Here is a 230,686-nt window from a genome sequence, read left to right as displayed (position 1 = left end):
TAGAGCGTTTTCTCGTATGCGCCTTGCGCAATTCCGACAGCCATGGCTCCAATTCCTATCCTTCCTCCGTCAAGGACAGCCAGAAACTGTTTATAACCGTTGCCCTCGATGCCTAGAAGGTTTTCTCTGGGTACAGCCACTTGATCAAGCACAAGCTCGGTAGTATTTGAAGCGTGCAGCCCCATTTTCTCGTAGTTATCGAGCACCGTGAAACCGGGCGTATCCGTAGGCACGATAAAAGCGCTTATACCGCTAGTTCCTTTAGACTTGTCAGTTACTGCGGTCAGAACGAGGTTGCGGGCATAGCTGGCATTGGTAATAAAGCATTTGGAGCCGCTTATCACCCATTTATCCCCTTCGAGGACGGCTGCAGTCCGGGTTCCTCCCGCATCGGAGCCGGCATCCGGCTCCGTCAGCCCGAAGGCGCCCAGATATTGACCTTCGCATAGCGGAGTTAAATAGTCCGCCTTCTGCTCCTCTGTTCCAAATCGGTCAAGGGGCGCTCCCCCCAAAGAGATGTGGGCGGAGTAGGTAATTCCTGTGGATGCGCAGGCCCGGCTGAGCTCCTCCACGACAATCGCAAAGCTTATCGTATCTGCTCCTCCACCCCCGTATTGCTCGGGAAATGGCAGCCCCATTAACCCGAGCTTCGCAAGCTTCGCGAATATTTCGGTCGGAAATGCACCTGTACGGTCCCTTTCAATCGCCCCCGGGGCAACCTCCGATTGTGCGAACTCATGGATCAAATCCCTGATCATCGTTTGTTCAGCGGTTAAATCGAAATGCATAGCCCACAACCTCTCTGCTTATGGCTTATGACTTGGAGAGATTAACGCTGTCCCCGGCTTCGATTTCCAATCGCATCAAGCTTGCCGCATAACATTTTCCGAGATTATCCATTCTCATTGACGCAGAGCCTCCTCCGCTTAATGCCCCCCTGCAGACAAAATTCATCGCATGGAGATTAGGCACTAAATAACGAGTCACTTCTCCGCTTACCAGTCCGTCAAAATGCGCCTTTACCCGCTCAGCGGTTACTTCTCTGATCAGCACCTCATATGCGGATGCATCCGAGGCAAAAACAGCAATATTCACCGTGTTCCCCTTATCGCCGGAACGCGCCTGCGCAACCTGCCGAAGCTGTACTAAGGCCATTGCCTACACCTCCAAGACGTTCACCTGAACTCCGCTTTCGACAATTGCCCGCGGAACGAGACAGGACCACATGCCAAGCAGCTCGCGCGGCTTCATCATACCGAGGAAGCCGCCCATTGCGGGAGGGCCGCTAAGCATAAGCGGGGGGACCAATCTGCCGAGCTTAGCCGCATCTTCTTTGCTGCCGGTGCGCACGGCCATACGCAAATACACTTCATTGGGCTCTTCCGCCGGCTCCCTCGCGAGCGGCCCGTGTAAGGAATTGTATCCGAGATAATCCGTCTGGACCTCTATATATTGCAAATTCATCCGCTGGATTTGATTGCGAATGATGCGGTCTGCAGCTTTAGCCTTAGCCAAGGCGTCAGGCCAGGAATACCCCCATATCGCTTGCCCCAGCCAGCCGTCCGAATATCCCATGACAACCTTCAGCGTATCGGGACGCTTCGTACCGCGGGCTCCTGTCACATGGACACGATTCACGCCGGCATCCTGCAATTGAACGCCCGTCAGGTCCAGAACAACATCCGGCGTCATATAAGCGGACGGGTCGTGTATCTCATAAAGCAGCTGTTCCTTTACGGTATCTACGGAAACAAGCCCGCCTGTTCCTTCCGTCTTGGTCAGGAAAAACTCTCCGTCCTCCCTTATTTCCGCTACAGGAAAGCCGATGCTGTCTAAATCCTCAACAGATTGCCAATCGCCGCTGTAATTTCCTCCCGTTGCCTGCCCGGAGCACTCCATGAGATGGCCCATCAGTATGCCTTGAGCCAGCCGGTTCCAATCCTCCTGTCCCCAGCCAAATTCATAGATAAGCGGAGCTAGGAAAAGAGCGGAATCGGTCGTTCGTCCGGTTATGATAACGTCTGCTCCCTGCTGCAGCGCTTCCACAACGGGACCCGCTCCCAAATAGGCATTGGCAAATACAATCCGGCTCCTAATAGCCTCAACTTCTCTTCTATCTTCCATGTGAGCCAGTGATATCCCCTGCTGTTCCCATGCCTGTAATTGATCTATAACATCATCGCCTGTGACTACTGCCACTTTAAGTCCTTTTATGCCAAGCTCCCCGGCGATTCGAAGTATCTCCTGCTGGGCTCCCAGCGGATTCATTCCCCCGGCATTGGTCAAAATTTTAATGCCCTTCTCTTTGACAAAAGGAAGCAGCTCCCTCATCGTTACGGAAATGTCTCTTGCATATCCCTTGGCCCGGTCTCTCTGCCGGTCCTTCTGCAGAATGGCCAGCGTTAACTCAGCCAGACTATCAAAGCATAGATATTGGACATCCCCTCTCTTGGCCGTCTCGATTGCAGGTAAAATGGAATCTCCGTAAAATCCCTGTCCCGCCCCAATCCGTATCTTTTTCACATCGTCCCCCCTTCGGCTTTTTACGGCAAGTTCCTTAATAACCATTGTATGGAGCAGCTGAACACCCTATTCGATAAGGATACAATTACGATAAAAACACAAAAAAATTAAGCCTATTTTGGCTTAAGCATATTTGACCATGCCTGTTTACCTATTTGTTTATTCGTTCGAGCTGACGATAAAGGTTGTATCACTAACTGGAGGCTCTGCATACTATGAAAAAAAGATGCAAGTTTAATAGCGGCAGTATTTTGATTTTCTTGTTGGCAATTTTCGTCACAACTGTTTTTGTCCCAATCAGTAAAGTTAGAGGTGAAGGCACTATGCTAAAGACAGGAAACTATATTCATAGCCCTGCTCCAAACGGAGGGAACTCTCCCGACTTGAAAGAGTCAGGGGTTATATCCTCGGCTGACGGCGTCTTGTTCGACGGAACCCCGGCTTACGCAGGCTGGATGGGCAGTGCAACCTCTCATTCAACTGTAAATGTGGTTATTGATCTGTTGAAGGACTACCCTTTGGACCAGATTCGCTTGGTGTTGAATTCACCAAACAAATATTGGGGATTTAAGGACATTACCGTAAAGTACCGTCCCGAGTCGGCAACGGGGTATTACATTGCAACCAGACACGTAAGAACAGGCACCGATTTAAACTATTCGGTAACCATTCCGATGTCAAACAAGACGGTCAGGTTTATCGTGCTGAACATTAGGCGTACCCAAGCCTATCAACATATTCCGCTGACAGAAGTTGAGATTGATAGAGGTACAGGCGTCGAGGGGCAAAATCCGGGACCCGCTCTAAACGGGGATGGATTGAAAGCTGAATTGAAGAAGGAAGCCCTGCTGGTGGACAAGTTCGGTCAATGGATGAATGAAACCTGGTCGGGAAAGGTTACATCTGAAGAGCAGCTGCAGCTGGAATATGCGCATGAGGCCATTGCCCTAGCGAACGTTTCACTTGATCCTACAAGATATGATCAATATGGAGGCATTAAAAGCTTAGGAAAGCAAGCAAGCACCGGGTACTTCAGGCTTCAAACCATTAACGGCAAATGGTGGTTTATAACGCCGGACGGATATCCTTTTATTATTAAAGGAGTGGATGCAGCAAGTTTGTGGGAGTCCGGATATAAGACGCCGACCCTGAAACCGGACGGCACCTACAAGCAGATTTTTGAGGAATTGCCCGATCGTACCGCTTACGCTCCCGCCTACACCAGAGATGCGGGCGGCGAATATGTCAGCTTCGTCATTGCCAATGTCATGAAAAAATACGGAAGCGGATTTGAGTCGAAATGGGAGGATATCACGAAGAAGCGTTTGATCCAGTGGGGCTTTAACACCTTCAGCAAGTGGACCAAACCGAAAAACATAACTTTTCCGTTCATTCAATCGCTGCAAGACCCCTCGAATTTGAGAAGGATACTATGGACGTACGACGTTTTTGACCCGCAGAGCGGGCCTATCATCGAGAACGCGCTGAAGACACAGATTTATAATGCGAGATACAGCAAGTGGTTGATCGGCTATACCTACGATAATGAAGCGGGTTGGAATGCCGATATCGTAAAAGATTTGCTAACTTACTCTTCGTCCTCGCCGGCGAAAAGCGCATTCGTGGACTTTCTTGCGCCAAGATATAATAGCAACCTCGCCACGGTCAATCAGATACTGGGTACGAACGCGGTATCGTTTGACACTTTGAAAAATACTCCGATCGATATCGCCAAAGTTCCCGCGGTAGATATATCGGAATATATCAGGCTGGCATCCAGAACATACCATTCCACGATCAGGGACATTATTAAAAAATACGATCCGAACCATTTGTTTCTGGGCACGTCTATCGTTCCTACTTGGCGAACCAGCTTGGATTGGGATCATGCGGCTATGGGGTTTGTAGATGCCTTTTCTGTGGACAGTTATACTAGAGATGGAAGTTGGATTTCCAGATACGAAAATTACGGGAAGCCTCTGTTGAATCTGGAACATTCATTCGGCTCGTCCGAACGCGGACTTTCCTATATCAGTGCGGCTACGATGACAACAAACATAAGGGAAAGAGGAATGGCTTACCAAGCTTTTGCTGAAAGCCAGGCCGCGCATCCGTTGTTTGTCGGCTCAGGCTGGTATTCGTACTACGATCAGCCGGTCACCGGGCGTTCGGACGGCGAGAGCTACAACGTCGGCCTGGTCAATCAGCAGGATCAGCCGTATGCAGATATGGTGAACATCATGAAGACGACACATGCCGATTTGGAAAATGTTCACCTTAACGGGGGTTAGCCTTCCTTAAAAGTTCCTTCTCCTGTCAAGATAGAAACCGAGAATAACAGTTATAGCGTAATGAAGGGCTGCCACACGGCAGCCCTTTTCTAATGTAATTTTCCATATCAAAAAAATGACCTTGTTTATAAATAAAGGAGGAAGGCGCCAAGGCCTTCCTCCCCGAAACTGTATTCATCTTATTCATTCACGCTAGATCATGAGGTACTGTGACGTTTACCGATACAACCGTTTTGTTGCCCGCTTTGTCGGTTACCGTGTACGTAATCGTATAGATGCGCGCTTTTTCCGCACGCAAGCTGAATGAAGTGTCGGCTGTACCAAAATCAGCTTCAATATCACCCAGACCGCTATCTGGTTGATCGCTCGTAATGGACGTTAACACCACAGATTCAACGCCCGACCCGTTATCGTTCGAATTCAGCACGGCATTAACGGTCACCATTTTATGATTTCCCGGCCAAATTGTAGTTTGATCCAATTGGACATATAGCTCCGGTGCCGTCTTGTCAACCTTAAATTCAACGGTTTTGATTTGTTCTACATTGCCTACCAGATCAGTGCTGCGGAAATTGACGGTGTAAACCCCATCGCCGAATGCTGGGATGGAATCTGTGTAAGCAATCCAGGACCCGTTATTTACCTGATATTCGGTTATTGCCACACCGGATAAGTCATATACAGACAGGCTTACCGTTACATCCGACGTATACCAGCCATTGCTCCCGTTAGGCGCTGCCGGATTCAAAGTTGCGGCTGTAACAGGCGCAATCTTATCGATATTGCTTACGGCATAACTACTGACATTCGATACGTTGCCCGCGTCATCCGTGCTTCGCGCATACACCGTGTCGTTTGCAGAAACAACCACAGGTGCAGTATATGCTGTCCATGCGCCGCTGTCGCCTACTTTGTACTCCTTCACCGCAGCGTCTTCCGGATAGCTGATCGTTACGGTGACATCTTGATTTGTTGGAACAATAGTATCAGCCGACAACGCTGGGTCAGCCGGCGCTGTCTTATCGATATTGCTGAGCGTGTAGCTCGTCACAATCGCCACGTTGCCCGCAGCATCCGTGCTCCGCGCATACACTGTGCCATTGGTCGATACGACCACAGGTGCGGTGTACGCTGTCCATGCGCCGCTGTCGCCTACTTTGTATTCCTTCACCACCGCGTCGACCGGATAACTGATCGTTACAGTGACATCCTGATTGGTTGGCCCTGTGATGTCTGCAGCGAAGGTTGCACCCTCAATCGTCTTGTCAATGTTCACAACAACCGTATGCTGCTGCTCCACATTGCCTGCCCAGTCAACGCTCCAGTACACTAACGTGTGCGTTCCCTCGGTAGTCAACGTAACCATGTTCCCGGTTTGCTGCGCGCCGCCGTCAACTTTGTAATAGGTAGCCGCCACACCGGAGCTTTCATCAGCAGCGTTGAAGCTGACCGTCGTATCCTGATTGACCCAACCCTGCGGCGCATTATCGGTTGTAACCGGAGACGTCACGTCTGCCGCTTTCACTACCCCATGCAGTCTCAGTTCAGCCATATTTCCAAACCACGCACTCCAATTCCAAACTCGGATATAACGGTATGGTACTTTACTGCTGACCGGGAGGCTTTGCCAATCCCCAGAAGCTACAGCTGCTGTTGTGAGATCCGTCCAGGTCGTATTATCGTTAGAGCCTTGGATCACAGTGTTCTTAATTCTGCCAAGCAGATTACTTTCTTGTCTTCCAATCAGCTCTACACTCGAAAGCGTAGCTTGATTGCCTTGCTTAAAGTCAAAGGTAATATAGCTTCCCGATCCAGTGCCGTTCAAACGGTAATCCGTTATTGAACCTAAATTGCCGTCAAACAGACTATTCGTGATTGACAAGGTTGTTGCTGCAGTTCTTCCTGAAGTGGAATCAATGAGATTTGCGATGCTTGTTACATTGCTAATCAAATCCGACTCATCGACAATATACAGCTTGGAGCCGTCTGTTGTAGATTTCGCCGGGTACCCGTCCACTCCGCTTAGTGTCTTGTAATTAACAGCGAATGTTACGTTTCCTACTGCCACACCTTGATTTAAGGTCGCCTCTGCTGTCCAGTTGATGTTATCGGCAGAACTAACCGTTGCATCCTGACCTTGAATCTTGACCTGTACGTTATTGATCGCTTCTTTTGCTTTGAAGGACAATTTTACCGTATTGCCTGGCACAATCCTCGTCTTAAGGCTCTGAGCCGAGCTGATTGAAGCCGTCTCGATTTTGTTCGTGGCTTCAACTGCGCCATACAACCGCAATTCTGACATATTGCCAAACCATTGGTTGGCATTGTAAATGCGGATATAACGATAGGGTACAGTACCGCTAATGCTTAAGGTCTGCCAATCCATCGACTTTCCTGCTGCTGTGGAAATGGTCGTCCAGTTCGTATTATCGCTCGAGCCTTGAACCACTACACCACTGATTCTGGTATAATTGCTATCCTGTCTTGCAAGCACCTCTGCCTTCGACAGTGTGACCAGATTGCCTTCTTTAAAGTCAAAGGTAAGGTATCCGCCATAACCGCTGCCATTTACACGGAAATCGGTAATTGTACCTGCATTGCTGTCAAATAAATTACCTGCCGTTGCCAAGAGATCTGCCGGATTTCTTCCGCTGGAATCACTTAACGTCGTGATGCCAAGCACATTGCTAATCAACCCTGTCTCGTCGGCAATGTACAGCGATGAGTTGTCGGTTGTCGTCGTTTTTTCCGGCCCATCGATTCCGGCTGCCGTTTTGTAATTGATGCTGAAGTTCACTGGGCCAGAACTTACGCTATTGCCCATCACGGCCTCTGCTGTCCAGTTGATATTATCAGCCGTGGACACCGTTGCAGCTTGGCCATGAATATTGACATTCACATTATTAATCATTTCGGTCGACTTGAAGGCTACTTTGACCGTGTTGCCCTTGATAATTCGTTTTTGAATGCTTTGTGCCGAGCTGATCGAAACCGAATCAAGCTTGGACTTGATTTGAACATCGCCATACAATCTTAATTCTGACATGTTACCAAACCATTGGTTTCCATTTGTTATACGGATATAACGATATGGGTTTGTACCGTTAATCGTAAGCGTCTGCCATTCCGCTGTATTCCATGCTGCATTAGAGATGGTTGTCCATGTCACATTGTCGTTGGAGCCTTGCACCACTGTGCCATTAATTCGGCCAGAGAAACCATCTTGTCTTCCAATCACTTCCACCTTCGAAAGTCTGGCCTCGCCGCCTTCTTTAAAGTCGAAGGTAAGGTATCCGCCATAGCCGCTGCCATTTAGACGGAAATCGGTAAACGTCCCTAAATTGCTATCAAACAGAGTGCTTGCCGTTGCCAAGAGATCTGCCGGATTTCTTCCGCTTGAATCGCTTAAGTTGGCGATCTCAAGCAGATTGGAAACATAACCTGTCTGATCGGAAATAAATATAGTAGAGCCATCCGTTGTAAAGATGGTTTCGGCCGCAGCAACTCCAGCTGCCGTTTTGTAATTGAGCTTAAATTTGACTGTACCTGTTTGCACGCTCGGATCTACAACCAGCGTCGCTGTCCAGTTCAGATTGTCAACCGTAGAAATCGTTGCAGCTTGGCCTTGAATCGTGGCTGCTACATCTTGAATCTGTTCGGTAGACTTGAAGGACAATTTGATCGTATCGCCCGGAATGATTCGGTTTTTCAAGCTTTGCTCCGAGCCGATCGAAACGGATTCCAGCTTGTTTACAGTCTCAAAACGCTGGCCAAAGATTCTAAATTCAGCGATTTCCAGCATCGTACTTGACGGCTGAATCATTTGTATTTTCAAGAAGCGGAACCGCTGATTTTCGAGATCGTCTTGTACCTCAAGTCTCTGCATTTCTTCCGTAACCGTTGTCAGGCCGGGCGTCAAACGGGTCCAAGTCTCTTTGTCATTGGAGCCGAAGATTGCAACGCCGCCTATACGTTCAGGGAAGCTTGCCCGTACCTGAAGCTCGAAGGCATTTGCCGAAATTTTGTAGCTTGGCCCAAAATCCATGTGGTGCGTCCGGTCTTGTGCGACACAGAAACATACAAAACTATCATTCGTTCCGTCAAGAAGGCTTGGGGAACCATTTCCAAAGGTCGAACTAACAAACATATTCGTATAATTAACGCTTCCGTCATTAATCAAAGGCGTCAATTTTTGAAGACCTTGAACCGCACTATTCAACTCAAATAGCTTTTGATAAAAAACGTCATCCGTTGCGCTAGCGATTTGATTCATTACGTCAGCATGCACATTTTGATAATGTTCAAGCGTTGACGAAATATAAAGTGTGTCTGCCTGATAAGGTGCAATGACTGCGTTAACAGCAGATTGCCGATCGTTTGCTACAACAATGGTAACGTCCCTGGTCGTAATCGTCGTGCCGTCTGAAGCACTCACGACAAAGGAATACGTTCCCGCTTGTGTTGGAGTCCAGGAAAATGCGCCGGTAGTCTCATTGAACACAGCGCCCGCAGGTAAAAGATCGGCCTGATAGGAAACGACATCCGTTGCACCTGCGTCTGTTGCAGAGAAATCGTAATTGATTGCTGCCTCAGACCCCACATAGGTAAATAAATTTAAGTCTGCACTTCCTGCTGTAAATACGGGAGGAGTCAGCTGTACGCCGGCTTTTACATTAACGTGGTCCATGTCAACCACAGTGCCGGCTCCTTTTACAGTGAAATAAACGAGATCTCCGAACCCTTGGAAATTATTGAACGCATAGCTGATATATCTCCATTGACCCTTCGTATCCGGCAGTGTAATGGTATCGCCAAACGCTTCCATCTTCGCTACGCCATTGGTCCGAATCTTGAATGCAACGGTTCTCTCACCGGTGCCGGCGCCAACATAGGCAATTTTGCTTCCCCCTTCCGTTGCCGTAATCCGGACGAAAGCGGTATCTCCCTCTTGCTGTGTAGCAGAGTTGCTGTCAAGCTTCGTGTATCGGTCTTCTATTTCTCTCAAGTCCGGATTTGTTATCGGTTTAGGAAGGTGCTGTGCACCCTCGGCCTCAGCTGCTTGAGGGATATACAGCCAATAATCCGCGCCTGCATCCGGCGACTCCCAGTGGAAAGGCAGTCTCTTGTTAAACATCTCGGTAAAGTATGGAGCTACTGTCTCCATATTTATTCCTGCCGTATATTTATAGTAATAGTACAGGTCGTACACATTACCGCCAATTCTTCCTCTATAACCGCCAGCCAGATGTTTATAAATGATGGTCGGAGCTCCATTTATATCGGTATGTGCCGCAACCGGTATCCATGGTGTATCGTAACCAATCATGTACCGGGCAAAGAAGTCGGCAGCTTTCAAGATCCGGTTATCGAGAAATTCGTATGGACCGACCGCATTCGGCGCTGTAGAAATCGTCCCCTCCACCGGATCTACCTTTGTCCCTTGGGCCATCAATAAACGCGATAAAATTTCCATATTGGTTACGTCTCCGGCGCCATGCGCCTGGTCCCTGCCCATTTCGACATGCTGAACCACTGGGGGATTAACCGGCTCTCCTGTTACGATATTGGTGTCTACCAATCTAAACAATTGTTTAATAGCGCCGTTTTGACCTTGGTCAACGGCTGTCTTGTTAACGGTAAACCACTCTACTCCCTCAGCATACCGTTCTGTGTTGCCCGTAAATATATACCCTGACATGGCTCCAATCAACGGATAAAGATGCTGGTTCATAAAGCGGTAATTCGTATGTTGGAAGGTTTCGATTACCGGATTGATCAGATTATTCGTAAAATCGGTTGTATCTTGATCCGTCCACACCAGTTCTGGTGTTTGGGTGCTTGTATATCTCAAGATTTCTGCTGCAGTAACCATACGGTTGAGCGGGATTCCCGTGTGAATATGCGCATCATTAAAATACGCGTATTTCGCAGGGTCCATATGAGACCAAATTCGGATAATGCGCATGGCATTTGACCGATAAACCTCATCACCTGTTACATAATACAAAATAGCCTGGGTATAAGCCTTCAAACCGTCTTGTATAAATCTCTGATTAAAGCCCTGGCTGTTAAAAGCATCACTGCCCGGTTTCGTTGGTTCGGAGCCCTGATTGCTTGAGCCAACGTTCTTTGCAGCGGTTGAAGAAGTGATCATTTGATTAAAGTAAGTATTCCAAGGTTCTTTTTGTGCCCGTACCTGTGTCCTCATATTTTCAAGAATATCCTTGGTAAGTCCGACACCAGGATGTTTGAAACCGCTTGCATCGATTACCTCATTAACCGTTGGTTGATAATCCGTAAAAAACGATTGGTCTGCTGCCGAAACTCCTGGCGAAAAAGGCAGGAACGTTGCCAACAAACTAATGGAAACAACTATCGACAAAAAACGCTTATTAAATCTTTTTCCAAAATTAAGCCCTTTCAGAAACGTCATATGTAATTTCCCCCCTTAAGTAATGTGCTTGCAGAATTAACTCTATCATTATGAAAGCGCTCTATCTATTGTAAAATTATTCGTTTTTTATCAATTTTCTTTAAAACCCATTACAACATCCTCCGAAATATCCCACATTACTCCAAACTTGGTTAATCTGCGCATAAATTCGACTCCAAATCTAAAAGTTCGAGTTCTTGATTGTTGTTGTCTGAACATAAGAAAAACCGCCCTATAGAATGGCGGTTTTACCTCGAAAGTAAAAAAAGAGTCGCTCCATCATTTTGGGCAACTCTTTATCCGTAATTTAGTTTTGAATTTCAGTATAAACTTGAAAGGTCACGCCGAATTTGTCCGTTACATCACCAAATGCAGGGCTAAAAGGGGTTTCTTCCAATGGCATATTGACTTGACCGTCTTGCCGCAAGGCCTCAAAAATTCGTTTTGATTCTTCCACGTCGTTCGTTGAAATGCAAATTGTTACCTGTTTGCCCTTTTCAATAGGTGAACCAAATGGAGCATCCGAAAACATGAGTTCCGTTCCACCAACTTGTAACTTTGCATGTGCTACAAGTTTCTTTAGATCATCGGTGAACGTATTAGACATTTCTGGCATATCTCCGTAAGTCATGATTGAGAGGACTTCGGCACCGAGTGCTTGTTCATAAAACTGAATAGCTTCCCTAGCGTTTCCCTCCAAATTTATATAAGGGGTAAGTCTGACGGTCATAGGTTATTCCTCCTTGAGTTTGGATTAAGCTCCATATCCCTTTTTGTTTTAACCTATGAAATTACATAGCCATTTCTTCGCTGTTATGGTTGAATTGCCATTCAATTCCGAACTTGTCCGTTACACTGCCGTATAATTTGCTCCAGAAAGTTTCTTGAAGCTCCATGCCTACCTTGCCGCCTTCTTTCAGTTTATGGAATAAAGATTTAATCTCATCCATGTCCTTACTGTTCACTACAAGGCTTACGTTGTTTCCTGCAACAAAAGGCATACCAGGAAAAGTATCAGAAAACATAACATTGCTTCCACTAATGTTAAGCCGTGTGTGCATGACTAAATTTTTAGCTTCCTCGGGAAGAGTAAAGTTTGGATCGGGCGGCGTTTCTCCAAAGGTCATAATTTGCGGTTTTTCTGTTCCAAACACCTCTGCGTAAAATTCTACTGCTTCACGACAGTTTCCGTTAAAATTAATATAAACATCAACAGCCATTTTCTCCACTCCTTCGTTTTAATTTGTTAATCATTGAGCAATGATTACCTTTAAACAAGTGAATTCAAGCCAAATGTGGTAATAAAATCTGCCATAAATAATTTACCAAATTATGCAGGGAATGTCTATGAAAGCTTATAAGATTTGTTCATAATCCCTCCTTCGAATGATCATGTCCCGCTGGTCGATTCATTTGATGCGTTGCCTACCTAATATACTACAACAAAATCTGTAATGCAAACATATGTTCGTTTATAAGCTATAAAAAAACAAACCAGCTTAGCGCCGGCTTGCCTTTGATCAGTCGTGATAAATCATTCTTGTAGGAGTACCTGTATAATTAGTTTTTTTCACGTAAAGTTCGGCTTGACCGCCACCGTCAGTAAATCCGCTAACATCGAAAACATCATTGCCACCAGGGCAGACAGAACGACTTCCAATATAGTCATCCGGATCATAAGGATCATATTCCCAAAGCTCATATTTTACGCAGACTGTATTGTACGGATCACTTGTTACTTTCCAGCTGCCTCCGCCAGAGTCCCAACTGCTACCTGTTTTGTAAACCGTTTCTTCGCCAATATAATCCCATTCTCCAGCACCAGCAGATGCAGACGAGAACGGAATGATCGAAAGTGTTAAGGCGAGAAAAACAAACGTATCTTTTTCCCTTTCAGAACTTTCAAATTAGTCCAACCTCCTTCATTTTCCTTTCTTATGGAATTTAGCATATTATTCTTGTCGAAGTAACCTGATCGATGTCGAAACTAAAAATGTGAAAAATGACCCGGAAGGTAGCAAAAAGGCCTTAGATATATTTACTTAGATAGATTTGATAAGAATAATTTCTAAAGGTTCATTCTCTAACAATAAACATCCAGCATCCTTATAGCCTAATCCCCTATAGAAATGCTGCGCTGCTTCATTCGCCAAAGTTGAGGTCATAACCATTTTACAGCCTCTTTGCTTCATATGATTTTCCCAAAAGAGGACAACTTGTCTTCCTACACCGTCTCCTCGGTACTGCTCATCGACCCATATCATATTCATAAAAGGCGTGTTGTCCCAGAAATAACCGTATCTCATCCAACCGATATTCATGTGTTGATGATTACGTATGATGTATATTTCGTTTTGCTTTATTTTCGTCATAATTAAGCTTTCTAATATATGGTGGTCACTTTCAACTATGTATTCGTAATCTGATTCCGCAGCAAATTCAATATTCATAGTTAAAGCTCTCCTTTATAACATACACTCCATACGGATCAATTTGTAATTACACAATATTGGTTTTACGAAATTCATTAACAAAACCTTCAAGCCAGTCTACGGTATAATCAAGAGCACCATTATCACTATGGATAAAAGCAACGTCAAGACTCATTACCCAAAATCTTCGAGCTATTATAAATAGCTCTACCGCCATTTCATCTTGATCAGAAAACGCTCTAACAGATCGGTATCCCGACATAAGCGCATTCCAAAGCGGTTCTTGTTTATCTGCTTGCTGTCGCTTCCTGGCTCGGACTTGAGCTAGGTCATAGGCTCGCCAGCCTTTTGCAGACCACTCAAAATCGAGATGTGTAAAATAAGTATTCTTTTCTAATGCATTATTATTTCCATGCATGTCTCCGTGACATATACCCCAATCCAACCCTTGTTCAGCAGCAGCGATTATACGCTCTTTCAATGTACTCGCAAATTGAAATAGAAATGGCGCTGCCTCATGCTTCTCGCCAATATAGTTCAAGATACGTTCTAGTGGTTGATCAATGAGAAAACGGGTATCTAAATTGTATCGGGGTTGATTTAGAATAACTTTATCCATTGCTGAGTGCAATTCAGCAGCAGACTGACCAAAGGCAAAGCATGATTCCTCGTCAAGAAGCCCGTTCTCTATGCCATTAATATAGCGGAAAATTACAGCAATCCTTTTTCCTTCCGGAGCATCTAGAACTGTATACCAACTGTTGTCTTTTTTAACTATTGGCTCTGCCACATTTGTGTGCTCTGAGTCTAGGAGAACTTTTAGTTGAGTTAATAAAGATATCTCAAACGAAACATCACTTTCACTGATCTCACGGCGATAGACACGAAGTATGTAAAATCCATTAGGAGTTCGCACTTTATATGTATCATTTAATCCTCGCAGCCAAAACAAACATTCGCCCCACTGTCCTAAATCATAATATTCACTTAAACAATACTCCAAGTATTTTGAATCTAATACTGAACGTAAAGCAGCCGGTTGAGTGTACATCACGTTTCCCCTTACATTTTTTTAACTCAATCATATAACAGTCTCTATACCAGATAAAGGTAATGTTTGATTATATAAAACCCTTCGTTATGCTACTCAACTTTCAAGTATATGCTTGATTCTTTTCAAGTCCTTGTTATTTGCTCTTTTCATCATCAACGACATAAACGGAGCAAACAACATGGAAAAACCGGCCGGATTGCCCTTGTTGCGCAAAGTCATTCGGGTTGAGCTTCCGTCAATGGTCTCCCAAGTATAAGTTGTTTCCATTGGAAAAGGTCCGTCAGCCGTTTTCATTTTAAGCATTTGCCCTGGAACGTATTGTGCTATCTCATATACATACGAAAGCTGTTTCCCCAGAAATTGTGCTTTAAATGCGACTTTAGAACCGATTCTCAACGGTTTTGGCGTTTGCCATTCTGCAGACTTAATATTTACATACCATTCTGGAGCATGATCCGGATTCGCTGCATAGGTAGCAACTCTATCGCGGGGGCAATCTATTGTTATTTCCGTAAATACATCAACCAAATCACATACCTCCTAGATCACACATATTCTAATTATCCCACACTCCTAGTACGAATAAAACGCTGAGCTTAACATGGCTGCCCCGGCCTTCACGTATATATTTCAATCGCTCAATATTTTACCATTGCTTACCTAGTATTAGAATGTTTTCGTGAATCAAACGCTTTGACATGAGTTCCAATTCACTTTTATGTCCAGGAATAGTCTTGAAACTTTAAAATCGCGTCCATCCCATTTTAATAAACAAAAACGATCCTGCTGCAGTTTTGACCGCAAGCAGGATCACTATGTTTTAATTAAACGGCATGAACCAAATGATTTCTTGAATGCGTACGTAGATCGATATACCATCGGAATCGATCTCAACATAATCCGGCAATACATTTCTTATAACCCCGCGTACGCTTCCTCTTGCTGTCTCCAGAACTGTTCCATGCCCTATTACGGATTTCAACTTTTGATATACATACGGCTCAAATAATGTGATCATAGCCGGATTCCCATTCATTCGCCTCTACACCTTTCCCTAGGTATTCGCCCCAGTATATGATCTTTTCTCACGAAAGGTTCAAAATGGATTAGCTGCGATATTTACGCAAGCAGGAGCAATAACACTGCACTTAAACCGATGATATCAGAAAGAAAAAGCCCCTCCTGCTCATATGAACAAAAGGGGACCAAGGGAATCTTAATCAAAATAGTATTATTACGGCGTTGGATTACCGGAAATCCAATCTGCGTTTGTATCGGTATCCGTATTTGGATTTGTACGGTAGATGCTTTTTCCAATGTTAGCCGTTAGGCTCCAGCCCGAAACATAATTTTCCCAGGCTACAAAATCTTTGTCACTGCCCGAAGCATCCTTCAGCGTCATTTTATCCCCGCTGTTAGAGAGTGACAGTGTCATACCGGAGAGGCTCGGCTGCTTCCCGAAAAGCGCATTAAAACCTGAAGCATTCCGTGCGACCGTAAAGTATCCCGAGCCTGGAATCGACTTGCCGGAAGGAAAGGTAAAGGTACCGGCGTTGTCGCTAATCGTCCAGCCTGAAATATCTACTGTGGCAGAAGTGGGATTGTACAGCTCCACATATTCTTCTACATCGTCGTTGCCAACGGTATCGTAATACACTTCAGATATTTTGATTGCCGCCGGATTCGAGGTACCTTGACCGGCATTCCAATCCCACCAAAACACGTTTTCATAATAATTCGCTACCTGGGAATTCTCGACAATTACTCCTGCTTCCCGATTGTTTACCGGGCTGTTTTCGGACCAGTTTATAGAGGAAACCAACACTTTGTTCCCGTCGGCAATCATCCCTTTATTGTGGACCTTTTCCAAATGAGTGGTTGGCAAGTCGATCAATTTCGCACTCATATTCAACCCTTCAGCAGAAGCTGTATCATTGATGTATTGGACCGTATATTGATTGTCCCGCGTATCCGAAGCATCCAAAAATGCACTGTCTAAAATAACGCGGACCTCTACTCCGCGACGTGCCGCGTCGATCACTTCTTCAAGATAAATATTGGGATCGGTAGCCGGACTTCCGCTGGCAGAGCTTCCCCAATGCTTATGGATATATAACTGCTCCACATAAAGCGATTTGGTTGCATTTCGCATCATTCCGATAATGGCCTTTTCTTTGAGGAACGTGGAATCCGGAGCAAACACCGGCGTGACTTTCATTGTGCCTGTAAACGTCTGATTGGAGAAAGGAGTCGCGTAGCTGCCGCCAGGATTCGATGTGTCAGGGACAAAGCCCGCACTCGGTTCACCATATGCAGTGCCTGGTGTATAAGGGAAGCTGTCCTTGAATTCGATATTCCAATCCGTATTGAAGACATTTTTCACATAGTTAGCGTAATCTGCGTTGTTTATGATAATCCCCCAGCCGCGGTTCCCAAACGTATTTGTCGTCGGCACACCGGTTTCCTTCCAATTTTCCGACTGTAAAAATACTTTTTGTCCGTCAATAATCCCATACTTTGCATGGTCAAAACGATACCGCTTGAAACGTTCATTCGCTGTATCGCTTATGATGTATCTAACTTGACCGCCGGCGTCCACGATCTCTTTGGATACATATTTGGATTGGTCGGTAAGTCCGCCGACAGGTTGGCCTTCGAGGAATACCCGGACTGCAACCCCGCGGGTAATCGCGTTTTTCAGCGAGGCAAGCAGATATGTATTATGAAATTCGTACAGATTCAAATCAATCGAGGTCGTTGCACTATTTAACAGGCTTGTTAGGGTGCTGTAGCTGCTGTCAGGCGAAGTATAAGCTGTTACGTCACCGGTGAAGGTAAACGTTGGCGTATCAAAACGAGATTGACCGGCCTGGTACACTCGCAGCCCATCCCAATCTGCTACAGAATCGGAATCCTCCCATTCTCCTGACGACTCAACGCGGTCGCGTACAAGAATGATGCCCTCACTGACATCAGAAGCTGCCGTTCCGGACCAACAGGAACAAGAATAGGTTGATGTTCCATAAAGGACAGCATCGACAATCGCAGCACCGTTCTTGAGGAGAACTTCATCTCCGGTATTGGCGAAAGTCGGTGTCGATCCAGAAACTACCATTTGAGGAATTGCTGCGTCGCTATTTGTGCCGTATTCAAAGGAAGGGACAATCGTCACCATTTCACCTTTAAATTTCGATGCATCCTTTGCAATGTACATGGTGATGCCAGACGCAATCGATGTCCCGGCAGGAAATTTCACTTCGTAGCTTCCATTTGAAATCGCCCAATTAGAGATATCCACTGAAGCTCCGGTAGGGTTTGTGATGGCAACATATTCTTCAGGCTCGTAGGAAAGATTAGTGTCGTAATAAACCTCACTAATAATAACATGGGTAGGCTGCGCTGCCGAGCCATAGCCAGGAAAGATGGAAATAGCAAGCATCATCGTTAAAAATAATAAAAAAATCTTTTTCATGACGTCCCTCCTAAAATAGTAATCACTAAATTAGGATAAGAGAAGATTGTAATGGGATAATTAACAAAATATAATGATTTTGTGGATGGTGTCAAAGATAACAATTGTCATATTTTGTATGAATATAATTAACCATTTCAAGTTTACTGGGGCACAGAATAAAACCCGCACGACTTCAAAAGCCGCGCGGGTCTAGTCATCAAGAAACCGTGGCTCTATTTTGAACCCCCGTTATAGTTTTAGGAATCCTCCGGATTAGGGTCGGACTCTTCCGTATTATCGCTCTCCTCCGGCAGCTGCTCCGGATCTTCCTGGGCAGGAGAATCGATAATCACCCGGGATTTTACCTCAGGCGGTTCTGGCCGGCTTTGGCCATAGAGCCGTATATAAATCTGTTCAATCTCTTCGCCGGTCAGATCTTCACGCTTCAGCAGCTCCTCTGCAATGGTATGGACGAAGTCAGCGTGATCCCTTACCAGCTCCTTCACTTGGAGCATCTGATCCTTCAGCAGCTCGTTGATCTTTGGCCGAAGCGCCCTGAGTGCCTCGGCCCGATTGCCTGTGGCAAGCCAACTGAACAGCTCATCGCCCATCCCAACCATACCCAGGTAGGCACCGGCCATTTCAGTAGCCTGCCGCAGGTCGGAGGTGACCCCGTTTAATTTCTTGCCGAGGAACTCCTCTTCCACTGCCCGAGCTGCCAGACAGACTTGAATCGCCGCCAAGATCTCACTGTCGCTGCGGTTATACCGCTCATGCGTCGGCTTGGTGGCAGCGAGACCTAGCGCGCCGCCCCGGCGGATGATCGTCACTTTCCAGACCCGATCGTGGGGCTTCAGCAAATACTGGGCCACCGCATGGCCAGCCTCGTGGTAAGCGATGTTTCGCTTCTCGTCCTCTCTCATAGAACGAAGCGGCTGTTTGAGGCCCCACTCATAGGTTTCCATGGCAACCCGGAAATCCTCATAACTGGCAAGCTGGGCACCCCGTTGGTGGGCAATTACGACCGACTCGTTAACGATGTGTTTGATCTGCGCCGGGCTGTAGCCGACCGTGTCGAGCGCCACCTTTTCTGCAGTTAGATTGGATTCCCGCTTCACCTTCTGAAGGTAGTAGTGGAAGACGTCAACCCGTCCATCGTAGTCAGGTGTATCGACCCAGAGCTTACGGTCGAAGCGGCCGGGCCGAAGCAGCGCTGTGTCTAGTACGTCGGGCAGGTTGGTCGCGGCGATTGTCAGCACCGGCGGCCGCTCTGCCTTCTTGCGCCTAAGCCCAAATGAGCGAAGCAGCTTGGCAAACCAGGAGTTGTCGATATTCGGCGGGTCCATCTGCAAGAGCAGCTCGTTAAGCAGGCCCGCCCCGCCCATGCCGAACATTCCTCCGCCGGCTCCCCCGCCCGACTGCCTGCTCATGCCGATGGCGTCGATCTCGTCGATGAAGATGATGCAGGCGCCGTACACACCCGCCAGCTTCCGCGCCTTCTTGTAGAGGCCCATCACCTTCAGGTTCCCGACGCCGAAGAACATGTTTTGAAAGCTTGGGGCAGAGGCATAAGCAAAGGGTACCTGTGCCTCGTTGGCAATTACCTGGGCCAGGTAGGACTTGCCGGTACCGGGCGGACCGCAGAGCAGCAGCCCCCGGATCGCTTCGCCACCCATCTCCTTGAAATCCTTTACGCCCTTGAGCAGGATAACGATCCGCTTGGCATTCTCAACGATCTCGGGGTTGCCCCGGTAGTCGTCCCAGGTAGCGCCGGTCTCGCCAGGCAGAATCCAGTATGTGCGTCCCCGGGCCAGGAACCAGAAGAGGGCTACGAACTGAATGATTATGAATACGACGGCGAAAAGCAGCTGCAGCAAAACGCTGACAATTCCGATCGCGACCTGCCAGGCTTTCGGGCCTCCTGCCCACAACAGCACGCCGATGATGATAAGGACTGCGAGTCTGAGAAGGAATTTACGCCACCTGATCCAATGGTATTTCCTCATGGCCTCACTTCCTTTACAGACGATTTTGAATTATTCTATGAAATGTTCACTCTAGAAATGCCTGTATTCAAAGCGCATGTTAGCGATACTGACATGAAAGGTGAACAGTCAACAAGCACTTAAACCCCCTTCAATTCTCAGGCTCATCAACTGCAGTATTACGACAAAAAAAAGCCAGTCTAGTCGACTGACTCCAGCTTTGATATACTATTCCTGCACAATAGAATGGCTATAAGGGCGGTCGGCTAATCCTCCGGGAAAGGAGGATGATGCCATGTCGGTATTCGAAGCACTTACGCTTATGATTGCGTTCGCGACTCTCGTATTACTGATTAAGAAAGAGAAATAGACCGCCCACGGAAAGGATCGGTCTATTCACTGGTCTAGCTTTATCCGAAAGCCACCGCCCTTAGAGCGGCATTTGTGCAAGGAGTCGTGTTCCAGCACGGCTCCTTTTTTTATCCTAATCATATCATGATGATTTTATTCGCGCAATTATTGTATGCGATTCATTAGTTAGTTTTCAGAGAAGATACGGCCGCCGCATCATTGTATTATCCCCGGCCGTTCTTACATACGATACAACATACTGCAAATTCGAATGATGCTTCGTGAGGGTAGGTGACTCCATGTCGGATCAGCATGGCTTCGGATCAGACCATTTCAAATGGATTTTGAACATGATCGATATCGGCGTGCATCTCATCGATCGGGACGGAATCACGTTATTCTATAATGATAAGATGGCGGAAATCGACGGATTGAAAAGGGAGCAGGTCATCGGGAAAAAGTTATTTCACCTCTACCCTTCGCTTACCGACGAAACCAGTACGCTTGTCCATGTCCTGCAAACGGGCAAAGAAACGGCCGAGAAAGTACAAACCTATGTCAATCTGAAAGGGAAGCGAATCACGACCATTAACCGCTCTTATCCGCTGTTCGATAACGGCCGTCAGATCGGCGCTTTGGAGGTCGCGAAGGATATTACGAGCATCGTCCATCTTCATGATCAAATCCTGGACCTCCGCCATCAAATCCACCAATCCCATCAAAAAGATAAAAAGCACGGCGCATCCGCGCATTATCATTTCAGCGATATTATCGGTACGAGCGGGCAGAGCCTGGATGCGATTTCGATGGCCAAGAAGGCCGCACGCACCAACTCGCCCGTCTTGATCTGCGGTCCTACCGGCACCGGCAAGGAATTGTTTGCGCAGAGCATCCATAACGCCGGTATCCGCAAAAACCGTCCGTTCATCGCCCAGAACTGCGCGGCCGTTCCAAGCGAGCTGATGGAGGGCATTATGTTTGGAACCGCCAGAGGCGCTTTCACGGGGGCGATTGACCGGGCCGGCCTGTTCGAGCAGGCGAACGGAGGCACTCTTTTTTTGGACGAGTTGAACAGTCTGGATTTGTTCCTGCAAGCGAAGCTGCTGCGCGTGCTTCAGGACGGCATCGTACGCAGAATCGGCGGCTCGTCCGAACAGCAGGCAGACGTCCGGATTATTTCCGCTATGAACATCGATCCGAAAGAAGCGCTGGAAAAAGGAATTTTGCGTCAGGATTTATTTTATCGAATTAATGTGGTGAATTTATCCCTTCCTCCCCTGAAAGAAAGGAAAGAAGAAATCCCGCTCCTTACGCAGCATTTTATCGAGAAATTGAATCCTGTGTTCGGCATGAAGGTCACCGGCATCCACCCTTTAGCCATGAACCGGTTGACAGCATATGATTGGCCCGGCAACATCCGCGAATTAAGCCATGCCATCGAATCGACCTACAATATGATGGAGCTGGAAAACGAAACGATTGAAGAGCATCATCTTCCCGCCTATTTGAAAAATGCTCCAGTTCTCAGCACGGCCGCAGGTACCGTGGAATGGCGGCAAACACCGGAGAAAGCCTCTTCGCAAAGTTTATCGGACCGGGTGAAACAGCTCGAACGAGAAGCTATCGTGAGCGCGCTGCAAAATCATGACTATAACATCAGCCTCACCGCGCAAGCGCTGGGCATTAAGCGGCAGGCTCTGCAATACAAGCTGAGCCGCTATGGCATCGCGAGAAAACCCGGCTTCATCAACCAGCCATAAAAACAGGCTCCGTCCGAGCCTGTTTTTTTATTTTCGCCGGCAAGCGGATTGGCATCGTTATTGCTTATTAAAAGAGGTATTAGAAAAATAAGTTGATGGAGGTGCAGCATATGACAGACTTAAACGCCGAGACTCCGCTTGTACCTTTGAGCAGCAAACGGCACTGGAAAGAAGTCGCGCTGTGGAAAGACGTGACGGATGAGCAGTGGAACGATTGGCTTTGGCAGCTGACGCACACGATCCGCACGCTGGACGATCTGAAGAAGGTCGTTCAGCTGGCGCCGGATGAAGAAGAAGGCGTCCGTATTTCTACGCAGACAATACCTTTAAATATAACGCCCTACTATGCATCCCTGATGCATCCCGACGACCCCCGCTGTCCGATCCGGATGCAATCCGTTCCGATTTCCGCCGAGCTGTTGAAAACGAAATATGATCTGGAAGATCCGCTCTACGAGGACGAGGATTCGCCTACGCCGGGCTTAACCCACCGCTATCCGGACCGCGTGCTGTTCCTGGTAACCAACCAGTGCTCCATGTACTGCCGGTACTGCACGCGCCGACGTTTCTCCGGTCAGGTGGGAATGGGGGTGCCGAAAAAGCAGCTGGACGACGCCATCGCCTATATCCGGAATACGCCGGAGGTCCGCGACGTACTGCTGTCCGGCGGTGACGGCTTATTGATCAATGACAACATCCTGGAGTATATATTGAAAAATTTGCGGGCGATCCCCCATGTGGAGATTATCCGGATCGGTACGCGCGCTCCGGTTGTTTTCCCGCAGCGCATCACGGAAAATTTGTGCGCGATTCTGAGGAAATATCATCCGGTCTGGCTAAACACCCACTTCAACCATCCGCTGGAAATAACGTCCGAAGCCAGAAAGGCATGCGAAATGCTGGCCGATGCGGGCGTTCCGCTGGGCAATCAGGCGGTCATTCTGGCAGGCATTAACGACAGCACCGTAATCATGAAGAAGCTCATGCATGAGATGGTGAAAATCCGCGTACGCCCCTACTATATTTACCAGTGCGACTTGTCTGAAGGAATCGGCCATTTCCGGGCGCCGGTGTCCAAAGGGCTCGAAATCATTGAAGCGCTGCGCGGCCATACCTCCGGCTATGCCGTACCGACCTTCGTGGTCGACGCCCCCGGCGGCGGCGGAAAAATCGCGCTGCAGCCCAACTATTTGATCTCGCAAAGCCAGGATAAAGTGATTTTGCGGAATTATGAAGGGGTCATCGTCGGATATCCGGAGCCGCAAAATTATAAGCCGGGCCGGGCGGACGAATATTTCAACGAAATCTACGGACTAAAGAAGCCGGCGGAAAGCACCGGCGTCATCGCTCTCATGAAAGACGAAAAATTTAATTTGGTGCCAGAAAATTTGCGCCGGATCGGCCGAAGAAAGCTGTACGAGGAGTCGCCGGAGCATGCCTCCCTCAAGGATCGCCGTCAGAAGAGGGACGAGATGAAGCAGAAGCTAATGAAGGCCGGGGACAAAAAAGAAAAAGAGAAAGAGAACGCGCAGACCAAAGACGATTTGCCGCAATAAATATTTACGGTATCAAGAGAAGCGGGTGAATGAAGGGGCTGACCCTCCTTAATAAAATCCAAAATAGCCCGCTAACTCTTTATATGCAGGGATTAGATAGATGCGGACACAGCCGAAACGGCGGACACAGCTACACTGGATAATTACAGTAACTTTTAGCTTTTAGGCCTTTGCGTTTGCTCTATAGTGGAAATTATCCAATGAAGAACACCCAAAGAGTTCATTTTCCGCGAAAGTTTCGAATTGAGCCGATTTTTACTGTACGAAATCCAACATAGCTCAGCACGTCAACAAACTTCTGCTCTTATCCTGTACGGAATCCAATGTAGCCCCGAGTTAGTCTGACTACGGACATAATGGAGTGCCGATTAGCCGGATTCCTAACATTGGAGGTTAGCGAAGTGCGAGCGCTGAGCTATATTGGATAAATGCAGTAACTATTAGCTTTTTGGGCTCTATGTGTGCTCTATATTGGAAATAGAGAGTGTCCATTGAACGCCCATTATCCGCGAAAATACCGATAACTTTCGCTTATTTCTTAAAGCATACCAGCTTCAGCTCGGTCATCTCCTGGACCGCGTACTTGACCCCTTCCCGTCCGATTCCGCTGTCCTTGACGCCCCCATAGGGCATATGGTCCACGCGGAAGGTCGGGATATCGTTGATCATGACGCCGCCCACTTCCAAAGCCTCCGCCGCATGAAGCGCCGTTCCGAGGTCCCGGGTGTAGATGCCTGCCTGGAGTCCGAATCTGGAATCGTTCACCTCCCGGATCGCATCCTCCATCGTCGCCACTTTGTTGATCATAACGATCGGGGCAAAAGCTTCCCGGCAGGACAAGCTCGCCTGAGGGTCCACATGGAGCAGGACGGTTGGAGCCACGACGTTTCCTTCCCGCCTGCCGCCGGTCGCGACGACCGCGCCCCGCTCCCGGGCTTCCTCGATCCACTGCATGGTACGCTCCGCATCCCCTGAGCTGATCAATGCGGACACATCAGTTTCCGGATCCAGCGGGTCGCCCAGCTTCAACGTTTCGGTTTGTGCGACGAATTTCCGGACGAATTCGTCGAACAGCTGCTCATGCACATAAATGCGCTGCAGGGAGATGCATATTTGCCCGGCAAAGGAGAATGCTCCAGTGACAGCCCTTGCCATCATGGCATCCGCGTCGACATCCTTATCCACGATCAGCGCCGAATTGGATCCGAGCTCAAGGGTAACCTTCTTTAGGCCCGCCTTATGACGGATCGAGATTCCGACATCCGGGCTGCCCGTGAAGGTTACGCCCTTCACGCGGCCATCCGTAACCAGAAAATCCCCGATCGCGCTTCCGCTGCCCGTTACCACATTTAACGCTCCCTTGGGCAAACCGGCTTGCTGCACAAGCTCCGCTAGCAGCAGCGCCGTTAACGGTGTCTGGCCCGCCGGCTTTAATACGATGGTGTTGCCTGCCGCGATTGCCGGACCTACCTTGTGAGCAACCAGATTCATCGGAAAGTTGAACGGAGTAATGGCGGCGACGACCCCGAGCGGCTGACGGATCGTATATGCGATCCGGTCTTCTCCTCCCGGAGCGGCGTCCATCGGAATCGTTTCCCCCTGGATTCGTCTAGCCTCTTCTGCGGCGAATTTGTAGGTCATGACCGTCCTCGCCGCTTCTTGCCTGGCCGCCTTGAGCGGTTTGGCCGTTTCGAGCGCAATCAGGCGGGCGCATTCCTCCGCCTTCTCCCCGATTAACGCGGACAGCCTCTCCAGGATGGAGGCACGCTCATGCGCCGGCATGCGGGCCATAACCGGCCTCGCCTTCTCCGCCGCTTCAATGGCGCGGTTTACTTCAGCTGCGCCGGCATAAGCAATTTCGGCAATTTGCCCGCCGCCGTAAGGCGCGTACAAGGGACGGTATTCGCCGGCTTCTACCCAATCCCCATCGATAAACAATCGCTTCCTCATTCCAGGTCACCTCCCCTCTCTATTTAAGTATTAATATCGCTGCGGGCGCAATTTTTGAGCGCATTTTCCAGCACGTCAAGGCCTTCCTCCAGCTGCTCTTCCGTAATGACGAGCGGGCAAAGGATACGAATAACGTTACTATACAATCCTGCTCCCATCACGATCAAGCCCCGTTTATGCGCCTCCTTTAGCACGCGGGCTGTCAGCTCTTTATCCGGCTCCTTCGTCACCGGATCCTTGACCAGCTCGATTGCGCTCATCGCCCCAAGCGTGCGGACGTCCCCTATCCCGCTTACTTCCTGCTGCAGCCGGACTAATCGCCCGCTGATCGCTGCCCCGATCGATACCGCCCGCTCCGCAAGCCGCTCTTCCTCCATCATTTCAATGACCTTCAGCGCCGCCGCGCAGCCAAGCGGGCTTCCGCCGAAGGTGCCGCCGATTTCGCCAACGTTCGGCGCATCCATCATTTCCGCACGGCCGGTTACCGCGCTGATTGGAAGACCGGCAGCGATCGATTTGGACATCGTCATCAGGTCCGGTACTACCCCGAAGTGTTCGATGCCGAAGCTTCTGCCCGTTCTGCCGAAGCCGGTTTGCACCTCGTCGGCAATAAACACAATGCCGTATTGCTCGCATATCGCCTTGACGCCCTGCACGAATCGGACTGAAGGGATAACAAAGCCGCCTTCGCCTTGAACCGGTTCCATGATGACCGCGGCGACCTCCTCGCCCGGAACCTCCGACAGGAAGAAATCCTCGAATTTCCGCAAAAGGTAAGCATCCAGCTCATCGGGCGCGAGACCGAAAGGAGCGCGGTAATAGTAAGGATAAGGCATTTTGTACGTGTCGGGGGCGAAGGGGCCGAAGCCGTTTTTGTACGGCTTCACTTTACTGGTCAAGGACATCGCCATATAGGTTCGGCCGTGAAAGCCGCGCTCGAAGGAGATGACCGCCCGTCTCCCCGTATATTTGCGCGCGATCTTGATCGCATTCTCGACGGCTTCCGCCCCGCTGTTCATAAAAAAGGTTTTCTTCGGATGGCTCCCCGGCGTGATGAGGTTCAGCTTCTCCGCTAACGCCACATACGGCTCATACATGACAACGTGAAAGCAGGGATGGATATATTTCTCCAGCTGGTCTTTCAGTGCTTCCACCACTTTTGGCGGACAATGGCCGACGTTTAATGATCCGATCGCACCGGCGAAATCGATGAAGGTATTCCCGTCGACATCGGTGAGCAGCGCGCCCTCAGCTTTGGCCGCAAAGGTGGGAACCGTATTGAAAGGCCCTCTCGGCACGGCATCCGCGCGCCGCTTCAGCAGCTCCCGCGCGATTGGACCGGGCAGCTCGCTTTTGATCTCGATAGACTTGTTCCGATCAGTCTCCATCTCCATCTCCCTTTCCCTCCAATCCGCACCACTCAATCAATGTCAGCGCAATAATTTCCGCCGCCTCGAAAACATGGTCCAGCTTAATATATTCGTTCGGGTAATGAGCGGCTTCCGTGACGCCCGGACCGAATACAATGCAAGGAGTCTCGGCCAGCAGAGTCAGCAGGCCGCCGTCCGTTCCCCATGGCGACGCCTCGATAACGGGCTCCTGCAGGAGAACCTCCCTGTACTGCTCCGACAACGTCCGGATGAACGTATGCTCCAGGCTTACGCTGCCCGGCACCCATCTGGCGCCGAACCATTCCACCGCCGGCGGATGCTCCTCAAACCATGGATCCTTCTCCTTCAGCCGCTCCATCCACCGGATCATCTCTTCCTTGGCCTGCTCCAGCTTCTCCTCGGGGGCGACGCCGAACCTGCCTTCCAGGGTTACCGTATCCGGAACGGAGGACGGCCAATTCCCGCCCTTAATGACGCCGATATTGATCGGAAACGGAATCGGATTGCTGGCATATAACGGATCGGAGACAGTGGCGTTCCTTGTCTCTTCCAACTCGCGGATATGCGCGATGACCGCCATGCTCATATCGATCGCGCTCACACCTTCGTACCTGGTCCCGCCGTGGGCGGAACGGCCCTTCACTTCGATGCGGAACCACATCGAGCCCTGCTGCTTGGGAAAAATCCTAAGGTTGGTCGGCTCCGGAATGAGCGCGGCGTCGGCTTTGTACCCCTTCAGGATCGCCGCCAGCGTCCCGGCTCCACCGCTTTCTTCCTCAATGACGCTTTGGAAGATGATATCGCCCTTCAGCCGGATCCCGAGCTCACGGACTGCTTGGACCGCCAACAGCAGTGACGCGATTCCTCCCTTCATATCCGTCGCGCCGCGTCCGAACAGCTTGCCGTCCGCGACTTTGCCGCTGAACGGATCATCGTGCCACTGTCCGGCGTCTCCCTCCGGCACAACATCCATATGTCCGTTCAAAATGATCGATCGTCCCCCTCCCGATCCTCTCCATATGCCGACGACATTGGGGCTGCCTATAAAGCGGCTGCGCGGCGAATAAAAAAAAGGATGGGCTTCGAGCGCTTCGCCGTCCGGTTCCCACACCTCCACATCCATGCCCAACCCTCGCAGCTTTCCGGCAATGAGAAGCTGGACTTCCCGCTCGTTCCCCTGCGTGCTCGGCAATCTGACCATGTCCTGCAGCAAGCTCGTGCCTTCCTCCCGATGATTATGCATCCACTCGCGAATGCGGACTTTGAATGAAACCGGATCACCTTTCATGTCAATCCCTCCTTTGGATAAGGCCGGCCTACGTAATGATTGAGATATTCTCCGGTATGATCAAGGCCGCTTCCGTATATCGAACGACGTCTTCCACCGTATATGGGGCCATTACCTCCCGCAAAATCAACCCTTCGGCGCCTACCTCCATAACCGCCATATCGGTTATGATCAAATCGACGCATTCACGCGCGGTAAGCGGCAGCCCGCACCGCTTCCTGATTTTCGATTCACCCTGTTGATTGACATGATTCATCAGGACGACGACCTTCTTCGCTTTTTGGGCCAGCTCCATGGCCCCTCCAATGCCGGACACGCGCTTTCCCGGCACGATCCAGTTGGCCAGATCCCCGCACTCGCTCACCTCAAGCGCCCCGAGTATCGTCATGTCGATGCAGCCCCGGCGAATCATCGCGAAGGCAATCGCGCTGTCGCAATAGGAGGCGCCGTTTACTATAGTGATGGGGTAGCCGCCCGCATTGCACAGGAAAGGGTCTTCCTCTCCCGGATCCGGCGCTCTGCCGGCGAACAGAATGCCGTTCTCCGCATGAAACACGACGTGAACGCCTTCCGGTATAAAATCCGCGACAAGCGTCGGGATGCCGATGCCGAGATTGACGACCATCCCGTTCTGCAATTCCAGGGCAGCCCGCTTCGCTATTCGGCTGCGTGTTTCTTCTCCCATACCCATTGCCAGCTCACCCCTTTGCCCGGAATGACCATATCGACAAAAACGCCCGGCGTGACGATCGTCTCCGGGTCCAGTCCGCCAAGAGGCACGATTTCATCCGCTTCCGCGATTGTGATTCGTCCGGCCATCGCGACTAACGGATTAAAATTCCGGCCGCTCTTGTCGTAAACCAAATTGCCGTAAGGATCCGCCCGTTTCGCATGAACGATGGCCACTTCGGCGGTCAGCGCCGGTTCGACCAAATACGTCTTTCCCAAGACGGACACCGTCTCTCTGCCTTCACCCATTAAAGTGCCGACGCCGACATCGACCAAGATGCCCCCAAGTCCGACGCCTCCCGCCCGAATTTTCTCGGCCAGCGTCCCCTGCGGATAAAAGACGACCTCCATGCTCCCTTCCGTCATCCGTTTACCGGCAAACGGATTGGAGCCGATGTGGGAGGTGATAACCTTGGCGACCCTCCCAAGCGTGACTAATGGGCCAATGCCGATCTGCGGAAATCCGGTATCGTTGCCAATGAGAATAAGATCCTTGACCCCTTTGGCCACGATCCCTTCCGTAAGGGCAGGAGGCGTGCCGATCCCGCCGAAGCCGCCGTACATGAGCGTCGTGCCGTCGGTGATGACGGCCAGCGCCTCCTCGAGCGTTCTGATCTTGTTTAGCGCTGTTCCCGCCCGGTTTCCGGCATCGGCTCCAGACGGAATACCGGATGCGGCATCGAATCCGTCCGAGGCTCCAGCCGAAGGCTTGGTATCCCCTCCAGCTTCGTTTTCATTCCCATTCGCGCCGTGATCCATCATTGCTCTTCCACCTCCGCTTCCCCGAGCTCCCGCGTCACTTCTTCCAGCGTTTCCTTCAGGAGAGCGGTCAGCAAATCGATCTCCTCCCGTTTGATTACAAGCGGAGGTGCAATGATAATCGCATCTCCTTCCCCATCTGCCCCTCCTGCAGCCGGATAGACGAGAAGCCCTTTATGAAATGCTTTGTCAACGATCCGGGAGGTAACGCCGAGCCTCGATGGAAACGGCTGCTTGGCGGTACGGCCTGCAACCAGTTCAATGGCCAGGAGCAGGCCCTTGCCACGCACATCCCCGATTATTTCACATTGCTGCGCCAGTTCGTGTAACCGGGAAAGCAAATAGGCGCCGCTCGTCTCGGCGGCTTCCGCCAGCCGATGCTTGCCGATATAGTCCAAAACCGCAAGGGAAACCGCCGCCGATTGCGGATTCGCGCTGTACGTGTGGCCGGACATGATACTCTTGGAACCCTGCAGGACGGGTTCCATCACATGATCGCTGACAAGCGCGGCCGCCATCGGTGTATAGCCGGCGCTCATCCCTTTGCCCAGTGCGATCAGGTCCGGCTCGACGCCCCAATGCTCCAGGCCGAACATTTTTCCCGTCCGGGCGATCCCGGTCATCACTTCGTCGGCAATGAACAGAATCTCATTCCGTTCGCAAATGTCCTTCATCTTCCGGTAATAACCCTCAGGCGGTACAACGGCCCCGCCCGCAGCTCCAATGATCGGCTCTGCAATAAAAGCCGCAATATGCTCAGCCCCGATCCGCCCGATTGCGGTCTCCAGATCGTCCGCGCACATCAACTCGCACGCCGGAAAGGCAGCGCCAAACGGACAGCGGTAGCAATAGGGGGGCGCCACGACCGGAAAATCCTCCAGCAGCGGGAGAAACCTTCTCCGCCTTGCGGCGTGGCCGGACATCGATAAGGCGCCCATCGTAATCCCGTGATAGCTCATCCGGCGGGAAATAATTTGATACTTCTCCGGACGTCCCCGCTCCTGCCAGTGCTGAATCGCGATCTTCATGGCCGTCTCCGTCGCTTCGGAGCCGCTGTTCACGAAGAATACCCAGTAATCCCCTCCCGGCGCCAATTCGCTCAGCTTCCGCGCCAGCTCCTCGGCGGGCTCACTTGTGAACTGGGAACGGTAAACGAAGGATACTTTGCTTGCCTGCTCGAGCATCGCGTCGGCAACTTCTTGAACGCCGTGCCCGATACTGGCCGTAACGGCGCCGGAGCAAGCATCCAGATACGATTTGCCCTGCTCATCGTACAGAAATACGCCTTTCCCATATTGAACTGCGGGATACGAACGACCCAGTAGCGGTTTAATCAAATGTTCCCGCTGCATCTCGACTGCCTCCCCCTGGTTTTACTCCTTGCGCTCATTTAAAATAAAACTTATTAATCCGCGGCGCATTCATCAGCTCTTCATAGCGGAACCGGCTTCCCAAGGCGGATACGTCATTCAAATACAGCGCCTCTTCCACCTTCTGCGACATGCTCTCGGAAACATAGCTGCCGCAGCGCGGACAATCGATTGCCGGAATATCCAATATCTCCACTGTTGATTTGCCGTCCGGCATAATCCAATAGCAGTCTTTAACGCCTTCCTTGCTGTCTTCCGCATCGCACCATATGCATGTCATGCCCGATTGTCCCTCCTAAACGTTTTGTGGGCCGGACCTCTCTACCCTTCTTATATAAGCAAGCACCATGCCAACTTTGGAAGGGCGATACATTCTCCCCAGTGGGGATGAAGCGCCGGATCTGCTGCAAAAGATTTTGCAGCCGTTCATTTTTTTGCGGCAAGCCGTCAAAACCCGGTTGGCAATGAACGATGAGACCGGATGGGTACCTTCATATAGACCGATCCGCAGAACTGGCATCATTTTTGCACATAAAATACGTATAGAACCATTCGCTTTAAGCGTATGCTTTCGAAGCGAAGTTTTGCTTCGCAAAACTTTTTAGGAGGAACCCTCATGCCAAAGGACCTTTACTATAGCAATCAGGTCGAGACCGGAAACGGCTGCACCGTTCATTACTGCCTCGATGCCTTTAACAAAAGGCTGCGAGTAGACGACTATGAGGGAAATATCGATTCGCTCTTCGAGTTTGCCTGCGGGATCGCCAAGCAGCGCGCGCTGACCAAACTTTTCATTAAATCCCGTCAAGAAGATTGGGAGATTTTCTTATCAAAAGGATGTATGCTGGAGGGGATTTACAAAGGCTATTTTGACGGCAGGGATGCTTACTGCATGGCCTACTATTTGGATCTTGAGCGGCGTACAAGCGACTATTGGATTGAGGAAGATCATATTTTGAGGCAGGTGCTGGAGCTGCCGTTCAGGCCGGATCGCACCCAAGCCGCTGACGACGTTACGCTGCGAATGGCTTCACCGGATGATGCCGGAGCGCTCGCTGCTTTATACGGCCGTATTTTTAAAACGTACCCGGTACCGATGCATGATCCTTCTTATGTCGGGAAGGCGATGCTAGAAGGCACGATATTCTATGTCATCGAACAATCCGGCGAGCTGGTCAGCTCCGCTTCGGCTGAAATCAACACGATATATCGGAACGCCGAAATGACCGATTGTGCCACCCTTCCGAGCCATCGCGGCAAGGGTCATATGCGGCTGCTCCTCCATGCCTTGGAAGAGGAACTGGCCGGACGGAATATCCGCTGCCTGTATTCTTTGTCCCGCGCGCTTTCTTTTGGCATGAACGCCGTTTTCCGCCAGATGGGGTACCGGTATTGCGGTAGGCTGACGAAAAACTGCGATATCTATGATAAATTCGAAGATATGAATCTATGGGTAAAGCTATAGCCGTCTACGGTTCACAGAAGAGGAGATGCCCATCTCCTCCCGGTATTTGGCCACCGTACGCCTGGAAATCCGAATGCCCTCCTCCGTCATCCGATCCGCCAGCTGTTGATCCGAGTATGGCTTCTTGCGGTTTTCACCGCCGATTAATTCCTTTATTCGAGCCTTCACGCTGTCTGCGGATGCCGATTCGCCTGAGTCCTGCTGATAGCCGGTAGGGAAAAAGGCTTTCAGCTCGAAGACGCCCCACGGCGTTTGCGCGTATTTGCCGGCGGTCACGCGGCTGACGGTCGATTCATGCAGGCTCACGATGTCCGCAATCCGCTTCAGGTTCATCGGCTTGAGACGGGAAATCCCTTCTCTGAAAAAGTCTATCTGCTCCTCGACGATCGCCTGCGTCACGCGAAACAAGGTGTCCCGCCGCTGTTCGATGCACTTGATGAAGAAGACAGCCGCGTTCAGCTTTTTAGAAAGAAATGCCTTTGCCTCGTCATGCTCCCCGCCTTCCTTAAGCAGCCGTTCATAATGACCGTTAATGGAGAGACGGGGCGCTGCCGCGTTTTGAACGGTGATAACGAACCGCTCCCCCGCCTGCTCGACTCTGACGTCCGGTACGATATAAGGGATGTCGCCTGCAGAGAATGCCGCGCCCGGACGGGGATTCAGCTCCTTCAGCGTCTCGATCGCCTCCTGCATTTCACTCGAGGCGGCCTGCAGCCTTGAGGCCAATCGATGAATGGAGTGATACGCGATATCTTCGAGATGATGCCGAATCAGGACGGGAACAAGCGGCGGACAAGCCGGCAGGCGATTCGCCTGAATGATCAGGCATTCCTTTAAATCTCTCGCCCCGACACCGGCAGGCTCAAAGCCCTTCAAGATGTCGAGCGCTTGCTCTGCCTCGCAGCTATCGACCTCTAGCGCATCGGCGATTTCTGCTAACGACAGCTCCATATACCCGTTCCCGTCCAGATTTCCGATCATGTACGCGATGATTTGCCGGACAGAGCGCGGAATGCCGGTCAGCACATTCAATTGCTCCTTAAGGTGCTTCTCCAGGGAGGCGTCCTTCCATACCGCTTGATGAAGCGGATCATAATCGGAATTATACGGGCCGATCGGGCCGGCTCCGGGTTCAGGCGGTTGCCTTAGCTGCCGCTTGTCATATTCCGCATAGGCACCCCAATCGGTCCCTGAGGGATCCAGCATCGGATTTTCCTGAAGCTCCTGCCGGATGCATTCGAGTAAATCCGGGGTCGGGAGCTGAAGAATCTTGATCGCCTGCCGAAATTGCGGCGTCATGCGCATTTTGGCCGTTTGCTGCTGATACATGCCGTAACCCGGGCTCATCTGAATCATCCTTTAGGCTTTTGCTCTATTTTATTCCGGATGCTCGTCAATTTTGTCAATAGTATACCGGTGCCGTCAATCGGATTTCCTAAATAAAAAAGGCACCGGTCAATGACCGATACCCTCAACTTAAGATTCACGGCGCAACCCCATGTCATAAGCATCCGCAATCGGCTGCTTTTGACATGAACATCCACGTTTACTTCAACAAATTACGGGCGGTCTCTTCCTGCTTATCCCCGCATAAAGCGGAACCAGTCGAAGTCGAAGTTGCTGCCCGGCAGGAAGATGAATGTCACTTTCTGTATCCCCGTTACCTGTTCCAATTCAAACACCCGTTCTTCGTATCCATCGGATTTCTCAAATTCCACGAGTTGATTGCTTTCGCCGTTCTCGCCAGCAAATCGGATATGGATCGTATTCTTGTCGATCGGCGATCTCCCGTTCACGACAAGCTTCGAAGCGCCTTCTCCGGTAAAATCCATATGCGTAAATTCAAGGGAGACGTTATTGCCGATGCCTTCCACGCGTTCGTCCGCGACGCTAAATGTATCCCCATAAATCCGGTCGCAGGAAGCCGCCGAGTTTTGTTCGAAAGCCCGATTCTGTCGTTCAAAGGAAAATCCTTTGATGTGCACCTTCTGACGAAGCACGAAGCATATCGAAGTAATTCCGCGAAGTCTCTTGGTCAGGCGATACGTTTCTTCTTGATACACGTTCCACTTGGACGGCTTCTGATAAATCACGTCCGCCACTAAGGAGCTGTCCTTCTCGCCGGGCATCCCTTCCCAAATTTGCATCGCATATTCTTCGCTGGATAAGGCGAAAACCGGTATCGTAATGGTGCCGGAGCCATATGGACCGAAGTCGATATCGCGGAAGCCTACGTGCGTTTCTCCGTCTCTGCTGGTCGCTATACCTCTCTCGTTGCCGTTTCCGACATCGCCTTTGCTGTAATCGTAAAGTCCAGCCGAAATAAATCCATAAGGATCCTTGTAGGCCGTTCCCAGACCTGTTGCCTTAAACTCCAATTGGGAGATGAGCTTCGTCTTGTCCGTGCCGTTCTTGCTCGTGCAGCGCAGACGAAATGCACCGTCTCCGATGGCTGCGATCTTCGCCTCTAGCCCGTTCGCTTCGACCTTCGCGATATTCGATTCGATTCCTTCGTCCGTTACGGCGCGCCACTCGACGTCTCGATACGTGGTGTTTTCAGGCCATAATAGGGCACGAACGGTAATTTCCTTGGCGGATTCACTAAAGTCTTGTCCCGAGTCGCTGACGATTTCGATCTTACGAAGCGGAACTTCATCGCAGCCCCCTGTCACGCACGGCAGCTCTTGATTTCTCGAGTTCGCTGAAATCCCTTCCGGAACTCCGTCTTTCGCAGGATGCGACTCGAATTCCGCCGCCTCGGTTCGCATGCCCTCGGAGGATACTTCGATTTTGATTTTACCCGGCTCCAGGGTCGCACCGATAATCGCCATCAACTTACCGCTGAACAATCTTCTGCTTATTCCCTTGTACGGATCGAAATCCGTGCTGTCGCCGTTATCTAGCCCAAGCAATCGGCCTGCCCCCGTCACCTTGACTTGCACGCGGTTGTTCGCGTTTTCTACCGGATGACCCTGGGCGTCCAACATACCGATTTCGACGAAAATCAAATCCGTACCGTTCGCCGTAAGAACCTCTTTATCTGCTTGGAGACGAATTCGGTGCGCATCCCCGAAGGAGCTTCGAACATCGGTCGCTATGACTTTGCCTGTTTCGTCGTAAGCGATGGCCTTGATTTCCCCTTCCGCATAAGGCACCTTCCACCAGCCAACAAGCTGCGATCCATGCTCGTGATCGATTTCGTGCGTTCCGATCGTCGTCCCATTGAACTGCAGCTCGATCTTAGGAGCGTTTGAGCATATGCGAACGTCGATGATTTGCCCGTCATTGAAATCCCAGTACGGGAAGACATGCACCATCGGATTCGTGCGATAATCGGTCCAAGCGGCCTGGTAGATGTAATAGGAATCTTTCTTGAACGTAGCCGTATCGATCTGACCGAAATACGAATTCTTCGTATGGTACGGCGTCGGTTCCCCGATATAGTCGAAGCCGGTCCACAGGAATTGACCCAGGGAGAACGGCGTATCCCGCTCAGCCAAAATACAGGCTTCAGCCGACTTGGCCCCCCAGCTTGTCGAGCTGTTCCCGAGGGCGGAGCACTGCTCGTCATCGTCGGCAAGAATCGATTTCTCGAACGGGAAATGATAGATCCCTCTGCTCTGGACGACCGAAGCGGTTTCGCTGCCGTAAATGATCCAATCCGGATGCTCTTCGTGATGCTTATCGTAATATTTCTCCGCGTAATTGTAGCCGGCAACTTTCACGATATCGGCGCATTTCTGCGCATTCTCCCACGGCATGTAGTTCGACCCGATCGTAATCCGCGCATTCTGCTTCGGATCGAATTCCAATACATAGTCGAGAAGCATTCTGGTGACTTCCTGCCCCCGCTCATCCGCATGCGTGTCGTAAATCTCGTTCCCGATGCTCCACATGATCAGGCTCGGATGATTCCGGTCCCGCAGCACCCAGCTTTTCACGTCGCGATACGCCCAATCTTTGAAAAATCTCGCGTAATCATAAGTCGTCTTGGATCTTTCCCACATGTCGAACGCCTCCGAAACAACGAGCAGTCCGAGCTCGTCCGCCAAATGCATGAGCTCCGGAGCCGGCATATTATGCGCCGTGCGGATAGCGTTGACGCCCATTTCCTTCAGCATCACGAATCTTCTTCGCAGCGCCTGGACATTAAACGCCGCCCCTAGAGCACCTAAGTCATGATGCTCGCAAACGCCGTTCAATTTCAGCTTCTTCCCGTTCAACAGAAACCCCTGCTCCGGGTCGAGAGCAATGCTCCGGAAGCCCAGAGGCAGCGTGATCGTCTCCAGTTCTTCACAGCGCTGTCCCTCGGACGGTTCGCTCGTCTCCCGCTGCATTCGCGTGACGATCCGGTACAGAATCGGCTCGTCCGTGCTCCATAACAAGGGATGATCTACGGTTAATGTCTGGCGGGTTGTCGTGATCGACCCGCGTCCTGCTGTTACCCGCTCCGAAGCGGCAGCGACCGTCTGGTCCTGATATAGGATATGATGCGAAATAAGTACGTCTTCTTCGATTTGTACGGCTGTGTCGACTTCCACCATCCAGCTCTCACCCTGCTGCCTGGTTGTGACATACACGCCGTCTGTGAGAATGTGATTTCTGTCCCGTTCCTTCAGCCAGACGTTCCGATAGATGCCTGCTCCCGAATACCAACGGCTGTTCGGACTCTGGTGCACGACTTTCACGACGATTTCATTTTCCCCTTCGATAACTGCGTCCGTGATCTCATGCTCAAAGGAAGAATATCCGTATTTCCATTCGCCAACAAGCTGGCCGTTTACGTATACGGAAGAATCCATGTACACGCCGTCGAAGCATAACAGCATCTGCCCGCCAAGCCGTGACTGGATTAATTTCTTGCGGTACCAGCCGATACTGTTCTCGTAAAGCGCCAATGTATTGTAGATCAACCAATCATGGGGGAGATCTACCGGTTCGAAGCTCAGCCCGGCATGATCCGTAACGTCCAGACCGCTTTTGGCAAATTCCCAACCGTCGTTAAAAAGGATTTTCGTATTCATGGTCGAACCACTCGCTTTCACAGATATTGGGATATTCCTTCAAGCGTAAACGGCTGTGCCGATCTTAGGCGGCATCCGCCCGTTTCGTGATGACTTCATCATTCATATATTCTGGAAAAGGCTAGGTGCATCCTCCTTTGGAAGACCGCACCTAGCCCCTTTTTTAAACCTTAATAGCCCAGCAAGCTCTTGGTCTTCCCGAAAATATCATTGGCCATGTCCGTATACCGAGTGCTGCCGTTCGCTTCGACCTGAGCCTTATAGCTGTCCCACTTATCAAAGCTTTCTTGCCCGGTAATAAATTTTAACGTCATCGTTTTCACGTAATCCATAAGCGGTGTCGAAATGAGATTCATCTGTTCGCTTTCCTCCGGTGAACCCATAATCGGCGGCGCCAGCTTACGCTGCTCCCGTGTCGACTGGACGCGGTTCACGAAATCCTTCTCTCCTTCGGTCATCTTGGACAATCTCAGCTTTGCAGAGCCCCCGTACGCGAACACCCCGCCCGCGAAGCCGTAATCTACGTTCAGCTGCTTCGCTGCGCCTTCGTTCATCCCGTTGTAATAGATATCCGGTTTGAGCAAGATATTTCCTTCTGCATCCAGATCATACGTTTCACCTTCTACGCCCCACAAGCTGAGCGTTTGACCTTCATTGGAATACCAGAGCCAGTCGACGAAACGAAGCATCTTGATAAAGCCTTCTTCTCCTAGATCGTCAAGCGCGTTCTGGCTGATCATGATCCCGTTCTCGAGACGGGAAGTCTCGACCCGAAGCATTCCTTTTGGTCCGCCGGGCTGCGTGATCATATACAATTCGGCTTTCGGATCCTGCATTTTGCTCTTGAAATCGGCCAATACCTGATAGATTCCGCTAATCACGTAGGTATCGCCTTTGAAGAACTTGGCTTTTGCCGCATCGTCTTCCTGCGTGAAGGATTCCGGATCCATAATGCCATCGGTAATCAACTTATTGAAATAACCAAGATAGTTCTTGAAGTCATCCGACGCATCGGCAAAAGTGAACTGCTGCTTCTCATGGTCGAAGACCAAGCCGTTAGACAGTCCCCATCCGCCGGTGACGCCATATTGAACGGCGGCAATGTTCAAAGCCGAGTCTCCCTTGAACTGATCGGAGAACACGTATTCCGCGCCCGTATGCTCTTTCACCTTCTTCATCGCTGCAGAGAATTCCTCGTACGTCCAGTTCCCTTGTTGGCCCTCGACGTCCACTCCCGCCGCTTCAAACACATCCTTGCGGATGATATAGGAATAACCGCCGCCGGCGATCTCCCACATGCCCGGAAGGACGTAATATTTGCCGTCGTTCTTCATCTTGGCCTTCAGATCCTCTTCCATTCCCCAATCCTTGACGGCCTTCATGTAGTTCGGCATGTACTGCACCCAATCGCTGACAGGGACGATTTGACCGGACGCCACGAATGCGGATTCATCGTACGTTTTAGGAATGATATAAGGGGCGTCGCCGCTGTTCACCAGCAGAGATTTTTGATTCTCGTATTCCGATCTTGCCGTGATGGACAGGTCGAAGCTCACATTCGTTTTTTCTTTAATGGCGCTCCAAAGTCTCCAGTCCTCTTTCGTCGGATAATTCTCATGGTCGCTGTACATCATGGAGTAGGATACCGGCTCGTTCGAGTGGAAGGTCTGATCCTCCCCGAAAGCGTAATCCTCCGCTGCCTTCTCGCCGTTCGTGCCTGACTTGCCCGATGCGGGCGTTTCGTTACCCAAAGCGCCTTCGTTATTAGACGAACACGCTGCCACAAACACAAGCATCAATGCCAGCATCATCATGAATGCCGCCTTACTGAATTTCTTCATACCGCTGCCTCCCTTTATTTGGTTCCTGCGATTTTTATATAACGGAAACGCCGTAGCCCTTCCGGTTATATCGATTACAACGATTACTTACCCCTTGACTGCTCCGATCATCATCCCTTGCACGAAATACCTCTGCACGAAGGGATATAGGCAGATAATGGGCAGCGAGGTAAGCACCATAGCCGTCGATTTGACGCTTGCCGCGATTTGGCTGGTCTGTTCGGACGTAGCCCCGATTTCGGTCGGACTGACCGCGTTGTCGATAATTTGCTTCAAATACAAGGCGACCGGCCACTTCTCCTTCGTCTGCAAGAAGAGCGAAGGTCCGAACCAGTTATTCCACATGCCGACCATGACGAACAACATAATCGTGACCAGGATCGGCTTCGATAGAGGAAGAATGATTCTCGTGAAAATCCCGAACACGCCCAGACCGTCGACGCGTCCCGCTTCTTCCAATTCGTTCGGCAGACCGGCGAAGAACGTCTTCATCAGGATGACATTGAAGGCGCTGATCGCGCCCGGGATGACGATCGCCCAGATTGTATCTCTCATGCCGAGTGTCTTCGCGATCAGAATATAGTTCGGAATGAGACCGCCGCCGAAATACATCGTAAACAGCACAAACGGGATAAAAAATTTATTGAGGCGCAGCCTCTCTTTTGAAAGCGGATAGGACATGACGGCCGTCGCGGCCACCGCGATGAACGTGCCTACCACGGAATAAACGATCGTATTCCAGTAATAACGAAAGAAATCAGGCTTGCTCAAGATGACTTCATAGGTCTTGGTCGTAAATTCGACCGGAAAGATGGTCACCTTGCCGGCATAGATGGCGGCCTCGGAGCTGAAAGACTGCGCCACGAGATAGACAAACGGATATAAGGTGAACAAGACGACCAGAATCATGAATAAACCGTTTACAATCGTAAAAGCGTTAAAGGACGAGGTTCGATTCATTTCGATGGGCTCCTTTCTACCATAAGCTGGATTTCGTCGTTCTCTTCGAAACTTCGTTCGCGATCGTCACCAGAATAAGTCCGATGATGCCTTCGAACAGGCCTACCGCCGTCGCGTAGCTGAAGTTGCTGCCTGTGATACCCATCCGGTAGACGTAGGTAGAGATAACGTCCGCCGTCTCATAAGTCAGAGGATTGTATAAAAGCAGGATTTTCTCAAAATTCGAGCCTAAGATGCTGCCGATATCGAGGATCAGGAGCACCATGACCGTCGGCAGAATGCCGGGAATCGTGACATGCATCGCGAGCCGGAACCGGTTCGCGCCGTCCATCTTCGCCGCTTCGTAGAGCGCCGGATCGATGGCTGTCATCGCCGCCAAATATAGAATCGTTCCCCAGCCGAGGCTTTGCCAGATACCCGAGGTGACGTAAAGCGTCGGAAACCATTCCGGCAAGGAAATAAACGATATCTTCTCGAGTCCCATCCAGGCCAAGATGCTGTTGAGCGGTCCCGTCATGGAAACGATCTCCTTAATCATGCCCGCCACAATAACCATGGAAATAAAATGGGGAAGGTAAGAAACCGTTTGCACAAACTTCTTCCACTTGACCCGTCGCAATTCGTTCAGCAGCAGCGCGAACAGCAAGGTGATCGGAAACTTGATCACGAGATAGCTTACGCTTAAGGTTAGATCATTGAAGAAGGCTCTCCAGAACGTAGGATCCTTCATAAACATCTCGAAGTACGTAAACCCGACCCATTCCGACCCGAAGAAATTTGTTCCGCCTCTATACTTCCGGAAAGCGATAATGTTCCCGAGCATCGGCGTATACTTGAAAATGATGAAGTAAATTACGGGCAGGATCAGGAACGAATACAGCTTCCATTCCTTTCTAACGTGCTTCCATAGTGGACTTGTGTCTACAGCCTTGTTTTGCGCATGAGCTGCCATTCCGTCATCCCTTCCTTATGAAAATTTACCGTGGCCGGACCCAAAGGCCTGACGTTCCGTCGCTCCATCAATGTATCGGAGAAGCCTCCCTCGCATCAATGTTCATTAACGGAAATGATGTACGATAACAAGGAAATGAAGATGGACAGCTTGAAACGGAGTGACCGTTTCCCGAATCGGGCGTTAGGAACAAAAAAAAAGACGACCTCCGAGCGTTCGGAAGTCATCGATTAACGTATCGTTCATATGCCGCTTGTTTAATTTCCAGGATCCGGTCGATCCCGAGCCGCTTCAGCTGCTTCACCATATCGTCGTAAGCGTCTATGGCATCCACGCCCAAAATGATCCGAAGCTCCGCATCCATCACGTACTCTCCGATCCCGTCCATCAGCGCTGACAGCTCGCCGGCTTCTTCCGTCGTCGGCGTAATCGGCGGAAGCAAATAGTCTTCGTGCTTCGTCTTTCTCCATACTTCGACGGCTTGGTTCGTTTCCTTGAACTTCCACTCCAGCTGCGAGTCGCGCTGAATCATCGGGAAGTTCGTTTGGTGCGCGTATTGAAGCATCACCAGATCGCCGGATAATCCGCCTTTATTCGCAACGACCAGATCCGTATACACCGGTTGTCCGTTCTCCATCGTATACGTGACGCCTTCAATGCCGAACGTATTCAGCAGGCTGCCTTCTTTCGAATACCCGTAATCCAGCCACCGGACCGCAGCTTCCAGGTTCTTCGTCGTAGCCTTGATTGCCGCCGAGCTGGTCCCCGCATACGCGTTGTCGAGCTGCCCGAATTTCGGGATCTCTCCTTCTCTTAACGTCGGGTAGGGAGCGGCAATATAACGAGCTACCGGGTCATTATTCTGCGCCGCGAGGTTATATTTCTCAATGTAGGAAAACCAGCCGACCGTCGCGCCGCTTGTTCCGGAAGTCATCTTCTTGTCCACCGATTCTAAATCCAGAACGGCAAAGTCTTTATCGATCAACCCTTCCTTATACCACTTGCTCATCGTCGCCAAATATTCCCGGTACTCCGGCTCCAGGTAACCGTATTTTACTTTCCCGTCTTCCACGTAGAAATTCCCCATGACGCCGAACGCCCCCGCGAAGCCTGCCGTTCGATCGCCCATGAATAAGGTTCGGAGCGTTAACGGCGCCGTCGCCCCTTTCTTCTCCTTAAATGCCTTCAAGGCCGCGTACCACTCGTCGATTGTCGTTGGGACAGGGAGTCCCAGCTCGTCAAGCCAATCCTTGCGGATGATCGGTCCGCCGTACACCTTGCCCTCCTCCGAACGAATGAACGGGAACGCATAATAGATGCCGCTGTCCGTCTTTACCATTTTATCGATCTCGGGGTTCTCTTCGAGCACCCGCTTGAAATTCGGCGCATACCGGTCGATGACATCGTTCAGAGGCAGAATATACCCCTGCTCGATCGCCTTCTCGGGCCCTCCCGGAAATTGAAGCCAGTTATTCATGAAGATGTCCGGCAGGTTGCCGGAGGCAAGGAGATATTTGAATTTATTATCCTGCATCGGAACGCCGCCGAGATACCGGATCACGATGCCGGTTCGTTTCTCGTATTCTTCGTCAATCGGTCCCGCATTCGGCGTCCCCATGTCGGGAAACTCCGTCATCAACGTCAACTCCGGGGCACCCTGCATCGGATATTCGAACGGCTCTCCGGACGCTGCGGGACTGCCAGGTTCAGGAACCGCCGTCTCCGTCCGGCTATTCGTCGATAAGTTCCCTTCCGCGCCATTTCCTCCAAAGCATCCGGACGCGAATAGGGCAATGGCGGCAGCCGCAATCCAACTTTTCCTCCAAAAACCGAAATTTCGCGCTTCCATCGTAAGCCGCCTCCTTTCTTGAACGTTCGTTTCTTGGCCCGACCCGTCATTGGATCGTCTTGAACTTTCCGGGCGTGATGCCCTCATATTTCTTGAATACGCGAATAAACGCATGACTGCTTGCGAATCCGACCCGGGACGCCGTCTCCTCAATGCCGCCCCCTTCAAGCAGCAGCACCTTGGCAGCTTCCACGCGGACCTGGCTGATATAGTCGTGCAGCCCCACCTGCCCCGTCTGTTCGCGGAACAAGCGGGACACGTACTGAGGCGACAGCCGGAAGTGGTCCCCGATCATCGACACGCTTAAATTTTTGTCGCTGTAGTTCGCCTGCACGAACTCGATCACTTTCTCGCCGATGCCGGCGCTTGATTGTACGTTCTGCTTGCTGCGGAGCACGCTGCATACCCGATCGAAGATGTCATGAAGCTCTTGTTGAAATTCCAGCTTCGTGGAGCATGACAACAGCCGCTTGAGCGGACGCCATTCATCCCACGCGATGCCCGCCTGCTCTTGGCCCTGAACCGTCTTGATCAGGGTCGTTGCTACATCGAGCAGAACGCACTTCGCGATTTCATGCGACATATCCCGCTGGAACGCTTGCCGGATGACGTTGTCGATCATCGCCTTCGCTTTCTCGAACTCGTCGGCCTTCAAGAGATTGTTCAGAATCATCTGGTCGTTCACGGTGAAGAAATAGCTGCCCTCGTTCGGTTTAATGTCCCCGTACCAGATCAGCATGCCTTCCCCCTGCACCAGCCTGTATTCTTGGGCCTCCAAGGCTTGAAGGAAGCCTTGATGGATGCCGTCTAGGCCAGTCTGCAGCTCGCTTCCCACCGTCATGAAGCGAAGCTTGTACCGGGCCGTAATGAATTCGTAGGCTTGCGCCAAATGGTCCTCCAAATCGTCCTTCCACTGCTCCGCGCGATCCGGATCAACGTTCACGACCGCCGCCAACATGCCGTCCATATCCGTAAAATGTATCGTTAAGCGGTCGCCGACCGAATCCGCGACGATGTTGGACACAATAAACTGCGACAAGGCCAGATCCTTTGTTCCCCCCTCGTCGCTGTCGATGTAGAATAACAGCACGGCGAAACGATCGCCCGTCCAAGACAGATTGTGCGTCTTCGCCAGCTCCGTGAGCGGGACGTTCCGGTCAGCCTGGCCCTTCAACAGTCGTCCCAGGTAGTAACCCTGTAAAACCCGAAGCTGCTGAACATGCTTATTGTTCATGTCGTCCCGCTCTCGAATGGTCTCGAGCATGCTTCTCCGAATGAACGTATACTCGTCCAAGTCCGTTCCGTTTCCCTGCAGCGGACTGCGGGAGAAGACGCTCACCAATTGTTTAACCGGGTCGTAGTTTTTGCGAGCGAAATAATAAATAACCGCGCCGCCGATCGCAAAGCAAAGCAGCAGCCCGAATAGGTTCATCGTCCGAATGGCCCCGGCGCGCTCCCAGAAGACGTCGGTCGGAAACACGCTGACGTACTTCCAGCCCGTCGTATCGGACGACTCGATCGTAATCATCGACTCGACTCCTTTGAACTTGGCGGTAAAGGTGCCAGTCCCGCGGTTATTCCACTCCTGAAACGACGTAGGCGCAATCGCCTTGTCTTCGGCGTTCTGAAACAGGATTTGGTCATTCGAATCCAAAATAAATACTTGGCCTTGCTCCACCCAATCGATATTTTCAAGCATGGTCGTAATCTTCTCGACATTGAGCGGCATGATGAGAGTTCCCTCGGGGTCGTCCACCGATTGTATAGACAACGACCGAATATAGGAGGGGGTATTCGCGATCCTCGCTTGGTTCTCGACCGGAATCCGCACATATTCCCCCGACTGATGCCGGTTTACCAACGCAAGCCAGTCCTCGTAAGTGAACGTGTGCGACTGATGTTTGATCTCATAAAAAACCCGTTCCTTTAGATAGGTCTCATTCGAGAGTACCGACTGCAGAGGCTTCGAATAAAGATAAATGTCCTGAATAAAATCGTTCGTGGATAATAATTTGCTCAGTTCTTGTTTCATTTTATAAATATTGTAAGCGCTCTCTTCTGAAGGCGCAGTCAGCAATCCCCGGACATCCGGATGAATGGCCAGCTGCGCGGCAAGACTCTCCATCTGAAGCAGCTCCCCGTCCACGATGTATCTCACCTGCTGCAGCATGGCGCTGCTCGCCCGTTCGATCTCATATTTCACGATTCCCCTGGTCTGGCCATAAATGATTACACTAAGAATGACGGGTATGCATAAGATCACGGCGTACGATACGATCCATCGAAACGCCACACTTCGCGTGAAGTTTCCCCTTCCCCAATTCAATTCGAATCCCCCTACATCGCTTTACTTTTTGTACATTTTCTATCATAGCACGAACCGGATTGGAGCTTCATATGTACAATTTGAAACTCCATGTACATTTTGTGCACTCTATAACGATTTTTCCCGAAACGCAGCATAAGCGCTTCGGTGCTTCGAGCGGGAAGACAAAAGCCGCTCTGTGTTTGAACTCAGAGCGGCTCGTTAGGTTTAGGAAACTTAAATGGTCCCAGTACCACTGTGGCTAGTGCAGGATCCCTCTTTCTTGGAGTTGGGTAACGGCTTCATGAAGGCTCATAAACATGAAGTCCGGCTTGATGATGCCCGCCGGCTTTTTCTCGCCAATGAAGATAGTCTTAACTCCTGCAGCATGACCGGCCCCAATGTCCACGTCACGATCGCCGACCATGAAGCTTGCCGACCGGTCAATGTCGTATCGTTCGATCAGCTCGAGCAGCATTCCAGGCTTCGGCTTGCGGCAGTCGCAGCCTTGGCGGGGCTTATGGATACAAGCTTTGATCTCCCGGAGCTTCCCGCCGCCCTCTTCGATTTGCCGGCTCATGTGCCGATGAATCTTGTCCAAGTCGCGTTTCCGCAAAAAACCCAGTCCTACGCCGCCCTGGTTGGTCACCACGAATGCCTCATAGCCAAGTTCATTTAGAGTCCGAACGGCTTCAGGCACGCCAGGCAGCAAGACCAGATCATCCGCCCGATTCACGTTATGACTTTCATTGATTACGCCATCGCGATCTAAGAAAAATGCTTTCATCCGTGCCTCCGTAACATTAATTAAATGACATCCATACCGTATTCCCCACAACCTCAAAGTCCTGCTTAAACCAAAAGTTCCGTGATTTATCTAATGTATATACATACATTTTTTTATTTGGATATTTCACTTTAAGCCAGTTGATAAAGAAAGCGGCATAGCCCTTACCTTCATATTCCTTCAAAACATCCAGTGCTTCAATAAATAAAAAATCTGTTTTGTTCTTAATATCAATATAAAAGTCCTTCTCCAGGTACTTTTCATCATCGCTAAAATAATCGGATTCCGCCTTATGAATTAACTGTTTCCCATTATTGTATTCCCAAATCACTCCGTACCCGACCATATTATTATCATCTTCAATGATATAGATCTCTTCCGGAATTTCCGATTTTTCCTTTTTGCTCAATTCCCCTGCATGATAACCTGATTTTAATTCACTTAATAGGGTTTGCATTTCTTGATCAAATGGTTTTGCAACAATCGTAGGCATTTTCTATCTCCTTTTGCTAATTAATAGCGTATAGTCGTTTTAAAGTGTCATAGCATGTCCATGCCTTACCAAATACTCTTCCTTTTCTTTATAATCCGGCATTATGCTTCCTACACGTCTCCAAAATGACCGATCATGATTCATATGGGTGAGATGACATAGTTCATGAATGATTACATAATCAATTACTTCAACCGGTGCCATGGCTAAACGATAATTAAAGGTTACTTTTTTATCCGAGCTGCAGCTTCCCCACTTCGTTTTAGATTCAACTACCTCAATTGTTTTGGGTTTTACTTTCAGCTTGGTCTGATATATTTTGATTCGTTCCCCTACAATCTTCCTGCAGCTTGAGAAATAGAACTTCTTTAGACTATTTTTCAGTTCTTCTGCATTCAGCTCTTTCGTCTCGATTAACTCATGGAGAAAATAATACCTCCCAAGATGCAGGAACTTTCCTTCATCTTGATACTCCCTTGTCGTAGGGATATTACGTGCTTCCGCAATCGTATGCAACTGATCCAAGATCCTTTTCCCATGACGTTTCATAGCACTCATAACCATTTCATTACTTGTATCATTAGGAGCTTTAACGGTTATGAGACCCATAGAATCGATATGAATCGAAAGCTTTTTTCTAATGCCATATAGAACATTAAATTGTATCGTATTATTTTCAAATTCAATTTTCATCATCATCGTTCCTATAAGGTTATTTCTAAATCATAAAAACTCACGTCATTATATTCTACCTATTATAGCAATAATGCATTCGACAATCATGCACAGAAAAAAACCTGGGATAAGCAGATTTTAACTACTTAGTCCCAGGCATACTGCTTGCTTAATCACTTGTTTCAATTGCTGCAGTTTTTCTTTATTGATCTTCAGCTTTATTTTTGCCTGTAATTACATCAATACCATCCAAAACAAAAGTTCCGCCTTTTACAACAACTTTAGCAGTGTGTTTGGTATCATCAAGGCCCCGAATGTTATAAGAGGTTTGTCTGTCTCCTTTAGAATAAATTCTGAAATTCTCCTCAATTAATAGATCATCGATATACACATCAACTAATGCATCCGGAGTCGACCCGAATAAATTGAAACCTGATCCTTCAAAATCAAAGATCATACTGCTGTTAGGACCATCCACCTTAGGAGTACTGTAGATATTGACTCCACGGTAATCCATATAGTCTTCTTTCCTTACATTATCTTTCAGTGAAACTTTTATTGTATGCGGTTTTTCTTCCAAGCCTCTAACAGAATACATTACTCCGTCTGGATTTACGCTATAGTTGCCCATATCTACACCATCCAGCTCGAAATTATATTGTGACATTACTCCAGTCCCAGCCAGGTAATCAATGCCAGAACCCGTGAAGTTAATCAACAAATACGGATCATCATTAAAATGCGCCCAAGCATTCGTATCGTTTGAACCCCAGACGTTGCCATTCTTTCTAAATGCATAAACGGTATTTTCTGCATTCCCTATTTGTGCTTCATCCGATATTTTCACAATATTCTTAGCAGCTAATTTGTTGACTGCTAACACAGGGTCGGTCGTTTCGATTTCTGCTTTGGTAAAGCTCGTATACTTTTCTTTTGCTACTACTTTAAGTGTATGTTCTTTATCTTCAAGACTATCTGCAGACCAGACCACTTGATGAATTTCGCTATTATTTACATAGTTCGCAACACCTACTAATTCTCCATCTAAATAAACATCTGCTGTTCCATTTGATGGATTTGTTATACCAAATAGCCTGATTTCAGTACCCTTAAATTTAATTTCAAAAGCTTCCCCTGAAGTTCCCCAGGCATTTGCATTATTTGATGACCACTCTCCGGAATAGAATACTTTGTTCAAAGTGCCTTGCACCATTGTTGAATCCCTGAATCCTACAGTCACTCCGTTCCAAACAGGTACATTTGTTTTTGCAGTCATTTGTGTGCGGTTAAAATGTGCAAATCCTGCTTGTGTATATTCCCATTTGCCAACGTACCCGATTGGATAGAATTCATCCGTATTGTTCAGAGCTTCTACTTCCGTAGCGAATTTCTTACCTTGTGCACTATCATATTTATCCGATTCATAAGCGTATCCTTCAATTGGCTCTACACGTAGATTATCGATTAAGGTTTCGTAATAACCGGACCCTAACGCAATTCTTCCAGCCATTACTGTATAATCAGCGTCCGTATAAGCAGCGATTTCTTCTCCATCAAGATAAAGTGTAAATACATTTTCTTTCGCTTCAAATGCTAAATTATGCCATACCTTGTTATCGAAACCTTCAATCGTTCCGCTGCTTACCACCTTCCAAAGTTTAAGAATTTCGTATCTTCCATCCGAAAATAAACGTGCATTGTATGGTGCATGGGAATCTGCCCCGCCGGCTTTCACTTGACGTACCCCAATTAAGGCGTAATTACTTCTTCCTTCTACTTCAGGTGTATGCGTATCTAATAAAAAGTCATAAGAAGCTTTATAATTCACCCAGCGATGATCACCAAGCGTAGCGGTTGGGTTACTTGTAGACGCCGATCCATCTTTTCCGCCCCAAACTGCCCATTCTGCTCCAATAATATCAAGAGTGATTTTTTGCTGCAGCATATTTCCATGAGCCTGTGCATCCGGAATTTCCAGATCAGTACGTGCTGCACTTCCACTAAGCTGCGGTTTAGTTGCCTTCTTAACAACTTCAAAAGCGGCAATCTGGTCAGTCGTATAACGCGGTGTGCCTCCGCGACGATCTACATAGTCTCTGCCTTTATCATCGATAGAATAAATATCGTATTCAAAATCATCCGTATAAGGTAAAGGCAATATGGTGTCTTTCGATAAATCAACAGGTTCCGGTTCTGATTCATATTCAAAGCCTTTAACTGATTCCTTATCTAATGTTGAAATGGTCACGATCGAATAAGGTTTTACTTCAACTTCATATACACCATCTATTGGTGTGATTTTGCCGATATTTTTGAACCAGTTAGCATCATAACTTTGTCCTTCATCTGCCCCCCGTGTTTCCCAAACATAGACTGGTGCATTCTCTTTTCCATTTAGATTTGTGGCATTAATCTTATATTTACGTGTCTCCTTAGTATTATTTGCAAAAACGGTTGTATAGTCATCCGTTTCCGGATCTTTTAACGTCATATAATTATGAGTACTCGTATCGACATCTACACCGCCATCGAAGAAAGCTCCATCACTAAATGTAGCATCTTTAACATACATCCATCGCTCATTTTCAGGTGTGGTATGATCATCATATCCGACAAAGTTCATAACATGACGAACCCCTTGTAACCCGCCATCTGCTTCGTAAAAACCAGACCATGGATCATACGCACTAATCAGATGCTTCGGATTATAGGAAGAACCTTCATAAAAGGCTGCAACGGACGGTTGAAAATCAAATGAAACCGCATTCAAAGGATTGCTGCCTGCTCCTGTCCATGAATACACGGAGATAATACGCGAAGTTACATCGATAACCCCTGCTTTTCCTCCAAGACCATTATAATTGGGCTCCATATTTTCACGATAACGAGCATTAATCATTGGAGCGATTCCCTCAGATACCCAAACTTCTTTTGGCTTTTTGCCTTCAGCAATCAATTTATTTTGCAGTTGAGTTAGTTCATTAGAGCCGGTCAGACCATAATGGGAACTGATTACATCAATTTCATCAATCAAATCCGGATTATTAAGTAGTGTACGGCTGATTGTTGCTGTATCACGATAGCCATCTGCGGCAACAAGTTTAATATCTTTGTAGTCTGAATCATAGTTTGGCTCTAGTTTGATTTTTGAAGTAAAGTATTTCAGCCATTCCAATTCATTTTTACCGTTATTATTTTGAGCTCTTTCATTTTGAGAGATCCCAACATAATCTATTTTAAAACCATACTCATCATAAACGGCATCGATTGTCTGTTTATACCATTGATATCGATTTTCATAGTTATTGTTTGCAACGCCATTCCATGACCAACGCGGTTCACCCCATCGCAAAATTTCAGTCGTGATATCCGGGTTAATTGATTTGGCATCAGCGGCAAATTGGAACCCTGCTCCTCTTAGCACGTTTGCCGGTTCGTCTGCATAACGCATAGTTGCGGGCTCAGTTCCTGAAGATGAATTAACATCGGCACCTAACTCCACTTTGACGTGCGCTAGTCCAGCCCCTGTTTCTTTATTAAACAGCTTATTTATCATTTCCCAATATTCATTCGGATTCTCTTCTTTATAATCTAACAGCAAACGAGATGTATTATTAGCTGTTACCGTTCCAAAACCTTTAAACCGGTTATATTTATCCACATTACTTCCATCAATCGTAATTGTTTTTGTGATAACTTCAGCTTTAGATACATTTGTATCCATAATGACGACTGACCCAAAAAGCATCGAAGTCACACATAAATAAGCAATCGACTTTTTAAACTTTTTTCTCATACTGACCATTTTTATAATCCGTCCTTTCTAACCTTGGGATTTAAAAGCGCTTTCATTTTTTTCCGGACACTACTGGTTTCCGCTAGCCATCCCCTCTCATCTGATTTTTAAATAAATATTGGTAATGTTTTTATTGTTTCATATTATCTTTCTCTTTTTATACCATGATTTTGACTTCATTTATTGTTATTTTTACAAATGAGCACATAAAGAACTGGATATTAAAAACATGCTCACAAATAGCTAGCAAGTGTCAAAAGCCCCCACCTTTTAAAAGATGATGGCCCCATAGTCAAGTTCTCACGATATTTGATTTCAATAAGAATTGGATTCGAACAGCGTTTCATAAACAGCTTTGAACCCCGTCGTTCCATCATTTTCATATGGACATGTATGACTATCTTGCCTCAAAATATCTCTGAGGCACTGTCTTCGATCAATTCGGAAAGGACGGTAGCGTGGTCAAAACCTATACAGAATCCGGATTTAATCAAAAGCTTAGTAACATGTACGACAATGAAGAGCTCGTCGCAACCTCCAGATGGAGAAATCTTATGGACCCGGGGCTAATCGGTGTGGTTGCGCAGCACTATGGCTTCTTCCTCATAAACGGAAAATACCTCAAAGTCTTCTCTTGTTCTATTAACCTGTCAATTTCCGAGTTGATAAGCGGCATAAACAAGTCAAGGAATTTTGCTTTATTGTCATAAGTCCGTTCTACCGTCATATATTATCATATTAAGGATAAAAAAACCCTGTTTGAACAAGTAGTAGATGGACTTTTAGAAGAAATGGTAAAATGTGTATCGACTGCTATTGATACTGAGATTGATCCGTGGGAAAGAACCTCGATAGCCATTGAAACCTATTTAGAAGGTTGTCTTAATCACGCGTATCGGCACATTGTAATCCAGGAAGCACCTGTTATACTTGGCTGGACAAAATGGATATTAGATTCCTCCCTTGGCGTTATCACAGTAGCCTGTAATTGATGCTTTTCGCCTATATAAAATAAAAAAAGAAGGGATTTCTCCCTTCTTAAAATATTCGCCAATACATCTCAAGATTTATCTCCATTCCAAACTAACAGTGAGCAACATTCCACACATGTGACGAGTAGACAGTGACAATAAACATGTATGTGTCCGTAGGAATGGTGTTTGCTCAATAAACGTTAACCCGGTTCTTATTTTTTTGGCTTTATTATTTCCTTCTACCGATATACTACAAATGAGATGAAATTCTCAAGACTGCTTTTGTTCGTTACTTAGCAACCCACCGACACTTGAAGAACCCATCTAATCAATTGTTTCAAATTCATGACTTTCCAGAAACTTAAAGTTTCAGGTTTATTTCAATTGATGAATGATATAATCCGCAGTGCGAATAGCCAACGCTACAGTGGTAAGCGTAGGGTTAGCGGTACCACTGGTTGGGATTACGCTATTGTCAGCCACAAAGAGGCCGTGAATACCATGAATTTGACCATACCTGTTTGTTGCAGAGGTGGAAGGATCGTCTCCCATGCGGCAGGTTCCGATCTCATGATTTTCCAATCCGGGAGGCAGTAGGCAGATGGCCGGTTGACCGCCGGTTGAAAGTAAGGGGGTTTTCATCGCTGCTGAAGCCTGTTTCACTGCTTCAGCCATTTGTTGAATAACGATTTCATCTTGTTCGCTATAACTAAAATGAACCTGTATTTCTGATAACCCGTATTCATCGCGCCTAACCGGGTCAAGAGCGACAAAATTTTCGAAACGAGATTCTACTTTGCCTGAACCATAGAATTTAACCTCCCACTTCTCTTTCAAAGGTTGTACTTTATTCTGAACCCAAGCAAAATTTCCGGGTCCCCAAATTTGAAATTGATAAGGACGGTTTTCGGTGCCTGGAATCAAAATGCGAAGCGGTCCCAATCTCTCCGTGAATTCGGACCGATGTAATAAACCTGTACCAACTAGCCTAGAGTGGTTGCTCAGATAACGACCGATCACCCTTCCTTCAATCCCGGAGTTGAGTAAAATTTGAGGCGTTCCAAAAGTGCTCGCAGATAAAACAACGGTTTTTGCCTTTAAATAGTAGGGCTTCTTATCCGGAGACATCACTTTGAGGCCGACGACTCTGTTCCTTTCCACGAGGACTTGAACAGCGCTGGCGTTTACCGCCAAATCGAAGGGGCGATTCAGGGCGTGCGCAATGAACGTTATCGAACTGAAAAATGCGTTGGAGTTGACCACTCCGAATTTTGTAGGTGAAAGATCAATGGCAATCGGTTCATCCGTTGCTTCGGGGAAACCGTTCTTCCTAAGCCGATCAAGACTTATTTCAGTGAGCGGACTTCCTTGGGTGAAGGAGTGTGTGACGTTCATAATCCTCTCCGCAACGGTATAATACAATTCCATCTCTTTAACGGTTACGGGCCAATTTGCTATTTCGGAAACATGCATACGGGGGCTCACCGCTGTCCAAAACAAGGTTCTTCCCCCTAAAGCGTAGACTTGCGGCGAAGGATATTGAGGGGGCGATTTAGATACAGTGTAATAATATTTTAAAAACCGTTCGGGATCCATAGTAGCGATGTTCATTCCATTGGTTGGCAATAGGAGATCTCCCTTTTCAACGACACCAATCCGTTTTCCCGTCCCCTCCCACTGTTCGCTTAATCTCCATAGAGCAGCCCCTCCTCCTGCCCCCGTGCCTACGATGAGCACATCATATTCCACTTGCTCCATGTTTTCAAGAGAAGTCAGCGGAACCCACTGTTCCGGGTAAACGCAGACCCCCGGGCAAGTCGGGATCTGAATCTTTTGTTTGGTTGGGCTGATCTGATCGGGAAGTTTCACATGACTTCCTTGGATATCCCGGTCAGGATGTTGAATGTGCAGATTGAGCGAGACAAGCTCTTCTAATTCGACCTTATAGGACAGAGAAACTGTTCTTAGAGTATCTCCTTCATTAGCTATATATATTTTCAGGACTTATCATCCCGCTTTCCTGTTTGGATTTGATTCATGTTTATGATGATAGCAGATCGTTTATGTAGGAATAAATAAACGCATCGAATGTGTCCAACATTGTCCTCCACGCTCCTATCCGTAAATGGGTACAAAAAAAGAAGACCAGAGCAGAAGCTTCTCAGATCTCCCAATAATATCCCAGTATGGTCTCGTACTTGATAGAGGCCTAGCCTTGGCCATTGATAGCTGTAATGGAAAAAATAAATTTCTAATCAAGACTAATTGCGGTCATATTTTGTTCAAGAATCAACATAGTACGTAACAGATCCAACAACAAAAAGAGGGGCTACCGCCCCTCTTTGCTATTTCCGCCAATACATCTCAACTATTAGTCTTGCCTGACCAACAGTGAGCAACACTCCACATGCACCGTATGCGGGAACATATCCACCGGCGTAACCTCCACCGTTCGATACCCGCCATCCTCGAGCACCCGCAAGTCCCTCGCCAATGTCGATGGATTACAGCTCACATATACAACCCGCTCCGGCTGCATAGCCAAAATCGTCTCTAGCAGCGCAGGATCACAGCCTTTGCGCGGCGGATCCACGACGATCACATCCGCCGTAATCCCTTCCTCACGCCAGCGCGGAATCACAACCTCCGCAGGCCCCGCTTCAAACGAAGCATTGTTGATGCCGTTCAGCTCCGCATTACGCGATGCATCCTCAATCGCCTCCGGCACGATTTCAACGCCGTAGACTCTCCCCGCGTGCCGCGCCAAGAACAACGATATGGTTCCTATGCCGCAATAGGCGTCGATAACCGTCTCCGAACCGGTCAAGCCGGCATACTCTACCGCTTTGCGGTAAAGCTCTACCGTCTGAGTTGGGTTCACCTGATAGAACGATCTTGCCGAGATCGCGAAGCGAATCCCGTCGAGATCATCATAGATCACATCGCTGCCCCAAAGTACGCGAGTCTCATCGCCAAATATTACGTTCGTGTTTTTCTCGTTCACGTTTTGCACGATACTCTTCACGCCGGGCAGATCCTGACGGATGCGCTCGGCCCATTGATCAGCCTGAGGCAGCTTCTTGCTGTTCGTTACCAATACGACCATGATCTCGCCTGTCACCACGCCAGTCCGCGCCATCACATGGCGCAGCACGCCGCGGCCAGTCTCCTCATCGTAAGGCGATACGCCAAGCTCACGCCCGATTCGCTTCACGACACGAATGACTTCGTCATTTTGCTCATGCTGGATGAGGCAATCATCCATGTCGATAATCCGATGGCTTCCGCGGGCATAAAAACCTGCGAGCAATCCTCCATCCGTCGAACTAACTCCTACAGGAACCGCTGCCTTATTCCGATACCGCCATGGCTCGTCCATTCCAATTGTCCGATGAACGATAATCCCAGCAGAAGCAGAAGCAGAAGCAGAAGCATCCTCTCCATCTAAACGGCTGCCTTCCCCCGCAACCTTCAGCTTACCGATCCTGACCAGGTTGTCAACGACATGCTGCCGCTTCCACTCCAGCTGCGCCGGGTAATCGAAGTGCTGCAGCTGGCATCCGCCGCACTCCTTATGAATAGCGCAAAGCGGTTCCACACGCGCCGGACTCGCTTCAAGCATTTCCTCGAGCCGAGCATATCCGTACTGCTTCTTCACCTTCATCACTTTCGCGCGCACACGTTCTCCGGGAAGCGCTCCCTGTATAAAAAGGGTAAAGCCGTCAGCGCGGCCCACCCCTTCTCCGTCATGCGTCAGGCCGATAATATCGACGGTGACTTCTTCATTTTTTTGAAACGGCGCATTGACCGGCTCGCCCGCAGCCGCTGCGTTACGCGGTCTACCTTTGTGGCTGCCGCCTCTGCTTTTCCCTTTATGCATATACTCTCTCCGCTCTATCTTCAATCCGATTTCCTAAAAGCTGCTATCAACAATTATTCCCTTAATCCGGTGCGATTAGCCGCATTTTCCTTGAACTTAGCCGCACCCCTCCGCACCTTACCGGTATGTGGACTCGCCTGTTTGATCCGCAAAAATATGCAAATGCGACGGCAGCACCGAGAACGTACACGGCAGAACGCCGCCATATTCGCCATCGAGGTTAATTTGCACGTAATCCGGCGTCGTTACTTTCAATACATCCGTCCGGAAATGAATCACATGAGGATCGTTCAAATGCTCGCCGCGCAGCGCCAGCGTGACCAGCTTTATAAACTCCGGCAGATTGCACTTGCGGATAAGCAGCACGTCGAGCAGTCCGTCATCCAGCTTCGAGTCCGGCGCGAGCCGCTCAAATCCGCCGACCGAGTTGCTGTTGCAAATAAGGAACATCATAAACTCATCATGAAAGGTACCTACCCCAGCCGCTTGAAGGGTCAATTCGGTCGGGCGAAGGCGGGTCATTTTCTCCATACCCTTCATATAATAAGCGAGCTGCCCAATCATCGTCTTCAGCTTGCTCGGTACATCATAAGTCAGCTCCGTCAAGGAGCCGCCCCCGGCGATGTTGATAAAATAACGTTCATTCGCCTTACCGACGTCAATGGGCCGCGTATATTGCTGAATAATCAGGTCGATGGCATACTCCCAATGCTTCGGAATGCCCATCGCCCGCGCAAAATCGTTTGTCGTTCCCAGCGGCAAAATGCCAAGCGGTGGCCGGTTCGGTTTTCCCGTCAAGCCATTAATGACTTCATACAGCGTTCCGTCGCCGCCCGCAGCAATGATCAGATCATAGCCGCGATCAGCTGCTTCAGCTGCCGCCAGTGTAGCATCGCCTTCACCGATCGTCATGTGACAGCTTGTCTCAATGCCGCCACGCTCCAGCCGCTGCAAAATATCAGGCAGACGCTTCTTCATTTCTTCTCGTCCCGATGTCGGGTTGTAAATAAGTCTCGCCCGTTTGATTGGCATTACGGTTCACCCCTAACACCTTTATATATGAAAATGAACATGCTATTTTTCACGCGCTCGATCAAGCCAGCCTGTTATTTGCCGCTCCAGCCAACGTTCAATCGCCGGATGAGGCAGCATCGCCCGCCCGTTGTACCTGTATGTAAGCCCTGAGAGTCGCTTCGGAATCACATGATTCGTAAAATAACCCTGGCTCAAGAACAGCGGCACCACAATGACCGATTCCTCCGGATGCTTAGTCTGCATCTCCTGAAGCTTCGCCGCCGCCTGATCTGGCAGCAGCATCGCGTACTCCGCGCGCGCAAAGCCGCCAAGCGCACGAAGCCGCTCCCCGAGACGTGTCAGTCCCTGCTGCCAGCGCTCATGAAATACGTTTTCCTTGCTTCCATGACCAACAAGCAGCAGCGCTTCCTTCGCCGGCTCCGTGGACAGTTCGGCTATATTCGCGACAAGCAGTTCGGCAATTTCCAGATCGTCATCGATCGGCAGGCCGTAGGTCACTTTTGCCGCAACACGGAACGTGCTAAGATCGCCTTCCAAATCCGATACCCATGGAAGCCCGAACGCTTGCCCGATCTCATCCACATGGGTACTGCCTGAAGATACAAACAGCGGTACAACATACAGGTCCGTCACACCTTGCTGCTCCAGCGTATCAATGCCGTCCTGAATCAGTCGTCCCTCAACGATCTCGAGAAAGGACGAGACGACCGGAACGCCTGATAGACGCGGAGAAGCCGCTGCCGCAGCAACCGCATCATCAACCAGCTGCACCCATTCCGGCTCTCTGGAGCCGTGACTAATAACAAGAATGCCGGGCTTCATCGCTGCTGCCCTACCTTCCAAGACGCTCTAAAGCCATTTTATACCCGTCATTGCCGTAATTCAAACAGCGCTTCACCCGTGAGATCGTTGCCGTACTGGCACCCGTCTCCGCTTCGATCTGGTTGTACGTGCTGCCCTTTCCGAGCATGCGCGCCACCTCGAGCCGCTGCGACAACGACTGAATTTCATTCACCGTGCACAAATCATCAAAAAAGACATAACATTCTTCGACCGATTTCAATGTCAGAATCGCTTCGAAAAGTTGATCTATTGCTTTATCGTTCAGCTTTTTGAGCTGCATGCGCATTCACTCCTATGCAAGCGTAAACGTCTGACGCCATCCCCTGGTGGCGTTGCACACGTTTCGCGGTCAAATATAAGCATCGTATAAGTATAGAACTTAAACTTTCTTATATTTAAACTAATGCTAATATTGTAGCTTTTTTGGACGTTTTTTTCAAACATTACCGTATTCACGCTTTACAGGACGGAAGAGCTGCCGCTCACGTTTTAGGGGCAGAGAAGCATACAAGCACAGGGCATTTATCTAGAAATAATATCCGCACTCGGGACATTCGTCCAATCCGTATGTTCGCCTACCCCATAGACTATTATAAAAAAAGGTTGTGATCCGTGTGTACTATCGCAATAACCCAGGTACAGGCAACCACCATTACCCGCCGCACGGTGGCCACCGTCCAGGGCAAAGCCTTAACCAATCGTTGGGCGCAAAATCGGGCGGCTTTAACTTTGGCGGCGACCTTCCCACTATGGTACCAATAGAGCCGGCTGCTCCAACGCAGGAATTACTTCCTGTATCCATAGCCGAAACTTCAACAGCCGAGCTAGTCGAAACGACTGCATCCCCTGCTGCCAAAGCAGGCGGCTTCTCTCTTCCCAACTTAACCGAGATCAAAGGCTTTGTCGACCGCATGGGCGGCATCGATGGTATCGTTTCAACTGTACAAAAGGTGCAGAAGGTCGTATCCAGCGTCTCCCAAATGGCGCCGCTCGTTAAAGTACTCTGGGGCTCCTTCGGTAAAAAATCCGCGAGCGTATCGGAGGACGACAGCGACGAATGGAAGCCGAAACGCCGGAAGCGCCGCAAAACCAGCACTAGCTCAGGCAACGGTGGCCGCCGCCGCCGGAAGCCGAAGCGCCCGCGGTAGATTAGGGAATGGGCGAGAGTGAAAAAGTGGATGCTACGTCGTTCCCCTCTCCCATGTGTAACGCTCATCGAGATATTAGTCGTATAAACATACCCACATAGTCCGATTCACTTGTACTAACAATTTCTATACGTTATGATAAGTTTATCTATTGGAGTGAAGCACACCCCGATTGCAGCGCTTAGCGCCGCAATTGGGGTGTTTTCGTTTCCGGCAAATGAAGGAGGGTTAAGCATGCATCCTAATACTGTTCGTTTTATTGAAGCTTATGATCATGAAGCAGCTCTAAGCGGCACATACCCCAGTAAGCTGGACAAGTCCGCCCTCGTCTTTCTTGAGCAGGTACGGGGGTCGGCGTTCGATTACAACTATGAAGGCCTGCGCGCACTTGTGGACGAATTGAGTAGAACAGAAGAGGATAACCACCTCTTCTTTTTTATGCACATTCTCACCCTGCATCAAATGCAGTTATTCCGTTGTGGATAGACTGAAATAGCAGTTTATCCACAGCTACACTCAAGTTTTTGCCCCTTTATAGCTTACCGAATGTGCACAACTGCAACCTTCGACAATCTTCGTCAGCATCCGCATACCCGGCTGTACACAACTGTTAGTTTATTGTGTATATCCCACTCCATCGCACACCAAGCACACCCCTCACAGGTTACTCTGCTATGCAAAGCCGGCTCATTCGGCGCACCTAAATGACCATCTTACAACTAGCTCACTCGCAAAGGTTACTCTTCTATGCACAACCGACTCGTTCGGCGCACCTAAGTAACATTCACATGCTGAGCTCATACACTGTTACTATCATGTGCATAGCTGCAATTTTCGGCGGTCTTCGATACTCTTTCTCCACAGCGCTCCTTTGCTCAAACTACATCCAAACCTGCTCAAAGTTGAATACTGAAGTTAATCTCACTAATAATGAGACTAGCTTCTCTGTATCCTCTCCGAAATTCTAGGAACACAAAAAATAGTGAGGTAAATCTCATTCCCCATGAACCTAGGTTCATGGCGAGTGAGGTTTTCCTCACTATCTCATTGAAAAGTTCAAAAAACTGCTCATTTAGTGAGATTAAGCTCACAATTTAGTGAGTTTGCCTCGCCACGACTGTTCTTAATCTCAGCTATTTAGATTCAGCTATTTACTCTCAGCTATTTAGATTCAACTAGTTCAGCACTAGCTACTCAGATGCAGCCTCACCAAGCGGTCGATGCTCTCCAACAAACCAGCCCTTACAAGAAAAACAAGTCAATCAACCAGTAGAAGAGCATTGCCATAAGCACCGTAATCGGAATCGTGATCACCCATGCGATGATTATCCGTCCCGCGACGCCCCATTTCACGGCGGAGAAGCGCTTCGCGCTGCCGACACCGAGAATCGACGAGGTGATAACATGTGTTGTACTTACAGGTAAATGTATCATCGTTGCCGTCAGAATGACCGCTGCAGAACCAATATCAGCTGCGAAGCCGTTAATTGGCTCGATTTTAAAAATTTTCGTACCCATCGTCTTAATGATTTTCCAGCCGCCCACCGAAGTACCGAGCGCCATCGCGAGCGCTGCGGAGATTTTAACCCAAAGCGGAACGTCCGTCGTGTCCTGAATGCCAGCCGCAACGAGCGCGAACACAATAATACCCATCGCCTTCTGTGCATCATTCGTACCGTGAGAGAACGATTGGAATGCAGCCGTTGCTATTTGGCCAAATCGAAAGCCCTTATTTACCTGATGAGGACTCGACTTGGCAAAGATCAACTTTAATATCCACATAATAATGAAACCTGCAGAGAAAGCAATCAACGGAGACAAAAGCAATGCTTTAATAATATCGATAAAGCCTTCGGCGTTTATTGCTCCCAAGCCCGCTCCGCCGATAACCGCGCCTGCCAATGAACCGATCAAAGCATGCGACGAGGAGGACGGAATGCCGAACCACCATGTAATGAGATTCCATACAATAGCCGATATCAATGCAGCGATAACGATTTCGACTCCATGCTCTAATTTCGTCGGATCGGCTACGCCTTTTCCGATCGTCTTCGCAACGCCGGTAAACGTAATCGCACCGACAAAATTCATGACAGCTGCCAAAATGATGGCGACCCGCGGTTTTAACGCTCGCGTAGATACCGAAGTCGCAATGGCATTAGCCGTATCGTGAAATCCATTTATAAAATCAAACGAAAGCGCCAGAAACACAACAATCCATAGAACGATTAATTCCATTAGTAAGACTCCTACTCCCCAGGTTAGCTGTTACGCATAATGATCGATTCCAGCGTATTGGCTACATCCTCGCAGAAGTCGGTCGTTTGCTCCAGCATCTCATAAATCTCCTTGCGCTTCATCAGCTCAATCGGATCCGTTACGTTAGCGAACAAGCTCTTAATACAAACGCGGAGCAGATCATCAGCTTGGTTTTCCAGCTCGTTAAGCGCAATGTTAGGCTCGCGAATAGCCAGCAGCTTTTTCTCAGTAAGTAAGTAAATCGCTTTCTTGATCTGATGCGCCGAACGAACGAGAATATCCCCGAACAACGTGATGTACTCATCCTTTTCACGAATGTTGTACATTTCAAAACGCGACGCGCATGCTTCAATACCATCAAGCACATCGTCAAGAGAAGTCGTTAGCGCCATAATATCTTCGCGCTCGATCGGGGTAATGAACGTTTTGTTCAGTTCCTTCAGGATCGTATGCGTGTATTTGTCGCATTTGCTTTCGTATTCCTTCATAGTTTTGGCGAAAGCTGTAACATCCGATAAATCCGACACGCCTTTGGCGAAATACTCTACCGCCTCAACAAGCGCATCTGCCATTTCTTCAAACGTCTTAAAGAAAATATCCTTTTTCTTGAACATCGTAATCCCCTTTACCCGACTGGATGTTTAGGCGTCACTGCTATGAGCCCACAATATCTTAACACAGTTTAGCTTTGAATTGTTAAGAGATTGTAAAGGAATTATGAAAACTTTGAGATTTTCATAATAAAAGCAAAAAAGACGCAATCCCGTCACGGGATTGCGCCTCTACATCCTATGCAAGCTCATCCATTAACGTCTGTTAACAGTATTTCCAATGAGCTAATTTTGAACCCATACGACATGCTCTGCCAATGTCGGCTTATTCGGAACGATGTGAAAAAAGGTTTTGCCAGGTACGAATGGAAGCTCAGCTCCATTCTTTACGATTCGAATCATGCCGTCAGGACTGCGTACCCATTCCGCTTCAACGGCTTTGCCTTGCTGGAACAGGACCGCCGAACCGCCATCCGTCAAATCAACCGCAAGCCGTCCTGCGTTATCGAGCGTCTTATGGTTAGCGCCAAGTACGACCAAGTTAGCGGCAGACAGCTGCTGATCATTGTTCATATCAATATGGGGTTTGTCCCCGATCGAACGCTTATACAAACCGCTTGCTGCATCGTAAGCGTACCCCACTTTATAATCTTGCATCAAAAACGAAATGGTAATATTCGTTGCCGGTACTCCAGCTTCCGATGAACCGGTATCTGCGAATGTGTAGGCAGGAACTTCAACATCCGAACGGTACTTCTTCTTCCCGGCTCCCTCGCGCAGCTTCTCCAAGCTCGAATACAAGTTATGCGGCGCCTTGCGCTCCTTGCTTCTCCAGAAGTAGCTGCCCGCATTCGATATTTCGTCCAAATAAGGCTTGCCCTGATGCTGCAAAATATCATATCCGTCATTGCTCGCGCCCGCATGAGCCAAAACGGCCCCGTAGCTATCGCCAATATCAATTAAATAGGGCCGAATACTGCGTATCGGACCAATCGAATCCGTTACTGCATCTGAACTTTGAAACACGGCGATTAAACGCGTAATTCCGCCTTCGGCCAGCACTTCCCACATGACGTCGGCATTCGTAAGACCAGATTGCGGACGTGCCGCTGCAAAGTTGTTAATCATGACTACGATCGGTCGCGCTGTCTCCTCGGACGCACTCCCTAACCCTGTAAGCGGCGCTTTATAAGGCAGCGGTGTCGGTTCGGTAACAGGCTCCGTAGGCTCTGTAGTGATAATTGGTCCGTCTGTTTGCTCGGCTTCCTGAGGGGTTTCATTGACCCCTTTGCTGCTGCACGCCGTTACTAAAAGAATAATTGACAGCAGCATCGCGACAATAGAAACTCGCATTCGTTTGTCCATGAGCAACCCTACCTTTTTTCACTATAAATTTAATGAATTCGCTTCCACCTAACTTCCATTTAAACACAATTTCTAACGGTTGTCTCGACAAAAAAGTTGCTCATTCTCGGTTGCTTTTTTCGGGAAACATCTTTTGAGTCAATTAAAAGAGACACCGGTAATTAATCCGGTGTCCCTCTTCATGAGATGTTTAGAGTTATTCCATCAAATATTAAGCCCCAAACCCCTAGTCGTCGTTACCATCTTCCAGGTCATCGGTCCGGTCTTCCAGCTTACGCGGATTCACTTGATCGTCAAAATCCAGATCAGCATCAATCTTATCTGCAATTTTTTTCCATGATACAATTTTGAAGTTTTGGTTCACTGCTTGTCCATTATCAACATTTTCACCATCTTGAGCAACAAAGACTCCATATGGATACTTTTTACCAAGACCGAAACCAATTACGTCGATCCCATCCGTATCGCTTGTTCCATCAATGATGTTATTATCACCGATCGCGAAGCTTCTAATATATTCATTATCCTCTTCACGGTCATAGATAGCATACGTATTGTTACCTTGACTCGAAGCTATCAAGTAACCTTCGCCGTCTTCCCCATAATAAATAGTTAGTCCTTCAATATCAGCAGTCAAATGATTGCCGTCGGCGCGATCTACGATTGTTCCTTGGCTGCCGCCATCAGGTTCAGCAATGAATTTCCATATCGCTGAATCTTCCTCACCGATGTACAGTTTGCCGTATTCGTCATCTGCGACCATGCCTTCTGTTTGAGTCGGAAGTTTAAACTGACGGACTTTTTTACCCTGCACTTTTCCTTTTCCGTTATCTATCAATTCGTATTGCTCAAATCCTCCATCTTTTCCTGTCAGCATGGCATAGAACTTTCCGGTCTTAAGACTATGATAGAAGCTGTAGCCGTATACTTCACTCACATCTGATTGGATTGGCTGTTCAGGGTCGATAATGTTTTGCAACTCGCCGGTATTGCCATTGAAAGAATAGATTTCTATCGTGTTTTTGCCTTCCGAACGGTTAGTAGCCCCAACGATATCAATATTTTTACCGCTGAGCGGGAAATTGTATCGTAAATCAACATTGTTTAATTCACCAAACGGATACGATTGAATTTGGTTTCCATCCAGGTCGTAAACAATGAGGCCGGACTTTTTATTCGTGGTGATAAGTTTGCTTTTGCTCGTATCAATGGGGTGAACCCAGATGGCAGGATCATCAGCAGCATCGTCACTCGTTTGTACAGGCGTTGTTTCGTCATCAGCAGTAATCGTAAAATTATTGTAAATATCGTCCGCATACGTGACTCCGACCCATGATGAGAAAAGGACACTAGCAGTTAGAATAGATATTGAAATGGTTTTTGAAAGATTATTCATTGTTCAGCCTCCCAAATGTTTTAGTATTTTAGTATGGATGCAAGCGCGTAATACTCCGTTTTCAGTCCTTGATAAGGCATTCGGTCAATCAGGATGATCATTACGTCATCCGGAATGTATCCTCCTAGCAATTTGACGGCGGCAGACAAACCGCCATATCCACCGCCGAGAATAACAAGATTTCTCATAACATGTAAATCCTTTCTCAGATCGTGAATCTGATTGTTATGATCAGGTCAAGACGAGTTCCTTTTCTTTTTCTATTCCTTTCATCCCCAGGGAAATAGGCTTCTGTGGATTGGATAGCACGGTACATTCCTGGAAGGCGAAATGTTTGCAACCCTTGCATTTGTTCAAATCAAGCCGGCTAAACGAATCATCGATCGCTTCACCCGTATGTTCAAAAAACCGCTTCTCGCCGATTTCCTCATACAATCCGGTTTTGACCATCAATTTTTTCGGCTGTTCGCGAATCCCGGATATTTGCAGAGTCACGCCTTTTTGATGAACCTGTTTGACAATGCTTGCTAGTACGGCTTCGCCGCTTATGTCGAGATAAGGAACCTTACTCATGCGAAGCAGAACCGTTTTCGGACCTGACAGGAGTTCTTTCGAGACGGAGTTTTCAAGCGCCTGGGTTGTCGCGAAAAAGAGCGGACCCTCCAGCGTGAAGATGCTGGTTTGCGGGCACCCGTTTCCTTGAGCCTTATGATCAGGCATAACTTTGTTGAATTGCTTATCCGGCAATACTTTGGTGACGGAATGGGTGGCATTCATCTGCTTGATAAACAGAATGATCGCGAGCACCAGACCGACTTCCACTGCAGCCGTCAAATCGACGAACACCGTTAACAAGAATGTGGCCACCATCACGATGGAATCGTACGATTTGAGTTTCAGAATGTGCGCGAATTCCTTACGTTCGCTCATGTTCCAGGCCACGACCATCAGGATCGGCGCCATGCTAGCCATCGGAATCAGCGAGGCGAATGGCGCGAGAAGCACCAGTACGGAGAGAACGACCAAGCCATGGATAATGCCTGACAGCGGAGATTTTCCGCCGTTTTTAATGTTTGTGGCCGTCCTGGCGATCGCTCCGGTGGCCGCAATCCCTCCGAACAACGGGATGATCATATTGGCGATACCCTGCCCGATTAACTCCCGATTGCTATTATGTTTGCTGCCCGTCATTCCATCGGCTACAACAGCGCAGAGCAGCGATTCGATCGCCCCAAGCATGGCAATGGTGAAAGCCGCTGGAATCAGTTCCAGAATCTTGCCCGAATCGATCTGCGGCATTTGAAGGCTGGGCAGTGTACTGGGAATCCCCCCGAATTTGGAACCGATGGTCGCGACTTGATCCGGGTACAAAAACGTGGCGACCAAAGTGGACACGAGCAGTCCCAGCAGCGCACCGGGAATCTTCGGCAAAAACTTCATCGCCAGAATGATAACCGTTAAACAAATGCCCGCAGTCAAAAAGCTGAACCCATTGATCGTGTTCAGATGCAGGAAGATTTCCTGCATATTTTCATGAAACATTTCATGCTTCTTCACATTGCTCAGACCGAGAAAATCCGTAATCTGCCCCGAGAAAATGATGACGGCGATTCCCGTGGTGAAACCGATCGTTACGGGTTTGGGAAAAAACTTGATGATGGTTCCAATCCGCAGCAAGCCCATGAGCAAGAGCATGACCCCTGCCATGAATCCGGCTATAATCAAATTTTCATATCCGTACATCATCGTAATTCCGAATAAAATCGGGACAAATGCCCCGGTAGGACCGCTGATTGAAAATTTCGAGCCGCCGAGCAGCGAGCACAGGATACCTCCAATGATCGCGGTATAAATCCCGTATTCCGGCTTCACCCCGGAATTAATGGCAAATGCCATGGCCAGCGGAATGGCGACGATTCCGACAATTAATCCGGCCACAAGATCTTTCTGGAAATTTCCGATCGAGTAGCCTTCAAACCGGTCGAGACCGAGAAATTGGCGAATCATTTGATTCCCTCCATCTTCAACTCTTGTTGGTCTCCGTTCACAACCAGTTCCAATTTCCCGGTGTGCGGGTCAATGACGAGGCCATGAACCGGAATGCCAATCTCGGACAGAAATGGATGATTGGCAATCATCGAAACAGATTGCTGAACGCTATCATACACGTTATCGAACTTCTCCAGCCATTGATCAAGCTTGAATCCGGAATGCTCGGCCATACGAATATTGAACTCGGAAACCCCGTTCTCTGTTAACTTTTCGACAAAAGCTTGCTTCGTCGCACATTGCATACCGCAATCATGATGACCGACGACCACGACTTCCTCCGCCTTCAGCATATGGATTGCGACAAGAATCGATTGCATGATGGAACCGAACGGGTGCCTGATTTGCGCTCCCGCCACCCGCACAATAATCGCCTGACCTTGTTCGATGCCCATTGACTTCTCCAGGAGCCCGACCAATCGCGTGTCCATGCATGCAAGGATGACCATGCGTTTGTCCGGATATTTGGTCGTTTGGTACTTCTCATACCCTTTGTTGTCAATAAAACTCTCGTTGTCATGCAAAATTTGCGACAAGTTGCCGATTTCTCTCACCTTAAATTCCCTCCAACCATTCGCTTATATTTTTTGACCGGTACCGCTGCTCTAACTTACAAGACGAAGTAGGATGCTGTCTATATTTTCAGGACGACACGTCCGAACGAAACGACGAATGAAAGATTTGGAGGGATGGATGAATGAAAGGAGGACTGAGCAGGACTTTCGACTCAAAATATCGGGATTTTCGTGTATTTTGCCAGCATTTACATGTTTTACACTTTCAAATTACATTCAGTTAACATATGTACTTTAATGTAAGTTAAGGCTCCACAATTTGTTAATTTAGGGGGCTTAAAACACATGCTCACGATTTGGATCGTCATCCCAGATGCATTGGTCCAAACCTACTTGATTTTCGCCTTATTCGGCATTGAGTGGAAGTCATATAAAAGACAAACCTTTTGGTTTGTCCTCATCTTTGTGCTGTTCAGCTTGCTGCTGTTTAAACTGCAATTTCCGTTTGAATTGCGTATTCTCCTGAACATTTTCATTCACACACTGCTCATGAAAATGTTTTATCCTTTTTCCTGGAGAGTCACCTTCCTTATAAGCATAATAAGGACCTCGATTCAGACTATTATGTTTTTTTTTACAATCGATTTATTTCAATATTCAATTAAGGATCTGTATATCGCATGGACCGTCGACGCCGCCTTATTGGCTCTCGGGATCTTTCTTTCGGTCAAAAAGCTCGCGATTTTCAAATGGTTCACGGAACAGCACAAAGAATATAAAAAGTATTTGATCGTCATTACCGCGCTTTTTCTGTTTCATGATGAACTAATCAATTTGATCATGATCCGAACGATTGACAATCCTCAGACAACAGGCCGGGATGTTTTGATCGTCGCCTTAATAACCGACATGTTTATGGCTGTCGTTATTTATATCATCATTATCTTTGGGAAGAAACTCGAACAGCAAACACTCGACACCACCGAAAAAGTATATTTGCACAATCTGGAGGATTTTATCGCTTCCGTTCGCGCCCATAGGCATGATTATTCGAATCACCTTCAGGTAATTGCAGGTTTACTTCATCGCGAAGAGTATGAGGATGTCAAACAATATCTCAAAGATCTGAATCAGGAGCTTCGGGGGCATGAATTTCTCGTGCAATTGGATCATCCGCCTCTGGCAGCTTTATTGCAAACCAAAGTCGAGATCGCTCATTTGGAGCATATTGATATCAAGGTCGACGCGTACACGACGATTCCACCTCTCGAAATCAAATCTTACGAACTGGTGCAAATCGTCGGCAATCTGCTTGACAATGCAATCGAGGAAGAATTAAAAGCTCCTGCGCCTGTCCGCTTCATTACGGTGACTTTGAATCGTATGCTTGACTCGATGCTGATCATTCGCGTACATAACGTTAATTCCTGGATTCCCGAAGAGAACTTGGGAAATATTTTCGACAAGGGCTATACGACGAAAGAGAGTCATCAAGGGATCGGCTTGGCTACGGTCAAAAGGCTCGTAACTAAGTATCGGGGCCATATCGATGTAGAGAGCCAACAAGCGACTGGTACAAAGTTCGTGGTCTTCATTCCGTTATGAAGGAGAGGTGAAAAACATGCCCAACATGCCATATCTAGCCGTCGTAGCGGAAGATAACCCGAAACTTAGGGAGGAGCTTATTGCGCTTTTGCATGAGAACGGTTTTAAGGTGGTGGCCGAAGCCAGTTCGGGAGCGGAAATGAAGCAGTACGTCCAACAATACCAGCCTCATGTTTTATTTACGGATATCGATTTGCCTAACGGTAATGGAATTTCGGCCGCGAAGCTTTTGCGCATCCAATTTCCCGAACTCTGCATCGTGTTCATTACCGGGTTCAGCCAATATGCATCGGAGGCTTTTGCGATTGAAGCCACCGATTATATTGTCAAGCCGTTTACGCATGACCGGCTTCATCAATGTTTTAAACGAATCAAGCAAATGATAGACAAGCCGAATGGCCAGTCCACATCGTATCTCAGCTTTCGCAATCGCAATGCAATCGAGGTTATTGAACAGGAACAAGTGGTGTTTCTTTCCGCTGAAAACAAAGCAACCAAGGTGTATTTAAGCGGAAAGCAGGGAAAAGTGTTAACCACGACGGAGCCGTTAAAAATGTTGGAAAACCGGTTGGACCCGTTTTTTTTCATTCGCTCACACCGCAGCTATATCGTCAATATCAAACATATTCATCGCATTGAGCCGTTTGGCCAGACATTTGTCCTCAATTTTAAAAATTCCTCCTTTACCGCACATTTGAGCCGCTCCTATTTGACTGAACTATATAATCGTCTGCAAATCCTTTAATCAATTATATACTCCAGTTATGCCATTCCTGCTGCTGCTTATCGAGACCGCTCAGCCAATCCGAAGTCACGCGAATCGCTTCCTCCTGGTGCGTCCGGTTGGAGTAGGTATGGTTGGCTTGAAAAACAATTTCCTTGTCGCATAATCCCTCATTTCGGGTCCAAAACACCTTCTGGTAAAGAAAGCTGTAGTCAACCGGAATAAGCTCATCGCTTGTGCCATGAATGAGCAGCACCTCTCCGCCGAACTTCGTTGCGGATTGAAACGGTTGATGCTGCAGCAGCGACTCGAAGAATACGGGCTGCAGCGTATAGCCTGCATGATCTGAGCTTCCGTTCGTAACCGCTTCATCATAGCTGCTGCGTCCCACAATACGTACGATATCGTTAAAAGGATAAGCTACCGGAGACCAAAGCACTAACCGTTTGACCCGTTTGTCCTTAACGGCTGTCATAATCGCGACCGCTCCTCCGAGGCTATGGCCCAGCAACACGATACGGCGCGGATCCACGCATTCCATGCCCGCTACATAATCAATCGCGCTTCTCGTCTGATCAATCATTGAATCGAAGCCAAGCGAGCCGTAATCGCCTCCGCTTTCCCCGCAGCCGCCGTAATCAAAGCGCAGAACATAAGAGCCTTGCGACGCCAATGCGCGCGCTGTCTTGACGAATAACCGGTCTACGCCAATCCTTGAGCCAATAAAGCCATGACATATAATAATGACCTGTTTTTTCTCAGAGTCGTTTTTGTTTCCGTCAGTAGGGTAATGAAGCGTTGCCGCAAGCTCAAGCCCGTCGTGCCGCAGCGTCAAGTGCTTTTCCATCCCGATGACCTCCTACATGCTTATATATAATAATTCCTACCCACATACTGTGATTTAATATTAAATCCATATTATCACCGCAGCTCTCACCCTGTCAATCACCTTGACAGCCCATACAATTAATTGTTCACGGTTATTAGTCTCCCGCCATCCGCATATTCGCATTCCAAAAAAGAAAAAGGTTATCCATGGGAATTAATACCCGGGACAACCTTTTCCTAAATATTCCTTGCCTATTATTATTCATTAACCAGTCTTCCCCTGAGTCAGTGGAGGAAGAATTCGGATGATTTCTTCCAAAGCTTGATCCAAGTTAGAGGCAGACACGGTCATTCTTTCTTTTTCATAAAGCTCCGTCGCATATTGATAACGCGGATCATAGTAATGCAGAAGCAGCAGCTTAGCAGCCTCGTTAAAACGGTCATTCTGGAGCGAATTGCGGACCTCGGCGGCTATCGGCGTATGCATCCGCTTCTCAATTCGTTCAAATGAACGAATAAATTCCTCTTTATTCTCCTGAGGCTTGTAGTCGTTTATAATATTCGCAACTCTTTCCTCGGTCGGAATATCAATGAATAATGCTGTTCCTTCTTCCTTGGCTTTAACAAGAAAATCGGGCAGCACCACTTTCCCCACCCGTTTGCTTTCCGCTTCGATGATTAGATATGGCGCATTTTTCAAGCGGATAAGTTCATGGACTAACCGGGATTCAAACGTCTTTTGATTGTTCGGCGTTTTTCCGATATGCCCGAAAATCGAGCCCCGGTGCTCTGCCATCCATTCGAGATTAATAACGGGGTAACCCCGTTCCTGCAATCGGATTAGAAGCTCCGTTTTCCCTGTGCCGGTATATCCGTTAATGACATAACAGTGCGGCAGCTCCGAAAAACCTTCCAACGTTTCTACAACCCATTTGCGGTAAGCGCGAAAGCCGCCATTAAGGCGGTACATCTTTAAGCCCATCAGGGACGCGAGAGTGGCCGATGTTCTGCTCCTCATCCCGCCCCGCCAGCAAAACACAACTTTGTGTGGAGGACCGTTTTCTCCGATTGCCCTAATAAAACCCGGCAGCTTGCGTGATACGAGCTGCAATCCCTTATCTTTGGCGGCTTCCACGCTTTCTTGCTTGTACAACGTTCCGACTTCCGCCCTCTCCGCATCGTCAAAGAGCGGAATATTAATGCTGCCGGGGATCGTAGACTCTGCAAATTCGGACGGCGAGCGGACGTCAATTAATTGAACTTCCCCTTTATGCTGAAGCTCGAGTATTTCCGCTACGGTGAGATCCTGAAACATGTCATTTACAGCTCCTTTATTGTGGTCCTAAGCAGTTACGGTAATATGTCCGGGCTGTTCGGCGGTAACCTCTCCTATGAGATGCGCGTCCACTCCCGCGATTCGCAGCTTGTCCAGCAGCGTCTCGGCTTGTGCCTGTTCTACCGATATCAACAAGCCTCCCGAAGTAACCGCGTCGCAAAGAATCCATTGATCGATTTGATCCAGTTCTTCGGAGAACGTGACCGAGCCTTCGAGATGTGCATAGTTATTTTTTGTGCCTCCGGGCACGAAGCCCGCTTCAGCCAACTCACGCACCCGCGGCAGAACCGGTACCAGCGTTTTGGATATCCGAATTCCAACTTTGCTGCCCTTAGCCATTTCCGAAGCATGGCCCAGAAGGCCAAAGCCGGTTACATCCGTGCAAGCATGAACGTCATAAGGCTCCATCGTTTCAGCCGCCGCCTTGTTCAACGTGGCCATCACCCCGATTACCCTTGTAATTTCCTCGTCATTTAACTGGTCTTTTTTGATGGATGTCGTGAGAATGCCGACACCGATCGGCTTAGTCAGAATCAGCTTGTCTCCGGGTTTCGCTCCTGCGTTTGTCCGCACTTTGTCCGGATGAACAAGGCCTGTAACCGCAAGCCCGAATTTTGGCTCTTTGTCATCAATGGAATGCCCGCCGACAAGCGTTGCCCCCGCTTCCTTTACTTTGTCCGCAGCGCCTCGCAAAATATCGGTCAGAACCTGCTTGGGAAGCGTACTAATCGGAAAAGCAACGATATTCAATACGGTTAGCGGTTTGCCGCCCATGGCGTAAATATCGCTGATCGCATTGGCTGCTGCTACCTGCCCGAAGGCGTAAGGCTCATCTACGATCGGAGTAAAGAAATCAAGCGTCTGCACAAGCGCAAGCTCATCATTTAGCTTGTATACGCCGGCGTCATCGCTCGTATCAAGCCCGACAAGCAAATTAGGGTTCGGCGCAGATAGCGGAAGGTTGCGGAGCACCTCGGAGAGATCTGCAGGACCAATTTTGCAGCCGCAGCCCCCTTTGCTTGACAGACTCGTTAATTTAATTGTACTCTCTTGAGACATGAACTTCATTCCTTTCTAGGTTAAGAATATTAATGCCATCCTCTTCGTCCGGAGGATAGATGAGACGCAGCTCATCCTCGCCTAATTGTTCCGGTGTATCGTCAAAAGTAATGCAGCCTGCGGTTATCCCGACAATTCGTGTGGCGTACGCACGGGCCATGGCTACATCATGCAGATTGAGCACGATTGTTATACCCCGCTCAATGTGCAGCCCCGCAATATACGTCATGACCCGCTTCGCCGTAACCGCGTCCAAGCTTGAGATTGGCTCGTCGCCGAGCAGAAGCGTTGGCTGCTGCATCAGTACGCGTGCGATTGCCACGCGCTGTTTTTGCCCGCCGCTCAAATCCTCTACCCGCCGCTTCGCCAGCTCCTCGAGTCCAACCTCCCGAAGCGCCGAAAGCGCCCGTGTCCGATCTTCACGTGTGAACGCGCCAATAAGACTGCGCCAGCGGGGCATGACTGCAAAGCTTCCCGCGATAACGTTCGTGAGAACAGACATCCTTGGCAGCAGATTAAAATGCTGGAAAACCATGCCGATTTCACCACGGATGCTGCGCAATTCCCGCGCATTCATGCCAGTGATCGACTGGCCATTCCATACAACCTCGCCGGCATCCGGCTCTTCAAGCCGGTTGATACAGCGGATCAAAGACGATTTGCCTGCTCCGCTGCGGCCGAGCACAGCCACGAATTCCCCGGGCATAATACGCAAATCGACCCTATTAAGGGCGAATGTCTTTTCACCGGCATATCTTTTACTAATCCCTTTTAGTTCCAGCACAATTACTTCACCCGCTTTCGGATCGACGCGCCCAGATAATCGACAGCCGTGACTAAAATCATAATGAGCAGAACCTCAAAAGTCACTTTTTGATACATAAACTGCTTGAAATCGTTATAAAGCATCTGACCTAGCCCGCCCGCACCGACGATGCCCAGAATCAAAGTTGTACGTATCGCCACCTCAAGCCGGTAGAAATATTGGGATAAGACAAGCGGAACCATTTGCGGAATAATACCGTAAACCGCAACGAGAAGCCTCGTTCCGCCGAGTGCTTTTACTGCATCCTGCGGTCCGTCGTCCGTCGCCTCGATCGTTTCGGATATTAACTTGCCGAACACGCCGACATTATGAATAATCAGTGCCATGACCGCGGGAATCGGACCGAGCCCGAGCGTCGGGATAAAAACCAGAGCAAGTACAAGCTCCGGTATTGAACGGAAGAAATTAAACAAGAATCTTGTTGAATCGTACAGCCAGCGATAAGGCGCCCAATTCCTGGCCGCGAGAAAACTTAGAGGGAAAGCAAACAATACGGCAGCGAGCGTGCTGAACACAGCGATTTCAAGTGTGTCAATCATCGCATTCAGCGCTGTTCGCCAATCAGACAGATCCATAGGAAACCAATGCTCGGCGATGAAGCGGAACGTATTACCGAGATCACCGAACGATCCGGCAGTAAAGCTCACTCCCGCTCCTGACCACAGAAGTAGGACAGCGACCACCGCGACAACAACTATTTTTTTCACGTTTATTGCCGCGGCTTGATGCGTCCGTCAGCTATCGCAGCCTGCCGGATAGACGCATAGTCCTCATTGTTCGCTTCTATGAAACCACTTGCCCCTCCGAAAGCATTTAAGATGTCGGCATCCGTAATCGCAAGCATTGTCTCCCGTATGATTTGAATGTCACTTTCGGAAATGCTGTTCACAACGGCCCACGGATATTGGAAAAGCTCTTCCGATTGCCAGATTGTTTTGATTTTAGAACCGTCAATCTTCCCCTGCTTTACTAAGTTGTTGTAGTAGGCGCTGTCGATGGCTCCTACATCCTGCATCTTGTTTTGAATTGCAAGCGCCGTTGAGGTATGGTCCCCCGTGTAGGTAACGCTTTTAAACTGATGCTCCTGCTGGGTCTTGAACACACCGGCTTTTTTAAGGGCTATGCCTGGAATAAGGCTTCCCGAGGTCGAACTGATGTCGCCAAATGCAAACCGGATATTTCCCGCTTGTTTCACGACATCATCGAGCGTATTGTAAGAAGAATCTGCGGGAGCAATTAAATAGGAGTAATAAAAAGGCTTTCCCCCAATAAGCTGCGTTACAATCGCTCTTACATCATAACGTTCATGGGCTTCCACGTACGTAAGCGGCCCGAGGTATGACATTTGCACCTTGCCTGCTCCCATCGCCTCAACCACGCCGTTATAATCCGGGTAGATCTCAGCGCGTACGTTATATCCCAGTTTCTCCGCCAATAAGCTGGCGAGCTTGTCCGCACCAAGCTCCATCTGATTGCTGCCTTGAGCGGGAATCACACCGATGAGCATTTCATCGCGCTTCTCATTGTTCTGTCCGGCTTGATTTGCCGCCTCGCCCGTATCCGTGTTCTTCTGGTTACCGCAAGCGGCCACGAGCAGGCAAGAGATCAGGAGACATGTTAAAACCAAAAAGGATTGTCGTTTTCGGAACATTTCTCTTTTCTCCTCCTATTTTTAAAATTGTTATCAATACCTGAGATTAACATATTTTCTGTCGAAAAAGAAGGAAGCTTCAGTTAACTGTTCAGACGTCTCCTAGAAAGCATCAATAATTTGGAATGCACTAGGGACATACTAAGCACATGCTTACGATAGCCCATACTTATGAAGCTGGTTTTTCTTCGAAAAATCCTTAGGAGGTGCTGACAAATGCCTTTATGGATTGCCTATTTACGCGATCACTGGCTGTCCTTCCTGATTGCCGCAGGAGCGATCATTGCGGTTATTTACGTAATAGCTAAACGCAGTTTGCTGTTTTACAAAGAATGACGACCCCTTGTGCCGCTTAACAAAAAGACCAACCGTTTTCGCTGCCCAACGGAGCACACGAAAAGGATTGGTCTTTTTATATAGACGGGCTTTGGCTACTGCTGATACAGTCTGCAAATCCCATCCGATGATTGAGCAGTCTAGTGATGCGGATGCCTAACGGAGCGCTTTTGCCGCGATATCCGTACGGTTTTGCTTGCCTTCGAAGTTGATCACACTGACTGCTTCGTATGCGCGAGCGCGCGCTTCAGCGATGTCGCGGCCGCGGCCTACAACACCAAGTACACGCCCGCCGTTCGTCACGAACTGTCCGTCCTTCTCAGCCGTACCGGCGTGGAATACAAGTGCGCCCTGTGCTTCCGCTTCAGCGAGACCTGTAATAACGCGGCCTTTCGGATACGATGCCGGGTAACCCTCCGATGCGACTACGACGCATACAGCCGCCTCGTCACTCCACTGGATATCAAGCTGATCCAATCGGCCGTTAAGCGAAGCAAGCACGATATCGACCAGATCCGTTTCCAAACGAGGCAATACGACCTGCGTTTCCGGATCGCCCATGCGCGCGTTGAACTCGATTGTTTTCGGACCGTCTTTTGTAATCATAAGGCCTGCAAACAGAACGCCGCGGAATGGACGGCCTTCGCTGACCATTGCCTTAGCGGTAGGAATAATGATATTTTCGATCGATTCGTCAATGATGGCTTGATCGATATGAGGCAGCGGTGTATAAGTGCCCATGCCGCCTGTGTTCGGACCTTTGTCGCCGTCAAATATCGGCTTATGATCCTGTGCAGGAACCATAGCACGCACGGTCTCGCCGTCTACGAATGCGAGAATCGACATTTCTTGTCCCTCGAGAAACTCCTCGATTACGATTTGGTTGCCCGCCTCGCCGAATACTTTATCGACCATTGCTTCGCGCAGCGCCAGCTCCGCTTCTTCAAGCGTAGCGGCAACCGTTACGCCCTTTCCTGCCGCTAAACCGTCTGCTTTAATTACGATCGGAGCAGATTGCTCGCGCAGATAGGCGGAAGCCGATTCATAATCCGTGAACGTTTCGTACTTCGCGGTCGGGATGTTGTATTTCTTCAGCAAATTTTTCATAAAAATTTTGCTGCCCTCGATTTCCGCCGCGTTTTTGCGAGGACCGTACGTTTGAATGCCTGCTGCTTCAAAAGCGTCTACGATGCCGTCCGCAAGCGGATCATCCGGACCTACGAACACGAGATCGACCGCCGCATCCTTCGCGAAACGGATTAGTTCATCGAATTGTCCCACCGCTATCGGCACACATTCGGCAAGCTGTGCAATACCGGCATTACCCGGCGCACAAAAAACTTCCTTAACCTTCTCGCTTTTTTTCAGCGCCCAAACGATCGCATGCTCCCGTCCGCCGCCGCCAATGACCAAAATGCGCATATGTGCTAACCTCCCAAGTTACTTGGTAAAAGCCTTATTAAACCGTTTATTAATGTTTGAAGTGACGCACGCCAGTGAATACCATTGCAATGTTGTTCGCGTTAGCTGCTGCGATCGACTCTTCGTCCTTAATCGAACCGCCCGGTTGGATGATCGCCGTAATCCCAGCTTTGGCCGCAAGCTCAACCGTATCGCCCATCGGGAAAAATGCGTCGGATGCCAGCGCTGCTCCTTTTGCCGCTTCACCAGCTTGCTCGATTGCAATGCGGGCCGCGCCAACGCGGTTCATTTGGCCTGCGCCAACGCCTACTGTCATGTCATCCTTCGCGAGAAGGATCGCATTCGATTTCACGTGCTTAACAACCTTCCAGCCGAACAAGAGCTGCTTCAGCTCTTCCTCTGTCGGCTTGCGGTCAGTTACAAATTGCAGATCCGCTTCAGTCAAGCTGTGAACGTCGCTTTCTTGTACAAGCATGCCGCCATCAACTGAGGTTACAAGCCATTTCGGCTTGCGCTCGCCAGCTGCGGACAGCTCACCCAGTTTAAGTAAACGGATGTTCTTCTTCTTAGTCAGCACTTCAAGCGCTTCCGGCGTATAGTCAGGCGCAATAATGATTTCGAGGAAGATGCTGCCGAGCAGCTCAGCCGTGTCCGCGCCAATCGTACGGTTAGCCGCTACGATACCGCCGAAGATCGATGTCGGATCCGCTGCGTACGCTTTTTGATAAGCTTCGTGAATCGTCGCGCCGATACCTACGCCGCAAGGGTTCATATGCTTAACGGCTACAACTGCCGGCTCATCGAATTCTTTAAGAATCGCAAGCGCAGCGTTCGCGTCGTTGATGTTGTTGTAGGAAAGCTCTTTGCCGTGCAGCTGCTCAGCCGTTGTGACGTTGCCTGCTGCTGCAAGCGGCTTCTTGTAAAATGCTGCCTTCTGGTGCGGGTTTTCGCCGTAACGAAGATCCTGAACCTTCTCGTAGGTCACAGTATAAGTCTCCGGAAGCGGCTCGCCCATTTGCTTCGAAAGGTAATCGGAAATAAGGGAATCGTAAGCTGCCGTGTGACGGAATACTTTTGCAGCAAGACGTTTGCGCGTTTCGAGGGTCGTGTCGCCTTGCGCTTTCACTTCTTCAAGAATCGTAGCGTAGTCGCCAGCGTCAACTACAACGGTTACGAATGCATGGTTTTTAGCTGCCGAGCGAAGCATCGTCGGGCCGCCGATATCGATATTCTCGATCGCGTCCTCATAAGTGACATCCGGCTTTGCAATCGTTTCTTTGAACGGGTACAGGTTTACAATAACGAGGTCAATATAATCCAGCCCCAGCTCTTCCATCGCCTTCTGATGCTCTTCGTCGTCGCGTACAGCCAGTAATCCGCTATGTACTGCCGGATGCAGCGTTTTTACACGTCCATCCAAAATTTCCGGGAAGCCCGTCACATCGGATATACCGATAACCGGAACGCCTTCCTTCTGCAGCAGGCTGAACGTACCGCCCGTCGAAATAATTTGCACACCTTGATTCGCTAACTCCCTGGAAAACTCCACGATTCCCGACTTATCGGAAACACTAATCAACGCTCTACGAATAGCCACGCAAATACCTCCTCATCTATTTAACCAAGCTTATATCTCTGTATCTCAACCAATGACTGAGCTCAATTCCGCCGCTTCCGAGACCAATAGCGCTAATTATTAGCGCTATTAAGTAAGCCCAAACTAATCTAAGTTAGTAAATAACGCTAATTTTTAGCTCTATTCCATCAGCCTGCCGCGCCATTTACCGGCGCACTGTCACATGCCGTCCATCCAGCGAAACGCGCCCCTGCGCGATATGCTGGATGACTTCCGGCAGCAGCGCCTGTTCTGCTGCTTGAATGCGCTCGGTGAGCGAGCTCTGCGTATCATCGTCCAACACTTCAACTGCGCGCTGCGCGATAATCGGCCCGCTGTCCATGCCGCCGTCCACATAGTGGACGGTGACGCCGGTCAGCTTGACGCCATATGAGAGCGCCTGCCCGATGCCGTTCACGCCGGGAAAAGCCGGCAGCAGCGCCGGATGGATGTTAATCATCCGGCCGTAATACGGCTCAACCAGCACTGACGTGATGATGCGCATATAGCCCGCAAGCACGATCAGCTCTATGCCGCGCCGTTCTAACTCGACAATAATTTCCGTCTCATACGCTTCACGGGACGGATACTCCTTCGGCGTGAACAGGAACGTGTCCACGCCAGCCTTCCGCGCACGCTCGACAACCGGAGCGGCCGGCTTATCACAAACAAGAAGCTCGATGGTTACATCGAGCTTCCCCTCCTGCACCGCATCCGCAATCGCTTGGAAGTTCGTACCTTGTCCCGAGGCGAATACGGCGATGCGAAGTGCTCCCATTATACGTCCGCTCCCGTAAACGTCACGATGCGGCTTCCTTCCGTAACCGTTCCGATACGGTAAGCCTGCTCACCAAGCTCAGCCGCAATGCGGAGAGCCTCATTTGCTTGGTCAGCCGGAACGACAACAACCAAACCGATACCCATATTGAAAGTCGTGAACATGTCACGATTCGTGATGCCGCCTTTATTTTGCATCAGCTCAAAAATCGGCAAAATCGGCCATGAGCCGTACTCGATATCCACGTTAACGCCATCAGGCAGAACGCGCGGAATATTTTCGATGAAACCGCCGCCCGTAATATGTGCCATACCCTTCACGTTCACTTGCTCGATCAGCTTAAGCGCAGATTTAACGTAGATTCGCGTCGGTTCGATCAACACATCGCCCAGCTTAGCGCCGCCAAGCTCAGCGAGCTCTTGATCAAGCGAATAGCCTGCTTCTTCAAGCAGCAAACGGCGGACGAGCGAGAATCCGTTGCTGTGAATGCCGCTGGATGCGAAGCCGATGACCGCGTCGCCAGCTGCAATCGTGGAGCCGTCGATCATTTTTTTCTTGTCTACGATCCCTACCGTAAAGCCGGCGATATCATATTCTCCCTCGGAGTACATGCCCGGCATTTCAGCCGTTTCGCCGCCGATTAACGAACAGCCTGCTTGTAAGCAGCCGTCCGAAATCCCTTTGACAATCGCTTCGATTTTCTCCGGCACGACCTTGTCGCAAGCCAGGTAATCGAGGAAAAACAACGGTTCCGCGCCTTGTACGATAATGTCGTTCACGCACATCGCAACGGCATCGATGCCGATCGTGTCATGCTTGTCCATGGCAAAAGCAAGCTTCAGCTTCGTGCCGACGCCATCCGTTCCGGATACGAGCACAGGCTCCTCATACTTATCCTTGTTCAAGCTGAACAGTCCGCCGAAGCCGCCAAGCTCTGCAAGCACCTCCGGGCGGTAAGTCCGCTTCACGTGCTTCTTCATCCGTTCTACCGCTTCGTTGCCCGCCGCAATATCGACGCCGGCTTTTTTGTACGCTTCTGACACTCTCGGTCAACTCCTTAAAGTTTTGTGAAACAAAATCTTGCTTCGTAAGCTTATGCTTTAAAAATATTAACAGCTGCAGCTTTTATCCGATTCTTCGTTAACCGGCGTCGGATAGTCGTTATTAAAGCATGCCATGCACATGCCGCGATTATAAGCTCCGTCATTGCCGCCCACCGAATCAATAAAGCCTTCATCGCTTAAAAAAGATAAAGAATCCGCATTGATTTGCTTCCGAATTTCCTCGACCGTCCGGTAAGAAGCGATTAATTCTTTGCGGTCTGGTGTATCTATGCCGTAGTAGCAAGGGTTTTTGAAAGGAGGGGATGTGATCCGCACATGCACCTCGGTCGCGCCCGCTTCGCGAAGCAGGTTCACGATACGCAGCGACGTTGTCCCGCGTACGATCGAATCGTCAATCATAACGACGCGCTTGCCTTCTACGACTTTACGAACGGCGGACAGCTTCATTTTGACACCCTTCTCGCGAAGCTCTTGAGAAGGCTGGATGAAGGTCCGGCCGGTATATTTGTTTTTGATCAAACCAAGCTCGTAAGGGATGCCGGTCTGCTCTGCGTAACCGATCGCCGCCGAAATACTCGAATCGGGAACACCGGTTACAATGTCTGCATCGACGAATGATTCGATCGCCAGCTGGCGGCCCATCCGTTTACGCGCAGAGTGAATGTTAATGCCATTAATGTCACTGTCCGGGCGGGCAAAATAAATGTATTCCATCGCGCAGGTCGCGCGTCGCTCTACTTCAGCATAACGGTCCTCGCGCATACCGTCAGCGTCAAAAATCAACATCTCGCCCGGCTGAACATCACGCTCATATGCCGCTCCGATCGTCTCGAATGCACATGATTCAGATGAAAATACGAAGCCGTCGCCGATGCGGCCCATAACAAGCGGACGCAGTCCGTTGGGATCGGAAGCAACGATCAGCTTATCATTCGTCATGATCAGGAAGGCAAAGCCGCCGATAATACGCTGCAAAGCTTCCTTGGCAGCCGTCTCGAAATCCTTCGGCGAGCGTGCGATCAGATGCGCGATAACTTCCGTGTCGCTGGACGTTTGGAAGATCGAGCCCTGCATCTCAAGCTCATGGCGGATTTCAGGCGCGTTCACGATGTTGCCGTTCGTAGCAACCGCAAGGTCACCGTCACGATAGCGGAAAATAAGCGGCTGCGCATTGGCAAGCTTGCTCTCCCCTGCCGTCGAGTAACGGACATGACCGATGGCACGGTCGCCCGCCAGCATATCCAGCTTCTCCTTGTCGAATACTTCCTTTACGAGCCCCATGCCGCGGTGATAGGAGAACTTTTTACCGTTCTTCGTATCAACCGTACAGATGCCCGAGCTTTCTTCGCCGCGGTGCTGAAGCGCATGAAGGCCGTAGTAAGACAGGTTCGACGCTTCGGGGAGATTGAATACCCCGAATACGCCGCATTCCTCACGCAATTTATCAAAAATATCGTCACGGCCAATGCCTTCGTTATAGTGATTTCCCGTCCACAGCAAAGGCTGCTGGCTTATTTCATCAGACATGGAATCGCATCCTTCCAGACCTTCTCCAGTTGTTGTACCGGCGCCTGAATGCCGGCTTTTCCGTTTACGTTAATGGTCAGGCTGCTGCCTTTGACGTTACCGATTTGTGTTTGAACGACGCCTTGCTCCGTCAACCATGCTTGCAATGCTGCCGCTTGCTCCGGCTTCGCCGACAGCAAGATGCGCGATTGCGATTCACTGAACAACAGGTGGTCAGCGCGCAGATCGGTTGTTAACGAAACTTCCGCGCCGAGACGGCCGCTGATGCAGGATTCTGCTACTGCAACCGCAATACCGCCCTCGGACAGGTCATGCGCCGATGCTACGAGACCTTTTTGAATAGCGCCAAGAACGGCATCAAGAACCTTCTTCTCTGTAGCGAGATCAATCTCAGGAGGACGTCCTGCTGCCGCGCCTTCCAACACATACTGCAATTCGCTTCCGCCAAGCTCGGCTTTCGTCTCGCCAACAAGGATAATAACGTCGCCTTCCGCTTTGAAGCCTTGTGTCGTAATGTGATCGATATCGTGAACGAGACCAACCATACCGATTACCGGTGTCGGGTAAATAGCGCCCTTCGCGTTCTCGTTGTACAAGCTTACGTTACCGCCGATAACCGGCGTGTTCAATGTAACACAAGCCTCGGACATGCCGTCTGCCGATTTCTCGAGCTGCCAGAACACTTCCGGCTTCTCCGGGTTACCGAAGTTCAGGTTGTCCGTTACCGCAAGCGGCTCTGCGCCGGAGCAAACGATGTTACGGGCTGCTTCCGCAACCGCAATACGTCCGCCCACTTCCGGATCCAGATATACGTAACGTCCGTTGCAGTCCGTCGTCATTGCAAGCGCCTTGCGCGTGCCGCGAATCGTCACGACTGCCGCGTCGGAGCCCGGTTGAACGGCTGTCGATGTGCGGACCATGTAGTCATATTGATTGTAAACCCACTCTTTGCTGGCTACGGTCGGGGAAGCAAGAACCTTCTCCAAAGCGCCGGTCAAATCGGTTACTTCTGCAAAAGCCGTTGTGTCTACTGCTGCATTTTCGCTGTAGTAAGCAGGCTCTTTCGATGGCTTGTCGTATACCGGGCACTCGTCAACGAGCGCTTTAACCGGCATATCGGCAACCTCTTCGCCTTTGTGGAACAAGCGGAGACGTCCGTCATCCGTCACTTTGCCCACTTTTGCGCAAATGATGCCCCAACGGTCAAAAATTTCTTTCGCTTGCGCTTCATGCTGAGGCTCAACGACGAAGAGCATACGCTCTTGCGACTCGGAAAGCATCATTTCATAAGGCGTCATGCCTGTTTCGCGCTGCGGCACTTCGTCGAGGTAAAGCTCAAGGCCGTTACCTGCTTTGGAAGCCATCTCAGCGCTGGAGCATGTTAGGCCCGCTGCACCCATATCTTGAATACCGAGTACGATGCCGGAATCGATGAGCTCAAGAGTAGCTTCCATAACGAGCTTCTCCATGAACGGATCGCCGACTTGTACCGCGGTACGTTTCTCTTCGGACTCTTCAGACAGCTCGACGGATGCAAAGGTTGCGCCGTGAATACCGTCGCGGCCGGTTGCAGGTCCAACGTAGAAAACCGGGTTGCCTACCCCTTTTGCGACGCCGCGCTGAATTTTATCGTGATCGATAAGACCGACGCACATTGCGTTAACGAGCGGGTTGCCTTCGTAGCTCTCATCGAACATGACTTCGCCGGCCACTGTCGGGATACCGATACAGTTACCATAGCCGGCAATACCGCTAACGACATGCTCGAACAAATATTTAACGCGCTCATTCTCAAGGCGTCCGAAACGCAAGCTGTTCAGCAACGCGATAGGACGTGCGCCCATGGAGAAAATGTCGCGGATAATGCCGCCTACGCCTGTTGCCGCGCCTTGGAAAGGCTCGACCGCAGAAGGATGGTTATGCGATTCGATTTTGAATACGACCGCTTGGTTGTCGCCGATGTCAACGATACCCGCCCCTTCGCCTGGTCCCATCAGAACGCGGGGTCCTGTGACCGGGAACTTTTTCAAAATCGGCTTGGAGTTTTTGTATGAGCAGTGCTCCGACCACATGACGCTGAATACGCCAATCTCCGTGTAGTTGGGCTTACGGCCGAGAAAGCCGCAAATAAGCTCGTATTCATAATCCGATACACCAAATTGGCTGTATATCCGTTGATCGGCAATTTGCTCCGCCGTCGGTTCCTTAGCCGTTAACTGCTGCGCCATGTTGTTCCCTCCATGCATTCAAAATCGATGTAAACATCCGTTTGCCGTCTTCCGAGCCTAACAATTGGTCAATCGCGCGCTCCGGATGCGGCATCATGCCTACCACGTTGCCCGCTTTGTTGCTGATACCCGCAATGTTCTCAACCGATCCGTTAGGGTTCGTATCGCCCGCATAGCGGAAAACGATTTGGTTGTTCGACTTGAGCTCAGCCAGTGTTGCATCGTCACAGTAGTAGTTGCCTTCGCCGTGCGCGATCGGAATATTTATCATTTCGCCTTGCGAATATTGGTTTGTGAAGGCTGTCTTGTTGTTCACCACTTCAAGCTGCTCCTGCTGGCACACGAATTTCAATCCGTTGTTGCGGATCAATGCGCCAGGCAGAAGGCCTGCTTCCGTCAAAATTTGAAAACCGTTGCAGATGCCAAGGATATACTTGCCTGCTTCAGCCGCTTTTTTCACTTCATTCATCACTGCCGCAAACTGGGCAATCGCGCCGCAGCGCAGGTAGTCGCCGTAGGAGAAGCCTCCAGGCACTAGAATAGCGTCATATGCGGAAAGGTCCGTAGCTGTATGCCAAACGTAGTCAACGGACTGGCCGATGGTGTCTTCCACTGCTTTGTAGCAATCGATATCGCAGTTGGAGCCGGGAAATACGAGTACCGCAAACTTCATCGCCTTATCCCTCCAGCTCAAAACGGTAGTCTTCTACAACCGTGTTCGCGAACAGCTTTTCGCACATCGCTTTTACGCGCGTTTCCGCTTCTGCGCGATCGTTCGTGTCCAGCTCAACTTCCAAGTATTTGCCGATGCGCACTTTGCCGACTTCGGAGAAGCCGAGCGAGTGAAGCGCGCCTTGTACAGCGGTTCCTTGCGGATCTAAAACGTTTTGTTTGATGGTGACGTAGACGGTTGCCTTCATAGTAGCCTCCTGAAAATGTGGTTTTTCTCGAAATGATAGTTATAAAAATGTGATGGTCGCTCGGGCGCGTGGGTTATTGCCTACGTCGCTTTCGAAGCCGGGAAATTCTGATTACACGCTATGCGGTAATTTCCCGGCTTCAAGAAGCGATCGCTGTCGCTCTACGGCAACAACCCCCGCTCTCCGAGCTCGCCACATTTCCATAAAAACCTTTGCGAGGATGGTCGGTGAAGCATGGGAGCGAAGCATGGGAGCAGCCGCGCTTGCAGCTGGCTGCGAGCCTTTATTGCGTGGCCGTGCTTGTCGCTGGCCACCTAGAGATTCATGGTGCAGCAGCGTGCTCGCTGGCTGCCTGCATGCGCTGCAGGCGCAACGCCTGCCGCTTGTTACGCTGTTTCTTTCGCGTCAGCTACCCAGCGCCTTCTCGGGCGGGGGCTAAATAACGGTAAATGTTGGGTTATTTCAGCCAGAATGACTGGTTAGCTGCGAATAGCGGTACTTTTGGGCGTTATAGGGTTGGTTTGGGCGTCCTAGCTCAGTTCATTGCTTAATCAGGCCCTTGTTTACTGTTATTTTATTAGCTACGTTCAGCCTTAACGGAATAACGGCTGTTTTTACCGCTATTTGTGCAACCATCGATCCTTCTTGCTGAATAACGTCGGCATTTAGTTCTTTGTCACCGTCAGTACTGCAGCCGCGCTTTGCTGGCTGCTTCACTGACGGTTAAAACCCGTATTTCTATAATTCAACGCCGACTAGGCGGCGGTAGATATCGCGGTAGCGGGCCGTTGTTTCGGCTACTACGGAGTCAGGAAGCGGCGCCGGCTTACTGTCGCGGTCCCAGTCGGAGCCGAGCAGGTAAGTGCGGACCGGTTCTTTGTCCATGCTGTCAATCTCGATGTCCAGGGCGTAATTGCCTTCGGCCCAGAAACGGGAAGAATCCGGCGTAAAAATTTCGTCGATAAGAATGACTTTGCCGTCGATGAGTCCGAATTCGAATTTGCAATCGGCAAGGATTATGCCGCGTTCCGCGCAGTAGCCGTGAGCGAACTCATAAAGCTTGATGCTGCGGTCGCGAAGCTCTTCAGCAAGCTCGGCGCCGACCATATCGGCCATTTTTTCGAACGGGATGTCCTCGTCGTGGCCGACGTCGTTTTTCGCTGCGGGCGTGAAGATTGGAGCGGCAAAACGTTCGTTTTTGCGCATGCCCGCCGGAAGCTCGATGCCGTTGATCGCAGACGTTTGTTGGTATTGTCTCCAACCTCCGCCTGTGATATAGCCGCGTACGACACATTCGATGTCGATGCGCTCCGCTTTGCGGGTAACCATGATGCGGTTCTTGAGCAGCTCAGGCTCGGTTACGATATCGCCGAGCTTCTCTACATCGGTATGAACGACGTGATTGACTTGAATATCGGCCGTTTGCTCGAACCAGTACGCGGACAGTCGGTTAAGCACGTTGCCCTTATCCGGTACAGCCGGGTCGAGCACGTAGTCGAAAGCCGAGATGCGGTCGGTTACGACGATCAGGTAGTGCTCGCCAAGATCGTAAAGCTCGCGAACCTTTCCTTTATAGATCAGCGGAGCCTTAATATAATCGACAGCCGTCGATATCGCTTGCGCTTGTGCGGTCATCAGGCCAGCCTCCCCTTAAATCAATCCCAAACGTGTGAAAATCGTATCGACATGCTTCAGATGCCATGCCGGGTTGAAGCAATCGTCGATTTCTTCGGTCGTCAGCATGCTTGTAATCTCCTCAGTCTCGCCGATGATGTCACGGAACTGACGCTGCGTTTCCCATGCCTGCATCGCGCGGGGCTGAACCGTGTCATAAGCCTTCTCACGGCTGAAGCCTTTGTCGATCAGCTTCGTCAATACGCGTCCGGAGAATGGTACGCCGTATGTCGCTTGCATGTTGCGCTTCATGTTTTCCGGGAACACGGTCAGGTTGTTAATGATGTTGCCCAAACGGTTCAGCATGTAGTTAAGCAGCATAGTCGCGTCCGGCAAAATAATGCGTTCAACCGACGAATGGCTGATGTCACGCTCATGCCAGAGCGCAATGTTCTCATAAGCGGTGACCATATGCCCGCGGATCACGCGGGACAAGCCTGAAATGTTCTCGCAGCCGATCGGGTTCCGTTTGTGCGGCATTGCCGACGAGCCCTTTTGACCTTTTGCGAACGGCTCTTCGACTTCACGGAACTCACTCTTCTGAAGAGCGCGAATTTCAGTTGCGAACTTGTCGAGCGATGAAGCCACCAGTGCAAGTGTCGCCATATATTCAGCGTGACGGTCGCGCTGCAGCGTTTGCGTCGAGATCGGAGCCGGTGTGATGCCGAGCTTTTTGCAAACGAACTCTTCAACGAAAGGATCGATGTCTGCGAAGGTACCGACAGCACCGGACATTTTGCCGAACTGCACGTTGTTAGCCGCATGGTGGAAACGCTCCAGATTACGCTTCATTTCCTCGTACCATAGCGCCATTTTCAAACCGAAGGTAGTAGGCTGTGCATGAACGCCGTGAGTACGGCCCATCATTGGCGTATCTTTATATTGAATCGCTTTATCGCGAAGGATCTCAATAAAACGCTCGATGTCCTTCACCAGTATCTCGTTTGCTTGCTTGAGCAGGTAACCAATTGCAGTATCAACAACGTCTGTGGAAGTGAGGCCGTAGTGCACCCATTTGCCTTCGGGACCTGCCTTTTCCGATACGGCGCGGGTGAACGCGATAACGTCATGGCGGGTATCCAGCTCGATTTCGTAAATCCGGTCAATATCAAAGTCAGCTGATTTGCGGAGCGCCACAACGTCTTCCTTCGGAATAACGCCCAGCTCGGACCATGCCTCGCATGCGCAAAGCTCAACCTCGAGCCATGCTCTAAACTTGTTTTCCTCTGTCCAAATTGCTCTCATTTCCGGTCTGCTGTAACGCTCTAACATCAATCATTCACACCTTCCAAATAGTTGTTTCTTCAATCCAGCTAAGAGCAGCATCTGTGTCCGGCGCCAAAACGTTGACATGACCCATCTTCCGCTTAAATACCGCTTCCTTCTTCCCGTACAAGTGCACCTTCGGCGCCACATCCAGACGTTCCGCCGATTCATCCCTGCGCGACATGAGCTCAAGCAGCGGCTCGACATGCTGTCCAAGCACATTTACCATAACGACTGGGCTCATTAGCGTCGTATCCCCGAGCGGCAGGTTGCAAACCGCGCGCACATGCTGCTCGAATTGCGACGTCCTGCAAGCCTCCATCGTGTAATGCCCGCTGTTATGCGGCCTCGGAGCAAGCTCGTTCACGAACAGCTCGCCATCCGCCGTAACAAACAGCTCCACTGCTATGAGACCGACAACGCCCAGTCCTTCAGCGATCCGCATCGCAAGCTGTTCAGCCTCGCGCTGCACCTCTTCGCTAATTCGCGCCGGGACGATGGATAAATGCAATATATTATCGACGTGAATATTTTCCGCAGCAGGGAACGCTTTTATTTCACCCTGCGGGCTTCGCGCCGCTATAACCGATAATTCCTTGTCGAAGCGAATGAACTGCTCGAGCACAAGCTGGACCCCTGCGCGGGCCAGCGTCTCATACGCTTCCGCGATTTCATCCTCGCTGCGGATGACCCATTGCCCTTTGCCGTCATAGCCGCCCACCGCTGTCTTCAGCACGCAAGGCGTTCCAAAACGCGCTACCGCCTCGCGAAGCTCGTCAACGCTGCGAATCTCGCTGTATGGGGCTACTTGCACGCCTGCCGCTTCTATCGCACGCTTCTCGCGAAGCCGGTGCTGCGTCGTATAGAGCAGCTCGCTGCCCTGAGGTACGTAAGATTCCTCCATCAGCATCGCCGCCACGTCGGCATCGACATTTTCAAACTCATACGTGATGACGTCCGATCGCTTAGCCAGCTCACGTGCTGCTTCATGATCGTCGTAGGCGGCAATGATTTGATCCGCTACCTGTCCGGCCGGCGCATCCGGCGCCGGGTCAAGAGCGACGAACCGGTAGCCCATCGCGCTGCCTGCATTCGCCATCATCCGGCCAAGCTGACCGCCGCCAAGAATGCCGATCGTGCTGCCTGGCAGCAGCGTCTTAACCGGCTGCTTGTCCGCCTCGTTGCTCATAGCGTTTCACTGCTTTCCAGCACTTCCTGCTTCACGCGCTCGCGGCGCGCTTCCACGCGCGCTTGTACCTCAGGATCAAAAGCTCCTAGCATTTGCGCCGCCAGTAAGCCTGCGTTTGTTCCGCCTGCGTTGCCGATCGCTACCGTTGCAACCGGTATGCCGCCCGGCATTTGTACAATGGATAGAAGTGAATCAAGCCCGCTTAGATTCGACGATTTAACAGGAACGCCAATAACCGGCAAAATCGTTTTTGCAGCGACCATGCCGGGTAAATGAGCGGCTCCGCCGGCTCCGGCTATAATCACCTTAAGCCCGCGCTCTACCGCAGTTTCCGCGTATTCAAACATAAGATCCGGCGTCCGGTGCGCCGAAACGACTTTTTTCTCGTAAGGAATTTGCAATTCCTCCAGAACGTCGCAGGCTAATTTCATTGTGTCCCAATCCGATTTGCTGCCCATGATGACGCCCACCTTCGCAGACATGCGATCAAACCCACTTTCATATATGAGATAAAAACCTTTAAACCACTTTAATTGATTTAACCATAACCGTAGAAAAAACAGAAAAAGCCCGTCAGCAACCATAGAATAGGAATGCCGCCGGACCCCGAGCGGAAGCGTAATTGCGGCCGGTTTCATGCGAAATACGGGTCAATTACACTTCTTTCTCGATGAATCCGACGTAAGCGGCGCAGCTTTAGCCAAAGAGACAACAGAAGGCTGCCCCGTAAGAGAGGCAACCTATGTCCAATTAAAGGGCATCTATATGCTGCGTTTATGCGCTGCTATGACGTTACGGACCGCGCCTCTTTCACCTGAGACCTCCGGTTCGCTTCCGCTTGTCGGTTCATCTTGCTCGTAGTCCGGAAATTACGGTTTCCGGGTAGAAACATTCGGGCCATTTCCCGAACATATACGAACTTTCAACATTGGGCGGCATGCTCCGCCTCAAACCTATTCTAGTTTATCTAATCCCCAATCTACTGTCAACAAAATACGAACATTGAAAGAGGATCTTTTATAAAGGTTCGTATTTTTAAAGAAAACGAACGGAAAATCAGAACAGTAAGACCAAAATTAGGTGTATCGTCGGACGGTATTGCTATACCCATGTTTCCGTATTATTCCCATTTCCCGGAATTCCTTCCTTATTAACGAAGAGCAAGCGCAAACGGCTTCGCCGTCCTTTGGAGGCTCAGCTGCGTTTCGCGGTTAAATATAAGCATCGTATAAAGTTCATATTTATACTTTCTTATATTTTAAATCAAATTATTCCCGCGATGCCATGCCTCTTCATGAACGAACTAGGAACGGCTGACGCTGAATACAGTTATAATAATGCCCTTTTTGGCATACGAAGAAGAAAATGAAGTGAAACAGCGAAGGAGATTAGGTAAGGTACTCGCCGGAGAAACCTTATGGGCAATCGCTCAGAAATATGGCGTTACGCTGCAGGACCTGACCAGGGTGAACCAAATTACGAATCCCGCACTAATTTATCCCGGCCAAACGATCGTCATCCCTCAAGCTTCCAAGCCGACGATAGAAGTTAACGCGTACACGGAGAAGTTTGGCACTGAAGGCGTCGAGCTCGTTAACGAAGCTGGTGAATACTTAACGTACTAAAGCCCGTTCAGCTATCGCGTGCAGGCTGACGGCTCAATTACCTCCCTAGACGATTCTGCCGTTATTAATGAGGCCTACGGGAATGTACTCGGCGCAAATTTCACGGTCAAAAAGCTCGTCTTGATAAGCTTGGCAGTAACAGAATAGGGGCTGTCCCAAAAGGTTGTTAACCTTCAGGGACAGCCCCTTATTCGCGATCATCCTGTTACTTGATCATTATAGGAGGTACACTTTACCGCTCGAGCCAGACCGTCTTCGCGCTTGCGGGAGTACGGTGCGGCTCCGGCGCTTTCATATCGGGATATCCGATATAAATAAAGCCGACGAATTGCTCATCCGCCGCGAGCCCGAACGTTTCCTTCATGAGCGGATGATACATCGGATCGCCCGAGCGCCAAATGGCGCCTAGTCCGTTAGCATGCGCGGCGAGCAGCAGGTTTTGCACCGCCGCATGGGCTGCGGCAAGCTCTTCAGCGGGCACGGCACGCGGATCGCCCGGCGGTGAGCATACCGCAGCGATAACAACCGGCGCTCTATACGCTTTGACCCGCTCCTTCGCAAGACGCTCCTCAAGCGGCTGTCCAGTCAGGCCGGGAACAGCGGCGGCGGATACGCGGGCGTATCCTTCGGCAAGCTTTGCCCGTCCTTCTCCCGTCATCACAATAAACGACCACGGCTGCGTATTATGATGACTCGGCGCCCATGTAGCCGCGTCAAGCAGCTTCTCAATAACGTCGCGGTCAACCGGGTCCTTCTTTACTCTTCCAATCGTTCTCCGTGTGCGGATGGCTTCTTCGATGTTCATTTCCGGCCTCTCTCCAATCCACTCTATCATTCAAACAAAAACAAATACTCGCCGTACCCTTCCCGCTCCAATGCATCCTTCGGCACAAACCTCAGCGAAGCAGAGTTAATGCAATAACGGAGTCCCGTCGGCTTCGGCCCGTCGTCAAATACGTGGCCCAAATGCGAATCGCCTTCTTTGCTCCTCACCTCGACGCGTACCATGTAGTGACTCGTATCCGTGTGCTCCGTAACCGCTGCCGCCTGAAGCGGCTTCGTAAAGCTAGGCCAGCCGCAGCCTGCATCATACTTGTCCCGCGAGCTGAAGAGCGGCTCTCCCGATACGATATCGACATAAATGCCGTCCTCGGTATGATCCCAGTATTCGCCGGTAAACGGACGCTCCGTACCGCTGTTTTGCGTCACTTCGTATTGGATCGGGGTTAGACGTTTCTTCAGCTCTTCAGCGTCCTTCTTTACCGTCCAATGCCGTGAAATAAACGCGTCGCGCCCGGAGCCCTTGCGGTACATTTTGTAACGGTACGGATTCGTTTTGTGATAGCCCTGATGGTAATCTTCAGCGGGATAAAACGTTTGGGCCGGCTCGATTTCCGTCACGATCGGCTTGTCGAAGCGACCGCTCGCTTCAAGCGCCTGCTTGGAAGCCACGGCCAGCTTATGCTGCTCCTCGTTATAATAATAGATGCCGGTCCGGTACGATTCGCCACGGTCATGGAACTGGCCGCCCTCGTCGGTCGGATCGATTTGCCGCCAAAATATATCAAGCAGTTTCTCGTAAGGAAACACCTGCGGATCGTACGTGATTTGTACCGCTTCGGTATGACCCGTTGTCTCTGAGCAAACCTCCTGGTAGGTTGGGTTTACGGTGTGGCCGCCCGTATAACCGGATACGACCGATATGATGCCGGGCATTTCTTCAAACGGCGAAACCATGCACCAGAAGCAGCCTCCTGCAAACATCGCCTTCTCCTCTTTGCGGTTACTGCTCTTATTTACGATTGGTTGATCCAAGCTGATCACCCTCCTGATTGATTCAATTGATAACTAGTATCTTTATTATACATGACGAGGATGGTTAACAACAAAGCAAGGGCCGCCGCAGGTTATGCGGTCAGCCCCCTAGATCCGTAACTATTCAAACGCTGTGCCTGGAAAAAAGACCAAGAGCACAGGCAGCGCGCTCGCTCCAGGTGAAGTATACGTGATCGTCACCTCAGGCGGTACCGGTAATTCCGAAGCATCGCTTTCCGGCTGCTCCTGACGGTAAAGCAGAACCCCGTCGGCCGGACTCGCATGGCCGCCTGCCGGTACCGCTATAACCTTCCCGTTCACAGCGACCGCTCCCGAAAAGTTGCCCGCCCGCGGATTCAAAATAATGCGCGTGCCGTAGGCGACGTTTTTGAGCCTAATCGTCGTTACCGCTCCATATTCTCCCCCGTCTACTGTCGCTTCGTCGGTCAGCGCATCCACTCCCGGAATCGTATTGCCGCGGCTGCCCAGACGCAGCTTGCGCTCGGCAATACCGAGCGGCTCGTTCACCTCTATGGACAGATCCGTATTCGCAAACGTTCCGCGATTTCCTACCTTCTCCAGCTGCGGCAAGGCAAACACGACGCTGAGCGGATCGGTGCTCTCCCTGACAGCCATCGTAGAAAATGTCAGCGGTCCATCCGTGTCTACATCAAGCAGGCCGGAGAAGCCTTCATTCGGATTCATGACGATTTTCTCAAGCTCCGGCAGCAGAACGGCGGATGTACCCGGCTCTACGATTAGCTCGCTCGGCTCCGCGCCCTTCAAATATCTCGTCACCGCGGCTGAACCGAATTGAAGCGCACTAACGCTCGGACCTGCAAGACCGCGGCTGCCAATCGTCACCCTGATACTTTCGCTTTGTTCATTCGTAACGACAACAGCCAGCTTAAGCCGCTCCTCCGAGCCGTTGCGGTGATGAATGAACAGCCTGCTCGGTCCGTCCAGCTCATCCTCATATAGCAGTCCTTCGCCAAAAAAACGCTCCGGCGCATTCGACATGTACAACGTGCGTCCGCCTCTAGATTCAAGCGTCTCGACCTCCGGATAGCTGTTCATCAGCTTCGTATCGACCGTAAATTTATCTCCGGGGTTGCCATAGCGCATATGATATTCAAAAGGCGTATACATCACTTCGTCGGTCACGCGAATTTCTTGCGCCTTCTGGACGCTGCGCGCTCCTTCATTGTCGATCACGGTAAGCGTAACGGTATAAACGCCTGGCTCGAAATAGGCGTTTTTACGTCCCGACCATTCCGCCTTCGCTATCTTCCCGTCCGGATCGTAGCTGAGATCCTCGAATACGACCGGTTCGCCAAGCTTCACCTCTGCCGGCGCTTTAAAATCGGCTACCGGAACGGCGTTCGGGTCCGGCTGAATCGTAATATCAATTTGCTTCAGCTGCGAATTGTACGTATAGCTTCCCGTCCACAGCTGCTTAATGGCCGTCAGCGGAACATGCATCGTCCCGTTAATACGAACCGCAGCAGCAGTAAGCAATTGGTAGCTGTTGTTGCGTCTCGCCCCCCGCATATTAACGTTCAATGTCACTTTATTCGCATATGTATCGATATGAGTGCCCATTTGATCATTATAGACTTTCGCTCCTACCGCTCCCGCGATCGTATGAATGGGGATCATCGTTGTCCCTTTTACAACCGGCAGCGGTGCTGCCAATTGCTGTACCTTGCCGTTCACTTCCACCTGCTTCTGACCATGCACGTACATGATTTGCGCCGGCTGACGTCCTGCTGCATAGACGTGAGCATGTGTTCCTAATCCCGTTCCCGCAAGGGAAATCAGCAGGCTGGCCGCGATAACGCGTTTCGCGATTCGTGTGCCTATTTTCCCGTTTTTCATCTCAATCTCCTCCCGGTGCGCGGCATTAGCTGCCGCAGCCCGTATCGTTAGACGCATATAAGAGGCGAAAAGTTCCGTAAGACAGTGAAAATTTCCATTAATCACCACCTGCATAGGGAGACATACCCTACTCTCTTTGTTACAATAAGGTGACATCCGCAACTATTTTGCATCGATAGATCGTCCTAAATTTATGATCCGCAGCTTGCAGTTCGTTCATCCGATCGCCGGTGCAAGTGACCAACAAGAGAGGTGAATGAATAAATGAGTGATTTAATTTTGGAGCAGCGAACAGCCAGCCCATACGACAGAAAGACGCGCAAAAAGAGAGGAAACCGTACGTTTCTTGTTTTCATAGGCGTGTGGCTTGTCCTTATATGCTCCGGCATACTAGGCGCGAAGTGGTATACCGACCGTATTCAGCAGAAGATTGCCGCAGATCTTGAGCGGCAAACCGCCAGCCAAATTACAGCGATGCAGCAAACCTACGAAGCGCGTATGCTGGAGCTGGAGACAAACTACACCGCGGATCTTGCCGAGCTGAAAGCAAAGGTCGACGCGCTGAATGAACTGCTTACTTTTACGAAGGACAATGCTGATTCCAAAACAGACAACAGCAACAAGCTGTATACGCAATTAAATGAAGTGAAGAAACAGTTGAACGAACTGAAAAAAAGCTTGGATGTGCTCAAATGAATTTGACTGTCAAAACGTTAAACCGAACGGCATTGCTTGCCTTCACGCCTTTTTTAGGCATTATGATATGGCTGCTATTATCCGATATCGTTATCCAATTATCCGAGGATGCCTTTCCGGAAGCACGGACGGAACAAACGCCGCTGCCTTCCGCCGAAATGAAGTCCGCTGCGTCGGGTCTAGATCAAGCGCAGGAAACGGCGGCGCAAACCCGTCAATCCATTCAAAAGCAATTGAAGCTGTACAATCAAACGAATGCCGACATGGCGAAAATATCGGCGATGGCCGCCTCGCAAGCGATGAGGCCGCTGGAGATTTACGACCGCAACATTACGCAGAAGCTCGGCAAGCCTGCCGCCACGATCGAATCGGACAAGCTTAGAGCCCAGCTTTTCTATATACAAACGGAAAACTTCAAATCGTATGCGCTGAAGGTCAAACTGAAGAGCAGCGATGCAATGAAGATGACGTTAGGCGGGGACGAGCTGGGTAGGGCGGAAACTACGCTCGCGGCCGTGAACCGGCACCGCGCAGCTGCCGGTGTCAACGCGGGAGGGTACGCCGACGGCGGAGGCAAGCGTTACCCGCTGAGCACGACAATCGTGGATGGAGATTATGCAACGGGTTTTGAGGCTCCGCATGCGAATTTATTTTTTGTCGGGTTGAACGATCAGAACGAGCTCATTGGCGGGAAGTTCTCCAGCAAGCGGCAGCTGGATGCCAAAAAACCAAAGTTCGGCGCCTCCTTCGTACCGGTCTTGCTGCTCGGCGGCTCGCCGCAGCCGATTCCGGCCAAATGGCAGACGAGCCCGAAGCGCGCTCCGCGTACGGTCATCGCCAATTATAAGGATGATCAGCTGCTGTTCCTCGTCGCCGACGGCTACAACGAGTCGGGCAGCTCCGGCGCAACGCTGGGCGAAATGCAAATTTTGCTGCAGCGCTACGGCGCGGTGGACGGCTATAACCTCGATGGCGGCGGCTCTTCTTCGCTTATTTTCAACGGCCGGGTCATAAACAAACCGTCAGACGGCCAGCTGCGCAAGCTGCCGACGCATTTTTTGTTTTTCAAATAAATAGGCGTGCATAGCGCGATCGTCATGATTTCGGAATATACTATTACCGAATACCCTAACCCGCTCTTCTACTTTCTGCCGGAAAGGAGCAGCCATGATGGGAATCGGAACGGAATGGTACCGCAAGACGTTATTGACGATCACGGGAATTCCGCTTGTGGAGAAGCTCTCGACAACCTATGGTAAAAGGCTGGCCAGCCGCTTTATTGCCGGGGAGACACTCGAGGAAGCGCTGGATGAAATTGAGGCGTTAGGCAAGCTTGGCATTATGGCCACGCTTGACCATCTCGGCGAGGGCATTCAGCAGCTTAGCGAGGCTGCCGCATACAAGGAGCAGTATTTAAAGCTTATTGAAGGGATCGCCGCGCGAAAAGTAAATTCCAACGTATCGTTAAAACCGACGCAAATGGGGCTCGCATTGAATCAGGAAGCATGCTGCTCGAACATCCGGGAAGTAGTGAAGCATGCCAGACGCTACCGGAACTTCGTCCGAATCGATATGGAAAACACGCCGTACACGCAGGCGACGATCGATATCGTGAGACGGCTCCACAAGGAAGGCTTAAAAAACGTCGGAACCGTGCTGCAGGCTTACCTTTTCCGAACCGAGCAGGACGCCAAGGATTTATTGCGCGAGCGCGTAAACCTCCGGCTTGTCAAAGGAGCCTACAAGGAATCAAGTGATGTCGCCTACCAGAAGACAGCCGAGGTCATAGAAAGCTTCAAAAATATAATCAAGCTGCATTTGGATAATGGCGTTTATACAGCCATTGCCTCGCATGATGACGCCATTATTAGCTGGGTTAAAGCTTACGTGCGCACGAAGCGGATTCAAAAGCATGCTTTTGAATTTCAAATGCTGTACGGCCTGCGAATGAATGAGCAAGCACGGCTCGCCAAAGAGGGCTATCGAATCCGCTGCTATGTCCCTTACGGCGTGATGTGGTATCCATACTTCACCCGCCGCCTTGCCGAAAAACCAGCCAACCTGATGATGGTGCTCAAAAATATGTCCGCCCTAAAACGCTGATGCCCTCCATAGAAGGCGTCAGCGTTTTTTCTCACGTATGCCTCGCGCCAAATTTATAGGATATGGCCGCTTTCAACAACTGCATGTCACGTTCGCCGTCCAAATATAACCGCTCAGCTTCCTGCTGCGTAACAGCCTCGAACCTGAAGCGGTCCCCGGGCTTTAGCTGGGCAAATACCGGAATATCGACCGTGGCCACCTGAGCGATTCGCGGATAGCCGCCGGTCGTCTGCCGGTCGGCTAGCAGAACGATTGGATTGCCGTCAGGCGGAACCTGTACCGTTCCGTTAGCCACAGCCTCCGATAGCATTTCGGCAGGTGAAGACAGCTGAAGCTTCTGCGTGCCTTCCAGACGGCAGCCCATTCGATCCGATTGCACGCCGATGCGGAATGTTTGGTTGAACAGATCTTCCTGACTCCCCGGCGTAAACAAATCAAAGTGTGTGCCAGGTATAGCGCGAATGATCGGTTCAGCAAGATTTTCTGCTATAGCGAAGTGGCTGGCATGCCAATTGGATGCCGAAAAGCCCCCCTCAAAACCTGCACTCAATGCCGCATGAATCCGTGCCGACAATAGACTCGGCTGCTTAACGGCCAGCACATCCCCTGCCTTCATCGCTCTTCCCTCAAAGCCTCCGATGGAACCGCGCAAATACGTGCTTCTGCTTCCCATTACTTCCGGTACGTCGAATCCGCCTGCTGCGGCAAGATACGAACGGCAGCCAGAGCGGTATGCACTGAATTTGACAACAGCGCCTGCCCTGATGAGCACTGGTCTCCACAAGGGCATAGCTTGGCCATCAATTGTTACGGACATATCCCCGCCGCAAACAGCGATGACCATCTCACTTTCAATAACCAGCTCCGTTCCGGTAAGCGTTATTTCCAGCACCGCTTCGCGGTCCGCATTGCCGACTAACCAATTAGCCGTTCGTGCCGCACCCGTGTCCATGACTCCGCCGGCTACGACTCCATATTTTTGAAAGCCATACCTGCCGAGGTCTTGAACCGTAGTGAGCAAACCCGGACGTAACACTTTTATACGATAGCTGCTCATAGCGCACCTTCTAAATACAGGTTGTATTGTTCCTTCGTAATTGGCTTAAAGCGTACTGAATCGCCAGATCTCAGCAGGCTCGGAACCGCTTCGCGGGGACTGAACAGCTCAAGCGGCGTCCTGCCGATCAACTGCCAGCCGCCTGGCGTCGCAACCGGATAAACGCCTGTCTGCCCGCCGGCAATGCCTACGCTTCCTTGCGGAATGACCGTTCTCGGCGATTGGCGGCGCGGCGCGGCAATCCGTTCCGACATGCCTCCCAAATAAGGAAAGCCCGGCGCAAAGCCCAGCATATAGACCAAGTAGGAGGCGCTTGTATGAATAGCCACGACTTCCTCCTCAGATAGGCCGTTATGCGCGGCCACAAAACTAAGATCGGGACCAAACTCGCCGCCGTAGCAGACGGGGATCTCAATCGTTCGACGATCGGTATCCGCACCGGAAAGCTCCGCCGCCGATAAAATGAGCTGCAGCCGGGAGCAAACCGTCTCATATATCGTTGCGTGTATGCTCTCTGAAAAAACACGACTTTTCTTAACTGCGACCGGGTCATAGTGAATGGCAGCAGATGCGAATGCCGGAACACATTCAATCATGCCGGCAAAGGGATGTTCCTCCAAATATGCGGTCAACGCTCCTACTTTACGGTGCGTCGCCTCGTCAATGCCATCGCCCAAACGAATAATAACGGCAGAGTCACCGAGCGGAAGAAGCTCATAGTTAGCATCATTAGTTATTAACATCGTCGCCTCCACTCTAAGCCCCCGCTTTCATGACTGAAATTCCCGCGGCCTCCAAAGCATTCCGCAAATGGATGACATGCTCCAAGGCACCCGGCGTATCGCCGTGCACGCATACGGAATCCGCTTTTAAAACGATCATGCTCTGCTGGCGCGTACGAACCTCACCCCGCATGATCATCCTTACCGCTTGCTCTGCCGCGAGCTTCGGGTCTACGATAACAGCCCCTTCCGTTCCCCGCGGCGTAAGCGATCCGTCAGCTTCATAAGAGCGGTCCGCGAACACCTCGTTGACCGTACGCAGTCCAATCGCTTCGCCGGCGCGAACGAGCTCACTGCCCGATAGACCGAATAACATAAGCTGAGGGTCAACCTTGTAGACCGCCTCCGCAATCGCTTTTGCAAGCGGCTTGCTCTTCGCCGCCATGTTATAGAGAGCGCCATGCGGTTTGACATGCGCCACGCTTCCACCCTCCGACTTGGCAAACGCGTAGACCGCCCCGATCTGATACACGGTCATCTCATAGGCCTCCTGCGGCGAAATGTCCATCGACCTTCTGCCGAAGCCGGTTAAATCCGGCAATCCGGGGTGAGCGCCAATCCCGACATGATGCTGCATCGCCAGCTTAACCGCAGCCCGTATCGTTGCAGCATCTCCCGCATGAAAGCCGCAAGCAATATTCGCCGAAGTTATGTATTTCATCAGCTCGCCGTCAGAGCTTGTCCTGTAAACGCCAAAGCCTTCGCCCATATCGCAATTCAAATCGATTCGATTCATCGTATTCCCCCTCCAGCCTGCGTCAGTTTGGCAAAATAATCGACTGTAAACTCTCGAAAGAGAACAGCGGCTTTCTTTAAATATCGATCTGCAGGCCAGTAGAGCTTAATGGTTCGTGTGCTTAGGGGTTCCTCAATTGGCAGCAAAACGACAGAAGCTCCTGTCGAGCCTCCCCAAGTGACAGCGGGAATAAAGGCTACGCCCAGACCGGCTTTGATGAGCCCTCGAACCGTAGCGGGATCATCGCTTTCGAAAATGATGTTCGGCAAAAATCCGGCTTGCTTGCATAACAGATCTGTCGTTTCCCGGAGCGTTTTGCCGGCACTTAGACTAAGGAATGCTTCTTCTGACAGTTCAGCAAGTTTGACGCTGGAGCGATCGGCTAAAGGATGCCCGGCTGGCACGGCTAATAGAATTTCTTCAGTCAGCAAAGTTAGGTTGTCAGTGGATGGATTCATACTCAAAGAAGTAGAAAGGCACAAGTCATATGACGGCTGATGGACATGTCCCGCAGCATGCTGAAGCAGATTGAAGTGAATTCCCGGATAGTGTTGACGAAAGGAAGCAAGCAGATCAGGAAGAAGATGTGAAGCCACCTCTACGTAGAGATTTACAGCGTTTGTACTATTCTCGGATACATCCTGCAGAGCGACTTTCCCATCCTCCAAGGCATTCAAGGCCGTAGTCACATACTTCAAAAATAATTTGCCTTGATCGTTCAACCGGATAAACTTGCTTTCCCGGTCAAACAGTTTTGTGTCGAGATCCTTTTCCAGCGTGGATATCATTTTGCTAAGCGCAGGTTGGGTTATGCGTAATTCTTCTGCGGATTTAGTCATATGCTGCAGTCTTGCGACCGTTTGAAAATACTTCAGCTGCAGAAGCTCCATCTGTTCACCTCCTATTATTTATAGATTAGAAGTTATGTAAGTTATAAATTATTATACATTATTAATTATTGATTTAACCATATATACTTATGAAAGCGCTTCAATAACAGGCGCGACTATTTTAGGGAGGGTAATGCAATATGAGATTAAGAGGACTATTGCTAAGATGGGGTCTTGTTTTCACACTGGCAATCGGTTTGGCGGGTCCTGCTTACGCAGATTCAACCATGCGTTCTACGGAAAGTGGAGCAGCTGTGAAGAAGCTTGTAGAAGCAGGACTCATAAAAGGTGACGGGAAAGGCGTAACGAATATATATTTGAATAAAAATGCCACTCTTCTGCAGGCGGGGCTCATTTACTTGCGCTTGAAAGGGCTAGAGCAGGAGGCTTTAAACTACATCGCCAAGGAAGGCTCAGGCTATACGGATGCAGGCGGCAAACAGAACCAGGCAGTCATTGCCTATTTAAGGGCTCATCCCCATCTCGCATTGCTTGGGTTCGGAGGCAGCGAATTAGAGCCTCAGAAGCAAATTACCGGCCCCCAATATGCTTCCCTTTTACTCAAAGTGTTGGGATATGAGGCGGGAATCGATTATCAGGCTAATCATGCGCTGTTGTTCGCCAGACAGAAAGGAGTGACGACGTTGAGCGACGGAGGGCTGATTAATCGCGACATCGTTGCTTCAACCTACCAGGCATTGAATATGACACCTAAGAATGAAACGATCACAGGGCTAAAAAAGTGGCAAATGAGAATGAAGAAAGATGCCTATGTGCCGGATGTAACGGTTAAAACAAAATATGGTGATGTACAGGGTGTGCAGCTTACAAATTCGTCTTCGATCAGTTGGTTAGGCGTACCCTATGCGAAACCGCCAATTGGTGATCTTCGCTGGAAAGCTCCACGAAATCCGGATTCTTGGACGGGAAAGCTGGAAACCGTTCGCTATCAGCAAACCTGCGTCCAGACGGTAAACGGCAAAATTACAGGGAGCGAGGATTGCTTGTATCTGAATATATGGCGGCCGAACCAAGCAAGCTCCAAGCTTCCGGTTCTTGTATTTACGCATGGCGGAGGAAATGTAGGCGGGTCGGGCAGCAGCTTCGTCGGAGACAAACTGGCTACCGCCGCAAACAGCGTCGTCATAACAATAAACTATCGGCTTGGGGCAATGGGGTATTTTCGTCATCCTGCTCTGCAAACGGGTAATCCCTCGGATGATTCAGGGAACTATGGTTTATTGGATATCTTACAATCACTTAAATGGGTACAGGAAAACATTGAGCAATTCGGCGGTGATTCGGAGAACGTAACCCTTGCAGGACAGTCGGCGGGAGCACGTGATGTTTTGGCTGCCGTCATATCTCCTTATGGCAAAGGATTATTCCAGAAAGCCGTCGTACTGAGCGGTGGCATGACTACCTCCGATCCAAAGGCCGGTGAGGAGAAGGCTGCCAATGCCCTTGTGAAACTAGTTCAAACGGAAGGGAAAGCAGCTACCGCCGAGGAAGCACAAGCTTGGATCAACAAGCAGTCTAAAACCGAGCTTTCTGCCTATTTGAGGGGAATCAAACCGGAAGCGATTGCCGTTTATTATACGGATCCGGCAATTCGAATGGCTCCATTCCCTCATCTGTTCAGAGATGGAGCGATTATCCCTAAAAAAGGTTTTGATCAGATCGCCTCAGGAGATTACAACAAAGTACCTATGATTTTGGGAAGTGAACAAACCGAATTTTCCGCTTTTGCCTTTGGCGATCCTTATTTCGCAAGTGCTGCAATCGACGGCAGTATTTTCAAAGATAATAAGAAACTGAAGCAGTATCAAGCCGCTGTACAATTTGGCAGTGAGTTATATGCCGGGTTTAATGTAGAACGGGTCGCTGAAGAATTGACGATGCAAAAGGATCAGCCTGCCGTTTACGGTTACCGCTTTGCTTGGGGGACGAGAGACGGAATCATTTCATCCCAGCTGCAGACGTTGTTTGGGGCAACACATGGAGCAGACCTCGATTTTTATACCGGACATACAACCGGACTTGCGTCATACTTCGGAAAAAGCTATTACAATGATGAGAATCTGGCTGGAAGACAAGAGCTTGCCGCTGCGATGACGCGTTATTTAAAGTACTTCCTATATACGGGAAACCCCAACAGCCAACAGAATGTAGAATGGAAGCCATGGCATGCAGGCGATGGTGTGGAACGTATTCTCCGGTTGGACGGGGAAAAAGATCACGCTGTAATTGAAATGTCAGATGAATATTTAACGGTTAGTGCCACAAAAAAGCGAATGAAACAGGAGCTTAGTCAAGAAGATTTAGACTTACTCGAGACAAAAATTTTCGCTGGCCGGTTTTTCGTAGATATACCTTAAAAAGCTAATCTAAGCAGCCTTAGTCCGGTCTTAGACCGGGTAAGGCTGTTTATTTTTGGGTGCAAAAAAAAGCAGCGCCGGTCCAGCGCTGCTTTACTTATGTTGCACAGAATGTGCTATTTATTCCCCGCCCATGAACACGTAACGGCCAATAATAAGCACCGCTAAAATCCACATGAGCCAGTGCACCTTGTATTTGCCTTTGCCCGACAGGTTTGCAACCGTTGCGAGCAGCACGTACGTCACGATACCGAATGAGATACCGTTTGCGATGTTGTACGTGAATGGCATAAGCGCCAGCGTGAAGAACGACGGGATCGCATAAACCATATCCGTAAAATCAATTTCTTTGACCGATTGCATCATCAGCACGCCGACGATGATCAGTGCCGCCGCCGTTGCCGAGCCCGGAACGAGCGCTACGAGCGGCGACAGGAAGATCGCAAGCAAGAAGCAGATACCGGTTGTAACGGCAGTCAGACCTGTACGTCCGCCCTGCGCGATACCCGCCGAGCTTTCTACATAGGCAGTAACCGTGCTTGTACCAAGCACCGCGCCGCCGCCGACGCCGATGGCGTCAACGAACATCGCTTTACCGATGCGTTTCTTGCCTTCTTCCGGATTTTTCATGTAACCGGCACGGTTAGCCGTACCTACCAGCGTTCCGAACGTATCGAACAATTCAACGAATGTGAATGTAAGAATAACCGTAACAAGACCAACCTCGAACACGCCGGCAAAGTCAAAATGCCACACGTTCATCGTTTTGAAATTTGGAATCCAAGTTTGACCGCTAAGCGTTTTGCTCACATCTACATGACCCGATAGAATGGCAATAACCGTCGTGCCAAGAATACCGAACAAAATCGCGCCCGGTACGCGGAGTACCATCAGGACAGCAATCAGAAGCAGCGCAATAATCGTAAAGACGACCGTTTCGCTATGGAAGCTGCCCAGCTGAATAACCGTTTCCGGTCCGCTCACCGGTGTAAAAGCGCCTGCTTTAATATCGGTGAAGCTGGAAACGGCAATCGTCATGAGGCCGCTGTTTTTCAAGCCGATAATGGCGATGAATAACCCGATGCCGACCGTGATCGCATGCTTCAAGCTGTCTGGTACAGCTGTGATAAGCATTTGGCGAATTTGCGTCAACGTCAAAATAATAAAGATAAGACCGGAAATAAAGACAGCCGTTAGTCCCATCGCCGGGGTGATCGGCGTATCCGTCGCGGCCGACGCGATAATAACGGATGCGAAATACGCATTGAGACCCATGCCTGGAGCAAGCGCTACAGGGAAGTTGACGAACAGTCCCATCGCAATGGTGAAAATACCGGCAGCGAGCGCCGTAGCCAGAAAGACTGCAGTCCAGTTTAAGCCCGCCGGTGTAAGTATGATTGGATTGACGGCCAATATGTATGCCATCGTCATGAAAGTCGTCAGCCCCGCCATAATCTCTGTTCTGACATTTGTTCCGTGTTCCTTTAAGCGAAAGAAACGTTCCATTTTGATTACTAACCTCCCAAAAATGTAGTGGAACAAACAAAGAAGCCTAGAAAAATGCGAATATCGCATTTCTACTAGGCTCTGCAAAAAGGGAAAAAGTATACTCGCTGGACCGGTGCGAACTTTTTCGCCATTTTCGTAGCCTGATCATTTACGGTGACCGAGTAGAGACTCTCAAGCCGATTCTTGAGATTATACGAAAAAATATGCTGTTGTTGTTTTCCGTTATCAATTCTAATGAGAATACGCCGTTTTTGTCAATACTTTTGACGAACGTTAATGGCAATAAATACCTGAATCATTCGGATTCAAGCGTAAACGGCTTGCGTCGTCCTTGGCGGCATAAGCTCGTTTCGCGGTGAAATATAAGCATCGTATAAGGTCCAAATATACTTTCTTATTTTTAAAAAAAGTTAGGCAAATAAGCTTTGTTCGCCTCGAGCATATCATCCAGCAGACGCTTGCCGACGGCCACGCTTGGGACGAGCGGATGGTGAACCATCGCTTGCAGCGCAGTGCCTCTGTCTCCGCTGACGGCTGCCTCAATCGTTAGTGATTCATATGTTTTGACGGCATGAATAAGTCCTTTTATTTGCTCCGGTACGCGCTGCAGCGGCTGCGGCACAGGACCTTGCGCCGTAACGACGCAGTTGACCTCAATGCTCGCATCCTCCGGCAGGAAGTCGATAATGCCGCCGTTTCTAACGTTAAGCGTCTGTATATCTCTCTTATCCGTGTATAGCGAGTGCATCAAATTGACAGCAGCTTCGGAGTAATAAGCGCCGCCCCGATTCTCCAGCTGCTTTGGCTTCTCGTTCAAATACACATCCTTGTACAGCTCGAAAAGCTCCTCCTCCACCCGGCTGACGACATCCGCGCGCGTGCCGTTCTTCTCTAGCGATTCCTTCATTTCCGCAAGCATCGTATCGGTCATATAGAAGTACCGGAGATAATAAGTCGGGATCGCTCCAAGCGAGCTAAGAAAATCAAAATCCCAATCAAAGGCGGTTACGTTCGCCGCTGAATAATCTTTGCCGCCGTTAATTAATTCCTGCAGCTTATCTTCGCCGTTCACATACGCGGCCGTCACCCAGTGCAGATGGTTGATGCCCACGAATTCAGGCATGACGTCGCGTTCGCTGACGCCGTATTCTTTGGCCAGAAACTTTTGAAAATTTATTGGCGAGTTGCAAAGGCCTACCGTCTTTACGCGGCTGTGCTTCTGCACCGCTTCCGTCACGATGCCCGCCGGATTCGTAAAATTCAGCATCCATGCATCCGGAGCCAGCTCCTCTATGTCTTTGCAAATGTCAAGGATGACAGGCACGGTCCGCAATGCTTTCATCATCCCGCCGGGACCCGTCGTCTCCTGTCCAATAACGCCATGCGAAATCGGAATGTGCTCATCGCGCCTTCTTGCTTCCAGCAAGCCTACGCGCATTTGCGTCGTCACAAAATCGGCTCCGGCAATCGCTTCGCGGCGGTTCAGCGTTAATTTCACGTCTATCGGCAAGCCTGCCTTCTCAACCATCCGTCTTGCCAATTCACCAACGATCGCCAGCTTATGGCGGCCTTCCTCAATATCAACGAGCCACAGCTCGCGGATCGGCATTTCGTCGTATTTTTTGATAAAGCCTTCCACAATTTCCGGTGTATATGAGGAACCGCCGCCGATTACGGCAACCTTTAATTGTTTTTTGGTCATAGGTGTTGAGCCTCCTTAAGTTTTATTGCCTAAAAATGCATCTTCATAAGCATGGTCTTTATTAAAAGGTGATCCTTCTTAATGCCGCATCCGTCGCCGCTTCAATCGTAATGCCGCTGTTGTCCATCGCGCTCATGACCGCTCCAACGACCGGATCGGCCGTAAGCTTAATCGTCTTCGCATAAGGCGCTGCCTCGGCAATCGCTTCTTTAATCCCGTTAATCATATGCGGCGAGCTTCCGCGGGACAGAACGCTGCCCGTTAACACGATATCGAAGGACTCGCGCTCCATGCCGAGCCGCTTAATGAGCGCATTCACTGCGTTTCCATGCTCTCTTCCCGTCTTATGCAAAATGCGGATCGCTACCGCGTCGCCTTGCGAGGCCGCCTCAAACATTACTTTTGCAAGCTCATGCGATGGACGCTTCCCGTTATCTAGCGCATCATCGTACATGTCCTGCACCGACTTATAGCCGAGCCGCTGCGGCACCAGCACACTAAGCAATGTCGGCTGCTCCCTGCCTTCCCAGGCGCGAATCGCGCTGCGGAAGGCATGTATCGCCAGGTCGGTGCCCGAGCCTTGACCATCGCCGAACAAATAGCCGAAGCCCCCGTATTGAAGCTCATCCCCCTGCGGATTGCGGGCTGCCGCGTTAAAGCCGGTTCCGCTAATGATGACCGCACCATACGGTCGATTTGTGCCGGCACGCATGCCGATCATCGTATCGCAAGCTATCGCATGGCGTTCATATCCAAGAGAAGCGATCATCGGGCGCAATATAGCGTAGTCTGGCTCGCGGTCCGCTCCCGCAAGACCAAAATACGCGAACGTTACCTGCTCCTTCATCACGCCTGCATCCCGTAAGGCCTGCCCGCATGCACCTTCAATATTGCGTTTTGTTTCCTCAAAAGCCGTCTGGTGGTTCCCGTTGCCGCCAAGCCCCCTGCCGAGCACGCGGCCGGCTTCGTCCACGAGCAGCGCATGCGTTTTGCTGCCCCCCGCATCTACTCCAAGAAAAATAATGAGAATCACACTCCCGAATGGTGAAATATTCTTAGTGATAAGTTTAAAGCTATCATTGGGTATGCTTTTAGCATAAAACAAAAAACACCGTTCCTCTAATGAGAAGGAACGATGTTATGATACTATCTTACTGTTTATTTAAGTGCGAAGCTCAGACGGGAGCTTTCCGATATGAAGCTTGAACAACCGGTTGAAGTTCGATAAATTGCGAAAGCCGCACTCTGCCGCCACTTCTATAATTTTTTTGTCCGAGGATTCCAAAAGATGAGCAGCTTGTGACAGCCGCAGCTGAATTAAATAGTCCATTGGCGACGTTCCGACGACTTGTACGAACAGCGTGCTGAACCGGGATGGACTAAGATGAGCGGCTTCCGCCAGTTCCCCGAGCGTCCATGGATGAGCCATATCGGATTCCATATGATGCAGAACCGCCCGAATCGTTTCCATTCCCCGAGTATGCTGCGCTTCGCTCACGCTGTTTTTGGCAAAATACCGGTTCACGAAAGCAAGAAATTGAATAAGCCTGGCCCGTATAACCACTTCAAAATGCGGCTCCTTCCGCTCAAATTCGGCCGCCATCTCCGTTATCATCTCACCTAAACGCGCCCGCATCGGATGGTCCCGGTCAAGCACATTGTCAAAACGCTGCCCCATCTCACGGAACGGAACAAGCAGCTCCGCATCATAACGCTGCTCTAATGCAAGATAAGCCGGATCGAACATTATGATGCGCATGACCAGACCCTCCGCTTCGAAAGCGCGGTGCAGATCATTTGAATTGATAAGGATAATATCTCCTTGGTGAAACTCATAGCGGCTCCCGTTAATCAAATAACTGCCGCTTCCCTTTTCGATATAGTTAATTTCCAAAGCGTTATGCCAGTGCAGTCTTTGAAACGTCGGGGTAACCCCTTCCGACTGAGAGATGGCGATGGGAAATGACTGCGGAAGCTCGATATGGTCTTTGCTGACGGAAGGGAACAGCCTCACGCTAATTCCTCCTTAAAAGGTTTGCGAATGCAAACGCGAATACAAAAGATTATAGCAGACAGAAGCCTGTTGACAACATTTGCTAACGGAGATTAATATATAACCAACGGTTAGTAACCGGTGGTTACAAATAATTCGATTAAGGAGGGATACCCATAGTATCAAAAAAGGAATTGCGTTCGGAAGAAACGAAACGATCGATTATCGCTGCAGCCATAAAGCTGTTCGGTGAACGGGGTTACGAATCGGTGACCATTAGGGAAATTGCGAAGGAAGCCGGCTGCTCCCACACGACGATTTATATTTATTTTCAAGATAAGGAAGCCTTGCTTCACGCCTTATCGATGCAGCCATTGCAGCAGTTCAAAACGACTTTGGACTCCGTGGCCGCTGATATGAACCTATCGCCTGCCGAAAAGCTGCAACGGTTGAACGGACTTTTTATCTCGTTTTGCTTGGAGAACCGCAGCATGTATACGATTTTTTTCGAAGTGAAGTCCGCTCGTGTCGATGATCCTGAGCCGGATCTGGAAATTAACCGGCTGCGAAATGAAATGTTCGGCATTATGGCGCAGCTGCTGCAAAACTATCTCGACATACCGGAAGGCGAGCGGCTGCTTGGGTTCTCCCGCATTTATTTTTATATGCTCCGCGGGATCGTGGGCACTTATACGCTGTCGGAGGAATCGGTCGATTCAATCATCAACCGCCTCTCCGCTACGTTCGACGATGCATTTGACGCGCTGCTGCTCGGATTTAAGGAACAACTTACTGAAAGAGGTGCTGCTAAATGACCTTCTTGCTATTCGTCTTTTTGTTCACCGTTGTATGCGGCTGGCTTGATGCCAGACTTACCCCGAAGGAGGCGAAGTAAAATGTTTGCCGGACATTTCGGCCTTGCTGCCGCTGTAAAGGCGATGGAGCCTAAAGTTCCGTTGTGGGCGCTAATGGTAAGCACTCAGCTGCTCGATATCGCGTTTGTCCCTTTGCTTTTGACAGGGGTAGAGTCGATGGAGACGATTGGTGACGGCGGTTACGGCGAAGCGATTATTCATGCGGACTACTCGCACTCGCTTGTTGGCGCACTTTTTTTGTCGGTTATTGCGGGTTTGATTGCATGGCGGGTCTGGAACCGGCGCAGCGCGGTTATTATCGGTTCGCTTACCTTCAGCCATTGGCTGCTTGATTTGCTCGTGCATCGGAGCGATATGGCCATTTTGACTGGTAATTATGGTGATTTGCCGCTGCTGGGATTCAGGTTATGGGAGCTTCCTACCGTTACAGCAATCGTAGAGATAGCGCTAGTCCTTGTTGGTGCTGTATTGTATTTCAGATCGGTGATGGCGAGGTCGGGCGGTCTGAATGGTGTAAAAAGATATCAGCCTTATCTGGCAGGGTCGCTTATGGCTCTATTATTGATACTGTCGTTCGTCAGCGACTATTTCTCTATATAAAAAGAAACGCCTTTCCGCATCGGCTGCTTAGCCGGCGGAAAGGCGTTTTGTATTTGGTGAGCTGCGTGTTACGCGTTTACTCCCACTCGATTGTTGCAGGCGGTTTCGACGTAACGTCATAGACGATACGGTTAACGTTATCTACTTCGTTTACGATACGCACGGAAATTTTTTCGAGCACGTCCCAAGGAATACGCGCCCAGTCTGCCGTCATACCGTCAATCGAAGTGACGGCGCGGATACCGACTGTATAGGAATAAGTACGGGCATCGCCCATAACCCCTACGCTCTTCATGTTCGGAAGCGCAGTGAAGTATTGCCAAATTTCACGGTCAAGACCGGCTTTCGCAATTTCATCGCGCAAAATCGCATCGGATTCACGGACGATATGAAGCTTGTCCTCCGTCACTTCCCCAAGGACACGGATCGCAAGACCCGGACCCGGGAACGGCTGACGCCATACGATAGCTTCCGGTAGGCCGCACTCTTCGCCGACTTTACGAACCTCATCCTTGAACAGCGCTTTAAGAGGCTCCACGAGCTTGAACTTGATGTCTTCCGGCAAGCCGCCGACATTATGGTGGGATTTGATCGTTTGCGCCGTAGCCGTACCGCTCTCAACGATGTCCGTATAAAGCGTGCCTTGCGCCAAAAATTCAAATTCATCCAGCTTGTCCGACTCTTCTTGGAACACGTAAATAAATTCGTTGCCGATAATTTTACGTTTTTGCTCTGGATCTTCAACGCCCTTCAGCTTACCGAGGAAGCGTTCCTGCGCATCGATTTTCAGAACCTTCATGTCAAATTTGCCTACGAATGTTTCCATAACGCCTTCGGCTTCGCCTTTGCGGAGCATGCCGTGGTCGATGAACATGCAAGTAAGCTGGTCACCGATCGCTTTGTGAAGCAGAATCGCCACAACGGACGAATCTACGCCGCCGGAAAGCGCGCACAGTACTTTTTTGTCGCCGACTTGGTCGCGGATTTCGCGGATTGTATCTTCAATGAACGATTCCATCGTCCAGTTGCCGTCGCAATCGCAAATATTGTAAAGGAAGTTGCGGATCATTTCGTTTCCAAATGTGGAGTGACGTACCTCCGGGTGGAATTGTACGGCATAAAACTTACGTTCAGGATGGCTCATGCCCGCAATCGGTGCATGCTCCGTTCTCGCGTCGATCTGGAAGCCCGCAGGCGGTTCGACAACGAGGTCACTGTGGCTCATCCAAACGGTTTGAACCTTGTCGAGTCCGAAACCGATTTGAGTGCCTTCTACAAATTCAACCTCTGCTTTGCCGTACTCGCGTTTGCCCGCACGCTCAACCTTGCCCTCGAGCTGGTGCGACATCAGCTGCATGCCGTAGCAAATGCCGAAAATGGGAATGTTCAAATCGTAAATAGCCGGATCTACAAGCGGTGAATTTTCTTCGTAGACGCTGGCCGGTCCTCCCGAGAATATGATACCTTTCGGCTGTAATTCGCGGATCCGTTCTACCGGCGTGTTGTAAGGCAGCAGCTCGCTGTATACGCCCAAATCACGAATACGGCGTGCAATCAGTTGGTTGTATTGTCCTCCAAAATCAAGAACAACGATGATTTCATTTTGCTTAGTCATTACCGAGCCTCCCTCAATAGATGTAGTAATTATATATAAGGCGGTTTGAGCGAGTCAAGGCGAATAGGTGCGACAAATGTTAGAAAGGCGGAAAGTTGGAGTTGATGACATGATATATTGGGGGAGATGGGAGTTCCGGAGCGGAAAAATGGAACGAATTAAGGCAACGGTAGATGGCAGGATTGAGGTGCAGTAATGCACCTCATTTTGCCAAATGCCGGTAGATGGGGGGATTGTGGTGCAGTAATGCACCTCATTTTGCCAAATGCCGGTAGATGGGGGGATTGTGGTGCATTTTTGCACCTAAATCTCCCGGTTGGCGCATTAAGCGCTAAATATCGCTTAATGCGCCTGAGTTGTAAGTGTGTGAAGACAGTATGTGTGAATTCGTGCTTATTGTGCAACAATGGTGCGTTTAGCGGCTTGAATAATTTTTTGGTGATTAAGCATTAATGCGTGATTACCCTGCTCCTATGGTTGCAGCGCGGACGACGGCTTTGCTTTGTGGAGCGGCCGTTTGTCCAGCACTCGCAGAACGTTGCGGAGCGCAGACGGCGTTGGTGCGCCCGTCCACTGGCCTGGAGGGCTGAACTCAGCCTCCTCGATCCAGGTTGTAAGGCGGCGGAGTGCATCCTGCTGCTCTGCCGCGAGCGCCGGCTCTGCAGCCGCTGCGTATTCACGCGCCGTTAGACTGGGCGCGTGTACGCCGAAGCGGCGATGCAGCAGCGGCGCAAGCGCAGCAGCGACAGCGATAAAGCTGGCGCGCAGATGCGCATTCGCGTCGCGCGGCGCGGATGTATGCCCGCGCCCGCGTGCTTTGAAGTGTCGCGGCGCAAGCTCCTCGTCCGCGACGGTCATTCGCAAGCGCGAATGTGCGCCTTGCGGGCCATGTTGATCCGTCACATGAATCTGTGACGGATCAGAGCTGCTGCGGCGCGGCGCATCGCTTGCGCCGCCGGCAGCTGGCGCGGCTGCGCCGACGAGCCTTGCGACGTCGGCGTGTGCCGCGCCATAGCGGCGCAGCGCCAGCGCAAGGCGCAGCCGCTGGCGCTGCGCCGCAGCAATGGCCGCGGCCGCGAACGCTAGCGCGGCCGCGCCTGCGGCGCCTACAGCGGCGGGCGATGCCGCCGCTGCGCCCTTGGCGGCGCTCTGCGCCGCCTGCGCGAGGGCGTCTGCCCCTCGCGCTACTGCTGAGGCGGCTTGCTCTGCCGCCGCCTCAAACCACCGGGCGAGGCCAGCAAAGCCTGCCTCGCCGCCGGCACCAGCTCCGCCGGCTTCGCCCGCTTCGCCTGCCAAACCTGCTCCCGTTGTTTCGGTCGCGGGAGCATCAGCCGCGCCGCCCAACGAAGCGGCGGACGCGACATTGACGACGCCGCTAAATCCCGGCGTCGGATCAAAAGGCACCCAGCCTGCGCCTGGGAAATAAACCTCAACCCACGCATGCGCATCAGATCCGCGCACCTCGTAGTTTACAAGCTTTGAGCTCCCTTGTTCACTCCCGCTCTCACCAGCTGCGCCTTCAACTGACGAGCTTTCCTGAGCCGGCGTGCCGGACGTGAAGCCCTTCACCCATCTTGCAGGAATGCCTTGCGTGCGCAGCAGCACAACCATCGCCGACGAGAAATGCACGCAGTAGCCTTTGCGCTGCTCAAACAAGAAGTAATCGACGAAATCGGCGCCTTTCGGCGGCACCGCGCTGTCCTCTAACGTATAGGTATAGCTTTCTCGCAAATAATCCTCAATAGCCTTTACCTGATCATACCGGCTGGTTACCCCGCCGCCTGCAATCTCTGAAGCTAAAGCCACAACCCGGCCAGGAAGAGAATCCGGCAGCTGCAAGTACGGCTCAAGCTCCGCTTTTAGCTCTTCAACAGCAATTTCGTCTGCCCGCTGAACTCCCTCGCCATTCTTCTGAACTCCCTCGTCTGCCTGCTGAATTCCTTTGCCTGTCTGCTTGATTCCCTCTTCTGCCTGCTGAGCTCCCTCCCCTGTCTGCTTGATTGCCTCTTCTGCCTGCTGAGCTCCCTCCCCTGTCTGCTTGATTGCCTCTTCTGCCTGCTGAGCTCCCTCCCCTGTCTGCTTGATTGCCTCGCCTGCCCCATGAGCTCCCTCACCCGAGACCGTTTTACCGTTCGTATCGCCGGCTAATGCACGCAGCTGAGCTCCATCCGTAACCGGCAGCACGCTTTCCACCGTATATCGCTCCACTTTTGTCGTTTCGGACTGCGCATACAAGGAACTGGTCTCCGCATTGTATACAAAGCTGCCCAGCTTCCTGCGCGGATCAGCCGCTACAAAATCAGTCACTCGTCCGTATAACCCGGATGTGAACAACGGCATCGCCGCCGTAGGATTCGTCCATACAACCGTTTGACGAATGACCGGTCCGAGCTTCAAGCCGCCTGCGCCTGCGTCAGCTGCTGCCTGCGCTGCTCCATCGGAAGCGCGAACCGGCAGCAGCACCGGGCTGCTCCAAGCTTCGCTCCAGCCGCGCCCATCGTATAGACGCTTTGATTCTCCCCGCCAGTAAGCCTCAACCTCAGAACTGCCCGTAAAAATAACGTTATTATCCTTTCGAACCGGCCCGCCTAACTCCCTATCATCAAAGCCGTAGCCGGTCATTGCGCTTCCCAAGCGAGCCATTCCGGTTTGCCGCATTACGGTGACAGCTCCCTCGTTATGGCTAAGAGAGCTCATGGCATTTTCCAAACGATCTGTTATTGACGTTGTCCAGCCCGCCGGCGGCATAGAAGTTTCCCGCCCGTTCGCAAACAACAGCCCGCAGCCAAGTATGGTCAGCACGACAAAAACCGATCCCGCCACCCAGCGCATGTCCAGCCCCTTCAGCTTGCCGGCTCCGCTTTCAAAAATCCGCTGTACCCGCGGCACAGAAACGATAGCACCAAGCAGCAGTCCCTCCGCGACAGTCCGCATCAAACCGCTCATAACATCTAAGCCAAGCCATACATGAAGCGTAATTAAATAAATGACCGTAAGGCCTGCCAGGCCGAGCGCATTCTGACGCATCCATAAAAGCGATTGAAGGGCAGGGGCAAGCATCGCCCAGCCTATAAACAACAACAAGGTCCGCAGCTCTCCGGACATGGCCCACAGACCATTTTCCATGATCAGAAGCACATGCTCCTTCAGCATAGCCGGGAAACCGATCAACCACTGCAGCTCGCTCTGATTTGACCCTTTGTACAACCACATCAAGCTCAGTACACAGAGTACGATATTTAAAAACAACGTAACTGCCAGCGGTATACGAAAGAGACCTGCCATTATGATGCAGCCAATAACGAGGAGCAATGGCTCCGGATGATAAATAACCGACCACTCGCCTGCATTGACCCAAGGCAGCAGCCATTCGGCCAGCAGACCAAACAGCAAGAGACTTGTGACAAACCGATAAGCAATCGAATCATCGGCCGACTCACTTCGCTGCAGTCCTTGAACGTGCATACTGCCGAGATCATGTCTCACCGCTTTATTCCTCTTAGCTGAACTCTCATCCTTATGCGTAGTCATGCACGTCCCCTCCTTCCTCAGCGAATGGAAGCACATTCATGCCTGCAGGGACATGCAGCCACGTCACCTTGACGCCGCCGCTCTCCAGCCATTTTTGCTGCTCGCGCATAGCGAAGGATGGCACACTGCTTCGCGTAACAATGAACAGCTCCAGCCTGCAGCCCCGTTCCGCCGAATAGCCTGCCAGCTCTCCCCAGCTTCTTCCGCCTCTCCAATCGGCAGTAAACACAAGGATCGTACCGCCGCGCATAAGCCGGTTGCATCCGTCAACGAGACTGCCTGTCAATGCTTCTTTTCCATCCGCCCGCAGCAAAGCCATTTCATGCAGCATGTCTGATACACCAGCATTCAGATCCCCATTCAAAGACGAATGGATCATCCGGAATGGCTCATTAGATTCTTGCTGAATCCCTTTAATCGTCTCTGCTTGCGACTTCACGGCTGCTGCTCCTTGTCCTGCGAGCAGCGTAACGGCGCTGCCCAAAGCAGCTGCCTGCCGCACGGCATGCGATGCCCAGCCGATACACGCGTCGAACAATCGATCATCGCGGTCATAGGCGGAAGCGGCCGTATCTACGGCGATAAATGTTTGGGCAGGCTGCTCCAGCGGAAAGACCTTCGTTTGTAAGCTCCTCCCTTTGGCAGCGCTTCTCCAATCCAAGTGGCGCAGTGAATCGCCCTCCCGATAAGGACGGCTGTCCGGTCCTATGCCCGCAGCCCGCACTGCGGCTGCTATTTCCTGGCGCCCTTCCTCTCCCCGATGGTCGAAAGAAACGGCGGCCGGGGACAAATTCTGCTTTGAAGCGGCGTAACCGCCAACTCGTTCCGCAGCATCCATAAGCTCAGCATGCGGTAAACCAGGCAGCACGACAAACGCTGCTTCGCACTCGACCCGTTTATGAATAGCCGTTAAACCGAGCCAATCTCCAATCGTAACCGAAACGGGACCAAACGGATGCCGACCCCGCCGCAGCTTGTTTAAGGTATAGTGTATCGTTGCCTCTTTCCGAAGCTGCGGAGCGAAAACCGTTCGATAGCTGATTCGCTGATCAGCAGCCGAGCTTTCGTTAACCGTTTCATCCCGTAAAGCCAGCCAAACAAGCGGAACGATGTAGGAGCGCTTCAACGTTAACTGAACCTCAATCTTCCCGCCTTCCACCGTTTCCTGACGCGTCAACTTACGTACGGCAGTCAAGCTGGCTGCCGCAATAGCCGGCGCTATTCCGCTTATGACAATAATCATGCTGAGTACGCTGGTCAAAAACCATTCTACCGCGCCGCCGCGCAGCAGCACGGCAGCTAAGCCGAATGCCCAGCCAACCGCGATTGCCGACCAGGCCAACCATCTCGTGCGGTAGATACCTTCGTTTCCCACATTTGCAGGGTCCGAAGCCCCCTTCCGATTTACATGCCGCGGGGCCGCGTTATGCACGCTTTCGTGATCAGCACCATCCAAGCTCTGCGAATCACGCTGTCCCTCTGGCTGTATGCTCTGCAGCTCACCTTCGTTATCTTCCAGTAATCCGTCTTGAAAATAGGCATTCATCGGCGTTTCCCGCTTCCAAAACCGCTCCCTAATGCTGCAGGAAACGGACATTCCCGAATCGTCCGCCTAATCACATTCACCGCGTCGGCGCCGGTAGCAGCCGCGCTGTACCGGAGCGATAATCGATGCGGCAAAACAGCGTCAGCCGTTGTCAGCAAATCATCAGGCACCGCATAACCGCGGCCTTCCATATAGGCATTTGCCTGCGACGCCCTTAACCAGTCACGCAGGGCGCGCGGACTAAGCCCTAACAGCACCTCCGGCGCGCGGCGCGTAGCTTCAGCAACCTGAACCATATAGTCGAGCAGTACCGGATGCATATGCGTCTGCCTGGCTTCCGCCTGCATCTGCAGCCATTCCTCCGTTGCGATAACGGGACGCAGCCGTTCCGGTTCTACCCGGTTGCCGTCAGCATATTGCTCCAGCATCCGCTTCTCTTCCGCCGATCCGGGATACCCGATCGTAAGCCGCATCATGAAACGGTCCAGCTGCGCTTCCGGCAGCGTGTTCGTTCCTTCGAAGCTCAGCGGGTTCTGCGTTGCGATCAGCATGAACGGAACCGGCAGCTTGCGGGTTTTACCCTCTACAGTGACACGCTTCTCTTCCATCGCCTCAAGCAAGGCAGACTGGGTGCGCGGCGACGTGCGGTTGATTTCATCCGCCAATACGACGTTGCCCATGATCGGACCGGGACGATAGACAAGCTCGCTCGTACGCGTATCGAGCACGACTCCGCCTACAATATCTGCAGGCAGCATGTCGGATGTAAACTGGATTCGTTTGAAATCTCCGCCGACCGCACGGGCGAATGCTTGCGCAAGCAGCGTTTTCCCGACGCCGGGGACGTCCTCCAGCAGTACATGGCCTCCCGCCAGCAGTGCTGTTAGAGTATGTTTAATAACTTGCTGCTTGCCTAGCAATACGCTCTCTACCTTTACTAGTAAACGGTGCAGCAGCACCTGCGGAGCTTCCGGCCAATGGCTATAACGTTCTTCTTTTGCATCCTCTGAAAATTGGGGAGAAATCATCTAATAATTCGCCTCCTGAAAAATAAATCTATCTATTTTTCAGTGTCCCCAGCTTTCACTCTATTTAGACCTGCTAGAAACCCTTTCCTCTACTCCGTTATCCATATTTCACGCTGCTCATCGTTATATACGAAGCTTGTAATTCCGATACCGAATTTTTTCAATGTCTCACGAACCGGAACCACGATCTGCCCGGCAGGCTGATTGGACGGCCTGTCAGCCAGACCCGTCAACCAAAGCAAGCGGTTTCCATTCATATAGGCTTCAATAACGCCATTATCCAAATCCGTCTCCGCGGTTCCGCCGATCCATTCCGTCAGCTTCAGCAGCGAAACCTCGATAGCCCCCTTGCTCACTCCGTATTCCGCCGGCTGAAGCTCCAGCCGTTCCTCGCCGCGATGCAAAATAAGGACAGGCTCCTTTTGCTCAGCTTGCGCCTGGCGGCTGCTGCGGCCCAGCGCCTCCGAAAAATGCGCCAGCTTCGCCCTTTGCGACTCCGTAACCTTCTCCCTGCTCCACTTCAGTTTTTTGGCCACTGTGAATTGAATAGGCTCGACTTTATCCGTTAAAGGGGCAAAAGAATACCCTTTGCTTTTATAGTATTTAATAATAGCAGGCAGCGCCTTTACCGACTCTTCATGCCCGGCGCTGTCATGCAGCAGCACGATAAGCTTATCGGCAAGCTTGGAGCCCTTCACCGTTGCGATAATCTCGGAGGCCGGTACGCCGCGCCGCTTCGAATCTCCGCTGTCCACATTCCAGTCATGCACCTGATAGCCGGCCGCAGCCATCGCATCGAAATATCCTTGGTCAAAATTGCTGTGCGTTCCGCCAGGCGCCCGAAACAACGTCGTTCTTACGCCCGTCGTCCGGTAGATCGCTTCATCGGTTTTCATCACTTGATCCGCAAACTCGGTAAAGCTGCCGTATAATCTCTCATATTTATGATTAAAGGTATGATTGCCGATCGAATGACCTTCCCGTGCGATCCGTTTGGCGATTTTCGGCTGCTCCAGCACATGCTCCCCAAGCACGAAGAACGTCGCTTTTATGCCTTCCTTCTTCAAAAGGCTAAGCACATGCTCCGTGTTTTTACTCGGGCCGTCATCGAACGTCAAATAAACTACCTTTTGATTCGATTCTTGCGACAGCGCTTCGGCTCTATCGTTTGGAAGAGCGGCTGCCTTCACAACAGGCTTCTCCCGCTCCAGCTCTTTGCCAGATTCATAGGATACCGGCTCGGTTAACAGCGGCTGCGCTTCATAATAGGAAACGGAAGCAGAATGCATCGAAGCCGGAACGGCCTCTGCCTCTCTTGCCGCTTCACCCTTATAAACCGCCCAGCCTCCCAGATCAAACATGCCAAACCACACGAACATCACACAAATCGCCGCCTGCACTATCTGCCGCATCCACCCTGCCACCCTTCTCTACCTCCGAAAATGAACTGCCAAGCATTCTGGTAGATTATATGAGCGGCGTTTCTAGTAAATGACTTACACTCTTAATTGATGAGGGATCATTACTATTCTGTGAGGTAAATACCACAAATTAGCGCGCTATTTCACTCCTCTACCAAAATAGTGAGGTAAACCTCACTCCCCATGAAGCTCGCTTCACGGCGAGGTAGATTTACCTCATTAATTAATCCTCCTTCTATCTGCAACAGAAAATGAATGAGCCTCGCCTCATCAATAGTGAGTTTCCCCTCACTATACTGCCCCCCACGCTGTCACGCTTAAATTGGCTCCTAAGCTTCTCTCAAGCCGATTAGTATCATGCGAACATAAATCGAATTTTCATGTACTCTAGCCATACTAATTTTATTTAGCATTAATAATTGAACCTACTAAGCACTTAAAACAATAAAAAAAGCGCCCCCGCCAACCGGCAGGGACGCTTCTTCCTATCGCTTCAGCGCTTAAAATGCAGCAATAATCGCGCCTTTATAAGTGTCTTCAATAAATTTTTTCACTTCCGGGGAACGAAGCGCTTCTGCAAGCTTCTTCATCGCATCGGAGTCCTTATTGTCCGGACGGGAAACGAGTATGTTCACGTACGGGGAGTCACTGCCTTCGATAAACAAGGCATCCGTTGTCGGCACAAGATCAGCTTCAAGAGCGTAGTTGGTGTTGATCAGCGCCAGATCTACTTCGTCCAATACGCGCGGCAGCGTCGCAGCTTCAACTTCTTTAATGTCAAGCTTCTTCGGGTTCTCCGTAATGTCCGCTACAGTACCATTTACGCCAACGCCTTCCTTCAGCGTTATCAATCCGTTTGCTGCCATAAGTGCAAGCGCGCGTCCGCCGTTCGACGGATCGTTCGGGATAACAACCGTAGCGCCTTCCTTCAATTCTTCAGCTTTTTTAACCTTCTTCGAGTACGCGCCGAAAGGCTCGATGTGAACGCCGGCAACGTTAACTAGATCGTAGCCTTTGTCTTTGTTAAACTGATCCAAATAAGGCGTATGCTGGAAGAAGTTCGCATCTATCTGTTTTTCATATAGCTGTGTATTCGGCTGTACATAATCATTAAACTCAATGATTTCCAAGTTTACGCCTTGCTCCTTCAGAATAGGCTGTACAACCTCCAAAATTTTCGCATGCGGCACCGGTGATGCGCCTACTTTCAAGATTACCTCAGCAGGGGTTTCTTCCCCCGCTCCTTGGTTAACCTCCGCGCCGTTCGTATTGTTTCCGGCATTCTTATCTTGACCGCATGCCGCTAAAGCTAGCATTAGCATCATCATAACAACTAAATAACTTGTCTTCTTCATAATTATTCCTCCTGATGTTTTTCTTTTAATAATCTATTTCCTGCTGAAGCGGCGCACGAGTATATCGCCCACCGTTTGCAGCACTTGAACGAGTACGATCAGCAAACCGACGGTTACTATCATGACATCGGTTTGAAACCGCTGATAGCCATATCGGAGCGCTAAGTCGCCGAGTCCGCCTCCGCCGATAACGCCCGACATCGCCGTATAGGAGACTAGCGTCACGGCCGTTATCGTAACTGCAGCCAGAAGTCCCGGCCTCGACTCGCGCAGCAGGACGCGCCGGACAATATCCCACTTCGACGCGCCCATCGCCTGCGCCGCTTCAATGACGCCGCGATCCACCTCGCGCAGCGACGTTTCCACCAGCCTCGCGAAGAAAGGCGTCGCCGCCACGACCAGCGGCGGGATCGAGCCTTCCACGCCTAGAGTCGTACCCGTAATTAGCTTGGTTACGGGCATGATCATAATCATCAAAATAATGAAAGGAACCGAACGCAGTATATTAACGATTAAGGAAAGCACGCCATAGACAATGGGCTGCTGCAGCAGCTGTCTGCGCGATGTTAGGAACAAAATGACGCCGATAATTAACCCGAACAGGATCGTGAACACGAGCGATGCCGCCATCATGAACAGCGTATCATTCGTCGCCTCCCAGATTTCCGGCCAACGAACATTTTCAAAGTCTATGCCTTTGCCTATGCCACTCATATCGATTCCACCTCCAGTCCTTCATCGCGCAGAACGGCAATGACGCTCTCTACCTCGGAATCGCTTCCGATCAACTCAACAATGAGTTGACCGTAGGGCGTCTGCTTCATTCGCGAGACCGTTCCTTGCAGGATCGCAAACTGTACACCCGTAGGCTTCACGGCATTATAAAGAATAGGCTCATAAGTCAAATCCCCGATATACGTCATGCGCAGCAGGCGGCCCGTCCGCTGGTGAAGCAGCTGTCCGTTTGCTCCGCTGTCGGCCACTTGAGCGACAAAATCACGCGTCACCGGATGCTCCGGCTTCAGAAATACATGAAGCACTTCGCCCATCTCGACAATTTCACCCTGGTCAATGACAGCTACGCGATCGCAAATGGAGCGGATAACATTCATTTCGTGGGTAATGAGCAATATCGTAATGCCCAGCTTCGCATTAATATCGAGCAATAAAGCTAATATCGAATTCGTCGTTTGCGGATCAAGCGCAGACGTTGCCTCATCGCATAACAGCACGTCAGGATTGTTCGCAAGCGCGCGGGCAATGCCGACCCGCTGCTTTTGTCCGCCTGACAGCTGCGCCGGATATTTATCTGCATGCTGCTCCAGCTGAACAAGCTTAAGAAGCTCGTCCACCCGCTTACTCACCTCGAACTTCGACAGCTTCGCCAGCACGAGCGGAAAGGCGATATTATCGCGAACCGTAGACATGGAAAGTAAATTAAAATGCTGAAATATCATCCCGATGCGCCGCCGCTGATTTTGCAGCTGCCGTTCCGACAATCCGGTCAGCTCCACATCGCCTACCGTCACCGTTCCCGATGTAGGCTTCTCGAGCAGATTGACGCAGCGCAGCAGCGTGCTTTTCCCCGCGCCCGAATGGCCGATAATACCGAATATTTCACCCTTTTGAACCGTCAAACTAACGTCCCGAACCGCTTCTACCGAAACCGAGCCTAGACGGTAAGACTTTCTGATGTTATGTAGCTTGATCAGTTGTATAACCCCCTATCGGTCAAACAAAACCATATTGTATAAATGTACTAGCAGTATGTCAATGGATAATATTAACCATTTTGCTTTGCGAGTAAACGATATTAGCATAATGGCCGATAAAATAGACCCTCCTATTGTTTCCTGCCCCCAATATTTTACTCTTGCACCAGCAGCAGAAGCGGCAAGAAGCGTATTCAGCCGGAGCAGCTGAATACGCTTCTTTGCTTTCATCATTTTTTGAGAATCAGTTCACCGTCTCTGCCTGCAACTGCTCCACCGCTTCAAGCACCTGCTGCGTATGGCCCTTAATCTTCACCTTACGCCATTCGCGGACGAGCTTCCCTGCCGCATCGATTAGAAAAGTCGAACGGACAATGCCCATATACTCCTTGCCATACAGCTTCTTGAGCTGCCAAACACCATATTGCTCACATACCGTCCTCTCCGTATCGGAGAGAAGCAGGAACGGCAGCTCTTTTTTCTCAATAAAGCGTTGATGCGACTTCACAGTATCGGTGCTGATCCCAAGGATAACCGTGTTATGCTTAAGCATTTCCGCATTCGCATCCCGGAAATCACAAGATTGCTGCGTACACGTCGGCGTCATGTCCCTTGGATAAAAATAAATAACGACGTTGCGCCCACGGTAATCGCTTAATGAAACGTTCTCCCCGTTCGATGCCGGCAAAACGAAATCCGGTGCCATCTCACCCACTTGCGGCTGTGTCATATTTACCTCCATTACTATCTCATCCCAGATGTGAATTGGCGGGTTTACGAGCCCGCTCCGCGATATTTTTTTACCCCGTGATTCCAGAGCGCCAAACCAAGCGAGAAAACAATGATGCCCATGACAGGCGTCATCATCGCCATTCGTGACAGGTCATCCGCCTTTTTCTCGAGGAAATAGGATGCCGGAATAACCCCGACGAATGCGAACGGCAGCAGCCATGTCAGCACGAATCGAATCATTTTGTTATAAATGTTAACCGGATAACGGCCGTAGTTTTGAATGTTATACATAAGCGGCACGATGCCGGTCGGCGCATCCGAATAAAACGAGATGGCACTTAGCGCCGTATACAGCCCTGCGTATATCAGCACTGCGCCAAGTACGAGTACTATAAGCATCAGAACGTCAAGCAGGTGGAACGGCAGGTCCAATTGCGTCCAGCAGAGCGCCATTATAATAGCACCAACAAAGGAACCGATGAGCGAAGGCGGATCCACATTTTCGAGCAGCACCTGATATAAGCTATGCGCCGGCCTTGTAAGGACGCGGTCCATCTCGCCCTTTACAATGTAACGCTCGCTGAAATTCCAGATGCTGAAGAAGGTGCTGAACACACCGAACGGAACCATGAAGAAGCCGTATACGAACACGACCTCGGCCTCCGACCAGCCGCCGAGCGACGGCGTATGCTGGAACACGATCAATATAAATATAAGGTTCATCCCCTGGAACAAGAGGTCCGAAAGCACCTCGATCCAGAAATCCGCCCGGTAAGTCAGCCTCGTCTTTGCGTAATTTTTAATGTATTCCCAGAACAACGATGCATATCTCATCATCTCGATTACCCCCCCTGCACGAACAGCCGTCTGCGGGCGGCGCGCCACGTCCACCAGATCGGCACCAGCAATCCAATGAACCATATCACCTGCAGGCCAAACACCTGTCCAATCTCGCTGTCCGGCGTCCGCCCCGTAAATACGGAGCTTGGCAAATACGTAATCGCTTGAAACGGCAGCCACTGCATAATGGCGGACAGCCAGCCCGGGAAAAAGGCGATCGGCACGACAACGCCTGAGAATAAGTCCACCATCACGCGCTTCATGCGCATCATGCCTTCATTATTTTCAACGAAAAAGGCGAACAGCCCGGTCAAAATATTAATTTGAGAATTAATAAGAAAGCTGAAAAACAGCATAACTAGATAAATAAGCCAGGTCATCGGTTCCGTCGGCAGCGTAACCGGGAAAATGAGGCAGACGATAATCATCCCCGGAACCATAAACAGCAGCATCCGGAATAGTCCTTCTCCGAAGCCTTGCATCATTTTTACAAGCAAATACGAATAAGGTCTTATCAACTGCACCGCAACGCTGCCGTCTCGAATTTCATTCGCAATTTCACGGTCCAGATTATTAAAATAAAACGCGCGCGCCATCCACGATACCGCGACGTAGGTCGTCATTTGGTTCACGGTAAAACCAGCCAACGTTTCCTTGTCACCGTAGATCGCTTGCCACAGAAAATAATACGCGCCGATGTTAATGGCATAAATAATAATGCCGCTGTAATAATTAACGCGGTAAGCAAGCATCATGAGAAAGCGGATCCGAATAAAATCGATATAGGCGCTCATCATGACTGGGACGTCTCCTTCGAAACGGCAGCGGAGCCCGATTGGTAAATTCCGCGGACAATATCGTCTGTATTCGTCTCGAAAATTTTGATGTCGCGTATTTCCACTCCGCCTACAACGCGAGCCAGCGCGTCGGATACGTTGACCGCATGCGGCAGCCACATTTTTGCGGTTACATCATTTTCCGGCGTCCACGTTACATCTAATGATTCGGTTAATTGCTTCAGCTTCTCAATCGGCGTGTGTCTTGCGAATTGGAACTGAATTTCACGTCCCTTGCTCCACCGGTTTTTCAGCTCATCGAGACCGCCGTCATAAATAATGCGACCGTCATCGAGCATGATAACACGTGAGCAAAGCGCCTCGATATCTTGAAGATCATGCGTCGTCAGCAATATCGTCGTTCCCTGCTCCTTGTTCATCTGCATGAGGAAGTCACGAATCTCCGTCTTCACAACGATATCGAGGCCAATCGTCGGCTCATCGAGAAATAGGATCGAAGGGTTATGAAGCAGCGAGGCAACGAGCTCGCAGCGCATCCGTTGACCTAAGCTTAGCTTACGAACGGGACGGTTCAACAGATCACCAAGCTGAAGACGCTCGACGAGCTCATTCAGGCGCTTGCGGAAGTCCTGCTCCGATACGCGATACACTTTGCGCAGCAGCTGGAAGGATTCGATAACGCCGATATCCCACCATAGCTGGGAGCGTTGTCCGAAAACGACGCCGATGCCGCCGACAAACTTCTCGCGGTCCTTGTAAGGAATGAAGCCGTTAACCTTGATATGGCCCGATGTTGGAACCAAAATGCCCGTCAGCATTTTAATCGTTGTCGACTTGCCGGCTCCGTTCTCTCCGATATAGCCGCAAATTTCTCCTTCCGGAATTTGAAACGATATATCTTTAACCGCCGTAACTTCGTTATATTCACGCTTAAATAAATCCTTGAGCGCGCCGGATAAGCCTTCACGGTTTTTTTGGACATTGAATTGCTTGCGTAAATCCTTCACATCAATGGCTAACATCTGGTAATTGAAGCTCCTCTCACTTCGACATTTCCTAGGAAATAGCGATCTTTTTTTACCAAAAACGATAAAACTTGATTCTAGGCGCCGTTCAGCTTTATAATTTTATGATATGTAATCATACATTAGTTAACGCCTAGCGTAAACGACACCGTCATCCTTCTCTGGGAGATCAGTCATTTGCTGTGGTATAGGAGCCGTTGCTTACATGTGAATTTCCTTCTTTTTATTACAAAGTATCATTCAGTCCATGAAAGGAGCACTACTAACGAAATGCGTACACAGAAGAATAAGAAAAGGCGATGGAAATGGTTTTTTATCAGTCTCTCAGTCATCCTGGGCGCGGCTGTCGCGTTTGCGATTTACTGGAGCGTTGGCGTATATAATGCACTAGATAACTTCGATAATTCAAAAAATGAAACAGCAACAAACGATAATCCCGAAGCCTCACCTGTTCCTATTCCCGAATGGGAAGGTACCGAACGAGTAAACATTTTGCTGCTCGGCGGTGATGCCCGCGGCTTAGACGAGGGTCAAACGGCAAGATCTGACTCTATATTAGTAGCTTCATTTGATCCCGTTACGAAAAAAGCCCACCTCTTCTCTGTCCTTCGGGATACGTATGTTGATATCGAGGGCCATGGCCGCGGACGGATCAATACGGCATTAGCGTTAGGCAATTATCCGCTTGCTATGCAAACGGTTGGTGACCTGCTCGGTCTTGATATTCAATATTATGTATACACCGACTTTGAAGGATTCAAAGCGCTGATCGATACGATTGGCGGCATTTACTTTGACGTCGAGAAGGATATGCAATATACGGATAATGCGGACGGCAACCGGTACGATATTGATCTCAAAAAAGGTTATCAGCTGCTCGATGGCGACAAGGCGCTCCAGTATGTGCGCTTCCGCCATGATGCCATGAGCGATTTCACCCGTACGGAGCGTCAGCGCAACTTCCTGCAGGCGGTTTCCAAAGAGCTGCAGTCGACATGGAACATTATCCGCATGAAAAAAATACTCGAAAGCGTTCAGCCCTACGTGGATATGAATTTGAGCGTAAGGGACATGCTGCAGCTAGGTCAGCTTGGCGTTAAAAGCCATGTGGCCGGCACTACACAAATTCCGCCAATGGAATTGATCGCCGAGGATCGCGTCGGCGGCGCTTCCGTCATCGGAATAAGCGACGAAGACGATCTGCGCGAGTACGTACAAATGACGCTCCAATCCGACGAAACCGTCCCTGAGCCAACGGACACAGTAACCGGGACTGACGGTTCGATGAATGATAGCCCGGATGACTCAGCCGTGGACGAGGAACAGCAATAGGTTACAGCTACACGCAACAGCTCACGCTTGTTGCGTGTATTTTGTTGCCCTTTTACCCGGTTAGGCGGTCCAAGAATTCAATTCCTTAGCTAAGGAAATAAATTAACAATTTAAAATAAATAAGCACTTGGAGGGACCTTTCCATGACGATACAACGACCAAATTCCGAACAGCTTTATGATGAAGCGCTGCAGCATATCGTCGGAGGCGTAAACAGCCCTTCGCGTTCCTATAAAGCGGTAGGCGGCGGTGCGCCGGTGTTCATGAAGCGGGGCGAGGGCGCCTATTTTTGGGACGTCGACGACAACCGGTACATCGATTATTTGGCCGCCTACGGCCCTATCATTACCGGGCATGCTCATCCGCATATTACAGAGGCCATTGTTCGCGCCGCACAGAACGGCACGCTTTACGGAACGCCAACCGAGCTGGAAATCGTACTGGCCCGCATGCTGAAGCAGGCTATTCCGTCGCTCGACAAAGTGCGTTTCGTCAACTCCGGCACAGAGGCTGTCATGACGACCATTCGTGTCGCGCGCGCTTATACGAAGCGTTCAAAAATCATTAAGTTCGCAGGCTGCTACCACGGCCATTCCGATCTCGTGCTCGTCGCTGCCGGCTCCGGTCCATCGACGCTCGGCATTCCTGACAGCGCCGGCGTACCGGCCAGCATCGCCAATGAAGTGATCACGGTGCCGTTTAATGATTTAGCGGCATTAAAGGCTGCGTTAGATCGCTGGGGTGACGATACTGCGGCCGTTATGGTTGAGCCGATTGTCGGCAACTTCGGCATGGTTATGCCGCATGAAGGCTTCTTAGAGGGCCTGTGCAGTCTCACCCGCGAAGCTGGTGCACTGGTCATCTATGACGAAGTCATAAGCGCCTTCCGTTTTCATTACGGGGCAGCCCAAACCTATGCCGCATTCCCTGACCGCCAAGCTATCGAGCCCGATCTGACCGCGCTTGGCAAAATCATCGGCGGCGGTCTTCCGATCGGAGCTTACGGCGGACGCCGTGCAATAATGGAGCAGGTCGCTCCGCTCGGCCCTGCTTATCAAGCGGGCACGATGGCAGGCAATCCTGCCTCGATCTCGGCTGGCATCGCCTGCCTTGAGCTGCTTCAGGAGCCAGGCATCTACGATAGAATGGACGCGCTGGCTGCCAAGCTTGCGGCTGGTCTACAGGCTGCTGCAAAGCAAAATGGCATTCCGCTGACGATCAATCAAATTCGCGGCTCATTCTCCGCACATTTCTGCGATCATCCGATTACGAATTATGAGGAATCGCAGGATACGGATGGAGAGCTGTTCGGCAAGTTTTTCAAGCTGATGCTTGATCAGGGCATTAACCTCGCTCCTTCTAAGTACGAAGCATGGTTCATGACGACGGCGCACACGGAAGCCGATATTGATGCAACGATTAATGCGGCTAACTATGCTTTCTCAAGGCTGTAGCAACGCAGCTCAGGCGAGCGTTCTTATTGATAATTGACACCAAATAAACGGGCAGGCGATGATGCCTGCTCGTTTATTTGATCCCGTTAACTTTAAATCATTTTACATTTTTCAATAAGAGCAGCCGATCATCGTTCTCCGACGGAGTTCCCCGTCCATCGGTGTTGTTCGTAATCACGTAAATGCTTCCGTCTTTCATTTTAACGTCGCGCAGCCGGCCTTCGCCCTCGAATACAACATCCATTGCCTTGGTAGCAGGATCATAGCGATAGAGAGCCTCTCCTCTCAAAGCCGCAATCAGCAGACGGTTGTTATCATCGATCGTCATGCCGGAAGGAGCTATGGCTTCCTCCCCCGTATGGTAAACCGGCGTAATCATTCCCTTTTGCTGTTGGTCTCCGTAAATATTCGGCCAGCCATAATTACCGCCTGCTTCAATAATGTTAATCTCGTCATGCCCGCCCGGGTCGCCTGATGGGCCGTGTTCTGTATTGAACATGACGCCTTCCTGATTCCATGCGAGCCCTTGCGGATTACGGTGGCCATACGAATATACGTAAGAATCCGGAAACGGATTACCGTCCGGCACTTTGCCCTCCAGCGTCATCCGCAGTATTTTGCCGGCTAAGCTGCTCCGGTCCTGTGCAAGCTCCTTTTGCTGCGCGTCCCCCGTCGTAATATAAAGCAGGTTGTCCGGCCCAATCGCCATCCTTCCGCCATCATGGTTGGCTGCTCCCGGTATGCCTTCAAGCAAAGCGCTTACCTCGTCCCATTGGTCTCCGTTTTGTTTCAGCAAAATGACACGGTTCAGCACCCTGCCGTTCTCCTCATAGGTATGATAGGCATAGGCTGTTTTTGACTGCCCGAAATCCGGTGCCAGCAGAAGACCGAGGAACCCTCCTTCACCCTGGCCATGCACATTTTTGAGCAGATTTACCGATTGGCGCGTCATCTCTTTTCCATCTACCTTGACGATATTGCCTTCGCGCTCGCTAATATAGACGATATCCCCATCGAAGGCGATTACCCATGGTATGCGGAGCTCCTCCGCCAACACCTCATATGCAGCACTAGGATCGCCCGGTTCAACCGGATTATTCGTCGCAGTCTCCGCGGGCTTGTCCACAGGAGCATTCGTCGCTTCGTTTGCCGGTGCATTTGTCGTAGGCGGTAAAGCCGTTGGTTCATTATCATCACAAGCGGCAAGCACGCTGAGCCACACGGAAATCATAACAAGAGCAGCTATTCGTTTCGTAACAGCCATAACCATTCCATCCTCCCCTCATACGTAAGACAGAGAAGGACAACGCACCTGCGAGCATCGCGGAGCGTTGTCCTGTACTAGTTACTCGTTTGCTTTCGCCTCAGCCAGTGCAGCGATAAGCTCCTCCTGTATAAGCCCGTTCGAGGCTACGACGTTGCGCACCCCTAATTCGTAGGGCTTACCGAACGTATCGCTCACGACGCCGCCCGACTCTTGAATCAGCAGCGAGCCTGCTGCCAAATCCCAGCTGTTCAATCCAATCTCCCAAAATCCGCTCAAACGTCCTGAAGCCACATAAGCCAAATGCAGCGCCGCAGAGCCCGCTATCCGAAGGTTACGGACTTTCGGAGCAACCGCTTGTATGCCTTTCAGGTTTAACGGCAAAGCATATTGATGTTCGGCCGGGAGCCCCGTTGCGACTAGGCTTCCGCGCAGCGTTTCTTCCTTGGACACCTGCATCCGTTTCCCGTGGACATAAGCTCCCTTGCCCTTTTCCGCGACAAACAGCTCATCTCTCATCGGATCATAGACGACACCCACGATGACTTCACCATTATACGCAAGCGCTATAGATACGCAGAAATAAGGAAAACCGTGCACAAAGTTCGTTGTACCGTCGATCGGATCTACGATCCACAAATATTCCGCCTCGCGGACATCCTCCAAAGCGCGCGTCGAAGCTTCCGGTCCCGGCTCGACGCCTTCCTCTCCCAAAAACGAATGATGCGGAAAATGCGTCAAAACTAAATTCCGGATTAAGCGTTCCGAGCCTTTGTCTATCTCCGTAACCAGGTCGTGCGACGAATACTTTATATCAAGGCTTGCATAGTTTCCAAGCTTCGTTTTTATCCATTCTCCTGCTTTCGACGCGCAATTAATAGCGACTGCAGTAAAGCTTTTCCCGCCGATAACGGTAGCGTTATTCTGGTCACTCACGGTCTATCACTCTTCCCTCTATGTAAATTCACGAACGTTTTTTCTTTGTTAACTTTTATTACGTTTCAAGCTTATGTCTAGTTTCGCATATGATTATTTTCCCTATGTCAAAATGTTCTCACGCCGTCGATAATTAATTGGCCCGCCAGCAGCAGCAGCGTAATTCTAAGCAGCCACAGCAGCCCTTTCCCGCTCATTTTCACAGCGATCGCCGCTCCAAGTTTGCCGCCAATCCACGCCCCCGGGGCGAGCGCCAGCACGAGCAGCCAATCCGTCTCCCCAAGCCATGCATGCATGCCGCTGCCAAGAATCGATGATAAAAAAATAACGAACATCGACGTGGCCGTCGCCATATGCGGGGGAAATCTGAATAGGAGCACCATAAGCGGCACAAATAACGAACCGCCGCCGATGCCGAACAAGCCCGACATGAGACCAACGCCAAACCCGATCGCAAGCGCCGGAACAATGCCATAGCTGTATGTGTGCACCTGTCCGGACGCGTCTGTCATCGTACGGACGATCGGCCATTGCTTCGAAAACGGTTTCATATAGTCTCGTGCAACCAAGAGTGCAGCCATTAGCAGCATAAATACGCCAAATACCAGCTGGAACAAGCCAGCCGGCAGCATACCCGTTAATGCGGATCCAAGCATGGCAGCAGGACCGCTCGTAATAAAAAATAGCCAGCCGCTGCGAAAATCAACGATGCTGCGCTTTGCATACGATAGTGTTGATGCGAGTGCGGTTACGACCAGCACCGTTAATGAAATGCCGACTGCCGTTGCATGACCAATCGTCTCGCCCGTTAATAGCGGACCAAGCAGCATAAGAACAGGAACGATAACAATCCCGCCGCCTAGTCCTACAATACTGCCGAACATAGCTGCTACAACGCCGAGCAAAACGAGCAGTATCCATTCCATGAAAATAATCACCGCTTTCAATTGCGTAATAGGCATGTAGAATGCGGCGAGCTGAATCATATACAGGCAGCACCGTAAAGGCCGATCCTTGGCGGTGCTGCCTGCCAAAGCTTATACCGTAATTTCCGCGCTTCCGCCTTCTAACACCTTAACGCCGCCTTCTCCGCGCTCTTCCATTAGCTCCAAATCCCCGATGAGTTTAAACAAGGCCTCATCCTTGCTTTTTGCTTCCAGCATACAGTCCAAATAATCGCTCGTTCGGGCAGCGTGCCGCAAAAAACGGACAAGCGGTCCTGCTTCAACAAAATCGGCATGGCCGCGCGGATCGGCCATGCTTTTTGGACTGGAGGCATGAATTTTCGGAGGAAGCTTTTTGGCATTGCCAATTCCTAATCGCTGCCGCTCAAGCTGCCACGTCCGGTCAATTCGCGGCCATAAGCTGCCGTAAAGCTCCTCCTCACCGGTGTCGCCTGGATTGACGGCATGATGATGAATGTCCAGCACCATCGGAACGTTAACCTGCTCGGCGATCTCCAGCGTTTCACTTACCGTGAACGTCTTGTCGTCATTTTCGAGAGTAATCCGATTCTTAAGACGGGACGACAAGGCGCCGAACTGACGGATAAACCGCTCTCCGGCTACAGCCTTGTCGCCATATGCTCCACCGATATGTATATTGCACTTGGTCGCTTCATCAAGTCCCATCGCTTCAAGCATCCGGACATGATTATTCAGATCGAGCTCAGACTTCTCAAGAACTTCAGGGCGCGGCGTACTAAAAACGCAAAAATGATCGGGATGAAAAGAAACCCGCATCTCATGCTCCCGAACGAAAGCGCCGATCTCCTGAAAAGTCGGATTAAGCGTTGAAAGAGGGTCCCAATCCGCCAAATCCTCATGCGTAGCGAGCGGAATGAGCTTTGACGAAAAACGGTACATTTGAATTTTGCTGGCATTGCAATGCTTCAAAATACGCAGCGTACTGCGTAAATTGTCTTCGGCAATTCTCTCCAGCTTCCGAATCCCCGCTTCCCGGTCATCAAGCTTCGAGAAGTTGGTGAATGTCATCGTTCTTGACGGCGAAGCATTTTCAAGCTGCAGGCTCATAGCTACAAAGCCGAATCTTACGATCATAGACTAAGCCCGTTCCCCAAAAAACATTTCATAGGCAAGCGCCGTTTGAATTTTCGCTTCTTCCTCTGTCAGCTTTCTCACGAGCTCCATCTCCACTTGTGTCACTTCTTCGCCTTGAAAATTAATTTCTGCGATAGAAGCTAAAATGCGGACAATCGCGATCGCATCATTGGTCGGCGTGTAGGCAATCACCTTCTGGCCTGTCGGAAATACGCGAAAGCCGCTCTTGACCATTTTGCCCCGTCCATACTCTAACAATTCATACAGCTCTTGCTCGGACTTGAATTTGCAAACAGAATTAAACTCGGTTGCGAAACCCATTTAGTTTCCCTCCTTTCAGTGAAATTTCTACCCTGCCTTCAAAGGGGCTTACTACCAACCTTCAAGGCTTCTACCCAAACCTTCAAAGGAGTTTACTACCAACCTTCAAAGGCTTCTACCCAGACCTTCAAAGGCTTCTATCCAAACCTTCAAAGGCTTTCGAACCCACCCAACCCCTCCCTTCCAAGGGAGGGCCCCGAGGGTTGCACCCTCTGGACACCCGCAATTGGACTAACGCGGGAGATACAGAGTACATGTTAGTAAGGGTTGAGTAGTGCTCGCTTTCGTCCCTGGGGACACGCTTACTTTGGATGCGCATGCACCTGTGCTGCCTATTTAGGTCAATGCCTGACTACGTTACTACTATTCTGCCGATCCGCCGGTGTAATCTATGCGTTGTTTTTCCGCGTGGCGGGATAGGGCTAAGTTGATTAGGGTGTTTAGAAGCTCTTTGTAAGGAATGCCGGTTTCTTTCCACATGAGCGGGTACATGCTGAATGGAGTGAAGCCCGGCAGCGTGTTGACTTCGTTGATGAAGAGCTGATTATCTGATTTACGCAGGAAAAAATCGACTCGCGACAGGCCGGAGCCGTCGATCGCTTGGAAAGCGCGAACAGCCATTTCACGGACGGTATCTGTTGTTTCATCCGGCAGACGGGCCGGGATTTGCATGGTCGATTTACCGTCGATGTATTTAGCCTTGTAATCGTAGAATTCATTGGACGGTGCAATTTCGCCTGGAACGGATGCTTTCGCTTCGTCGTTGCCGAGTACGCTCACTTCAATTTCGCGGGCATCGACGAACTCCTCGACGATGACTTTGCGGTCAAAGCGGAATGCGTAGTTAACGGCTGCAATCAGCTCTTCGCGGTTTTTAGCTTTCGATACGCCAACGCTCGAGCCAAGATTTGCCGGTTTGATGAAGCAAGGATAGCCGAGCGCCACTTCGCACTCCATGATGAAGAAGGAAGCATCCTTCTCCCATTGCGTGCGGTTGAAGTAACGGAATACGCACTGCGGCAAGCCTTCCTGAGCGAACACTTTTTTCATCATAATCTTGTCCATCCCGACGGCAGAAGCAAGCACGCCCGCCCCAACGTAAGGAATGTTTGCCATTTCGAACAGACCCTGAATGGTGCCGTCCTCGCCAAACGTTCCATGCAGCAGCGGAAATACGACGTCAATGCCAGGCTCCTGGCTGTCCGAAGCCACTCCTCCATTCAAGCCAGCAAATAATGGAGCGAGCGCGAAGCCCGTTTGCTTCGCCTCGCTCGTATCATAACGGAGCTCTTCTACGCTTCCTGGACGGGAATGAAGCACATTCCCCGTTTTCCATTCGCCTTGCTTCGTAATATAGAAAGGTTTAATTTCATATTTGCTGTAGTCAAACTCGCCCATTACGGCAAAAGCCGTCTGCAGAGAGACCTCATGTTCTCCCGATTTCCCCCCGTAAACTAAACCAACTCTAATTCTGCTCCCCATGGCACATCCTCCGGTACGATAAATTTCATAATTGCTATTAAGATCATCATTACATCATTTCATCATTACAAACCATCATTACAAAAGATCAGAAATATGAAAAAAACGATATTTCGTCTGTTCCGTCCAAGCGTAAGAATCACGGTAGTCCCAATAGCGATGCCTGCTGGATACGGTGTTGGCGTTAACGAGCGGCATGCCTGACGCATCAAATGCGGTTACAATCGTGCTGTGCTGGAAGCGGTGATCGCCATTCCAATCGTACGTAATAACGTCTCCAAGCTGAAGCTCTGCAGCTGACGAAACAACCTCGGCTCTCATGCCGGAAGCTTTGGAACCTGAGCCTGATAAAAAATTAGTCAGCGCATTAGAAACCGCCCAGCTGTAGCTCCACCATTCGCCGCCTTTATTCCGGCCTTTGTACCACCAGCCCGTTCCCCTTTTACCAGTATAGTTCATCGGGGCATTACCTGCAAAGACACACTGGGACACGTAATTGGTACAATTCACCTCAAACAGCTCATAAGCCGGGTTACCTTCATTCCACCAGCGGTCCGCATAAGCGGCAGCCAAATCTCTCCTGTAACGAATCCCTGACGGACGGTTTTTGATTTGCGGTAATAGGTCATAATTTAAGTATGGTGTTGACGGTGTCGACATATCGCCAAATATTTCCGAATAGTCTGCGGCGTTCATCCAATTATCATCGGTTGATGTGCCGAAGCGCGGCCTGCGCTCTGCAATAAGGGGTTCAACCCGCATTACATCCCAGCCGTCGCCTAACAGGCCTAGCCAGAGGCGTTCAAATTCGGATCGTTCCTCCATGTAATACCGTCCTGACTGCTCTATCTTTCTTTTAATGTGAAGCCTGATAAGCACCGACACTTCACTAGGCGACTCGTTCACGCGAATAAGCTCCGCCTTCGTCTCACTGCCCGCTGGAAGAACACCGCGAAGCAGATCACGTTCTCTCAGCCGCTCTAGCCTGCAGCGAAGCCGCTCACAGTGATCAGAGTCCGTCACATAATCGGTTAGCACTTCAGCATGCTGCTCGGTTTCGGCCTGATTGTACAGGCTTACGTAACGATGAACGGCTGATTTCCAGCCCTGCTGCTTTCCTTGCTGGCGATGCTGATCATAATCTGATGAACGCAAAAGCGAGTTCAGCTTCGGCTGCTGCTGCCGGCCGGGCAGCGAAGGTTGATTTGTACGCTCCAGCCCCAGTTGCGTCCGATCCGTCCGATTTGCCTGACGCTCTTCTTGCGCCGCATGCTGCAACAGCTGCTTCTCTACAGCATGCGTCGAAACTTTTTGCTGCGGCCTGTTCAGAGGCATTATCGGTTTTGACGGAGCTTGATTACGCTTATGAACCTGATTGCCCGGTCCCCGGTTACCTGTTCGCGGCATCGCAATCCCTCCCTGACCTTGTCTTGATGCATGAGCAGATTGACACAGAATAACTGGTTCATTATATGAGAGGAACTGCCGTTTCATGTAACAATCGTCTAGTTCGTTTTCACAATGATTATAAGGAGGAAAGGGCATAATTGGTCTTTACGGAACGACCGTTTTAACGATATACTATAGATATAGCGATTTTGAAATTGTGTTTCACAGAATGAAACACGAAATACATTCAAAAGAGGAGAATGACGATGTCAACACAAAATCATTATTCGGTTCGCACAACGCTTGAAGCAGGCGGCAATTCGTTTGCCTACTACCGTCTTGGCGGACTGGAAGAACAAGGACTGGGCGACATTTCGAAGCTGCCTTTTTCCATCAAAGTTTTGCTTGAGGCAGCTGTTCGTCAATTTGACGGCCGTGCGATTACCCCTGAGCATGTCAAACAGCTGGCAACATGGGCTGACGGACGCGAAGATAAAGAAATTCCATTCATTCCTGCACGTATCGTATTGCAGGATTTCACGGGTGTACCGGTCGTTGTCGACCTGGCTGCCATGCGTGACACTGTAAAAAAAGCAGGCGGAGATCCGAAGAAAATCAACCCGCTCGTACCGGTTGACCTTGTAATCGACCACTCGGTTATGGTTGACGCATTCGGTACCCCTGAAGCGCTTGAATATAACACGAAAGTTGAATTCGAGCGTAACGAAGAGCGTTACCGTTTCCTTCGCTGGGCTCAAACGGCGTTCGATAACTTCCGCGCGGTTCCGCCGGGAACAGGTATCGTTCACCAAGTTAACTTGGAGTATCTCGCATCCGTTGCCGCTACGAAAACAATCGATGGCGAAACCGTTGTATACCCTGACTCCCTTGTAGGTACGGATTCCCATACGACAATGATCAACGGTCTTGGCGTTGTAGGCTGGGGTGTTGGCGGTATCGAGGCTGAAGCAGGTATGCTTGGCCAACCGCTATACTTCGTAATGCCTGAGGTTATCGGCTTCAAATTGACTGGTAAGCTGGCAGAAGGCTCCACGGCTACTGACCTTGCGCTTACCGTAACACAAATTTTGCGTAAAAAAGGCGTAGTAGGCAAGTTCGTCGAGTTCTTCGGCCCCGGCTTGTCTAACATCAGCCTTGCTGACCGTGCAACGGTTGCCAATATGGCACCTGAATACGGCGCAACAATCGGCTTCTTCCCTGTAGATAACGAAACGCTCGGCTACTTGCGCCAAACGGGCCGCTCTGAAGATCTGATTGAGCTTGTTGACGCTTATTACAAAGCACAAGGCATGTTCCGTACGGATGAGACTCCAGATCCGGTATTCTCTGATGTCGTTGAGCTGGATCTTTCTACGATCGTTCCATCGCTTGCAGGACCGAAGCGTCCTCAGGACCGCGTTGAGCTTACAGCTATGAAAGAATCGTTTAACACCATCATCCGCACGCCGATCGAAAAAGGCGGATACGGACTGAGCGACGAGAAAATCGAGCAAGTCGTAACCGTTAACCATAATGACGGCCAAGTGAGCAAAATGGGTACAGGCGCTGTCGTAATTGCCGCAATTACAAGCTGTACGAACACTTCTAACCCAAGCGTAATGGTCGGTGCAGGTCTTGTTGCGAAGAAAGCCGTAGCTCTCGGCCTGAAAAAACCTGCTTACGTGAAAAGCTCCCTGACGCCGGGCTCGCTCGTCGTTACTGAATATTTGACTAAAGCAAACCTGCTTGAGCCGCTTGAAGCACTCGGCTTCCACGTTGCAGGCTACGGCTGTGCAACCTGTATCGGTAACTCCGGTCCGCTTCCGGACGAAGTAAGCAAAGCGATCGCGGACAATGATATGACCGTTTCCGCAGTTCTTTCCGGTAACCGGAACTTCGAAGGCCGCGTACATGCGCAAGTAAAAGCAAACTACCTGGCTTCGCCGCCGCTTGTTATCGCTTATGCGCTTGCAGGTACGACAAACATTGATTTGACTAACGATCCAATCGGCTATACAGAAGATAACAAGCCTGTATACTTGAAGGATATTTGGCCAACATCGAAAGAAGTTAACGATGCGATGACAGCAGCGCTTAATCCGCAAATGTTCCGTGACAAATACGAGAACGTATTTACACAAAACGAGCGTTGGAACGCCATCTCGGTACCGCAAGGCGAAAGCTACGAGTGGGATGCAAAATCGACTTACATCCAAAACCCGCCGTTCTTTGAAAACCTTGGCTCCGAGCTTACGGACATTTCCGATATTCACTCGGCAAGCGTGCTAGCGCTTATGGGCGATTCCGTAACGACGGACCATATCTCCCCTGCCGGCAATATCACGGTAAACAGCCCAGGCGGCCAATACCTGATCGAAAATGGCGTAAAACGCGAAGACTTCAACTCCTACGGTTCCCGCCGGGGTAACCATGAAGTGATGATGCGCGGTACATTCGCGAACATCCGTATTCGTAACCAGGTGGCTCCAGGGACAGAAGGCGGCGTAACGACTTACCTGCCAACTGACGAAGTCATGTCCATCTACGATGCATCGATGAAATATCAGAAAGACGGCAAAAACCTTGTTGTTATTGCCGGTAAAGAATACGGTACCGGAAGCTCCCGTGACTGGGCTGCAAAAGGTACGTACCTGCTCGGCGTTAAAGCCGTAATCGCTGAAAGCTTCGAGCGTATTCACCGCTCCAATCTTGTGGGTATGGGCGTATTGCCGCTCCAATTCACAGAAGGTCAAAGCTGGAAGACGCTCGGTATTACAGGCCGCGAGACGTTCGAAATCGTTGGATTGTCCAATGACGTTACGCCTGGCCAAAAGGTTACCGTTAATGCAACCCGCGAAGACGGCACAACGTTCGAATTCCCGGCAATCGTTCGTCTGGACTCGATGGTTGACGTTGATTACTACCGCAACGGCGGTATCCTGCAAACGGTACTTCGCCAAATGATCGCTAATATGTAGTAATCATCAATATACGCTGTAAAACAAAAGCAGCAGGTCCGAGGATTATCCTCAGACCTGCTGCTTTTTTATATCGTTAGTCTGCAGCTACAGAATCATAATGCCCATCCGCTTTGCCGACTCCATCATTATTGGCGCGTATTTGTTCATGGTATCCATCGTCAACCTGCTCGCCGGACCTGATATCGATAAGGCTGCCGCCAGCTTCCCGTTCCTGTCAAAAATAGGGGCGGACAGCGCCGCAGCGCCCGGTTCCCTTTCTTCGAAGCTTGTCGCGTAACCCTTCACGCAAATCTCCTCCAGCTGCTGCTTGTACTGATCAAGATCAATCGAATACAGCCAAGCCGGATCTCCAAAAATACTTTCCTGAACGACAGGATCAGAATAAGCGATCAGCACCTTGCTGGAAGCCCCTGCATAAAGCGGCAGCCGGACGCCGACCGGTGCCACCCGCCTAACAGGCTGATTACTCTGCACGGCTTGCATACGAATTCTCTCAGACCCGTCTCTTACATATATACTGACCGTTTCTCCGAGCTGGTCGCGAAGCCGTTCCATCTCCGGCAGCCATATGGTCGCTTGATCATCCGTTCTCGATAAGTTAGCGGACAGCTCCCATACCTTTAGACCTAAGTGATAACGGTCCGTAGCCCTATCGCGTTCTACGAAGCCCTTCTCCTCCAGCGTAGCGAGCATGCGGTGAACCGTACTTTTGTGCAAGCCGACATGTTCAGCAATTTCCGTCATTGCCCAGTCCGTCTTCGAAGTAAAGCAAAGCAATATATCCAGCGCCCGATCCACTGCGCGAACCGTAGATTTCCCATCCTCCATGCAGCCGCACCTCCAATTTTGTAGTTTCATCCAATGAAACCGATTCTCATTCAGTATAACTCATTGCTTCTATTAACGTAAAGAAAAGTTCTTTTCATTACAGCTACATTACAAATGATTAACATTACCTCGACATCAATTGACAGGCTTATAGGACCATAATACGATAAAAGTACTAGAAGATAAAAACGCTTACAGCTGCACAAATGACTAGTTTCAAATAGACGGCTGCATACAGAGGGAGATGACGACATGAGCTCAACCACAATGACACCCCTGCCGATGGAAGGCGGCTTTCCGCAAAGCCTTCAGCCGTTCCCATTAGCAGGTACAGACAACCTCCTTGCTCTTAGAAAAACGAAAAGCCGCGGCAAGCATTTGCTGGTTGCTTCAATCGCCTCCCTGACTGCCATGTGCCTGCTTGCCGTCATCATTTTTCACGGCTACGTTGCGTGGATGCTAGCCTATCCATTCGTTGCCCCGCTCTCCTCCAATCCGAAAGCAGCCATTGGCTTGGATTACGAGGATGTTGTTTTTCCAAGCAAGAGCGGCAATACGACTGTCAGCGGCTGGTTCATTCCGGCGGATGCGGATGTGAGCGAGCCTGCGCAATCGGTGCGTACCGTCGTTTTCAGCCATGGCTATGGGGCCAACCGTGAAGAAACTTGGGTGCCGATGTACGAGCTTTCGAAGATGCTGCACGGCTTGAATTATAATATATTGTTGTTTGATTACGGCTACGCCTCGAAGGAATACAAAGCACCGGCCACAGGCGGCCTCGAGGAGTCGCAGCAGCTGCTTGCTGCGGTAGATTATGCAAAATCCCGCGGCGCCGACGACATCGTCGTCTGGGGCTTCTCAATGGGTGCAGGCACTGCTCTTCAAGCAGCGCTACAAACCGATGAAATTGATGCGATGATACTAGACAGCTTGTTTATACCAAGCCCTGAAGCACTCTTTGATAATTTGAATCAATTTATTACGCTTCCGCGTTTCTCGCTGCCGCTAATTGAATCATTGATTCCGCTTTGGACGGGAACAAGCTTTGGCTCCATTCCCGCCGATCAGGTCATCTCGAACGAATATGACATTCCGCTTTACGTTATTCACGGTACAAACGATGTGAAGGCTCCCTACAAGACAGCTGAAGCAGTTGCCGCTGACCAAGGCAATCAGCTTTCCCGCACATGGATTGTGCCCGATGGCCAGCACGAGCTGCTGTTTAAAGTACACCCTAGAGAATACATCCAAAGAGCCGCGTTGTTTCTAAGTCAAGTCGATCAGCAGCTGCAAACAGATAGAGCATAGACTAAAAGCACGACATAAGCCTCTCAAGCGACGAATACATCTAGCATAGATGCAATTGTTGCGACCAAAGGAGGCGATGGCCGTGCTTTTTGTTTATGGAACACTTATGCCAATCAGAGTTATGGAATTAATTCGCCATTGGAAAATGCAAGAAAAGGAGCATACCGCCGTTATTTTGCAAGCTGCCCCGGGTCTCGACCGCCAATATGTACAGCTGCTCCAGTCTTGGGAGCCGGTTTTCTCACATACCGCACATTATGCTAATCAATGGCTGGACGAGTGGCTTCCCTACCCGTCCCGTCTTCCTACACATGCCGAGCAAACGGTTGAATCGCTTATTGATGCATCGCTTGAACAGTCGCGAACCTATATCGACCAGCTGACACAGCTCTGCGAGCAAAGCAGTTCAGCGTCTATCCCCGCAATGGCCAGAACCGTTATCACGCACTCCATACGCGAATCCAATTACTACCTCGGATTAATGAGCGCATATCTTCAGGCGGCGAACAGTCCCGGCAACCGGGAGCAGCGGCCTCCGCTCCAGCAAGTGCCGATCGGAGGACATACACTGCCCCCGCTGCCTTATGCATATGATGCGCTTGAGCCGTATATCGATGAGCAAACGATGAGAATCCATCATGATATTCACCACCAATCCTACGTCGACGGACTTAATAAAGCGGAGACGCAGCTTCAGATCGCCCGGGATACCGGCAATTTTGACCTCGTGAAGCATTGGGAGCGCGAACTCGCCTTTAACGGTGCCGGCCATTATTTGCATACGTTGTTCTGGAATGTCATGTCGCCTTTCGGCGGCGGCGAAGCAACAGGAACAATCGGTGAACAAATCCGAAATGATTTTGGCAGCTATGCTGCATTTAAAAAGCAATTCAGCGAGGCGGCGGCCAAGGTCGAGGGCGGCGGCTGGGCTATACTCGTCTGGAGTCCGCGCAGCAGACGGCTGGAAATTTTAACGGCTGAGAAGCACCAGAACCTGTCGCAATGGGACGTTATCCCCCTGCTCCCGCTCGATGTATGGGAGCATGCTTACTATTTGAAGTACCAGAGCAGACGTCCGGAATATGTGAAGGCTTGGTGGAACGTCGTCAATTGGCCTTATGTAAACGAACGGTTCGAGGAGGCGCGCAGACTGGTTTGGGTGCCTTATTAAGAACTCAGCTGCTGCATGGAAATGCTTACGGCGGTTTTACGAAAGACAACGAAATGAGTGAGGTTTACCTCACAAAACAATGATGTTGCCTCATTGTTGCCAGCCTTAAGGAGGGTCCGGCTAAAAATGCATACTAGCTCAACCATAATTCCTAGTGTGCAAAATTTCCTAAGCAATAAAAAAGTCCGCACGGAGCTGTCTCCAGGCGGACTTTTTAACCATTCTACTGCTTTAACAAGGCAAGAAATTCCGAGCGGAGCGCCGAGCTGGTGCGGAATTCGCCACGGACAGCCGATGTGACAGTCTTGCTGCCCGGCTTCTTCACGCCGCGTGCGCACATGCACAAATGCTCTCCCTCAACGACGACCATAACGCCATTCGGCTTCAGCTCTTCATCCATGATATCCGCGATTTGAGAAGTAATTCGCTCCTGTACCTGAAGGCGTCGCGTGATCGCCTCAACAAGGCGTGCCAGCTTGCTGAGTCCCGCGATTTTGCCGCTAGGAATGTAACCGATATGCACTTTCCCGAAGAATGGGGCCATATGATGCTCACATTGGCTGTAATAGACAATATCCTTCACAATGACAAGCTCCTCGTGCTGCTCATCGAACGATACGCCAAGCACCTCACGGGGATCAACCTCGTAGCCTGCAAAAATTTCCTCATACATCCGTGTCACGCGGGCAGGCGTTTCCAGCAGCCCCTCACGCTCCACATTTTCGCCAACGAGCTTTAAGATCTCTCTAACATGGTGCTCAATCTGTTCCCGGTTGCTCGTTACTTTTGAATTGACGTAATCTTTCCTTCCCGCCATTTCTGAACTCTCCCCCTCCGGCTTCCCTCACCCATGCCTTTATTTGCGAGGCATTCTTTGATTTTTCATCATGTGCTGCGCTTTTTGCATTTGCTGCTTGTTCAGATTATAGCCCATTTGCTTGGCCATTTTCTGAATCATCTCCGGATCGTTTTGCATTTTCTCAAGCTGCTTGCGCAGGTAGAAAACGCCTACAAAAAAGCCCCCGACTGCTCCTGCCAATAAGGTAACAATAGGTACAACAATGTTAACCCAATTCATATACGCCACCTGCTCCTTCCAATCTCCTGCTGTGTATAATGTTCCCATGATAGCATGTTCACCCTGTGTTCGCAATGAATAGCTAAGTACTTTTGCACTACTTTTTCGGGAGCTCAGCTATTTGCTCAAGCGCATTCGAAATGGATGTCCGAACTTCCTCGTCTCTCTCCTTGCCTGACGCGGAAAGCAGGGCCGCTTTTGCTTGCTCCCCGCCGATTCGCGCAAGTGCCCACGCAGCTGTACCTCTCAGCACGGGCCGCGAGTCCTGCTCGAGCACGCGAATGAGATCCGGCACGGCGCTCGCCTCTTTAAAGTTGCCGAGGGCGATAACCGCATTCCGTTGGATCGGCTTCTTGCCGCGCCAAGCGGAGGAGGTGTGGCCGTATCTGGCTTGAAACTCTTTGTTGCCAATCGTAAGCAATGGCACGAGCAATGGCTTTACAACCTCCGGATCGGGCTGCAGCTCCGGCTGATGCGTCCAGTTTTTGCCGCGGTTAACCGGGCATACGGTCTGACACGTATCGCAGCCGTACAATCGGTTCCCGATTTTGCGCATTAGCTCGTCCGATACCATGCCCTTCGTCTGAGTGACGAAAGAGATGCACCGGCTGGAATTTAATTGCCCTGGACCGACAAGCGCATCCGTCGGGCAGGCATCAATACATTTCGTACATGAGCCGCAACCTTCTGTTACAGGCTCGTCCGGCGCAAACGGTATATTCGTAATCATCTCGCCAAGGTAAATCCATGAGCCCAGCTCCGGCGAAATGACAGCGCAGTTTTTCGCGCTCCAGCCGATACCCGCACGCTCGGCGACGGCACGATCGGACAAAGCGCCTGTATCGACCATACTTTCCGCACGCAGCTCCGGAACACGCTCGCGCAGCCACGCCTCAAGCCTCGCCAGCCGGTCGCGCAGCACGCGGTGGTAATCCTCTCCCCAAGCTGAACGCGACAAAATCCCCCGTCTTGCCCCAGGCTCGGACTTTGGAGGATTCGTCAGCTTCGACGGATATGCAATTGCAATTGCAATAATAGATTGCGGATTCTCGAATAAAAGCGCAGGATTCGTCCGTTTCTCAATGTCCGGCTCCTCAAAACCGGACTCCCTCCCCAGCTCGCGATGGCGAAGCAATACTTGCTTTAATGAAACGAACGGATCGGCGGAAGCGACTCCGATTTTATCTATGCCAAGGCTAGGTGCTGCCTGAATCATTTCTTCCTTCAGCTTTGCCCACCGGTCTGTCATCGTTTACAACCTTTTGATCGCTTCACGAGCAAGCTCGTCACAGCGATTGTTCCACTCATTGTCGCTGTGGCCCTTTACCTTCACATATTCAACCTTATGCTTATTCATAAGCTCCCAAAGCTCTTTCCACAAATCCTGGTTTTCGACCGGATCCTTTTTGCTGTTTTTCCACCCGTTGCGCAGCCAGCCGTTAATCCAGCCCTTCTGGAAACAATTAACGACATAAGCCGAATCGCTGTACACCTTTACCTGGCAAGGCTCCTTCAGCAGCTTCAGCCCTTCGATAACCGCTTGAATTTCCATCCGGTTGTTCGTCGTATGCTTCTCGCCTCCTGAGATCTCCTTCTGATGAGCCCCAAAAAACAAAACCGCTCCCCAGCCGCCTGGTCCCGGATTGCCGGAGCAAGCGCCGTCCGTATAGATCATAACGTCCTTCATCGTTAATCCTCCTAAAAGGTTTGCGAATGCAAACCTAGCTTCGTAAGCAATCCCTAAAGCGCTCTGAATTCTTTGTAAGGCCACAATATATAATCGGCTCTGCCGTTAATCAGCTCATCCGGAACGGCGTGAAATGACCTGCTGTCCAAGCTGGCCCTTGCATGCCGGTTATCTCCCATAACGAAATAATGTCCTTCACTGATCACTTCCGGCCCGTAGCTCATATCTTCGATTAAAGAATCTGTGTAAGGCTCTTCCACCAGCTCGCCGTTTCGGTACAGACGCTTGTTATGAATTTGAATCCGGTCTCCGGGAACGCCGACTACCCTTTTAACAAGAAACTTCTTCTCTTTAGCGCCCGTATCCGGCTCCTTCAAAATAACGACATCCCCAACCTTCGGCTTGCCGACAAGATAAGCCCATTTATTGACGAACAGCCACTCGTTCTCCGTTAGCGTCGGTTCCATGGAGTGTCCCTCAACAGTCGACAGGTTAAACACGAAAAAATGCAAAACCATTACGACTGCAAAAGCGATCGCAAAAGTTTTTAGCCAATCAAACAGCTCTGTGCGCCATTCGGAACGATTAGTGGATGACTCCATAGAAGACGGACTGTCCTTACCTGCCTTCTTCTCGTCCAATTCCATATCCCGTTCAAGCAAGCTCATGCATTCACCTCATCATTATGTCTCAGCCATTCCTCATAATAGAGAATGACTTGATTATCCTGAAAAGGGGCCTGTCCTTGATCGATCCTTAGCAGAAGCGCATCAAGCCCCTCCTGAACCTTGTCATTAACCATTTTTGGATAGTGATAGGCTGCTTTATGCAGCTCGTATTCGTCTTGATCGACAACGAACCGTTCGCCATCCGCCGTGCGGATAACATCTAAATCGTAATCGATATATGTCAATACATCCCCTTGCAAATAAGGCGGAGAAGCGACGTTACAATAATAACGAACGCCCCCCTCCTCCAGCAACGCAACGACATTAAACCACTTGCCTGGTATAAAAAAGGAGACTGCAGGAACGCGGCTTATCCATATTTTCCCGTCGGATTCTTGAATCGGCGTTTGACGGTTAATGAGAACAGTCATGGCTTCCGCTCTATGCTCAGCAGCCAGCAGCCCATCCGGAACCAGCCAATTCTGCTGCCATGTACGGTGAATGTGACCGTTATGTTTGAAGCTTTTGATGACAAAGTGCCGATATCGTTCCATCCCGTTCTCCTTGTAAAAGTATATAGTAATAAGAAAAGCATATCTCACCGCCAAAAGCAATGGCGATGCAGATATGCCCTGCGACAATTCATAATGCAGTAAAGTTCGCGTTAACCTGTAACAATAGCTAGTTTCTGAAAAGCTCTGAAGAAGTCGTTTGCGGCGTACCCCATCGACTCATACAGCGGCAAAACCGGCTCATTGTGCTCGTCCGCGGTAATTAATATCTTTGTGACATGACGTTGCTCGAAGCGTTGGCGTAATGCTTGAACGAGCGCTTTGCCGATCCCTTTCCTTTGATGGAGAGGTGATACTGCAATTCGATAATAATAACCTTTGTTATTATCAATCGTACCGATAATCATGCCGACAATCTCTGAATGTTCGACAGCGACTAACACTAAATCACTGTCCCATGACAATTGGCGGGCAAAAGCTTCCATCGTTTGTTCGTAGCAGTCTTCAGTAAGAACATCTTCAAGCAGTGCTGTAATTGGTCTGTAATCGGACAACTGGAAGGAACGAACATTCATTAAATTTACACCTTCTATACCATGTCATAGTGCTGCATTTAATATATATTACGACAAAATTTAACGAAATCCTGCTTGTATCTTTAATATTCCTTAAAAAAATTGAAGAAATCATCGATTATCTCCTGAAAGCGCTTAATATTAAGCGCTTTCATTCATTTTGTCGCTTTTTTTGTTAAATCTAGGTTAACGTCTTCACTTTTCGCATAATTTTAGAGCCGGTGAGATACCCTATTGCAGGTTAAAGCGATTAAAAATCTATTCCCCGACTTTTGAAACAATAATGTTGATTTATTCGATCGGATAAGGGATAATGGTTTTGGATAACTACATATAATTAGGAGGCTGTTACAATGGCACATCAATTACCTGCTTTGCCTTACGCGCACAACGCACTTGAGCCGCACATCGATGCGACTACAATGGAAATCCACCACGGTCGTCACCATAATGCATACGTTACTAACCTTAATGCAGCTCTTGAATCCGCTCCTGAATTGCAAAACAAATCGATCGAAGAATTGATCTCCGATCTAGTTAGCGTTCCTGAAGCTATCCGTACTGCTGTCCGCAACAACGGCGGCGGACACGCTAACCACAGCCTGTTCTGGGAAACTATCGGACCAAACGCTGGCGGAGCACCAACTGGCGCTCTTGCAGCGGCAATCGAAAGCGAGCTTGGCGGCTTTGATACTTTCAAAGCTGACTTCGCAAAGGCAGCTGCAACCCGTTTCGGCAGCGGCTGGGCTTTCCTTGCAGTTGCAAACGGCAAATTGAAAGTATACAGCTTGCCTAACCAAGACAGCCCGATCATGGAAGGCGAAACGCCAATCCTCGGACTGGACGTTTGGGAGCACGCTTACTACCTGAACTACCAAAACAAACGCCCTGACTACATCGCGGCGTTCTGGAACGTAGTTAACTGGGATGAAGTGAGCAAACGTTACGAAGCAGCTGTAAAATAATATCGTTTATCTAGAACGGCGCTGTCCTCTCATGAGGCAGCGCCGTTTTTGTGTTGGCCGATATTTTACTGGAAAATCTCCCGCTAATCTAACAAAAAACCACTTTTGAGCGGGCTACGTGCCGAATCAGAGGGAGAAATTCCCGTTAACTCAAACACAAACATCGTAACATGAAAAATAGACGGAGCTTTTCCTTTTCATTTTATTCAATGCTAATAGTTCAACGTAAATAGATGAGTAACAGCCGTTTCCGTATTCATCAATCCTTCCGTACACCCGATAGGCATATGCCGCATAGGATACATCAGGATATATGCCTAATTTGTTTCGTGAAGGAGATTGAGTGCTTGCATGGAGTATACTTACGATCACGCTAACGAGCAACAAATTGCCGCGAATCAGCGGCAATTGGCACGTGCAGGCAGCGATTGCGGCTGCGGTGGACCGCGCATGCTCATGCCTGGACAAGGCGGACCGGGTGGGCCAGGCATGTTCCCAGGACCAGGAATGTTCCCGGGACCAGGGCCGTTCCCGCCGTGGCCAGGGCCATTCCCTCCAGGGCCAGGGCCGTTCCCTCCAGGACCAGGGCCGTTCCCTCCAGGGCCGGGACCGTTCCCTCCAGGACCAGGGCCGTTCCCTCCAGGACCAGGGCCATTCCCTCCAGGACCAGGGCCGTTCCCGCCGCCACCGCCGCCGTTTCCGTTCCCATTCCCGTACCCGGTTCCTTATCCGGTACCATTTCCGTTCCCGGGGCAGCCATTTTTTGTAACGGTCGTCATTAACGGCGGAAGAACGTTCCCTAATGTAACGCAGGCATATCGTGTTCCTTTCCGTCCAGGCTTAACGATTTATCAGGCTCTTGCTGGTACAGGTGTCATTCGTTTCACCTTCAATGGTCAAATTGCTTCCGTCAGCGGCGTACCGATCGGCGGCAATATAAGCTATCAGCTGCAGCTCAATGGCCGTGTCCTTCCGCCGTCGTTGCTTAATTACCCGGTTCAGCGCAATGACTCCGTTGCCCTTCAGCTCATCTACAATCCGTTCTATCGTGTGGATGAAGAAGAAATAGAAGAAGGAATAGAAGAAAATTAGACTATATGGCAAGCGCAAACGGCTGTTGCCGTCCTTTGGAGGCGCAGCTTATGTTTCGCGGTGAAATATAAGAGCAAGAACCATTCGTCTCCCCCGGACGATTCGTTCTTGCTCTTTTTCCTGCAATAAAAGCTACTTAATTGCCTTACCTTTCCCGCTCAGCAGCTTCAGCTGGTCGTTTTCATAACCGACCTCATAGGTCACTTGATATTTGCTAAGCACATATTCACCATTAACCCGCTCATCCACTGAAATGATAGCGATGACAGTCGCTTTATCGTCTCTGCTGTCATTCACGTGCATATTATCAATGACGACATTGCGGGTCCCTAAGTAGCCTTCGCGGAATTTCTCGTAGCTCGTTCTTTCCTTCCAATTGCCGCCTAGCAGCGAATATGCGTAAACATAATCGGCATTATTTAAGCTGTCGTAGAAATGAGTAACCAGATAATCGGCGAACTCTTCAACAGACGCTTCTTCATCCAGGTTATCCGGTTCTTCCGATAACGTAAGCTCCGGCAATTCATCCATGGGCTCCTTAGACCAACCCTCTGCAATCGTAATAACGTTAGCAATAGGAATGCTGAAGCCGATCGAGCCTTGCTCATAGCCGGCCGAGTTAATACCGAGCACCTCTCCCGTTTTCTGGTCGACGAGCGGCCCGCCGCTGTTTCCGGGTGCGATCGGCGCCGAGATTTGATACAAATCCGAATAAAGATAGGGCTCAATTTCAAAGCTTCTGCCTAACCCGCTAATAATACCGGTCGTTACCGTATTTTGAAATCCCAGCGGACTGCCGACAGCCAGCACCTCGTCCCCCACTTCAGCCTTCTCGTCACGCGAAATCTGCAGCGGCTCCGTACCTGCCAGGCCGGGAACACGAACGACGGCCACATCCGTCTCCGTGCTAATGCCGATGACCTCGCCATCCAGCTCGCGCGCGTCAGCCGTCTTAATTTTTACTTTGCGGGAACCGGCAACGACGTGCGCATTCGTGATCAAATCACCATCCAGATTATATAGAAAACCTGAGCCTTGCGATCCGTCATCCGTCTCAATCATGACGACAAGCTTTTGCGTCTCAAAAATAATATCCTTAAGCGGCTTCGCCTTTCCCGGCTCGGCAACAGCGATCATCGGCTTACCCGTAAGCCGGCTTGGCACCTCCGTATGGACAGCCAGAGCCGCTCCAAATCCTCCACATACAATAAAAGCAGATGCGATGACGCTGATCCAAATTCGTTTATTCATCTCATCTCCCCCTTAATCCAAGTACCACGTTGCATGATCAACGACTACATTCGTATTTTCAACATGAACGCCATAAACCGTTCCGGTAAAGCTCATCTTCTCACCCGGCTCAATGTAATTCGGGCTTGCCTCAGCCTTGCCCGAGCCTACTTCAAGCCCATTGGAGTCATAGACGGTATATTCAACCGTAACCGAATAAATCGGCCGTGTAGCTCCATTTTTCAGCTCAGCTTCTATCGTAAGGTCACCAAATTCATCAAGCGTCGTCTCTATATGAACGACCTCCACGGCTGCCGTCTGATTTTTCAAATCCTCTTCCGCCGCTTTTTGCATCGCCTGCTCCAGCCGCTGCTGCTCTGTTTTCTCATATTGCGCCTGTTCTTGGTTAATTCGCTTCTCCAGCGCGGTCAAACGTTCATCATCCTTGGCAAAAGCAAGCGCTCTGGCCGTCACGTCCAGCGCGTCCGTATAATTTCTTTGTTCCAGCAGCGCTTCTGCTTCCGAATAGCTTACGTCAACGATTTTCGCCACAAACTGTTCCCGGATAGCAGCCGCCTCTTCACCATCTAAATGATTCGCGACGTTAAGCTTTGCAGCAAGCTCATCCACCGTCTTCAGCTCTGCCAGCTCCTCCTTCAGCTTCATCACGCTATGCTTCAAACTGCACGCTTCCAGCTGCTCCTTCACCTTTGCATATACCGGCTCACTATGACCCTTCAGCCCATCCTTTACCTGCTCGAGCGTCTGCTCCGCTTCACTTAGCTTCTGCTCCTCGAGCTTCTTGCCTGCAGCCGCAACAGACTGCTCCAGCTCCGCAGCGTGCGCGACAATTGCCGCATCCGCCTGTATCGCAGCAAAACCCGGCCGGGCATCTGCCGCTTCCTTAAGCGTTGCCAGCGCTTCCGCATACTTGCCAGCGAGTGCTTCCGTCTTCGCTTGCGTTTGCAGCTTGATCACTTCATCATTTATTCCCGACTGATAAATATAGTAAGTAAATACCGAAGAAGCCGTAACGACAGCAAGCGCTATAGGCGTCAACCATGTCCATGCAGAACCTCCGCCGCTCTGCTTCCGGGACCCGTTTGGTACAATCGTTTCTCTATTTGAAGGTTCGGTCTCTATTGAAGTCTCTATTGATGCGGCTGTTTCCGATAGGCCGGCGGCCATCTCAGAGCCTATAGCAGCATCGGCATCCTCGTCTAGGAGCTGCCTGCCGCATTGACTGCAATATACGGCATCTGCAGTCTGCTTTTTCCCGCAATGATGGCAATACACTTCCGTTCATCTCCCAGTCACTCATTCTCTCTATACACAACTATCTATTCTATACGAAAAAGTAAATGATCTCCATTTAAAATTAGTGGGAAATGAAGAGGCAAACATCTTTTGTCCATAAATCAGGTATCGTCATGAAGTGAGGTGGGTTGGATCGGGTACAACGCCCAAAACAGATTTGAAATAAGGTACAGTTATGCACCTTATTCTCTACAATACGGCCGCCAGGGCAACATAAGGTGCAGTTTTGCACCTTAATCATGAATCGGCTAAGCTAGCGCTGTTTAATTCGATTTTATAATACTAATTTCGAATTTATGGCTGCAGCGACCTGATTTTTAAGTTGGCACAATTGACTTAATCCCTTCCTTTTCAGAACAAACCTCGAATGAGCAAATAAAGGAAGCTTGCGCGTAAAAGAGATACCTAAAACAAAAGAGCCGCCCAAAGGCGGCCCATCTAGCAATATGTGCTTATCGTACGTTTCCTTCAGCTGTTCATACGTGGTTATGAGTACGTTTCCTTCAGCCGTTCACTTAAATAGCGCCGGACATCATCGGCAAGATCTGACCGTTCAAGCGCAAAATCGATAGTTGCCTGCACAAAGCCGAGCTTGTCGCCGACATCATGCCTCCGCCCGTCAAAACGGTACGCCGATAACGCCGCAATACGATTCAGCTGCTGCAAGCTGTCGGTTAATTGAATCTCTCCGGCTTTACCAGGCCTAGCATGCTCGAGTAAATCGAAGATGACCGGATCGAGCACATAACGGCCTACAACCGCGTAATTAGAAGGCGCTTGCCCTGGAGCAGGCTTCTCTATAATATCACGCACTCGGGCAACCTTTTGGCCTGCTTCAATATCGACAATCCCATACTTATGTGTCTGATCCCAAGGCACTTCCATCACCGCGACAACGGAAGATTGCTGCTGCTCGTATACATCGATCATCTGGCGCAGACAGGGCGGATCGGATTTCAAAATATCATCGCCGAGCAATACCGCGAACGGCTCGTCAGCGATGAAGCGCCGGGCGCATAATACCGCATGCCCAAGCCCGAGCGGCTCCTTCTGTCGAACATAATAAATGTCCGCCAGCTGGGAGATTTCCCGGACCATCACCAGCATCTCCTCGTTGCCCCGCTCCTCAAGCTCTGCTTCCAATTCGGCTGATTTGTCAAAATGGTCTTCAATAGCCCGCTTATTGCGCCCGCTTACAATAATGATGCTTTCAATACCGGATTCCACGGCTTCTTCCACAATATATTGAATCGCCGGTTTATCGATGATCGGAAGCATTTCCTTCGGCTGCGCTTTCGTAGCTGGCAAAAATCGTGTGCCTAATCCCCCTGCGGGAATAATTGCTTTTCGTATCCGCTTTTCCATCCGCATAACGCTCCCTCAACATCAAATTAGCTATTTATAATTCCTACATCATAACCTTTTTGGCAAAATTATGCCAACCGAGATGAGTACGCTGCTATTGAATTTAGGCGGCAATTGCTGCTTATAGCTGAGGCGCCTGAAGCGGAAGCCGTACGATAAAGCTCGCTCCGGCGAGCTGGTCAGCGTTCGGTTCAAGCGCGAACCTGTCTTAGCTGATCCTCGTCTGCCGTAATAAACGTTTCCTCCATTAGCAGCTAAACCGTTTGCCTTTTGGTCAGCCAATGCGGCTCGCACGAGAGTACGACATCGCGCAACTGACGATCCAACCGGTACAGCTTAGGATGAAAAGGATGCTGCTGCGAGTCAAGCGACGCCAGATTGAGTAAATTTTCGCTTAAACGGGACAGCCTCGTGCTCTCTTGCTTAATAATGCTGACATAACGGTCCCGCTCGGCATTCGTCACCTCTTCGCTCCGCAGCGCTTCGGCGAAGCCTCCAATAGACGTAAGCGGCGACTGAATCTCATGCGACACGTTAGATACAAAATCCTGACGTATCATTTCAAGCCGGGACAAGCCAAGCGCCATCCGGTTCATGCTCTCGGCCTGCTCGCCCAGCTCATCGCCGCACCTTACCGGCAAGCGGACGGTAAAATCCCCTTCGGTCATCCGGGTCGCTGCATCCGTCATCATTTTGAGCGGTCTTACCAAATAACGGGCAGCTACTAATATAAGTATGCAGCCGACCACGAGCAGATTAACGAGAAGCGTGACTGCCGTCCATATAAAGTTGCTGTTTTGCGGGAAACGGTTAGGCTGGACGAATAACACCCAGTTCTCGTTTCCGAATTTCACGAGCCTGCCGACAGCAGGCGGCGATGCCGGTTCGCCTTCCTCCTGATCCAACAAGTCCAGCCTTACCCTGCCGCCACGAAAAACTCTGGTAAGCTGCTCGTATGTAAGGCTCTCCACCATCGTACCGCTTCGCTCGCCAACCTCCACAAGCCGATTCGAGCTGTTTACAGCTATAATTGACAGGCCTTGCAGCGACGACATTTCTTCCAAAAATTGCTTCATCGAGGTCGGCTCCGATACGGCATACATCTGTTCGATCCGGTCAATGGATTTATGAAGCTGGTCAGGCAGCTGTCCTCTGGCGTCCCGTTTGAACAGCTGATTCGTAAATAGAAAGGCTACTCCAATACTTATGAGCACAATAATAAGAAAAGTAGCTGTAATTCGTACGTACAAGCTGCGAATCATGCCAACTCCTCCAACCGGTAACCGAGTCCGCGAATCGTCACGATACGAAAATCGTAGGTCTCCTGGAAAAACGGTCGCGCAGCCTTTTAATATGCACATCGACCGTCCGCTCGTCACCCTCGTAATCCATTCCCCATATTTGCTCGATGAGCTGATCGCGCGAGAAGTCTTTTTGTTCCTTAATTCCGACCTATGAAGTCGTTGCTTTAAGGATATAACACCAACATGAACGTTACATGAACGATATTGACATAAAGGTTAGTTTATAATAATTTTAAAGTAGTATTTATTATCTCAATCACTTTCCGAATGGAGGATATATATGATATACAAAACGATTATTATCGGTACAGGACCTGCCGGCTTGACATCTGCTATTTACTTGGCCCGCGCGAACATGGAGCCGCTCGTCATCGAAGGGTGGCAGCCGGGCGGCCAGCTGACAACTACGACAGAGGTTGAGAACTTCCCCGGTTTTCCTGAAGGGATTTTGGGCAGCGAGCTCATGTCCAACATGCGTAAGCAAGCGCAGCGGTTCGGCGCGACCTTTAAAACCGGCTCTGTCAAAAGCGTGGACTTCAGCAAGCGTCCATACACGCTCAACGTTGAGGGCATCGGCGAGATGCAAGCGGAGTCGATCATTATCTCGACTGGCGCATCGGCCAAATATCTCGGCATACCGGGCGAGCAAGAAAATATCGGGCGCGGCGTAAGCACTTGCGCAACGTGCGACGGCTTTTTCTTCCGCGGCAAAAAGATTATCGTAGTCGGCGGCGGCGACTCCGCTATGGAGGAAGCGGTGTTCCTCACACGCTTCGCTTCCGAGGTTCGGCTTGTTCATCGCCGCGAGGATTTGCGCGCTTCGAAAATCATGCAGGACCGCGCTCGCGCCAACGACAAAATCGTTTGGAGCTTGAACCGTACACCGCTTGAAGTTACCGCTTCGGGCATGGGCTTGAAAGGGTTGAAAGTACGCAATAATGAAACGGGCGAGGAAGAGCTGCTCGAAGCCGACGGCGTATTCGTAACGATCGGTCACACGCCTAACACGGGCTTCCTTGGCGGCCAAATCGATACCGACGAGCAAGGCTACATTATTGTGAAGCCGGGAACATCGGAGACGAATATCCCAGGCGTATACGCATGCGGAGACGTTCAAGACCGCACCTACCGCCAGGCAATTACGGCGGCAGGCAGCGGCTGTATGGCAGCTCTCGATTGCGAACGTTTCTTGGAATCGCAAGCGCATGAATCGGTTCACGCCTAAACTTTTTTTCCAAACAGACTAGTACAAAACGTGCAAATTATGTATAATAATTTTGTTGAGAGATAAAATAAAAAGGCAATGCTACCGCAACCATTGTTCATCATATGCCTCGCGTGAGCGGCGCCTGAACATTTAATGGGAAAAGGTACAACCTCGGCTTTTATGAGCAGAGGTTGTACCTTTTTTCGCGTTTTCCTTGAGCTTTTCCACACCACCTTTAAGGAGCGATGGAAACATGTTATTAGAAGCGGTATATCACCGGCCGAAGCAAAACTGGGCATACGCCTATGATGGCAAGACGCTGCACATTCGGTTACGCACAAAAAAGGATGACGTCACTGCTGTCGAAGCGATCGTCGGAGATAAATACGCCTGGGATCAGACGGTTATGACCATCGGCATGCGAATCTTCTCCACCGACACGCTGTTCGACTACTGGGAAACCGCTGTTATCCCGCCGTTTCGCCGCCTTCGCTATGCGTTTCGCTTAACGGACGGCGATGAAACGATTTTGCTTACGGACAAGGGCTTCGAGCTTACTTTGCCGGACAATCCGAACTCATTTTTCGATTTCCCGTACATCAATCCGGTCGATGTGTTTGAACCGCCGGCTTGGGTGAAGGACGCTGTCTTCTATCAAATATTCCTGGAGCGGTTCGCGAACGGCGACCCGTCGCTCAATCCTAAGAACGTAGAACCTTGGGGCGGCGAGCCGACGCCTCAGAACTTTTTTGGCGGAGATCTGCAGGGCGTTATCGAACACTTGGATCACATTGCCGGGCTCGGCATCAATGCCGTCTATTTCACGCCTCTATTCGAGGCGACGACGAATCATAAGTATGACACGCAGGACTATATGAAGGTGGATCCGCATTTCGGCACGAACGAGAAGCTGAAGGAATTGGTTGACGCCTGTCATACGCGAGGTATCCGAGTATTGCTGGATGCGGTATTCAATCATTCCGGCAAAACATTTCCTCCGTTCGTTGATGCGCAAATTAACGGCCAACAATCGAAGTACGCGGATTGGTTCCATGTGCGGGAATGGCCGCTCCAAGTCATTGAAGGCGTTCCGACTTACGAGACCTTTGCTTTCGAACCGTTAATGCCGAAGCTTAATACCGAGCATCCTGAAGTGAAGCAATATTTACTGGAAGTCGCACGTTACTGGATCGAGGAAATCGGTATTGACGGCTGGCGGCTCGATGTCGCCAATGAGGTAGACCATCAATTTTGGCGCGAATTCCGGCATACGGTGAAGTCCGTAAATCCGGAAGCGTACATTTTGGGCGAAATATGGCATGACTCCATGATGTGGCTGCAGGGCGACCAATTCGACGCCGTCATGAATTATCCGTTCACGAATGCGGTGCTCGATTTCTTCGCACATCAAACGATTGACGCGAAGGCATTCACCGATGCGATCGGCGCGCAGCTTGCCGCATATCCGCAGCAGGTTACGGAGACGGCTTTCAATCTGCTGGACAGTCATGACACTCCGCGGTTGCTCACAATATGCGCCGATAACACCGATGCGATGAAGCTTTCGTCATTGTTCCAGCTGACCTACCCGGGAACCCCTTGTATATATTATGGCGATGAAGTAGGTATTAACGGCGGCGGCGATCCCGGCTGCCGCAAATGTATGGTTTGGGACCCGGCGGAGCAAAACCGTGAGCTGCTGCAGTTCTATACGGAGGCGATTGGACTTCGCCACCGCTATAGGGCGCTTCGCAGCGCGAATATTCGCTTCGTGCACGTCGGTGAAGCGGACGGCACTTTGGTGTATGAGCGCCGCGACGGCAATCAGCGCCTGCTCATCGCGCTGAATGCGCGCGGCGCAGCGGCTGACTTGCGCTTCACGGTTGAGGCGGCGCCGGCAGATAGCGGCGCTGAGCCGCACACAGTCGCTTTCACTGGCTTTGTAAGCAGTGCGGCAGCCAATGACGCTGAGATAGAAGCAGATGCCGGAGCGGCGAGTGACGCTTCGACATCGACAGCGGCGTCGAGCGCAGCTGCAAAGACCATCGCGGCGACAGCGACAGTAGAGGGTGGTGGCGTATCCACTTGGACGACGCTCCTCTCCAGCACAAGCACTCTTGCCGCCGGATCGACGTTTACAAGCCATGCCAACGGTGAGTTGAAAGTATCACTGCCAGCTTACGGCTATATCATTTTGCAGCAAGTAATTGCATAACGGCAATCGAGCGAGGCAGTCCATTTATCCGGGTTGCCTCGTTTTTGTGTATGAAGAAAGGAGCTGCCGCTGCAGTTCCTTAATGATGTCAGCCTGACATTTTCTCCAGAATACGCTCCCTGATTTCCTCCGGGTTCTCCATCTGGAACACGACCTTGCCGAACTCGTGGTCCTCCAATTCTAGGACGACGACATTTTTATGATTTTCGTAGGAAATGAAACACCAGCGGTCGCCGATCAGGAAGCGGCCCTCGCGGATGTCCGCAATCGATGTGCCGATCCTGATTTTCAACAAGGACACTTTAAAATCCTCGACAGCTACACTCCGGATCGAAGAATAAGGTACTTCGACATTCCTTTTCAAAGCGGCAGCGACGGTTAGACCCGTGAGGTGAAGAACAAGCTTTTCTCCGGTAAATTCAATCGTACGTGACATAGTGATTACCTCCATTTGTTTCACTGGATTCATTATGAAGATAAGACGTTCAGACCCTCCGTTTCGTTCATTCCGCCCGTAAAAAAATTTCGGAGACCGGAATTCGTCATGCCCATCGGACATAAAGAGCCTGTCTGCTATCCTCTTACTGATTCAGCAAGTGCAAACAGAGTCAACTTAGCATAGAAATCCTCCAGAATGAAACGTGAATCTACACCCCGATATACGCGTATTTTTCTGTTACCCGGTCTAGTTATGTAGCACATAGGAGCTATTTCCGGTGCCTATCCAGTCATAATCAAATGCTTGATCATCAAGCAGCAAAGAAACGGCTGGCGAATCACCCAGAACCCATATCTCGCCCTACGGCCATTCAGGCCGATGTCCGTTTTTCATATTATGATTAATGAGATTCTCATACAGATATTGTTCGGTAAAAAAAATAAACGCCTTACTTCGAAAACTTCTTACCTTCCCACGCTCTATAGAACTTTATATTCAAACAGTGTTCAAAGATACTTTGTCGGCCTCATCCTCTCTCTGCATGAAAAAAAAGGTTTTTCGGGGATTTCTTATAACGTTTTTGGTTTCCTGACGCTATCTTAGGGGAATCGCGTCTGCCTTTATCTGCTCTTCCTTTATATCCTTCTGGCAAACCGAGCGGTGATAGACGCGAAGCAGGAACACGGTGTTGAACGAAGGTACTTTGAATTATCCAAATTCATTCTATTTTTCTTCGATCTTATACTCCATCCATACATTCGGATCATCATATTCGCCATAGTCTGACAAGAAGACTCAAAACTTTGAATCAAGGAGTAGACTGCGTCTAAATCCTCCGCTTGCTTGTGTAAATTCGCCACTGCCTTTCTGTTTCAACATATGTTACCACATTACATGATCATGATTTGTACGTTTCATTTCACGCTGCCTCCTTCAGAGCCATTTCCTGAAGGAGCCTCTTCCTTTGTCGAATCTGCCAGAAGATCTTTAAAGAAGGCGACCGCAGCGACGATAAGAAGCGGAAGCACATAAACCGCTGCAACCCAGATCGGATGTACGACAAGCACCATTTCCTCCCATTCGTGCAGTGTTGCCGGTAAGGTTAGCGACAATAATAGAGCAGTTACACAAAGCGGATTCGTCAGTAAACGATCGTTGCGCAGCCCGAACAGTTCCGTTAGAATCAATTGAATAATATACAGCGTTATTGTCGCCTTCATAAGAGAACCCGCGAGCATGGCCATGCCCACAACGGCTTCGATCCTTTCAATAATGTCGCCGACTTCGACCATTTGTGCGAGCACAAAAACGGAGAACCTTTTTTCCGAAGCCATCGGTCCGAGTTCCATAATCGTACAAAGGGTTGAAATGATTAAAACAGCGCCGTTGATCACCATCGCCCAGACCATGGCCTTTTTGAGAGGTTTTGATTGTTTGGCCCGTGCGAAAGGCAGCACCATAGCGAACAAAACCACTTCTCCATAAGGAAATCCGAACGTCAAATAGGTTCCGAGCAGCATTGGCTTGATGCCTTCAGGAAAAACCGGACGTAAAAACTCCGGATGATATTGAGGAATCAACAGGACCAATACTAAAGCCCAAAATATCATGACGATTACGACTAATACGCTAAACATGCGAGCAATCGATTCTATACCTCCGCGCAGAAAAAATGCGGCAAGAAGGTAAAGCATCCCCATGAACACGTAATCCGGCGTTTCCGGCAGCATCATACTGGTCATAAAACCGGAAACGTCAATAATAATTCCGGATGCCATATGCAGCGCCATGGTCAACATGAAACAGGCAAGGATCACGGTGGGCCAACGTCCGATCGTCTTGCTGCTGTATCCGATAAAGGTTAACCCGGGATTCCGGCGATGCAAATAAAACATGATATTCAGCAGCACGATGCCGATGCCGAGCGAAATCAAAATCGACAACCATGCCGCGTTCAATGACATTGTAACAAGCGGCCCGGGTATGACAATCAAGGCCGAACCGGTTATATAAGCAAAATACAACGTCGCCATTTGCGTGGTGCTAATCGTTTCCTGATCCTTCATGTCGGTTCGACTCGCAAAAATTCGACGATCATCCTCGCCGGTTTGGTGAAAAGAAGATCGGCAAACGTATGTAAATCCGGCAATTCGGCTTTAAGGAGATAATCGGCGCTAAAATACAACGTAATGACCATGATCCCCAAATAGATGATCCTTCCGCGCAACGGGGAATTCCGCAATTTAATAACATCGGCGGAAAGCGCAAGGATGTACACGATCAGCAGAACAATTATTTTTTCCTGCATGTTGTTCCTCCTCAATGGTTGCTGTGAATTTTCTGCGAAATACCCCAGCACGAACAGAAACCGGACTTCGAATGCACTACTTGTCGGATAACGGTTTTCCTACAATACTCAACGTATTGCGAATGTCGAATTTGACCTTAACTTCAAACTTGGCAGTGGAGTAGCGATTATCCCAGTCTTTTTTCCATTTTTTCCATAACTTTGGATTACTTCGATAAATTTGATTGCCTAGTCCGATTAAATCGATCTTTTCTTTTTGTGTGAATCGAATCGTATCCTTAAGCCGTTCTTCCATTAGTTTCTGCACTTTTTTCTGGAATTTCACTTGGTCCTCGCGTTTTTCGAACTTCGTGCACTTTAACTCGCCAATATTTCCTGCAATATTAACGTCCACTTTCACTTTGAGTGGATCCATTTTCAGAATCGGTTTTAATTTCGTTTTAACCATTTGAATCTCTACCGCTTCAGTTGAATTTTTCGCATCTTTGCTTGTTTTCTCGCAGGGGATCTGCAAGACCCCCGATTTATATTGGTCTGAGAGCATGAGGACGTTTTCAGTTTGTTTACCCCTTAAAGTTCCGATCATTTTTCCTTTTTTAATCATTGCCATGCCGGCTAGTATCACTACATCCTTCTTTTTGGATGCTACCGGGAGGGCAATATTGGGGACCTGGCTTTTGAGGGCTTGAGATAACTCGAGCAGGTTAACGTCTGGTACTTTGCCAGTTCCCACGTTTCCAATTTCCTGCATCCGGTTTAGCTGTTGAGTGACCGTTTGTTCGATTAGAGGCTTAATCTTCAGAAACTCGCTTGCATCTCCTTCGGAGATCAGTACCTTCGTATTTAAGCGCGGCTCATGATCCCGATAAAAAAATTCAAGAAGAGAGATAAGGTCTTCCCGTTTGGCTGTTTTTTCATTGATAATGATGACCCGCATATGACTAAATTGGGCCCTTCGCCCGAGATGAAGCGTAATATCGCGGACGGCATCAAATATCGATTCGCTCCTGGTTTCAATATTGAAAAAGGAATTATCTTGTTTGCCTCCTTGGCCGCCGGCCATTTGTCCCGGCTTGTACAGCTGGACGCTAAACTTGATTGTACCCGGCTTGATTTGGTCAATCGCGACTCCCATGATAAACCCTTTTTCAGTCAATTCAACTCTATTCCAGCATCCGGTTTGTGTTATCGAAATAAGCAGAAGAACGAGAATCAGCTGAAGACATTTCATCAAGTTATCATTCTTTCTTCATTCGGAATTTTGTGGCGCCGGTCTGGAACTTTGTTTCCGGCGCGGAGAGCGGTCCGTGTATATGAGCGGTGCGCGAACGAAGACATCCAACAGCTGGCGCGGCCGGAGCGGCTGAATCGGACCCAGATATGGCTGGCCTAGCGAACGTAATGTCGTCATATGCCATAATATCGCCAAAAGTCCGAATACCAGTCCAAACCCTCCCAATGCGGCCGATAGCGCCATTAACGGAAACCTAAGAATGCGCAGGGCGACCGCCATGTTATAATTAGGGATGGAGAAAGAAGCGATTCCCGTCAACGATACGATAATGACCATAATCGGCGAAGTTAGTCCTGCATTGATGGCCGCTTCTCCGATGACGAGAGCTCCCACAATGCTTACGGCTGAACCTACGGGACGGGGGAGCCGAATCCCGGCTTCCCGAAGCAGTTCGAAGAAAAAATCCATGATAAGCGCTTCGACAAATGCCGGAAACGGAATCCCTTCACGCGAATCCAAAATGGCAAGCAGCAATACCGTAGGGAGCAATTCGGAATGAAATGTTGTCAAGGCTATGTAAATGCTGGGGAGCATCAAAGCCAGGAAAAAGGCGACGATGCGCAGCCACCGGATCAAAGTCGAATATACCGTTCGCTGATAATAATCTTCGCTCGAATGCAGAAGCTCCACAAACAGCCCCGGACAAATCAAGATTGATCCGGTCCCCTGTACCAAAACCAAAATTTTTCCATCAAGCAGTGCGGCAACCGCAACGTCCGGACGCTCAGTGAAACGGAATTGGGGGAATGGGGAATACATCGAGTCTTGAATTAACTCCTCTACATAAGATGTCTCCAAAATCTCCATATCTTGAACCTTGGCAAGGCGCCGTTTAAACTCTGCCAGCAGCTCCTGATCGACACTGCCTTCCAGATAACCATATACAATCTCCGTTCGAGTCTCGCCGCCGCCGCTCGTTATTTCCAGTTTAAAATTCGTGCTTTTTAATCGGTGACGAAGTAGACCGATGTTTTTTTTAATATTCTCTACCGTGCTCTCTCTTGGACCTTGAACAACAATTTCATTTACTGGCTCTGTGATCTGTCTCGTTTCCACGCCGGTTGCTTCGAATATAAGCACCTTGTCCCATCCGTCGTAGAATATGACCAAAAAACCATCCAAAATTTTATCCACAGCCGTCTCAAAATCGTTCACCAACCTCGCCGACTCGGCTGAAACACCCTTATCTTCGAAATGCTGAATGACGCTCTCCGTTGTCACTTCCGTCCCCGGTCCGACTTCATGCATGACCAGATCCTGAAGAACCGTCTTCATATAATTTATTTTCTTTCTCTGAATGATCGTGTCAAAATAGATCGATAACGCTTGTCTCGACATGTTCGGACCGAACTTCCAGGGTAAATACGTTACATCGGCACAATTGCGGAAAACCTCTTCCATACGAAGTCGGTTATCTTCGAGCTTCGTCGATATGGGCGTCTTGGACTTAGCACCTCCACCGATAGTCCCATCAGCAATCGTCCCTGGAGTGGTTTGAGTCGTGCCCTGGCTGCCGCTTACACCTGAGGACGTAGAATTAATTGGCAAATTAACACCTCCTGTTCACTATTATGGGCAAGCTTAGTATAATTTATTAGTGATTCATACTAGATGGAACAAAGCCTATTTTCCGTAGTCATCGAATATCGCCCTATTTCACTTTCCAAACGATTTGGTGATAGTATGGATCATTTTGTGAGCGTTTTATGGAGTTTTTCACATTAGCTATCACCCCATTGCTTCTCAAAAAACAAGTCTTTGTAAAATAAAACGAGCGGACTGCTGCGGCAGCCTGCTCGTTGTTGCTACTGTTCAGTTCATAAACATTTTATATAAGACAATGCTGCCCCATATCGCGCACAATACCCAAATTGCTATAAAAAGTGCTCCTGCAAGCCAGTTATTGGGCTTGCCGTTTTTCCTAATCTCATCCGCTTTAGCTCTACAATCGAGAAGAACGGGCGCAGGAATCATTTTCAACGCAAGCATTATTCCAATCGGGACTATGATTATATCGTCAAGATAACCCAGTATCGGGATAAAGTCTGGAATCAGGTCAATCGGGCTAAAAGCATACGCAACCACTAACATTGCAAAAACTTTCGCATACCAAGGGACTCTAGGATCTCTGTAAGAGAGGTAAAGTACGAATACGTTCTGCTTCATACTTCTTGCTTTATTCTTTAAGTTATCAAGCATGTTTGCTTTAGTCACATCCATACAGCTCCAATCCATGGTTTTGCCCCACTTCTGTCCCTCAATATTATACTATTAATGCGGTAATTAATTGACTTCCTTAAGCAAAAGAAAACTGCCGGCTCGTATTGAGTCGACAGTCCCCTTTCTCATAACTATTATAATGACTTAGTTTTAAGGTTCTTTTGTATTTGATTAATTTGTTTCTGCATCTGCTCAATTTGCATTTGCATTTGCTGCTTTTCGCGCAGTTGTTCTTGTTGTTCCTTTTGTGACTGAATTTGAGCCATCTGATCTTGCTCAAGTGCAAGAGCTTGCCCCGCAGCAGTTATGATATCCCCCGCCGTGACAAGCAACTGCCCAAGGAACTGTAATAGATCCGGTAAATTATCAGCATTAGCATTCTCAGCAGCTATATTAACTTTACCTTTTCCACTTTTTACCCCTTTTCCAAGGTAATCACTGTTGAATCCGATATGAATCCCTCATTTCTTGAAAAACGAAGCTATAACAAATTATTCATAATTCGTTATATAGGTGCCAGTGTAAGTCGTTTGACTTACATCTGCAATCACGAGCCTCTTGCCAAAGGCATATGGTTCATGACATAATAACTTAAACGATTAAGTTAATGTTTTCCCTACTAAGGAGCTGTATTCCCATTAAAAAAGCTACGCTTAAGGATATTGCGAAGGCTGCCGATGTTTCTGTCGCTACGGTAAGCTATGTACTCAACAACGTTGCAAATCAGACAATCCCGGATGAAACAAAATGTCGGGTGCTGGACGCTGCAAAGCGATTGAACTACGTTCCGAATCTGGCTGCCCGATCGCTGGTAAAGCAAAAGTCTGGGCTAATTGGCATCCTCATCAACCGGGTAGATAACGAAGGTATTTGGAGACAGCTCCGTTACTCTTCATTTGTTAATCGGCTTGAGCGGCTTCTGACGGATCGAGGCTACCATGTCGTCCTGTCCAGCCTTGATGCCACCAATCCAAAGCTCGATATTATATCGGAACGCAAGCTGGATGGGGTATTTGTAGTAGACGTGAAACAGGAAAACTTCCATCTGATTTCAAGCCATTTTTCAGTAGGAGTGCCGCTGATCGTCGTTGATAGTATCATTGAGGATTCACTGTTCTATAAAGTGAATTATGATTATGAGGATGCTTTTTCAAAAGCAAAGGCCTCCTCCCTGCTGGAACCGGGCTATGTCATTATTGACAGCTTTAACAATGCAGAGCTTGCTCAATCTATTCGCTATAGAACCGGCATTGATCCAAGATTGATTCATGTTATGGAAGATGAAGAGAAGCTCAAACGGTTTCTTGAACAGAATGCGGAGAAAGGCGGTATTGTGCTGAACGAGCTCGTAGGGGCGATCGCAGCCAAGTATGTTAACCCGTCAAAGCTTTCCGTCATTTGCACCGCAGATTGCCCTGAAATCCTGCCGATAGCAGTGAATCGGATTCAGTATGATAATCGGAAGTCCGAGGAAGCTTTTCAGCTTATGATGAAGCTTCTAGACAATCCGATGAATGGTCCTGAACATAAATATATTGAAGTAAAAGCTAGTCAAAGGTAGCGGCCGTACCTTGTATTACTCCAACATATCGGCAGCTAGCTAAATACCGTCGCCGAGCAGCCCCTTTTCTAGTAACCAACTAGCGGAAATTTGTGGTCTTATTCATCTTGAAATGCGCTTTTTCCAAATAATAACGGTAAAAATTGGACCTATTTGGCTTTAAAAAGCACTTTACCCACTTTAACCTCAGAATGACTATAATAAGGCCATAAATTACCGTTATTTAGGAATACGGAGCTCTGTAAGGTTAAATAGCGCCTATATTTACCGCTAATCGGACATCGTGAATGATGGATGGGCAACGTGGATGACGGATGGTGGATGATGGATGGTGCACCGTGGATGATGGATGGTGCAGCGTTGATGACGGATGGTGAATGGTGAACTTAAAGTAGCCTCAGTTAAGCAGAGTAAACTCTGCCTTTTATTTTAATAACTTAAACGTTTAAGTCATTCGTTTGTATGTTCCGTTTGTAGCCCGCGTGGTCTATTTTCAAAAAGCTGCTTGCGCTTGTGCTTGTGCTTACGCTTGTGCTTACGCTTCACACCACTAACATCAAGGAGGAATCACTATGCTTGAACTAGCAAAAAATTCAGAGACCAACGCATCCGCCGTCCGGCAGCAAAGACCCGGTACAATGTCCATTTGGCGCAACCGCACGTTTATGTTCGTCTTCTCCAGCTACGGCTTATCACTGCTTGGGAATACCTTTCACAGCATCGCGCTTAACCTGTGGGTGCTGCAAACGACCGGAAGCGCTAAGCTCATGTCCGTCGTACTTATAACTCATCTTGTTATCAGCATGCTGTTCGGGTCATTCGCCGGCACTATCGCCGACCGGTCGGACCGCCGCACATTAATGTGGGCAACCGATCTCGTCCGTTTTGTACTTGTCGCTGCGATCGCTGTCCTCATCTATTTGCCGGGTATACCGTTTATTTTTATCGTTATTTTAACCGGTATTGTTGCTTTCGCCGGTGTGCTTCGTACGCCAGCCTTTCAAGCTTCTCTCTTCGATATTGTTGGCAAGGAGCAGCTGACACAGGCCGCTTCCGCCATCAGCGTTGCAGATAATATAATTCGTATATCAGGCTTCGCGCTCGGTGGTATTGCGGTCGCCGCTTTCGGAGGCGTATTTGCAATAGCAATTGATGCAGTCACCTTCCTGCTGTCCGCCATCCTTCTGCTGTTTGCAGGCAAATTCCGTTATGCGGCTGCCAAGGACATCACGAAGCCGAAAGCATCATTTAAACAAGATTTACTAGACGGGTTCCGCTACGTCTGGAATGATTCTTTTGCCAGAGCCGCCGTCATTCTGCTTCCGCTTGTCATGTTCTTCTTCCTGTCTACGTTTATGCTTATTCAAGTGATGGCGGTTCAGGTGTGGAAGGCGGAGCCTTTCGTATTCGGTTTGATGGAAGCCTGTATCCCATTAGGTTACGTGGCCGGCTCCATCCTCATTATGCGATTCGATCATCGTTTAAAAAACAGAGGCAAATGGATCATAGGAAGTACGATCCTGATGGGACCGTTATTCATTGCTATTGCCCAGATACCTAGTGCAGCGATTGCCCTGCCGTTCATTTTACTAGTAGGCTTCCTGTTCTCGTTCAGCACGACCATCATCTATATCGTTCTTCGAGTCGTCATTGATCCTGCTTTGCAAGGCAGAGTGTTCGGTCTGCTCGGTGCATTAACGAGTGTGGCACCTCCAATCGGTCTAGCCGTCTTTTCTACTCTTTCCGACCTTTATGGACCAGCAATTATTATAACGATAAGCGGCACAGCCATGCTCCTTATGGGCATCATAGCTTACAGCCGCATGAAGTCGATCAGACAATTCAAATAGCGGGTTTAACGCAAAAAAAGGAAACGCCAATTACAATAGGCATTTCCTTTTTCGTAAACTATTTAAGAACTACCGTACTATAAGCCGGCAGCGTCAGCTTGCTTTCTTCCAACTGCGAGCCGTCGCTTGACGAATGTGTGATTTCTTTGAATACGCCGTACGTTTGGGAAGGCAGTAGTTCTGTCATTTGCTCCTCGCCCGATAAATTATGTACGATGAGCACACGTTCTTTTTCTGTGACGCGCACATAGACACTCAGCTTTGAATTAGCAGGCTGCAGCTTGAATTCTGCTATACCTCCGTCACGTAAAGCCGGCTCTTCGTTGCGCCATCCAATTAGCGTGCGGTAATGACTAAGCATAGACTGCCCATCTGCCGTCTGCGATTCAACCGACACCGCGCCAGCCTCAGCATTGTGGCGCGATTGCTCCCAAGTCGTCTGGCCTTCGCCGCCGCTTGGGTCGCGATACCACAGCATCGGCTCACGAATGTACTCATCCGGCTTAGCGCCCTTCATGCCAAGCTCCTCGCCATAATACAGAAATGGCGTACCCGGCAGCGTCAGCAGCAGCGACGCAGCCATTTTGGCATGATCGATATTGCCGTTCAGCACGGTCATTACACGATTCTGATCATGGTTGCTGAGGAACGGCGCATCGACGAAAGTACCGCCTGATGATTTCTCATAAACGCCGTATGCACGGCCGAGCGAAAAAGCAAGATCGGCATCCTGCTCGCTGTCCGCCGCGCTGAGCAAACGGTCCGCTAAATCAAAGTGAAACGCCGAGTTAAGCGCTTGATCGAAATATGGAGCGATAACGGTCAGTGAATCCCACACCTCGCCGATTAAATACGCCTCCGGATTCACCTCGTTCATTCCCGTGCGGAACTCCTGCCACCATTTTTTGTTGGCCGCTTGTATGTCCGGCGTGCTTGCCGTCGATGCGAAATCCCCGTAGATGTGTTTTGCCGCATCCAGCCGGAACCCGTCTAAGCCCTGCGCGAGCCAATATTGTCCGATCTTAATCATTTCCTCGCGAACCTTCGGCTCATCGAAGTTGAGGTCAGGCATCCCTTCCCAGAAGACACCCAGATACTTAAGACTTCCGTATTTATGCCAAGGGTCGCCGCCTACCGCCCCGTCCGCCTTCACTTGGTTCTCCGCTCCCGCAAATGTATACCAGCTGCGGTAAGGACTGTTCTCATCGGCGAGCGCTTCCTTAAACCATGGATGCTCCTTGCTCGTGTGATTAACAACAAGATCCATAATGATCTTAATATCACGCTTATGCGCTTCGTCCAACAGCTTCTTTAAATCATCCAACGTGCCATATTCCGGATTAACCGCATAATAGTCGGTCGTATCGTAGCCATGGTAGCTTGGTGAGGCGTTAATCGGCATAAGCCAAATACCGCCGATGCCAAGCTCCTTCAAATAATCTAGCTTAGCGGTTACGCCGTTCAAATCGCCGATGCCGTCGCCATTCGTATCGTAGAAGGAACGGACAAATATCTCATAATATACCCCGCCGGGCTGTTCATCTATCTCATAGGAGGCAGCGGCAGGCTCCCCGCCTGCACCGTTGTCCGCTGCTTCGTTCACTTTTGAAGGAGGAGATGCCTCATTCCCTGCATGGTTACCTTCATTCGAGGTACAGGCAGTGAATACGGCAAGCATAATCGAACAGAGCAGCACCACACCAGCGTAACGTAACCGATCGTGAATCATGCCATCATCCCTTCGAGGCGCCGGACGTCAAGCCCTGTACCAAGAACTTTTGAAGGAAGACAAACAAGAGCGTAATCGGAATGGCAATTAATACGGCTCCGGCTGCAAATAGCGTAAAGTTACTGTTTTGGTACGAGTTAACCAAATCCCACATCCCGACCGCAAGCGTCCAGTTTTCTTTGCTGCGAAGCACCAACCTCGCGAAAATAAAGTCGACCCATGCTCCCGTAAACGTAGTCAGCGCCACGTAAGTGAGCATCGGACGCGACAACGGCAGCATGATTTTGATGAAAACCTGCGTATGCGATGCACCGTCAATTCGTGCCGCTTCATCCAGGCTGCGCGGAATGGTGTCGTAGAACCCTTTGACAACGAAGCCGCCAAGCACCGAACCCGCCGAATAGACGAGAATAAGCGCCGCATGGGTGTCGAGCAAATTAAGCTGCAATAAGAAAATAAAGATAGCAATCATACTCATGAAGCCGGGAAACATGCCGAGAACGAGCATGACCGTAAGCGTGTTTTTGCGGCCGCGGAAGCGGAAGCGCGAAAGAGCATACATGCTTAGCGTAGTAAGAATCGTTGAGAAAATCATCGTCAGCGTTGCGATTTTGAGCGTATTCAGATACCAAACCCCATAGCGGAAGCTTGGATTCGTAAACAACTCCTTATAATGCGCCAGCGTGAATGTATCCGGTATGAGCTTCGGACTGAACAGAGCCGTTCCCGGACGCAAGGACGAAAGCAGCACCCATAGAGCCGGATAAATCGCGCATACGGCGATTGCGATCAGAACCAAATAGCTTAGCGTCAGTCGAATGAAGGTTGCAGTTTTGCGCCCCATTTTCATTGGATCATATCCTCCTCTTTGAATGACCGCGAGCGGCGATAGTTCCATATGGAGAAGGACGCCACGATCAAGAATATGATAATGCCGATTGCGGAAGCCATATTGAATTGGCTATTGTTCAGCGTCAGCTTATACAGCCACGTAACGAGCAAATCGGTGCTTCCGGCGAATTGATAATCGCCTTTGACCGGATCGCCGTTCGTAAGCAGGAAAATAACGTTAAAGTTATTAATGTTTCCGGCGAACTGCATAATAAGAATCGGTGCTGTTGAGAACAGGATAAACGGAACGGTAATAATTTTGAACTTTTGAAAGCCGGATGCCCCGTCGACATCCGCCGCTTCATACAGATCCTTCGGAATTGCCGTCAACACGCCCAAAATAAGCACCATCGACACCGGAATGCCGACCCACATATTTACCAAAATAACGGTAACCTTCGCCCAGAACGGATCGGTCAGCCAAGGCAGCTTGCCTAGACCGAAATAGCCCAAGTACTGATTAACCGGTCCGAATTGTCCGTTGAACAGATTACGCATAACGAGAAGCGAAATAAGCTGCGGGATGGCGTACGGAATAATGAATAATGTCCGCCAGAGCTTTTTCAAACGAACGCCCTTCGACTCAATCAGCAGCGCAACAAGCATGCCGCCGAAATAAGTGGTAACCGTAGCGATAACCGCCCAAACAATCGTCCATGTAAATACGCCTATGAAGGTATGACTCCAGGTTTTCAGCGTCAACAGATTGGCGAAAGTCTCAAAGCCCACCCAGTCGACAAGCGCTTTCGGCGGAATATGATTAGGCGATGCATAGTTGGTGAAAGCAAGCATGATCATGAAGACAATTGGCATAATGGTCAAAAATAATACGCCCAGAGCCGGAATCGCCAACATTAACAGCGGAAAATTCTTATCCGTCACATAGGCCCACGTCTTTTTGAAATCTGGAACAGCCATGCCTTTATCTCTCAAGCTTCCGTTCCGGTAAGCATCGCGAATATTCATAATGTAGATGGTCATAAATATCGCAAAAATAAGAATCGTTATCAGACCGCTTATCAACAGGAAAATGGAATGGTCCCCTGGAACGGGAACATTGATTCTGCCTACTTTTTTAAGCCCTTGCGTCTTTTCCCCTAGTGTAACAACACCCCAAATAGCCTTGCCTATATTCGGTACAAGATATATAAGCGCTGTCGCGTTGACAGCTATTAATAGCAAGCCCTTAACGAATTGCCGGTTATACAATTGGCCAAGACCCATGAAGAGTACTGATAGAATAGCCGCTATGCTGCGATGACGATTCATACCGCCTGGCTCCCTTCCTTTCATTTGAGAAAACGATTAGTAAGCGTCATAAGCGTAAACGGCAGAAGCCGGCCTTTGGCGCGTATGAAGTAAACATCGGTTCACCCGCCGAATCAATTCGACGGGTGAGATCCGGGCTTGCCGTATTATTTTGCTGCCGCTGCGCCGTTATTTGCGTCTTTAATTTGCTGTACGGCGTTATCAAGAGCCTCTTTCGCGTCTTTGCCGGAGTTCCATACGTCAGCGAATGCTGCCGCGATTGGGCTCCATACGTTACCCATTTCCGGGATGGAAGGCATTGGCGTCGATTGGTTGAACTGAGCAACGAAGCCTTTAACAATTTCGTTCGATTGAACAGATGGATCGTTTGTTGCTTCAATGTTAGCTGGAATTGCGCCTGTCAATTCGAAATCCTTCAGTTGAGCTGCTTTTGTCGAAGCAAAGCTTGCGAACAAGCGTGCAGCTTGCGGGTATTTCGAGAATTGGTTCACGTACCAAGCTTTAACGCCGGAGAAGGAGGATGCCGGTTGACCGTTGATGCTTGGAAGCGGAGCCACGCCGAAATCGATGCCTGCGTTTTTGTAATCCGCGATTGTCCAAGGACCGTTAATATCCATTGCAAGCGTTCCGCCTGTGAACAAGCCTTTTTTGATATCGTAAGTGATGTCGCCGGAATTCAAAGGAAGGATACTGTTTTTCAGGGAGCCGTAGTATTTCACGCCGCTGATTGCGCCTTCCGTGTTAAGGCCGATGTCGTCTTTGTTTTGACCGTTGTCGCCATATACATATCCGCCTGTGGAGATGAACGGGTAGTTGAAGTAGAAGTTACCAACATCCCACATAAGAGCGTATTTGTTGTTAGGCACATCATTGAACGTTTTTGCGAACTCTACGATTTCGTCAAACGTTTTTGGCGCTTCTTTGATTAGTGCTTTGTTGTAAAACAATGCGTATGTTTCGATCGAACGGGGGTAGCCGTAAAGCACACCGTCGTATGTTACCGCGTTTACCGCGATTTCGGAGTTTTCGCTTTTGGATTTTTCTTCATAGAAGTCGTTCGGCAATACAAGCCCAGCCGTTACCGCTCTGCCCAGGTTATCGTGAGGGAAAACAACAACGTCAGCGCCGAGGCCTGCAGGCCCGTCAGTTGTCAGCTTCGTTACTTGATCCGCTGCGCCAACCTCTTCGAATCTCACTTCAATACCGTATTTCTCCGTAAATTCCTTCGCGATTGCTTCTACGAATGGACGCTCTTCTTTACTTTCCCATACGAGCAGCGATGCGCCCTCTTCTGGAGTAATATCTTCGGCATCGGCAGCGCCTTCATTTGTGTTACCCGCTGCAGTATTGTTTGCCGGAGCATTCGTTGCGTTTCCAGCGCCCTCTGTATTACCTCCTTTATTCGCTCCGCCGCAAGCGGAAATGATAAACAAGGCAACGATTAATGACATTACAAACCACTTTTTCATGCTAGGTAATCCCCCTCCATAATGTGTTTCATGCCTTTTCTGAAATAGCGCCGTCCATACCATTCCTTTAGCTCACTTTCATAAAATGCTGTTATTATACAAACAATAAGCGTTCAGGACTCGGATCTACATGCTCTTATTTAAAAGCCTGGATCACAATCCGCGCAAACGTTTGTACAAGCATCGCTAGAAAATGCTGTGGAATCGGATAAATTGCCATTTCACACAGTTTTATGCTAGTAGAATTGTTTTGTAAGCGTTATATTCGTGTTTTCATCATACAACAGGGAATGGGGTTTGTTAAAACGTTTGCACAGTTCAATATTCAGCAAAAATAATAGGTTATCTGTTATTTCCGCCTATTTTCTCTTTCTTATTCAGTTTTTTAACATTTGTGAAACGCTTTCCGAAGATATATATTTACATTTAGACAACAGTTGCATTAGGATGAAGCATATAAAGCACAAACGATTGCGCGATGGGGGCTCAATTTATCATGGTAACCATTAAAGATATTGCAAAAGCAGCTGGGGTGTCACCTTCTACGGTTTCCAGGGTCGTCTCCAATCACCCTAGAATTAGTAAAGCAACCTCATTAAAGGTAAAGCGCTTTATGGAGGAAATGGGCTATCATCCGAACGTGATGGCGAAGAGTCTCGTTTCAAAGACGACTCAGACACTCGCGATTATGCTGCCCCGGCCTGCCGAAGAGCTGTTTCAGGATTTTTTCTTCGGTGAATTGCTGCGCGGAATACTGGCACAATCGACACGGGCGGGCTATGATATGCTGCTGACGGCAGCCACCTCCCCGCACGATGAGACAGAAACGGTATCCCGTCTCGTATTCGGGCGCAGAGTTGACGGCGTTATTTTGTTATCTTCACGCGTGAATGACCCATTAATCGATTTATTGAATAAACACAACTTCCCTACTGTATTAATTGGGCGAACGGAAGATCATCCGAATATTTTATCTGTCGACAACAACAATGAACAAGCAGCCTATGATGCGACGCAGCATTTGATCATCCAAGGCCATGAACGAATCGGCTTCGTCAGCGGACCGCCTGCATTAACGGTGGCGCACGACCGGATGGCGGGCTATCGCCGGGCCATGAACGATGCGGGTCTGCAGGTACGCTCGGAATGGATCGTTGAAGGCGAATTTCTGCAGCAGAGCGGCTATCGCGCCATGTCTTTCATGATGGGCTTGCCCGAGAGACCGAGCGGCTTAGTCGTCATTGACGACGTTGTCGGCTTCGGCGTATTACGGGGCTTAACCGAGCTTGGCTACAAGGTGCCCGAAGATCTCAGTATCGTCAGCTTCAATAACATCGCTCTGTCCGAGCTTGCGACACCCCCGATCAGCTCTATTGATATCGGAACGTATCAGCTTGGCTACACGGCATCGCAAATGCTAATTCGACTTATTCAAGAAGAAACTGTACATCAAAGCCGAATGATTATTCCGCATAGACTGATCGTTCGCGAATCATCCATACAAACCGTATCCAAAAGGAGTTGACAGCATTGTCGGACAAAAAACCGTTTTTAGTGGATGCTATTATCGGCAATTCCAAGTTTCTGGCATCACTCGGCCGCACAGGAAAGATGTATCGCCTATGGTGGCCGAATATTGACTTGCCGCAGCATGTCGATGCGGTCCGCACAGGTATTCAATGGGAGCAATCCGCCGTTTCATGGTTTGATGAAGAGGCGGAAGGCTGGACTCATGAGGCTGCATACGTTTCAAAAACGAATATTTTGCGCGTAAACGCATGTTCCGACCAGCAGCCCCTTCAAATTGAAAGCTTACATTTCGCCGTTCCCGGTCATGATCTCATCGTACGCGAATATACATTCACTAACGTAAGCGATCAGCCTGCTTCATTTTCGTTTGTCCTTCATTCTTCTTTCCTTATGAGCGAAAATCAGCTTTATAACACGACCCTGTTTAACGCAGATGATGACTCTTTGGTTCATTTCCGCCATAAGTATTATTTTGCGCTTTCAAGTGCAAACGTATGCACTCAGTATCAAGCAGGGCTAGCGTGGGAATCGGTTCAAAACGGCGAGCTAGACGGTAAAGGAATCGATATGAGACCGGACGGCGCTTTAAAATGGAGCATAGAACAGCTGGCAGCCGGCGCTTCCGTAACGATTCCCGTCTACATTGCGGCTGGACATGATGAAGCAACTGCGCTGCAGCAAATGCGTAATGCGAAGAGCAAAGCAAGCTCCGAATGGATTGCGGAAACGACGGCATATTGGAGCGATTACTTGGCGGCGGCAGCGCCCTGCCCCATTGATGATGCCGAGATTTCTGATTTGTACGAACGCTCGCTGCTTATGTTTAAGCTTATGTCCGATGAACAAACGGGCAGCATTATTGCCGCTCCTGAGTTCGACGAAAAATTTGAACGCTGCGGCGGTTATTCGTTCTGTTGGGGCCGGGATGCCGCATTCATTACAACCGCGCTTGATAAAGCAGGTCTTGGATCGCTATCCGACAGCTTCTATGCATGGACGCTTTCGGCCCAATCGCCGGATGGCTCTTGGCAGCAGCGCCACTATCACGACGGCAGCTTAGCTCCGTCATGGGGCTTGCAAATCGATGAAGGCTCGTCCATCCTATGGGGAATGTGGCAGCATTATTTGGAGAAAAAGGACAGCCGCTTCGCTGAGCAAGTATGGCCGGCTGTAGAGAAAGGCGCTTCCTTCCTGATCAGCTACCTGGATGCAGAAAGCGGCTTGCCTAAGCCGAGCATAGACCTGTGGGAAGAGCGTGAGGCGTCGCATACTTACTCCTCCGCTGCTGTATATGGCGGCTTGACCACAGCCGCAAGTTTTGCTGAGCTGGCTGGCAGACCTGAGCTGGCATCCGAGTGGACAGCTGCGGCTGAGCGGATTGCAGCCGCGATTACTGAGCTCTGCTGGAATGAGGAGCTAGGCAGCTTCTATCGCGGCGTTAACCTTACCGTTAATGCGGTTAAATATGAACAGGCTCTCGCCGGCGGCGCTGCCGGTCATATTACGGTAACCAATAAAGGCTACAAAAAACATGTACTCGCTCACGATCCCATCCTTGACATCAGCTTGCTCGGTATCTCCGTCCCATTCGCCGCTGTTCCGGCAGATCACGACTATATGCGCCGAACCGCCGATGCTGTGGAAGCCGCGTTAACCGTCCCGGGTGTCGGCGGCATCAAACGCTACGAGGATGACATTTATATCGGCGGCAATCCATGGATCCTTACGACGCTATGGCTCGCCCACTACCGTATCCAGACCGGAAGCATCGATGATGCTAAGCGCTTGCTCAAGTGGGCGCTCGATCACCGTACCGAGACTGGCTTGCTCCCCGAGCAGGTTGACAAAAAAACAGGCGAAACCGCTTGGGTCGTACCGCTCACCTGGTCGCACGCGATGTTTATATTGACGATCTTTATGCTCGCGGAAGCGGAAGCTGCCAGCGGCGTCACTACTAGCGAAGCAGCTGTTAAATAGAAAATAACGCTAACCAGCGGTTCAAGGAAATGTCCTTGGACCGCTGGTTTTTTGGTTTATGGATAAATGGACGAAAACCCGCCGGGCAGTCCGGTGCTCATGAGCTTATAAGCGGCTCTTACTGTGCAATGAGCTGCCACTTCTGGGAGGCAAAGCCGTTGCCGGTCCAAATCTGTACGTTCGTACCGTTGGCGGTTCCTCCGTTTGCCACATCCAGCGCCTTGCCGCTGCCGGTGTTCACCAATGTGTAAGTGCCGTCGGTATTCAGATTGATATTCCATTTCTGTGCAGACAGTCCGTTACTGTCCCAAATCTGTACGTTGGTGCCGTCGGCCGTACCGCCGTTCGCTACATCCAGCACTTTGTTACTGCCGACGTTAAGCAGCTTGTAAGTCCCATCGGAATTTTTCGTAATGGTCCACTTTTGCGGGTTAAAGCCGTTGTCTTCCCAAATCTGCACGTTGGTGCCGTTGGCCGTCCCGCCGTTGGCTACGTCCAGCGCCTTGTTGCTGCCGACATTGATCAGCTTGTAAGTGGCTCCGGAAATAACAGGCTCGTTCATTTTTTTGCCCCAGATGGCGGTACCGCTTTGATTGTATCCGGAGTAGACGTAAGTTCGGCGGTTTTTCTCCCAATCCCACGACTCCATCACTTTCACCGTATCGATCCAATAGTCCCCCGGAGCCTGACCGGGTGCGTACCAGTTCAGCTTAAGCGTATTAGGAGCGGTAAACTCCCAGAAGTTGGAGCTGGATTCCGATCCGATCTTGCCGCTGGCGAGAAGGGCTACGGAGGTGGACGTGATTTTTCCGTTATTGCCACGGTCCAGCACGATCGACTCCCAATTGCCTGCAACTACGTTCGCGGATAAGGTCGTTTCAGTTTCGCCGGTGTAACGCTCCGGGGATACGACGGGCCAGCCGTTCACCCACATCATTTTGCGGACGTGCAGATATGTCCAGTTCTTGTCTGCCTCTCCACGCGCGTGATGGATCATATACCAGTTGGTCCCGTCCTGCAGAATGGTGTTGTGCCCGGGCCCATACCAGCCGTCGGCCCCGCTGAATCCGTAGCTGCCTAAAACCTTGGTTCCGACCTCTGATGGAGCCAGCGTCGTATTGGTCAGCGCGTTTCCGTTAAAATCCACGTATGGGCCGGTAATGCTGGAGGAGCGTCCCACGCGGACATTATAGTCGAATGCGCTGCAGCAGCTGTCGTAGGAGGTGAACAAATAATACTTTTGATCCGACGTATTATAAACCAAATTTGGACCCTCCACGCCGCCGTTTACGCTGGAAGCGCGTTTGGCAATGAGGGTTCCTTGACCGTAAGTAACTAATTTGCCCGTTGCGGCATCGATGCGGTTCACGTAAATACCGCCGAAGAAGGAGCCATAGCTCATCCACGGGTTGCCGGAAGCGTCAAAGATGATGTTCGGGTCAATGGCATTGGCCTGATAGCTGTCCCCATCCTTTGTTTTGAAGACTTCCCCCTTATCGCTCCAGGGCCCTGCAGGAGAACTGGAGGTGGCCACGCCGATGTAGGAGGTCCGTGTACCGAATTGGGATGCGCAATAATAGAGGTAATAGGTGCTCCCCATCTTCACGATTTCAGGAGCCCAGATCACGTCGACGCCGGTCCAGCTTTTGGCTCCGGCCGGCATGCCGCTGAAGGCGTAGCCGTACCAGGACCAGTTCACCAGATCCGTGGAGCGTCTGACTTGAATACCGGGCGTAGCTGTTCCGCCTACCTTGTAATCGGTGGAATACATCCAGTAAAATCCGCCGTCTTTGATGACCTCCGGGTCATGCACATTCATGATGTTCCATTTGGTTTCGTTGTTGATGTTCGCCGTGTCGTACATGGGATAGCTAGGAGGCGGAGCGGGAACTGCCATGGCTACAGCTTGAAAGAGCAGCATAAATGCGAGCAGGGGGAAAAACAATAATGCCGGTTTTTTAACAAATTGTTTCATGATTATAAATTCCTCCCTAAATGAATGTGTTACAGTTTCATATAAAGCGCTTGCAAAAAAACTTCCACCTCCCGGTACCAAACAGGAATCCCCATAAATTAATTAATGTTATGGTTAATTTATTAATGATTATAGTACTGGAAGCGCTTGCAGTCAATATTCTTTTGTAGTATTAATAATCTTAATAATTAATTGATTTATTCATAACCACACAAAAAACAAGCCCCCTGCAGGGGCTTGTCTTTCCTTGTCTCCACTGTGACATTTTGCCGCTCATAACGACTTGACAAAAGCTCTGTATTTTATAATAATTATAAATAAGTAATTAGTCTAATTTAAATTACAGATGCAGAAATTCTTATCTCTCTCGTATCCGCAAACTATTTGTAGCGCAGACTATCTTCAGAAAGGATGATAAATATGACTACTATTCAAGAGCATTTAAATCGGCAAATCGCAAACTGGAGCGTGCTTTACATTAAGCTGCACAATTACCACTGGTATGTGAAGGGCTCTCAATTCTTTACGCTGCATGCGAAATTTCAAGAATTTTATGAGGAAGCGGCCCTTCATGTGGATGAGATCGCAGAACGTCTACTGGCGCTGAAAGGTCAGCCAATGGCGAAAATGAGCGATTACTTATCGGCTTCAAGCATCAAGGAAGCATCCGGCGAAGAAGACGCGGTTCAAATGGTCGATCAACTAATCGGCGATTTCACTACCGTCATCGGCGAGCTTAAGGAAGGCATGCAAGCTGCGCAAGCAGCCGGCGACGAGACGACAGCCGATATGCTGCTCGCCATTCATACGACGCTTGAGAAGCATGTGTGGATGCTGAGCGCTTTTAACGGACGATAACAAGACTATTTAGCTATACGAAAATTTCACCCGATAAATAAATATTAACTTCCGTTTTGCAAAAAAATAACCCGTCAGGCGATAGAGCAACAAATGCTCAGCGCATGACGGGTTTTTACTCTATACAAGCTTAACCGAACAACTTCCGACAGTCGTGCCAGCCCAAACCGCTTGGAGCTGATCGCCGTCATGCAAAGCAGCTACGCCTGCCGGCGTTCCCGTGTAGATGATGTCCCCAACTCCAAGACCGTAGTGCTCGCCAACATACATAATAAGCTCAGAGACGTTAAATAGCATATCGGCCGGGTTACCCCGTTGAGCCTCTTCCCCATTGTGCATTAACACAAATTCACTGCCAGCAAGCGCAGCTGCCCCAGGATAAGCGAACCATTCGCCAAGCGGAGCCGAGCCTTTGAACCCTTTTGCCGCAAGCCAAGGCTGTCCCTTCGCCTTCAGCTTCGATTGCACGTCGCGCAGCGTCAAATCAAGCCCGAGCGCCATCGCGTCAATGCAAAGCTCGGTATCGATGTCCCGCTCATAAGCACGTCCGATTCGGAGTACGATCTCCAATTCAAAATGCACCTCGCCCATATTTCCCGGAAGCCCGACGATGTTTCCGGCCATAGGTACAACAGCGTGGGTCGGCTTCGTGAAAACTAGCGGCTCCTCAGGCACTTCGTTGCCGAGCTCTAATGCGTGAAGTCTATAATTACGGCCTATACAATAAATATTGCGAATCTCATTAGCGCTCATCGATAAACCAGCCTCCCTTAAAATAAGCAAGCCTACTCCGCAAGCATCGTATAACCGTTATTTCTGAGCAGCTATTTGCTCCGCCAATTCATTCAATTCCGTCCAGCGGTCCATAAGCTGCTCCAGCTTAGCTTCAAGCTGCTGCTGCTCTGCCGCCAGCTCCTGCAGCCGTGCGGAATCGCTGCTTGCTTTCTCCATGCTTACGGCAATTGCGCTAAGCTCCGCTTCCGCATCAGCTATCCATCCGTCAATTTGCTCATAATCCTTTTGTTCCTTATAGGACATTTTGAGGGCCCGCTCTTTCCCGGAAGGCTTCGTTGCCGCAGCCTTGTCGACTGCAGGCGCAGATGTTGATTTCGTTACTGCAGAAGCCGCCGGAGCAGCTGCACTCTGCTTCTCCACAAAGGCTTGATAGTCCGAATAATTACCCGTGTGGTGAGTTATGACGCCTTCACCCTCAAACGCCACTATTTTATCAACCGTGCGATCCAAGAAGTAGCGGTCATGGGAGACGACGAACACCACGCCCGGAAAATCGTCCAAATAATCCTCGAGCACCGTTAACGTTGATATATCCAGATCATTCGTCGGCTCATCGAGCAGCAGAACGTTAGGCGCATTCATGAGAACGCGCAGCAGCTGCAGACGACGCTTCTCACCGCCGGAAAGCTTCGAAATCGGGGTCCACTGCATCGTCGGCGAAAATAAAAAACGCTCCAGCATTTGACCTGCGGTTATCGTCGTGCCGTCTGCTGTCTTAACCTGCTCCGCGCCTTCGCGTATATATTCAATAACGCGAAGCGATTGATCCATCTCCTCATGCTCCTGCGAGAACCATCCCAGCTTAACCGTAGCGCCAAGCTCGACGGTCCCTTCGTCCGGCGTCAGTTGTCCGGTAATAAGCTTCAACAGTGTCGACTTCCCGCTTCCGTTGCGTCCGACGATGCCGACACGATCCTCAGGGACCGCAATATAACTAAAATCGCGGATGAGCGTCCGCGAGCCAAACCTCTTCGTTACGTTTTCTATCTCAACGATCTTTCTGCCGAGTCTGGTAGAAGCTACAGATACATCCATCTTACCGCCCGCTTGCTTCGGCGCATCCGCCTTCAACGCTTCAAACCGGTCGATCCGCGCCTTCTGCTTCGTCGTTCTTGCCTTCGCCCCCCGGCGAATCCACGCTAATTCATTGCGCAGCAGATTTTGGCGCTTCGACTCCGATGCCGCCTCCCGCTCTTCCCGATCCAGCTTCAGCTCGAGAAACCGGCTGTAATTGGCTTGATAGAAATAAGCCTGCCCTTTATCGAGCTCAATGACTCGGTTACTGACACGATCGAGGAAGTAACGGTCATGCGTAATCATGAGCAATGCTCCTCTGCGCTTCTGCAGCATGCCTTCCAGCCACGCAACCGAATCGTTATCAATATGGTTTGTGGGCTCATCGAGAATGAGGATATCGGATGGAAGCAGCAGCGCCGCTGCCATAGCAACCCGCTTGCGTTGACCGCCTGAGAGTGTCTCTACCTTCGCTTCGTAATCATTAATGCCAAGCTTCGAAAGCGCCATCTTAGCGTCACTCTCGAGCTGCCACGCATCCAGCTCATCCATTCGCTGGTTCGCTTTAATCAGCTGCTCCTGCAGCGCTTCGTCATTCGGCTTCAGCTCAATAGCCTCAAGCGCCGCGGCATAAGCCTGCACGGCCCGAAGCTGCGGCGAATCGCCGCCAAGCACATGCTCAAGCGTCGTCTCGTCCGGCGCAAACGCCGGGTCCTGTGCCAGCATGCGCACCGATACCCGGTTACCGATGGAAACCGTACCGGAATCCGGTTGTTCTAATCCGGCAATTACCTTGAGGAAGGTCGATTTTCCCGTCCCGTTCACGCCTATGATGCCAATTTTGTCGCCATCCTCAACGCCAAAGGTGACATTTTCGAATAATAGCTTCTCGCCATAGCTTTTCGTTATATGTTCAACAGATAATAAGTGCATCGGACAAACCTACTTTTTCGGATAATATGGTTACAGTCGCAACCACTCGTATCATACCACAAACAGGCCTCATCTTCACTTCAGAGCAAACGCAACAGAGTGATTATGCCATTTAGCGATTATGATCATCATTAAGTGCTTGAAAACCGATATAAGAGGTATAAGAAAGGAGTGATTTCGTATGAATAACCCCTATCTGTTTATTTTTACCGGCACCAGCGGCTCCGGCCGCAAAACAGCTGCACATAGAGCTTTACGGGACAGCGGCATCATCCATATTCCCTCCTGCACCGATCGTCCGCCGCGCGACAAGGAACGCCCCGACGAGGATTATCGTTATGTCAGCGCCGAACGGTTCGACCAGCTTGATCAAAATGGCTTCTTCACCGAAACGGTCAAAATCGACCGTTACCGCTACGGCATCGGCAAACATTATCTCGATCTCGCCCTTAATGCCGGGAATAGCATCTACCTTATATTAAACCGCGAAGGCTCGGACATCATCCGCCGTCTATACGGCGACCGCTCCATACGCATTTTCCTATACGTCGATAAGCAAACCGTCTCTGAACGGCTGGAAAGCAAAGGAACCCGCTTCGAAATCATGGACAGCTATTTGAGTCACTATACCGATGAAGTGACCTATCGCAAAGCTTGCGAGCACGTCATTGAGAACATTTCGCTTGAACGCACGGTTGCGCAAATTAAAACGATTTTAGATGGGTATTTGAATCACAAATAATATGAAAAGGTTAAATAGGAGGACCAAAAAGCAATAAGCCCCGAAAAGAACGGGGCTTTGCCACTCAGGATGACCGATGAACTCAGTTCATGTAACCAGAGAACTGCCTGGGCTAGAGCAGATCATTATATCTTTATCGCTCCCAACCGGGTAAGCTCGAATCGGTCGACCGATCCATTTTCCGCCTCCTCAAAAAGCTAAGCTTAAGGATTGCAAGTATTTTTAAACTTGTCAACAAACCAAATAAAATACGGGACTGTCCCATAAGTGAGCTGCACCATTATTGCCGATGCGGGTTAATCTTAGAGGTCGGGTGGTACAGGAATAAGAATTCTGCACCACCACTAGTTACTCCATTTCGCCATGCCACAGACGGCGCATCTCTTCGCTCGTCTTGAGCAGCGCCTCGAGCGTGCCTTCCGCTTCGATTATCCCATCCTTCAGGAGGATGATATGATCCGCGTGCGTCAGCACCGCCTTCCGGTGCGAGACGACAAGGCATGTCGCAGACTGTCCGGAGAACGTGCGCTCCCACAGCTGCTTCTCCGTCTCGACATCGAGCGCACTCGACAGGTCGTCGAACACGAGCAGCTCGGCATCGCGAACGAACATGCGGGCCGCTGCCGTCCGCTGCGCCTGGCCGCCGGACAGCTTCACGCCGCGCGGACCTATGACGGTATCGAGGCCATTCTGAAGCATTTCAACATCCCTTTCCATCACCGCAGCCCGCACCGCAGCTTGCACCCGCCCCTCATCCTCGGGGATGCCAAGCAAAATGTTGCGGCTCAGCTTGTCGCTATAGAGTCTCGGTACCTGCGGCGTATACGCGCTGTGCGGCGGTACGAAGAAGTCGCCGGGATTCGTGACCTCCTCGCCGTTCCAACGGATCGTCCCGGCATCCTTCGGCAGCAGGCCGAGCAGCGTGCGGAGCAGTGTTGTTTTGCCGGAGCCGATCCGTCCGGTTATAACGGTGAAGCCTCCCTCCGGAAGATGAAGCCGGATGTTCTCGATGCCGCGTCCGGTTTCCGGATAACGGTAAGAAAGCCCTTCTGCCTCGAGCAGCTGCAGCCGGTCCCGATCCGACCGCACCGGCTCCTTCGGTTCCGGAAGCTCACCGCGCAAATACAGCGGATGCGATTCGGTCAGAAGATCCCCCGGCGCTCCTTGAAGCAAAGAGATCAGCCGGTCCTTCGATACTTCGCTTTGTTTAAAGTAAGTCATAAACTTGCCGAAATTTTGGATGAACTGCGTGACGAACGTTAAATAGTACACGAATAGAGCGAAGTCCCCGACTGTAAAATCTCCGCTCCGCATTGCCTGCGCGGCAAGCAGCAGAATAAGGCCTATTCCGATATTCACTGCATTGGAGAAGACGGAATCCAGCGTTTGCGTAAGCAGCTTATCCTTGAGCATGGCGCCCCTGCGCGAATCGTTCAACCGGCGGAAACGGTCGATTACACGCTTTTCCGCGCCTGCGACTTGAATCGCCTGGACAGAGCTGAACATTTCGCTAATGGCTCCGGTCACCTGGCTCGTCGCCTCCCGGCTTGCGGCCCGATACTTCGTCAGCATCGCGGTCGAGAGCTGAGCCACCGTGACTACAATAACAAGCGGCAAAAACACAAGAAGCGTCATCTGAGCATCTATATTAATCAGAATCGCAAACGAAACGACAGCAAAGGTGGTCATCCCGAAGGTGTCGACCGACCAGCTGACTGCCTCTTCGACCTGCTCCACATCGTCGCGGAAGTTGCTGATCGCCTCCCCCGGCGAAACCGGGATGGCCCTCGCTCCCGGCTCACGCAGCACATGGTGCAGCACATTGCGGCGCAGCAGTCCGCTAACGCGCACACGGAAGTTTACATCGGTGATGAATCCGCATATAATCATCCCGACGCGGACAGCGGCCGATCCGATCAGCAGAGCGACAATCGCCCATATACCCAGCTCGTAAGGCGAATCCCCGGATAATAGATCAAAGAACCATTTAGTCACGATGCCCGGAAGGATCGGCGCCAAGTAGATTAATGACCAGGCCAGCGCGTTCACTATGTAGAGCAGCGGCCGATACTTAATCAAGCGCCACAGGAATTGAAAGGTACTCATACAAGCACCTCCTCGAGTCCGGTCGCCATAAACTGGCTGAACCGGGAAGCCGGATTAGCTGCAAGCGACCGGCGCGGACCGTGTTCAATGACGCGGCCGTCTTCCAGAATGAGAATGTCGTCAGCCCGCTGAACAGTCGTCAGACGATGTGCAATGATGATGCACGTCCGACCCTCCAGCAGCTTCAGGATCGCCTCCTCCATCTTCTGCTCCGTCGCCGGATCGAGGCGCGAAGACGCTTCATCCAGGATGACGAGGGACGGATCCGATAGAAATACCCTTGCGAAAGCGAGCAGCTGGGCTTCCCCTGCGGATAGCCCGCCCCCGCCTGACTCCAAGACGGTGTCGAGTCCGTGCGGCAGCGATCGATACCACCGGTCGAGCCCCAGCTCTTCAAGCACAGCATTGATTTGTGAATCACCGATCGACTCATCGAAGAACGTCAAGTTATCGCGGACCGTACCTTGAAACAGCTCGATGTTCTGCGTGACAAGACCGACCCGGCGGCGCAAATGCGCCACCTTCGTATCGCGGATATCGACGCCGCCAAGAAAGACGCCCCCGCTTCTTACATCATAGAAGCGCAGCAGCAGACGGGTCAGCGTTGTTTTGCCGCTGCCCGTTCTCCCTAGTACACCGAGCACCTTGCCTTGCTCCAGCTTGAAATGCACATTCTGCAGCGTCGTGATATCTTCCTCGTAGCCGAAGGTTACCTGCTCGAACCGGACCGAAAGCGGTCCGTGCGGAAGCTCAGCCCCGACGCCGTCGCGTATTTGCGGCTCGGTAGACAGCAGCTCGCGGACACGGACGATACTGGCATCGGCCTTCTGCAGATCCTCCATCTGGGTGCGGATTTTTTCGATCGGCTTCACCATCAGCTCCGTATAGAAAAACACCATATATACGGTACCGACCGACATTGCGCCTTTGCGCCATAGAAAGAAGCAGAGCGCGAAAGCGATCGCGGTGCCGATCGTGAATACGACGAGCGTCGTAATCCACATGTACATCCAGCCCCTGAACGCGCGCCGCCGGATCGGCAGCCATCTGCGGAGCAATGAATGAAAGCGGTGCATCACATACCCTGTCGCACCGTTCGCCCGGGTATCCTCCGTACCTTCGAGATGCTCCCCCAGAAAGCCGTAGAACTCCGCACTTATTTGGCGCATGGCCCCCCAATGGGGAACCGCGAACTTGCGGACATATTGAAGGGCATACAGCGCAAACACAACGAATACCGCCATGCCGAGCCCGATGATCCAGTTTTCCCAAAACAGCAGGAGTACAATGCCTATCACCAGCAAAGCATTTGTCAGCAAGTTGATGACAAAGCTGGAGAAAAAATTGCCCAGCGCATTGATGTCCCCATCCACCCGCTCGATAATCGAGCCGGAGGTTTGTGTTTTATGAAATGACATATCCAGCCCCAGACAGTGCTCCGCCACATCGCCGCGAAGCTTGTTTGTCGCGATCCAGCCGACGTTCTCGCCAATGTAGGCGGCCGCTACCGTCACACCCTGCAGAACAAGCGATGTGCCGATGAATAAGACCGCTGCATAAAGCAGCTCCTTCATCCCGCCCTGCTCCTCTGCCGCCGTATCGATGAAATAACGAATGATTTGCGGGCTGACCAGCTGCAAGCCAATGGTAGAAAGCAGCAGTATAGTGAGCATGATGATGCTTTTCCTCTGCGGGCGCAAATACGCATCAAGCAGATTGACGTATTGCCGCAAAGGAATTTTATTCCGAGCCATGGTACAGCCCTCCCGGTACGCTAAATTATTGGTAAAACATAACTTTAGTGCACAGCGGAATTCTCGTCAACGGAAAAAATAAGTATAAATAAACTTTCCTTTCCGGCAGCCGCCAGCTAAATATTAAGGGCCGGCGCATCGTCATTGACGGGCGCCAGCCCCTTTTTTCCAAGCTTATTTATTATCGTTTGCCAATCATGTTTTCCGGACGGACAAATTCGTCGAATTGCTCCGAAGTAAGCAAGCCGCTCGCAATAGCCGACTCCTTCAGCGTCAGTCCTTTTTTGTGGGCATTTTTCGCGATGGCAGCCGCATTTTCGTAGCCGATATGCGGATTCAGCGCCGTTACGAGCATGAGCGATTGGTCAAGGTTGCGCTTGATCGCCGCTTCGTTCGGCTCAATGCCTATCGCGCAGTTATCGTTGAACGATACCATTCCATCGGCCATTAACGCCACCGACTGCAGGAAGTTATAAATAATGACCGGTTTGAATACGTTAAGCTCGAAGTTGCCTTGGCTTGCCGCCATCGAAATGGCCGTATCGTTACCGATGACCTGGCATACCGCCATCGTCAGCGCTTCGCTCTGCGTCGGATTTACTTTACCCGGCATGATCGAGCTGCCCGGCTCGTTCTCCGGAATCGAGATTTCGCCGATGCCGCAGCGCGGACCGCTGGCCAGCCATCTTACGTCGTTGGCGATTTTCATCAAGTCAGCCGCGAGTGCTTTAATCGCACCGTGCGTATAAACGATTTGATCGTGGCTTGTGAGCGAGTGGAATTTGTTCGCCGCAGTAACGAACGTTTTGCCGGTCAGAGCAGTCACTTCTGCCGCAACCGCAACCGCAAAGTCCGGGTGTGCGTTCAAGCCTGTTCCTACTGCCGTACCGCCAAGCGCCAGATCGCGCATCTGTTCAACGCTTTGCACGAGCATGGTCCGCGTTCTGTCCAGCATGGAGTACCAGCCGCTAATCTCTTGGCCGAGCGTGATCGGCGTAGCGTCTTGAAGATGGGTGCGGCCGATTTTTACGAGATCGTTAAATTGCTCTGCCTTAGCGCGAAGCGTGCCGTTCAGAAGGTCGATTGCCGGAAGCAAACGATCCTCCAGCGCGATTACTCCCGCAATATGCATCGCTGCCGGGAACGTATCGTTCGAGCTTTGCGAACGGTTGACGTCGTCATTCGGGTGAATGCGTACGGAGCTGCCGCGTTCGGTGAGCAAGCTGTTCGCACGGTTCGCGATCACTTCGTTCACGTTCATATTCGTTTGCGTACCGCTGCCTGTCTGCCATACGACGAGCGGGAAGTGCTCATCCCACTTGCCTGCTACGATTTCATCGACCGCTTCGCCGATGATGGCCGCTTTGGCCGAATCCAGCACGCCAAGCTTTTCATTCGCCAGCGCGGCTGCTTTTTTGATATAAGCCATGGCATAGACGACCTCGATCGGCATCCGCTCTCCGCTAATTTTAAAGTTTTGCAGGCTTCGTTGTGTCTGCGCTCCCCACAGCTTGTCCGCAGGAACCTGAATTTCTCCCATTGTGTCCTTCTCAATCCGATAATCCATTAATTGAACGACTCCTTTAACCTAGTGGTTTTTCTCATCATTGCTCTGTTTCTGTTATAACGCTAATCCCGCTCAGAATCAAGCGAATAGCTTGTAAACGGCAATAAGTATGGTAAGGAAATGACAGTAAATCAAACAATATTACAATGACGGTTCAAATTTATACTATATTTTAAATAAAAGGCGGTCGAATGATTCGACCGCCTTTCCTTGTATCAGAAATCATCTTCAATACCGAAGCTGCAGCGTTCCCAGAGCTCTTTCTCTGCTAGAGCCCTTTTGCTTCGCGGTAAGCAGCGATATAAGCTGCCGCTTTCTGTTCGATAAGCGAGAAGTCGCCGGTCTTTACGGCATCCTTCGTCAGATCTGAGCCAATGCCGACCGCTACTGCGCCCGCCTTGACCCAGTCCTTCAAATTGTCGAGCGACACGCCGCCTGTCGGCATAATGTTCGCCTGCGGCAGCGGGCCTTTGATCGATGGAATAACGCTTGGGGAATACAGATTGCCCGGGAAAAGCTTCACGACATCAACGCCAAGCTCAAGCGCGCTTTGAATCTCTTGAATCGTCATCGTACCCGGCAAAATCGGTACCGTATAACGGTTGCAAAGCCTAATCGTATCCGGATTGAGCGCAGGCGAAACCACATACTCGGCTCCCGCCAATATCGCGGCTCGTGCCGTTTCCGGATCAAGCACCGTTCCGACGCCAATAATGGCGAAGTTCTCTGCATCAGGGGAAGCAGAGCTCGAATATTCCTGCGATAATTGTTCGATTGCACGAAGCGCAAACGGAACCGTCATCGTAATTTCAATCGCTTTAATACCGCCCTTGATCGCACGGCGGGCCATTTCCGCTACTTCCTCCGGCGAGTCCGCGCGCAATACCGCCACAACACCCGCTTCCGCCAGCTGCTGCAGCACTTTAAGCTTTTTCATCCGTTATTCCCTCTTCCATTTTTGTTCATATTTGTTCGAAAATGTTCTGTCTATACCGCTAATTATATGCCGTATCGTACAAATCTTCAATCGTTGTCCTATTTGGTATAGTCGATTTCTAGAAACTTCTCGACTTCCGTCAGCCAACGCTCGTTTACGAACTGTACATGAAGCGGATGCTCGTTATAGGCGTCATAGTCAGCTTGACTCGCAAATTCCATAGAGAAGCCGTAATTATATTCATTTTTCGCGCTTACTTGCTTGTATACCTGAAAGTTCGTTACAGTAGGAATAGACGTCAAAATGCGCTGTCCATCCTCCAAAAACCGTCGCTCAGCCTCCGAACCCTTCTCGTGCTTCAAGCTAAAAATAACCGAATGCAAAATCCAATCTTTCGACTGCGCTGACATGTACATCGCTCCCTATTCTATTGAAATATGAGTTCAAAATCATTAGCTTAAAAATATCATAAACAAGCCTGAGAGTGGAATGTTTAAAACTTAAAAATTAAAATCAACCCTGACACCACGCTGTCAAGATTGAACTGTTAAAATCAAGACGATAATTGTAATAAAATGATAGATGAGGAGGATTATATACCGTGCATACACCTCAGCGGGCTGGAAAAGGTTCTGCACCCGTTCTTGGCCCTAAAGCGCTGAACCGCGCACTGCTTGAGCGGCAAATGCTGCTTCGGCGCTCGAACGCTTCCGTCACCGATGCTATCCAGCATTTGATCGGCATACAAGCTCAAGCGCCTAATCCACCTTATTTCGCCCTATGGACGCGACTTGAAAATTTTCAGCAGGAGCAATTATCCCAGCTTATCAAAAATAGGGAAATCGTTCGAATCGCACTTATGCGATCAACGATTCACATGGTCAGCGCCCGCGACTGTTTGACCCTTCGCCCCCTGCTGCAGTCTGTCTTAGAAAGAGGCCTGCAAAGCGCCTATGCCAAAGAACTAATAGGACACGACTTGAAAGAAATCACTGCTGCCGGTCGCGTATTAGTCGAGGAACAGCCTCGCACCTTCGATGAACTCGGCAAGCTTCTGAGCGAGAGATGGCCTGATTGTACTAAAAAAGCCCTTGGCAATGTCGTCCGCACCTTCGTCCCTCTTGTCCAAGTGCCGCCTCGCGGAATTTGGGGCTCAAGCGGTCAAGCAGCTCATACCTCAGCTGAGGCTTGGTTAGGCCAACCATCAGCTTCCTCACCAGCACTGGATGAGCTGCTTATGCGATACCTGGCCGCCTTCGGCCCGGCTACGATCAAAGACATACAGGTTTGGTCCGGTCTCAATAAGCTTCGCGAGACGGTAGAACGGCTCCGGCCGCATTTGCGCACTTTCGCAGATGAGCAAGGCAATGAACTGTTCGACCTGCCTGGCGCACCTTTGCCGGACACCGATACAACAGCTCCGGCACGCTTCTTATCTGAGTTTGACAATATGCTGCTTTCCTATGCTGACCGCAGCCGAATTATAGACGAAAAGTACAAACCGCTTGTTTTTACGATTAATGGCATTATTCGTTCTACGTTCCTCATCGACGGCTTCGTACGGGGAACATGGAAAATCGAACAAACCCGCGGGGCTGCTGCTCTTTCCATTCATCCATTTGAACCGCTTAGCCAAGCTGATCAAAGCTCCCTGGCAGAAGAAGGCTCCAGATTGCTCAACTTTGCGGCCGCTGCCTGCACACATGACCTTCGATTCACAATCGAGGGGTGAGCAAATAGCTTTTCATTTTACAGCAGTGCCGGCAGCCTTCAAACATCGGTCCATACGCTCCAGCGCCTCCGTCAGCTTGGAAACGGAGGATGCATAGGTGCACCGGATAAACCCTTCCCCTCCACGGCCGAACACATGACCCGGAACGGTTGCAACACCGGCATCCATCAACAGCTTTTGCGCAAAAGCATCTGAACCCAGCCCTGTATGCGCAATGGACGGGAAGGCATAAAACGCACCCTTCGGCTCGTGACACGGCAACCCGATTTCGCGCAGCCCGCGTACGAACATCCGTCTACGCTGACCATACGACTCCATCATCATATCCTTCTCTTCCAATCCGTTTCTGAGCGATTCGATAGCCGCTATTTGTCCGATGATAGGGGCGCACATGACGGTGTACTGATGAATTTTCAGCATCGCAGCGATCAGCTCCTGATGACCGCACGCATACCCGATCCTCCAACCCGTCATCGCAAATGCTTTTGAAAACCCGCTTATCAATAACGTTCGATCCTTCATTCCCGGAAGCGAGGCAAAGCTCACATGCGTTTGATCATACGTTAGCTCAGCATAAATTTCGTCTGAAATAACGATAAGGTTGTTTTCCTCGATAATCTGAGCAATCGACAGCCAGTCGTCATGTGTCATAATGGCACCTGTTGGATTATTCGGATAATTGATAATAAGCACCTTGGAGCGCGGTGTTATTTGCTTTCTCAAGGCTTCAGCCGTCAGCTTGAATTGATCCTTGGCGAACGTTTCGACCTCTACTACCTTCCCGCCATTCAGCTGGGCAATCGGAGAGTAAGCAATATAGCTGGGGACAGATACCAGAATTTCATCGCCAGCCGTAATCAATGTCCGCAGCGCAAGATCAATCGCCTCGCTTCCTCCGACGGTAACGATCACTTCATTCGAGGGCTCGTATTTCACTTGAAAGCCGTTATATAAATAACTGGCAATCTCTTCTCTCAGCTCGATCAGCCCTGCGTTTGGCGTATAAGTCGTTCTGCCGAGCTCTAACGCACGTACGCATGCCGCCCTAACATGCTCCGGCGTGACGAAGTCCGGTTCCCCTACGCCAAGAGAAATGATGTCCTTGTTGCCTTCGGCTAAGCTAAAAAATTTACGGATGCCAGAAGGCGGTATTTCCCTCACGATTGGCGATATCAATTCATTCATGGATAGTGGTTTCATAGCCTTTCCTCCCTTTTTTGTGAAAACAAAAAAGACCCGCCCCTGTAAAGGGACGAGTCTTCACCCGTGTTACCACCCTAGTTTCACGCCTGCGCGTGACACTCCGCCCACATATCAATCAATATGTGTTCCTGTTAACGCTGGAAATGCGGCAGAGCTTACTTTATATTCAGCCCGCTTCTCGGAGATGGCTTTCCGCTAACGCCCGAACATTGGTTTTCAGCTGCCCCAACTCTCTGTTCGATCAGGCGTTTAACGTACTCTTTCTCGTCATCGAATGTAAAGCTATTCAACTTGAAATATCGAATCCACGATAACCGGAAGATTGTCTCTCAGCGAATTGGCGCCCAGCACCGACCTGGCATGCTGGCCCTTCTCGCCGAAAACCTCCAGCATAAAATCCGAAAACCCGTTTAATACTTTATGATGCTCTTCAAATTCCGGTACCGCATTTACATAGCCCTGCACTTTTACAACTCTTTTGACAAGATCGAGTGATCCCAGCGCATCCTTCAGCACGGCAAGCACTTCAATACCTGCCAGCTTTGCATAATGATAACCCTCTTCGGTTGTGAAGTCCTGACCAAGCTTCCCCTTTGGATGTCCGGAAGGTCCCTTTCCCGAAACAAATAATAAGCCATTTACGATAACGCAGTTCGCATATTTTGCTGCCGGATCGCTTGCCGCCGGGAGTACAATGCCTAGCTGCTCTAGTCTGCTCTCAATTGAATTTATGATTTGGGGTTCCCCCTTTGACAGCACCGTTTTTAAAATTTCACCAATGATAACATTAAACGTTAAGGAGCACAATACCCATTTTTCTCCTTTTTCAACTAATGATCGTTTGCCGCCGCACAATCGAAAAACAGCAGCTCGGGCATTATTCTTTTAACCATAACATTCATTAACAGCATGTATATTTAAGCTGATTTTTTATCCGTTATACCATGCTCTAGCAGGTGCATTTTTGCATATTTACACCTCATATGGCGCGTCAGTCCGGAGTGGGCACTTTAAGTGCTTTTTTTACACCTTATTTGGCGCGTCAGTCCGGAGTGGGTGCTTTGTAAGCATCAATTAACCCCCACCTTAAGTCGTACTAGGGCCAATACCTTCGTCGCTTCTTCTAAAAGCCCGATCCATAAATATATACGATTTTTCGAACATAATTGGCGGGATTCATGCAAAAAGACAAATTATATACGATTTTTCACATAGATTTTTCACTTTAGCCAGCCCAGGGAATTTTCTATATGATATTTCATATATAATGGCCGCGTTTCAGAGCATCTAGACGTCCCTTGTTGTCGTTACGGGGATGCCTTCAGGATCAATGAATACTTCTTCGCCTGAGCCGGCCGTCCCGAACCTCATTGGCCGCGCCAGCCCATGGTGGGTTATAGGAGTAGTTTAGCTTGATAGTATATACCTATAAACTATATACACTTTATATATTTCTGTTTATAGGAAAGTACATGTAATATACAAACTAATTCCTACCGAGGAGGCATTTGCATGAGTGATTTCGTGAAAAAACAATTTGATGCCGTTGCCCGGGATTACGACCGTCAGCGCCGTCAGCTGATCCCTTGCTTTGATGATTTTTACGGGATGGCAGCTGCTTGGGTCAACTGTGACAATGATGCGCCGCATATTTTGGACTTAGGTGCCGGAACCGGACTTTTCTCCTCGTTCATACGCAGCAAATATCCGAAAGCAACGCTAACTTTAATAGACTTGAGCGTAGAAATGCTGAAGGAAGCGCGCCGCAGGTTCGGTGATGATCAAGCTGTGAACTATATTACGGCCGACTACGCTGCCTATCCGTTCACACAGCAATATGACGCTGTCATTTCCTCCTTGTCTATCCATCACCTGCCTCATCCTGATAAAAAAACACTATTTCGCAAGGTACATGACCTGTTAATCGAAGGAGGCACTTTTATCAATGTGGATCAGGCAGCTGGAACAACGCCCTTTATCGACAACTATTATATGACGCAATGGGAAAACGCCATACGGCAGAGCGGGCTGGCCGCCGAGGCAATTGAAGCCTCCATTGTACGAAGAAAAATCGACCATAACGCTACAGTACATGATCAGCTTGAATGGCTAAAGGAAGCTGGTTTTTCAGATGCGGACTGCATATATAAACACAATGGGTTTGCCGTCTTTGCCGCTCTAAAAAGATAACCACACCCGACTCGAGAACGGGCACATATAGGTGCAAGCAAATTTATACAAAAAAACACATGACAGCAGCCGAAAACCTGCCATCATGTGTTTTTTATCGTTCAGATCCCTATGTTCAAGCGCTGATAATCCCATTTTTGAATATGCCATACCACTGCTCCAGCACTTCACCTTGATAAACATTTAGTTTTTCTAAGATGAGCTTAGTAAACTCAACCGCTGCGCTTCCGTTAGCCGTTATTAACTGACGGTCAACGACAGCCTGCGCTTCCACATAATGCTCATCGCCGGAATAATTAGGCGCACCAAGCTTTAGATCAGGCAATGAATTACTGGTATGATTATGCTGTTCGAGAAACCCGTGCCTTCCGAGAAAAGTCGTAGCATCGCAAATAGCCGCTACACCAGCTTCCCGCTCGAAGCAGTGTTGAATCAACTCCTTCGCCTGCACATTAATCGGATCGCTCCAGCCGGTTCCGCCTGGAACGATGAGCATGGGGATGTCCAGAAGCGCCAAATCGGTGCTCATATCATAATCCGGCAGCACCCTTAACCCCCCCATCGATGTTTTCGGCTCAAGATCCACCGCTATCGTTTTTACCTGGTAACCCGAATTTGGTTTATTCAGCTCCGCGCAAACGTAACTGGCCTCCCAATCCGCAAATCCATCCGTAAGAAATACAAGCACTTGTTTCATATCTAATCCCTCCGCAGCTCGTTAATGTCGTTCATATACATAGATTAACCCATGTCCCCTGACAAAGGCTGTCAGTGAATCGGAATCATTTTTCGAAGGGCATGCCCGCAGCTTGTACGTTATACTGGCTACAGGGGGGATTGCGTATGGCAAAATGGGATAACATGCTCAAAATATTGTGGATGCTCCGTTCTAGTAATATGACTGCCGAGCAGCTCGCCGAGGATTTAGAGATGAGTGTTCGAACCGTCTACCGGTATATTGATGCGCTATGCGCCAGCGGGGTGCCGATTATCGCGGAACCCGGGCATGACGGAGGTTACTCGCTGCCGGGCTCGTTCAAGCAAGCTCCCTTATTTTTCGATCCCGCTGAATTAAAAGCCGTCTTACATGCCGCGCTATTCGCTCAAGGCGCAGGGTATCCTCTCGAGGATGATTTGCAGCGAGCGCTGCAAAAGATTCAGCTCTATCACAGCGAGAAGCAGCCGGATGATTGGGAGCGACAAATGCGGGGGATGGACATCCTTCCATCTCCACAACAACAATCATTAAAACCAGCTCTGCAACTGCTGGAGAAAAGTGTGGCAGACGGACTGACTGTCCGCGTCCACTATGCGAAGAATGCTGAAGCGGAGCCCGAGCTGCGCGAGCTCGATCCTTATGGATTAGCGTACCGGTCGAATAAATGGTATATCGCTGCGTATTGTCACAGGAGACAGGATGTACGAACATTTCGCGTCGATCGTATGCAGCAGCTTGTCGTAACCGGGCGCACATTCCTTATTCCGCGGGATTTTTCTGTTAAGACTTATTTTGAACAGGTTACGGCTGTACAAGAAACAGGCGGCGATGAAGCCTGCTTCGTACTTATCGAGGGAACAGCAGATAGTCTGAAGCGGCTTACCGGTCATTGGTATTTGCGGAACTGCGTAGTAAAGCGCGACGGCCAAACGCTTGGGCTGCGAATAGATGAAGAGGTAATGATGAAATATTTGCCTTCATTATTGTTATCCTATACCTCGACCGTCCGCGTCCTGGAGCCTCTAAGCTTGAAGCTTGAGATTGGCAAAATCGTGCGTGAGCTATATGGTTTCTACTGCCCATAATAAAAAGTAGTTGAGGAGGCCTTTTGCTCTCTGCTCAACTACTTTCGGATTTTTTATTAGCTGTTTGACTCCGGCTCCATGACGGTATTATCTTTATGGGCTTCAATAAAGCTTAGCGCATCGTACAAAATGGAAGCTGCTTCAGCCCGGTTAACGATATGCTGCGGATCGAAGTTTCCTTCGTCATCCAAGGCGACGATTTTGTATAGCAGCGCACGCTGAATCGTACCTTGGTACTCCACTGTGATATCCTTCTCGTCAAGAATAGGTATGAACATTTTTACGGTAGGATATTGGCCGGTAAGCTCAATCGCCTGTACCAGGTAATGAATGAACTGCTCCTTGGTCAATGGCGCCTGAGGATCAATATCAGCCGGGATATCCAGGCCGTTATAATGAGCAATGATAAAGTCTTCCGCAAACCACGCATCATTTTTCACCTTCGTATAGAAGCCGTCGGCTGTAGGCGCCTTTTCAAAAGTAAAAGCGGCAAGGCTGATCTGCGTCGTCCGTACAATTAGCGAAATGCCCTGAGCCGCGGTTAGACTGTCTTCCGGTTGGAATTCCGTATCCGTCACTCCTCTTATGATCCCCTTCTCCTGGAGCACTTCAATCTTCAGTTTGTTCTCCACATTTACGATGTCCTTGAAGGTCGAGGCCGCGAAAGCCTGCGTTGTAAAGGATGTAGATAATAACACGACGACAGCTGCCACGGCCGTACTCCATCGTTTCTTCATAGTCGTCCACCTCTTCTTCTTGTTGATTGCTTTCTATCCTTAGAACGTCAACTCGCCATAAAATGTTGCAGCATGGCTGTATTTTGAGACAGTCGAACATTCATAGTTGTACGCTATTTGGTTTGTTAATCGATAGCCTCCAAAATCCATTTCAAAAAAGTAGTCCATTCGTCAGGGAAATTTCTATTGTAAATGGATGCTAAAAATCAATTATCCCTACCTTATGTCCTATCTTTCTTTTACAAATTCCATACAATTTCTAAATAATGGGATAATAAAACGCTGTTATTATCAGTTAGAAATGATCGAACAAGCACGAAACGTTCCGAACAAACACTGCCTAGGAGGGATCAAGCCTACATACATACCGACAAGAGGCCGTCGGACATTCGGTTTATAAAAATATTCGATATGAGAAAGGTGACCCTATTCCATGCAAATGAAAAAAGCAATGGTTATCTCCATGATCGCAGCAGCTCTTAGTGCAACAGCCGTCACTCCCGTATTGGCACAATCCGCTTCCGCAATGCAGGCTGTTCAAATCGGCAGCAAGACGTTTGTCGTCAATGCGAATCCGGTTGCCATTCGGACAATCACCAACGCCGGCGTAACGCTTGCTTCGGTTCGTGACATCGTTAACGCTATCGGTGCAACTCTGCATATTAACAAAGACGGCACCGTTGTCGTTAAGTTTGGTCAAAACACAGTGAAGCTAAAGGCCGCTTCGAAAACAATCACGGTTAACGGCGTTGCTGCTTCCCTTCAGCACCCGGCAAAAGTTGTAAGCTACACGACGTTCATTGAACCGGCAGCATTTGTGAAGGCTTTGGGCGGAACTTATTCTGCGGATGCGGAAAGTGCATCCATCACAACAATCGAGCTTCTTGCAGGAGCAGAGTATGCGGTATGGATCAACTCCTCGAAGCTGCTTGTATCGAATACGAATGAAACCGGGCGCGAAGATTACTTGGTTGACGCTGCAACCGGCAAATACGAGCTTCTGCTCACTTCATCCGATACCTCTGACCTTATCGTTTCCCCGGATGGCATGAGCGTTGCCTACTCCGATGCGAATGGCGCTGTCTACACGATTGATTTGAGCACGAAAAAATCGGTGCAAGTAAGCACGGACAGCTCGATCAAGAACGAGCTGCAATGGTCGCAGGACGGTTCGTCCCTCTTCTTCCTGCAAGGCGACAAAAGCTCCGTAATCGCGAAGCTGAAGCTGGCAGACGGAACTGTCTCCAAAGTACTTGAGGACAAGGTCGATTACAAAGCGAACTTGGAAGTATCGGCAGACGGCACAAAATTTGCTTATTACGTGTTGAAGCAGCCTAAGGTAACGGCTGACAGCAGCAAAGAAGTTGAGCTTGATGACGTAGCGATCGATGCGACCGGCACTGAGCCGCAAATTTACTACTATGACTCTGCTGTTGCTGGAAACAAACCGGTACAGCTTACAAAGGACGCAAATGACAAAGTATTCCTAGAGCTGGCGGCTGACGGTTCCAAGGTGAACTACGTGAGCGTAAGCGCAGACGATGCAAGCGTCGGTCAATTGGTTTCCGTAGACAACACGGGCAGCTCCAGCACGACTGTCTTCGCTGACAAGGATGTATACCAGCTCGTTCAGGGCGGAAGCAAGCTTTACCTTTTGACTGCAGACGGTGACAGCACCAACGCGATCTACGAGATTGACAGCAGCACTGGTGCCAGCAAGCTCATTACAACCGTGTCCGACAGCGTTTCTGAATTGATCGTGTCCGGCAATGCGAATTTCGCAGCGCTTCTGGACGGACAGCTAGCTGTTTCCGTCAATGGCAAGTGGAAAAACATCACTAACTAATTAATGGAGGTCATACCGAATGAAATGGTTTAAACAACTTACAATCGCTGCACTTATTGCCGTAATCGGCTTCAGCTCAGTACCCGCTTCTACTCCTACTGTTACCGCAGCCAGCAAGCTTAGCGGCAAGATCGTCATTAACGGCTCATCCGCCCTTCTTCCGTTGACATTGCAAGCAGCCAGCGAGTTCAAAAAGTTGCACCCTAAGGTTAAAATTTCCGCATCCGCTGCCGGTTCGATTACAGGACCGCAAGCTGTCCGCAAAGGCATCGCCAACATCGGCGCTGTAGACTGGGATGCTTCGAAAGACGTTCCCGGCTTCAAAAAATTCGAAGGTCAAGTCGCGCACAAGGTAGCTATTATTCCTTTCGCAGCGGTTGTGAACAAGAACGTTACCGCAACTAACCTTACAACAAAAGATTTGCAAGGCATCTTCTCCGGCAAAATTAAAAACTGGAAGGAAGTTGGCGGCAAGGATGCTGAAATTATCGTCGTTAACCGTACTTTTGGTTCCGGTACACGCGTTAATTTCCAAGACAAAGCGCTTGAAGGTACAGATTTCATGACCAAAGGCGATAACTACAAAGAAGTAAAAACGAGCGGCGACATGAAGTCCACGATCGAAACTACGCCTAATGCGATTGGTTATATGGACCTTGCCTACGTAACCGATAAAATGACCGCCGTTAAAATCAATGACATTGCACCAACGGAAGCTAACGTTATTAACGGCAAGTACAAGGTATGGGGCTACGGCTACTACATGACTAAAGGCCAGCCTACCGGTGCAACAAAAGAATTCATCAAATATGTACAAAGCACGAAGTTCCAAAACGGTTCGCTGAAAAAGCTGAAATTCATCCCGATCTCCGCATTGAAATAACCTTCATTTACTGTTTGAACATAAATAAAATGAGTTTGGAAGAGCGGCCGGCTTGCGCGAATAGGCGCCATAGCCGGCCGTTCTTTATCGAGGAGCCGATTATCATGTTGGAAACATCTCACGCCGGGCGGCAGCCGCGACGCGCTGCCGAGCTCGGCAGCGCTATCCGGGCCGGGAGCAAAAAGCCGTTTGACCGGAGATCCCGCCTGTTTTTCACGAACCGCCTGTTCCGTTATTTATGCGTAGCCTGCGCCGGCTTTGTATGCCTTATTCTCTTTATGATCCTGTTTCTCATGTTTCGTACAGGCGTCTTAACCTTCAGCCAAATTTCATTCGCGGACTTCTTCTTCTCTGCGGAATGGAATCCTGAAAATGAACAATACGGTGCTCTTATTTTCATATTCGGCACCTTTGCTTTAACAGCGTTAACGCTTCTTATATGCGTACCTATCTCGCTGATCATTGCCGTCTTCCTGTCCGTTTTCGTACCGGTTTGGCTGAAAAACATGCTCCGTCCCGTTCTCGATCTGCTTGTGGGCATCCCGTCCGTCGTCTATGGCTACCTCGGATTAACGGTACTCATTCCTTTGATACGTGATGTAACAGGCACCGGTATGGGCGATGGCCTGCTCGCTGCAGCATTAGTGCTGACGATTATGGTTCTGCCTACGGTAAGCCGTATAAGCGACGATGCGATTAGTGCGGTTCCTGCAAAATTTAGCGATGCCTCCTACGCATTAGGCGCCACCCGTTTCCAAACGGTATGGAGAGTGCTTCTGCCTTCGGCAAAGGGCGGTATCATGTACGCCGTCATTCTCGGTATGGCCCGTGCAGTCGGCGAGACCATGGCCGTCGTTATGGTTATCGGTAATACGCCGCAGCTGGCTGACAGCCTTTTCAAACCGACATCCGTACTGACGAGCAACATCGTTATGCAAATTTCGAACGTTCCTTTTGATTCCACTTGGAACTATGCCCTTTATTTGATGGGCTTCCTGCTTCTCGTTATTTCATTGGTTATGATCGTTGCCATTCGCTGGCTTCAGAGAAAGGGGATGCAAGCATGAAGCAAGCCGTTACCACGAACCCCTTCGCGAATCCGTTCAGCGGCAAGAAAAGTTTAAACCGGCTAAAAGACCGTCTTTTCACTTCCGTTGTATGGACGCTCGGCATTATTATCATCGCATTCATATTTGGTCTTCTCTATCTTATCCTTCAGGACGGTCTTCCTAAGCTGACGTGGGACTTTCTGTTCGGCCTGCCCAGCGAGATCGAAGAAGGCGGCGGTATTGGTCCGACCCTGCTGAACTCATTCTACATTTTGTTCATTTCATTAGTAATCGCGATTCCGCTCGGGATGGCCGCGGGCATTTATTTGGCCGAATTCGCGCCTGACAATAAGCTGATCGGTTTCGTACGTATTTGCGTAGAAGGACTCGCTTCCGTACCATCCATTATTTTCGGCTTATTCGGTATCGCGCTGTTCGTTGAATATTTCCAGATCGGTCTGACCATTCTCGGCGGCGGCATCAGCCTTGCGTTTCTCAACCTGCCTGTATTGACAAGGGTTACGGAGGAGTCGATCCGGGCCGTTCCAAAGGAGCTGAAGAGCGCTTCCTTCGCGCTTGGCGCCACTCACCTGCAGACCATTTCACGCGCACTTATTCCTGCTTCGCTGAACGGCATCATAACGGGCATCTGTCTTGTTGCCGGACGGGCATTTGGCGAGAGTGCCGTCATTATTTTGACTGCCGGCGTGACGACTTCAGGTGAAATGTGGGATTTCAGTCTGTTCTCCCCTGGCGCTACGCTAGCCGTTCATTTATGGTACGTGCAATCCGAGGCCATTGTCGGCGATGCCCAAGAGATTGCCCAGAAAGCGGCAGCCGTACTCGTATTCGTCGTGCTGCTCATCAATTTATTGTTCCGCATTCCATTATGGCTTAATACCCGCCGTACGAAGCGGTAGAAACTTAAAGCCTCCAGCCCGCCTTAACGGCAGGGATGGAGGCTTTTCCTTTTCCAATATTGTATTCCCCTGCTTGACCGCTTTTTTATGATAAAATGGAAAACACAAGCTATCGCTAACAATCGGGGGTTACAATATTGGATTATATAATTTTGGACATTGAATTCAACGGCCGCAAGTTTGCGAGCGATTTACCGATGGAGGTCATCGAAATCGGAGCAGTCCGCTTAGATTCCTCCTTGCAGCAAAAGGATGTGTTCTCAGCCTTGATCAAACCGGTTTATTTCTCCAAGCTGAACAGCTTTATAAAGAAGAAGACCGGCATTCCGCAGGAGGATATCGATCAAGCAGAACGTTTTCCGAAAGTAATAGCTGCTTTCACCGCATGGCTGAACCGAAGCGATTCGTTCATGCTCGTCACATGGGGCGGTGAGGATTTAAAGCGAATCGTGTTAGACACACGGATGCATAAGCTCGATGACGACTTATGGATGGGCGCCGATTATTTTGATTTACTGAAAGGATTTCTGCGCTACAAAAACATCACGAACGATGTCAGTGTGGAAGCCGCTCTGCTCGATCTCGAAATTACAGCTGAAGGAACGGCACACCGGGCACTTGACGATGCTCTCATGACGGCTGAAGTATTTCGGAAAATTTTCACCGAGCTGGATTTCGGTCTTAAGCAGCAATATAAAGACATGTTTACCAATGCGAAGGAACGAAGAATGGTCAAAAATGCGATTCGGGCGATGAAAGCCCAGAAAATCGTCCCGCAGTGGGAAGTGTTTGCCGAACGTTATTTGGCGGGTAATGCTTCGTTTGAAGATGTCAGGAAGGTTGTAGAGCTTCAGCAGTATTTTGAAGCAGAAATGGAGAAGGCCGGAAATCCTTCGGCAGGAACGGTACGTTAGAAGCTGCGTAAAGACGGAGCTTTTTAGGTGGTTATATGCCACTATAGTGTTATCCTTTTTCAGACGAAGAACGTCCTTTTTGCCGGTTGGCAGAGAGGGCGTTCTTATATTCCAATTGCAAGCCTCATGGTACGTATAGTAGTATTACATGCGGAAGTAACTACTAATGATGTATCGGAGATCCAATCAATATGAGCCGCACTAATAAACCGCTCGCAGCCTATGAACTACTCTACATTATAGGCATTATCGCTATATCGTTCTCCGCTATATTCGTTCGCTGGTCCAGCGCTGATGTGGCTGTTATTGCAATGTACCGCTTATATTTAACCAACCTGCTCATGCTGCCGTTCGTTTGGAAATACCGGGTGGAATTGTTTCAGCTCAGTGCGCGGCAGTGGCGGCTGCTCACCGCTTCCGGCATAATGCTGGCCTTGCATTTTCTGCTTTGGATGGCATCGCTGCGGTTAACGACTGTCGCCAGCTCGACCGTTATCTTAACGTTGGAGCCTGTGCTTGTTATGCTGGGATCTTACTGGCTGTTCCGCACCAAAGCTAATCGTATGATGCTTTGGGGAATGGGAATCGCTCTGGCTGGCTCCATCTTTATTGGATCAGGTGATTTCAAGCTTTCGGAAGAAGCGCTGTTTGGGGATATTCTTTCGCTGCTGGGTGCAGTAGCCATAGCTGCTCATATGCTGATCGGCAAACAGCTCCGGAAGGATACGGGCGTATTTGCTTATAACTTCTGGGTCTTCGCTATTGCCGCTACTTCGCTCGCCCTCTACAATGTCGTTCGCGGAAATTCTTTTACCGGATACAGCTGGAACGAATGGGGCATTTTCTTACTGCTGGCGATTGTCCCGACGTTATTCGGTCATTATCTGTTCAATTGGCTGCTGAAGCATATGAGCGCGACAGCCGTGTCTATGTACGTGCTCGGTGAGCCTGTTATAGCATCGCTGCTCGCTTGGGCGCTTCTCAAGGAAGCATTGACGGGCTACCAGTTGGCGGCAGGCGTATTGATTTTGTTCGGCGTTTGGCTGTTTATCCGTCACGGGAAGGAATAGGCAAAACAAGAAAGAACGTCCATATAGCCGCCGAGCGGTTAAAGGACGTTCTTCTATTTTATTTGCCCAGCAAATTATAGATGACCTGTGCGCTTTCGGCACGGGTCATTTTACCTTTCGGCGCAAAGCTGCCGTCCGGTCTTCCTTGAACCAGACCGAGCTCTGCAGCAGTATTCACAGACTCTTCCGCCCATTTGCTAATTTGATTGCGGTCTGCAAACGTTAATTCCTGTGCCGCCGCTTGAACCGTGATCCCCTTCTTCACTTCATACGCGCGAATAATCATGACGGCCATCTCCTCGCGGCTGATCGGATCATTCGGAGCGAATGCGGTGTCGCTGCGTCCTTTTACAATGCCAAGCCTGCTTGCTGCTGCTACATATGAGGCATACCATCTGCCGTTAGCGATATCGGCGAAGCCTGCTTTTCCTTCCGGCTTCACGCCAAGCGCACGGACCAGCATGGCCGCGAATTCCGCACGGGTTACATAAGCCTGCGGCGCAAACTGCGCAGCGCTAATGCCAGTTACGATATGCTTCGCAGCCAAAGACTTAATTGCAGCCGTTGCCCAGTGGTCTTCTTTCACATCTTCGAAAGACTGATCAAGCTCAAGCACAGCGTATTTGCTGAAATGGGACACTTCCGCCGTCATGACGTCTCCGCTCATCGTTCCTCCGATGTACTCCAGCTTGCCGTCATTGCTCAAGTAATAAACCCCGATTCGATCTTTATTCGCGTCCCCGTTTACCTTGAACGTAAGGATAATCGGCTTTACAAATTTCGTTACCGAAGCCTCTTTGCCATCTTTTGTGATGACGCTCAGCTTAAATTCATAGATGCCGGACGCCGCTTTAAAATCCGCTCGATCCGGCGTATCCATGCCGTTAATCAAAGAGCCGGCAGCAGCAGCGGCAATCGGCTTAGCTTCGAATAAAATACGGGAGCCGTCCGCTTCGCTGCCGGATACAAGCTTTTGAACCAAAGCAAGCACATCATTTGGCAATGTAATCGATAGGCCGGCTGCTTTCAGCTCCAAATCATTGCTTCCAAGTGCAGCAGCTGCTTTAAGAGGCAGAAGCACACTTCCTGTTAGCATTTGCACTTCCACTTTACCGTCCTTGCCGTTTTTTAAGCTATTTTCGTCGATAAGCTGGGAACCAGACTCTGTCGCAGGCGCAGCCGGATTCGCCACGGAGGCCGAAACGCCGCTAACAATAACGGTACCGCCTTCATCTCTTCCCGGCACTTGAAGCATTAGCTGCCGATTAGCCGTTACGGTATAAACCGTACCGCTATACTCATCTTTCGCTTGCGTACCAGCTTTGAACGGAACAGAAATCGTAACTGATTTGCTTTCCGCTGCAGTGTTAATAACGGTCACCACATTTACGTTTCCATATTGCTTGTTGAAGGCCAGGAACCCAAGCGCATCGGAACCGGCGAGCTTCGTTCTGGTCCCCTTGGAATATTCCTTAGAAAACTTCGCACGAATGTTCAGCAGCTTCTTGTAATGATCATGAAGCGCCTGTTCCGCCGTCAACTGATCCCATGGCATATCGCCCCGGTTTTCACTGAACTTTCCGGCGCTCATATCACTTGCGTTCGCTCCCGAGCGGCCGAGCTCCTCGCCGTAGTAAATAACAGGCTGGCCTTTTGCCGTAATCTGAAGCGCGGCTGCGATTTTCAGCTTGCCCTTATCCCCGTCCACATAATGGGTCAGGAAGCCGTTCTCGTCATGGCTGCTCAGGAATTGGCCCATGGTGCTCGTGTTATCCAACTTCGTCTCACGGTCTGCCAAGTAGGCGTCGACCGCATCAATGCTTCCGTTCACGAAGTCCCTCGCTTTGCCCTTAAAGCCAAAATCGAGAAGACTGTCCATTTGACCGCTGCGAAGCATACCGCCGTCGCCGTCTACCGTAGCGCCGAATTGTTCGCCGATCATTTTGAAGCCCGGATCGATCGCAGTTAAAGCATTTTTGAATGCCTTCCACGTTGTGCTATCAACGTGCTTCACCGTATCGACACGGAAATAATCGATCGTATCTCCGCGTTCCGTTCTGGCTCTATCCAACCAGGCAGCCTGCCATTCAATGATCTTCCCGCGCACGGCAGGGTCTTCCGTTTTCAAATCCGGAAGTCCGTCCAGCTCGCCTTCAACCGGATTTGTGCCGGCTTGAACGCCGTTCGTTCTAAGCATATTGGCGAATCTCTCTTTATCCTCCGCCGTAATGCCAGGCCTGCTGTCAGCAGGCTTTAGCCCGTAGCCTGTATGGTTAAGCACGACATCAACCATAATTTTAATGCCTTTATCATGGGCTTTATCGATAAGCTCCTTGAACGTTCCCATATCGCCGAGATGCTCGTCGAGCTTCGTAAAGTCCTTCGCCCAATATCCGTGGTACCCATATTGCTTGCTGTTAAAATCGGCGCCTTTGTTAAAATCGATATTGTCGACGATCGGGGTAATCCACAAGGTATTGATGCCAAGCTCCTTCAAGTAATCCAGCTTATCGATCATGCCTCTGAAGTCGCCGCCATGATAAGCTTCAAGATGCTCCTTATCAACATCCGCATTATTCGCGGCTTCTCCATCTGCGAAACGATCCGTAAGCGCGAAATAGATACGGGCCTCATCCCAATCAAAGTCAAGGCTGCCCGCAAACGTTCTCGCCTTCACCGTTACCTTGCCGGTATGCATATGCTTATTGCCAAATTCGTCCACCAGCGTAATAGGTATATTTTTGGTACCGGCAGTAACCGTATCCTTCACGGAAATCGTTTGTGCCATCAAGTCGGTATCAAAATAAACTTTAGCCGGTCCGCCTAACACCGAAAGGTCCATAAAGCCATCTGTAAACGAAACCTCTTCCGATGCGGCAGCCTGAATGCTCAATACCGCATTTTCGTTATACGATATCGAAGCCGGATTGACGGATGCCGTCATTGTGACGACCGGCTTCTTATATGTGACGACCGATTTGCCGTCTGCCGTATTTTGTGGATCTGTTATTTCAGCCGTGGATCCATCCTTCGTTACGAGGAAGGTGTACGCATACGTTCCGCCCTCTAAGTCGGCAAGGGTATAGGCAAACCATTCTTTAGCCGCGTCATAAACCATGTTGTACTCGGTGCCATTTACTTTCACTTTCACGCCTGATATTTGGCTCGATTGTCCGCTCTTAAACAACGCATCGTCCCGATACAGGAACGTAATGTCGCCGTTCTGCAGAATAGGTCCGCCAATGGTCGGTAGAATATCAAGCTGACTGACCATGCTGGTGACATTTACTTTTGTAAAAGCTGCCCCTGCTGCAACCGGAATGACGCGGTCGTCCGGGATATCCTGCTTCGCGGTATTCCAATCCGTCCCTTTGCGAAGCACGAAGCCGACGCTTGTCGTATCCTGAGCGATTTCAATCATGACCGTAGCCACTCCGTTTTCAATCTTGTCAAAAAGGATTTGATCGTTTCTCACTCCCGTGTTCCATACCCAAAGATTCCAATCCGTATAGTTTTGGTCCGGACGAATGTAATTCAATTGGACATATCGTTTGACTGAATCCGTCGTAACGGATACGGCAATGCTCGCGGTAACTCCTTGATACGTAACCGTAATGATTGCATTTCCTGCACCGACTGCCCTTACCATGCCATCCGTTGTTACAGCTGCAACCTCCGGCTTATCGGACGAGTAAGAAGCTGCGTCAGTTACCTTTTTCTTGCTTCCGTCGCTGTATTTTGCATAAACCGCCGTTTGGCGTGAAGTTCCTGTCTGCAGCGAGTAGCTGGCGCTGTCGAGTTCAATCGCTGCGAGGGTCGGAGCCGCTGCTTCCATTTTAATAATGACGGCCGTTAAAGGGGCAAGAGTGATCGAGCTTGCCGTCAGCTCAAAGCCAGATGGGCTTGCTACAGCCTCGGTTCCCGCCTCATCGTTGTCCGCCAGCACGGTGCCGGACGTTAAATCCTCAGAAAGCGTAAGCGTTCTTTCATCGATGTCAGCATTCATAAACACATAATAATGGCCGGTTCCATCCGTTGCTTTATTTTTATACCCGATGACTAAATCGCTTGCCTTCATTTCCGGAGCAGGAATAAGTGTAACATTGGAATCAACTAAATCCTTGTCGCCGAGTCTAAACGTATCCGTATGTTTTCTAAGCGCTATCAGGCCTGCCGTGTATTCTTTCGTCACGTTATTGACCGGATACAGCTCCGCATCGGTCGCTTTCTGCCAATCAAACTTGTTGATTGCATCAGAGGAGTCATAGGAATCATGGATAAAATAACCGAACGGATTTCCCTCTTCATCCTTAAGCTCATGATACTTATGCTCCGGTGTTCCGTCAGCTAACCATTGCTTCGTTCGGCCGTATTCTTGCCCCGCATGCAGGAACGCCGTTCCTTGGGACGTTAAAATAAGCATATTTCCGAGTCTGATCCTTTTGTGAATTTCCAGATCATTGGCCGGTATAGCCGGGTTCTTCTTAATCGATTGGGCAATTACATCATACAAAGGCAGATTGTCGTGGGCTTCGATATATTGCACCATGTCGCCCGGATCATCGTCAGGCGTGTTATCCGGCTGCGCTTTGATATTATTGAATATCGTATTAATACTTCTGGCTCCGCCTGTAATAAATCTGGGCTCCCCTTCGGAACCGAATCCCGATTTCAATTCATTTCGAATTTCATCGGAGAAGACGCCGACGCTATCCGTCTTATTCATCCAGTCTTGGTCCGCGCCTTTGCCGGCTAACGAAGGATCCGACGCGGCCCCGCCGAACGTTCTCCAGCCTTCGCCGATGAACAAAGCGTCCGGATTGATTTGCTCCGCTGCATCGTATGCTTTTTGTACGGAATCATACGTGGCATCACCCATCATATCCCAGCGCATACCGTCGATTTTATATTCGTCGAACCAATATTTAACGGAATCAATCATTAGCTTTTCCGCCATTTTATGACTGGTCGCCAGGTTGTTTCCAAAGCCGCCGATGTTGTTGCCGTTCGCATCTTGGAACGCGTAATAGTTAGGCACGATATCGTTCAGGAAGTCCGCTTTGGCCATATGGGTGTACACCACATCCAGAATGACACCCATACCGGCATCATGTATCGCATCGATTAATCCCTTTAATTCTTTCACTCTGAGTTCAGGATCTGCAGCATTCTCCGAGTATGCGCCATCCGGGGAGAAATAGCCGTGCGGATCGTAGCCCCAGTTATATTCATTGTCTTTGGCTGAATACGCAAGCTCTCTCTCGTTCATATTTGACTCATCGCCATAGTACCAAGCCATGACAGGAAGCAATTGCACATGGGTAACGCCAAGCGATTTTATATAGTCCAGCTTTTCTTTGAATGCGTTATAAGAGCCCCATCTCTCATTATTCAAATCGTTTTCAATGGAAGGATCGGATGTAAAATCCCTTATATGCGCTTCCCAAATGATCGCATCCTCCCTTTGCTCATAGCCTTTAATTTCTGCAAAATCATAATCCGCGGAAGGATCTGTTTCGTCCAGATCAACGATTGCCGCTTTTCCCACCGTGTCTCCGTCAGGTCCGGCTTCACCTTTTGTATTGACTCTGAATGGCGCCATCGACTTCGCATAAGGATCGAGCACCTTTTTGGCGACTCCGTCATTCGTTACTTCATATTGATAGAAATAGCCTTTAAAATCGGTAACGCCTAGAACACCCGGATCGCCTGGCGTAAGGTGCGCCGACCAAACACCTTTCTCGCCTTTCTCTAGAGCTATGCTGCCGACAAGCTGAGTAGAGTCGTTCTTATCGTAGACATTCGCAACGACCGAGCTTGCTTTCGGCGCCCATAGCTTCAGTGTTACGCTGCCTGAGCTATAGGTCGCTCCAAGATCGTTCCCTTCGTAATAATATAATTCATCCAGCATTCTCCAGCCCGCCACGGCCGAAACCGTTTTACCCGAGTAGGTGACGCTAAGCGGCGCATTGTCCAAATGAAAAGAAGCCGTAATTTCAACTGTCTTTTTGTCCTCTTTTAGGATAACTTGATCAATGCCAACGACACCGCCGTTTTTGTCTTTTATCGTGATCGCTGTCTTTAATTCATCCGCTGCCAGACCCTCAGTCATCGTAAATCCGAGAAGCAGCTTGCTTTCGGACAGTATTTCAGCGGATACAAGACCGGTCGGCACCTCCCAATAAGGAGAAACATACACCGTGTTGTCCCCTTGTCTAATCCAAAGGTGATTATATCTATCCAGGAGATTGAACGTTTTATCCCCTCCGTCTTTATCTGCATCGCCTAAGCTTCGATTGACGACCAGGAAACTCATTTTTGTCGCGTTTGGCAAAAGCGGAACATCGATGTAAGCACCGTAACGGTCCACTTTATCTGCGGTGAAAGCGGCAGCGCCCGCTGGCCAATTGGAGGATGGCGTCGCAACCTGATCCCATAACCAAAGGCCGTATGCGCTCTGATTCCCGTCGTCTCTGACATAATGGATGCGGACCGTATTTTCGGGAAGATCTACAGGCTCATAGTAAAATAGTTCATCCGATCCTTCCTGAACCCATATCTCTTTCAATTCCGGCGTGCTTATTGCGACCGCTTTGTCTCCGCCGTCCTTAGAACCGTCGACTCTATTTACGATTAGGAAGCCGACTTTTTTGGCATTATCCATAAGCGGAACGTCGACATAAGCGCCATAACTGTCCGTCTTTCCGGATGGGAAAGCCGTTGCGCCCGCCGGCCAATTGGCAGAAGGCGCCGCAACATTGTCCCACAGCCATACTCCCAGATTCGTATAATTCCCGTCTGCCCGCTTGTAGTGTATGCGAAGATGCTGATCTGGCACCGGATCCGCGTCCGTATCCGGATCGGCCGGCACCGTAAAGTCGGCAGAAACATCATGGTTTCCGGCATTGTATTTAAAAGTGACCGGAAGAGCTTGCGAAAGGCTTAACGTTTTGTTGTCGCCGGGATACGCCGGATCGGTCCATGCCGTACCCAGAACAATCTTATATTCATAGGTGCCTTGGGGTACGTCCTTGGTGACCGTATACACCTGATCAAAATCGGCATCGCCCATAATGGCGCTGGCTCCAGACGGATCCCAGTCGCCCGAGTCCCCTATTTCGCTTTGAAAGCTACCAACGGCTCTAGGGAGCTTATCCGCCGCTATGGGCGTGTAATAAGTAGAATCAGCGATTTTATGAGTATCGTCGTTATAATAAAAAGTTACCGCTGCATCTTCGCTTAATGTCAATTGTATATTACCGCTGTTTTGAGCCCCATTAGGGTTCGTGTAGCTGCTGAAGCCGTAGCTTTCGTTCCAAGCGCCGTCCAGAGCTACTTTAAACTCATAAGTGCCCTTAGGCAGGTTGCCCGTAAAGCTGTAATATCCATTGCCTAGGCTGGTCATCTCGGTTGCCGCAGCGGCCGGATCCCAATCACTGCTGTGACCGAGTTCCGATTGCAGGTCCCCAACCAGCACTACCTTGCTTGGCGCAGCAGCGCTTGATGGTACCGGAAAGCCGGCAACAGTCGACCAAACCAAGGCTATTATTAGCCACATAGATAGCGTCCTCTTTCGTTTCAAAGCAAAACCCATCCGAATGAACCTCCCCAATTTATCGTTCAATTTCGTTCAAACCGATAAAAGAATTCACCTTCGACTGAAACTCAATTACGCTGTAGCTGCACCTCCTTTTGCTTAAAATATAAGTTCATAGTCTTGTGCAATCGTTTGCATAAGTAGCATAATAAATGCAAACGGATCCTTCACCATCTTCCCTGCAGCTTCATATGCACAAAAATAGAGATGAAAGCGTTTGCTTACGTTCATATTAATACTCAAAATAAAGCGATGTCAATTCCTTTTCTCTGTTTCCTCCTCTTTCGACAAGTATATTAGTTCAATAATGCTTATATGACAACGTTTGCGCATTGGTTGAACAATAAAAATGTCAAACACGATTAATGTGTTTGACACGTTTATTTTCAACTATGATGGTAATAACGTTAAATAAACTTTTTAAATAAAGACGGGTACTTTTAAATAAGTTTTTGTTTGATGAATTACCTTAGCGCGGAATCGTCAGCTTTTGGCCAATTACAAGGTATTTATTTAGATCAAGCTTATTAGCTTTTACAATGGCATCCACAGTTATGCCATATTTTTGAGCAATTTTCCAGAGAGTATCTCCACTTTGCACGGTATGATTAACAGAAATAGTTAGTGTTTGCCCGACTTGTAAATATTTCGCCGGATCCAGCCATTGGCAGATACAATCGCATTTTTAAAATGCGAAATGCCTTCTACTTCTTACTGTTCCGCATAGCCGCAAGCACCTTCAAGCTGCCATTGCCGTCTTCCACGAAACGCTGGTAGTCGGGAGACTCCATCGGAACGAGCGCCATTTTTCCCTCGGCGTTGAAATGAATGCCCCAGCCGTATTTTTTCGGGAGCATGGACGCGCGTAAGCAAGCCGTTGGCTTCTGGAAAAACTCGTCCCGAAGCTGAGTGCCCCGTTCGGCCAGTACCTCTGGCGAAATCTCTTTGTGGCGGATATGCGTTTCGTATAATAATTGTTCCTGCGTATAGACGTACGGGGAGTTGGCCACTAACTCATATTCAATGCCAGGCTTTGTTTTTCCGCTTTTCTTATCCGGCGGGACCATCCCTCTCTCTGCAGGGCAATCCGGTGCAACCGTAATGAACGTATCATAATAGTTCCATTCCACAACCAATACCTCCGTAACCTAATCTATCTGGATCTGCTTAATTCCATTATACCCCATTTTTTGTCCTATTCGACCATGCGGCAATCGTGTCCAATACCAATTAAATAACAATCCCATATGCAGACAAACTGTTTCTCAATACCTCAGCCATGATGTTATAGCCAAGTACATTAGGGTGCAGGGAATCATCCGCCAATTCGGGCCGCAATGTTTTTCCGTCAGGGCCCACTAAATAGGTATGGTAATCGATATAGATTGCTTTTTCGTGTTCAGCCATCCTTTTGAGCGCATTGTTATTTGCGGCAAGTAATTCGTTACGGATATCGGTACTGCAATTGGGGCAATAAATGATGGGTTCAAAGTGGAAGCATGGAATATTTCTGCCCGAAGGGAGACTCGAACCGACGATCGGCATAATGCCGTTCTGCTTGGACAGCTGTACCATCATCGTCATATCTCTTAAAATCTCATTATAGATTTGCTCGGGGGTTCTTCTCTGGTTCATTTCAACGGCATCCAGCCTCCATGTATTGTTTGTCCCCCCTAAAATATGAACATACTTAGGCTTTAACTGAATGACGTCTGCCGGAAACCGCCTTAACATCGTATACGTAACGTCTCCGGAAATCCCACGATTGATTATAAATTTGCCGGCTGATCGGAAATAGACCTGTAAATCCCAATACTGCGTAATCGATTCGCCGATAAAATCAAAATCGACTGCGATAGGATGTGAGAGGAGTTGTTCATTGTAGCCGTCGTAGACGGACCGCAAACGATCAGCCGCGGCAATAAATGAAAAGGTGCCAGGTTTAACAATTGGTACTCTTTGTATAGTCGGCAGCAATATCATACCTTCTTTCTTCCCGGGTCCTATCGGATCTGAATTCGTTTTTCTAAAATATGTAGATTTAATCCCTTATAGACTATGCGGCTTTTGATTACATTTTAAAGGCCGGGTCTCCATCAGCGTTGGAGTTCCCGGCCTTTTTACTTTTAAACTATTTCGTTATTCCCTGCAAACCATCAATAGATTTTCATCGGGATCCTTGATAACGAACCAGTGATCGTGCTCGATGCCGGTAACAAGGGTTACGTTATTTTCTTTTACAAATTCATAAGATGCCTGCAGGTCGCTTGTAAGCAGCATAAACGCCGGCGTTTTTATATTGGGGGCGCCTTCAGGTTCTTTTCCTCCCCACCCGGGCATCGTATCCAAAATAATACCTGTACCTTCCATTGGCAGCGGGCAGAGATGACCGTTCATGATTTCGCAATCAGCCTTCAGTCCTAGCAATCGGCAGTACCAATCGCGAGATTTTTCGATATCCCTGACGGGAACAAAGTAGCTGCCGACTTTGTTCTTAATGGGGCTTTTGACAACTTCCGGTTTCTCTTGATTCAGCTCACGCATTTCGATTCCTCCAAATAAAGTTTTAACCGCTTTAGGTACTACCGCTGGCTTATACCATTTGATCCCGCGCTTCATCTTTTTGGTGCCAGGTGTTATAAGTCGATAGCTTGCTGCAAAGCGTTATTCGCGTCCATATTCACCTCTATCCAAAAGAGATTCGGTTGCTAGCATCATCTTACCAAATCAGAAGTGGAAAAACGTGCTGTTTTTTATCAATTAAAATAATTAATGAGCAAGGTTCAATAAATAGTTGCGTAAGTAGTCATAGTCATCTCTCCTGCCCATCTTCGCGTAAAAGCGCATACCGTCTAATCCTTTATAGTAGCGGGCGCCGAGCAGTCTTTCATCAAAGTTAGGAATAGCGATGCCCATTTGTTCCTGATAGTCGCGGAATGCTTGAACGACGTCGTGACCAGTTATAGCACTTTCCGCAATTGAGATATCAATTAGAAAGTCGCCATACACACAGTTTGCGTCAATGATGCCGGTAATCTTGCGTCCATCAGACAAAAGGTTCCAAGCGTGGCAATCGTTATGGACAAAATGGCGGTGCGGCCCATTGAATTTAGAAAAAGCCATTAACCGGGCATAACATTCGTCAAACACGTCCTTCTCCAGAAAAGTAGTATGAAAGAGTTCCGTCCAATTTTCCCAAAAGCTGCCCGTATGATCCTCTTGATAAAAGGAAACGATGTACTGCTCCCATGTGTCGTATGTTCCATTGCCGCTCGCGTCTAACCATCCGAAACCAGCTGTCGAGCTGACGTTTATGTGGTTCATTTTCGAAATAACCTTGACTAGATCGGGCAGCAAATGGCTTCTTTGCTCATCTGGTAAATCAGCCAACATGTTACCCTCCAGACGCTCCGAGATGGAGTAAGTAAGGTTGCCGTATTTACCTTTGCCGAAGCTTCTTGGAAAGGGTACGCCCTGAGAAGACAGCAGATGAGACACAAACTGATCTCTTTCATATGCCCCGCTTAAATCGCTGAACCGGATAACAAATGCTTTTCCGTTATGCTTGAAGAAAAATACGCTGCTCAAATTGCCGCCGCTAACTACCGTTACGTCCTCCACCTGATTTTCATATAGGTTCTTAAGCAGCTGCTGCACGTCCTGAATGCCAATGTTCGGTTTTTCATAGGCTGTCATAAGCATGTTCCACCCTTCGTTTTTTGAATGCAAAAAAGCCGGGAATGAACAAAGCTCATTCCCGGCTTCCATCAAACCGGCCGACGCAAAAAAGATGCTCGGGGCGCTCGGGACGCGCTAAATTGGATAACCTACAGGATAGCGGCTCTCTTTTGTTAGTAGCGTTAGCTATATTGGATTCTATACAGTAGCTTCTCTTGAAATGGGCGTTTTTAAAGGTAGTGGAGTAAGACTCGTCCATTTTTATTGGATAAATCCAATATAGCGCTCGCGAGTTAGACTAAAAGCAGAAAGTTACTGGAAATGTCCAACATACACTCAGCCCGATGGTAGAATATGCTTAAACGCATTAAGTAACGTTTATTCCCTAGCTGTTAGAGTACATTGGTGCCTGTCCAAAGAGTGAGGGCCGCTTACATCTGCTTAAGCAGCTCTACTACCGGAAGTGCATCCGCACCTCCAGCTTCTGCGTGATTAATAAGAGGAATGCCATGCGGACCTAGAGCTGATTTCAGCTCAGGATTGTCTGTAAGGATCGCTTTTACGATGTCAATTTTACCTAACATCGCCGCGGCAAATAAATCAATTCGGGCGCCTCGCGCTAAGAGGAATGCCGCTATTTCTTTTCTCCCCGTATGGGCTGCTGCTCCGAGATCCGTTTCCCAATCTCCTCCGCCCCAATCCCATGCTGCGTTTAACAGGGCAGGTTCTTGCTCAAGAAGCTCTTTTACCCGTTCCAAGTCACCATGCGCATTACCTACAAACTGCTGAACCATTTCAGGCGACAATGCTTGTTTGTTTTCCACTAGTCATTCTCCTTTGAACGTTCATTTTTATTTTAAAAGAGCAGCTGACTCCGGGTGTCCCCTCGTGATCGCCAAGTCGTACGGAGTCTCTCCGCTAAACGTTTTAGCTGTTTTGTCGGCAGAGTGCTGAAGCAATAGTTTAATAATCGATTCCCGGCCGAAAAATGCAGCCACATGGAGAGCATTAAAGCCTTCCCGCCAAGCTCCCTCACACCTTGCGTTCACGTCTGCCCCATGATCGATTAACATTTTTACAATGTGCTCAAAGTTTCCGGCAATCGCAGCGTGAATGGCCATATTATTCAAATTACCGTCTTTGCTTCTAGCGTTAATATCGGCGCCATAAGCAAGCAGAAGCTTTACCGTTTCTTCGTTGCCGAAGTGAGCAGCTAGCCCTAAAGGAGTAAACCCATCTGCGCTCCAGGCAGCCCGCCATTCAGGAGAAAGCTCCAGCAGTTCCTTCACTCTAGCTGTATTTCCAACAGCAGCTGCTTCATAAATATTCAACTCGGCGCCGTTGCTTAGGAGCAGCTCCTTTATCTCATTGGAACGGTAATAAGCAGCCATTAAAACTGCGGTCTCCCCCTTGCTGTTACTTGCATTCACAAGGTCAGCATCTGTATGGATGAGCTCCATCACCTTTTCTATATTGTTTATTTTGACTGCTTCAACCATTTCATTCCGCAGCTGATGAACATCATCCGCAATAACTTGGGCTTTCTTCAGCAACTGCTCCGACGACAGAATACCGGCATTTACGAAATGGGAGACAGCCCTTGAACGATTCGTTTCAAGACCGGATGAAACAAGCAGATCAACCGCTTTCAATGCCGCATCATCTAATCGAATCGAAATGACCACGCTTTGTTTTTTCTTAGACATCATGTTCCTCTTTGCTTTGTGTAATTTTTATTACAAAATTACAATAACACAGTAAGGTTAAAATTTCCAGTTATAGTTTTGCCCTACTATATTCCAAACACATAAGGGGTTAGACAGCATCATAAACTGGCTATTGGTGAGCTATTTTTCACTTAAATAGAGAGGAGGCTGTTTCATGGAAAACCCGCCTCGGCACGGGCTGAACGACGACCGTGTGCCGCAGCCTATCCGCAGCGATGGCGCTGGAGCGACGGATCTCGGTCCCCGCGATATTATGCGGGATAAAGAGAATCCCGACATGCTCGTCCCCCCTTCAACAGACTCAGGCTTGCTTCCTAATTTAAAGTTTTCGTTCTCCGATACGCATATGCAGTTAAATCACGGTGGTTGGTCCAGGGAGATCACCGTCCGAGACCTTCCTATAGCTACGACGCTTTCAGGCGTCAATATGCGTTTGACCCCCGGGGGCGTTCGTGAGCTTCACTGGCATCAGCAAGCCGAATGGGCTTACATGCTGCTTGGCCGGGCGCGAATTACTTCAGTAGATCAAGCGGGGCGCAATTTTATCGCTGATGTCGGCGAAGGCGATCTATGGTACTTTCCTGCGGGACTCCCCCATTCCATTCAAGGGCTGGAAGAAGGCTGCGAATTTCTGCTCGTCTTCGATGACGGCAGCTTCTCGGATCTTAACACGTTATCCATTTCGGACTGGTTTGCGCATACGCCCAAGGATGTGCTGTCTGCCAACTTCGGCGTACCGGTGAGCGCTTTTGACTCCATTCCATCCGGTCAGGTTTATATTTTTCAAGATACCGTTCCCGGTTCGCTGGAAAGTCAGAAGGTTCAGTCCCCTTACGGCACGGTTCCTCTGAGCTTTACACATAGACTCTTAGCTCAACCTCCGATCAAGCTGCCCGGCGGAAGTGTGCGAATCGCTGATTCCTCCAACTTTCCTATTTCCAAAAAGATTGCGGCAGCGCTGGTCGAGGTCGAGCCCGGAGCGATGAGAGAGCTTCACTGGCATCCCAATAATGACGAATGGCAGTATTATTTAACCGGGCAGGCTCGAATGACAGTATTCGCCGGCAACGGCAATGCTCGCACATTCGATTATCGAGCCGGCGATGTCGGTTACGTCCCTTTTGCAATGGGACACTATATTCAGAACACCGGCAGCCAATCGTTATGGTTTCTGGAAATGTTCAAGAGTGACCGATTTGTCGATATCTCATTAAATCAATGGATGGCCCTTTCGCCCCGCCAGCTCGTTCAAGACAATTTGCAGGTAGGGCCGGAACTGCTTAACGCTCTACGAAAGGAAAAATGGCCTGTCGTCAAATATCCCGGATTTTCCTACTATCCGAAATAAGTTCTAATTCTAATTTTTGACCGCTGCGATCATGAGGAAGATAGGGCGACGGGTTTCGTCCCGCATGTCGGGATACTTGTCTAACATTTCTTGCGTCGGTTGAGGTTCGGAAACTTTCGTAATTCTAAAGCCGGAATGTTTTTTGATTATATTTGCTCTAAATACTTATTACACTCTTACTTATCTTTCTTATCAGCAATCTTCTTTAAGTGTGTTGAGATTTCATGAAGATAGTGCATGATAATATACAGTAAAACAATGATTATAATCGCAAAAAAGATAAGCCAAGACACGAGCATCTTCCCCCTGTTAAGTTGAATTAATGATTGTATGATTAACCCTATAATGATCCTAATTTAACATGTAAATTCCTGCTTCTAATACAGGCAAATTCCCCCACCATGAGGTCATTCATGTCCCTCATAGCAGTACCATAGATTAAAGACGCAGAAAGACCGCCACCTGGCGGTCTTTCTAACGTCTCACGTTTTATTTTTGGCTGAAATTGTAATAGAACTTCGGCCGTTCCCCTAGCAACACCTTATAGATATCGTAGTTGGTCGCCATGATCCCTTTCAGGTATTCCTTATAAGGACGGTCGGCGACATTCACAAGGCCTGAGTTATAACGTTCTCCCCAAACTCCCTGCCAATATCTTCCCAGACCTGCTTGGTCCACATAATTGAATACATGAGCGCCCACAATGTAGTCCAGATCGGCCGCCGCCTCAACATAATTCCGGTAACGCATTCCCCTCTGGAACTGATTCACGGCCGAATTTTGAAGGAGCGGATCCAATCCTTGTTCAGTAGTACCGAAACCGAATTCGCTGATCAGAATCGGTTTGCCGCCCGATTTCGTGTACACATCTTCCAAAAGCCCGGTATTTAGCGCATAACCGTAATGATTGATACTGATGACATCCACGTATTTCCCTTCCACCTGGGCCATAACGCTCCGAAACTTCTCATTCAGGTAAGGCGTCGTTAACCAGCGGTCTCCGAGAAGAAGATGATTCTGGTCATATTTGTGGTAGAGACGCGAAACCGTTTCAAAGAACGTATCCAGATAATATCTGAAAAATGCATCCATATCGCTCCAAGCCGACGATGTATTGATCGGCAGCTCCGCTTCCTTCAATTCTTCAAAGGATTTAAATCTTGTCTGCCAATGGCTGTTGAATTTGTCTATTTCTTGATATTTATCCTTCAGCCTTTTAACCAAACGTCCTTTAATCGCCGCTTCGCTTGCCTTCAGCTTCGGGACATGGGAATAAAACTTATGGTAATCGTATTCGTTGTCGATGAAATAACCGATCAGCATCGGATCGTCCTTGCGCGGCTTGACTGCATTAGCAAACGCCTTATCGATCTTGGCTGCCGCATCCGGCGCAAAAATATCGAATAACGAAATCCCGTCTATCTTAGCCCAGCTCATGCTGCTTAGCGGAAGCATCCGCACATAAGGCAAGTTATTCTCATTGCCGTATTTGTCAGGTGAAAAGCCCCCCGCACTGTTAAATCCCCATTTTTTGATTCGCCCGGCCGCTTCCGAATAGATCGCATGCTCGGTTGGAACTACCCCTGTTTTCCGGTATTTGTTCGCCAAATAGAACGAAAAATTATCGGTCCCGCTATAAGCCGGTTTATATTCCTCTTGAATAGATGGAATCGATTCGAACAGCTCCTCCCGCCCCTTAACCATCGTATAGGTTTCATTGGCCGTAAGTCCGTTCACACCTAAACTGAAGAAGAGATTGCCTTCCGGTGTTGTCATCACTTTGCGTCTGCCCATCTGCTGAATGGAGAAAAAGCCCTTTTTTTGCAATCCGTATTTTGCCGCACTGCCTGCCAGACCACCGAAACGGTCCCGGCCCGAAGGAGGTGTTAAACCGGCGTAATAGGAGGCGTCTGCCTCAGCATCCGCTTTCAGCTGCTGCTCGGTTGTCACCTTCCCGGGAAAATTAGCCGATATCATTTGACCGAACCTGTCCACTTGAATTTTATTGCTTGCGTTCAGCGTATACTTACGGATTGGACTTGGATCCTTTCCATCCTTGACGGCATAGGTTTCGAACACGCTGTACCCCGTAAGCTGGAACGGCCCGCTGTAGAGCTGAAAAGCAGGGGCGTTGTCCTTGCGGTAATAGATTCGGGCCCCTTGGGTCGCCGATGACAGATCGACCTGAAGCGATTCGGCGTTTCGGGTCGACTTGACGTCGACGGAAGCGGTGCTTCGATTGATCGATACCCTGGAAAGCTGCGGCGACCAGGATTTGGCGGCTCCGCGCAGCTCGATTTTCATATAGCGCATCCCTGCCGGCAGCGAAGAAGCTTCATAGGCGTATTGCTGCCAATCGCCCGAAGGATTGCCGACCGGATAGGTTTTGACCGGTATTTCCTGATACGTTTTTCCGTTCGCCGAGGCGAACATCTTGCTCTTTTCCAGATTAATTTCGGTAAAAAAGTAGCTGTAAAAGAGCACAGAAGCGATATCGTATTTCGTATGGTAAACGATGCTTCCCGGCGCCGTCGACGTTCGCGCCATCCGTTTCGCATCGCCGCCGAAGTAAGCGGGTTTATCCGTAATGATGTACATATTCGCACGGCTCGTCATCAGTTTGAAGCTGTCGAGCGGATCGTAAAGTCCTACTGACGGTCCCGGCGGCGATAACAGGCTGCCGGGAACCTCTTTCATCGACAGGTTGATTAAGGCGGACTGCTTCCTCACGGGTCATCGCGTCCTGCGGCCGGTACGACCACACGCCGGAATCTTGGGTAACGTCAGGACCGTACCAGCCGTGAGCAATAATGCCGCTGATTCCTTCCGCCGCCCAGGTATCCGGCTTATCGCTGAAATTCAGCGCGCCGCCCGGAGCGAGACCCTGTTTTTTGGCATACCGCCATATCATTACCGAGGCTTCTTCGCGTTTGACCGGCTTATTCGGTGAAAAAGTCGTATCGGAAGTGCCGTTAACGATGCCCGCCTGATAGGCGGCGCGTATATAGGCGGCTGCCCAATGAACCCGGATATCCGGGAAGGGCGCCGGTCCTCCTTGGTCCTTCAGCTGAAAAGCGATGGAGACGAATTTGGCAAACTGGGCGCGGGTCAACGTCTGTTTCGGTCCGTAAATCCCTTCGGCGATTCCGTCCACTACGCCAAGCGTCTTTAAGTCGTGAATATAATCGAAATAGGGGCTTGTAACCGGCACGTCTTTAAAATCCGCCGTCGCTGCGCCGATTCCCGTGCACGGCAATGAAGCAAGGGCGATCATCGCGGCGGCTGCAATCAAAAATTTTCTCATCCCGGCTCCTCTCTTTCTAAATTTTTCCTCTCCAATTATAAATTCGGGCTTGCCCATAGATATAAGGGGGGTGAAAAAATATAATAATTCCTCGGAAATTCGACGGACTTTATACCATGGGATTGCCGACAGCCATTTCTGACCAAAAGGCAGCAATACAGTCAATAGTCAGCATAAATTCTGAGCGCCTGTCTCATTCGCCAGCTTGCCGAATCCGGCGATCAGCCTGCGCTTTTGCTCGCAACGAGAGGAGATGCCGGCGGCAAGAACGCGCTTATGCCCATTTGTCAAAGATAGATTTGGGTCATCTGAGGGAGAAGGAAATGGGACGCGCGGCAAACGTCCTGAAACTGGATGCCGTAGAATTCCTGGGTTTTCCCGACGGAAAGCTGGCTGAGAGCGACGAGCAGGCATTCTTGCAGGGAGTCGTGGCATTCATCAATCGCAGAAGACAATCGGTCGTCTTTACTTTTCCTCCTGATGGCGGAAACTTCCACCCCGATCATATGGCGATATCCCGGATCACTACGAAGGCTGTTAGCGGCGGACAGTGTCCATCCGTGAAACAGCTGTACTACACCATGTCCGAACCAGTTAAGAATGCGGGTCATAAGATTACCTTTTCTGTCGATACTAAACCGATGTGGGACGTAAAAGCGGAAGCGCTGCATGCGCATGATTCCCAAATCCTTGGGATAGAGCGGTATTTCGGCAAGCTGCATGATTTTCCGGAGACAAGAAGATACGAGTCCTTTGTAATCGCTTGGGAACAAGGTGTATTTTGGCCGGAAAATCGAAGGACATCGCTCGCGAGGAGCTTGATTTAAGGTAAAGAGGTTTAACACACGCAAGCAAGACTGTTTGGGGCGTTCTGCCGCTGGACAGTCCTTTTTTCACGCCTTTTTGTCAGGATGTTTTTCAGATTATAGACGGCTTCCAATTGAGGATCATGCCTAGGCCGGCCTCTACCGAAATTTACGCCGCACTTAACTGTAGCGGGAACTGAATATTTAAAACGTCCAGTGCAGCGGCGATCGAGTGAATCGAATGTAGAGTGATTCTTCGTTTCCGCCCGCTTCTGCATTTTCCTCAATTGACCCTTAACTAGAACTACAGGAATGCTATCGTTACCTGTCGTTTAAAAACTCAGGACTGCTTTGCTTTTTCTAATATTTGATCAACAAATTTTCTCTTACCTTCGGTATTCCCTATTCACAATAGCCTCAAGAGCTTGTTCCAATCTCTTATATCGAAAATCATAGCCTTCCTTCAATAGTCGCTCGGGAATAACCCAACGGCTCTTCAGGATGAGCTCCGTCTCAGTACACAAGAAAAGAGCACCGACCTCGAGCATCCACCGGGCGGCGGGTAGTCCGATTTTCCGGCCTAAGGAAGTACGCAATAACTGCATCAGCTCGCGGTTTGTCACCGGGTGGGGCGCCGAACAGTTGATAACGCCGGAAATATCCAGCCGCTCTTGAAGGAAGCGAATAATCCTATACAGATCCTCAACGTGAATCCAACTGAACTTCTGCCGCCCGCTGCCTTGGACACCGCCTAATCCCAACTTAACAAGATTCTTATAAGGGATCATCACGCCGCCATGCTCACCTAGCACGATAGCGATGCGCAGAGCAACCTGACGGGTTCGTGGCAGCTCGAAGGTAAAGAAGGCGCGCTCCCATGCGGTTGCGACATCCACTGAGAAGCCCGAGCCGAGCTCGCCACCGGTTTCCGTCATCGGGTAGTCTTCAGCATGGCGGTAGATGGTTGCGGTGCTGGAATTAATCCACAAAGGGGGCGGATTATTACACGACAACACACAACGCCCTAGGATCTCCGTCGTCTCGATTCGGGACTTTAGGATCTCTTTCCGATTTCGCACGTTGTACCGGCAGTTTACCGACTTGCCGGCTAGGTTTACAAGAAGCTCCGCGTCCTCCAGTGCCTCAACGATTGCTGCCGACTCTAGCCAGGACACGTGCTGCAGCTGCCGCGAAATCACGACTACCTGATATCCGAGTCTACGGAACTGGTCAGATAGATATTGTCCGATGAAGCCGGTCCCTCCGGCTAAAACAACTTTCTTGATCATGGCGCACCTCACATGTAGCACAGGATTTTCCTTCATATTACAAGAATAACCTGGCGTGAGACCACCGATCATTCTTGCTGAACCTCATATTCTAGATTATTGTGCGATCGTATCCGGTTAGCGCAACGACCATCAGTACAGTGAGTTAAAAATATTCTCGATATTAATTTACTATCATCTAATGCATCGTGTCTTCGGAGGTCATCGTTTTTAATCCCATAATATTTCACTAAATAAAACCAATATTCAAATAAGCCAACTCCTCTGAAATAATGGTCCTTTTTTATTATTGATTATATACTACGACAAGGATTTGGATAGTTCTAATAATTATGGGCCCTTTCGCACTATCCTGCCCGTTCGTAACGAAGGGCTACCACGCGTTAGCTTAGTATATAACGGGTTGCTTTATAATAAAGTCAAAATGTGATTCATTACCCATCTTAGTTCTAGGACAACTAATACCAACAATACTCCGACTTCTATGGAAGTTCTAAATGTTACTTTATCCATAAATACCTTGTAAGTAATAATCAATATTAATTGCAAAATCACTAATAAAAAATAAATACTTTCAAACTTAAAATTCAGGTTTGCATCAATAATTCTTCCAATTAATATGAAGACAAGCAACCATCCGCTGAGTATATAGTATTTCATCTAGAGTACTCCCAATTAGGTTTTGTCATCTTTAACTGATTTCATCTAACGTTATTATACTCACGAGGACTAGAGGAGCTGTCCTTGCGGCAGCTCCACAATATCGCTCTCCGCTAGGACACATTATGCGTTCATTCCAAGCCTATCCGGTTCAGCCTCCACCACCGCAACGGCCCGAACCGGGGACCCGTCGCCACAGACGATGCGCAGAGGAAATCCGTAAAACATAAAATCGGTTCCGCCGGGAAGACGATCCAAACCCTGCAGCCCCGTATACGTCACAATATTGATACCCAACAACGCCCGCTCTAGTTCTACAGACAGTTCACCGCCTACGAACGGTGGTCGGAGCGCAGCGAGTCGGTCAAAGCATTCTAGCCCGACGGATTCGATGAAAAACAGCCCCCGGCCTTCCGGCCAAGCCGGGTCTTCGATCCGTACTACGCGCGATGCTCCGAAAAATCGCTCCAATGGCAGCTCATCCAATGTCGCGGCACCGGGGTGCATGTGTGAAGGCGCGTCCACGTGGGTTCCGGTATGGCTACCCATCGAAAGCTGCCGCAGTTCCCAGGTATGACACTCGTATGTATGTGCTACCTTGACTTTTACCTCCGGGTCGCCGGGATAAACGGGCATGCCATCAGCAATCGGTAACGTCAAATCGATCACTCTCACTCAGGCTCCTCCTTTCCTGCAAACTATTATCCAAATTTCACTTTTGTCTGACTTGAATTATCGTACCCGTAATGGTACTAGTCATCCTTTGTCGATTCTGATAATAAGGGTGAATACATCATGAGTGCGTTGTTCTCGGTGATATATTCATCGTCAATCAACTCGCTCGCCTGGTTGAAGACGCGCCGATGAAGTACGTTGCGCCTAACGTAACCTCCCCAATACTGCTGCTCGATGCGATGCTCCTTCTCATAGATTTCGTAGGAATGCAATGATTTCTCGACTGCACGCCACTCCCCACGCAGAACATGATCTTTCAACTCAAGACGAAGCTGATAAAGTGTAGTAGTCGGATTGGAAATCATAAGATCCAAATAATTATAAGCACAAGTCGCCCCACTACCAAAAGGTTGTGTTCGGTTTGTATCCGGGAATGCATCGTAACTATGCCGATGACGTTCCATGACTGCTAGCGGCGTGTGCAACGTCATCCAATAAATCAGGTTCGAAAGCTGGCAAAGACCTCCACCTATCCCTGGCTTGAATCCGCCATAAAACAACACCATGCCCGGGACGTAACCTTTGCGCGCTGTTGTTTTGCCGATGAGCTTCCAGTATGACATCGTCTCACCCGGCGCAAGGAGGAGCCCATTTAGACGTTTAATCGCAAGTGCCAGATTGATTTCTTTATTATATTGGAGCCACATATCCACGTCCTTCAGCTTCCGAAGCGTTGGTGTTTCATGATGAAATACAACATGTGCAAGCGGTTCCTCTGAGAACGTTCGCGCGAATGGAATACCATCAACCAACCATCTAGCATATCTTCGCCAAGTATAATAAGTTTTTCCGAACATAAGTCGTAGCTTGGATCTCGAAATTGGTTTCTTCATTTCTATATCGATCCTCTCTTTTTATTCTCACACCATCATTATCTTTCAACGAATAGACTCCCTCGACAGTTTTTCTTTTGACTTGCAATCGGCGTTACTCCATCTCTAAGACGTATCAATTTACGATTGAGTTGCGTTAAACTGCCAGTTAGCTTAACGTCTATCAGTACATATACAAAATTTCTTATTTTGTGAACAAGTTAAAAAGAAGCAACCGCAACGGGCTGCTCCTTAGTAAATCAGGTGTCGGATGACAAGAACTTGATCCCATTCCCCACATCCTCCAAATTCCATGATGCCTTTATTTCCCTTTCTTTCATACAAAAATCCGCTTTAGCGGATTTTTTGTTTTTACGCCTTTCTGCTATCAAGACCTGTAGAATCTAAATAGGCAAATAAGCACCATCTCTCAAAAATAATGGTATATCTTCAATCGGAGCATCACTCGCGATCCACATGCCGCCTTGATGTTTAATTCCCGTACTTACCTCTTTCCAAGACGAGCCTTTAGGCAAGTAAACTCTTCTTGCTCTTGCTCCTTCATAAAGCACGGGGGCAACGAGCAGATCGGGACCAAACATGAATTCATCTTCGATGTTCCAAGCTTCGCGATCCTGAGGAAAATCATAAAACAGAGGCCGCATCGGAGGAGTTCCTTTCCCATGAGCGGCCATCATCAGTTCGGTGATGTAAGGACGAAGCCGTTCGCGAATTAATATGTATTTTTTGAAAATCTCAAAAGCTTCTTCGCCATAGCTCCACACTTCATTCGGTGCTCCGCTCTCCATCAAGCCGCCTCCGCTGACCCCTAAAGGAGGGGTATGCGGTTCTCTAGCGCCATGCATGCGCATAACAGGACAAAAAGTCGCATACTGAAACCAGCGGATGATAACCTCGCGAAAAGAGGGATCGTTCGGATTGCCTCCGTGGAATCCGCCGATATCCGTTGTCCACCAAGGTATCCCTGCCAGGCCCATGTTAAGCCCGGCCCTAAGCTGGATCCGCAGCGATCTGAAGCTCGAATCGATATCGCCGGACCAGACGAGCGCGCCATACCGCTGACTGCCCGCCCAAGCGCAGCGAATCAGATTGATGATATCCTTCTGTCCGGCCTCGGTCATGCCCTCATAGAACCCTTTAGCGTACATGACAGGGTAAATATTGCCGATCTGCACATCCGGCCCAATAAAGTATCTGTAGATGTCAAAGTCGTATACGGAATATTCCGGTTCGGCTTCAATATGAACCTGCCAACGGTTCATAATTTATTAGTTCATGTTCATTAAATGACATGCACTCTAAAAACTCGTAGCCATTTTTATTAATAATAGCTGTCAATTAAAGCCCCCCTCATTCCAAATTGCACCATAAAACTTCGGCTGCTTATTGAGCATGACTGCCAGTTAGTTTAATAACACAAATTGCAAACAACCCGGCCTCATTGCAAGACCGGGTTCGCGATTGCCTTGACTTACTCCTTCTTCGCTCTCGGCGCACTTTCGAAGCCAATCGACTTGTGCGTGCCATCGCAGAACGGCTTGTTGCCCGATCCACCGCACCGGCACAGCGAGAACGTTTCTTTGTGCTCGAAAGGGTTGCCCTCTGCATCCACCAGCTCGACCGGCCCCGTCACCCGAAGCGATCCGTTGTCGTTCACTTTGATCGTCACTTTGTTTTCGTTTGTCATGAGTTGCCTCCTATGTATGATAGTTAATATTTAGTATAACCAGCGGTCGTGTCCCCCACTAATCTTTCTTATTCTTATCATCCTTATTGTCTTTAGACACTACAACAATTGCTGATGCTATTGCAGCATTGCCAGCCTTATCGGTTGTGGAATAAATTATCGTATATTCACGTTCTGTGCCTTTTCCTGAATTCTCAGCACGAAGATCGAATGCCGTATCGAATGTACCATATTCAGCATTTTGAATATCGATTAATTTATTTCCAGAACCAGAAGAATGACTAGCTTGACTAGATGTAATTGAGGTTAATTGTATGGCTGCTATTCCTGATCCAGCATCTATACCATCGACAATGGCATGGATTTGAATCATTTTATTGTTAACAGGTGATAGAGCGTATCGATTGAGAGTGAGCTGCAGCGTTGGAGATGTTTTGTCGATATTCACTACAAGCTGCTTCGGTTGTTCCGTGTTTCCGGCTTGATCCGTACTTCGATACAGAAGACTATTCTCTCCTTCCTCCGATATCGTAATGACATCTTCATAATCCGACCATGTACTTCCATTATCAAGACTGTACGCGATATATTCGATTCCGGATAAATTGTCGTTTGACGATAATGACACGTGAATATCGGAATTATACCAATTGCCGTTGCTTGCCCGTTCTGACACCGCTGCTTCAGTAACAGGCGCTGTTTTATCCAAACTGACATAGACCGTGCCCGTCCCTCTCAATCCGGCAGCGTCTATGGCAGAACCCGTTATGGCTTGTTTGGCTCCTTCAGCAGACACTAAAAACGGAGGATCAACCACAGGCTCTGCTTCTTCGTCAAAAGCTTGAAAAGATACCCACACATCTTTGTTGTACCAACCATTATAATCAGGAGCTCGCTCTTCCATGGCAATGACGACTGGAGGGTTATTTTTGATAAGCTTCACTGACAACCGATAAACCCCGCCATTAATTTCTATATTCTCTTCTGCCGGCATATAGCCTGGAGCCATTACTCTAAGCGTATACGACCCGCCTTTAATGACATCTGAAAAGAAGTAATTTCCTGCTTGAAACAACGGAATATCCGTGCCCGCTAATACGACAACCGCGTCTTGAATCGGGACATCTGACTCATCGGTAACATCCACTTCAAGGCGTCCATTTAAATAGGTACCAGGATGCATATCGAATACTTGCTGATCGATGACTTTGTGATTGCCCGAATGAAGTTCAACTAAGTTCTCCAAATTATTGTTGTACACCAGACTAAATTGATTCACGCCGCGAGCAGAATTGAATTCTCCCGGAATGACGGACATGGTATAGTTGCCTTCGGAATCTGACCATGAATCAGCGATTTTAATCCTTCCACCGCGTCCAAGGTAGACACTCAAGCTTATCGGATAATTGCTAACAGGCGTTGCAAACTCGTCTATATAAGTGATTTTCCCCGTTATGCTCGCTTTCTGCTCTGGTATTTGAAAATCGAGAATTTCAGACTGCACTTCGAAGACCACAACATACCCTTTAACATTTAGGATAGCCGAGACGGCATCACCCAACGTCTTGCTATAGGAAGGGATGGCATAAACTCCTTCCTCATCTGTAGTAGCTGATATAATAAAATGAAAACCTGCATTCGGCGAATATGCTCCGACTTGAACCGTTGCGCCTTCAACTGGCTGCCCGGCTTCATCGGTTATTGTTCCTTGCAGAGAACGTTCCACTTGGTCACCAACTTCATTGGCATAACTGATGTTCGTATTTGTTGTCATGAATGCAATGATTATAAGCAAGATAATTGCAAGCTTTCCTCTTCTCAAATCATTTGTTTGACTCATCCATATTCCTCACTTTCAGTAAAAATATATTATGTGCCCGTTGTTCTTAATAAAGGATATCATGTCGAACCAATTTTTGTAAGTCTTTGAATGATTTTACGAAGTGCTCAGCTATCAAGTTAGTTTTATGCAAGCTTCACTTAGTATCGTGTATGTAGCATAGAGCAAACATTTCATATAATCGGTGTAGAAATTCATATTGATCCAAACAGGAGGCCACCGGTTACATGAGCAGATCGCCTATTTTACTGACAGACGAGCAGATGAAAACTTTTATTACAGACGGATTTCTTATTCTGCAAACAGATTTTCCAAAAGAGTTCCACCATACGCTGACCGATGAATTGAATCGTGTTTATGAGGAAGAGGGAAACCCCGGCAACAATCTGCTTCCACGGATTCGGGAAATCCAGCAAGTATTCGATCACCCGGTCATAACAGGAGCGCTAACGAGCGTTTTGGGACCTGACTATATGCTGCATGCGCATAGACATGGTCACCACAACGCTCAGCCTGTTGCCGGCGGCTGGCACAAGGACAGCTATTGGGGATATTCCCGCATGCGCAACCATCACCCTTGGTGGGCGATGATTATGTATTTTCCGCAGGACACCCCACTCGAGCTTGGACCGACTGGCATTATGCCTGGAACGCAAAATTATGAGACCCGTACCTTCGACTCCGACGAAACGGAAGGAGAAGCATACGCAAGCGGTGGAGCAGGCACCTTCGCGCTCATTCACTATGATTTATGGCACCGCTCGACGCCTAATGTGCTCGGTAACGCCCGATATATGCTGAAGTTTGAGTTTATGCGGACAGCTGCACCAACAGTCCCATCCTGGGATAATCATGAAGCAAAATGGATACAGCCTGCCGACCTCGCTCTTCCAATCGCCCGTCATGAGACGTTATGGGAAGAGACTTGGAACTGGCTGTCGGGTAACGTCGGCAGTATTGCGAATTCATTAGAAGCGGATGATCAAAAGATTGGGGAGCTGGCAAACGCTCTAGAGGACACCTTCGAGCCAAACGTGCTGAACGCTGCCTATGATCTAGCCCGGTATGGCCGGCGCGGAGTTGAAACGCTGCTTTCTGGACTTTATCACGAAAGAACTGACGTATCCCGCATCTCTGCTTATGGACTATCTGTTGCGGGCGCCGATGCAGTCGATGGATTGAGAGCCGCGCTTAAGCATGATCGCGAGGAGACGGTATTGCATGCGGTTTTCGCGCTGGGCGAGCTGCGTCATCTTGCAGAAAGCTCGATATCTGAGCTTAATGGTCTGTTGTCCGCATCTTCCGCTCCGGTTCGAAGTGCGGTCGCGGAAGCGCTCGGAATGATCGGAGGCCGTACAAATGAGGCAGTCGATGGTTTAGTGCGATGCTTACAGGATGCGGATACGCAGGTTCGCTTCACGGCAGGCCTTTCTTTATCCCGACTTGGTGCCGCGGCTGCTGCTGCCGTTCCTGCATTGGCGACAGCACTAGATGATGATAATCGCTACGTCAGGGCTCATGCGCTAGAGGCGCTGCGATACATCGGAACCGAAGAAGCAAAGGACATTCTCATTAAGTCTTTGTTTAATGCAAGATGGTGCACGACCACGACACCGGCTAACAACTTTTATCCATGATAGAATGACAAGCTGACTGGCAACCCTTAAAAATTTTCAATGAAAAGAAGGACTTTGCCAGCGAGCAATGAATTGCTGCTGGTAAAGCCCTTCTTCGTTTATTTGTAGAACAGCAGCTTGGATTCGGCTGCTTCGAGCGCGATGGCGTGCTCGGCCGTTCCAGACGTCAGGCTGTATTCGCCGCCCGACCACAAGTCGCGGACGACGACGCCGTCAGCCGCCTCGATGCCGACACGGACAAGGTTGATCGTCTTCGTCACGCCATTCTCGCCGTCGAAGTTGAACACGGCGACATATACGCCTCCGTCGCCGGCCAGCGTGAACAGGTCCTCGCCCTTCGTGCCGCTGCGACCTTCCGCTGGGCGGAACGTCTCACCGCGGCGCGCAAGCGTCATGACGGCTCTGTTCGTCATCCACTCCTTCGCGCGGCGTGCCGCCTCCTCCATCCGGTAGTCGTCGCCG

The 230,686-nt window shown here is 49.7% G+C and carries 188 protein-coding genes, 2 pseudogenes, 2 riboswitches and 1 other annotated feature (2 of these 193 running past the window's edge); of the genes and pseudogenes, 47 read left to right on the top strand and 143 right to left on the bottom strand.

Going from position 1 to position 230,686, the window contains the following annotated elements; translation table 11 throughout:
• The 3 genes in view from DFP97_RS01435 to DFP97_RS01425 are tightly spaced (at most 25 nt apart) and all read right to left on the bottom strand, a layout consistent with a single transcriptional unit that may run on beyond the window.
• Positions 1-788, bottom strand: partial view of an acyl-CoA dehydrogenase family protein gene (locus DFP97_RS01435; RefSeq protein ID WP_114378185.1) — the 5' portion only. 352 nt of this gene lie to the left of the window's left edge; the window shows 788 of its 1,140 coding nt (coding positions 1-788); it begins with the start codon at positions 786-788; its stop codon lies off the left edge, out of view.
• Between the two features lie 25 nt (positions 789-813).
• The gene (locus DFP97_RS01430) at positions 814-1,155 is read right to left on the bottom strand and encodes an AtuA-related protein (protein ID WP_114378184.1); all 342 of its coding nucleotides are present in this window, start codon (positions 1,153-1,155) and stop codon (positions 814-816) included.
• A gap of 3 nt (positions 1,156-1,158) precedes the next feature.
• Positions 1,159-2,523 carry an acyclic terpene utilization AtuA family protein gene (locus DFP97_RS01425; RefSeq protein ID WP_114378183.1) on the bottom strand — a complete coding sequence of 455 codons (1,365 nt, stop codon included), beginning with the start codon at positions 2,521-2,523 and terminating at the stop codon, positions 1,159-1,161.
• 215 nt (positions 2,524-2,738) lie between these two features.
• On the opposite strand from DFP97_RS01425, the gene DFP97_RS01420 reads away from it, so the two are divergent.
• The gene (locus tag DFP97_RS01420) at positions 2,739-4,814 is read left to right on the top strand and encodes an alpha-amylase family protein (protein WP_114378182.1); all 2,076 of its coding nucleotides are present in this window, start codon (positions 2,739-2,741) and stop codon (positions 4,812-4,814) included.
• Positions 4,815-5,001: 187 nt separating this feature from the next.
• Here the strand turns inward: DFP97_RS01420 and DFP97_RS01415 are convergent, their stop codons facing one another.
• The 9 genes from DFP97_RS01415 to DFP97_RS01375 all read right to left on the bottom strand — a co-directional run bounded on the left by DFP97_RS01415 (position 5,002) and on the right by DFP97_RS01375 (position 20,193).
• A complete protein-coding gene (locus DFP97_RS01415) occupies positions 5,002-11,247 on the bottom strand; it encodes an OmpL47-type beta-barrel domain-containing protein (RefSeq protein ID WP_114378181.1) in 6,246 nt (2,081 codons plus the stop codon).
• 307 nt (positions 11,248-11,554) lie between these two features.
• Positions 11,555-11,977: a VOC family protein gene (locus DFP97_RS01410; RefSeq protein WP_114378180.1), complete on the bottom strand. Its 423-nt coding sequence runs from the start codon at positions 11,975-11,977 to the stop codon at positions 11,555-11,557.
• Positions 11,978-12,038: 61 nt separating this feature from the next.
• Positions 12,039-12,467: a VOC family protein gene (locus DFP97_RS01405; protein ID WP_114378179.1), complete on the bottom strand. Its 429-nt coding sequence runs from the start codon at positions 12,465-12,467 to the stop codon at positions 12,039-12,041.
• Between the two features lie 822 nt (positions 12,468-13,289).
• Positions 13,290-13,697, bottom strand: a complete 408-nt coding sequence (locus DFP97_RS01400) for a GNAT family N-acetyltransferase (RefSeq protein WP_114378178.1) — start codon at positions 13,695-13,697, stop codon at positions 13,290-13,292.
• Between the two features lie 49 nt (positions 13,698-13,746).
• Positions 13,747-14,730 (bottom strand): phosphotransferase, encoded by a 984-nt coding sequence (locus DFP97_RS01395; RefSeq protein WP_114378177.1) that lies wholly within the window; start codon positions 14,728-14,730, stop codon positions 13,747-13,749.
• A gap of 96 nt (positions 14,731-14,826) precedes the next feature.
• Entirely contained in the window at positions 14,827-15,261 is a 435-nt protein-coding gene (locus tag DFP97_RS01390) for an SRPBCC family protein (protein ID WP_114378176.1), read from the bottom strand.
• Between the two features lie 292 nt (positions 15,262-15,553).
• Positions 15,554-15,769: a DUF2642 domain-containing protein gene (locus DFP97_RS01385; protein ID WP_114378175.1), complete on the bottom strand. Its 216-nt coding sequence runs from the start codon at positions 15,767-15,769 to the stop codon at positions 15,554-15,556.
• 198 nt (positions 15,770-15,967) lie between these two features.
• Positions 15,968-18,205 (bottom strand): lamin tail domain-containing protein, encoded by a 2,238-nt coding sequence (locus DFP97_RS01380; protein ID WP_114378174.1) that lies wholly within the window; start codon positions 18,203-18,205, stop codon positions 15,968-15,970.
• A gap of 239 nt (positions 18,206-18,444) precedes the next feature.
• The gene (locus tag DFP97_RS01375) at positions 18,445-20,193 is read right to left on the bottom strand and encodes an AAA family ATPase (RefSeq protein ID WP_114378173.1); all 1,749 of its coding nucleotides are present in this window, start codon (positions 20,191-20,193) and stop codon (positions 18,445-18,447) included.
• 274 nt (positions 20,194-20,467) lie between these two features.
• On the opposite strand from DFP97_RS01375, the gene DFP97_RS32170 reads away from it, so the two are divergent.
• The 3 genes from DFP97_RS32170 to kamA all read left to right on the top strand — a co-directional run bounded on the left by DFP97_RS32170 (position 20,468) and on the right by kamA (position 23,839).
• Positions 20,468-20,542: a putative holin-like toxin gene (locus DFP97_RS32170; RefSeq protein ID WP_220271120.1), complete on the top strand. Its 75-nt coding sequence runs from the start codon at positions 20,468-20,470 to the stop codon at positions 20,540-20,542.
• 280 nt (positions 20,543-20,822) lie between these two features.
• A complete protein-coding gene (locus tag DFP97_RS01370; protein WP_114378172.1) occupies positions 20,823-22,283 on the top strand; it encodes a sigma-54 interaction domain-containing protein in 1,461 nt (486 codons plus the stop codon).
• A 110-nt stretch (positions 22,284-22,393) separates the two neighbouring features.
• The gene (gene kamA / locus DFP97_RS01365; RefSeq protein WP_114378171.1) at positions 22,394-23,839 is read left to right on the top strand and encodes a lysine 2,3-aminomutase; all 1,446 of its coding nucleotides are present in this window, start codon (positions 22,394-22,396) and stop codon (positions 23,837-23,839) included.
• A 531-nt stretch (positions 23,840-24,370) separates the two neighbouring features.
• Here kamA and DFP97_RS01360 read toward each other — a convergent pair.
• From DFP97_RS01360 to DFP97_RS01330, 7 genes are all read right to left on the bottom strand, one after another.
• Entirely contained in the window at positions 24,371-25,789 is a 1,419-nt protein-coding gene (locus DFP97_RS01360) for an aldehyde dehydrogenase family protein (RefSeq protein ID WP_114378170.1), read from the bottom strand.
• A 23-nt stretch (positions 25,790-25,812) separates the two neighbouring features.
• Complete coding sequence (gene gabT / locus DFP97_RS01355) at positions 25,813-27,177, bottom strand: 4-aminobutyrate--2-oxoglutarate transaminase (protein WP_114378332.1); 1,365 nt, start codon at positions 27,175-27,177, stop codon at positions 25,813-25,815.
• Positions 27,167-28,468, bottom strand: a complete 1,302-nt coding sequence (locus DFP97_RS01350) for a peptidase (protein WP_114378169.1) — start codon at positions 28,466-28,468, stop codon at positions 27,167-27,169. Before DFP97_RS01350 ends, gabT begins: the two co-directional genes overlap by 11 nt.
• Before the next feature lie 28 nt (positions 28,469-28,496).
• Positions 28,497-29,159, bottom strand: a complete 663-nt coding sequence (locus DFP97_RS01345) for a 3-oxoacid CoA-transferase subunit B (RefSeq protein ID WP_114378168.1) — start codon at positions 29,157-29,159, stop codon at positions 28,497-28,499.
• Positions 29,126-29,761, bottom strand: a complete 636-nt coding sequence (locus DFP97_RS01340) for a CoA transferase subunit A (RefSeq protein WP_245975845.1) — start codon at positions 29,759-29,761, stop codon at positions 29,126-29,128. The genes DFP97_RS01345 and DFP97_RS01340 overlap by 34 nt, the downstream gene beginning before the upstream one ends.
• A gap of 194 nt (positions 29,762-29,955) precedes the next feature.
• A complete protein-coding gene (locus tag DFP97_RS01335) occupies positions 29,956-31,308 on the bottom strand; it encodes an aspartate aminotransferase family protein (RefSeq protein ID WP_114378167.1) in 1,353 nt (450 codons plus the stop codon).
• Between the two features lie 34 nt (positions 31,309-31,342).
• On the bottom strand, positions 31,343-31,606 hold the full coding sequence (locus DFP97_RS01330; protein ID WP_114378166.1) for a YokU family protein: 264 nt from the start codon (positions 31,604-31,606) through the stop codon (positions 31,343-31,345).
• Positions 31,607-31,942: 336 nt separating this feature from the next.
• On the opposite strand from DFP97_RS01330, the gene ablB reads away from it, so the two are divergent.
• The gene (gene ablB / locus DFP97_RS01325) at positions 31,943-32,791 is read left to right on the top strand and encodes a putative beta-lysine N-acetyltransferase (protein ID WP_245975813.1); all 849 of its coding nucleotides are present in this window, start codon (positions 31,943-31,945) and stop codon (positions 32,789-32,791) included.
• On the opposite strand, the gene rpoN is transcribed toward ablB, so the two are convergent.
• The 5 genes from rpoN to DFP97_RS01295 all read right to left on the bottom strand — a co-directional run bounded on the left by rpoN (position 32,786) and on the right by DFP97_RS01295 (position 41,568).
• Complete coding sequence (rpoN, locus tag DFP97_RS01320) at positions 32,786-34,138, bottom strand: RNA polymerase factor sigma-54 (RefSeq protein WP_181873306.1); 1,353 nt, start codon at positions 34,136-34,138, stop codon at positions 32,786-32,788. The two genes, ablB and rpoN, sit on opposite strands and share 6 nt — an antisense overlap.
• A gap of 233 nt (positions 34,139-34,371) precedes the next feature.
• Positions 34,372-37,815 carry a glycoside hydrolase family 2 TIM barrel-domain containing protein gene (locus tag DFP97_RS01310; protein WP_114378162.1) on the bottom strand — a complete coding sequence of 1,148 codons (3,444 nt, stop codon included), beginning with the start codon at positions 37,813-37,815 and terminating at the stop codon, positions 34,372-34,374.
• Positions 37,816-37,985: 170 nt separating this feature from the next.
• Complete coding sequence (locus DFP97_RS01305) at positions 37,986-39,656, bottom strand: ABC transporter substrate-binding protein (protein WP_114378161.1); 1,671 nt, start codon at positions 39,654-39,656, stop codon at positions 37,986-37,988.
• Positions 39,657-39,743: 87 nt separating this feature from the next.
• Positions 39,744-40,616 carry a carbohydrate ABC transporter permease gene (locus DFP97_RS01300; RefSeq protein ID WP_114378160.1) on the bottom strand — a complete coding sequence of 291 codons (873 nt, stop codon included), beginning with the start codon at positions 40,614-40,616 and terminating at the stop codon, positions 39,744-39,746.
• 16 nt (positions 40,617-40,632) lie between these two features.
• Positions 40,633-41,568 (bottom strand): ABC transporter permease, encoded by a 936-nt coding sequence (locus DFP97_RS01295; RefSeq protein ID WP_114378159.1) that lies wholly within the window; start codon positions 41,566-41,568, stop codon positions 40,633-40,635.
• 30 nt (positions 41,569-41,598) lie between these two features.
• On the opposite strand from DFP97_RS01295, the gene DFP97_RS01290 reads away from it, so the two are divergent.
• Entirely contained in the window at positions 41,599-41,802 is a 204-nt protein-coding gene (locus tag DFP97_RS01290; RefSeq protein WP_114378158.1) for a hypothetical protein, read from the top strand.
• Here DFP97_RS01290 and DFP97_RS01285 read toward each other — a convergent pair.
• From DFP97_RS01285 to DFP97_RS01260, 6 genes are all read right to left on the bottom strand, one after another.
• Positions 41,792-43,417, bottom strand: coding sequence for an extracellular solute-binding protein (locus DFP97_RS01285; RefSeq protein WP_114378157.1), 1,626 nt, complete (start codon positions 43,415-43,417; stop codon positions 41,792-41,794). The two genes, DFP97_RS01290 and DFP97_RS01285, sit on opposite strands and share 11 nt — an antisense overlap.
• A 46-nt stretch (positions 43,418-43,463) precedes the next feature.
• Entirely contained in the window at positions 43,464-45,743 is a 2,280-nt protein-coding gene (locus tag DFP97_RS01280; protein ID WP_114378156.1) for an AraC family transcriptional regulator, read from the bottom strand.
• A gap of 241 nt (positions 45,744-45,984) precedes the next feature.
• A complete protein-coding gene (locus DFP97_RS01275; RefSeq protein ID WP_114378155.1) occupies positions 45,985-46,509 on the bottom strand; it encodes a D-glycero-alpha-D-manno-heptose-1,7-bisphosphate 7-phosphatase in 525 nt (174 codons plus the stop codon).
• Between the two features lie 16 nt (positions 46,510-46,525).
• Positions 46,526-47,002, bottom strand: a complete 477-nt coding sequence (locus tag DFP97_RS01270; RefSeq protein ID WP_114378154.1) for a GNAT family N-acetyltransferase — start codon at positions 47,000-47,002, stop codon at positions 46,526-46,528.
• A 39-nt stretch (positions 47,003-47,041) separates the two neighbouring features.
• On the bottom strand, positions 47,042-47,695 hold the full coding sequence (locus DFP97_RS01265; protein WP_114378153.1) for a M48 family metallopeptidase: 654 nt from the start codon (positions 47,693-47,695) through the stop codon (positions 47,042-47,044).
• Between the two features lie 184 nt (positions 47,696-47,879).
• Positions 47,880-51,482, bottom strand: coding sequence for an S-layer protein (locus DFP97_RS01260; RefSeq protein ID WP_114378152.1), 3,603 nt, complete (start codon positions 51,480-51,482; stop codon positions 47,880-47,882).
• A gap of 782 nt (positions 51,483-52,264) precedes the next feature.
• Between DFP97_RS01260 and DFP97_RS32165 the strand changes: the two genes are divergently transcribed.
• On the top strand, positions 52,265-52,465 hold the full coding sequence (locus tag DFP97_RS32165; protein WP_425453479.1) for a hypothetical protein: 201 nt from the start codon (positions 52,265-52,267) through the stop codon (positions 52,463-52,465).
• 357 nt (positions 52,466-52,822) lie between these two features.
• On the opposite strand, the gene DFP97_RS01255 is transcribed toward DFP97_RS32165, so the two are convergent.
• The 5 genes from DFP97_RS01255 to DFP97_RS01235 all read right to left on the bottom strand — a co-directional run bounded on the left by DFP97_RS01255 (position 52,823) and on the right by DFP97_RS01235 (position 58,485).
• The gene (locus DFP97_RS01255; RefSeq protein ID WP_342773239.1) at positions 52,823-54,316 is read right to left on the bottom strand and encodes a GMC oxidoreductase; all 1,494 of its coding nucleotides are present in this window, start codon (positions 54,314-54,316) and stop codon (positions 52,823-52,825) included.
• Positions 54,317-54,818: 502 nt separating this feature from the next.
• The gene (rlmD, locus tag DFP97_RS01250; protein ID WP_114378150.1) at positions 54,819-56,327 is read right to left on the bottom strand and encodes a 23S rRNA (uracil(1939)-C(5))-methyltransferase RlmD; all 1,509 of its coding nucleotides are present in this window, start codon (positions 56,325-56,327) and stop codon (positions 54,819-54,821) included.
• 117 nt (positions 56,328-56,444) lie between these two features.
• A complete protein-coding gene (locus DFP97_RS01245) occupies positions 56,445-57,359 on the bottom strand; it encodes a diacylglycerol kinase (RefSeq protein ID WP_114378149.1) in 915 nt (304 codons plus the stop codon).
• A 42-nt stretch (positions 57,360-57,401) separates the two neighbouring features.
• Positions 57,402-58,184 carry a sirohydrochlorin chelatase gene (locus DFP97_RS01240; RefSeq protein ID WP_114378148.1) on the bottom strand — a complete coding sequence of 261 codons (783 nt, stop codon included), beginning with the start codon at positions 58,182-58,184 and terminating at the stop codon, positions 57,402-57,404.
• A 10-nt stretch (positions 58,185-58,194) separates the two neighbouring features.
• Entirely contained in the window at positions 58,195-58,485 is a 291-nt protein-coding gene (locus DFP97_RS01235; protein WP_028612369.1) for a YerC/YecD family TrpR-related protein, read from the bottom strand.
• A 334-nt stretch (positions 58,486-58,819) separates the two neighbouring features.
• On the opposite strand from DFP97_RS01235, the gene DFP97_RS01230 reads away from it, so the two are divergent.
• Positions 58,820-59,353, top strand: coding sequence for a hypothetical protein (locus DFP97_RS01230; RefSeq protein ID WP_114378147.1), 534 nt, complete (start codon positions 58,820-58,822; stop codon positions 59,351-59,353).
• Between the two features lie 234 nt (positions 59,354-59,587).
• Positions 59,588-59,839 (top strand): hypothetical protein, encoded by a 252-nt coding sequence (locus tag DFP97_RS01225; RefSeq protein WP_114378146.1) that lies wholly within the window; start codon positions 59,588-59,590, stop codon positions 59,837-59,839.
• A 756-nt stretch (positions 59,840-60,595) separates the two neighbouring features.
• Here DFP97_RS01225 and DFP97_RS01220 read toward each other — a convergent pair.
• From DFP97_RS01220 to DFP97_RS01190, 7 genes and pseudogenes are all read right to left on the bottom strand, one after another.
• A complete protein-coding gene (locus DFP97_RS01220; protein ID WP_114378145.1) occupies positions 60,596-61,591 on the bottom strand; it encodes an inorganic phosphate transporter in 996 nt (331 codons plus the stop codon).
• Between the two features lie 23 nt (positions 61,592-61,614).
• Positions 61,615-62,226, bottom strand: a complete 612-nt coding sequence (locus DFP97_RS01215; RefSeq protein ID WP_114378144.1) for a DUF47 domain-containing protein — start codon at positions 62,224-62,226, stop codon at positions 61,615-61,617.
• A gap of 222 nt (positions 62,227-62,448) precedes the next feature.
• Positions 62,449-63,528: a DUF3048 domain-containing protein gene (locus DFP97_RS01210; RefSeq protein ID WP_114378143.1), complete on the bottom strand. Its 1,080-nt coding sequence runs from the start codon at positions 63,526-63,528 to the stop codon at positions 62,449-62,451.
• Between the two features lie 226 nt (positions 63,529-63,754).
• Entirely contained in the window at positions 63,755-64,924 is a 1,170-nt protein-coding gene (locus DFP97_RS01205; protein WP_114378142.1) for a phytase, read from the bottom strand.
• A 35-nt stretch (positions 64,925-64,959) separates the two neighbouring features.
• Positions 64,960-65,112 (bottom strand): annotated as a pseudogene (locus tag DFP97_RS01200) (NAD(P)/FAD-dependent oxidoreductase); the annotation flags it as partial.
• A gap of 43 nt (positions 65,113-65,155) precedes the next feature.
• Positions 65,156-66,931, bottom strand: a complete 1,776-nt coding sequence (locus tag DFP97_RS01195) for a SulP family inorganic anion transporter (RefSeq protein WP_114378141.1) — start codon at positions 66,929-66,931, stop codon at positions 65,156-65,158.
• Entirely contained in the window at positions 66,928-67,518 is a 591-nt protein-coding gene (locus tag DFP97_RS01190; RefSeq protein WP_114378330.1) for a beta-class carbonic anhydrase, read from the bottom strand. Before DFP97_RS01190 ends, DFP97_RS01195 begins: the two co-directional genes overlap by 4 nt.
• A gap of 315 nt (positions 67,519-67,833) precedes the next feature.
• Here DFP97_RS01190 and DFP97_RS01185 point away from each other — a divergent pair, with 315 nt between their 5' ends.
• Complete coding sequence (locus DFP97_RS01185; protein ID WP_114378140.1) at positions 67,834-69,093, top strand: sensor histidine kinase; 1,260 nt, start codon at positions 67,834-67,836, stop codon at positions 69,091-69,093.
• Positions 69,094-69,109: 16 nt separating this feature from the next.
• On the top strand, positions 69,110-69,838 hold the full coding sequence (locus DFP97_RS01180; protein WP_114378139.1) for a LytR/AlgR family response regulator transcription factor: 729 nt from the start codon (positions 69,110-69,112) through the stop codon (positions 69,836-69,838).
• A 4-nt stretch (positions 69,839-69,842) separates the two neighbouring features.
• On the opposite strand, the gene DFP97_RS01175 is transcribed toward DFP97_RS01180, so the two are convergent.
• From DFP97_RS01175 to purS, 14 genes are all read right to left on the bottom strand, one after another.
• A complete protein-coding gene (locus DFP97_RS01175; RefSeq protein WP_114378138.1) occupies positions 69,843-70,664 on the bottom strand; it encodes an alpha/beta hydrolase in 822 nt (273 codons plus the stop codon).
• 246 nt (positions 70,665-70,910) lie between these two features.
• A complete protein-coding gene (gene mnmH, locus DFP97_RS01170) occupies positions 70,911-71,960 on the bottom strand; it encodes a tRNA 2-selenouridine(34) synthase MnmH (protein ID WP_114378137.1) in 1,050 nt (349 codons plus the stop codon).
• Between the two features lie 27 nt (positions 71,961-71,987).
• A complete protein-coding gene (gene selD / locus DFP97_RS01165; protein ID WP_114378136.1) occupies positions 71,988-73,040 on the bottom strand; it encodes a selenide, water dikinase SelD in 1,053 nt (350 codons plus the stop codon).
• On the bottom strand, positions 73,018-73,824 hold the full coding sequence (phnC, locus tag DFP97_RS01160) for a phosphonate ABC transporter ATP-binding protein (protein ID WP_245975811.1): 807 nt from the start codon (positions 73,822-73,824) through the stop codon (positions 73,018-73,020). Before phnC ends, selD begins: the two co-directional genes overlap by 23 nt.
• Positions 73,825-73,826: 2 nt before the next feature.
• On the bottom strand, positions 73,827-74,573 hold the full coding sequence (phnE, locus tag DFP97_RS01155; RefSeq protein WP_114378134.1) for a phosphonate ABC transporter, permease protein PhnE: 747 nt from the start codon (positions 74,571-74,573) through the stop codon (positions 73,827-73,829).
• 2 nt (positions 74,574-74,575) lie between these two features.
• Complete coding sequence (gene phnD / locus DFP97_RS01150; RefSeq protein ID WP_114378133.1) at positions 74,576-75,517, bottom strand: phosphate/phosphite/phosphonate ABC transporter substrate-binding protein; 942 nt, start codon at positions 75,515-75,517, stop codon at positions 74,576-74,578.
• A 492-nt stretch (positions 75,518-76,009) separates the two neighbouring features.
• Entirely contained in the window at positions 76,010-77,275 is a 1,266-nt protein-coding gene (gene purD / locus DFP97_RS01145) for a phosphoribosylamine--glycine ligase (protein WP_114378132.1), read from the bottom strand.
• Positions 77,276-77,324: 49 nt separating this feature from the next.
• The gene (gene purH / locus DFP97_RS01140) at positions 77,325-78,872 is read right to left on the bottom strand and encodes a bifunctional phosphoribosylaminoimidazolecarboxamide formyltransferase/IMP cyclohydrolase (protein ID WP_114378131.1); all 1,548 of its coding nucleotides are present in this window, start codon (positions 78,870-78,872) and stop codon (positions 77,325-77,327) included.
• 184 nt (positions 78,873-79,056) lie between these two features.
• Positions 79,057-79,668 (bottom strand): phosphoribosylglycinamide formyltransferase, encoded by a 612-nt coding sequence (gene purN, locus DFP97_RS01135; protein WP_114378130.1) that lies wholly within the window; start codon positions 79,666-79,668, stop codon positions 79,057-79,059.
• Positions 79,668-80,711: a phosphoribosylformylglycinamidine cyclo-ligase gene (gene purM, locus DFP97_RS01130; protein WP_114378129.1), complete on the bottom strand. Its 1,044-nt coding sequence runs from the start codon at positions 80,709-80,711 to the stop codon at positions 79,668-79,670. The genes purN and purM overlap by 1 nt, the downstream gene beginning before the upstream one ends.
• Before the next feature lie 66 nt (positions 80,712-80,777).
• The gene (purF, locus tag DFP97_RS01125) at positions 80,778-82,259 is read right to left on the bottom strand and encodes an amidophosphoribosyltransferase (RefSeq protein ID WP_114378128.1); all 1,482 of its coding nucleotides are present in this window, start codon (positions 82,257-82,259) and stop codon (positions 80,778-80,780) included.
• Positions 82,244-84,487: a phosphoribosylformylglycinamidine synthase subunit PurL gene (purL, locus tag DFP97_RS01120; protein ID WP_114378127.1), complete on the bottom strand. Its 2,244-nt coding sequence runs from the start codon at positions 84,485-84,487 to the stop codon at positions 82,244-82,246. The genes purF and purL overlap by 16 nt, the downstream gene beginning before the upstream one ends.
• Positions 84,465-85,160: a phosphoribosylformylglycinamidine synthase subunit PurQ gene (gene purQ / locus DFP97_RS01115; RefSeq protein ID WP_114378126.1), complete on the bottom strand. Its 696-nt coding sequence runs from the start codon at positions 85,158-85,160 to the stop codon at positions 84,465-84,467. Before purQ ends, purL begins: the two co-directional genes overlap by 23 nt.
• Positions 85,161-85,164: 4 nt before the next feature.
• Entirely contained in the window at positions 85,165-85,407 is a 243-nt protein-coding gene (gene purS / locus DFP97_RS01110) for a phosphoribosylformylglycinamidine synthase subunit PurS (protein WP_114378125.1), read from the bottom strand.
• A gap of 76 nt (positions 85,408-85,483) precedes the next feature.
• On the opposite strand from purS, the gene DFP97_RS30375 reads away from it, so the two are divergent.
• Entirely contained in the window at positions 85,484-85,846 is a 363-nt protein-coding gene (locus DFP97_RS30375; RefSeq protein WP_147275006.1) for a hypothetical protein, read from the top strand.
• A gap of 101 nt (positions 85,847-85,947) precedes the next feature.
• Here the strand turns inward: DFP97_RS30375 and DFP97_RS30535 are convergent, their stop codons facing one another.
• The 5 genes from DFP97_RS30535 to purE are packed head-to-tail and all read right to left on the bottom strand — an operon-like array spanning position 85,948 to position 90,018.
• Complete coding sequence (locus tag DFP97_RS30535) at positions 85,948-86,124, bottom strand: hypothetical protein (protein WP_181873305.1); 177 nt, start codon at positions 86,122-86,124, stop codon at positions 85,948-85,950.
• A gap of 21 nt (positions 86,125-86,145) precedes the next feature.
• Positions 86,146-87,042, bottom strand: coding sequence for a phosphoribosylaminoimidazolesuccinocarboxamide synthase (locus DFP97_RS01100; RefSeq protein ID WP_114378123.1), 897 nt, complete (start codon positions 87,040-87,042; stop codon positions 86,146-86,148).
• Positions 87,043-87,057: 15 nt separating this feature from the next.
• Positions 87,058-88,353 (bottom strand): adenylosuccinate lyase, encoded by a 1,296-nt coding sequence (gene purB, locus DFP97_RS01095; protein ID WP_114378122.1) that lies wholly within the window; start codon positions 88,351-88,353, stop codon positions 87,058-87,060.
• A 7-nt stretch (positions 88,354-88,360) separates the two neighbouring features.
• Complete coding sequence (purK, locus tag DFP97_RS01090) at positions 88,361-89,536, bottom strand: 5-(carboxyamino)imidazole ribonucleotide synthase (RefSeq protein ID WP_114378121.1); 1,176 nt, start codon at positions 89,534-89,536, stop codon at positions 88,361-88,363.
• Positions 89,533-90,018, bottom strand: a complete 486-nt coding sequence (gene purE, locus DFP97_RS01085) for a 5-(carboxyamino)imidazole ribonucleotide mutase (protein ID WP_114378329.1) — start codon at positions 90,016-90,018, stop codon at positions 89,533-89,535. Before purE ends, purK begins: the two co-directional genes overlap by 4 nt.
• A gap of 154 nt (positions 90,019-90,172) precedes the next feature.
• On the opposite strand from purE, the gene DFP97_RS30530 reads away from it, so the two are divergent.
• The gene (locus DFP97_RS30530; protein WP_181873304.1) at positions 90,173-90,397 is read left to right on the top strand and encodes a hypothetical protein; all 225 of its coding nucleotides are present in this window, start codon (positions 90,173-90,175) and stop codon (positions 90,395-90,397) included.
• Positions 90,375-90,474, bottom strand: a riboswitch (purine riboswitch). Its footprint overlaps the gene before it by 23 nt.
• Before the next feature lie 432 nt (positions 90,475-90,906).
• On the top strand, positions 90,907-91,161 hold the full coding sequence (locus tag DFP97_RS01080; RefSeq protein WP_181873303.1) for a LysM peptidoglycan-binding domain-containing protein: 255 nt from the start codon (positions 90,907-90,909) through the stop codon (positions 91,159-91,161).
• A gap of 232 nt (positions 91,162-91,393) precedes the next feature.
• Here the strand turns inward: DFP97_RS01080 and DFP97_RS01075 are convergent, their stop codons facing one another.
• The 3 genes from DFP97_RS01075 to DFP97_RS01065 all read right to left on the bottom strand — a co-directional run bounded on the left by DFP97_RS01075 (position 91,394) and on the right by DFP97_RS01065 (position 94,854).
• Positions 91,394-91,966, bottom strand: a complete 573-nt coding sequence (locus tag DFP97_RS01075; RefSeq protein ID WP_114378119.1) for a nitroreductase family protein — start codon at positions 91,964-91,966, stop codon at positions 91,394-91,396.
• A gap of 26 nt (positions 91,967-91,992) precedes the next feature.
• The gene (gene msrB, locus DFP97_RS01070; protein ID WP_114378328.1) at positions 91,993-92,925 is read right to left on the bottom strand and encodes a peptide-methionine (R)-S-oxide reductase MsrB; all 933 of its coding nucleotides are present in this window, start codon (positions 92,923-92,925) and stop codon (positions 91,993-91,995) included.
• Positions 92,926-93,096: 171 nt separating this feature from the next.
• Positions 93,097-94,854: a stalk domain-containing protein gene (locus DFP97_RS01065; RefSeq protein ID WP_181873302.1), complete on the bottom strand. Its 1,758-nt coding sequence runs from the start codon at positions 94,852-94,854 to the stop codon at positions 93,097-93,099.
• Between the two features lie 264 nt (positions 94,855-95,118).
• Between DFP97_RS01065 and DFP97_RS01060 the strand changes: the two genes are divergently transcribed.
• The 3 genes from DFP97_RS01060 to DFP97_RS01050 all read left to right on the top strand — a co-directional run bounded on the left by DFP97_RS01060 (position 95,119) and on the right by DFP97_RS01050 (position 97,653).
• Positions 95,119-95,550 carry a hypothetical protein gene (locus tag DFP97_RS01060; RefSeq protein ID WP_114378117.1) on the top strand — a complete coding sequence of 144 codons (432 nt, stop codon included), beginning with the start codon at positions 95,119-95,121 and terminating at the stop codon, positions 95,548-95,550.
• The gene (locus DFP97_RS01055; protein WP_114378116.1) at positions 95,547-96,623 is read left to right on the top strand and encodes a phosphodiester glycosidase family protein; all 1,077 of its coding nucleotides are present in this window, start codon (positions 95,547-95,549) and stop codon (positions 96,621-96,623) included. The genes DFP97_RS01060 and DFP97_RS01055 overlap by 4 nt, the downstream gene beginning before the upstream one ends.
• A gap of 97 nt (positions 96,624-96,720) precedes the next feature.
• Positions 96,721-97,653, top strand: coding sequence for a proline dehydrogenase family protein (locus DFP97_RS01050; protein ID WP_114378115.1), 933 nt, complete (start codon positions 96,721-96,723; stop codon positions 97,651-97,653).
• A 31-nt stretch (positions 97,654-97,684) separates the two neighbouring features.
• Here the strand turns inward: DFP97_RS01050 and DFP97_RS01045 are convergent, their stop codons facing one another.
• The 4 genes from DFP97_RS01045 to DFP97_RS01030 are packed head-to-tail and all read right to left on the bottom strand — an operon-like array spanning position 97,685 to position 101,118.
• A complete protein-coding gene (locus DFP97_RS01045) occupies positions 97,685-98,710 on the bottom strand; it encodes a 5-oxoprolinase subunit C family protein (RefSeq protein WP_114378114.1) in 1,026 nt (341 codons plus the stop codon).
• Positions 98,707-99,453: a 5-oxoprolinase subunit PxpB gene (gene pxpB / locus DFP97_RS01040; RefSeq protein WP_147275005.1), complete on the bottom strand. Its 747-nt coding sequence runs from the start codon at positions 99,451-99,453 to the stop codon at positions 98,707-98,709. Before pxpB ends, DFP97_RS01045 begins: the two co-directional genes overlap by 4 nt.
• Positions 99,454-99,466: 13 nt before the next feature.
• Positions 99,467-100,228 (bottom strand): LamB/YcsF family protein, encoded by a 762-nt coding sequence (locus DFP97_RS01035; protein WP_114378113.1) that lies wholly within the window; start codon positions 100,226-100,228, stop codon positions 99,467-99,469.
• Positions 100,225-101,118, bottom strand: a complete 894-nt coding sequence (locus DFP97_RS01030; RefSeq protein ID WP_114378112.1) for a LysR family transcriptional regulator — start codon at positions 101,116-101,118, stop codon at positions 100,225-100,227. Before DFP97_RS01030 ends, DFP97_RS01035 begins: the two co-directional genes overlap by 4 nt.
• Positions 101,119-101,258: 140 nt before the next feature.
• On the opposite strand from DFP97_RS01030, the gene DFP97_RS01025 reads away from it, so the two are divergent.
• Positions 101,259-103,496 (top strand): carboxylesterase family protein, encoded by a 2,238-nt coding sequence (locus tag DFP97_RS01025; RefSeq protein ID WP_114378111.1) that lies wholly within the window; start codon positions 101,259-101,261, stop codon positions 103,494-103,496.
• Between the two features lie 120 nt (positions 103,497-103,616).
• On the opposite strand, the gene DFP97_RS01020 is transcribed toward DFP97_RS01025, so the two are convergent.
• The 4 genes from DFP97_RS01020 to DFP97_RS01005 all read right to left on the bottom strand — a co-directional run bounded on the left by DFP97_RS01020 (position 103,617) and on the right by DFP97_RS01005 (position 108,721).
• Positions 103,617-105,002 (bottom strand): NCS2 family permease, encoded by a 1,386-nt coding sequence (locus tag DFP97_RS01020; RefSeq protein WP_114378110.1) that lies wholly within the window; start codon positions 105,000-105,002, stop codon positions 103,617-103,619.
• Between the two features lie 119 nt (positions 105,003-105,121).
• Positions 105,122-105,222, bottom strand: a riboswitch (purine riboswitch).
• A gap of 183 nt (positions 105,223-105,405) precedes the next feature.
• Positions 105,406-106,707, bottom strand: a complete 1,302-nt coding sequence (locus DFP97_RS01015) for a 6-phospho-beta-glucosidase (RefSeq protein ID WP_114378109.1) — start codon at positions 106,705-106,707, stop codon at positions 105,406-105,408.
• Positions 106,708-106,768: 61 nt separating this feature from the next.
• Positions 106,769-107,740: an N-acetylglucosamine kinase gene (locus DFP97_RS01010; RefSeq protein WP_245975806.1), complete on the bottom strand. Its 972-nt coding sequence runs from the start codon at positions 107,738-107,740 to the stop codon at positions 106,769-106,771.
• Positions 107,741-107,869: 129 nt separating this feature from the next.
• A complete protein-coding gene (locus DFP97_RS01005; RefSeq protein ID WP_114378108.1) occupies positions 107,870-108,721 on the bottom strand; it encodes an AraC family transcriptional regulator in 852 nt (283 codons plus the stop codon).
• A 173-nt stretch (positions 108,722-108,894) separates the two neighbouring features.
• Here DFP97_RS01005 and DFP97_RS01000 point away from each other — a divergent pair, with 173 nt between their 5' ends.
• Together DFP97_RS01000 and DFP97_RS00995 are read left to right on the top strand one after the other, a co-directional pair.
• A complete protein-coding gene (locus DFP97_RS01000; RefSeq protein ID WP_245975805.1) occupies positions 108,895-109,515 on the top strand; it encodes a TetR/AcrR family transcriptional regulator in 621 nt (206 codons plus the stop codon).
• A gap of 81 nt (positions 109,516-109,596) precedes the next feature.
• Positions 109,597-110,175: a permease gene (locus DFP97_RS00995; RefSeq protein WP_114378106.1), complete on the top strand. Its 579-nt coding sequence runs from the start codon at positions 109,597-109,599 to the stop codon at positions 110,173-110,175.
• A 76-nt stretch (positions 110,176-110,251) separates the two neighbouring features.
• Here DFP97_RS00995 and guaA read toward each other — a convergent pair whose 3' ends face one another.
• The 12 genes from guaA to DFP97_RS00930 form a co-directional block, all read right to left on the bottom strand.
• Positions 110,252-111,790 (bottom strand): glutamine-hydrolyzing GMP synthase, encoded by a 1,539-nt coding sequence (gene guaA, locus DFP97_RS00990; protein ID WP_114378105.1) that lies wholly within the window; start codon positions 111,788-111,790, stop codon positions 110,252-110,254.
• Positions 111,791-112,261: 471 nt separating this feature from the next.
• Positions 112,262-115,321 carry a transglutaminase-like domain-containing protein gene (locus tag DFP97_RS31105; protein WP_245975803.1) on the bottom strand — a complete coding sequence of 1,020 codons (3,060 nt, stop codon included), beginning with the start codon at positions 115,319-115,321 and terminating at the stop codon, positions 112,262-112,264.
• Positions 115,308-116,918, bottom strand: a complete 1,611-nt coding sequence (locus DFP97_RS00980) for a DUF58 domain-containing protein (RefSeq protein WP_114378104.1) — start codon at positions 116,916-116,918, stop codon at positions 115,308-115,310. Before DFP97_RS00980 ends, DFP97_RS31105 begins: the two co-directional genes overlap by 14 nt.
• The gene (locus tag DFP97_RS00975; RefSeq protein ID WP_114378103.1) at positions 116,864-117,895 is read right to left on the bottom strand and encodes an AAA family ATPase; all 1,032 of its coding nucleotides are present in this window, start codon (positions 117,893-117,895) and stop codon (positions 116,864-116,866) included. The genes DFP97_RS00980 and DFP97_RS00975 overlap by 55 nt, the downstream gene beginning before the upstream one ends.
• A gap of 89 nt (positions 117,896-117,984) precedes the next feature.
• Positions 117,985-119,307 carry a polysaccharide deacetylase family protein gene (locus DFP97_RS00970; protein ID WP_114378102.1) on the bottom strand — a complete coding sequence of 441 codons (1,323 nt, stop codon included), beginning with the start codon at positions 119,305-119,307 and terminating at the stop codon, positions 117,985-117,987.
• A 509-nt stretch (positions 119,308-119,816) separates the two neighbouring features.
• Positions 119,817-120,671 carry a MetQ/NlpA family ABC transporter substrate-binding protein gene (locus DFP97_RS00965; protein ID WP_114378101.1) on the bottom strand — a complete coding sequence of 285 codons (855 nt, stop codon included), beginning with the start codon at positions 120,669-120,671 and terminating at the stop codon, positions 119,817-119,819.
• 33 nt (positions 120,672-120,704) lie between these two features.
• Complete coding sequence (locus DFP97_RS00960) at positions 120,705-121,385, bottom strand: methionine ABC transporter permease (protein WP_220271113.1); 681 nt, start codon at positions 121,383-121,385, stop codon at positions 120,705-120,707.
• Positions 121,382-122,383: a methionine ABC transporter ATP-binding protein gene (locus DFP97_RS00955; protein ID WP_114378100.1), complete on the bottom strand. Its 1,002-nt coding sequence runs from the start codon at positions 122,381-122,383 to the stop codon at positions 121,382-121,384. The genes DFP97_RS00960 and DFP97_RS00955 overlap by 4 nt, the downstream gene beginning before the upstream one ends.
• A gap of 244 nt (positions 122,384-122,627) precedes the next feature.
• Complete coding sequence (bcp, locus tag DFP97_RS00945) at positions 122,628-123,125, bottom strand: thioredoxin-dependent thiol peroxidase (protein ID WP_245975801.1); 498 nt, start codon at positions 123,123-123,125, stop codon at positions 122,628-122,630.
• A gap of 32 nt (positions 123,126-123,157) precedes the next feature.
• Positions 123,158-123,949 (bottom strand): ABC transporter permease, encoded by a 792-nt coding sequence (locus tag DFP97_RS00940; RefSeq protein WP_114378324.1) that lies wholly within the window; start codon positions 123,947-123,949, stop codon positions 123,158-123,160.
• A gap of 8 nt (positions 123,950-123,957) precedes the next feature.
• Positions 123,958-124,752 carry an ABC transporter permease gene (locus tag DFP97_RS00935; RefSeq protein WP_114378097.1) on the bottom strand — a complete coding sequence of 265 codons (795 nt, stop codon included), beginning with the start codon at positions 124,750-124,752 and terminating at the stop codon, positions 123,958-123,960.
• Positions 124,749-125,774, bottom strand: a complete 1,026-nt coding sequence (locus DFP97_RS00930; RefSeq protein ID WP_114378096.1) for an ABC transporter ATP-binding protein — start codon at positions 125,772-125,774, stop codon at positions 124,749-124,751. The genes DFP97_RS00935 and DFP97_RS00930 overlap by 4 nt, the downstream gene beginning before the upstream one ends.
• A gap of 273 nt (positions 125,775-126,047) precedes the next feature.
• Between DFP97_RS00930 and DFP97_RS00925 the strand changes: the two genes are divergently transcribed.
• Both DFP97_RS00925 and DFP97_RS00920 read left to right on the top strand, forming a co-directional pair.
• Positions 126,048-127,109, top strand: a complete 1,062-nt coding sequence (locus DFP97_RS00925) for an LCP family protein (RefSeq protein ID WP_114378095.1) — start codon at positions 126,048-126,050, stop codon at positions 127,107-127,109.
• A gap of 143 nt (positions 127,110-127,252) precedes the next feature.
• On the top strand, positions 127,253-128,563 hold the full coding sequence (locus tag DFP97_RS00920) for a glutamate-1-semialdehyde 2,1-aminomutase (RefSeq protein ID WP_114378094.1): 1,311 nt from the start codon (positions 127,253-127,255) through the stop codon (positions 128,561-128,563).
• A gap of 97 nt (positions 128,564-128,660) precedes the next feature.
• On the opposite strand, the gene DFP97_RS00915 is transcribed toward DFP97_RS00920, so the two are convergent.
• From DFP97_RS00915 to DFP97_RS00885, 7 genes are all read right to left on the bottom strand, one after another.
• Positions 128,661-129,827 carry a PQQ-dependent sugar dehydrogenase gene (locus DFP97_RS00915; protein WP_245975799.1) on the bottom strand — a complete coding sequence of 389 codons (1,167 nt, stop codon included), beginning with the start codon at positions 129,825-129,827 and terminating at the stop codon, positions 128,661-128,663.
• Positions 129,828-129,908: 81 nt separating this feature from the next.
• On the bottom strand, positions 129,909-130,763 hold the full coding sequence (locus tag DFP97_RS00910) for an inositol monophosphatase family protein (RefSeq protein WP_114378093.1): 855 nt from the start codon (positions 130,761-130,763) through the stop codon (positions 129,909-129,911).
• A gap of 107 nt (positions 130,764-130,870) precedes the next feature.
• Complete coding sequence (locus DFP97_RS00905; protein ID WP_114378322.1) at positions 130,871-131,689, bottom strand: sulfite exporter TauE/SafE family protein; 819 nt, start codon at positions 131,687-131,689, stop codon at positions 130,871-130,873.
• Positions 131,690-131,800: 111 nt separating this feature from the next.
• On the bottom strand, positions 131,801-132,823 hold the full coding sequence (gene uvsE, locus DFP97_RS00900) for a UV DNA damage repair endonuclease UvsE (protein WP_114378092.1): 1,023 nt from the start codon (positions 132,821-132,823) through the stop codon (positions 131,801-131,803).
• Positions 132,824-132,826: 3 nt separating this feature from the next.
• A complete protein-coding gene (locus tag DFP97_RS00895; RefSeq protein ID WP_114378091.1) occupies positions 132,827-133,144 on the bottom strand; it encodes a hypothetical protein in 318 nt (105 codons plus the stop codon).
• Between the two features lie 363 nt (positions 133,145-133,507).
• A complete protein-coding gene (locus DFP97_RS00890) occupies positions 133,508-134,626 on the bottom strand; it encodes a D-alanine--D-alanine ligase (RefSeq protein WP_114378090.1) in 1,119 nt (372 codons plus the stop codon).
• Positions 134,627-134,704: 78 nt separating this feature from the next.
• On the bottom strand, positions 134,705-136,033 hold the full coding sequence (locus DFP97_RS00885; RefSeq protein ID WP_342773238.1) for an amidase domain-containing protein: 1,329 nt from the start codon (positions 136,031-136,033) through the stop codon (positions 134,705-134,707).
• Positions 136,034-136,281: 248 nt separating this feature from the next.
• Here DFP97_RS00885 and acnA point away from each other — a divergent pair, with 248 nt between their 5' ends.
• Positions 136,282-138,993 carry an aconitate hydratase AcnA gene (acnA, locus tag DFP97_RS00880; RefSeq protein ID WP_114378089.1) on the top strand — a complete coding sequence of 904 codons (2,712 nt, stop codon included), beginning with the start codon at positions 136,282-136,284 and terminating at the stop codon, positions 138,991-138,993.
• 87 nt (positions 138,994-139,080) lie between these two features.
• Here acnA and DFP97_RS00875 read toward each other — a convergent pair whose 3' ends face one another.
• Positions 139,081-139,824: an IclR family transcriptional regulator gene (locus DFP97_RS00875; RefSeq protein ID WP_114378088.1), complete on the bottom strand. Its 744-nt coding sequence runs from the start codon at positions 139,822-139,824 to the stop codon at positions 139,081-139,083.
• A gap of 252 nt (positions 139,825-140,076) precedes the next feature.
• Between DFP97_RS00875 and DFP97_RS00870 the strand changes: the two genes are divergently transcribed.
• Entirely contained in the window at positions 140,077-141,132 is a 1,056-nt protein-coding gene (locus DFP97_RS00870) for an alpha/beta hydrolase (RefSeq protein WP_114378087.1), read from the top strand.
• An 82-nt stretch (positions 141,133-141,214) separates the two neighbouring features.
• On the top strand, positions 141,215-142,303 hold the full coding sequence (locus DFP97_RS00865) for a Fe-Mn family superoxide dismutase (protein ID WP_114378086.1): 1,089 nt from the start codon (positions 141,215-141,217) through the stop codon (positions 142,301-142,303).
• A 223-nt stretch (positions 142,304-142,526) separates the two neighbouring features.
• Here the strand turns inward: DFP97_RS00865 and folE are convergent, their stop codons facing one another.
• The 7 genes from folE to DFP97_RS00830 form a co-directional block, all read right to left on the bottom strand.
• Positions 142,527-143,120: a GTP cyclohydrolase I FolE gene (gene folE, locus DFP97_RS00860; RefSeq protein WP_114378085.1), complete on the bottom strand. Its 594-nt coding sequence runs from the start codon at positions 143,118-143,120 to the stop codon at positions 142,527-142,529.
• A 39-nt stretch (positions 143,121-143,159) separates the two neighbouring features.
• Entirely contained in the window at positions 143,160-143,381 is a 222-nt protein-coding gene (locus tag DFP97_RS00855; protein WP_114378320.1) for a YneF family protein, read from the bottom strand.
• Between the two features lie 97 nt (positions 143,382-143,478).
• Complete coding sequence (gene queG, locus DFP97_RS00850) at positions 143,479-144,630, bottom strand: tRNA epoxyqueuosine(34) reductase QueG (protein ID WP_114378084.1); 1,152 nt, start codon at positions 144,628-144,630, stop codon at positions 143,479-143,481.
• Between the two features lie 3 nt (positions 144,631-144,633).
• Positions 144,634-145,068: a ribonuclease HI gene (gene rnhA, locus DFP97_RS00845; RefSeq protein ID WP_114378083.1), complete on the bottom strand. Its 435-nt coding sequence runs from the start codon at positions 145,066-145,068 to the stop codon at positions 144,634-144,636.
• A gap of 53 nt (positions 145,069-145,121) precedes the next feature.
• Positions 145,122-145,736 (bottom strand): signal peptidase I, encoded by a 615-nt coding sequence (gene lepB, locus DFP97_RS00840; protein WP_245975793.1) that lies wholly within the window; start codon positions 145,734-145,736, stop codon positions 145,122-145,124.
• Positions 145,733-146,290, bottom strand: coding sequence for a DUF402 domain-containing protein (locus DFP97_RS00835; protein WP_114378082.1), 558 nt, complete (start codon positions 146,288-146,290; stop codon positions 145,733-145,735). The genes lepB and DFP97_RS00835 overlap by 4 nt, the downstream gene beginning before the upstream one ends.
• A gap of 110 nt (positions 146,291-146,400) precedes the next feature.
• A complete protein-coding gene (locus tag DFP97_RS00830; RefSeq protein ID WP_114378081.1) occupies positions 146,401-146,823 on the bottom strand; it encodes a GNAT family N-acetyltransferase in 423 nt (140 codons plus the stop codon).
• Positions 146,824-147,176: 353 nt separating this feature from the next.
• On the opposite strand from DFP97_RS00830, the gene DFP97_RS00825 reads away from it, so the two are divergent.
• Both DFP97_RS00825 and DFP97_RS30520 read left to right on the top strand, forming a co-directional pair.
• Entirely contained in the window at positions 147,177-147,788 is a 612-nt protein-coding gene (locus DFP97_RS00825) for a superoxide dismutase (RefSeq protein ID WP_114378080.1), read from the top strand.
• Between the two features lie 351 nt (positions 147,789-148,139).
• On the top strand, positions 148,140-148,880 hold the full coding sequence (locus tag DFP97_RS30520; protein WP_181873301.1) for a hypothetical protein: 741 nt from the start codon (positions 148,140-148,142) through the stop codon (positions 148,878-148,880).
• Between the two features lie 132 nt (positions 148,881-149,012).
• Here the strand turns inward: DFP97_RS30520 and DFP97_RS00815 are convergent, their stop codons facing one another.
• The 5 genes and pseudogenes from DFP97_RS00815 to DFP97_RS00795 all read right to left on the bottom strand — a co-directional run.
• On the bottom strand, positions 149,013-150,131 hold the full coding sequence (locus tag DFP97_RS00815) for a S1C family serine protease (protein WP_114378079.1): 1,119 nt from the start codon (positions 150,129-150,131) through the stop codon (positions 149,013-149,015).
• A gap of 12 nt (positions 150,132-150,143) precedes the next feature.
• Positions 150,144-151,406, bottom strand: a complete 1,263-nt coding sequence (locus DFP97_RS00810; RefSeq protein ID WP_114378078.1) for an FxLYD domain-containing protein — start codon at positions 151,404-151,406, stop codon at positions 150,144-150,146.
• Positions 151,407-151,913: 507 nt separating this feature from the next.
• Positions 151,914-152,798 carry a UTP--glucose-1-phosphate uridylyltransferase GalU gene (galU, locus tag DFP97_RS00805; protein WP_114378077.1) on the bottom strand — a complete coding sequence of 295 codons (885 nt, stop codon included), beginning with the start codon at positions 152,796-152,798 and terminating at the stop codon, positions 151,914-151,916.
• Between the two features lie 248 nt (positions 152,799-153,046).
• Positions 153,047-154,054: a histidine kinase dimerization/phospho-acceptor domain-containing protein gene (locus DFP97_RS00800; RefSeq protein WP_114378076.1), complete on the bottom strand. Its 1,008-nt coding sequence runs from the start codon at positions 154,052-154,054 to the stop codon at positions 153,047-153,049.
• Positions 154,051-154,226, bottom strand: a pseudogene (locus tag DFP97_RS00795) (winged helix-turn-helix domain-containing protein); the annotation flags it as partial. The gene DFP97_RS00800 and the pseudogene DFP97_RS00795, both read right to left, overlap by 4 nt.
• A 153-nt stretch (positions 154,227-154,379) precedes the next feature.
• On the opposite strand from DFP97_RS00795, the gene trxB reads away from it, so the two are divergent.
• Positions 154,380-155,321, top strand: coding sequence for a thioredoxin-disulfide reductase (trxB, locus tag DFP97_RS00790; protein WP_114378318.1), 942 nt, complete (start codon positions 154,380-154,382; stop codon positions 155,319-155,321).
• 235 nt (positions 155,322-155,556) lie between these two features.
• Entirely contained in the window at positions 155,557-157,518 is a 1,962-nt protein-coding gene (locus tag DFP97_RS00785; protein WP_114378075.1) for a glycoside hydrolase family 13 protein, read from the top strand.
• A gap of 88 nt (positions 157,519-157,606) precedes the next feature.
• On the opposite strand, the gene DFP97_RS00780 is transcribed toward DFP97_RS00785, so the two are convergent.
• From DFP97_RS00780 to DFP97_RS00750, 7 genes are all read right to left on the bottom strand, one after another.
• Positions 157,607-157,954 carry a hypothetical protein gene (locus DFP97_RS00780; protein ID WP_114378074.1) on the bottom strand — a complete coding sequence of 116 codons (348 nt, stop codon included), beginning with the start codon at positions 157,952-157,954 and terminating at the stop codon, positions 157,607-157,609.
• A 917-nt stretch (positions 157,955-158,871) separates the two neighbouring features.
• A complete protein-coding gene (locus DFP97_RS00775) occupies positions 158,872-160,023 on the bottom strand; it encodes a GerAB/ArcD/ProY family transporter (protein ID WP_114378073.1) in 1,152 nt (383 codons plus the stop codon).
• Positions 160,020-160,265 carry a hypothetical protein gene (locus DFP97_RS00770; RefSeq protein WP_114378072.1) on the bottom strand — a complete coding sequence of 82 codons (246 nt, stop codon included), beginning with the start codon at positions 160,263-160,265 and terminating at the stop codon, positions 160,020-160,022. The genes DFP97_RS00775 and DFP97_RS00770 overlap by 4 nt, the downstream gene beginning before the upstream one ends.
• Before the next feature lie 76 nt (positions 160,266-160,341).
• Complete coding sequence (locus DFP97_RS00765) at positions 160,342-161,496, bottom strand: Ger(x)C family spore germination protein (RefSeq protein ID WP_114378071.1); 1,155 nt, start codon at positions 161,494-161,496, stop codon at positions 160,342-160,344.
• A gap of 18 nt (positions 161,497-161,514) precedes the next feature.
• Positions 161,515-162,960 carry a spore germination protein gene (locus DFP97_RS00760; protein WP_114378317.1) on the bottom strand — a complete coding sequence of 482 codons (1,446 nt, stop codon included), beginning with the start codon at positions 162,958-162,960 and terminating at the stop codon, positions 161,515-161,517.
• 411 nt (positions 162,961-163,371) lie between these two features.
• Positions 163,372-163,758 (bottom strand): YkvA family protein, encoded by a 387-nt coding sequence (locus DFP97_RS00755; RefSeq protein ID WP_114378316.1) that lies wholly within the window; start codon positions 163,756-163,758, stop codon positions 163,372-163,374.
• Positions 163,759-163,913: 155 nt separating this feature from the next.
• Entirely contained in the window at positions 163,914-164,111 is a 198-nt protein-coding gene (locus DFP97_RS00750) for a hypothetical protein (protein WP_114378070.1), read from the bottom strand.
• Between the two features lie 275 nt (positions 164,112-164,386).
• Between DFP97_RS00750 and DFP97_RS00745 the strand changes: the two genes are divergently transcribed.
• Together DFP97_RS00745 and DFP97_RS00740 are read left to right on the top strand one after the other, a co-directional pair.
• The gene (locus tag DFP97_RS00745) at positions 164,387-165,340 is read left to right on the top strand and encodes a LacI family DNA-binding transcriptional regulator (protein ID WP_114378069.1); all 954 of its coding nucleotides are present in this window, start codon (positions 164,387-164,389) and stop codon (positions 165,338-165,340) included.
• 572 nt (positions 165,341-165,912) lie between these two features.
• Positions 165,913-167,190 carry an MFS transporter gene (locus DFP97_RS00740; RefSeq protein ID WP_245975787.1) on the top strand — a complete coding sequence of 426 codons (1,278 nt, stop codon included), beginning with the start codon at positions 165,913-165,915 and terminating at the stop codon, positions 167,188-167,190.
• 58 nt (positions 167,191-167,248) lie between these two features.
• On the opposite strand, the gene DFP97_RS00735 is transcribed toward DFP97_RS00740, so the two are convergent.
• The 4 genes from DFP97_RS00735 to DFP97_RS00720 form a co-directional block, all read right to left on the bottom strand.
• Positions 167,249-168,919 carry an alpha-amylase family glycosyl hydrolase gene (locus DFP97_RS00735; protein WP_245975785.1) on the bottom strand — a complete coding sequence of 557 codons (1,671 nt, stop codon included), beginning with the start codon at positions 168,917-168,919 and terminating at the stop codon, positions 167,249-167,251.
• 4 nt (positions 168,920-168,923) lie between these two features.
• Complete coding sequence (locus DFP97_RS00730; protein ID WP_114378313.1) at positions 168,924-169,763, bottom strand: sugar ABC transporter permease; 840 nt, start codon at positions 169,761-169,763, stop codon at positions 168,924-168,926.
• Positions 169,764-169,765: 2 nt separating this feature from the next.
• Complete coding sequence (locus DFP97_RS00725; protein WP_114378068.1) at positions 169,766-171,079, bottom strand: carbohydrate ABC transporter permease; 1,314 nt, start codon at positions 171,077-171,079, stop codon at positions 169,766-169,768.
• A gap of 146 nt (positions 171,080-171,225) precedes the next feature.
• Positions 171,226-172,548, bottom strand: coding sequence for a sugar ABC transporter substrate-binding protein (locus tag DFP97_RS00720; RefSeq protein ID WP_114378067.1), 1,323 nt, complete (start codon positions 172,546-172,548; stop codon positions 171,226-171,228).
• Positions 172,549-173,044: 496 nt separating this feature from the next.
• Between DFP97_RS00720 and DFP97_RS00715 the strand changes: the two genes are divergently transcribed.
• Together DFP97_RS00715 and DFP97_RS00710 are read left to right on the top strand one after the other, a co-directional pair.
• Positions 173,045-174,073, top strand: coding sequence for a LacI family DNA-binding transcriptional regulator (locus DFP97_RS00715; RefSeq protein ID WP_181873299.1), 1,029 nt, complete (start codon positions 173,045-173,047; stop codon positions 174,071-174,073).
• A 5-nt stretch (positions 174,074-174,078) separates the two neighbouring features.
• Positions 174,079-176,055 (top strand): glycoside hydrolase family 15 protein, encoded by a 1,977-nt coding sequence (locus DFP97_RS00710; protein ID WP_245975783.1) that lies wholly within the window; start codon positions 174,079-174,081, stop codon positions 176,053-176,055.
• Positions 176,056-176,173: 118 nt separating this feature from the next.
• On the opposite strand, the gene DFP97_RS00705 is transcribed toward DFP97_RS00710, so the two are convergent.
• Positions 176,174-178,030 (bottom strand): family 43 glycosylhydrolase, encoded by a 1,857-nt coding sequence (locus tag DFP97_RS00705; RefSeq protein WP_181873298.1) that lies wholly within the window; start codon positions 178,028-178,030, stop codon positions 176,174-176,176.
• A 420-nt stretch (positions 178,031-178,450) separates the two neighbouring features.
• Here DFP97_RS00705 and DFP97_RS00700 point away from each other — a divergent pair, with 420 nt between their 5' ends.
• The gene (locus DFP97_RS00700; protein ID WP_114378066.1) at positions 178,451-178,888 is read left to right on the top strand and encodes a Dps family protein; all 438 of its coding nucleotides are present in this window, start codon (positions 178,451-178,453) and stop codon (positions 178,886-178,888) included.
• A gap of 120 nt (positions 178,889-179,008) precedes the next feature.
• Here DFP97_RS00700 and DFP97_RS00695 read toward each other — a convergent pair whose 3' ends face one another.
• Together DFP97_RS00695 and DFP97_RS00690 are read right to left on the bottom strand one after the other, a co-directional pair.
• Positions 179,009-179,641 (bottom strand): fumarylacetoacetate hydrolase family protein, encoded by a 633-nt coding sequence (locus DFP97_RS00695; RefSeq protein WP_114378065.1) that lies wholly within the window; start codon positions 179,639-179,641, stop codon positions 179,009-179,011.
• 57 nt (positions 179,642-179,698) lie between these two features.
• Complete coding sequence (locus DFP97_RS00690) at positions 179,699-181,630, bottom strand: ABC-F family ATP-binding cassette domain-containing protein (RefSeq protein WP_114378064.1); 1,932 nt, start codon at positions 181,628-181,630, stop codon at positions 179,699-179,701.
• 181 nt (positions 181,631-181,811) lie between these two features.
• On the opposite strand from DFP97_RS00690, the gene DFP97_RS00685 reads away from it, so the two are divergent.
• Entirely contained in the window at positions 181,812-182,372 is a 561-nt protein-coding gene (locus DFP97_RS00685) for a guanylate kinase (RefSeq protein ID WP_114378063.1), read from the top strand.
• A gap of 348 nt (positions 182,373-182,720) precedes the next feature.
• On the opposite strand, the gene DFP97_RS00680 is transcribed toward DFP97_RS00685, so the two are convergent.
• The 5 genes from DFP97_RS00680 to DFP97_RS00660 form a co-directional block, all read right to left on the bottom strand.
• Positions 182,721-184,478 carry an ABC transporter ATP-binding protein gene (locus DFP97_RS00680; protein WP_114378062.1) on the bottom strand — a complete coding sequence of 586 codons (1,758 nt, stop codon included), beginning with the start codon at positions 184,476-184,478 and terminating at the stop codon, positions 182,721-182,723.
• The gene (locus DFP97_RS00675; RefSeq protein WP_114378061.1) at positions 184,475-186,232 is read right to left on the bottom strand and encodes an ABC transporter ATP-binding protein; all 1,758 of its coding nucleotides are present in this window, start codon (positions 186,230-186,232) and stop codon (positions 184,475-184,477) included. The genes DFP97_RS00680 and DFP97_RS00675 overlap by 4 nt, the downstream gene beginning before the upstream one ends.
• A 181-nt stretch (positions 186,233-186,413) precedes the next feature.
• Entirely contained in the window at positions 186,414-187,799 is a 1,386-nt protein-coding gene (fumC, locus tag DFP97_RS00670) for a class II fumarate hydratase (protein WP_114378060.1), read from the bottom strand.
• Between the two features lie 268 nt (positions 187,800-188,067).
• Positions 188,068-188,736, bottom strand: a complete 669-nt coding sequence (locus tag DFP97_RS00665) for a bifunctional 2-keto-4-hydroxyglutarate aldolase/2-keto-3-deoxy-6-phosphogluconate aldolase (protein WP_114378059.1) — start codon at positions 188,734-188,736, stop codon at positions 188,068-188,070.
• A gap of 98 nt (positions 188,737-188,834) precedes the next feature.
• Positions 188,835-189,146 carry a Dabb family protein gene (locus DFP97_RS00660; RefSeq protein ID WP_114378058.1) on the bottom strand — a complete coding sequence of 104 codons (312 nt, stop codon included), beginning with the start codon at positions 189,144-189,146 and terminating at the stop codon, positions 188,835-188,837.
• Between the two features lie 191 nt (positions 189,147-189,337).
• Between DFP97_RS00660 and DFP97_RS00655 the strand changes: the two genes are divergently transcribed.
• On the top strand, positions 189,338-190,468 hold the full coding sequence (locus DFP97_RS00655) for a winged helix DNA-binding domain-containing protein (protein WP_245975781.1): 1,131 nt from the start codon (positions 189,338-189,340) through the stop codon (positions 190,466-190,468).
• A 12-nt stretch (positions 190,469-190,480) separates the two neighbouring features.
• On the opposite strand, the gene DFP97_RS00650 is transcribed toward DFP97_RS00655, so the two are convergent.
• On the bottom strand, positions 190,481-191,668 hold the full coding sequence (locus tag DFP97_RS00650; protein WP_281270921.1) for an aminotransferase class I/II-fold pyridoxal phosphate-dependent enzyme: 1,188 nt from the start codon (positions 191,666-191,668) through the stop codon (positions 190,481-190,483).
• Positions 191,669-191,713: 45 nt separating this feature from the next.
• Positions 191,714-191,951, bottom strand: a binding site (T-box leader).
• Between the two features lie 2 nt (positions 191,952-191,953).
• Complete coding sequence (locus tag DFP97_RS00645; RefSeq protein ID WP_181873321.1) at positions 191,954-192,403, bottom strand: RidA family protein; 450 nt, start codon at positions 192,401-192,403, stop codon at positions 191,954-191,956.
• 780 nt (positions 192,404-193,183) lie between these two features.
• On the opposite strand from DFP97_RS00645, the gene DFP97_RS00640 reads away from it, so the two are divergent.
• A complete protein-coding gene (locus DFP97_RS00640) occupies positions 193,184-193,861 on the top strand; it encodes a class I SAM-dependent methyltransferase (protein ID WP_114378057.1) in 678 nt (225 codons plus the stop codon).
• A 115-nt stretch (positions 193,862-193,976) separates the two neighbouring features.
• Here DFP97_RS00640 and DFP97_RS00635 read toward each other — a convergent pair whose 3' ends face one another.
• The gene (locus tag DFP97_RS00635; RefSeq protein ID WP_114378056.1) at positions 193,977-194,558 is read right to left on the bottom strand and encodes a type 1 glutamine amidotransferase family protein; all 582 of its coding nucleotides are present in this window, start codon (positions 194,556-194,558) and stop codon (positions 193,977-193,979) included.
• A 146-nt stretch (positions 194,559-194,704) separates the two neighbouring features.
• Here DFP97_RS00635 and DFP97_RS00630 point away from each other — a divergent pair, with 146 nt between their 5' ends.
• Positions 194,705-195,664 (top strand): helix-turn-helix transcriptional regulator, encoded by a 960-nt coding sequence (locus DFP97_RS00630; protein WP_181873297.1) that lies wholly within the window; start codon positions 194,705-194,707, stop codon positions 195,662-195,664.
• 56 nt (positions 195,665-195,720) lie between these two features.
• On the opposite strand, the gene DFP97_RS00625 is transcribed toward DFP97_RS00630, so the two are convergent.
• Positions 195,721-196,401, bottom strand: coding sequence for an S-layer homology domain-containing protein (locus DFP97_RS00625; RefSeq protein WP_114378054.1), 681 nt, complete (start codon positions 196,399-196,401; stop codon positions 195,721-195,723).
• 433 nt (positions 196,402-196,834) lie between these two features.
• Between DFP97_RS00625 and DFP97_RS00620 the strand changes: the two genes are divergently transcribed.
• The 6 genes from DFP97_RS00620 (at position 196,835) to DFP97_RS00595 (ending at position 203,083) form a co-directional block, all read left to right on the top strand.
• On the top strand, positions 196,835-198,247 hold the full coding sequence (locus tag DFP97_RS00620) for a stalk domain-containing protein (RefSeq protein WP_114378053.1): 1,413 nt from the start codon (positions 196,835-196,837) through the stop codon (positions 198,245-198,247).
• A gap of 19 nt (positions 198,248-198,266) precedes the next feature.
• A complete protein-coding gene (locus DFP97_RS00615) occupies positions 198,267-199,130 on the top strand; it encodes a phosphate ABC transporter substrate-binding protein (protein ID WP_114378052.1) in 864 nt (287 codons plus the stop codon).
• 104 nt (positions 199,131-199,234) lie between these two features.
• Positions 199,235-200,197, top strand: a complete 963-nt coding sequence (gene pstC / locus DFP97_RS00610) for a phosphate ABC transporter permease subunit PstC (protein WP_114378051.1) — start codon at positions 199,235-199,237, stop codon at positions 200,195-200,197.
• Entirely contained in the window at positions 200,194-201,099 is a 906-nt protein-coding gene (gene pstA, locus DFP97_RS00605; RefSeq protein WP_114378050.1) for a phosphate ABC transporter permease PstA, read from the top strand. The genes pstC and pstA overlap by 4 nt, the downstream gene beginning before the upstream one ends.
• Positions 201,100-201,236: 137 nt before the next feature.
• Complete coding sequence (locus DFP97_RS00600; protein ID WP_114378049.1) at positions 201,237-202,013, top strand: 3'-5' exonuclease; 777 nt, start codon at positions 201,237-201,239, stop codon at positions 202,011-202,013.
• 191 nt (positions 202,014-202,204) lie between these two features.
• Positions 202,205-203,083 carry a DMT family transporter gene (locus DFP97_RS00595; protein WP_114378048.1) on the top strand — a complete coding sequence of 293 codons (879 nt, stop codon included), beginning with the start codon at positions 202,205-202,207 and terminating at the stop codon, positions 203,081-203,083.
• A gap of 58 nt (positions 203,084-203,141) precedes the next feature.
• Here the strand turns inward: DFP97_RS00595 and DFP97_RS00590 are convergent, their stop codons facing one another.
• From DFP97_RS00590 to DFP97_RS00555, 7 genes are all read right to left on the bottom strand, one after another.
• A complete protein-coding gene (locus DFP97_RS00590) occupies positions 203,142-210,677 on the bottom strand; it encodes a pullulanase (RefSeq protein ID WP_114378047.1) in 7,536 nt (2,511 codons plus the stop codon).
• 707 nt (positions 210,678-211,384) lie between these two features.
• Positions 211,385-211,810, bottom strand: a complete 426-nt coding sequence (locus DFP97_RS00580; RefSeq protein WP_114378045.1) for a DUF6157 family protein — start codon at positions 211,808-211,810, stop codon at positions 211,385-211,387.
• A 100-nt stretch (positions 211,811-211,910) separates the two neighbouring features.
• Complete coding sequence (locus DFP97_RS00575; protein WP_245975777.1) at positions 211,911-212,657, bottom strand: GDSL-type esterase/lipase family protein; 747 nt, start codon at positions 212,655-212,657, stop codon at positions 211,911-211,913.
• A 162-nt stretch (positions 212,658-212,819) separates the two neighbouring features.
• Positions 212,820-213,224, bottom strand: coding sequence for a VOC family protein (locus DFP97_RS00570; protein ID WP_114378043.1), 405 nt, complete (start codon positions 213,222-213,224; stop codon positions 212,820-212,822).
• Positions 213,225-213,449: 225 nt separating this feature from the next.
• Entirely contained in the window at positions 213,450-214,376 is a 927-nt protein-coding gene (locus tag DFP97_RS00565) for a phosphotransferase family protein (RefSeq protein WP_181873295.1), read from the bottom strand.
• Between the two features lie 413 nt (positions 214,377-214,789).
• Positions 214,790-215,182, bottom strand: a complete 393-nt coding sequence (locus tag DFP97_RS00560; RefSeq protein ID WP_114378041.1) for an ankyrin repeat domain-containing protein — start codon at positions 215,180-215,182, stop codon at positions 214,790-214,792.
• A 27-nt stretch (positions 215,183-215,209) separates the two neighbouring features.
• Positions 215,210-216,067: an ankyrin repeat domain-containing protein gene (locus DFP97_RS00555; protein ID WP_114378040.1), complete on the bottom strand. Its 858-nt coding sequence runs from the start codon at positions 216,065-216,067 to the stop codon at positions 215,210-215,212.
• A gap of 172 nt (positions 216,068-216,239) precedes the next feature.
• Here DFP97_RS00555 and DFP97_RS00550 point away from each other — a divergent pair, with 172 nt between their 5' ends.
• Positions 216,240-217,433 (top strand): oxalate decarboxylase family bicupin, encoded by a 1,194-nt coding sequence (locus DFP97_RS00550; RefSeq protein ID WP_114378039.1) that lies wholly within the window; start codon positions 216,240-216,242, stop codon positions 217,431-217,433.
• A 489-nt stretch (positions 217,434-217,922) separates the two neighbouring features.
• On the opposite strand, the gene DFP97_RS32420 is transcribed toward DFP97_RS00550, so the two are convergent.
• A complete protein-coding gene (locus DFP97_RS32420; protein WP_245975839.1) occupies positions 217,923-218,756 on the bottom strand; it encodes a beta-galactosidase in 834 nt (277 codons plus the stop codon).
• A gap of 1,255 nt (positions 218,757-220,011) precedes the next feature.
• A complete protein-coding gene (locus tag DFP97_RS00535; RefSeq protein WP_181873294.1) occupies positions 220,012-220,737 on the bottom strand; it encodes an S-layer homology domain-containing protein in 726 nt (241 codons plus the stop codon).
• Positions 220,738-221,060: 323 nt separating this feature from the next.
• Between DFP97_RS00535 and DFP97_RS00530 the strand changes: the two genes are divergently transcribed.
• Positions 221,061-221,564 carry a PIG-L deacetylase family protein gene (locus tag DFP97_RS00530; RefSeq protein ID WP_181873293.1) on the top strand — a complete coding sequence of 168 codons (504 nt, stop codon included), beginning with the start codon at positions 221,061-221,063 and terminating at the stop codon, positions 221,562-221,564.
• A 365-nt stretch (positions 221,565-221,929) separates the two neighbouring features.
• Here DFP97_RS00530 and DFP97_RS00525 read toward each other — a convergent pair whose 3' ends face one another.
• From DFP97_RS00525 to DFP97_RS00495, 6 genes are all read right to left on the bottom strand, one after another.
• Positions 221,930-222,832 carry a TIGR01777 family oxidoreductase gene (locus tag DFP97_RS00525; protein WP_114378035.1) on the bottom strand — a complete coding sequence of 301 codons (903 nt, stop codon included), beginning with the start codon at positions 222,830-222,832 and terminating at the stop codon, positions 221,930-221,932.
• Between the two features lie 783 nt (positions 222,833-223,615).
• On the bottom strand, positions 223,616-224,167 hold the full coding sequence (locus DFP97_RS00515) for a cyclase family protein (RefSeq protein ID WP_114378033.1): 552 nt from the start codon (positions 224,165-224,167) through the stop codon (positions 223,616-223,618).
• Positions 224,168-224,244: 77 nt separating this feature from the next.
• A complete protein-coding gene (locus DFP97_RS00510) occupies positions 224,245-225,072 on the bottom strand; it encodes a VanW family protein (RefSeq protein WP_114378032.1) in 828 nt (275 codons plus the stop codon).
• A gap of 371 nt (positions 225,073-225,443) precedes the next feature.
• The gene (locus DFP97_RS00505; RefSeq protein WP_114378031.1) at positions 225,444-226,322 is read right to left on the bottom strand and encodes a glycoside hydrolase family 31 protein; all 879 of its coding nucleotides are present in this window, start codon (positions 226,320-226,322) and stop codon (positions 225,444-225,446) included.
• A gap of 209 nt (positions 226,323-226,531) precedes the next feature.
• A complete protein-coding gene (locus DFP97_RS00500; RefSeq protein ID WP_114378030.1) occupies positions 226,532-226,747 on the bottom strand; it encodes a CDGSH iron-sulfur domain-containing protein in 216 nt (71 codons plus the stop codon).
• A gap of 58 nt (positions 226,748-226,805) precedes the next feature.
• Complete coding sequence (locus DFP97_RS00495; protein ID WP_114378029.1) at positions 226,806-228,587, bottom strand: carboxypeptidase-like regulatory domain-containing protein; 1,782 nt, start codon at positions 228,585-228,587, stop codon at positions 226,806-226,808.
• Between the two features lie 227 nt (positions 228,588-228,814).
• Here DFP97_RS00495 and DFP97_RS00490 point away from each other — a divergent pair, with 227 nt between their 5' ends.
• On the top strand, positions 228,815-230,224 hold the full coding sequence (locus DFP97_RS00490) for a HEAT repeat domain-containing protein (protein ID WP_114378028.1): 1,410 nt from the start codon (positions 228,815-228,817) through the stop codon (positions 230,222-230,224).
• Positions 230,225-230,322: 98 nt separating this feature from the next.
• On the opposite strand, the gene DFP97_RS00485 is transcribed toward DFP97_RS00490, so the two are convergent.
• Positions 230,323-230,686, bottom strand: the 3' end of a protein-coding gene (locus DFP97_RS00485) for an alpha-galactosidase (protein WP_114378027.1). Its footprint extends 1,694 nt past the window's final position; the window shows 364 of its 2,058 coding nt (coding positions 1,695-2,058); the start codon falls outside the window, past its right edge; the stop codon is at positions 230,323-230,325.

Origin of the sequence: Paenibacillus prosopidis (assembly GCF_003337375.1) — a bacterium.
Classification (GTDB): Bacteria; Bacillota; Bacilli; order Paenibacillales; family Paenibacillaceae; genus Pristimantibacillus; species Pristimantibacillus prosopidis.
The sequence above is the reverse complement of the archived record's forward strand: the minus strand, read 5'-3'. Positions and strand labels throughout refer to the sequence as shown.

What these genes read in the sequence shown, in the direction of transcription:
- purK (WP_114378121.1), bottom strand. Translation starts at nt 89,536, where the DNA reads ATGAGCAACGAGGCGGACAAGCAGCCGGTTAAGACGCTGCTGCCAGGC.
- DFP97_RS01050 (WP_114378115.1), top strand. Translation starts at nt 96,721, where the DNA reads ATGGGAATCGGAACGGAATGGTACCGCAAGACGTTATTGACGATCACG.
- phnD (WP_114378133.1), bottom strand. Translation starts at nt 75,517, where the DNA reads ATGTTCCGAAAACGACAATCCTTTTTGGTTTTAACATGTCTCCTGATC.
- DFP97_RS00745 (WP_114378069.1), top strand. Translation starts at nt 164,387, where the DNA reads ATGTTTTCCCTACTAAGGAGCTGTATTCCCATTAAAAAAGCTACGCTT.
- DFP97_RS01015 (WP_114378109.1), bottom strand. Translation starts at nt 106,707, where the DNA reads ATGACCAAAAAACAATTAAAGGTTGCCGTAATCGGCGGCGGTTCCTCA.
- DFP97_RS00695 (WP_114378065.1), bottom strand. Translation starts at nt 179,641, where the DNA reads ATGAGCGCTAATGAGATTCGCAATATTTATTGTATAGGCCGTAATTAT.
- pxpB (WP_147275005.1), bottom strand. Translation starts at nt 99,453, where the DNA reads ATGTTAATAACTAATGATGCTAACTATGAGCTTCTTCCGCTCGGTGAC.
- DFP97_RS01060 (WP_114378117.1), top strand. Translation starts at nt 95,119, where the DNA reads ATGAGTGATTTAATTTTGGAGCAGCGAACAGCCAGCCCATACGACAGA.
- DFP97_RS00780 (WP_114378074.1), bottom strand. Translation starts at nt 157,954, where the DNA reads ATGTCACGTACGATTGAATTTACCGGAGAAAAGCTTGTTCTTCACCTC.
- DFP97_RS01185 (WP_114378140.1), top strand. Translation starts at nt 67,834, where the DNA reads ATGCTCACGATTTGGATCGTCATCCCAGATGCATTGGTCCAAACCTAC.
- DFP97_RS00895 (WP_114378091.1), bottom strand. Translation starts at nt 133,144, where the DNA reads ATGGGTTTCGCAACCGAGTTTAATTCTGTTTGCAAATTCAAGTCCGAG.
- purE (WP_114378329.1), bottom strand. Translation starts at nt 90,018, where the DNA reads ATGTCTGCGAAGGTGGGCGTCATCATGGGCAGCAAATCGGATTGGGAC.
- msrB (WP_114378328.1), bottom strand. Translation starts at nt 92,925, where the DNA reads ATGTTTGCAGGAGGCTGCTTCTGGTGCATGGTTTCGCCGTTTGAAGAA.
- DFP97_RS01410 (WP_114378180.1), bottom strand. Translation starts at nt 11,977, where the DNA reads ATGACCGTCAGACTTACCCCTTATATAAATTTGGAGGGAAACGCTAGG.
- DFP97_RS00740 (WP_245975787.1), top strand. Translation starts at nt 165,913, where the DNA reads ATGCTTGAACTAGCAAAAAATTCAGAGACCAACGCATCCGCCGTCCGG.
- DFP97_RS00535 (WP_181873294.1), bottom strand. Translation starts at nt 220,737, where the DNA reads ATGAGAAAATTTTTGATTGCAGCCGCCGCGATGATCGCCCTTGCTTCA.
- DFP97_RS01180 (WP_114378139.1), top strand. Translation starts at nt 69,110, where the DNA reads ATGCCCAACATGCCATATCTAGCCGTCGTAGCGGAAGATAACCCGAAA.
- DFP97_RS01245 (WP_114378149.1), bottom strand. Translation starts at nt 57,359, where the DNA reads ATGCCAATCAAACGGGCGAGACTTATTTACAACCCGACATCGGGACGA.
- DFP97_RS01300 (WP_114378160.1), bottom strand. Translation starts at nt 40,616, where the DNA reads ATGAATCGAACCTCGTCCTTTAACGCTTTTACGATTGTAAACGGTTTA.
- DFP97_RS00505 (WP_114378031.1), bottom strand. Translation starts at nt 226,322, where the DNA reads ATGAACCGTTGGCAGGTTCATATTGAAGCCGAACCGGAATATTCCGTA.
- DFP97_RS01295 (WP_114378159.1), bottom strand. Translation starts at nt 41,568, where the DNA reads ATGGCAGCTCATGCGCAAAACAAGGCTGTAGACACAAGTCCACTATGG.
- DFP97_RS01330 (WP_114378166.1), bottom strand. Translation starts at nt 31,606, where the DNA reads ATGACATGCATATGGTGCGATGCGGAAGACAGCAAGGAAGGCGTTAAA.
- DFP97_RS01055 (WP_114378116.1), top strand. Translation starts at nt 95,547, where the DNA reads ATGAATTTGACTGTCAAAACGTTAAACCGAACGGCATTGCTTGCCTTC.
- pstA (WP_114378050.1), top strand. Translation starts at nt 200,194, where the DNA reads ATGAAGCAAGCCGTTACCACGAACCCCTTCGCGAATCCGTTCAGCGGC.
- DFP97_RS00965 (WP_114378101.1), bottom strand. Translation starts at nt 120,671, where the DNA reads ATGAAGAAGACAAGTTATTTAGTTGTTATGATGATGCTAATGCTAGCT.
- rlmD (WP_114378150.1), bottom strand. Translation starts at nt 56,327, where the DNA reads ATGCATAAAGGGAAAAGCAGAGGCGGCAGCCACAAAGGTAGACCGCGT.
- DFP97_RS00855 (WP_114378320.1), bottom strand. Translation starts at nt 143,381, where the DNA reads ATGAATTGGGTTAACATTGTTGTACCTATTGTTACCTTATTGGCAGGA.
- DFP97_RS00890 (WP_114378090.1), bottom strand. Translation starts at nt 134,626, where the DNA reads ATGGGGAGCAGAATTAGAGTTGGTTTAGTTTACGGGGGGAAATCGGGA.
- DFP97_RS00595 (WP_114378048.1), top strand. Translation starts at nt 202,205, where the DNA reads ATGAGCCGCACTAATAAACCGCTCGCAGCCTATGAACTACTCTACATT.
- DFP97_RS00705 (WP_181873298.1), bottom strand. Translation starts at nt 178,030, where the DNA reads ATGAAACAATTTGTTAAAAAACCGGCATTATTGTTTTTCCCCCTGCTC.
- DFP97_RS00735 (WP_245975785.1), bottom strand. Translation starts at nt 168,919, where the DNA reads ATGATTCACGATCGGTTACGTTACGCTGGTGTGGTGCTGCTCTGTTCG.
- DFP97_RS00960 (WP_220271113.1), bottom strand. Translation starts at nt 121,385, where the DNA reads ATGAGTGGCATAGGCAAAGGCATAGACTTTGAAAATGTTCGTTGGCCG.
- DFP97_RS00725 (WP_114378068.1), bottom strand. Translation starts at nt 171,079, where the DNA reads ATGAATCGTCATCGCAGCATAGCGGCTATTCTATCAGTACTCTTCATG.
- DFP97_RS00715 (WP_181873299.1), top strand. Translation starts at nt 173,045, where the DNA reads ATGGTAACCATTAAAGATATTGCAAAAGCAGCTGGGGTGTCACCTTCT.
- DFP97_RS00570 (WP_114378043.1), bottom strand. Translation starts at nt 213,224, where the DNA reads ATGCGTGAGCTGAATCAAGAGAAACCGGAAGTTGTCAAAAGCCCCATT.
- DFP97_RS00650 (WP_281270921.1), bottom strand. Translation starts at nt 191,668, where the DNA reads ATGAAACCACTATCCATGAATGAATTGATATCGCCAATCGTGAGGGAA.
- folE (WP_114378085.1), bottom strand. Translation starts at nt 143,120, where the DNA reads ATGGCGGGAAGGAAAGATTACGTCAATTCAAAAGTAACGAGCAACCGG.
- DFP97_RS01285 (WP_114378157.1), bottom strand. Translation starts at nt 43,417, where the DNA reads ATGGAAGCGCGAAATTTCGGTTTTTGGAGGAAAAGTTGGATTGCGGCT.
- DFP97_RS01075 (WP_114378119.1), bottom strand. Translation starts at nt 91,966, where the DNA reads ATGAACATCGAAGAAGCCATCCGCACACGGAGAACGATTGGAAGAGTA.
- DFP97_RS00800 (WP_114378076.1), bottom strand. Translation starts at nt 154,054, where the DNA reads ATGATTCGCAGCTTGTACGTACGAATTACAGCTACTTTTCTTATTATT.
- DFP97_RS00495 (WP_114378029.1), bottom strand. Translation starts at nt 228,587, where the DNA reads ATGAGTCAAACAAATGATTTGAGAAGAGGAAAGCTTGCAATTATCTTG.
- purL (WP_114378127.1), bottom strand. Translation starts at nt 84,487, where the DNA reads ATGGCGCAGCAGTTAACGGCTAAGGAACCGACGGCGGAGCAAATTGCC.
- DFP97_RS01035 (WP_114378113.1), bottom strand. Translation starts at nt 100,228, where the DNA reads ATGAATCGAATCGATTTGAATTGCGATATGGGCGAAGGCTTTGGCGTT.
- DFP97_RS30530 (WP_181873304.1), top strand. Translation starts at nt 90,173, where the DNA reads ATGCGAAATACGGGTCAATTACACTTCTTTCTCGATGAATCCGACGTA.
- DFP97_RS01395 (WP_114378177.1), bottom strand. Translation starts at nt 14,730, where the DNA reads ATGTACACTCAACCGGCTGCTTTACGTTCAGTATTAGATTCAAAATAC.
- DFP97_RS01420 (WP_114378182.1), top strand. Translation starts at nt 2,739, where the DNA reads ATGAAAAAAAGATGCAAGTTTAATAGCGGCAGTATTTTGATTTTCTTG.
- DFP97_RS00765 (WP_114378071.1), bottom strand. Translation starts at nt 161,496, where the DNA reads ATGAAATGTCTTCAGCTGATTCTCGTTCTTCTGCTTATTTCGATAACA.
- DFP97_RS31105 (WP_245975803.1), bottom strand. Translation starts at nt 115,321, where the DNA reads ATGACTACGCATAAGGATGAGAGTTCAGCTAAGAGGAATAAAGCGGTG.
- lepB (WP_245975793.1), bottom strand. Translation starts at nt 145,736, where the DNA reads ATGAGCTTGCTTGAACGGGATATGGAATTGGACGAGAAGAAGGCAGGT.
- DFP97_RS00690 (WP_114378064.1), bottom strand. Translation starts at nt 181,630, where the DNA reads ATGCACTTATTATCTGTTGAACATATAACGAAAAGCTATGGCGAGAAG.
- DFP97_RS01370 (WP_114378172.1), top strand. Translation starts at nt 20,823, where the DNA reads ATGTCGGATCAGCATGGCTTCGGATCAGACCATTTCAAATGGATTTTG.
- purD (WP_114378132.1), bottom strand. Translation starts at nt 77,275, where the DNA reads ATGCGCATTTTGGTCATTGGCGGCGGCGGACGGGAGCATGCGATCGTT.
- DFP97_RS01260 (WP_114378152.1), bottom strand. Translation starts at nt 51,482, where the DNA reads ATGGTCAGTATGAGAAAAAAGTTTAAAAAGTCGATTGCTTATTTATGT.
- DFP97_RS00665 (WP_114378059.1), bottom strand. Translation starts at nt 188,736, where the DNA reads ATGAAAAAGCTTAAAGTGCTGCAGCAGCTGGCGGAAGCGGGTGTTGTG.
- DFP97_RS00565 (WP_181873295.1), bottom strand. Translation starts at nt 214,376, where the DNA reads ATGACAGCCTATGAAAAACCGAACATTGGCATTCAGGACGTGCAGCAG.
- DFP97_RS00830 (WP_114378081.1), bottom strand. Translation starts at nt 146,823, where the DNA reads ATGAATGTTCGTTCCTTCCAGTTGTCCGATTACAGACCAATTACAGCA.
- DFP97_RS00685 (WP_114378063.1), top strand. Translation starts at nt 181,812, where the DNA reads ATGAATAACCCCTATCTGTTTATTTTTACCGGCACCAGCGGCTCCGGC.
- DFP97_RS01305 (WP_114378161.1), bottom strand. Translation starts at nt 39,656, where the DNA reads ATGAAGAAATTCAGTAAGGCGGCATTCATGATGATGCTGGCATTGATG.
- rpoN (WP_181873306.1), bottom strand. Translation starts at nt 34,138, where the DNA reads ATGAGCCCGGGTTACGGCATGTATCAGCAGCAAACGGCCAAAATGCGC.
- mnmH (WP_114378137.1), bottom strand. Translation starts at nt 71,960, where the DNA reads ATGTTTCAGGATCTCACCGTAGCGGAAATACTCGAGCTTCAGCATAAA.
- DFP97_RS00550 (WP_114378039.1), top strand. Translation starts at nt 216,240, where the DNA reads ATGGAAAACCCGCCTCGGCACGGGCTGAACGACGACCGTGTGCCGCAG.
- DFP97_RS01405 (WP_114378179.1), bottom strand. Translation starts at nt 12,467, where the DNA reads ATGGCTGTTGATGTTTATATTAATTTTAACGGAAACTGTCGTGAAGCA.
- gabT (WP_114378332.1), bottom strand. Translation starts at nt 27,177, where the DNA reads ATGGAGACTGATCGGAACAAGTCTATCGAGATCAAAAGCGAGCTGCCC.
- DFP97_RS01240 (WP_114378148.1), bottom strand. Translation starts at nt 58,184, where the DNA reads ATGAAGCCCGGCATTCTTGTTATTAGTCACGGCTCCAGAGAGCCGGAA.
- DFP97_RS32420 (WP_245975839.1), bottom strand. Translation starts at nt 218,756, where the DNA reads ATGCTGATCGGTTATTTCATCGACAACGAATACGATTACCATAAGTTT.
- DFP97_RS00905 (WP_114378322.1), bottom strand. Translation starts at nt 131,689, where the DNA reads ATGGAATGGATACTGCTCGTTTTGCTCGGCGTTGTAGCAGCTATGTTC.
- DFP97_RS01275 (WP_114378155.1), bottom strand. Translation starts at nt 46,509, where the DNA reads ATGAAAGCATTTTTCTTAGATCGCGATGGCGTAATCAATGAAAGTCAT.
- DFP97_RS00615 (WP_114378052.1), top strand. Translation starts at nt 198,267, where the DNA reads ATGAAATGGTTTAAACAACTTACAATCGCTGCACTTATTGCCGTAATC.
- DFP97_RS01065 (WP_181873302.1), bottom strand. Translation starts at nt 94,854, where the DNA reads ATGAAAAACGGGAAAATAGGCACACGAATCGCGAAACGCGTTATCGCG.
- DFP97_RS01210 (WP_114378143.1), bottom strand. Translation starts at nt 63,528, where the DNA reads ATGGACAAACGAATGCGAGTTTCTATTGTCGCGATGCTGCTGTCAATT.
- DFP97_RS01350 (WP_114378169.1), bottom strand. Translation starts at nt 28,468, where the DNA reads ATGAAAGGTGATCCGGTTTCATTCAAAGTCCGCATTCGCGAGTGGATG.
- DFP97_RS00995 (WP_114378106.1), top strand. Translation starts at nt 109,597, where the DNA reads ATGTTTGCCGGACATTTCGGCCTTGCTGCCGCTGTAAAGGCGATGGAG.
- DFP97_RS00675 (WP_114378061.1), bottom strand. Translation starts at nt 186,232, where the DNA reads ATGGCTCGGAATAAAATTCCTTTGCGGCAATACGTCAATCTGCTTGAT.
- DFP97_RS00885 (WP_342773238.1), bottom strand. Translation starts at nt 136,033, where the DNA reads ATGCCGCGAACAGGTAACCGGGGACCGGGCAATCAGGTTCATAAGCGT.
- DFP97_RS00835 (WP_114378082.1), bottom strand. Translation starts at nt 146,290, where the DNA reads ATGGAACGATATCGGCACTTTGTCATCAAAAGCTTCAAACATAACGGT.
- DFP97_RS00555 (WP_114378040.1), bottom strand. Translation starts at nt 216,067, where the DNA reads ATGATGTCTAAGAAAAAACAAAGCGTGGTCATTTCGATTCGATTAGAT.
- DFP97_RS00815 (WP_114378079.1), bottom strand. Translation starts at nt 150,131, where the DNA reads ATGAATAAACGAATTTGGATCAGCGTCATCGCATCTGCTTTTATTGTA.
- DFP97_RS00700 (WP_114378066.1), top strand. Translation starts at nt 178,451, where the DNA reads ATGACTACTATTCAAGAGCATTTAAATCGGCAAATCGCAAACTGGAGC.
- DFP97_RS01030 (WP_114378112.1), bottom strand. Translation starts at nt 101,118, where the DNA reads ATGGAGCTTCTGCAGCTGAAGTATTTTCAAACGGTCGCAAGACTGCAG.
- DFP97_RS01175 (WP_114378138.1), bottom strand. Translation starts at nt 70,664, where the DNA reads ATGGAAAAGCACTTGACGCTGCGGCACGACGGGCTTGAGCTTGCGGCA.
- acnA (WP_114378089.1), top strand. Translation starts at nt 136,282, where the DNA reads ATGTCAACACAAAATCATTATTCGGTTCGCACAACGCTTGAAGCAGGC.
- DFP97_RS00875 (WP_114378088.1), bottom strand. Translation starts at nt 139,824, where the DNA reads ATGGAGGATGGGAAATCTACGGTTCGCGCAGTGGATCGGGCGCTGGAT.
- DFP97_RS01195 (WP_114378141.1), bottom strand. Translation starts at nt 66,931, where the DNA reads ATGATTCGCCAATTTCTCGGTCTCGACCGGTTTGAAGGCTACTCGATC.
- DFP97_RS01220 (WP_114378145.1), bottom strand. Translation starts at nt 61,591, where the DNA reads ATGGAATTAATCGTTCTATGGATTGTTGTGTTTCTGGCGCTTTCGTTT.
- DFP97_RS00500 (WP_114378030.1), bottom strand. Translation starts at nt 226,747, where the DNA reads ATGACAAACGAAAACAAAGTGACGATCAAAGTGAACGACAACGGATCG.
- DFP97_RS00625 (WP_114378054.1), bottom strand. Translation starts at nt 196,401, where the DNA reads ATGAAGAAACGATGGAGTACGGCCGTGGCAGCTGTCGTCGTGTTATTA.
- DFP97_RS00915 (WP_245975799.1), bottom strand. Translation starts at nt 129,827, where the DNA reads ATGGCTGTTACGAAACGAATAGCTGCTCTTGTTATGATTTCCGTGTGG.
- purF (WP_114378128.1), bottom strand. Translation starts at nt 82,259, where the DNA reads ATGTCTGATGAAATAAGCCAGCAGCCTTTGCTGTGGACGGGAAATCAC.
- DFP97_RS00680 (WP_114378062.1), bottom strand. Translation starts at nt 184,478, where the DNA reads ATGAGTACCTTTCAATTCCTGTGGCGCTTGATTAAGTATCGGCCGCTG.
- DFP97_RS30520 (WP_181873301.1), top strand. Translation starts at nt 148,140, where the DNA reads ATGGAGTATACTTACGATCACGCTAACGAGCAACAAATTGCCGCGAAT.
- selD (WP_114378136.1), bottom strand. Translation starts at nt 73,040, where the DNA reads ATGTCTCAAGAGAGTACAATTAAATTAACGAGTCTGTCAAGCAAAGGG.
- DFP97_RS01205 (WP_114378142.1), bottom strand. Translation starts at nt 64,924, where the DNA reads ATGAATAATCTTTCAAAAACCATTTCAATATCTATTCTAACTGCTAGT.
- rnhA (WP_114378083.1), bottom strand. Translation starts at nt 145,068, where the DNA reads ATGAAGGACGTTATGATCTATACGGACGGCGCTTGCTCCGGCAATCCG.
- DFP97_RS01345 (WP_114378168.1), bottom strand. Translation starts at nt 29,159, where the DNA reads ATGGGTATGGGAGAAGAAACACGCAGCCGAATAGCGAAGCGGGCTGCC.
- DFP97_RS00930 (WP_114378096.1), bottom strand. Translation starts at nt 125,774, where the DNA reads ATGTTAGCCATTGATGTGAAGGATTTACGCAAGCAATTCAATGTCCAA.
- bcp (WP_245975801.1), bottom strand. Translation starts at nt 123,125, where the DNA reads ATGGAGGTAAATATGACACAGCCGCAAGTGGGTGAGATGGCACCGGAT.
- DFP97_RS01380 (WP_114378174.1), bottom strand. Translation starts at nt 18,205, where the DNA reads ATGAAAAAGATTTTTTTATTATTTTTAACGATGATGCTTGCTATTTCC.
- DFP97_RS01430 (WP_114378184.1), bottom strand. Translation starts at nt 1,155, where the DNA reads ATGGCCTTAGTACAGCTTCGGCAGGTTGCGCAGGCGCGTTCCGGCGAT.
- DFP97_RS01340 (WP_245975845.1), bottom strand. Translation starts at nt 29,761, where the DNA reads ATGTACGGCGGCTTCGGCGGGATCGGCACGCCTCCTGCCCTTACGGAA.
- DFP97_RS00925 (WP_114378095.1), top strand. Translation starts at nt 126,048, where the DNA reads ATGCGTACACAGAAGAATAAGAAAAGGCGATGGAAATGGTTTTTTATC.
- DFP97_RS01360 (WP_114378170.1), bottom strand. Translation starts at nt 25,789, where the DNA reads ATGAGGAAGCGATTGTTTATCGATGGGGATTGGGTAGAAGCCGGCGAA.
- DFP97_RS00660 (WP_114378058.1), bottom strand. Translation starts at nt 189,146, where the DNA reads ATGTCAGCGCAGTCGAAAGATTGGATTTTGCATTCGGTTATTTTTAGC.
- DFP97_RS01020 (WP_114378110.1), bottom strand. Translation starts at nt 105,002, where the DNA reads ATGGAACGTTTCTTTCGCTTAAAGGAACACGGAACAAATGTCAGAACA.
- DFP97_RS00785 (WP_114378075.1), top strand. Translation starts at nt 155,557, where the DNA reads ATGTTATTAGAAGCGGTATATCACCGGCCGAAGCAAAACTGGGCATAC.
- DFP97_RS01025 (WP_114378111.1), top strand. Translation starts at nt 101,259, where the DNA reads ATGAGATTAAGAGGACTATTGCTAAGATGGGGTCTTGTTTTCACACTG.
- DFP97_RS01385 (WP_114378175.1), bottom strand. Translation starts at nt 15,769, where the DNA reads ATGAATGGGAATCCGGCTATGATCACATTATTTGAGCCGTATGTATAT.
- DFP97_RS00920 (WP_114378094.1), top strand. Translation starts at nt 127,253, where the DNA reads ATGACGATACAACGACCAAATTCCGAACAGCTTTATGATGAAGCGCTG.
- DFP97_RS01270 (WP_114378154.1), bottom strand. Translation starts at nt 47,002, where the DNA reads ATGCCTACGATTGTTGCAAAACCATTTGATCAAGAAATGCAAACCCTA.
- kamA (WP_114378171.1), top strand. Translation starts at nt 22,394, where the DNA reads ATGACAGACTTAAACGCCGAGACTCCGCTTGTACCTTTGAGCAGCAAA.
- DFP97_RS01100 (WP_114378123.1), bottom strand. Translation starts at nt 87,042, where the DNA reads ATGACCGCACAAGCGCAAGCGATATCGACGGCTGTCGATTATATTAAG.
- pstC (WP_114378051.1), top strand. Translation starts at nt 199,235, where the DNA reads ATGTTGGAAACATCTCACGCCGGGCGGCAGCCGCGACGCGCTGCCGAG.
- DFP97_RS01225 (WP_114378146.1), top strand. Translation starts at nt 59,588, where the DNA reads ATGCATCCTAATACTGTTCGTTTTATTGAAGCTTATGATCATGAAGCA.
- purN (WP_114378130.1), bottom strand. Translation starts at nt 79,668, where the DNA reads ATGGGAGCACTTCGCATCGCCGTATTCGCCTCGGGACAAGGTACGAAC.
- DFP97_RS00590 (WP_114378047.1), bottom strand. Translation starts at nt 210,677, where the DNA reads ATGGGTTTTGCTTTGAAACGAAAGAGGACGCTATCTATGTGGCTAATA.
- DFP97_RS00490 (WP_114378028.1), top strand. Translation starts at nt 228,815, where the DNA reads ATGAGCAGATCGCCTATTTTACTGACAGACGAGCAGATGAAAACTTTT.
- DFP97_RS00720 (WP_114378067.1), bottom strand. Translation starts at nt 172,548, where the DNA reads ATGAAAAAGTGGTTTGTAATGTCATTAATCGTTGCCTTGTTTATCATT.
- DFP97_RS01400 (WP_114378178.1), bottom strand. Translation starts at nt 13,697, where the DNA reads ATGAATATTGAATTTGCTGCGGAATCAGATTACGAATACATAGTTGAA.
- DFP97_RS01215 (WP_114378144.1), bottom strand. Translation starts at nt 62,226, where the DNA reads ATGTTCAAGAAAAAGGATATTTTCTTTAAGACGTTTGAAGAAATGGCA.
- purS (WP_114378125.1), bottom strand. Translation starts at nt 85,407, where the DNA reads ATGAAGGCAACCGTCTACGTCACCATCAAACAAAACGTTTTAGATCCG.
- DFP97_RS32165 (WP_425453479.1), top strand. Translation starts at nt 52,265, where the DNA reads ATGGTAAAATGTGTATCGACTGCTATTGATACTGAGATTGATCCGTGG.
- DFP97_RS01235 (WP_028612369.1), bottom strand. Translation starts at nt 58,485, where the DNA reads ATGCAGCTCAAAAAGCTGAACGATAAAGCAATAGATCAACTTTTCGAA.
- DFP97_RS00975 (WP_114378103.1), bottom strand. Translation starts at nt 117,895, where the DNA reads ATGATTTCTCCCCAATTTTCAGAGGATGCAAAAGAAGAACGTTATAGC.
- DFP97_RS00755 (WP_114378316.1), bottom strand. Translation starts at nt 163,758, where the DNA reads ATGCTTGATAACTTAAAGAATAAAGCAAGAAGTATGAAGCAGAACGTA.
- DFP97_RS01375 (WP_114378173.1), bottom strand. Translation starts at nt 20,193, where the DNA reads ATGAGGAAATACCATTGGATCAGGTGGCGTAAATTCCTTCTCAGACTC.
- DFP97_RS00635 (WP_114378056.1), bottom strand. Translation starts at nt 194,558, where the DNA reads ATGAAACAAGTGCTTGTATTTCTTACGGATGGATTTGCGGATTGGGAG.
- DFP97_RS00775 (WP_114378073.1), bottom strand. Translation starts at nt 160,023, where the DNA reads ATGAAGGATCAGGAAACGATTAGCACCACGCAAATGGCGACGTTGTAT.
- DFP97_RS00730 (WP_114378313.1), bottom strand. Translation starts at nt 169,763, where the DNA reads ATGGGGCGCAAAACTGCAACCTTCATTCGACTGACGCTAAGCTATTTG.
- guaA (WP_114378105.1), bottom strand. Translation starts at nt 111,790, where the DNA reads ATGACTAAGCAAAATGAAATCATCGTTGTTCTTGATTTTGGAGGACAA.
- DFP97_RS00530 (WP_181873293.1), top strand. Translation starts at nt 221,061, where the DNA reads ATGGGACGCGCGGCAAACGTCCTGAAACTGGATGCCGTAGAATTCCTG.
- DFP97_RS00770 (WP_114378072.1), bottom strand. Translation starts at nt 160,265, where the DNA reads ATGCAGGAAAAAATAATTGTTCTGCTGATCGTGTACATCCTTGCGCTT.
- DFP97_RS00970 (WP_114378102.1), bottom strand. Translation starts at nt 119,307, where the DNA reads ATGCGGCAGATAGTGCAGGCGGCGATTTGTGTGATGTTCGTGTGGTTT.
- uvsE (WP_114378092.1), bottom strand. Translation starts at nt 132,823, where the DNA reads ATGATCGTAAGATTCGGCTTTGTAGCTATGAGCCTGCAGCTTGAAAAT.
- DFP97_RS00630 (WP_181873297.1), top strand. Translation starts at nt 194,705, where the DNA reads ATGGCAAAATGGGATAACATGCTCAAAATATTGTGGATGCTCCGTTCT.
- DFP97_RS00870 (WP_114378087.1), top strand. Translation starts at nt 140,077, where the DNA reads ATGAGCTCAACCACAATGACACCCCTGCCGATGGAAGGCGGCTTTCCG.
- fumC (WP_114378060.1), bottom strand. Translation starts at nt 187,799, where the DNA reads ATGGATTATCGGATTGAGAAGGACACAATGGGAGAAATTCAGGTTCCT.
- DFP97_RS01310 (WP_114378162.1), bottom strand. Translation starts at nt 37,815, where the DNA reads ATGAATACGAAAATCCTTTTTAACGACGGTTGGGAATTTGCCAAAAGC.
- ablB (WP_245975813.1), top strand. Translation starts at nt 31,943, where the DNA reads ATGCCAAAGGACCTTTACTATAGCAATCAGGTCGAGACCGGAAACGGC.
- DFP97_RS00935 (WP_114378097.1), bottom strand. Translation starts at nt 124,752, where the DNA reads ATGATGAGCGCCTATATCGATTTTATTCGGATCCGCTTTCTCATGATG.
- galU (WP_114378077.1), bottom strand. Translation starts at nt 152,798, where the DNA reads ATGCGGATGGAAAAGCGGATACGAAAAGCAATTATTCCCGCAGGGGGA.
- DFP97_RS00940 (WP_114378324.1), bottom strand. Translation starts at nt 123,949, where the DNA reads ATGAGATATGCATCGTTGTTCTGGGAATACATTAAAAATTACGCAAAG.
- DFP97_RS00640 (WP_114378057.1), top strand. Translation starts at nt 193,184, where the DNA reads ATGAGTGATTTCGTGAAAAAACAATTTGATGCCGTTGCCCGGGATTAC.
- DFP97_RS00620 (WP_114378053.1), top strand. Translation starts at nt 196,835, where the DNA reads ATGCAAATGAAAAAAGCAATGGTTATCTCCATGATCGCAGCAGCTCTT.
- DFP97_RS00825 (WP_114378080.1), top strand. Translation starts at nt 147,177, where the DNA reads ATGGCACATCAATTACCTGCTTTGCCTTACGCGCACAACGCACTTGAG.
- DFP97_RS00760 (WP_114378317.1), bottom strand. Translation starts at nt 162,960, where the DNA reads ATGGAAGAGGTTTTCCGCAATTGTGCCGATGTAACGTATTTACCCTGG.
- DFP97_RS00525 (WP_114378035.1), bottom strand. Translation starts at nt 222,832, where the DNA reads ATGATCAAGAAAGTTGTTTTAGCCGGAGGGACCGGCTTCATCGGACAA.
- DFP97_RS01045 (WP_114378114.1), bottom strand. Translation starts at nt 98,710, where the DNA reads ATGAGCAGCTATCGTATAAAAGTGTTACGTCCGGGTTTGCTCACTACG.
- queG (WP_114378084.1), bottom strand. Translation starts at nt 144,630, where the DNA reads ATGACAGACCGGTGGGCAAAGCTGAAGGAAGAAATGATTCAGGCAGCA.
- DFP97_RS01335 (WP_114378167.1), bottom strand. Translation starts at nt 31,308, where the DNA reads ATGCAGCGGGAACATTTGATTAAACCGCTACTGGGTCGTTCGTATCCC.
- DFP97_RS00980 (WP_114378104.1), bottom strand. Translation starts at nt 116,918, where the DNA reads ATGTCCGTTTCCTGCAGCATTAGGGAGCGGTTTTGGAAGCGGGAAACG.
- DFP97_RS01415 (WP_114378181.1), bottom strand. Translation starts at nt 11,247, where the DNA reads ATGACGTTTCTGAAAGGGCTTAATTTTGGAAAAAGATTTAATAAGCGT.
- purQ (WP_114378126.1), bottom strand. Translation starts at nt 85,160, where the DNA reads ATGAAGTTTGCGGTACTCGTATTTCCCGGCTCCAACTGCGATATCGAT.
- DFP97_RS01265 (WP_114378153.1), bottom strand. Translation starts at nt 47,695, where the DNA reads ATGAAAATTGAATTTGAAAATAATACGATACAATTTAATGTTCTATAT.
- purB (WP_114378122.1), bottom strand. Translation starts at nt 88,353, where the DNA reads ATGTTAGAGCGTTACAGCAGACCGGAAATGAGAGCAATTTGGACAGAG.